Below are 211,097 nucleotides of genomic sequence, written 5' to 3' on the forward strand. Positions count from 1 at the left end.
ATCAGTATCAAAAATATTTAAAGCAAGTGGAGTGGCATTTGGATGATTTTTTGTTTTAGCTTCCGCTAAAGGCAAAGAAAGATCGGCTACAGTGATATGCAGGTTTTCTTCGCTAGATTTTGATAGCAAATATCGAATCAAAGACGATGCAGATCTTCCTGCTCCAATTATTAAAACGTTTCTCATGTTTCAAATATTTAACACAAATATATTTAAATGTTATAAATATAACAATTGAATTTGAATTTAATTGAATTTATTTTTTGAATTATAACAGAAAATAATCTGATTTTGTTCTAAATAATCGAATATGTTAGGCGGTTTTTCAGTTCGTTTGAAGTATTTTTGCTTCAAATTTCAAAAGAGATATATTATGAAAAGAAGAATCGTTCTGACTGGAGCTTTTATTGGTATGTTAGCTATTATTTTGGGTGCTTTTGGCGCTCATTTATTGAAAAAATACCTTTCGGTAGATCAGTTAAATACTTTTGAAGTTGGTGTTCGTTACCAAATGTATCATGCTCTATTTCTTCTTTTTTTATCGACCCAAAAAGAAATTGCAGAAAAGACCTTAAAAGCAATCTACAATTTCGTAGTTGCGGGTGTTGTTCTTTTTAGCGGATCTATCTATTTGGTCGCAACAAAAGACTACACATTATTCTATTCCAAAATTATAGTATTCGCAACTCCAGTGGGTGGTTTTCTATTAATTATTGCTTGGACGCTATTATTCTTTACGATTTTGAAGCGAAAATCATAAAATCCCGAAAAAAAAATTCTGTCTAAGAATTAATCTTTAATTTTGTCACATAAATAACATATAACTTTATTTGTGTGACTTTTTTGTATTTTCTGTTGTTAAACAAAAATAATATAACAAAATCACGCATTAGGTTGTAAATAAACAAATTAGGAGCGGTTATTTTTTTCTTTTTGTAATTTTTAAAGTGAAATTTCTCTTTTTTGACATTAATTAAAGTGAAATTTAAGTATTTTAAAAGGAATAAGAATTAATCTGTAATTTTGCTTTAAACAAAAAATCACACACAACTTAAAAATTTATGGACACTAATACAGTTTTCGCGCAATCGATTTCGTTAAAAGAGTTAGGAATTGAAAATGCAAAAGTTCGTTATCAACTATCTGCAGATGAATTACATGCGATTACTTTGCAGTCAGGACAAGGTGTTGAGAATTCTACTGGAGCTTTAGCAATTAATACAGGTGAATTTACAGGTCGTTCTCCACAAGATCGTTTTATCGTAAAAGATGATATTACTAAAGATCAAGTTTGGTGGGGAAATGTAAATATCCCGTTTGAACCAGAAGCTTTTGAAAAGCTTTATAATAAGGTAACAGCATTTTTATCAGACAAAGAAGTTTTTGTTCGTGATTCTTATGTGTGTTCAGATCCAAATTACAGATTGAATGTTCGTGTTGTAACAGAAACAGCTTGGTCAAATTTGTTCTGCTACAATATGTTCTTACGTCCAGAAGAGTCAGAATTGGCTAATTTTACTCCAGAATGGACCGTAGTTTGTGCTCCAAGTTTTATGGCAGATCCTGCTGTAGATGGAACAAGACAATCTAACTTCGCAATTTTAGATTTTACTAGAAAAATCGCTTTAATAGGAGGAACAGGTTACACAGGAGAAATGAAAAAAGGAATTTTTTCTGCCTTGAACTTTATTCTTCCAGTTTTCAAAAATACACTTCCAATGCACTGCAGCGCCAATGTTGGTGAGGCAGGTGATACAGCTATTTTCTTCGGATTATCTGGTACAGGAAAAACAACTTTATCTGCAGATCCAGAGCGTAAATTAATCGGAGACGATGAGCACGGATGGACAAACGAAAATACGGTTTTTAACTTTGAAGGCGGCTGTTATGCAAAAGTTATTAATTTAACTGAAGAAAATGAACCAGACATTTTTAGAGCAATCAAAAAAGGAGCGCTTTTAGAAAATGTGGTTTTTAAAGCAGGAACAAACGAAGTAGATTATGATGATGTTTCGATCACTCAAAATACTCGTGTAAGCTACCCAATAACGCATATTGATAATGTACAGCCAGGTTTGGTTGGACACAATCCTAAAAATATATTTTTCTTAACGGCAGATTCTTTCGGAATTTTGCCTCCAATCTCAAAACTAACTCCAGGTCAGGCGGCTTACCACTTTATTTCTGGATATACGGCAAAAGTTGCGGGTACAGAAGCTGGTGTGACAGAGCCTCAGCCTAATTTCTCTGCTTGTTTTGGAGCGCCATTCATGCCTTTGCACCCAACAAGATATGCTGAAATGTTAAGCAAAAAAATGAAAGATGCTGGCGTAAAAGTGTGGTTAATCAACACAGGATGGACTGGCGGAGCTTACGGAACAGGAAGCCGTATGAAATTGAAATTTACACGTGCTATGATTACTGCTGCATTAAAAGGAGAATTGGATAATGTAGAATTTGTAGATCACAAAGTATTTGGAATTGCACAGCCACAATCTTGTCCGAATGTTCCAGAAGAAATTCTAAATCCTAGAAATACTTGGGAAGACAAAGATTTATACGATAAAAAAGCGTTGGAATTAGCACATAAATTCAAAGCTAATTTCGCGAAATTTGAAGAGTTTGCCAATGCTGAAATTTTAGCTGGCGCACCGATTACAGAATAAAAGAGAATTATTGATTCAATAAAAAAGCTGTTCAGAGATGAACAGCTTTTTTTATTTTTTATTTTTCTTTTGAAACTCAGTAATTATTTTTTTTAGTTCATCCATTACTATACCAGAAGAAATTTCAATATTAAAATTTTCCACTTCTTTTTCTAATCTTTTTTCAGGGGTAAAGAAGTCTAATGATTTGTTGAAATATTTACAAATTTTAATCATCAGATAAATATCAATTTTTTTTGTCCTTCCATTTTCAATTTTTGACAATTCACTTTGTGATATTCCTAATTGATCGGCTAATAAGCTTTGAGATAAATTATTTTCTTCTCTCAATTTTTTGATTTTAAATCCTACTGGCATAATTAAAAGGTTTATTGGGAATAATTAGTTAAAAACAGAATAAATTATATTATATATTTATATAGTAAGAAAAAGAACATAAATACATCTTTGTAATATTAAAAAAAATAGTATTAATATTACAAATTTAAATTTATGAAAAAATTATTATTTACAGTTTTTGCTGTAGTAGGATTTGGAACTGTGGCTTCCGCTAATAATCTAGAAGTTAAAAAACTTCAAGTTAAAACTATCATTTTCTATAACTGTATGCAAGATCAAGAGGCAACATATGATTTGTACATTTCACATGGCGCTTCTCATTGGGAATCATATTTTGCTGGTGCTGGAGCTTGGGGAAATTGTATGAGAGGATAATGATTAATGATAATGGGTTTTCTACTAGAAAACCCATTATTAAAAAATTGAAATATGATAAATAAATTAATTAATGTAGTTTTTTTTAGTGTTTTTATTTCTTTCGGACAAATACAAAACGGAAAAGTTGAATATGGCGTAAGCATTGAAATGATTGATGGTTTTAAAGGAACTATAGCAGAAAAATCTTATAAAGAATCTATGGATAACGCTAGGTATTTAAGCTTTATTTTAAATTTTGATAAAGAAAGATCTGTTTTTTCTTTTAATGAAAGTCTGGCAGTTGACAATTCTGATCTTTTTATGGCAAAAGTTTCTGCCGGATATATGAATGAGGTATATCAATATAAAGATTTTTCACTTTGTGCTGTTTTCGGTTTTGGCAATTATGTTTTAAAAACAGATGCAATAAAAGACTGGGTGTTAGAAAATGAAACAAAAGAAATAGAAGGATTTCTATGTTATAAAGCAACTTCAACTAAAATAGTAAACAATGGTAAAGGAAGTTTTGTTTTTCCTGTTATTGCTTGGTACTGTCCAAAGATTCCTATTTCTTTTGGGCCTAATGGTTATGGTAATCTACCAGGCTTAATTCTAGAACTTCAGGTAAGAAATGTTGTTTATGGCGTTAAAAAAATTGATCTCAATTTGCCTAAGCCACCTGTTATAGGGCAGCCAAAAGATTATCCGATTATTAATCAAGAGCAATTAGATGAAAAGATAATGACAGTCTATAAAAACAGAAATTCTACTAATGGATTTATAAAACCCGGAGATAAGTTTTAAAGGCTTTCACCCAGTTAATCTTTAATACTCGTGTAAACGGTGTAAAATCTACAAATGATTAAAAATATAATTTTCTTCTTATTTTCTATAATTACTACTGCCCAAACCCACCATACAATAACAGGTGTGGTTTCTTCGAATACAAATGTTAATTTAGAATTGGCTAATATTATCGCTAAACCTTTACAAGAAAAAGCAAGTTTAAAATTTGCGATTACTGATCATAAAGGCCGTTATAGATTAGAATTAGAAAATGGTGTAGATTACGAGATTAACGCTTCATATATTGGTTTTATAGATGAGTTATTTGTTGTTAAATCTAACTTAGAGAATCTAACACATGATTTTATACTTAAACCAAGCGGAGAAAATCTGAGAGAAATTGTTATAAAACATGAATATAAGGCTATTGAAATAAAAAAAGACACCCTAACCTTTAATGTAAAAAGTTTTGCAAACGGTAACGAACGCAAAATGAAGGAAATTCTTGAAAAACTTCCCGGAGTTGAAGTTGATAAAGATGGAACTGTAACCGTTCAAGGTAAAAAAGTTACCCAAATGCTGGTTGAAGGAAAGCCTTTTTTTGGTGGAGGATCTAAATTGGCTGTGGAAAATATTCCAGCAGATGCCCTTGATAAAATTGAAGTCATAGATAATTTTAATGAAGTCGGTTTTATGAAAAAAGTTTCTGATAGCGAAGATTTGGCAATGAATGTTAAGCTAAAAGAAGATAAAAAGAAATTTGTTTTTGGAGATATTGAAGCAGGGCTTGGTATAGGAGTAGATAAATCGAATCTGCTGCATTCGGGGTTGTTCTATTATTCTAAAAAATTAAATATCAGTTTTATAGGTGATGTCAATAATATTGGAAAAAGCACTTTTACCTATAGTGATTTAAGAAGATTTACAAACAGCTGGAGCAATTATATTATAAAAAGGAAAACAGCCAATAATTTATATTCACTTACAAAAGACAATACAGATGTTGTGGAAAACAAATCGCAGTTTGAAGCAATAAACATTAGTTTTAATCCTTCCGAAAAATTATGTGTCTCAGCTTTTACTATTTTTTCAGAAGTTTTTAGAGAAACAAAAAAATACACGCAAAATGAATATTTAGAAAATATTAATCAGACTTTTGAGAATAAGATAGAAGCTAATCGTAGTTTGAGTAATCTAAATGTGAGTAATCTAAAATTGGATTATACTCCAGACAAAAATCAAAAGTTGTTTTATAATACACAATTTCAATCTGGAACTAATGATTTAAACAGCATATTAGAATCGATTTCAAATACAAATTCAAACCTATTTAAAACAATAAATAATGAAAATAATGTTTCTTACAAGCAATATTTAGAATGGCATAAAAATTATAACTTGGCTCATACTACGACATTTGTTTTTAATCAGATGTATGAAAATAATAAACCGAAAAAGCAATGGTTGACAAATAAACCTTTTTTCATAGGGTTAATTCCGCTGCAAGAAGATATAGATTATAAAATTGAACAATTAAAGGAATTAAAAACAAACACGATTGATGGGGTTTTTAAACATTATTGGATAATAAATAATCGTAATCATTTATATACAAATATCGGTGTGACGTTTGAGAACTCACATTTTGAAACATCAGAAAAACAAATTTTAAGTGATTACATAATTAATGATTTTGATAAATCAGGGTTTGGAAATAAAACAAAATATCGATTTACTGACATTTTTTATGGTTTAGAATATAAATTTAAAATCGGTAAATGGACTAATAAGGCGGGTTTATATTATCATTTTTATAAACTTAAAAACAACCAGATAGACAATGATTATGGATTCTCAAAATATCTTTTTCAACCTCAATGGAATAGCGATTACGAATTTAATCAATCAGAAAAATTAACATTTAGTTACAAATTGGAAACAAATTTTCCTGAAATTAATGCTTTGTCCAGCCGCTATACTCTTCAAACATATAATCTTATCTATAAAGGAAATGAGATGTTGGAAAATACTAGATACCACTCTTTTAGTTTACTATATACAAAGATGAATATGTATAAAGGTATTTTCTGGAATGGATTTTTTAGTTACACTAAAAAGACAGAAACGATTAGAAATGAAGTGGAAGTAGAAGATATTAATCAATACAATACACCAGTCTGGACAAATAATCCTGAAAACACTATTTTCTTTACAGGAGCATTTACAAAAAAAATATACAAATTTGATTTGAAATTAAATGCAAATGTTAATTGGCTTAGTTATTATCAAATGCTGAACAATGTTTTGACATTGAATACTAGAAACAATAAAAATGTAGGATTAACACTAAAAACGACCTATAAAAAATGGCCTAATTTTAGTTTTGGGTATGAAAAAGGATTTGATCATTTTAGCGGACTAACAAAATCTAATTATTGGTCAGATACGATAAATGGCATTTTTGATTATGATTTTTTAAGTTTTTGGAACTGTAAAATAGATTATCAATATCTAAAAAATTCCAATTCTAATAATGAAAATAATTTTCATGAGATAACGAATATGGCGTTGAGATACCAAAGAAAAAATAGCCCACTTGGTTTGGAATTGATTTGTAACAACGTATTTAATGTACAGAAAAAGAACAGCTACTTTTTTTCAGATTATATAATTAGTCAGCAAGCGACTTATATTTTGCCAAGAGTATTGATGTTTTCGCTGACATATAAATTATAAAACTAATCGTTTTAAACAGCTTTTTTTTTAGTGATCAGTGTTCAGTTTTTTAGATTTCAGTTTAGAATCCAGTTCTTTATGTCACCCTGAGCGAAGTCGAAGGGCGCTCCAATTGGAACGGGGCTTCGACTCCGCTCAGCCTGACATGCTTCTCTCAGTCAGACAATACTATTCGTCTGTCAGTATTAAAAATTTTACCGCAAAGAAACGCAAAGAAAAAAACGCAAAGGTTCGCAAAGTTTATTAAACAAAACTTTGCGAACCTTTGCGTAAATCTTAGCGCTCTTTGCGGTAAAATAGCATCATTGAAACGCAGTTTTCAGTCACAGTTTAAAGGAAAGGACTGAAAACCTGCAATTTCAAATCAACACTGAATCTTTATTTCTTTGCTTCGTCTATGCGTTTTTGAATTAAATCCCAAGCGTAATAGTGGAAAGTCATTCCGTTGCTCATTGCTACGAAAAGTCCGTTTTTGTAAGCTCCGCCAAGGTTAACACTTGTTACATCTGCACCGTCACACTCGATTGTAGAAGTTGGAACTTCAGCCAACAACGGGTGATTGTTTGGGTTGCCTTTTGCACCTTCTCTCGGGTAAACCATAAAAGTATTTGCCTGCTGATTCGATACTAAAATGTATCCTGTAGAATCTGTTTTTTTGTAAATCGCAATTCCTTCATGATCTGCTTTAAAATCTTTTTGACCGAAGAATGCTAATTCTTTATTATCGTTTAAAGCTGGATCTGCTTTGTATTTTCTAATTCCAACCTGCTCATCGCAATAGTACACAAAACCTAATTCGTTGTCCACTGCAATAGCTTCGATTTCTTTTTTACCGCTGTAAGTTCCAAATTTGCGAACTACTTTTGCTGAAGCGAATTTTCCGTTTCCAGAAAGTTCATACTGCCATAAATAACTTCCAGAAGGTCCTGTTTTTCTTCCTACAATGGCAAAAATCTTTCCGTCGCTTGGGCGAGTGTACAAAGAAACTCCCATTGGATCACGTTGTGTTTCTCCTTCAAAAACTGGAATTCCGCCGTTATCAATTGGTTCTAAATCAGGCAGACTAAAAATTCTGATTTTGTTTTCTTCTCTTTCAGTAGTAACTGCAACGTCTACTTTTTTTCCGTCAATAATTAATCCGTAAGCGATATCAACATTGTTTGGACGCTTTAACGGAATTGATTTTTTAAGGATTTTTCCATTCAAATCAAAAGCATACAAACCTCCGTCTGAGTCTTTATCTGTTCCAACTATAATGCTTTTTGAAGGATCTGTCGGGTGAATCCAGATCGAAGGATCGTCTGTATCGTGTGGCAAAGCTTCTGTAACTGCTGTAGGTTTCAAAGCGTTTGGCTGAACTGCAGCTAGTTTGTCGTCTTTACAAGCGATAAATAAAACGCTTAAAAGTAAAAATGACAGTATAGATTTATTTTTCATTTTAATAATATATTTTAATGCAATTAGACAGAGCCTTAAAAACTCTGTCTAATGTAAGAATTTTAAAAAATTGTATTTTATAAGTCTAATTTCAATCCAAGATTAAAACGAGCTTGGTAATATTCTGCTTGTTTTGTATGGTCAGCTACACCTTGGTAGTAACGTAACGGCTGGTTTGTTAGGTTGTTAGCTTCAGCAAAAACACGCAGTTGTTTTGTAATTTTATAAGAAGCATTTGCATCTAAGAAAAACTGCTTGTCATAATAACTGTCTTTGTAAGACTCAGAACCTAATTCATCTAAATAATCAGAGGTAAAGTTGGTTGAGATTCTTGCAGAGAAACGTTTGTTTTCCCAAGAAAGAGATCCGTTAAACATGTGTGGAGTTGTACCTGGAAGACTAATGTCATTTCTTTCATTTCCGTCTTCATCGGCAATTCCTTTTGCTTTAGATTGCGTGTATGTATAGTTCAAATAGATACCAAAACCTTTTAAGAATTTACCAGGCAAGAAATCTAACTGACGTTGGAACGCAACTTCGAATCCGTAAACATCAACATTTTCTCCATTTCTTGATTGTAAGAATGACCAGTTTTCTCCCGCTGGAATTGGGTTTACCTGATTTGGGAAATCTGCAGCAAATTTTGCAGCATCATATTGGTTGTCGCTATAGTTATAGATAAAATCATTTAATCTTTTGTAGAAAACACCTCCAGAAATTAAACCAACAGATTTGAAATAGTTCTCTGCCATGAAATCATAATTGTATGAATACGTAGCTTTAAGATCTGGATTTCCAGCTGTAATTTCTTTGTCTGCAGCAATATTGTTTACATAAGGAGCTAAAGCATAATAGTTAGGTCTTGCTAAAGCCGTTGTAGCAGCAGCTCTTAAAATTAAATCTTTTGTTGCGTTGTACTGTAATGAGATACTTGGCAATAAATTAGTGTACGAGTTCGTGTTGTTGATTTTGCTCTCTAATTCTTCTTCGTCAAGTACACGGTTTCCTGTATAATCGATATGCGTATTCTCAACGCGGAAACCTAAAACCATAGAAAGTTTATCATTAAAATCCTGATCCCATCTTACATAAGCTGCAGTGATTCTTTCTTTTGCATTGTAGTTTACGGCTAAATATTCTGCTGGATCTGTTTCTTTTTCGAATAAAGAAGCATTGTTTAAATCTAAACTTCCTAAGAAATTAGCAGATGCAAACGTTCCTGGCACATATTTACTTCCCGGATTAAAATCTCTTCCGTCATAATAACTTGTCGGAACTTGCGATAATAATTCCATATCGTCATTGATCGGAGTGTAAGAATAGAACATATTGTTTCTTTCTTTTTCTTTCAAACGAAGTCTAAGACCTGTTCTCAATCTTCCTTTTTCTCCAGCAATAACAGAGAAAGGGAAACGGATATTAACTTTTGCACCAAATTCGCTTTCGCTTGTTTCGTCTGTATTTTCAGTAACAGAGTCAAATTCAAATTCGTCAACAGATTCTCCTGCAGTTGTAATCAAAGGAAATCTGATATCAGATAAATCTTGAAACATTTCTAAACCTTTCTGACGGTATTCTATATAACGCTCCTGCGGACGATATTCTCTTGCTTTTGCGTAGTTTGCAGACCAGTCTAAATCTAAAGTTGAGTTGATTAAGTGCTCTCCACGAATAGAATAATTTTGCACTCTTTGGTCTTCTAATCTTCTGTTTTTGTTTCTATTATTATCAACACCACCTTTAGTCTGACGTTTTACACGGCCTTCAAAACCTGTAATTTCTTCGCCATTGTAAATTGGTTCAATATCATCATAAGTGGTTCTGAAACGGTTTTCTCTATCGTCTCTCCAGTTGTAGATTGCGTTTGCAAAAATCGTATTGTTTTCGTTGAATTTATAATCAAAAGCCAAAGAAGCACTTCTACGAATACGCTGTACATCATATTTTCTAATTTCAGAAGCTTGCAGATAATCATTTCCGAATTCATCTTTTACCCATTCGTTTTCGATGTTATCAGAACCGTAATCTACATTGTTGTAAGATCCGCTGAAAACAACTCCTAATTTATCATTAGCAAATCGGTTACCGTATACTAAACCTGCCGTGTAAGAAGCATGGTCGCGAATTGGTAAATAACCTCCCGCAAGAGTTGCAGAAATTCTTTCTCCGTTTGGAGTTGCTCTAGTAATTAAGTTTACAGAACCTCCAATTGCATCGGCATCCATATCAGAGGTAAGGGTTTTGTTTACTTCGATTGTCGAAATCATATCAGACGGAATCAAGTCCATTTGAACGTTTCTATTGTCTCCTTCTGCAGAAGGAATTCTATCTCCATTTAAAGTTACAGAGTTTAAAGATGGTGCCAAACCTCTAATAATAATATTACGAGCTTCACCTTGGTCATTCTGCATCGTGATACCAGGCACGCGTTTTAAAGCGTCTCCCACGTTAGCATCTGGAAAACGTCCCATTTGGTCAGATGAAATAACGTTTCCAATGTTTTTATTATTTTTTTGCTGGTTCAGTGCTTTTGCCTGACCTTTTACGATATCTCCAACAACAACTTCTTTCAGCTCATTTTCAGAAGCCTTAAGAGAAAAGTCAATTACGTTGTTTTTTCCTGCTTCTACTTTTATTTCTTGAGTTAAAGAAGTATAACCAATATATTTTACTTCAACTTTGTAAGTTCCTTCATTAATATTTAATAATTCAAAACGACCGTTGTAGTCAGAAACGGTATATTTTTTCTCACCTACAATTTGAACCATAGCTCCAGGAAGAGGCAGTTTGTCGTCGGCATCTAATATCTTTCCAGATATAATGGCCTTCTGAGCAAATCCTGTAAAGGCGAATAAAAAGAATAAGGTTAGTAAATAGAATTTTTTCATTGTGTGTGTTTAGTTTGATTTCGGTTGCGAAGCTAAACCTCATGTATTAATAAAGCCTTCAAAAAAAATTAACATAGTGTTATGATTAGCCACATAATTTTAGATTTTAGTAATCTTTAAATAACATACAAGCCATCAAATAATTGATTCACAAGTAAAAAGAAAATGATATTTTGATTGTAATTGAAAATTTGGCGTTAAATTTGCCGTATCATCATTAATCAAAAATCATCAATCATGTTAAAACAATTTTTTATCCTATGTTCAGGAGTCGACCGAGACATCCTGAAAGACTGCTCAGAAGGCGAGCAAACCAAATATGTTGGTATTGGCGCCACGGTTTTCTTTACAGCAGTTATGGCTTTTTTAGCCAGTGCTTATGCGCTTTTTACCGTTTTCGATTCTATTTATCCCGCTTTGATTTTTGGATTTGTATGGAGTTTATTGATTTTTAATCTAGATCGATTTATCGTTTCTACCATTAAAAAAAGAGATCGTTTTATGGATGAATTCCTGCAGGCGACTCCACGTATTGCTTTGGCTATTATTATTGCGATTGTAATTTCAAAACCTTTAGAAATTAAAATTTTCGAAAAAGAAATCAATACCGTTTTATTGAAGGAAAAAAATGAAATGGAATTGGCAAATAAGAAGCAAATCGGAACTTATTTCAAAACAGATTTAGATAAAAACAAAGCTGAAATTGCGGCGCTAAAAGCGGATATAGTTAAGAAAGAAAAAGAAGTAAATGCTTTATATTCTACTTATATTACAGAAGCCGAAGGAACCTCCGGAACTAAAAAACTAGGAAAAGGTCCTGTTTATAAAGAAAAACGCGAAAAACACGATGCAGCTTTGAAAGAGTACGAAACATTAAAAACGACTAACGAAGCCAAAATTGCCGAAAAAGAAAAAGCGGGGAAACAGCTTCAAGCCGATTTAGACAAAAAAGTTTCGCAGACACAGCCCATCATAGAAGGTTTCGACGGATTAATGGCGCGTATCAATGCGTTGAATAAACTGCCTTGGCTTCCGTCTTTCTTCATTATGCTTTTGTTTTTGGCAATTGAAACTTCGCCGATTATTGCCAAATTATTAGCGCCAAAAGGAGAATTCGATTTTAAACAAGAAGAAGCCGAAACCGCGATGAAAGCGACTTTAGCGCAAAACAAATATCAAAGAGATTTATTGGTTAAAACTAGTGCTGAAATGCACGATAGAGTTTATGCTGATATTGCAGAAGATAAAAGTCTGTACGATTTACAGCGAAAAAACGCAAAGGAATTGCTCGAATTACAATCGCATAAGTTTGTAGAGAAGCAGAAAGCAACACTTTAAGAATTTAACCGCAAGGTTCGCAAAGATTTACGCAAAGCACGCTACAATTTAAAAATTTTAGCCACAGATTAAATGCTTATTAGGATTATAAAATCCTTTAAATCTATTAATCTGTGGCTATTTATTTTTGCGAACCTTGCGTAAATATCCTTGCGACCTTTGCGGTTAGATTTTTACATGTAGCTCAAAATCTCTTTTTTATAAGCATCATATTCTCCTTGCATAATCAAACCGTTATCAAGAAGCTTTTTATAATTCTGCAATTTATCAAAAAGTTCTTCTTTAGATAATTCGCTTAATTTTCGATCTCCTGTTGGAGCGGGTGCCTGAGGTGTAATTTGTTCGTAAGTTTCATAAACTGGAGCAGCAGGCAAAATTTCAGCAAAACTAGTTACTTCTTCTGCTTCAACCTCTTCAACTTCCTCGATTTCTTGTTCTGCTTCTTCTACAATTTCCTGAACAGGAACTGCAGTTTGAACTGGATTTTTCAATAAATCCAATTGCTCTTTAGCATAAGTATAAATTTTTCTAGCCTGAATTTTCGGAATATAATCAATAGAAACCGCTAAATCAGTTTTAGTTCCAAAAGAAAACTCAGAACCTAAAATATTTTCCTTCACAAAAGTACTTGCAATATCATCCCAAGTATAATCTGTAAAATCCATAGAAAGACCTAAATTTTTAGGCTTGCAGATAATGATACGCTTGTTTGTTAATACAATACTATCTGGAAAAACAGTAATTGCAGGCTTTTTTTGCACTGCTATATATCCAACTTCTTCGCCTTTCATTAATAAATCGGTAAGTTTCGAAGTGATTTTTTCAATCGCTTTTGGATCTTGTTCTTCGTTTAAAAACTTTTTAAATTGTTCTTTCATTGCTTGTTAAGTGCTAAGTTTCTAAGCTGCTGAGCGGCTAAGTTTTTTTTACTGACGCTACAAATGTAATGCCTAATTTTTTAATTCGATAATTTCATTTTGAATTTTCTTCGTTAAGCTTTTGAAAACTAATTCGTAAGAATGGTCGATGAGTTCTTTTACAAATTTATCAGGCAGATTTCCGTTTAGAGCTACCGTATTCCAATGCACTTTACTCATGTGAAATCCTGGTTTTATGTCATCATATTCAGCTCTGAGCTCTTGCGCGCGCTCGGGATCACATTTTAAATTGACCGACTGCTCATTTTTTTCCCATTGAGAAAGTGAAGACAAAGCAAACATTTTTCCGCCCACTTTAAACACCAGCGTATCTTCATCAAAAGGAAAATGTTCGCTTACACCTTTTTTAGAAAGACAATATTCGTAAAACGTTTCTAAATTCATAATTGTTTTTATTTACCGATTTCGCCCAAATGCGTGTATTTAAATCCTTTTTCATATTTAAGTCCGTAACCAAAAATTCGATCCATTGCCGAATGTGAAAATAAAATAATTCCGGCTAACTGCATAATTTCAATATTCAAATAACATCCAATTGCATAAATTAAAAGAGCAATCCCTTTCTGATGAAAGGCATTGTAGAAAAAAGCTCCAATTTTATTTCCGAAAAGATAACCTAACATAGATAAATCAGGAGCTAAAATTAAAGCCAGAAACCACCACCATTCATAATTTAAGCGATTAAAAAGAAAGATGCCAAGAATAAATAAAGCGGCTTCTTCGAGTTTTAAAACTGTTTTCATTTGATTACTTTTTCCATCATTTTTTCTGGATGCGCTAATTTAGTAAATCCGAATTTCTCGTATAAAAAGTGCGCATCGGTTGTTGCCAAACGCCAGATTTTGACTTCTTGTAATTGCGGTTCTTTCATCATCGCATCGATTAGCATTGACGAATATCCTTTTCCGCGATGATTTTCGTCAATAAAAACATCCATTAAATAAGCAAAAACCACATAGTCGGTTATCACGCGAGCGAAACCAATTTGTTTGTTGTCAAGGTAAATGCCAAAACAAAATGAAGCATCGATCGTGCGTTGCACTTCGTCCATCGTTCGCCCCGCAGCCCAATAAATGTCCTTTAAAAAGTTCTGTATAAAAGGAACGTCAAGTTTTGTTTTATCTGTCGATACTTCTATCATTTCGTTGAGTTTTTTTGCCACGAATTTCACTAATTACTCTAATTTCTTTTTTTATTTAGCCACAGATTAAAAGATTTTCACAGATTTTTTAATTATTTTAATCCTTTAATCTGTGGCAGAAAATAATTAAAATAAAATTCGTGCAAATTTGTGCAATTGCTTCGCCTGTTCGCTATCGCTCGGGTTGTGGCTAACTCTTTTTAAATCTTGTATAAAATTGGTTTACTTGGGCTTGCGTCGTTTTCAAACGAAGCGATTTGTAAATTTAGAATATAATTTCCGTCTTCAATTTCATCTGGAACATAAATCATTTCTGTAATTGTTGCTTGAAAACGGGCATCGGCATTTAAATTGTGTGTGTCTTTTACATTCCAAAATGCTTTATGCGCCAATAATTTTCCTTCGTCATGTTCTTTGTCTACACTTGGCAAATCAATCAATAAATGTTGAATTTCGCTTTCGCGGATGAAAATTGCAGCTTCTTCAGACAAATAGGGCGGATTGGTATTCGAATATTTTCTAGATTTTTTGTCTTTTGAATTTGGAATTGTTCGAATAATAATCGCTTGTGGTTTTGTCACACTGAGCGGAGTCGAAGTGCTAAACGCTTTTTGAACTTGTTTCTTCGTAATCACAAAATCTTCACCTTGTTTTTCAGGTTCAACCGTAATCAATTTCGCAAAAAAGAAAAACTGTTTTAAAGACTGATTAATGCTGTAAAAATCATTGGTAATATGCCCCAAACATTCCGTATGCGTTCCATGCCCATGCGGATTGAAGAAAATATTATTAAAATTCGTTGATGATTTTCCTTCCGAAACTTTCCCAATCCAGTCGCCAAAAACAACAGGCTCAATTATTGGTTTTTCAAGATACCAAGCAATCGGATTTTCATCTGTAATCGTTAATGGAATTGAGATATCAATAGGTTTTGATAAGTCTATTTCGAAGTTGTTGATTGTTGCTTTCATATTTTTGGTTTAACCGCAGGGCACGCAAAGAATTACGCAAAGGTCGCTAATGTTTTTTAAAGATTGTTCGCGACTCTTTTAATTCCATTTTTTAATAAGGAAACATTAAAGTTTATTAATAATCCTAGTTTACAATTTGTTAGTTTTAAATATGTTAATAGTTGAGCAAAATGTACTTCATTTAAACAATCAACCGCTTTTATTTCCAAAATTAGTTTATTTTCAACTAAAATATCTAAGCGATAACCAACATCCAATTTTACTTCTTCATAAATTAGTGGTAATGCTTTTTGTTTTTCGACATAAATGCCTAATTTCTTTAGTTCATAGAATAGACATTCTTCATAAGCGCTTTCCAAAAGACCTGGTCCCAAAGTTTGGTGAACTTTCAAAGCGGAATTGAATACAATTCTTGATAAATCATTTTCTAACATAAGTAGTTTATAAAATTAAACTCAAATGTAGAATTTTCAAATAAAATACATAGGTTAATTCCTATAAAAAAATAGCGTTCTTTGCGTAATTCTTTGCGAACCTTGCGGTTAAACTTCAGCATCCAAATAAAACAAATCGCTAGCAATTCCATCTGTTAGAAATTTTCCTTTTAAAGTTGGTTTTAGAATATTGTTTTCGATTGAAAGTAAATCATCATTTAAGAATTTCTGACTTTGTTTTTTTAAATAATTCAAATATTCAATTCCAAATTCGTTTTCAATTCTTTCCAGAGAAACGCCCCAAATCGTTCGTAAACCCGTCATAATGTATTCATTATAACGATCTGAAACAGTCAAGGTTTCTGTTTCTAATGGAAGTTCATCGTTTTGAATTGCTTTTAGATAAAGCGAATTATTAGCAATATTCCATCCGCGTTTTTCGCCATCATAACTATGTGCAGACGGACCAATTCCGATATATTTTTTGCCTAGCCAATACGCCGAATTGTTTTTGGAGAAATAATTTTCTTTTCCAAAATTCGATAATTCGTAATGAATAAAACCGTTGTTCTGAAGCATGTCAACCAAAATATTAAAATGATTGGAAGCCACTTCATCTTGAGGTTCAGCAATTTTTCCAGTCTGGATTAATTTACTTAAAGCTGTTTTCGGTTCAACCGTCAAAGCGTAACTTGAAATATGCGGAATGCCAAAATCCAAAGCTGTTTGAATATTTTGTCTCCACATTTCGTCAGTTAAACCCGGAATTCCGTAAATCAAATCGATAGAAATATTGTCGAAATATTTTGTCGCTTCCGCTAAAGATTTTTTGGCTTCCGCCGAGTTATGAGCGCGATTCATCATCTGTAAATCGTCTTCGTAAAAAGATTGAATCCCAATGCTTAAACGATTTATCGGACTTTTTGATAATTCTAAAATTCGTTCAGCAGACAAATCATCAGGATTCGCTTCGAGCGTAATTTCTGGATTTTCGGCAATTTTATAATTTTTATAAACTTCAGAAATCAAGAAGTTAATTTCTTCATTAGTAAGAACAGAAGGTGTTCCGCCTCCAAAATAAATCGTTTCAATAATATTGTCATCCTGAGCGGGTTTACGCATCGCAATTTCTTTAGCCAATGCCAAAACCATCTCATCTTTCTTCTTCATCGAAGTCGAAAAATGAAAATCGCAGTAATGGCAAGCCTGCTTGCAAAATGGTATGTGAATGTAGATGCCTGACATTTTTAATTAGATAATTAGAGAATGTGTCAATTAGATAATTTATTTAGTTGTGTACAGAATTATCTAATTTTTAAATTATCTCAATTGACAAATTTAACTAGATAATTTATTTCGGTGTCTATAGAATTATCTAATTATCAAATTGGCACATTGACTCATTTCTTAACTCTATCCTCGTTTTGTTTAACAAATGCGTCCCAACCTGAATAACTTTTTCCGGCAACAATTTTTCCCGAATTAAAATGATGACAAACCGCAGCCGCCAAACCATCGGTTGAATCCAGATTTTTGGGTAATTCTTTTAATCCTAAGAGCTGTTGCAGCATTTTAGCAACCTGCTCTTTGCTGGCATTTCCGTTTCCAGTAATCGCCATTTTGATCTTTTTAGGTTCATATTCGGTAATCGGAATTCCGCGAGAAAGTCCCGCTGCCATTGCAACGCCTTGCGCACGACCTAATTTCAGCATCGATTGAACGTTTTTACCAAAGAAAGGAGCTTCGATCGCGATTTCGTCTGGACAATGCGTTTCGATTAATTCGATCGTTCTTTCGAAAATGATTCTTAATTTTTGGTAATGATTATCGTATTTGGAAAGCTGCAGTTCGTTCAATTGCAGAAATTCCATTTTTTTATTGGTTACTTTTATCAGTCCAAAACCCATAATTGTGGTTCCGGGGTCAATACCTAATATGATGGTTTCTTTTGTCACTTCTTTTAATTATAATAGAAAGAGAATTTTTTCTCTACTTCATCTTTTGAAATATCCGATTTAATAACTTGATTTTGGTCATTTACAATTGAATATTTGCCATTATTCAAAACGTAAAATTCAGTTTGCTTTTTCTTTGAAAAAAGACTTGGTTCAAGATAAATTTGTTGATATATAAAAGGAATTACCTGTTTATTTTGAATGGTAACGACTCCATATTTTCCATTTTTGGATAGAATGATTATTTTATCGCTATCATAAAAAAGACTATCATAAATAACAGGAATTACGGTTTTTCCTTCTTTAGTAATCAAACCATGTTTTTTATCTTTTATAACAAAATGATAATTTGAACCTGGACCATATTCTACCCAATTTGACATTTCATCATATTGAAAAGGAATAATAACAGCTCCAGTTCTAAATATTACACCATATTTTCCATTTTGTTTCGCTATAAAATAATTTTTATTATCGTAAAAACAAGGAGATAAATCCTGATAATTAAAATCGAGTATAGGTTTTAAATTTTTACTAATAATCCCGAATTTATTATTTTTCTTAATAATGTAGAGATGAAAATCTCTTGAATTTGTTTCAATTAATTCGTTGTCAATCGGATAAGTAATTTTGTTTTTAGAATCAATTAGTCCAAATTTACCTTTAGATTTTACAATCGCATTGGGATTACTCCTGAAATTTTGAAATTCATCATAAATTACAGGAATTATCAATTCTCCCTTTGTATTAATTGCACCATACTTTCCATTCAAATCCTGAATGTGATAAATTTTTTGAATCTTGTTATTCAACGAACAATAATCAAATGAAAAGTCTTTTATCTTATCGTAATTTTTTTCTCCGTGCTTATTTAATAAAACCAGTGAATTATTCCTTTTTGCTACAAAAATTTCAGAATCACGGTAATCTTCTTCAGGATGTTCAATTGTGTCGTACTCTAATTTTACGACTTCTTTTCCAAATTCATTAATAATTCCATATTTATGATTTTTAGAAACAATAGCAATTCTGTTCTGATTGAATCTTTCGCCTGTATCATATTTGCCAAAAGGAATTATTTCTTTTAAATTTTTATCTAAATAAGCAATTTGTTTGTTTTTTGAAACTAGAATTAAGCCGTTTTTCCAAAAAGTATTTCCACTTTTATCTTTAATATTAATAACAGTTAGAGCAATTTGGTCATAGATAAAGTCCGTTTTTTGTTTTCCAGAAGAATCAAAAAAAGCCCATTTCCCTTTTTTATTCAAAGTAACTAAACTATCAAATATACTTTCTTCTGCATTTTGATAAATTACAGGAATTATTTCTTTCCCTTTTTTATTTATAAAACCATAAAGGTTTTCTTTTTTTACACTCGCTAATCCTGTTTTTCTAAAAAACGTTTCATTTTCAAACTGAATCGGAATTATGATTTTTCCTTTTCTATTGATGAACCCGAATTTCTCATTTTTTTTAACACAAGCCAAGTCTTCAGAAAACACAGTTACATTATCATATTCAAAAGGAACAATTATATTTTCATGAATATCAATGTACCCCTGTTTATTTTTTAAATGAGCTAGTATCATCCCTTTTTCATCAATTGGATTTAGAAATTTATATTTTCCCAGCGGAATAATAACATTTCCCTTTTCATCATTATATCCCCATGAATTCTCGCCCATAACTCTAACAAAAAGTTTGGGATTATTCTTTTCGATTTTACTGCATCCATATCCATAAATCAACAGTAAAATAAAGTATAGAATGAATGATTTTTTCATAAAGAGATTTTGTATCAGGTTTTTTGAAAATCAAAACGATTCATTTTCTAATTTACTAATTGCCACATTATCTAATTAACTACTTTTGCGGCATGATTTCAATTCCTCACAAAGCTAAGCAATTCCTAGTTCTTCTGGCCAAACTTTTAATCGTTGGCGGTGCATTTTATTTTATATACAACCAGCTGGCGAATAACGACAAATTAGACTGGCAGAAGTTTATTGTATTGTTCCAGAAAAATCAGTCGGTTTTAGGGATTTCGTTTATTTTGCTTTTGAGTGTTTTGAACCGTTATTTCGAGATTTTGAAATGGCAGAATCTCGCGCAGGTAATTCAAAAAATATCACTTTACGAAGCTACAAAACAAGTTTTAGCCGCTTTAACAGCTGGGATTTTCACGCCAAATGGAGTAGGTGAGTACGCTGGGAAAGCTTTGTATTATCCAAAATCGGGGGCCAAAAGAGTAGTGTTTCTAAACTTAATCTGCAACGGAATTCAGATGATTTTAACGATCATTTTTGGAGTTTTCGGACTGCTATATTTCAATGCGCAGTTCAATGTTATTACAACCAAAACAGTACTGATCCTTTTCGGCGGATTTCTATTGCTTTTAGTTCTACTTTTTTCCATAAAAAAAATAAAAATCAAAGGCTATTCCATCGAAAAACTGATTCATAAAATCAATGAAATTCCGAAATCGGTTCATCAAAAAAATATCTTTTTAGGAATCTGCCGTTATGTGGTTTTTTCGCATCAATATTACTTTCTGTTTTTGGGTTTTGATGTCGATTTGCCGTATTTAACATTAATGGCAGCGATTACATCGGTTTATTTTTTAGCATCTTCTCTACCGACTTTTCAGTTTTTAGATTTTGCAGTAAAAGGAAGTGTTGCCATTTATTTCTTTGGAATTCTGGGCGTAAACGAATGGATTGTCATTTTTATCTCTACTTTAATGTGGTTTCTAAATGTGGTTCTTCCAGTGGTTTTAGGAAGTTATTTTGTGCTGAATTTTAAAACCAAAACGACAGAATGATTTTTGGATTTTTTTCCATATTAGCCATTTACATCATAAGCATTGCTTTACTTATTTATGGTTTTTTTAGAATAAAAACATACCAAAGAAAGAATCTAGAGCCGAAAACTAGTTTTACGATTATAGTTCCTTTTCGGAATGAAAAAGAAAATCTTCCAATACTTTTAGAAAGTTTTTCAAACTTAAATTATCCTGCAGATTTGTTTAAAGTCATTTTGGCAGATGACAGCTCTATCGAGAAATTCCAAATTTTAAATTCCAAATTCCAAGTTTTTATTGTTGATAATTTCAGGACTTCTAATTCTCCCAAAAAAGACGCTATTACAACCGCAATGCAACACGTGAAAACCCATTGGGTTATTACCACCGATGCCGATTGTATTGTTCCTGAAAACTGGCTTTTGACTTTTGATAATTACATTCAAGAAAATAAAGTTTCAATGCTAGCTGGAGCTGTGACTTATGAATGTGATAACTCTTTTTTAGATCATTTTCAGCAATTAGATTTAACAAGCCTGCAAGGCGCAACAATTGGAAGTTTTGGTTTGAAAAATGGCTTTATGTGCAACGGAGCGAATTTTGCGTACAAAAAATCATTATTTGAAGATTTGAATGGTTTTAGCGGCAACGATAAAATTGCTAGTGGCGATGATGTTTTTTTACTGCAAAAAGCAATTGAAAAATTCCCGAAAGAAGTCCATTATTTAAAGGCAGAAGAGGCAATTGTCACGACAAAACCAACCGAAAATTGGAAATCATTATTTTATCAAAGAGTACGCTGGGCGGCCAAAACAAGTTCATACAAAAGTACTTTTGGTAAATTTTTGGGGCTAATTGTTTTCTTTGCAAATCTAAGTTTTGTTATTGGGTTTTTTCTTCTGATTTTCGGAATATGGCCTTATCCTATTTTTGTAATCTTTGCTTTTGCTAAAGTTGCAATTGATTTCGTTTTGCTTTCAATCACAAATCAATTTTTAACTAGAACGAGAATTAAAAGCCTTTTATTAAGCAGTTTGCTTTATCCGTTTTTTAGTTCAACTGTCGCTTTGTATAGTCTATTTGGCTCTTACGAGTGGAAAGACAGAAAATTCAAAAAGTAACTTATAATAAGCTTATATGCCTTATATGGTTAAATTTATTTATCTTCTTTTGCTTTTATAATAACCGGCAAAATAAATTGCGTTTTTACTGGAATCCCACGTTTTATGGCTGGATTTACTTTTGGGAAATCGACTAGACGCGCATGCAGTATGCTGTCGATTTTTATGGTATCATAAACTACAGAATCTTTAGGAAACTGAGGTTCAAATTTCATCGTAGAGTTAGGAAAGACAGTTACTTTAACTTCAATTGTATCCAATTCAGGATATAAAATAGACAACGTATCGATGTTTAATTTTTCCTGAATAAGACTTGACATTACTTCGAAAAAGCATTGCTGGCGAAGTTTTTTATCGGCAATTTTATCGCAATCTGGTACAGAAGGATATTCATCAACTTCTTTCCAATTGATTGATTTTAATTCCTTTTGAAGTAACTCTTTTTCAGACGGAACCTGCTTCTCAAAGTATTGACAAGAATTAAAAAGGAGACAAATGAAAAATAGGAAAAACTGCTTCAAGATTTTAAAGTTGAATTGAATAGAAAAAAATTGTGGTATAAAAATACGATTATTTTTTTTGAGATGCTTTGTATTCTAAATAATCTTCATAGCTTTCCGACAGCCATTTTTCTTTGTTTTGAGCGGCAACTTCTTTTTGATCAGGATACAAACGGGCAAGGCGATCGGAAAAAGTGGCAATTTGAACCGTATAGTCGTAATATTCGGTCTTAGTCAGCAAAATATCTGGATTGTTTTTCTTGGTAAAAAACTCAAAGAAAAGCGCATCAAATTCCTTCATAGAAAAATTTAAAATCTTTTTCTTATTGATTTGATATAAGCTGTCTTGCAATATTTGATCTTGTAAAGGAAGTTTTTTTGTCTGCGCATTGCTATTCTGGCTAATCGCAAAAATTAGAAATGTATATAGTAATATTTGAATTATATAACGCATCTCACAAAATTTAATGTAATTTGTAGGTGCAAAATTACAAAAAGTTATGGATTTAATCTTAGTATTGTTAGGTTTTATATGTATGATTGTTGGAGTTTTCGGGAGTTTTATTCCTGTTCTTCCTGGCTTATCTTCTTCTTGGGTCGGACTGCTTTTGCTGTATCTCACAAAAGCAGTCGAAAATAATTACTGGGTATTAGGAATCACTTTTGTCCTAATGGTCATCATTACAATATTAGATTATGTAATTCCTTCAAAAGGAACCAAAAAGTTCGGTGGAAGCTCTTACGGAGTTTGGGGAACCAACATTGGACTGATAGTTGGAATTTTAGCGCCAATTCCGTTTGGAATTATAATCGGACCATTTGTGGGTGCTTTTATCGGCGAATTAATGTATGACTCTCAGAATCATCAAAGAGCCTTAAAAGCGGCTACTGGATCGCTATTAGGATTCCTCGCTTCGAGTTTTGTTAACTTTCTGTTTGCAGTAATTTATTTGGGTATATTTTTAAGCATTATGTGGGAATATCGAAACATTTTATTTTAATTCTATAACATTTTCAGCTCTTTAGCTTTGGAAATAAAAACAAACAAAAGGTTTTTCTTACATGTTTTTGTTTTGTAGTTGAAGCCGAAAAGCTTGTGTTTACTAGCGTTAAGGAGTTTTTATTGTTAAGAACTGGTTATTAAGAAGGTAAATTTTTAACTTAATTTTTGGAAATGTTAAAATATTTTATATTTTTATCACGATAAACGATAAAAAGCCTCATTTTATCGATTATTTTAAACGAATATAAATAATCATTTTTTAAGTTATGAGTATGACCCCAAACCTACAAATTGAACTTAGACGCTTTATTTCTTCTAATGTTGTCTCCAAGTTAAACAAGTTTTATTTTGAGAATGATGCACTGCTAATAAAGGGAATAGACGTCTCGATCGGCACGATTTTAATGGGACTCTACAACAAAGCCGAAGAATCTGATTTTTATTCTGAAATCGTTTCACTAATCCAAGAAGATTCCACTTTTTACCAAGAAGTAGATTTTAATGCAGGCAGAATATTATCAGTCGACGACTGTTACCGATTAGAAGGAAATATATTGCTGAAAGAATTATTTGCTAATAAAAAAGGCAGAATTTCAGAAATGGTTTCCAATGAAGTTGGTATAAAAAGCGAAACAGCTCGCGAAATACTTAACTTTTCAGCATTACTTGTAATGTCTTACTTAAGATACAATCTTCAATTAATAGAAAGTTTAAAACTCCTTTTAGACGACCAAAAAAGAGAAATTTTAAACAGCATTCCTCCCGGAATCAAAATCATCCTAGGCTTTTCATCTTACGAAACAGTAGAAGATAAAAACCAATCTATCGGAAGATCTATTTTTACCCTTTTCGGACATAATTTCTTTAGTTTCTAAAAATAAAAAATCCCATTTTCAAAGAAAACAGGATTCATTTATAATCTTAATTTGAAAACAATTACATGTTTTTCAAATTGATAATTTCTTGATCGGTCAAAAAGCGCCAGTTTCCTCGAGGAAGATTCTTTTTGGTTAATCCAGCAAAAGAAACACGGTCAATACGCAATACATTGTATTCGAAAGATTCAAAAATAGCACGCACCACTTTTACGTTAGATGTACGCAATTTAAGGCCAACTTCACTTTTTGGTTCGTTATCTATGTAGCTTACTTCTTCAACAGAAACGCGGTGTCCGTCAAGAACTAAACCTTTGCTGATTTTTTCTAAATCTTCAAACTTTAAGTTTTTGTCTAAAGAAACCTGATAAATTTTAGGCGATTTCTGATTCGGAAGTGTGAATTTACGAATCATATCAGTATCATTTGTAAACAAAAGCAAACCAGTTGTATTCTTGTCCATTCTTCCTACAGCTGCAATTTTTGCATTTGTAGCGCCACGAACAAGTTCTAAAACGTTACGGTATTCCTGGCCTTCATCAAAAGCAGTCGTAAAGTTTTTAGGTTTATTCAATAAAATATATTCTTTCTTTTCAGGAGTCAGAGTAACGCCGTCAAAGTTTACAACATCATTTAATTTTACCAAATATCCCATCTCGGTAACTACATTACCGTTAACTTTTACGTTTCCAGACTGGATATAAATGTCCGCATCACGACGCGAGCAAACACCAGAATTAGAGATGTATTTGTTCAGACGAATTTCATCTGAAGCTTTTTGTCTCTTTGCAGGCTGATTTTGTTTTCTCACTTTTTCGGCTGCTGCTTCCTGCGCTGCTTTAACTTCAGGTTTTACTTTTTTAGGTCCCTGCGCGCGTTTTGCCATAGGAGGTTTTGGCTTGTTAGAGCTTGGTCTAGAGCTGTTTGGTCTCGATCCGCTTCTTTTATTATTGCCTTCCTTGTTGTTCATACAATCATTAATTTGTGCAAAGATAGTTTTTTCCTGCTAATAAATCTTAAGTTCATTGTTCTTAGATTAATAGCGCTGATTTTTAAATGGTTTAGAAGCATCACAATAGGCTTTTTTTAAACATGGATTCCCGCTTTCCGTTCCAATCTTTTATTTTTTAAAGGAAAAAATAAAAGGATTTACACTTCAATCGGGGCTAAATAAAAACAATAGGCTTCTTTTAGGTATTGAGTGGTGTTGTGCCGCAGAGATACACAAAGAATTTCGCTGAGATGCGCAAAGAAATTAAAATTATTGTAAAAGGATAAAGACAGAAAGAATTCATTTTAAAGAAAACCTTTTAAAAAATCTTGGCGAATCTTTGTGCAAAAACTCTGTGAATCTTTGCGGAATAAAAAACTCTGCGAAATAACAAAACTTAATAATTAGAAATCAACTCTCTTCCGTGCCATAAAACGCTCGGATTAATCAGAACGATACAGCAAACTCCAGCTACAATTAAAAACTTGAGTACATTATGAAGTCGTAAATACTGTTCTTTAGAATCGGATTTCGACAAATAAATCAGGAAAAAAAGTAAAACGCCAAAACACACATAAAAATAAATGTCCATATAACCGACATCATAAATATTTACCAAAATATAAACGGGAAGAATAGTCAAAATAGTTAACGCCGTAATAACCTGTTTCGAAACTTTTTCGCCATAAAGCACAGGAATAGTGCGATAATCATTTACCAAATCGCCCTTTAGGTTTTCTAGATCTTTAATCATTTCACGAATTAGTAAAAGTAAAAACAAGAACATAGCATGCGCCGAAATCACTACAAAATGACTCATGTGATTCTCAATTTCTTCAAAAGAAACCTTATTATAAAAATAAAGTAGAATTGCAAAAAACGGTGTTACCGCCAGCAATGCCGACATTAAATTTCCGATAATTGGATATTTTTTGATTTTATGCGAATAAAACCAGATTAAGAAAATATAGGCCGAGAAGAATAAAAATGCTCTCCACGAAACAATAAACGCCATTAATACAGCAAGAAAATTTAGAGAAAAATAAACCGATAATTTAGTCTTCTGGCTTACCAATCTGTCCAACATCGATTTATTTGGACGATTGATTAAATCTTTCTGACTGTCATAAAAATTATTGATTATATAACCCGAAGCGATTGTAATAGCAGATGCAAAAACAATTAAGAATAAATGAAAATCAAGTAAAATATCGAGCGCTCTAATTTCTGGTGCAAGAATAAAAATAGCCGATAAATATTGCGCCAGAACAATAATCGGAATGTTGTAACCACGAACTACAGAGAACAGACTAACAATTTTCATTATTAAAAGTTTATTTTGTCTGCTCAGCATTTCTTATGGGTTATAGTTTTTAGAGTGGTAATTTAAGGCAAATATTTTTTTTAGAATGATTAAAGCTTATTTTTTAATAAATTTTTAGAACCAAATCCTAATTTTCTAATACAGGCCAGTGCTTCTTTTTGCGAAATATCAACTTCGGTAATGTCTTTTTTCTCCACAAAAACCACAGAACCACTCCACGGATTTGGTGCGTCTGGAATAAAAACGGCAAATTTATTTTCGTTAATTTCTTCAATCAAAAAGGCAAACTGTAATCCAGCGTCTGTCGGAACTAGAATAACTTTTAGATTTTCGTTAGATTCAATTCCCATAATGCTTTCATTCATGTTTTTCATAAACGAATAACCAGGAACAAAACTTAAAACGCTTTCTTCAAGTTTCTGAATAAGCTTTTTAGCAAAAATAGTTCTTGAAATAAGCCCAGCTACCAAACAGATAATTACGATAATCGCTATGGCTACAATTTCTTGCAAAGCCAATCCCAAAATTTTGACCCTAGGGAGATTATTTACAATCGGATTAGTAACTTTTTGTGTTATAGAGAAGCCTTTTTCTAAAAGTACAAGCAATAAAATTAAGGGAGCCAGAAATAAAATGCCTCCCAAAAATGTTGCTTTGATAATTTTTAAAATACTTTTCATAATTATATATCTTTTAAAGATTAATTTAAAGAAGAGTATTTACCAGCTATGTCTATAAACCTAAAGCTTAAAATTGATAAACGACTTCCAGTTTGTAGTCTTTCAGCGAAGCTTTAGCACGTTCCAAATCTTCGGTAAAACCTAGAATGTAACCGCCGCCGCCAGAGCCGCAAAGTTTTAGATAATAATCGTTGGTATCAATTCCGTGCTGCCAGATTCCATGAAACTGTTCTGGAATCATTGGTTTAAAATGATTTAAAACCACTTTAGAAAGTTTCTTGGTATTGGTAAACAAAGATTTCATGTCGCCTTGCAAGAAGTTTTCTACGCAAGCGTCGGTATATTTTACGAAATGGTTTTTAAGCATCGCACGGAAACCTTTGTCTTTTAGGTTTTCCATAAAAATGTTAACCATCGGAGCAGTTTCACCAACAATTCCAGAATCTAATAAAAACACAGCGCCTTTTCCGTCAAAACTCTGAGTCGGAATTCCAGTTGCTTCAATGTTATCTTTAGAATTAATTAAAATAGGAATGCTTAAATAACTGTTTAAAGGATCTAGACCAGAACTTTTTCCGTGGAAAAAACTCTCCATTTGTGAAAATATATTTTTTAATTGTAATAGTTTTTCACGAGTAAGATTCTCCAAAACCGTGATTTTGTTTGTAGCATATTTGTCGTAAATAGCCGCAACAAGAGCACCGCTGCTTCCCACACCATATCCTTGCGGAATACTAGAATCGAAATACATGCCGCTCTCGACATCATTTTTTAAAGTTTCTAAATCGAAAGTAACCAACTCTGGCTGCTGCGTATGTAAAACTTCCAGGTAAGAAGCAAAACTTCTCAAGCTTTTGTTTGATGCAATAGCTTCTGCCGAAGGTTCTTCGCTTTTTTTCAAAGCGCCGTTATAAAAATTATAAGGAATAGAAAGTCCTTTAGAGTCGCGGATAATTCCGTATTCTCCAAAGAGTAATATTTTTGAGTAAAATAATGGTCCTTTCATGATTTATTTAATGTCTTTTTTTATTTTATTTGGGTCTTGTCTGGTGTCGAAAAATGAAATTATTTCAACTCTTTTCGTATTGAATTTATAATAGATTATCGTTTGTTTTGATAAGACACATTTACGATAATTTTTATTTAATTCTGATTTGGGAAAAATTTCTGGTTCGATTTGAATGAGATAAATTACTTTGTCTAGATTTGAGATAAATTTATTTTTCACTTTGTTTGACCATTTTATTTCTAAATAGTCAACTAATTCAAATAATTTTTTTTCTGCGTTTTTTGAAAAGATTATCGATCTTTTCATTAACGAAGTTTTTTCATCATATCTTCATACAAAACAAATTCGCCACGTTCAATTTGTCTTTCACCTTCTCTAATTTCTTCTTTCTGCTCTTCAGTCAAATCATCCCACCAATCTTTCTTCTTTTTCGCAAGCATTTTTTTAATTTTCACTATCAATGAATGATCATCCGTTTCCTGTAGCATTTTCATTGCCTCTTCTCTGTCTAATTGAATAATGTCCATAACCTAAAAATTTACCTAAAGATACGCAAAATTACAATGCAATTGCACCGTTTCCAATTTCGTCGCAAATGTACTGACTATTCTGACAGAAAACAACTAAATCGGTTTGAATAAATTGCAATACTTTTGTTGCAACATTTTCAGGATAAAGCACATGCACATTGGCGCCAGCATCTAGTGTAAAGCAAACTGGAATCTGAGTTTCAGCTCTAAATTTCCAGATAGCATTGATGATTTGCAATGTATTTGGCTTCATCAAAATATAATACGGCATAGAAGTCATCATCATAGCATGCAAAGTCAAAGCTTCACTTTCTACCACTTTGATGAATTCTTCGATATTTCCGTTTTCGAAAATGGCAATTAATTTATCTAGATTTTCATGTGCTTGAGCAAAACGTCTTTCAGCATACGGATGATTATGCATTAAATCATGTCCGACAGTGCTTGAAACTTGTTTTTCGCCTTTATCAACCAATAAAATGGTATCTTGATAATTCTTGAAATTTTCGTGAATGATATAAGGAAATTCAACTCCAAATAAATCGGTGCTTCCTTCAATATTCGCCTGATTTCCCCAAACTACTACATTTCCTTTTACGCTTCGGCATGCACTTCCAGAACCTAAACGAGCTAGAAATGAGGCTTTTTGATAAAAATATTCATCTGTCATTTCTGGGTTTAGTTTTCTTTCTAAACTCATAAAATTCATTGCTAAAGCGGCCATTCCAGAAGCCGAAGAAGCAATTCCTGAACTATGCGGAAAAGTATTTTGAGTATCAATTGTAAAATGAAAATCCTTCAAAAACGGCAGATAAACTTCAACTCTTTCTAAAAACTTCTGAATTTTTGGCTTAAAGTCTTCTTTTGGTTTTCCTTCAAAAAGTAAATCAAAAGAAAAATGATTTGTCATATTGAGTGGAGTCGAAATGTCTTTCTTGGAAAAAGCCAATTTCGTAATCGTTTTACAATTATTCAAAGTAAAACTTACCGATGGATTTGCCGGAATCTGATTGTCTTTTTTCCCCCAATATTTAACTAAGGCAATGTTGCTTGGAGCACTCCATTCAAAGTTTCCGTTTTCTATTGTTGAAGTATATTGAGCTGGAATAAAATCGGCTGCTGTTAACATGAATTATAAAATTTTGGCAAAGATAACTTTTAAATTTTTTCACCATATAAGTTATATAAGAAAATATAAAGCCTTTACTAAATGAACTTATATTACTTATATGGTTTCATTTTTCTTTTGATTATTTTTGAACTCAAAATTTGATACAATGAATAAAACGGTAAAAATCATTATAGCTTTAATTGTTTGTTTAGCAGTTGGATATTCTGCAAGTTTGGTAACCAGACCGAGTGTAGAATCCTGGTATCCAACAATTGAAAAACCGATTTTTAATCCGCCGAACTGGATTTTTATGCCGGTTTGGACTATGCTTTACATTTTTATGGCCGTTGCAGCGGCATTGGTTTGGGACAAAATAAAAGAACAAACTGAAAAAGTGAAGACAGCATTACTTTTCTTCTTAATTCAATTGACATTAAATGCAATTTGGTCGTATTTATTCTTCGGATTAAAAAATCCGATGCTGGCACTTGTTGAAATTGTTCTCTTGTGGTTAATGATTTACGAAACGTATTTGAAATTCATTAAAATCAATAAAACTTCAGGTTATTTATTGATTCCTTATTTAGCCTGGGTAGGATTTGCAACGGTTTTGAATGCTGGTATTTGGTGGCTGAATAAATAAGAGTTTCAAGTTTCAGGGTAAAGTTACTTCTTCTTAAATTCTTCATTTTTAACATAAAGAAAATCCATAACAGCCAATACATTTGGATGTTCTAAAAGTGTTTTTGATTTTGGATCGGAATCACAGAATTTTATAAAAAGTTCCTTTTCTTCGGGTTCTAGTTTTAAATTTTTGATGAAAAAATCGGGAGGACAAGAAGCGATGACGAGTTTCTTAAAACGGTCGTCGCGAGACTCAATTTTTTTTTGGGGTTTATCAAATACAGGATAACTGAAATTTACGGCATTTTTAATTCTACCGTCATAAACATTCACTTTTGAGGTTACTTCGTCAAATTGTTTACGGTTTTTAATTCCATTTATAGCTTCTCGATTAGTCCCTATTTTATGAATATCACCTTTAGTAAAAATAGATCTGGAAATAATAACATTTTCGAGTTCTTCTGGTTTAGGAGTCATATTTACAACTAAAATATCTTTTTCCAGGTCTTTATTCGTTAGCTGTAATCGTGTAAATAAAAAATCTTTATGAAAGAAAAGCAAACTATCTTTTGCTCTTGCCAGAATTGAAAACTCTCCAAATTCATTTGTCCTAGTGCTTGTTTTAGCTGTTTTATTAATAACTTCTATTTTTTCCAAAAGGATATTTTGATTAATGACTTTTCCGCGAAGAAGTTTTTCAGTCTGGGAAATTGAAAATTGATAAGTAAGAAAAGAAATTGTAGTAAGTAATTTTACTTTCATTTAAAGGTTTTTAGTTTTTAATTCCTGAATTCAGTTTCTGAAACTCCTCATTTTTTTTATATAAAAAGTCCATAGTATAAAGTAAGTTTTTCTGTTCCGTCAAGACTTTAGCTTGCGGGTCGGCATCACAGAATTGAAGAAAAAGTTCTTTCTCTTCTGATTTTAATTTTAAATCTTTACTAAAAAAATCCTCAGAGCAAGTTGTAGCAATTAATTTTCTAAAATCGATTTTAGGAATTTCCTTTTTCGGCTCTTCTCTTTCTCTTTTGAATAAGCCGAAAAGCCCGCTGCCAATCACTCCAATATTCAATCCGTTAGAAAGTGTATTATTGAAGCCGGGAATAAAGCGTGTTAAATCGTTATTGGCTCTTTCCATTTTAATCTTGCTGATGGCCTCTGCATCATATTTTATTTTAGGAAATTTAATTTTGGTTAATACAACTTCGTCTAATTCCTCAGGTTTTAAAATCATTTTTACAACAAGATTGTTGTTCTGAATATTTTCTGGAGTAACTTTTAAACGGCTGAAAAAGTAATCTTTGTGAAAAAAAAGCAAACTGTCTTTTGGATTTACAAGTATCGAAAACTCACCAGATTCATTGGTTCGTGTACTTGTTTTGGATGTTTTATTAATCACTTCTACACCTTTGAGGGCAAAACTCTGATCGAAAACTTTTCCGTTGAGTAGTTTTTCTGTTTGCGAAATACTAAGTTGGTAAGTGAAAAAAGAAATTGTGGTAAGTAATTTTACTCTCATACACGATTAATTTGCTGAGAGTAAAATTATTAGAATACTCTTAACGAAAACTTACAGATTCTGTAAATTCTTGTTAATTAATGATTTTGAAAACTTTTCCAATTCTCCTTTATTAAATAAAACGGGGCCATGTCCAAAGCACAATATTTTAGGTTTTAAAGAAGCTAGTTTTAAAATAGATTTTCTATTCGTTTCCGCATCTTTAGTAAATAAATTGGGAGGTTCGTGCAGACCAACTTTTGTTGTTAAGAGATTCATATTGGTCATAACATCGCCCACAATGAGAACGCCGTCTTTTTCTCTAAAAAAAGATAAATGACCACGAGAATGTCCTGGAGTTTCAATCACCGTAAAACCGCCGATTTGGTCACCTTCTTTTAAAGTTTGAGAAACGGAATGCCCTTTTCCTGCCCAGAAATTTTTCTGAAATTTAGAAATAAAATGATTCGGATTTGGATATTCATTAATGACATTTCCATTTTCAGCAAATTCTTTTTCGGTTTCGCTGCACAAAAGCGGAATGTTGAGTTTTTCGCAGATTATTTTACTGCTTCCTTGATGATCGGCGTGGGCGTGCGTGAGGGCGTGTTTGGTAACAGATTGGTCTTTAATTGCTTTGAGAATGGTTTTGGCAGAACTTCTAATTCCAGCATCAATTAAAACATCTTCAATCAAGTAACAATTTATGGTGTTACGGGGTAATAAAGGAATTTGGAAAACGTCTTGGACAATATTCTTCATCTTTTTGAAATTTTATTTCGCAAAGATTTGAATTCGGGTTTTCAATCCACTTGATAAATGTTAAGAAATATCTTGACGAATTCTGCTCAGCGATTCTGGGGTAATTCCGAGAAATGAGGCAATGTAGATTAAAGGTGTTCGCTGGATTATTTTGGCTGGAGCCGATTCCAGAAAAGTCAAATATTTTTCTTTGGCAGGAATCATTTGAAGTTTTAAAACTCTGTCAGCCATGCAAAGGTAATTCTGTTCGGCTAAAATTCTTCCGACACGTTCCCAATTCGGAATTTCGCTGTACAAAAACTGCATTTTTTCGAAATTAATAGAAAGCATTTCACAATCTTCAATACACTGAATATTTTCAAATGATTTAGTCTGATTGATAAAGCTCGAATACGAAGCAATGAAACCGTCATCACAACTTAAATACGTAGTAATTTCTTTTCCGTCTTTTAAATAATAAACTCTTGCCAATCCGTTTAGAATGAAAAAAATCTTGTTGCTGATTTTTCCCATTTCAGAAAAATATTCTTTGGTGTTGTATTTTTCATATTCAAAACAAGATGCAATTTTCTCCAATTCATTTTCAGAAAAAGAAGCAATTGCTGTGATTTGTTTTTGTAGTGAAAGATATTTTTTTATCAATTATATTGGGTAACAATATTTTTATTCGACACTAATTTTTTCTATTGCCCATTCTTTAGCTAAACCAGATCCAGTTGCTTTTACTATTACAAATAAATTATTTCCAATAGAATTACTAAACACAAAAAATGGTTCTGCATCGTAAAATACTTTTTCTGATTCATTTTTAGAAACTAGAAATTGCTCTAACGGGATTTTGTTTTTAAAAGCAAGGTTTGAATCATTATATATATAAATGTAAGGAAGTTTCTTTTGAGTCCAGCTATCATCAGCTACTAGTAATAAATACAGATTGTTTTTTGCTACTGAATGATCTAGCCATTGTATAGGTGTGTATGGATTCGTGTCAGTATTGATTACACCGTTATATAACATATCCTGACTTCTAAGTTCGGAAGTTTTAAATACAGTTTTGCCTCCGGTAAATATTCTATTTCCATCTTCAGAAAACCACAAATTTCCATTCATAATATAATCTCCATGATACGGAGAATCGTAACTATATTCTGCATTTCCATTTTGAATATTGTATTTCTCTATATCCATTGGAGATAACCCATTTTCTGCTCCGTATATATATTTGCCTGATGGATGTAATCTTGCTTTATTTCCTTCGTAAATCTTTTCACCAAGATGTTGATATTCATTATCATTTGCCAAGTTTAAGTTAATGGATCTTATAAAAGTTGATTGGCCATTTTTAGGAAAAACATATGCCCACTTATTGCTCGCAAGTACAATATCATTTGCATAACAGGATACAGGGTATGTCTTTGTAATGGTTTTGCCAGTTAAATTGATATAAGAAATATATCCATCATGTCCAGCTACAGCAGTTTTTCCATCAGGAGATATTGAGATACATGTAGGAAGATACGATAACGGGATACTTTCAATTAAGCCTGTATTTGTACTTAGGATGTTTACAGCTGCAGGACTTGATGAAACATAAACAAGTTGATTGGTAACTTTAGAAAACTCTGCATCTACAACATCAGAATTTAAGATTACTTTTTGTTCAACAAAATTGGTAACGCTTACAACTATTGAATCTTTTTTATTGTTGATATTCAGATATAGTTTTGAATAAGATTTACCATTTGGTAAGTTTTGTTTATCAACTGTAACCGTAATCTCATCATGATTTAGAGAAGTTATATTTCCTTCTTTTTTAGAAAGAGAGACATAGCTTTTCGAATTTACTATACTATAGTTTAAAAGTACTTCTCCTTGATTTTCAATGTTGAGAACAAGTTTATTATTGAAGATTGTAAAATTTAAAGTATCTGGTACCGAGTAATTTGCTTCTTTAGTTTGTTCGTTTGAATCATTATTCGAACAGCCAATAATCGTTAACACCGTAATTAAGGCTAATACAATTTTTTTCATAATATTATTTTGTTTTGTATCTCATTATTTTTAACAGTGTTTGATCGCTATAATTAAAAAAGAGACACAAATATTAGGTAGTTTTAATTAAAAAGAACAATTATTAGTTAACATTTATTTTTTGAACCGCCCATTCATTCACTAAATCAGAATTAAGTGCTTTTGTTATTACAAATAAACGATTTCCAGTTGAGTTGCTAAAAACAAAGTAAGGAGCTGCATCATAAGTTTCTACACTATTTTGTTTCGTTTGACTGAAATATTTTTCTAAATCAAATTTATTTACATAGCTAAGATCAGAATCGTTAAAAACATAAATGTTATTTGATTTTATTGGATTCCATCTGTCACCATTTGAAAAGATCACATATAATTTTCCTTTTGATGAAGAATGATCCATCCAATCAATCTTAGAATTGTTTTCGGAAGGAATTCTACCATTATATAAAACATCTAAACTATTAAGTTCAGAGGTTTTTAAAACACTCCTCTCTCTAGTAAAAAGCCTGTTACCATCTTCTGAAAACCATATACTTGGAATAGTATAGTCTTCTTCCTCGAAATCAGATTCATATCTATCATCAATATTTCCGTTTTTTATTGTAAGTCTCTGAATTTTAGCGCTTGATGACGGGCTTTGCGCATAAATATATTTGCCTGACGGATGTAGTCTTCCTTTAGTTCCTGCATATATTTGATTGTACATACTGATAGGCATTTCGTAATTGTATTCCAAATTCATATTAACACTTTTAACATATGTCCATTGATCTTTTTCTGGAAAAACATAAGCCCATCTATTATTGCCAAGAACTATATCAAGAGCAGAGCAAGAAATATCGTACGTCTGGATTATAGAAGGATTTTTTAAATTAACATGTGTAATGTGGCCGTCATGACCTACTACAGCTGTGTTTCCATCTTGTGAAATAGAAATACATTTAGGCTCATAAGCCAGTGAAATCTTTTTTAATGACTCTGTATTGGAATCAAGAATGTTAACTTGAGAAGGATTTGAAGAGATATATACTAACTGATCATTTTTTTTTGAATATTCAGCATCAATAACATTGGTCTTTAATATTATTTTTTCTTCTTTAAAACTTTGGGAATCATCATTTTCACAACTTAAAATTATAATTGATAAAATTATAATCGATAAGAATTTTTTCATTATTACTTCGAAATTATTGTAAGATTTGACTTATTTATAAAAAGCAAATATAGAAGTTTTTTTTAGTAATAATGGAGAATATAAAAAAATTATAGGGTTATAATATTTCAATTAATTCAGATGCTTTATGAATCACTTTTTTGGCTCCGCTGTTTTTCAATTCTTCTTCGGTTCTGTAACCCCAAGTTACGCCAACTGGAAACATATTTGCATTTGTTGCGGTTAACATATCAATATCAGAGTCGCCCACAAAAAGAATTTCTTCAGGACTTAAATTCCATTTTTTACTGATTTCTAAAGCCTCAAACGGATTTGGTTTTTTAAGTTCTTCAGTACTCAAACCAACAGCAGAATCAAATTGTTCTGGAAATATTTCTGAAACTATTTTTTTCGTCAACTCATCTGCTTTATTCGAAAAAACAGCCATTTTGATATTTTCTAAAGCTGGATTGTTCAATAGATCTAAAATGCCATCGTAAGGTTTTGTTTTTAAAGTGCAGATTTTACGATATTCGTTTATCATACAATCAAAACAAATTTCGATTTGTTCGTCAGAATTATGAGTTGAAGGCAAAGCTTTGCTGACCAAATTTCGCAAACCGCTACCGATAAAATATTGATAGGTTTCGTAACTATGAGTGGGGTGATTTAAACCAGTTAAAACAATATTCATCGCGTCTGAAATATCGTGTAGTGAATTGACTAATGTTCCGTCTAAATCGAAAATAATGCCTTTAAATTTCATTCTAATTAAATATTTTGAGCCAGAATAAACCCGCTTGTCCAGGCATTCTGAAAATTAAAACCGCCTGTAATGGCATCGATATTGACAATTTCTCCAGCAAAATAAAGGTTTTCGTGAATTTTGCTTTCCATAGTTTTGAAGTTAATTTCCTTTAAATCGATTCCGCCCGCTGTTACAAATTCTTCTTTAAAAGTGCTTTTTCCGTTCACCTGAAATTTGGCTTTTGTCAATTGTAAAGCTAAATTCTGTAATTGATTTTTAGATAAATCTGCCCATTTAGTTTCCGTATCAATTCCCGAAGCCAAAACCAAACTTTCCCACAAACGATTCGGAAAATCAAATGGAGATTTTTTAGAAACGGCTTTTTTTGCGTGTTCTTGTTTTAAATCTTTCAGGATTTTCTCGGCATCTTCGGGATCTAAATCGTTTAGCCAATTTACAAAAATGGTGAACTGATAATTTTTATCGTGCAGAATACGTGCGCCCCAAGCCGAAAGTTTCAGGATTGCAGGTCCGCTCATTCCCCAATGTGTGATTAATAAAGGTCCGGTAGATTCAAGTTTGGTATCTTTTACATTTACGGTAACTTGTGCAGCGACTCCTGGCAATTCTTTAATTCGAGGATCTTTGATATTGAAAGTAAATAGAGAGGGAACAGGGCTAACAACGGCGTGACCGTGTTCTTGAAGCATTTCCCAGATTTTTGGATTGCTTCCGGTTGCCATAACTAATTTTTCGCAAGCAAAATTATCGCTTTGTGTATCAATTTTCCAATGATTTTCTTTTTTGAAAATGGATTGTACACTTTGACCAGTCAGTACTTTTATGCCTAATTTTTCGGTTGCTTTTAAGAAACAGTCGATTATGGTTTGCGAGGAATTAGAAACAGGAAACATTCTTCCGTCTTCTTCGATTTTTAATTCAACGCCATGTTTTTCGAACCATTCAATCGTATCTCCAGAACAGAATTGATGAAACGGCCCGCGAAGTTCTTTTTCGCCGCGCGGATAAAATTTTACCAGTTCGTTAGGTTCAAAACAAGCATGGGTAACGTTGCAGCGCCCGCCACCAGAAACGCGGACTTTTGAAAGAACTTCTTTTCCTCTTTCTAAAATAGCGATTTTGAGTTTTGGGTTTTTCTCTGCAATATTAATTGCGGTAAAAAATCCTGCTGCGCCTCCGCCAACGATTATTATGTCGAAATTTTTAATCATATCTTAGTTTTTTGCCACGAATGGTCTTTTTGCCACGAATTTCACGAATGGCACTAATTTTTTTCTGCCACAGATTAAAAAGGATTTTTTTTGCCACGAATTCACTAATTAATTTAGTTTTTAAAATTTGTGAAAATTTGTGCAATTCGTGGCAAAAAAAATCTGCGTTAATCATTTTAATCTGTGGCCAAAACTTAAACTTTATATTTTGTCTGGATTATCAGAGATAATTCCGTTTACGTTGTAACTTTTTACTTTTTGAATGTCTTCTTCGGAGTTTACTGTCCAAGGGAAAACTTTGAAGCCTTTATTCTGAATATTTTTTGTGTTTTCTTTATTCAATAACTGAAAATCAGGATGAATGGCGTATGCTTTTATACTTTCGGCGAAAGCCAAAGCGGTATCAATATTTTCTTCGGTTAAAACTCCAATTAAAATGTTTGGATTTAGATTGTGAACTTCTTCCAAAGCATTCCAATCAAAACTTGAAATGATAAAATGATTGTAATTCCAGCCTTTTTCTTTGATATATTCTTCAATTAAAGAAACAACTTGTTTTGAAGTATCGGCATTTTTTAGCTCAACATTGATGAAACATTTTTTATCGACTAAATCAAAAACTTCGTTTAGAGTTGGAATTTGAAATTTATCAGCGATTCGAAACGACTTTAATTCGGCTAAAGTGTAGGTGTTTATTTCACCTTTTCCGTTGGTCATTTTGTCGATCGTTTCGTCGTGCATTACAATGATATGTCCGTCAGCGCTAAGATGAACGTCAAGTTCGATTCCGTCTGCATGTAAGTCTAATGCTTTTTGAAAAGCTTGAAGAGTGTTTTCGGGTTCGTATGCTTTTGCACCTCTGTGAGCTATTTTTAGCATTTGCGAGTGTTTTTTTCTAACCGCAAAGGTCGCAAAGATTTACGCAAAGGTCGCAATGAATTTTAAAAAAATAAAAACCACAAATTTCGCAAATTTTCACAAATTAGATAAGATAAATTAATTTGTGAAAATTTGTGAAATTTGTGGCAAAAAAACTTTGCGCGGTTTGCGTAGATCTTTGTGTGCTTTACGGTTAAGTTTAAATTTTCTCTAGCAAAACAATACCGTATTCGCTATCAATAGTTACTTTTCCATCAATGACTTCAGCTTCTTTATCAGAAAAGGAGTCTTTTAATTTGGTTCCGTTTTCGAAAATGGAATTTACAGGAAGTTCTTTTTTACCTTCAGGTAAATCTAAACCAATGATTACTTTATCTGTAAAATTACCACTAGAATAAGTTCTTGAAAATACATAATATTGACTTTCAATTTTAGAATGAATTCCAGCGCCAACTGCAGGATGATTTTTTCTAAACTGCCCTAATTTCTGCCAGTGCCAAAGCATTCGTTTCGTATCAGGATTGTTTTGAATATCGTCCCAATTCATGTTCGAACGTAAAGTCGCATCGCCTTGAGTTCCTTCTATAACCAAAGAACGATTCGATTCGTCTCCGTAATAAACCTGTGACATTCCAGGCGAAAGTAAAAGCTTAGTTCCTGCTTCAAAACCTTTTACACGATTGGCATCAAAAGGTTGGCCATCGTCGTGAGAAGAAACGTAATTAAGAACTGAATAACCTTTTAATTCGTTGTTTAAAGCATTCGAATATTTCGAGAATAAAGTTTCATAATCGCTTTGAGCAGCATTCCATTTAAATTCAAAATTGATCATGCTGTTGAAACCGTTCTGGAAATAATTAACTTTTCTATCTCCAAAATCATAATCCTGTCCGCCACTGATTCCGTAGCCGTAAACTTCAGCAATCGTATAAAACGGGTTTTGATCTAAAACCTGAAGCGGATGGTTCTGCTTCCAATTCGCGAAAGCGTAATCACATTCTTTCTTGAAATCAGCCCAAACACCTTCTTCGGTATGTTTTACAGTATCAGCACGGTAACCGTCAATTCCGAATTCTGTAATATAATCAGTAAGCCATTTTATAATGTAATATTTCGGACTTCTAGGATAACCTGTTCTTTTGAAGAATTCATCAAGCGAAGCAATTTCTTTTTCGTAACGGCCTTCTTTTTTCCATTTTTCAATTAAAAGTGGTGGCAATTCTACATTTTGAGAACTTTCTGTTCTTACATCTGGAAGATTATCTACCAGCGTACACATGGTTGTATTTTCGAACGATTTATAATCGCAAACAATTCCCGTACGAACCCAGTCTGAAGGCCAAACAGGATCTTCTGAAGTTACGGGACCAGTATGATTGATAACGCCGTCTAAAACGATTCTGATTCCATGTTCGTGGGCTTTTTTAACCAAATTGGCTAAATCTTCTTTGGTTCCAAAGTTGGGATCTAATGCTGTCCAATCTTTTGCCCAATAGCCGTGAAAACCATAACTTAAACCTGTTCCTTCGTCGACTCCGTCGTGAATCTGCTCGACAATCGGCGTAAGCCAAATGGCATTGATTCCGAGTTTATCAAAATAACCCGATTCTATTTTTTTGGTAATTCCTATGATGTCACCGCCTTCAAATCCGCGGAGTTTTCCAGGAGTTTTGGTTCGGTTAAAATTGATGTCGTTGGATTTGTCGCCGTTGTAAAAACGATCTGTAAGTAAAAAATAAACATTTGCCCCTTCCCAAACGAAAGGAGTCTTTGAAGTATCTGTATTCATTGAAACTGATTTTGAGCCAGAACAACCCGTAATTATGAATACTAAAGATAAGGAAAGGAAAATGTATTTTTTCATATATCTAATTAAAAATGCTACTGAAAAGTAATAGCCACAGATTATAAAGATTAAAATGATTTTTAAAATCAGAATCCTTTAATCTGTGGCAAAATGTTTTTAAGCGCAACGAACTGTAGAGGCGCACCGCAGTGCGTCTTACGTCCGATTATCTACAAATTTTAAACACATAGAGACATAGATTTTTGTTTTCTCATTAAGAATTTAGAAAAATGACTCGTCATTTCACACATAGCTATGTGTATTGATGCTGAGTGAAACGACTTTATCACGCTTCTATGAACTATGTCTCTATGTGTTTAAATTTATTTAGATTGTAGACATACGTTGCGGAGACGCACTGCTGTGCGTCTCTACAGAATATCTTTGTGTTAAATTTCTATTCCAATTCTAAAACCAAAGCTGATTTTGGTTCTAGAGTAATTTCAGAGCTTAAATCGAATGCTTTTCCTGAGATAACATCTTTTCCTGATTTGTAGTTTTTGATGTTTTCTTTGAAACGGTTTGTTTTTACAGTCTGTGCTTTTGCATTGTTATTAAAAACTACCATTACTGTTTTAGTATCCGTATATCTAAAATATACATAGGTATTATTTTCAGGAATATAATGAGTCATTTTTCCGAAGTGAACCGCTTCATTTGTTTTTCTCCAATTGAATAATTTTGAAGTGAAATCAAAATAAGCTGCTTGTTGAGCTGTTCTGCCTGCTGCTGTGAAAGCATTGTTTTTGTCACCAGCCCAACCGCCAGGGAAATCCTGACGAATATCGGCATCACCTTTGCTTTTGTCTCCGCCCATTCCGATTTCTGAACCGTAGTAAATCTGTGGAATTCCGCGAATTGTTGCCAATAAAGTCATTGCCAGTTTGTATTTCGGAAGATCGTATTTGAATTTATCATTCATACGGTCTGTGTCGTGATTTTCAGCAAAAACTAGAATGTTATTCGTGTCTGGATATAAAAAATCCATTGCAAAATTGTTGTAGAATTTAATCAATCCGTTGTCCCAGCTTGGTTCATCTTCATTGAAAGTTGAAGTTACTTGACTTTGAAGCGTAAAATCCATTACAGATGGTAAGTTTGAATTATAATTCTCAATCGCACCAACTTTACTGTCTTTCTGCCAAAACGCTAAATTTGCCTGATTGTGCATCCAAATTTCACCCACGATATTAAAGTTCGGATATTCTGAAGTAATGGCTTTTGCCCAATTGCCCATTGCCGTTTTATCAGAGTAATTATAAGTGTCAACACGGAAACCGTCTAAGTTTGCAAATTCAATCCACCAAATGGCATTTTGAGTTAAGTATTTTGAAACTAGAGGATTTCTTAAATTTAAATCTGGCATAGAAGGTACAAACCAGCCGTCTACGCAAACTTCCTGATCTATTTTTGAAGCGTGAATATCTGTAATTACTTCACGTCTGTGGTGTGTTTGTGTGAAAGTTTCGAATTGGTTGAACCAAGTTTTGGTTGGCATATCTTTCATCATCCAATGAGTGATTCCCCAGTGATTGGTTACGTAATCCATAACCAATTTCATGTTTTTTTTGTGCATTTCTGCAGAAAGACGCGCGTAGTCATCATTCGTTCCATAACGTGGATCGATTTTGTAAACGTCCGATTGTCCGTAAGTGTGATACGAATGCTGTTTGTCGTTGTCTTCGCATAAAGGCGTGCTCCAGATTGTAGTGGCACCAAGAGACGAAATATAATCTAAGTTTTTGATGATTCCTTCGATATCTCCGCCGTGGCGTCCGCTTGGGTCTTGACGGTTTCCTTTTTCTGTTAAGACAGGATCACTGTCGTTTTTCGGATTTCCGTTGGCAAAACGATCTGGCATAATTAGGTACATTACGTCTGATGCGTCGTAACTTTTTCTGTCGGCAGAATTGGCTCTTCTTTCTTTAAGAGAATATTTTTGTGTAAAAGCGACTTTGTTTTTCAATTTAAATGAAAAAGTAAGTTCTGATGCTTTAAGATTTTGCGTGTCGATGGTGATGAAAACGTAGTTAGGGTTTTCTGTTTTTTCTACATTTTTAATCGCAACATTGTTAGAAACAGAAGCTTCATATTGTGCAATGTTTTTTCCGTAGAACATAATCTGCAATTCCGGATTTTTCATTCCGGCGTACCAGAAAGGCGGTTCTACTTTTTGGATTTGCGCTTTCGCGGAAGCGGAAAACAACAAAACTAAAAGGATTAGTTTGTAGAATGTGTGGTTTGTTTTTTTGATGTTCATAACGTGAAGTTTTTAGTTTCCTGCAAGGTTTTCAAAACCTTGTAGGTATTCTAGAGAAAGTCTTTGGTATTATATAAACCTACAAGGTTTTGTCCCGACGCTTCGGGATTGCAGGTTGTTTAAACTTTAGAACAAAGAGAATCAGTCTTGAATTAAATCATATAAAAAAATGTAAGAACAAATAAGTTAAAACTGGGGAATTTCAAATTAAATGAACTTACATTTCTTATATGGTTATTTTAATTATCTATTTTCAATAATGCTTATCGCATATCCTCCTCCAGGAGCAGAAAGCTGTGATAATTTTGATTTATTTGTCACCGCAATTTTCTTGATTGTATAAGCCTGCGGATTTGTTTTGTAATGCGCATCTTTTGCATCAGCATAAATCGTTGCTGTGTATTTTTTACCTTTTTCAAGGAAACTGAAATCGATGTTTGAAGTACGAGCCGTTTCTCCGTTTACGTTTCCAACAAACCAGTTGTTAGTTCCTTTTGCTTTACGGGCAACCGTGATAAAATCTCCAGGCTCAGCCTCGATATATTTACTTTCAGACCAGTCAACAGCTACATCTTTGATGAATTGAAAAGCATCTGGAAAACGGTTGTAGTTCTCTGGAGTATCAGCAGCCATTTGTAATGGGCTATACATTGTAACATATAAAGCCAATTGATTACAGATTGTACTGTTTACATGCGATTTGTTATCCGGATTCATTTTGCTGATATCCATTTCGAAGATTCCAGGCGTGTAATCCATTGGACCACCAATTAATCTTGTAAATGGGATAACTGTAACGTGATTTGGTTTAGAACCTCCAAAAGCTTGGTATTCTGTTCCTCTTGCCGCCTCGTTTCCAATTAAGTTCGGGTATGTTCTCGCGATTCCAGTCGGGCGAACGGCTTCATGAGCGTTCACCATAATTTTGTAGTCAGCTGCTTTTTCGATAGCGTATTGGTAGTGATTTACAATCCATTGGCTGTAGTGGTTTTCACCTCTTGGCAAAATATCACCTACGTAACCGCTTTTTACAGCATCATATCCGTTATCGTTCATGAATTTGTAAGCAGCATCCATGTGGCGCTCGTAGTTACGAACAGATCCTGAAGTTTCGTGGTGCATGATGATTTTTACACCTTTAGATTTCGCGTAAGCGTGTAAAGCCTTCACGTCAAAATCTGGGTAAGGCGTTACGAAATCAAAAACGTAATCTTTAGAATGTCCGAACCAGTCTTCCCAGCCTTCGTTCCATCCTTCAACTAAAACAGCATCAAAACCATTTGCAGCAGCAAAATCAATGTATTTTTTTACGTTAGCATTGTTAGCTCCGTGCGTTCCGTTTGGTTTTGCTTTCGCGAAATCTGTAACTCCCAATTGAACAGTTGGATAGTCATTTGTGTAAGACCAAGAGCTTTTTCCTGTAATCATTTCCCACCAAACTCCGATATATTTTACAGGTTTGATCCAAGAAGTGTTTTCAATTTTTGAAGGATCATTTAAGTTGTATGTCATTTTTGAAGCTAAGATTTCTCTAGCATCATCACTTACGATAATCGTTCTCCAAGGAGAGTGATTTGGCGCTTGCATGTGTCCTTTATCTCCTTTTGCATCTGGAGTTAACCAAGATTCGAAAACTAAGTTTTTGTCATCTAAATTTAAATGCATACAAGAATAGTCAATCAAAGCCGCTTCGTGCAGGTTGATGTAAATTCCGTCAGCAGATTTCATCATCAAAGAAGTCTGAACCCCTGTTGGTGAAAATGACTTTTGAGAAACGTTTGCTGTGTATGCTTTTTGAGATAAACCTCTAATTTCTGATAATTTTGATTTTGTATAATCATATTCCTGAGTATCATAGTCTCCAGGAATCCAGAAAGCAGTATGATCTCCAGCCATAGCAAATTGAGATCTTTCTTCTTTAATTATAAAGTAAGTAAGATTCTTTTGCGCTGGAAATTCATAACGGAAACCTAAACCGTCATCAAACAAACGAAAACGGATTACGATTTGTCTGTCTGTACTTTTTTGGTTTAAAGTAACTGCCAATTCATTATAATGATTTCTAATTTGATCTACTTCGCCCCAAACCGGTTTCCAAGTTTCATCAAAAGTTGAAGTTTTAGTATCAGCAATTGTAAAGTCATTCAATAAAGATTTTTTATCATCTTTCAGTTCAAGACCTAATTTACTGGTTTTTACAACTTCTTTGTTTTTGTATTTTAAATTGTAAGTTGGAGTTCCGTCGCTTTGAAGCGAAAATTCCATTACGAACTTTCCTTCGGGAGATTTTAATTGTTGCGCTTTAGCGATTGTGCTAGCCGCAAACAAGATTAAACTTGCGAAAAATAAGTTTTTCATGTTTTTTTGATTTTAGAAATATTAATTAATTGAAGCAGGTTTTTCTGCTGTTATCGGTTTCCCGTTTACGATAATCGTTAAATCCTGATCGCCGTCTACGGTAAAATTAGTTTCGTCATGATTTACAGAAACCTTTAAAATCTGGTTTCTGAAATTGATTTTAAATGAATAGCCTTTCCATTCTTTAGGGATTTTTGGAGAGAAATGAAGCTGGTCATTTTTAACACGCATTCCGCCAAAACCTTCTACAATGCTCATCCAAGTTCCAGCCATTGAGGTAATGTGACAGCCTTCTTCTACTTCTTTATTATAATCATCTAAGTCCAGACGAGAAGTTCTTAAATAGAAAGTATATGCCATGTCCATTTTATCTAAAACAGCAGCTTGAATTGAGTGCACACAAGGGGAAAGTGAGCTCTCGTGAACCGTAAAGGATTCGTAAAATTCAAAATTACGTTTTAATTCTTCTTTAGAAAAATGATCTTCGAAAAAATAAAAACCTTGCAACACATCGGCTTGTTTGATATATGGCGAACGTAAAACGCGATCCCAAGACCATTTTTGATTAATAGGACGTTGTGATTTGTCTAAATCTTTAACAGGAACTAAATCTTTGTCTAAGAAACCGTCTTGCTGTAAGTAGATTCCAAGTTCTTCAGAAATAGGGAAGTACATGTCGTCTGCCACTTTTTTCCATTCTTTAATTTCTTCAGACGAAAGATTTACTTTTTCTAAAATTCTTTTATGATCTGAAGGATATTCCTTGGCTACTTTTTCTATTTGTTCTGAAGCAAAATCGATACACCATTTTGCAATATAATTGGTGTAGAAATTATTGTTGATGTTGTTTTCGTATTCATTTGGACCTGTTACGCCCAGAATCACATACTGATTTTTATCTTTAGAAAAAGAAGCTCTCTGATGCCAGAAACGTGCAATTCCGATTAAAACTTCTAATCCTTTTTCTGGAATGTATGAGTAATCTCCTGTGTAACGGTTGTAGTTGTAAATAGCAAAAGCAATCGCTCCATTTCTGTGGATTTCTTCATGCGTGATTTCCCATTCGTTGTGGCATTCTTCACCATTCATGGTAACCATTGGATAAAGAGCAGCGCCGTTTTTGAAACCTAAATTATCTTTAGCATTTTCAATCGCTTTATCCAATTGGTTGTAACGATACGTCAATAAGTTTCTTGCAACTTGCTGATCTTTTGTCGCCATGTAAAACGGAATACAATACGCTTCAGTGTCCCAATAAGTAGATCCGCCGTATTTTTCTCCTGTAAATCCTTTTGGTCCAATATTCAAACGAGAATCTTTTCCTGAATACGTTTGGTTTAATTGGAAGATGTTGAAACGAATTCCCTGTTGTGCTTTAACATCACCTTCAATGGTAATATCTGACATTTCCCAGATTTTTGCCCAAGCATCAATTTGGTTTTGAAGCAAGGTTTCGTAACCTAAAGCAACTGCAGATTTAATTACTTTTTCGGCTCCAGCCAAAGTATTTTCGTGGTTTAAAGAGACAGTATAACCTCCAATTTTCTGAATCGTTGAGGTTTGTCCTTTTGCAATAATAGTTCCGTAAGTGTACTGAACTTTATCTGTTGTTGAATCGATTGTTGACGGAGAAACATTGATGTTTTCGCCATTTGCCAAAATCGTATTGTGCATGAAAGTCGTAACTTTAAAATGCGTTTTGAAAGTCTGCGCGGTTACAAAAGCTTCATTTGTTCCTTTTTTAACTTCAAGTGGTTCCCAGAATTTTTCTTCCCAGTTTGCATCTTCGTTTGTAACTCCAGCATCGATATACGGTTTGTAAACAATTTTTGCATCTTTGTTTAAAGGTGTAATATCGTATTTAATAACTCCAGCTTCGTCTAAATCCATTGAAAGAAAACGGCGAATGTTTACAGTGATTTCAGTTCCGTTTTTTAGAACAGCTTCAAAAGAACGATTGTACCATCCTTCTTTCATATTCAATTCTCTGCGGAAATTTCTAACCTCAGTACAATTGTGCAAATCAAGGTTTTCTTCGTTGATTTCTACATCAATCCCAATCCAATTAGGAGCATTCAAAACTTTGGCAAAATACTTCGGATAGCCGTTTTTCCACCAGCCCACTTTTGTTTTGTCTGGATAGTAAATTCCTGCAATATAGCTTCCTTGGAAAGTTTCTCCAGAATATGTCTCTTCAAAATTCGCACGCTGTCCCATAGCGCCGTTTCCGATACTGAAAAGACTTTCAGACGATTTTACTCTTTCAGCATCAAATCCTTCTTCTATTACGGACCAATTGTCTGGTTTTATATAATCTTGATTCATTTGTTTAATTAGATAATTGGGCAATGTGTCAATTAGATAATTTGTCAATTGGGATAATTGGATAATTATTTTTTTTGACTTTTATTCTATTGAATTGCTGTTGTTTTACATTTTTTTTAATTGAGACAATTCGTCAATTAGATAATTAGATAATTCGTTTGTGGAGAAATTATCTAATTATCAAATTTTCTCATTATCTAATTAGTTCCTCAATAAAGCTTGTTTCGATTTGGGTAAAATCTTTAAAAATATGATCAGCTTCATGTAAAATTGTTTCCTCACCAATTCCCACACTTACCATTTCTGCGATATTTGCTGCCTGAATTCCGGCAACAGAATCTTCAAATACAATTGAATTTTTTGGATCAATGTTTAATAATTGAGCCGCTTTTAAGAAAACTTCGGGATCTGGTTTTGCATTGCTGACATCATTTCCGTCAACAATAACATCGAAGTAAGACAGAACCCCTGTTTTTTCTAGAATTGGTCTTGCATTTTTACTGGCAGAACCCAATGCAATTTCTTGATTTTTATCTTTTAACAGTTTTAGAATTTTTAAAACTCCTGGAAGAACCTCACTTTCATCCATGTCAACTAAATAAGATAAATAATCTTCGTTTTTTTGAATCAGCCATTTGTCTTTGTCTTCTTGAGAAGCTTTAACATTGCCCAATTCAAGTATAATATCTAACGAGCGAACTCGGCTCACGCCTTTTAAAAGTTCGTTATGTTCGTGTGTAAAATTTATGTTTAAAGACTGAGCAATTTTCTGCCAAGCCAAAAAGTGGTATTTTGCGGTATCTACGATCACTCCGTCAAGATCGAATATGAATGCCTTTTTCATTTTAGGGGAAATTATTCTTAAATTATGATTTTTTAGAAAAGTCGTCTACGTCTTTTACTTTAGAAACTAAAGCGGCAGCAATTAGAAAGCTTACACCACTTGTAACCAAAGCATAAATGGCATCTCCGTTGTAAAGATATTTTACAATTGGACCTCCAATTAACGCATTTACAATTTGCGGAATAACAACAAAGAAGTTGAAGATTCCCATGTAAACACCCATTTTTTTAGGAGTAATAGATCCGGCTAGAATAGCGTACGGCATTGCCAGAATACTTGCCCAAGCAACTCCAATTAAAATCATTGGAAGCACAACCCAGTCTTCATTTGGCATGAAATAAATGGATATTAAACCAATTCCTCCAATAATCAATGAAAGGGAATGTGTTGCTTTTCGACCAATTTTTTTAGCGATGTAGGGTAAGAAAAACAAAGCGACGATAGCAGAAACTAAGTTGTAAACACCAAATAAAATTCCGACCCAGTCACCCGCATCTTGATATTGCTGGCTAGAAGTGTCATTTAATGGTAATCCGTAGATATGGTGCGCGATGGCTGGAGTTGTAAAAACCCACATTCCGAATAAACCAAACCAAGAAAAGAATTGCACCCAGCTAAGCTGACGCATAGTTAATGGCATTTTTGCAAAATCGGTAAAGATGTCTGTAATTTTTGATTTTTCTTCAGAATCAGAAATCACTTCATTTTGCGGATCTTCGAATCTTGCCAATTCTTCAGGCGAATATTCTTTGGTTGTGAATAAGGTTACTAAGATAGAACCAATTAAAACCGCCGCGCCAATGATAAAGGACAAAGTCAGATTTAACGGAACACTTCCTGGAACTGTGCTGTTTGGTACGCCAAAATATTTCGTTAAAACGTATGGCAATGCAGAACCAATTACGGCTCCAAAACCAATTAATGAAGTTTGGATACTAAATCCCGCAGTACGCTGATCTGTTCTTAAATTATCGCCAACAAGTGCACGGAAAGGCTCCATGGCAATGTTGAAAGAAGCATCCATGATCATCAACATTCCAGCTCCAACCCACAGAGCGGGAAGTACAGAAATGAAAATGTTGGCTTGTGGCATTAAAACTAATCCCACCGAAGCTAAAATGGCTCCCACTAAAAAGAAAGGTTTTCGTCTGCCGAATTTCCCCCAAGTTTTGTCGCTATAATGACCAATAATTGGCTGTACTATTAATCCCATAAGGGGAGCAATAATCCAGAACCACGAAAGTTCATGTACATCGGCACCAAAAATTTGAAGAATTCTGCTGGCATTTGCATTCTGAAGTGCAAACCCCATTTGTATTCCTAAGAAACCGAAACTCATGTTCCAAATTTCCCAGAAACTTAATTTACGCTTTTCCATTATCGTAATTTGTGAAAAATTATACGATAAGCGCTTTGCTTATCAAAACTTACTGTTTTTTCGAAGTAAAAGTAAAAGCCTTGACGGGCGTAAAAGTATAAATTATTTTTTTATTTATGCTAATAAAAAAGCCATAAATATTTTTTATGGCTTTGGAATAGATTGATTTTAAGAAAATTAGTCAGTAGATTCTCTTTTTATAAGATGCGTTTCTATAACTTCTGTAGTATAATTTTCGGTATGTTCTTCGTCGTCATCTTCTTCGGCTTCGAGTCTTTCAATAAGCATTTTAGCTGCTTTATTACCCATTTTTTCGCCACTTTGACTTACCGTTGTGATAGTTGGGGTAGAGTATTTTGAAATAATTCCGTCAGTAAATGCAATTACCGCCAAATCTTCAGGAACCTTCAAGCCCATTTTATTGGCTGTTTTGATGATTGTTACCGCAAAAAGCTCATTTACAGCAAAAACAGCATCAAAAGCCCTTTCATGTAAAAGCTGACTGATAGTAATTTCACAAGTTTCTACATCTTCAATTTTGATAATAAGATCTTCATTAAAAGGCAGTCCATTGTCTAATAATGCTTTTTCGTAGCCGTCTGTCCTCAGTTTTCCAACACTTACATAATCGACTGTAGTGACTAGAGCAATCTTCTTTCTACCATTGTCAATTAAACTTTGAACGGCTTCATAAGCAGCAGATTTATCATCAATAATTACTTTATCGCATAATATATCGTTGGTAACACGGTCAAACATTACTACAGGCATTCCCTGATTGATAACTTCGGTAATATGATGGAAGTCGCCTTTGTATTGTGTTTCTTTAGAGAGAGACATGATAAAACCATCTATACTTCCGTTGGCCAGCATTTCCATATTTAGAACTTCTTTGTCAAAAGAATCGTCTGATACACAGATTACTACGCTGTATCCGTATTCATTTGCGACTTGCTCGACTCCGTTGATAACAGTAGAGAAAAAGTAGTGTACAATTTCGGGAATAATGATTCCTATACTCTTCGTTTTTCGGTTTTTTAAACTGAGAGCAATATTGTTTGGTTTGTAGTTGTAAAACTTCGCAAAAGCCTGCACTTTTAGTCGTGTTTCTTCGCCAATTTCAAGACTGTTTCTAAGTGATTTTGAGACAGTTGAGATAGATACGTCAAGCTCCTTTGCAATCTGTTTTAAGGTTATTTTGCGTTTCATGGTTTTATTTGAAAAAAATCTAATTATTAATAAAGGTATCTAATATTTTTAGAATTGATAATTTTTGACTGAAAAGATTACAAAATATAGAAAGTTTTCAACACTACCACGTTTTCGTAACGCATAATAAATTGCCTCTGGTCGAGCATGTTAATAAATTCATAATTTTGAAATTCGAAGTAAAATTAAAAACTTAACTAACGTTCAAAAACTCAAAACTAATTTAAACAAAAAGTATGAAAACAATTTACAAAAAGTTGTTATTTTTATTCCTATTGTTGCCTTTTACAGTGTTGGCTCAGAACACTTTAAAAGGGACTGTTGTTGACAAAGCAACAGGTCAGCCAATACCAGGGGTAAATGTAAATGTACAAGGTGCTCCAAACGGTGCATCAACTGGATTTGATGGAAATTACCAGCTATCAAATGTTAAAAACGGTAACAAAATCGTTGTTTCTTTTATTGGATACAAAACGGAAACAATTGAATACACTGGTCAAAAAACATTAAACGTTTCTTTAGAAGAAGACACAAATCAGCTTAAAGAAGTTGTGGTGCAAGTGGGTTACGGTACTGTGAAGAAAAAAGATGCAACAGGATCTGTTTCTCAAATTGCAGCAAAAGATTTTAATAAAGGAATTAACGTAACTCCAGAAACATTAATTAGCGGACGTATTGCCGGTGTAAATGTTGTTGGCGGTGGAGCTCCAGGTGCAAAAGCAGATATTAGAATTCGTGGAGGTTCTTCTTTAAGTGCTTCTAATGAGCCATTAATTGTTATTGATGGACTTCCGATGAGTAATGCTGTTCCAGATGGTGCTACAAGTGTTTTGTCTACAATAGATCCTAATGATATTGAATCATTCACTGTTTTAAAAGATGCATCTGCTGCGGCAATTTACGGTTCTCGTGCAGCAAATGGTGTAATCGTAATTACAACTAAAAAAGGAACTAAAGGTGGAGTAAAAGTAAACTTTAGCTCTCAAGTTGGTATCAATACTGTTGCTAACACTGTTGATGTGATGGGGGCTGATGAATATCGTGCAATTGTAAATGCAAACGGTACTCCAGCTCAAAAAGCTTTGTTGGGTACAGCAAATACTAATTGGCAGAATGAAATTTTTAACACGGCTCTTACAACCAATAATAACATATCGGTAAGTGGTTCATTATTTAATAAACTTCCAGTACGTTTATCTGTAGGTAATGTTGATAATCCTGGAATATTAATGAATACTTCTTTTGAGAGAACTACGACATCGTTATCGTTAAATCCAGTTTTATTTGACAATCATTTAAAAATTGATATCACAGGAAACTTAGCTTTTGGTAAAAATCAGTTCCAAAATGAAGGAGCAGCAATTAGCAGTGCTATTATATTTGATCCTACACAGCCAGTATATCAAGAAGGTTCTAGATATGGAGGATACTTTGAATGGCTAGAAGCAAATGGAAATGTAGCATTGTTGCCAGCAAGAAACCCTGTAGCGAGATTAAATCAAGAAGACAGAAGAGCAACTTCTACAAGAAAATGGGGTAATATTAGATTAGATTATAAATTTCATTTCTTCGAAGATTTAAGAATTGTTGCAGAAGCAGGTATCGATAAATTTGATAGTGATGGTTATAATGCAATCAGTACTGAAAGTATTTTAGGATACCAGCCTAACACATTTGATAAAGGTAACTGGGTAAACTTAGGAGGATATACTCATTATACAGATAATCGCCAGAACAAAAACTTAAACGCGTACTTTAATTATACTAAAGATATTGGTAAGTTTAAAATTGATGCAACAGCTGGTTACAACTATCAGTTATTCCAAAGAGAAGGATTTAACTCTGGAGATGTTAAGCAACCAAATCCGCCTGCGGATGTTACGACTGATCCAGATATCAATTTACAATCTTACTTTGGACGTGTAAATTTAGGATATGACAGTAGATATTTATTAACTGTTAACTATAGAAGAGACGGAACTTCTCGTTTCTCTAAAGAAAATAGATGGGGTAACTTTGCCGGAGGTGCTTTTGCATGGAACTTGGCAGAAGAAGCATTCTTAAAAGACAATGCAACTTTATCTAGCTTAAAATTAAGAGTTGGATACGGAACTACTGGGCAGCAAGATATTCCGCGTGCATACGATTATTTGCAGCGAGTAACATTAGGAACGCTAAATACACAATATCTTTTTGATGGTGTTATTTATAGAGCTGCAAGACCTGAAGGATACAACAAAGATATTAAATGGGAAGATTTAGCAGAAATGAACCTTGGGGTTGATTTTGGATTCTTTCAAGAAAGATTGACAGGTTCTGTTAACTATTTTGATAAAAAATCTAAAGATCTTTTAGCTGAGATTCCAGTTCCAGATGGAGCAAATATTAGAAATCAAGGATATAATAATATTGGTAGTGTACGAACAAAAGGAGTAGAGTTTAGCCTTCAATCTGATATCATCAAAAATGATAAATTATCATGGAATCTAGCTGCTAACGTAACCTATATTGATCAAAAAATTTCTGATTTAGGAATACAGGTTCCTGGTTTTCAAGGTATTATTACGGGTGACGTAATAGCTGGTGGTACAGGAAATCAAGTGTTAATCCACTCAGAAGGATATGCTCCAAATTCATTCTTTGTATTTGAGCAATTATATGATGAGAACAAAAGACCTATTCAAGGTGCTTATGCAGACAGAAATGGTGACGGAGCGATTACAGATGCTGACCGTTATAAATATCATAAACCAACTGCAGATTATACTTTCGGATTATATTCTACTTTGAATTACAAAAAATTCGATTTTGTAATGAACTGGAGAGCTAGTTTAGGAAACTATATTTTTGATAACGTAAGTTCTGATAAAGGATATTTACAAGCAGGTTTAAGAAGAGATTCAGATCTAGCGAATATTACTAAAGATTATTACAATACAGGTTTTACAACTGAAAGTAACAATAATGCAACACAACGTAATTACTCTAATTATTACGTAAAAGATGCTTCTTTTATTAAGTTAGACAACATTGTATTAGGATATACATTCGATAAAACGTTATTAAAATCGGCTTCATTAAGATTTACGGCAGGGATTCAAAACGTGTTGGTGCTTACAAAGTACAATGGTTTAGATCCTGAAAAATTCAACGGAATAGATAATAATGTTTATCCGAGAGCGAGAACATTCTTGTTTGGAGTAAACGCGAATTTCTAATAGTACATTGAAAATTAAATTTAAAAAATAAATAAAATGAAAATATCATTTAAATATATATCTTATTTTCTCCTATTTATATTAGGATTAAGTATGACGCTTACTTCATGTACGAGTGACTTAGATGTGAAGCCAACAGATGATGATGAGTTTCTTTCTGATGACTTTTTTCAAGATCCGGCATCGTATAAGCAAGTAATGGCAAAATTATATGCAGGTTTGTATGTAGGAGGTAATGATGGTGACGGACAAGCTGATATTTCTGGACTTGGAGGAGATTTCAGTAGTTACCTTAGATTAATGTTTGTTACTCAGGAGTTTCCAACTGACGAAGCTATTGTGGCTTGGTCTGATGATGGTTTGCCTGCTATAAATGGGCAAAAATGGAGCCCAAGTAATCAGTTCTTGTATGGAATTTTTTCACGCGCTTTTTATGAAATCAGTGTTGCGAATGAGTTTTTAAGACAAACAACAGATGAGAAGTTAACTTCAAGAGGGGTTGATGCTAATTTAAAAGCAGAAGTTGCTACTTTAAGAGCAGAAGCACGTTTTTTAAGAGCATTCTCTTATGTTAACTTAATGGACTTATTTGGAAATGTGCCAATTACTACAGAAGCAGATCCAGTTGGATTTTTCTATCCAGAACAAAAAACAAGAGCAGAAGTTTTTGCTTTTGTAGAGTCAGAGTTAAAAGATATGGATGCTACTTTAGCACCTTCTGGATCTAATGAATATGGTAGAGTTGATAAAATAGCAGCTAAATTTTTATTGGCACAGATTTATTTAAACTCTAAAGTTTATACTGGAACAGAAAGATACAATGAAGTAGCTACACTATGTAACGAGATTACTAGTTCTACTTATACTTTTGCAGATGTACCTTACCGTTATTTGTTTTCTGCAGATAATAATAGAAACGGAGCACAAACCGAAGTTATTTTCCCAATCGTAGGAGATGGAAATGCAATTAGAGCAATCGGTGGAGGTATGAGTTTTATTTTGCACGCATCTATCGGAGGAAAAATGGTTAGCGCTGACCAAGGAATGGACGGAGGTTGGTCTGGTATTAGAACAAGACCAGAATTTGTACAATTATTTCCAGACGTAAATGCAGCTTCTGATAAAAGAGGAACATTTTTTACTGATGGACAGACTTTGGATATAGCTGATTACGGAGTATTTACTAATGGTTATGCGGTTACAAAATTTACAAATGTAAATTCTGATGGTTCTAAAGCACAAAGACCAGATATGCCAGACACAGATTTCCCTATGTACAGATTGTCAGATGTTTATTTGATGTACGCTGAAGCTACACTTAGAGGAGCATCGTCTGGAAACATAGCAACAGCTTTAGAATATGTAAATAAAATTAGAGCAAGAGCTGGTGCTGGTGTTATTACAAATTCTGAATTAACATTAGATTTTCTTTTAGATGAGAGAGGACGCGAATTATTTTGGGAATGTCATAGAAGAACAGATTTAATTCGTTTTGGTAAATTCACAGGATCGTCTAAAATCTGGCAATGGAAAGGTGGTGTTAAAAATGGTAGCGGTACAGACTCATTTAGAGATTTGATGCCTATCCCATCACGAACAATCCAAGCAAACCCAACTTTAAAACAAAATCCAGGATACTAACTAACCCTTATAAAAAATAAATAAAATGAAAAATATATATAAAATTTTAATCGCATTCATTGGTGTATTAGCGGTGTCATGTAATGCAGATGATGTAGAAGACAGACCAGTAATTACACCTACAGATGCCCCAGTTTTACTTAGCCCTCAAAACGACTTTAACATTGTTCTTTCTAAAGAAAATGAAAAAGAGATTGCAACTACAGTAATTTGGGATTATGCAAAATACGATGGTACAGCAACTGTTATTAATTATACTATCGAAATTGCAAAAGCAGGAACAAAATTTGCAGCGCCTGTTGCTGTTACTACAACAACAACACGCTATAGAGCTTTGACAGTAGCAGAATTAAATTCAGCTTTAGTTAATGGAGGTTTTGTTGAGAAAGAAGAGAACGATGTTGATATTCGTATTAAAGCTACTGTTGGTACAGGAGCAGAAGCGCAATATTCTAATTTCTATACTTTTAAAGCGACTCCTTACCACGTGCCATTGGCAACTTCTCACTGGTTGGTTGGTGCAGCTACTCCAGGAGGATGGTCTTGGGATGGTGATGCAGAAACAGAATTCCCATTAGTAGTTGGTAAAACAGATGTTTATCAAGTAACAGTTGTTCTTAAAAGCGGAGAATCATTTAGAGAATTCTTAGGAAACAACTTTACAAGCAATGGTAACTGGGATGCTAGCCGTAACTATACTTACTATTCATCGGCTGGTTATACTATCGATGACGAATTGGTAAATGCTGGTGATGGCGATAGTAACTTTAAATATACAGGAGTTACAGGACCAAGAGTTTTAACAATCGATAATAGTGCAAAAAAGATCACATTAGATTAATTTTTAGTGCGTAATAACCGAAAAAGGGCTATCTCCAGATAGCCCTTTTTTAATCAAACTAACTAACCAAACAAACCACGAGATTATGAAAAAAACAATACTTTTTATTTTCTTTTTACTATCAATAAATACTTATGCTCAGCAAATAACTGTTTCTCCAGCAGTATTTCAGGTAAATGAGCCCATTACAATTACAGCTTCATTTACGTCGAGCACCTGTAATACTATGGGAACAAACCCGACTAAGGTTTATATGCATGCAGGAATAGGTAGTGAAGCAAATCCTTGGCAAGTTGCCAAAGGAAATTGGGGAGTCGATGACGGCGTTGGATTAATGACTAAAAATCCAAATGGTACGTGGAGTATTACCATTACACCAAGCGTATATTTTGCGTTAACTTCGGCTCAGCAGACAGCAGCAACAAAAATGGGAATTGTATTTAGAAATGCTAACGGAAGCCAGACATTGAAACTGGCGCCGTCGTGTACCGACTTTTTTCTTAATGTTGGCTCTTTTCAAGTTTCGCTAACTTCTCCCGCAGAAAATAGCACTAGCATTATTGCTTCTGGTTCCAATTTTAATATTGCCGCGACAAATACAGGTGGAGCAGGAAGCTATACCTTAAAAGCCAATGGAACAACAATAAATACGAATGCTAGCACTTCAAATTATTCGTATACGCATTCTAATATTACAGCCAATCAAAATTATGAATTGATTGCGACTCAAGGAGCAACTACAATTTCAAAGAAATTTACTGTAGTTATAAATCCGAATACTGTTTCTGAAACCATGCCTGCAGGTTTGGTTGATGGAATTAATTACAACCCTGCCGATTTTACAAAAGCAACTTTGGTGCTAGATGCGCCATTAAAAGATTTTGTTTATGTGGCCGGAAGTTTTAATAATTGGCAGCCAACGACAGCTTATGCCATGAAAAAAGATCCGTCTTCGGGAAAATTTTGGTTAGAAATAACGGGATTGGTTGCGGGTGAAAATAATACCTATCAATATTGGGTAGTTGATACGACTCCTTTGGCAAATTCGCCTTCAATGGTGAAAGCAGCCGATCCTTATTCTACGTTAGTTTTATCTCCTTATGATGATCAATATATTCCTGCGGCTTCTTATCCGAATATGCCTGTATATCCAACTGGACAAAATTTTGAGGTTACAGTTTTAAAAACTGGACAGACTCCTTACAATTGGCAGGTGACAAATTTTGTAAAACCAGAAAAAGAAAAATTAGTGGTTTATGAAGTTTTAGTTCGTGATTTTGATGCCGCAAGAAGTTATCAGAGTTTAATTGATCGAATAGATTATTTTAAAAATCTAAAAATAAATGCGATTGAATTAATGCCTGTAATGGAATTTGAAGGCAATGAAAGCTGGGGTTATAATACCTCATTTCACATGGCTTTGGATAAGTTTTACGGAACTTCGGACAAATTAAAAGAATTCATTGATTTGTGCCATCAAAACGGAATTGCTGTAATTCTCGATGTGGCTTTAAATCACGCTTTTGGAAGAAACCCAATGGTAAGAATGTGGATGAATGATCCTGACGGGGACGGTTTTGGTTCGCCAACAGCAGAAAATCCATATTTCAATACAGTGGCAAAGCATAGTTATAGTGTAGGTGAAGACTTTAATCATCAATCACTAAAAACACAGTATTATGTAAATCGTGTGATTAAGCAGTGGATTGAAGAATATAAAATTGATGGTTTTCGTTGGGATTTAACCAAAGGATTTACGCAATTATGTACGGCAGGCGATAATTCTTGTACCGATTCATTCAAACAAGATCGTGTTGATATTTTGAAAAAATATGCTGATTTTTCTTGGGCAATAGATCCGACGCATTATACAATTTTCGAGCATTTAGGAAGCGATGCAGAAGAGAAAGAATGGGCAGATTATAAAGTAGCAGAAACGCCAAGTAAAGGTGTAATGATGTGGGGAAAAATGACAAATGAGTACAATCAATTGTCGATGGGATATGCCTCAGATAGTAATATTTTTAGAATGAATAGTGCAAATCGCGGATTTACTGCAAATCGATTAATGGGTTATGCCGAGAGCCATGATGAAGAACGTTTAATGTATAAAAATGTACAGTATGGAGCTTCGAACGGGAGTTATAATGTAAAAACATTCAATACAGCATTGTCTAGAATGTCTGCTATTGGTGCAGTCTCTCTATTAATCCCTGGACCTAAAATGATTTGGCATTTTGGTGAACTAGGATGGGAGAATTCTATTTTTACCTGTAATGATAATTCTGTAAATACAGATTTTGATGCTGTGGGGGGAGATTGTAAATTAGACACAAAACCACAGCCACAATGGACAGGAAATTGGTTAGGAAATTCAAATCGAAATCAAATTTACAATGATTGGGCTAAGATGATTACGCTTAAAAAAACAGAACCAGTTTTTTTAGGAACAGCAACAATGGCTAATGCAACAACTTTGTTGGTAAATATTAAAATTACAAATAGCAATTTGACTTCGGCTCAATTGAAAGATGTTGTGATTTTGGCCAATTTTGATACAGCCGCACAAAATATGATTCCAGGATTTCAATATACTGGAGCGTGGTACAACTTAATGGATAATTCGACAATTAATGTTACAGATGTAAATGCACCAATAAATTTAGCTCCAGGAGAATATAGAATTTATGGCAATAAACAAGCAAATCTGGCAATAGAAGATTTTGAAAAAGGAAATCAAGTTAGTCTGTATCCAAATCCTGTTACGGATTATTTTACTTTAGGTTTTAAAACTTCTAAAGTAGATATCTATTCGATTACAGGACAATTAGTAAAGACATTTAATACAAACGGAAATACAGATTATCAATTCTCAGTAAATGGTTTAACTACTGGATTATATCTCGTAAAAACGTTTGACGAAAATAATAAGGTTCGCGTCGTGAAGTTTATTAAAAATTAGGTTTGGTTAGTAATGAAAAAAGGCTGTCTAGAAATAGACAGCCTTTTTTTGTTTAAGTAGTTCTATACAAATATCTTATCTTTTATATTTTTAATGTCTTTTCGAGGTGGCTAATAATCAGACATTTTTAATTACAATTCTTATTTGCTTTTTCTTTTAGGGTCATTGTACTCTCCAATTAAAGAGTAATATCCAAATGTTCCTAATCCCATAACGATAAGCGGAGTTAGTATAAATAGGATAATTGCACCAAATACCAAATCGTCCTGTTGGTCTGAAAGAAGTTTAGGCAAACCAAATTCAAAAACGCAAAAGTAAGCAGCAGCTGCAGCCAAAGCAATCCATAACGCCCCTAAAACTTGTTTAATCGCATTCATTTTTTTGTAAATTTTAAAGGTGAGTAATTTTGTTTTTGTTGTCAATATAAATCATTCCAATAACAAAGCAGATTCCAGCGATAATTATCGGGTACCATAATCCGTCCAGATAAAAATCGGTTTTGCCTGCTGTTTTGGCGTGTGATACAAAGTAAGTAGAGATGGCAGGAAGCAATCCTCCAAAAATTCCATTCCCGACATGATAAGGCAATGACATAGAAGTATATCTAATTTTGGTCGGAAACATTTCAACTAAAAATGCTGCAATTGGGCCGTAAACCATTGTTACAAATAACACTTGAATAAAAACCAGAAAAATTAAAGCCCATTTATCGTTCGAATTAATTAGAATTGAGACATTTGTTTGCACCTCTTTTTTCTCCATGTACGTTTTTTTCTCCGTTACGGTTGTACCGTCAGTATATTTTTTTTGAAGGGTTGTTACAGTACTTCCGTCAGCCTTCTTTTCGGTTGTTTCTCTGGAATTTTCGACTATTTCTATTTTGAGGCTAATATCTGTAGTTGTGTACATTGATTTGTAGATAGGTCTATAGGATAAAATAGCTATAAGCATTCCGAACATCATAATATATTTGCGTCCAATTTTGTCGCTTAGCCATCCAAAAACAATAAAAAATGGAGTTCCAATTAAAAGAGCAATCCCTAACAGTTCGTCTACTTGAGAAGAGTCAATATTCATTACCGTTTTCATGAAACTCATGGCGTAGAATTGTCCTGTATACCAAACCACACCTTGACCCATTGTAGCTCCAAACAAGGCCAAGAGAACAAATTTTAAATTATATCTATTCCCAAAACTTTCCTTTAGCGGATTCGTGCTTGTTGTTCCTTCTTTTTTTGCTTTCGCGAAGACGGGAGATTCGTCCATGTTTTTTCTAATCAAATAGGAAACACCAACCATAGCGATCGAAACCCAAAACGGAACACGCCATCCCCATAAATCAAAAGCTTCTGCAGAAAGCACACTTTTGGTTGCCAGAATAACCATTAGCGAAATAAATAAACCAACAGTAGCGGTAGTCTGAATCCAAGAAGTCCAATATCCTTTTTCTCCTGCTGGTGCGTGTTCGGCGACATACGTTGCAGCACCACCATATTCGCCTCCAAGAGCAAGTCCTTGAAGCAGGCGTAAAATCAGAACTAATAAAGGAGCCAGAAAACCAATCGTTTCATAGCTCGGAATACAGCCAATTAAAAAAGTAGAACCACCCATTAATAATAAGGTAGCCATAAAAGTATATTTACGACCAATAATATCGCCAAGCCTTCCAAAAAATAAAGCGCCAAAAGGACGAACAACAAATCCAGCTGCAAAAGTGGCTAACGTAGACAAGAATGCTGCGGTAGGATTGTCACTAGGAAAAAATTTAGTTGAAATTACAACAGCCAGACTGCCGAAGATATAAAAATCGTACCATTCAATCATGGTGCCCATAGAAGAGGCAGAAATCACTTTCCAAATGCCCTTAGTAGAAGTTTTGCTCATAAAACAACTTTGAGATCTTGTTAATAATTGAAATCTAAAAATACAGTTTTACGAATATAGAAGATATTTTTTTATCCACTTAATACTTTTTTAACAAAAACTATTTATTTGTTGACATTAATATTTAACCGCAAAGAGCGCAAAGAAAAAACGCAAAGGTTCGCAAAGTTTTATTTCAAGCTTTGCGAACTTTTGCGGTTAAACTAAACGCAAAGCTTTGTCTTTATAGCTTTGCGAACTTTTATAAGTCTTACTTTAAAAAGAATCTTAGCGCCCTTTGCGTAAATTCTTAACGCCCTTTGCGGTTAAACTAAACGCAAGGTTCGTAAAGTTTTGGAATTTGGAATTTAAAAATTGGAATTTGTTTAAAAAGAGTATAAAAATAAAAAACCCACTCGTTTGAGTGGGTTTCGTGGTACCTCCAGGGATCGAACCAGGGACACATGGATTTTCAGTCCATTGCTCTACCATCTGAGCTAAGGTACCGTGCTTGTTGCGGGTGCAAATATATAATCATTTTTGGTTTGTGCAAAACATTTTTTAGAAAAAATCAATTCGTATCTTCGCAAAAGCAAAAATATAAATATGATTTTAACGGTCGATGTTGGCAATACCAGAATTAAAGCATCTGTATTTGAGGGTAATACTTCTCTAGAAAATTTTGTTTTTGATAAAAATGAAATCGAAAAAAAAATTAAAAATATTTTAGAAAAATATCCAAAATGCTCCGATTTGGCTGTTGCTTCAGTCGGAAGTATCGAAAAACAATCCTTTTTAGCTTTCGAAAACAGACTAAAAGTTCATTTTTTCACTCACGAAGACATTTTTCCTTTCCATAATAAATATGCAACGCCAAAAACTTTAGGGATAGATCGAATGATTTTGGCGGCAGGAGCAACACTGCAATTTCCAAAACAAAACCGTTTGGTTATAGATGCAGGAACATGCATTACCTACGATTTTATCGACGAAAATGACAATTATTTAGGAGGAGCCATCTCTCCAGGCCTTCGATTACGATATGAATCACTACATAATTTTACCGCTAGACTGCCGTTACTAACCTTAGAAGAACCCGATTCTTATGTAGGAAACTCTACGGCACAAGCCATACATTCTGGGGTTGTAAACGGTTTCGTCTATGAGATTGACGGTTTTATCGATGAATATCGCAAAGAGTTTTCAAATTTTATCATAATTTTAACGGGAGGGGATGCAGATTTTTTGGCTAAACGATTAAAAAATACCATATTTGCCAATTCAAATTTCCTTCTGGAGAGTTTGAGCCAAACATATCAATATAAAATCGACAATGATTAAAAAAGTAATACTAAGCGCTTGTTTGCTTATATCGTTCGTTTCATTCGCTCAACAAGGTACTGCTTCACCTTATTCTTTTTTCGGAATAGGAGATGTGAGATTCAAGGGAACACTTGAAAACAGATCTATGGCAGGAGTTGCAGTAGAACAAGATACGATTCACTTAAATATAGAAAATCCGGCGAGTTATGCCAGCTTAATTCAGACCACTTTTACAGTTGGAGGAACATTTGCCACTTCTAATTTAAAAACGAGTTCTCAGTCAGAAAAAGCACAGCGTTCTACTTTTGATTATTTAGCATTAGGAATCCCAATGGGAAAATTTGGTGCTTCATTTGGTTTAATACCCGTGAGTTCTGTAGGGTACAAAATTCGTAACGACAATTCTGCTATAGAAGGAGCAACAAGCTCTCAGCTTGACGGAAAAGGTGGTGTCAATAAAGTGTATTTTGGTTTAGCATACAAAATAATTCCTGGCTGGAATATTGGAGTTGACGCACAATATAATTTTGGAAAAATTACAACAACCAGCGTAGAAGCTATTACGGGAGTTGCAAACGGAACCGCAGAAGTAAATACCTCTGAAATTTCAGGGACAGCATTTAGTTTCGGGACTATGTATCAGAAAAAAATATACAAAAAAGTTAGTTTGTTTTCTAGTTTAAGCTATTCTTTTGCAAGTGATCTGAATTCAGATAATACGAGAGTTATTTCGGTTCAAGGAGATCCTAGCGCTTATGCAGTTCCAACAGAATCAACTAAACTAAAACTTCCGAACAAATTAAGTATTGGTTTAGGTATGGGTGAAGCTAGAAAATGGCTTGTAGGAGCAAATATGACTTTTCAAGGAGATGGTCAGTTAGCTAACTATTATAATACCATGCCTAATGTGAGATACGAGAGTTATTCTAAATATGCTGTTGGAGGATATTACCTTCCAAATTATGCTTCTTTTACTAGTTACATGAGCAGAATTACCTATAGAGCTGGTTTGAAATACGAAAAAATTGGTCTGATTGTAAATAACGAATCAATTAAAGATATCGGAATGTCATTAGGGGCAGGAATTCCGATTCCTGGATCATATTCAAATGTAAATTTCGGAATCGAATTTGGTAAACGCGGTACGACTTCAGCAGAGTTAGTGCAGGAAAATTATGTTAATTTTAGTGTGAGTTTCTCTTTCAACGACAAATGGTTTGTGAAGAGCAAATACCAATAAACAATATATTTTATCTTTTAGAAGCTCATTACAATTTACTACATTTGGCAAATGAATTTACCAAAAAGATATAGTCTGATAGTTGTCACAGTTATTGCTGTGACACTATTTTTTGGATGCGAAAGTAATTTTAAAGAAGTTCAGAAAATTAACTTCTCAGAATTCGTTCCTGCCAGTGATGCCGATACTGTAAATATAAAATACACAGATTCTGGACGCATTACAGGAGTTTTGATAAGTCCGAAAATGCTAGATTATTCCAATCTTGAATTTCCATTTACAGAATTTCCTAAAGGAATCGACGTTACTTTATACGATAAAAAGCAAAAACGTACCTTTATAAAAGGCAATTATGCCGTTTCGTATAAAAATACTGGAATTATCGATTTGATTGGAAAAGTGAAAATTACTTCTGAAGCCGGTCAGATTTTAGAAACAGAACAATTGTATTTCGATCAGAAAAACGAATGGTTTTACACAGAACGAAAATTTAAATTGACTGATAAAAAAGGAGTTTCCCATGGTCAGGGAATAGATTTTAGCAAAGATTTTAAAGTGATCAATTCGCAGCGAATAACTGGTGAAATTGAATCTAACGAAGAATTATAATATTATGGGTTATTTAAAATATACACAATACGTTTACATCCTTTTTGCAGTTTTCTTTACTTACGATGGTTTCGTAAAGCTAAATGAAGGAGATGAGAGCTATCCTTTCTATTTTGTAATTGCAGGAATGGCAATTTTCATGTTCTTCTTTAGGAGAAGATTTCTTAACAGGCATAACGACCGTAACAAAAACCAATAAAAAATGGAAATTAGTATTATAATAATCTGTTTAATACTAGCCGCCTTTTTTTCTGGGATGGAAATCGCTTTTACATCCGCCAACAAAATTTATCTCGAAATAGAAAAGAAACAAGACGATTTCTTGTCTCGAATCTTAACCAAATTAACCGAAAATCCGTCAAAGTTTATTGCGGCCATGCTTATTGGCAATAATGTAACTCTGGTAATTTACGGTTTTTTTATGGGCGATCTTATATTAGAGTGGATTGCCTATTTTGGTTTTGTTTTTTCTGATTGGTGGAATGTGCTAATTCAGACACTTCTCGCAACATTTGTGGTTTTGCTAACCTCAGAATTTTTTCCGAAAGTATTTTTTCAGATTTATGCCAATTCGTTAATTAAAATTCTAGCGCTTCCGGCATATTTGTTTTACCGATTATTTTATTACATCTCTACTTTTTTTATCTGGATTGCAGATTTTGTTTTGAGTAAGTTTTTTAAAACAGAAGGAAGCCAAATCCATTTGTTTAGCCGTATAGAACTTGGCAATTATATAACGGAACAAATGAGTACGGTTGAAGAAGAAGATGAAGTAGATTCTGAAATTCAGATTTTCCAGAATGCATTAGAATTCTCAGGCGTGAAAGCTCGCGATATTATGACGCCTCGAACAGAAATTGTAGACATAGATTTGTTTGATACAGTCGATGATCTTAAAGCGATGTTTATAGAAACAGGCTATTCTAAAATTATAATAAGCCAGAATTCATTAGATGATATTGTGGGTTATGTTCATTCATTCGATTTGTTTAAAAAGCCGTCAACTATAAAATCGGTTTTAATGACGGTTGAATTTGTTCCAGAAACAATCTTGATTAAAGATGTCTTGAATTTGCTAATCAAAAAACGAAAAAATGTAGCAGTCGTTTTAGATGAATATGGTGGAACTTCAGGAATTATTACAATTGAAGATATTGTAGAAGAACTTTTCGGCGAAATTGAAGACGAACACGATTTAGACGAAGAATTGGTTGAAGAAGAATTAGGAGAAGGCAAGTATTTGTTTTCGACTCGATTGGATGTCGAATATTTGAATGAGACTTACAAATTGATGATTCCAGAAGAAGATTCTTATGGCACATTAGGAGGTTTTATTGTAAATCATACCAAAGAAATTCCGCAAAAAGGCGATAAAATCGTCATAGACAGGTTTCATTTTTCTATTGAAGAGGCTTCAAATAAGAAAATCGAACTAGTCAAATTAAGGATTAAAGAGTGATTTTTTAAATTAATGAAAAAAAAAGTTGAAAATAAAACGCTAGTTGTATTGTTATTAACTAGATAATTGTATTTTCGCAAACTGAATATAAAATTAACGATAATAAAATGGCAGTTTTAGCAAAAATTAGACAGCGTTCCGCTTTATTGATAGGAGTTATTGCACTTGCATTATTTGCATTTATAATACAAGATCTATTTACAAGAGGAACATTTGGTCAAAGTTCAAAAGATGTAGGAAGCATCGATGGAAAAGATATTTCATTTGAAGACTTTAGAGTTAAAGTTAGTAATGTTGAAAAAAGTGGGCAAGGTATAACTTCCACTGAAGCTGCAAACAGAGTTTGGGATCAAGAAGTTTCAATCGCTTTATTGTCAACGCAATTTGATAAATTAGGATTGAGAGTTGGTGAAAAACACATTTTAGAGGTTTTGAAATCAGATCCAAATATTGGTAAAAATCCAATGTTCTTAAACGCAGCAGGAATTTTTGATGTTGTTAAGTTTAAAGATTATTTTAAATCAAACCCAGAAGCGGCGCAATACATCTCTCAAAAAGAGAAAGATGCTGAATTGAATGCAAAGTTTCAAATCTATAATACTTTAATTAAATCAGGACTTTACACAACTGCTAGTGAAGGAAAATTAAAGTATGAAATGGAAACTAATAAAGTAAGTTTTGCTTTTGCAGCTGCTCCATATTCTTCTATTAAAGATAGTGAAGTAAAAATCTCTGATGATGAGATTGTAGCTTACATGAAGAAAAACGAGAAAAAATTCAAAGCAGATGCAACTCGCGAAATTCAATACGTTTTAGTTGAAGATAAAGCTTCTAAAGAAGATGAGGCTGAAATTAAAGCTAAATTAACTGCATTATTATCTGGAAGTGTTGTTTACAACGCAAAAACGGGTAAAAACGATTCATTGCCAGGATTTAGAAACGCAACAAACATTGCTGAATTTGTAAATGCAAATTCTGATGTTCCTTACGATTCTACTTACGTTCCTAAAAATGCATTGCCAGCAGTTGATGCTGATAAATTATTCAGCTTGCCAGCTGGAGCAATTTACGGACCATACGTTTACGGAAGATACTACGCAATCTCTAAATCTCAAGGATTTAAAGCTGGTGTTAATGCAAAAGCAAGTCATATCTTAATTGGTTACGAAGGATCTCAAACTCCAAACGCAAAAGAAAAAAGAACTAAAGAAGAAGCTAAAGCTAAAGCTGAAGAAATTTTAGCACAAGTTCAAGCTAATCCAGATAGTTTTATGATGTTAGCTTTTACAAGTTCTGATGATTCATCTGCACAGCAAGGTGGTGATTTAGGATATTTTGGACCAAACCAAATGGTAAAACCTTTCAATGATTTTGTATTCAGCAACGGAATTGGTAAAGTTGGTTTAGTAGAAACTGTTTTTGGTTTCCACATTATCAAAATTACAGACAAACAAGACGGAATTCGTTTAGCTACAATTGCTCAAAAAATCGAGCCATCTGAAGCTACTTCTGATAAAGTATTTACATTAGCAACTAAATTTGAAATGGACGCTGCTGATAAAGATTTTAATGCTGCAGCTAAAGAATTAGGTTTAAAAGTTGCTCAGCCAGTTAATGCAAAAGCTATGGATGAAGCGTTTGGACCTCTAGGAAACCAACGTAACATTGTAAGATGGGCTTTTGATAAAGAAACAAGCAAAGGAGATGTAAAACGTTTTGAGATCGCAAACATCGGACACGTTATTGCACAATATAAAGGTGAAAACAAATCAGGTTTAGTTTCTGTTGATATGGCAAGACCTTACGTAGAGCCAATCTTGAAAAACAAGAAAAAAGCAGAATTGTTAAAAGCTAAAATGCAAGGTTCAAGTATTGAGGCTATTGCTAAAGCTGCAGGAGTTGCTGTTCAGCAAGCTGCAGACGTAACTCTTGATAATCCAGTTTTACCAGGTGGAGTTGGACAAGAGCCAAGAGTTGTAGGTAATGCATTTGCTTTGACTGCAAACAAAATTTCTGCTCCAATTGAAGGAAATACAGGTGTTTATGTAGTGAAAAACATTAAAACTGTAAAAGCTCCTGCAATTGCTAACCACGCCGCTTATGTAGAAAAAGTAAAAGCTCAAAGTGCTAATGATGCAAGCAGAGTATTGCCAGCTTTGAAAAACAATGCTAAAATTGAAGATAACAGATTACAATTTAATTACTAATTAAAAAGTAATTCCTCTTATAAAAACCCGAAACGCTTATGTGTTTCGGGTTTTTTTCTTTTCCTAAGATATCTATAATTAATGTTTATATTTTTTTTGAGGTAATTTTCTTAATGTATATAGGAATAATCGAAATTTAATTTAAAAAACTTGTGATTTTCAAATTATTACAGTTAATTTGCTCGAATTTTTAATTTAACATATTTTTGGCTTTTGCTAAAAAGAAAATAAGAATCCATAAACAAAAGCTTTAATAATCATTATTTAATGTTTTTTACTTTTAAGTTTTTTAGAAAGAAGCCAAGGGTATATACCAAAATAGAAAGTCATATTTATGGTATTATTATTGAGCTTTTAAAAGTGGCTAGCACCGACATCAATGTTGATGAATTGGGTGGAAAGTATTATTTGAGTAACGAGGAGCAGCATTTTAAAGTTACAATCTTAAGCAACGATAATGTGATTAGATTAACTAATACACATGATTCTGTTGCCGAAAAGTACGATAAAATTTTTGTAGAAGACGTTTTAAGAGCAGTAAAAGAAGAAAAACACCGCCGAATGGAAGTGGTTTATGATTCTATTACAAATAGTATCGAAAAAATGGCAGAACGCTTGCATAATAGGCTTATTGAGTCTAATGAGCAAGAAAGCAAAGCTGTTCGCCGTTTAGAGACAAAGCACATTAGAGGCAACAAAAGAGCTAATTAATTTGTTCCTGAAATTGATTTTATAAAATCATTTCTTCGTAAGTCAAAATTGTCTCATATCCTTTAGTAAAGAAATAATCCTTCGGATTTTCTTTAGAAACTACCAATATAAAATCACCGCCCCAAGCTCCAAGACTTTTGATCACACCATTAAAATTAGGGAAAACAGCCTCTTTTATAGTCTGCATTTCTAAGATATTACTCAAATGGATTTCGTGTTTCTGAATTGCCACAGCAAACTCTTTTAAAGTCTGGGCATGAAGAATTGCATCTGTAATTCGATTATTTTCTGCTACGCTTGCCGCTAAATGAATGCTTTTATGATTGTTGTAAGAGTGTATGGCTGATTTACTATTTTGCTTTTTATTCAAATAAACAAAATAAAGATGTTCCTTAAAGTCAGGATTAAATTCAACTTGCTTTACAAAATTATCTTTAATTCGATATAAAACTGGAGTATTGTTTTGCGCGCACGCAATATCATAACCGCTGCCGCCAAAGCTATTATTAAGCAAAGTAAAAGCATTAGTTTCTGTCCATTGCGCAATATTGTTGATCAAGGTTGAAGAAGTACCCAATCCCCAGTTTTTTGGAAAACTCAAATGTGTGCTTACTTTGTATCCACTAGCACTATCAATAAATTTTGGATTCAAAATATAAGCCTCGTGCAGAATATTTACTAAAGTAGATTTTACGGTATCAATTTGCGGATCTGAACCTTTTATAACTTCATCAAAAGATATAGTTTCTTCAAACCATAAATGCTGGTCGTGGTCGTAACTTTTCCATTCAATTTGTTTGTCTTCAGAACTTTCAATTACTAAATCCTGACCAAATTTTGTAGGTAACGCAAAAGCATCTGCTCCGTCTAAAACAAGATATTCTCCAGCTATAAAAAGTTTTCCGTTACTATAAAATGTTTTCTTCATTGTTGTATAAATTCCAATATTTTAAATTCCAAATTCCAAGACTCAAATTCAAATTCCAAATTCTGTTATTTTTGGAATTTATTTAAAAATTAAAATGTTTGGAATTTAACTTTCGTTATTTTCTAAGGTTTTCAATAAATTCTACAACAGCACTATGAGAAACGGCTGTTTTTTTGAAATGCGTTTTAATTAAATGCCGCTCTTCATCTGTAGCTTCAAATTGATTGATAATGTTGTTCAAGTGCATTTTCATGTGGCCTTCCTGAATTCCGGTGGTAGTTAAAGAGCGTAATGCTGCAAAATTTTGCGCTAAACCTGCAACAGCTACAATTCCCATTAATTCTGGGGCAGAAGGTTTTTCTAAAATATCCAGACATAATTTCACCAAAGGATGCAAAGAAGTTAAACCGCCAACGGTACCAACTGCAAGAGGAATTTCAAGCCAAAAAGTAAAAATTCCATCTTCGATTTTCGCGTGAGACAAACTTGCGTATTGACCATTTCTAGAGGCATACGCATGTACACCCGCTTCTACAGCTCTAAAATCATTTCCAGTAGCCAGAATTACAGCATCGACACCATTCATAATGCCTTTATTGTGTGTAACGGCTCTAAAAGGCTCTATTTCTGCAATTTGCACGGCTTGAACAAATCGCTCTGCAAATTCTTGCGGATTCGTAATATGTTTTTCTGCTAATTCTTCAATTGGGCAAGAAACTTCAGCTCTAACAAGGCAATGCGGCACATAGTTAGAAAGAATACTCATTATGACTTCCAGCTTTTCATTATTTTGGCATAAGTCAGAATTTTGAGCTTCTTCTTTTAAGGTCGAAGCAAATTGCTCTAAACAAGAATTTATAAAATTAGCTCCCATGCTGTCTTTTGTCTCAAAAGTAGCATGAAGCTGGTAGTAATTTTCTAGTAAACTTCTTTTGTCTTTTAGCTTAATATCTAAGATACCTCCGCCACGCTGCTGCATGTTCTTGGTAATGCTTTGCGTTTCAGAAAAGAATTTTGGTTTGATTTCATCAAAAAACTGAGCTAGTTTTTCAGCATTCCCACTATAGGTAAAATGCACTTGGCCAATTTTTTCAGTATCGATTATGGTAGCTTTGAAACCGCCTCTTGTTGACCAGTATTTTGCTGCTTTTGAAGCTGCTGCAACAACAGAACTTTCTTCAATAGCCATCGGAATGGTTTTGTATTTTCCGTTGATTAAAAAGTTAGGAGCAACTCCAAGAGGGATATAAAGGTTTGTAATCGTGTTTTCTATAAATTCATCATGAAGCTGCTGAAGCTTTTCGTCTGAATTCCAGTAATTTCTTATAATATTTTGCGCCTCCTCAGGATTCGAAAAATATTCATTTGCAATCCAGTTAATTTTTTCTTTTTTGGATAATTTAGAAAATCCAGCAACAGCGTTGTTCATTCTCAATATATTAAATAATAATGTTGCGGCAAAGATACTATTTTAAGAGTTTTGTTTGCAATCTATTTTGAAGATCGAAATACGCAATCGTTATTTTTTTTAACATTTAACACTTAAAATGTGTATTATGTTTAAATTTTTCACTAAAATTGGGCTCTTTTTATATTTAAAATAATTCTAATGAATACAAGTAAATTTACTGCAGTACTTTTATTTTTAACTGCAGTCGTTTTTGGACAGCAAAAGATAACTGTCGAAAATGTTTTTGGCGGTACTTTCCGGGCTAAAGGAATGGATGAGCTGCAATCGCTAAAAAATACAAATCAATATACTGTTTTAAATGTTGATATGGCGAGCAGAAGTATGCAGATTGATTTATATGATTTTGCAACGCTAAAAAAAGTATCGAATCTTATTGATACCAAAAACCATAAAGAACTTGCCGACGGAATTGACAGCTATACTTTTGATGCTTCTGAAAAAAAGATCTTAATTGCTTGTAATTCAAATAAAATCTTCCGTCACTCTTTTACTGCTGATTATTTCCTTTATGATATCGCAGCAAAATCTCTAACTAAATTGGTTGATTTCCAAATTCAAGAACCAACATTCTCACCTGACGGAACTAAAATTGCTTACGCGAAAGAAAACAACTTGTATATTTATGATGTTGCTTCAAAAAAATCAACGGCAGTTACAACTGATGGAAAGAAAAATGCCGTTATAAATGGAATTACGGACTGGGTTTACGAAGAAGAATTCGCTTTTGTACGTGCGTTTGACTGGAGTAAAGACAGTAAAAAACTAGCTTATATTCGTTTTGACGAAAGCCAAGTTCCAGAATTTTCGATGTCAATATTTCACAAAGATTTATATCCAAAAATTGAAACGTTCAAATATCCTAAAGCTGGAGAAAAAAATTCTGTAGTTTCATTGCATATTTATGATGCTGCCGGAAATACTTCTAAAAAAGTAGATTTAGGAAATTACAATGATTTCTACATTGCAAGAATGCAATGGACAAATGATGCAAATGTGCTTTCTGCGCAGGTTTTAAACCGTCATCAGGATAATTTAGATCTATTGTTTGTTGATGGCAATACAGCTGTAGCAAAAGTAGTTTTAAATGAAAAAGATAAAGCTTACGTAGATATTACAGACAATCTGACTTTCTTAAAAGACAACAGTTTTATCTGGACAAGCGAAAAAGACGGTTTTAATCATATTTATGTATATGATAAAAACGGAAAACTTAAAAATCAGGTTACAAAAGGAAACTGGGAAGTAACTAATTACTACGGTTTCGACGAAAAAAACAAAACTATTTTCTACCAATCTACAGAAAATGGTTCTATAAACAGAGCAGTTTACCGTATTTCATTAGACGGAAAAAATAAAACAGCTTTAACGGCTAAAGTTGGAACAAACGCGGCGACTTTTAGTCCAAATTTCCAATACTTTATCAATACGTATTCTAGTGCTTCTCAGCCAACAACTTATACTTTGAATGAAGCAAAATCTGGAAAAGAAATTCAGGTTATCGAAAACAACCAAGCACTTGCTGATAAATTAAAAGGATATGATCTTCCTTTAAAAGAATTTATTGTTTTAAAAACAGCAAAAGGAAACGAATTGAATGCTTGGATTTTAAAACCAAAAGATTTTGATCCTTCAAAAAAATACCCTGTTTTCATGTTCCAATATTCTGGTCCAGGATCACAGCAGGTAGCAAATCAATGGAATAATTCTAATGATTACTGGTTTATTTCATTGACACAGCAAGGTTATATTGTGGCTTGTGTTGACGGAAGAGGTACAGGCTACAAAGGAGCAGATTTCAAAAAAGTGACTCAAAAAGAATTAGGAAAATACGAAGTAGAAGATCAGATTGATGCGGCAAAAGTAATTGGTGCTTACTCTTATGTTGACGCTTCTAGAATTGGAATTTTCGGATGGAGCTATGGTGGATTTATGGCTTCTAACTGTATTTTTCAAGGAAACGATGTATTCAAAATGGCAATTGCCGTTGCTCCGGTTACAAACTGGCGTTTTTATGACAGTGTTTATACGGAAAGATACATGCAGACTCCGCAGGAAAATGCAAGCGGATACGATCAAAACTCTCCTATAAATCACGTTAGTAAATTAAAAGGAAAGTTTTTATTGATTCACGGTTCTGGAGATGACAACGTTCACGTTCAGAATTCAATGCAGATGATGGAAGCTTTAATCCAAGCAAATAAGCAATTTGATTCTCAAATTTATCCAGATAAAGATCATGGTATTTATGGCGGAAACACGAGAATTCAGCTTTACAATAAAATGACCAATTTTATCAAAGAAAATTTATAATCTAAAAATATACTAAACCTAATTAAACAGAATATAATATGGGAGAAACTCAAGTAAAAACTGCGCATCCAAAAGGACTTTGGGTATTGTTTGGAACGGAGATGTGGGAGCGATTCAATTTTTATGGAATGCGAGCTTTATTGACTTTATTTCTTGTAAATTCATTATTAATGAAAGAAGAGGAAGCTTCGCTAATTTATGGTGGTTTTCTTGGACTTTGTTATTTAACGCCAATGTTGGGTGGTTTTGTTGCCGATCGTTATTTAGGAAACAGAAACTGTATTCTTTTAGGAGGATTATTAATGGCAATTGGGCAAATGCTTTTGTTTACCAGCGGAAGTGTTTTTGAATCAAATTTAGGTCTGGCAAAAATCATCATGTATTCTGCATTAGGTGTAATTGTTTTTGGTAACGGATTCTTCAAACCAAATATTTCTAGTATGGTGGGAAGTTTGTACCCAAAACAAGAAAAAACAAAATTGGATAGTGCTTTTACTATTTTCTATATGGGAATTAACATCGGAGCATTTCTTGGGCAGTCAATCTGTCCATTATTAGGAGATGTTAAAGATGCAGGCGGAGTTAGAGATATCCACGCTTTTAGATGGGGATTCATGGCAGCTTCTGTTGCAATGTTATTAGGGACAATTCTTTTTTACTTCTTAAAAAATAAATATGTGGTTTCTCCAGAAGGAAAACCATTAGGCGGACTTCCGTCTAAAAACGATGCTTCAGATTTTGAAGAAGGAGAAGCGCAAAAAGCAAACTTTTCTACTAAAGCTTTGATCGGTGCTGGAGTTGCATTTATTGCTTTAGGATTCTTTTTCCATTATGTTGTGGGGCAGAACTTGATTTATACTTTAATTTATTCAAGTGGTTTAGCATTAGCTGGATTAATTATTTCTGATACTTCTTTGACTAAAATTGAAAGAGATAGAATCATTGTAATTTACATTGTTTCGTTCTTTATTATTTTTTTCTGGGCAGCGTTTGAGCAGGCAGGTTCGTCTTTGACTTTTATTGCTGATAACCAAACAGACAGACATTTCTTCGGATGGGCAATGCCGCCGTCGATGGTTCAAATTTTTAATGGATTATTCGTGGTGCTTTTGGCTGTTCCTTTTAGTGTTCTTTGGGATACTTTAAGAGCTAAAGGAAAAGAACCTATTTCGCCAGTAAAACTTGCTGCAGGATTAGTAATAATTTCGATCAGCTTCTTAATGATTGCTACTCAGGTTTCTTATATCGGAACTTCTGGACTTTTATTAGTTAAATGGCTTATCTTATTATATTTCTTAAACACATGTGCAGAATTATGTTTATCTCCAATTGGTTTATCATTGGTAGGTAAATTATCTCCAAAGCGTTTTGCATCGTTATTATACGGAGTATTCTTCTTGTCAAATGCGTCTGGATACGCATTAGGAGGAACTTTAGGTTCTATCTTGCCGGCAACTGGTGATAAATTTGCAAAAGCAAAAGAACTTGGAATCGATCTTCAAGCAGTTTTAGATAAAAAAATAACACCATCAGCTGAGCAATTAGCTTTATTGGATCAACATCAGATTAGTGCGCAAAATCCAATTTTTGCAGGATTCGAAATCCATAATTTATATGAGTTCTTTATGGTTTTTGTTGTCTTGACAGGTATTGCGGCAATTTTATTATTTGCTTTAACACCACTTTTGAAAAAATTAATGCACGGTGTTAGATAAATGGAAAGCAAGATTACTTTAGAAGAAATTCAAAATTTTGAAGGCAAGTACCCAAAACAATTGTGGTACTTGTTTTTGGTTGAAATGTGGGAGCGTTTCTGTTTCTACGGAATGAGAGGGGTTTTAGCAGTTTTCATGGTAGACCAATTAGGTCTGGTTGAAGGAAAAGCAAATCTTCAATATGGTGCAGTACAGGCTTTTGTTTATGCTTTTACGTTTATTGGAGGGATTTTTGCAGATAAAATTTTAGGATTTAAAAAATCGCTTCTTTTTGGAGGAATCGTTATGATTTTGGGTAATTTGCTAATTGCTGCAAATCCTCACGATTTCTTTTACTATGGAATAACACTTTCTATTATCGGGACAGGTTTTTTTAAACCAAACGTTTCTTCCATGGTAGGAGAATTATATCATGAAAACGACGGCCGTCGTGATGCTGGTTACGGATTATTTTATGCTGGGATTAATATTGGAGGAATGCTCGGTGGAGCAATACCGATTTATTTAGGGAAAAATTATTCATGGAGTCTTTGTTTTCTTTCGGCGGCGATTGTTATGATAATTGGTGTTGTAACTTTTCTTCTAACGAAAAAGCATTTAGCACCAATTGGAAATTCTCCATTAGAAAATCATGCGCCTAAAAAACGAAATCTTTATGAGATTGCTGTTTATGTAGGATCTTTTGCAGTGATTCCACTAGTTTACATGATGGTTATAAATTCTGATTTTACAGAGTATTTTATGTATACTATAGGGATTTTAGCTTTGGTATATTTTTTATACGAATTGATACTAATAAAAGAAAGAAAGCAGCAACTTAAGTTTTTGGCTGCCTTTATTTTTATTTTTGCATATTTTATGTTTATGGCAATTTCTGAGCAATCAGGAGGTTCGTTGTCGTTATTTGCCAAAGATAATTTAACGAATAAACTGTTGTTCTTTAATATCGATCCAAATGTTGTTAATAATAGTATTAACTCACTGTATGTTATTATTTTTAGTCCATTATTAGGCTTTTTGTGGATCTATATGTCTAAACGAAAAATAGAGCCTAATACAGTAATTAAATTTGGTTTGTCATTTATTTTATTAGCAGCAGGTTTTTTTATCTTTTATGCTGCTAGATATTTTGTAAACCAAGACGGATTAAGTTCGCTAGACGTATTTGCTTTAGGATACCTTTTGTATACATTGGGTGAATTGTGTATCGGTCCAATCGGAATGTCGGTAATTACAAAATTGTCTCCAAAAAGATTATTTGGAATGATGATGGGATTATGGTTTCTTTCTAGTGCATTCGGACAGTTTGCTGCTGGTAAATTAGGAGCTGAAATGTCTGATGCCAATACAGGAACTACATTAATGTCTAAACTTATTGCTTACACAAGCGGATATTATCAATTGGCTGTTTATGCTCTTATTGCAGGTATTGCATTTATTGTTCTAACGCCATTAATTAGAAGATTAATGCAAGAAGTTAAATAATTACATTGTAATCACTTTTTGTATAAATTTGTGGAAAATTTCTCATTATGAAAAAAATAGTACTTATTGCTTTGTTTTTACTTGGTGCTGCAAATCTTCAGGCACAAGAATTAAAATGGTATACAGATGTTAGGGAAGCGATTACTGTTAGCAATAAAGAACAAAAGCCTATGCTTATGTTTTTTACTGGTAGTGATTGGTGTGGCTGGTGTATTCGTTTGCAAAATGAAGTTTTAAAGACTGCTGAATTTAAAAAATGGGCAACAGATAATGTAGTTTTAGTGGAATTAGATTATCCTAGATCTGTTCCGCAGACTCCAGAGCTTAAAAGTCAAAATAACGAATTGCAACAAGCTTTTGGTATTCAGGGGTTTCCAACTGTTTTCTTTACAAGTGCAGAAACAAAAGAAGGAAAAGTCAACTTTAAAGGTCTTGGTAAAACAGGCTATGTGGCTGGCGGACCATCAGCATGGTTAACTGTTGCAGAAGGAATTGTACATCCAAAGAAATTATAAATTTCGATTTAAAATAATCAAAAAAAGCCTCTTACTTAGTAAGGGGCTTTTTTATGTTTAGTAGGAAAAATTCTTTACAAAACGCTTCTAGATTGTGTATTTTATATTTTATTATATATAAAAAAACACATAATGTATTTTTTGTGCCAATAAAATTTGGATAACTAAAATATAATGTTAATTTCGTCTTGCTAATCTAACCAAAACCAATTTATATGACTAAAAAATTACTTATCCTACTGTTTTTTTTAGGGTCATTTATGATGCAAGCACAAAATAATCTAGCATGGAGAACAAACATGACAGATGCTATCGCCATAAGTAATGACCAGAAAAAACCAATGTTGATTTTATTCACTGCCTCAGGTGTACCAGAAAATCTTCAAAATGAAATCTTTAAAACTCCCGATTTTGCTGTTTGGTCACGAGATAACGTGGTCTTAGTAAAACTGGATTTGTCTGATATGAACGCTTCAGATAGCGATCGCGAACAAAATGTGAAATTGAAAAATGCATTTGGAGTTCAAGATCTTCCAGAAGTATGCTTTGCAATGGCGTCAGTAAGAAAAAACAAAACTACTTTTAGCGCTTTAGGAAAAATAGCGTATAAACCTGGAGGAGCCAAGGCTTGGATTGCAGAATCAAATGCAATTTTACATCCAGCAGAATAGTAAACGATTTCATTCGACTTTTATTTTAATTTTTTTTTAGTCCCTTTCTTTTTTACAGAAGGGGATTTTTTTATAAAAAGGTTTACTAAGAATTTGATTATTTTAATTAGTGTTTATTTTACATTTATTAAAAAATAGACTATTTATTAGCAATTTGATTTTAATGTTTAGAAGTTGGTTTTTAATCGCTTAAAAGTTTTTATTGGATTATATTTTTATACTACTTTAGTTTTATTAACATAACCAAAACCAAAATTATATGCCGAAAAAACTACTTATCCTACTACTGTTTTTAAGTCCATTTTGTATGAATTCTCAAAATATAATATGGAAAACAGACATTAATGACGCTGTGGCTACAAGTGCAGAAAAGAGAAAACCCTTGCTGATTTTTTTTACAGGGCAGGGTGTAAACCAGCAGCTGCAAAATGAAATTTTTTCTACTCGAGATTTTGAAGATTGGGCTCGTAAAAATGTTATTTTGGTCAAACTAGATCTTTCAGATCCTACTATTACTGATGCCGCTAAAGAGCAAAACTTACGTTTAAAGAATGCTTTTGGTATTGAAGAGATTCCGCAAGTTTGTTTTTCTGAAGTGACTGTTAGAAAAGACAAAACAAATTTTAACAAACTCGGACTTATTGGATATACTTCTTCTAGTGCGAAAGCTTGGATTTCTGAATCCAATTCGATTTTAAATCCAGAATAAAAATTATAATCTATAATATCCCTTTTCTTTTGTTGAATGAAAAGGGATATTTTTTTTATGGCAGCTAGTTTTCCAATATTTCTGAATGGAATTGGAGTTGGAGCCGTCTGAAATTACAATTTTAGGCTTCATATTTTGCAGTAATCGATCTAGATTAATTCTAGAACTTTGAGTAAGAATTAAAATATCGGGATTTATTTTTTCTGAAAAAGTTCTACTGCTGTCCATAATCAGAATTTTGGTGTTTTTAAAGTAAAGCAGATTTTGAATCTTTTTAATTCCAGACAAATCAATTGAATTTCCGACGAGGTACGAATTAATATTTTTGTTGTTATGAATTGTAGTGTCTCTGCTATAAAGCACAATATTTTTTCCTAAACGCTCAGAAATAAGTGTATTGTTCTTTTCGTTGTAAACAATTAATTCTTTTTGTTTTTCAGTTTTTATTTTGGTAAAAATAAAAGCAAGCTGAATCAGTATAATAGAAGCAGATGCCAATAGCAATTTCTGAAAATTCGGTTTTTTGATCCAGATTATTGTGCTTATTATAAAGATTGAGAATGTCCATAAATGATATATATTGAAGCTAATGTCACGAATAACAAATGAATCCACAGAGGCGACCGCATGAATCATAAGGTTTAACAGATAAATGCTTTTCTCAAAAATCATTGTAATAAATAATGGTGGACTGCTAAAAATAGCAATAATCATAACGACGATTCCGGCAATCATGATAAATGATAAAAGTGGAAGTATGATGATATTTGTGATAAAAAACAATCCTGGAAATTGATGAAAATAATAAAGGCATAAAGGCAACGTGCCAATCTGCGCAGCAAACGAAACAGTTAGCGCTTCCCAAATGTAAACCGCTAACTTGTTTTTTGGTTTGTAGATATTTTTTAAAATGGGCTGTAGCCAAAGAATGAAAAATAACGCCAAATAACTTAATTGAAAACCAACATCAAATAGGAAATACGGTTCAAAAAGTAAGATCAATAAAATCGAAACCAATAAAGTATGGTAGATATTGCCGTTTCTGCGAAGATGATTGCCAATGGCAAGAAATGAAAACATCACTACAGATCTTAGAACGGAAGGAGATAAACCTGAAATTACCGCAAAGCCAGCTAAAGAAACGAGAATCGAAGCTAATTTAATAAATGAACCTTTTTTGGTGTTTGGAATCGGCTTTAGAATAAAAGTGATAAAAAGCATTATAAAACCCACGTGAAGCCCAGAAACCGACAAAACGTGCGTAGCTCCCGAATATTGATAATCTTGAATAATGTCGGGTGAAATCTCTTGCTGTTGGCCTAAAATTAATGCCAAAGCTACATTCATTTCCTCTTTATTGAACTTTGATTTTTCAAGATTGGAAATTATTCTCGAATGCAATCTAGCGCAATAGTACCAAATGTCTTTTTGAATAGTTTTACTAACTAGAATTTGATTTTTCTGGCAATAAATCTGTGCATAGATTTGTTTGTCTGCCAAATAACGGCTGTAGTCAAATTGATTCGGATTTTTGCTTGATTTGTTTTCCTGTAAAACCGTTTGAATTTTAATGCTGTTGCCAATAATCAAATGGTTTTTGCTACTGTCCTTCTGAACGTTTATAATTATTTTTCCCGAAAACGGTTTTCCTGAGATCGTTTTTATAAGGCCGATGTATCTATCGCTGTAATCATTGCTTTTTAATTTTTCTCTTAAAAGTAAAGTTATAGATTGAGAATTTTTGAAAGCAGATTTGCAATTGGTGTAATTGTTTTTCTGAAGATTTTCGGTATGGCTTAAAAGCGTAAAAAAGCCAATGAAGAAAGACAAAATATGACTTGAAAATCCGAATAAAAAAGATTTCTTATTTCGGTTTAAAGCCCAAAAGAAAGCTCCGCAAAAAGAGACAAAACTCAGCGCAAGCAAAATAATAACAAATGAAATCGAAAAATGCAGATAGTACGAGGCAATTACGCCAAGTGCAAAAGCAATTGTAATTTTTACTAACGGAAAATCTAATACTTTCATGGTGTAAAAGTATTAAATATTTGTAAGAAAATTAATAAATTTTGTTTAAGGAATAACTCTGTTTACTTGTTCAAAAGAGTTTTTATAATAAGGTTCTTTAGTAGAAGAAATAATTACACCTTTTGATGTAGAAGAATGCACAAATTTTACTTCATCAGAATTGACTTCTGTAATTAATCCGACGTGATTTATAGTTCTACTTTTATTGGTTTTAAAGAAAATCAAATCTCCCTTTTGGGCATCATTTAGTGGAATTACCTTTCCAACTTTTGCCTGTTCGTAAGAGGGTCTCGGAAGTTTGATATTCTCACTTTCAAAAGTGGTGTAAACAAGTCCTGAGCAATCAAATCCGCTTTTGGTGGTTCCGCCAGCTTTATATCGAACTCCAATATTATCAGTTGCTTTTTCGATTAAATTATTAACCAAATACCTGTTTTCTTTTTTTGATTCGCTTTTTGTATTGCTATTTTTTGATACCGCTGTTGAAGTCGATTTACAAGAAGTAAAAGCGATTGCTAAAAGCAGAAAAAGGATTAATCTTTTCAAAATCAGTTAATTATTTTGTTTTAAATCGGCTACGATAAGTTTTGCAGTGTTTTTGCTTGCACCAACTCCACCTAATTTTTGTTCTAATATATCGTAATTTTGCAGCACTTTATTGCGATGGCTAGGCTCTAATAATTTTTGAAGCTCTTCTTTAATTCGTTTTTTGTTGCAATCTCCTTGAATTAATTCGGTTACTACTTCCCTGTCCATAATTAAATTAACCAGAGAAATGTATTTTAAAGTAATGATTCGTTTTGCAATCTGATAAGAAACTTCGCTTCCTTTATAGCAAACCACTTCAGGCACTTTAAAAAGAGCCGTTTCTAGAGTTGCCGTTCCAGAAGTTACTAGCGCAGCTGTTGAAGAACGAAGCAAATCGTAAGTTTTATTTGAAACAAAGGCAATATTTTTGTTTTTTAGAAACTGCTGATAAAATTCATATTCCTGACTAGGAGCGCCTGCAATCACAAATTCATAATCCTGAAAATCATCAACAACACTTAGCATTACGCTCAGCATTTTGGTAATTTCCTGTTTACGGCTTCCTGGCAGAACAGCAATAATTGGTTTTTCGCCGAGATTATTTTCTTTTCTAAAAGACTCTTCGTCAAATGCTGGCTGATTCTGAATGGCATCAATAAGCGGATGCCCGACAAAATCTACAGGGAAATGATGTTTGTCTTCGTAAAAACTTTTTTCGAAAGGCAAAATAACATACATCTTATCGACGTCTTGTTTGATGGCTTTGATTCGGTTTTCTTTCCAAGCCCAAATCTGAGGAGAAATATAATAATGCGTTTTATAACCTAATTCTTTAGCCCATTTTGCAATTCGCATATTAAAACCAGGATAATCAATAAAAATAATAACATCTGGCTGAAACTCCGTGATGTCTTTTTTGCAGATTTTAATATTATTTAAAATAGTTTTTAAATTGAAAACCACTTCGATAAAACCCATAAAAGCGAGGTCGCGATAGTGTTTTACGAGAGTTCCGCCTGCTTTTTGCATTAAGTCGCCGCCCCAAAATCTAATTTCTGCTTCTGGATCTTCAACATATAATGCCTTCATTAAATTGGAACCGTGTAAATCTCCGGAGGCTTCTCCTGCAATGATGTAATACTTCATGTTGGTTTTTTTGTATAGTGCTAAGTGTCACTCCGCAATAACGGTGACTTAGCAAAGATAATATTTAAATAACTAATGTAGAAATTGCCAGTACAATCACCGCTAAAATTACACCTCGAGCCATAAATTCTTTATTTCTTTTTAAAAGAATAGCAAATACAGCAAGATTTAAAAGTGTTCCTAAAGTGATTATTTTTCCCAAATATCCTTGCTTTCTAATCATTTGAAATCCTGAAGAAATGTCAAATGTTGTAAAAAAAGTGATGAATAGATAGCTTCCTAAAAGAGCCGTAAAAATTCCGATTAAAAAACCGATTAGTATTTCTTTAGTCATTTAATTTCCAAGTGTTAAGTTGCTGAATAGAGTGGTGGGCAGTCAAGTCAAATTGTACAGGAACTACAGAAATATATCCGTTTGCCAGAGCCCATTCGTCGGTATCTTCTCCTTGATCTTCGTTTACAAATTTTCCGGCAAGCCAGTAATAATCTTTTCCAAAAGGAGTTTGTCTTTTTTCAAATTTCTGTGCGTAGTAGGCTTTCGCTTGACGGCAAACTTTAATTCCTTTAATTTCTGATTCTTTAAGTTTTGGAAAATTGACGTTTAAAACAACTCCAGGAGGGAGTTTATTGGCAAGGGTTTCTAAAGCAATTTTTTTGACAAATGATTTTATTGGTTCAAAATCGGCATTCCAATCAAAATCCAAAAGAGAAAAACCAATTGCCTGAATACCTTCAATTCCAGCTTCTACAGCTGCACTCATTGTTCCAGAATAAATGACATTGATAGAAGAATTCGATCCGTGGTTTATTCCCGAAACGCACAAATCTGGTTTTCGTTTTAAGATTTCGTTGACAGCAAGTTTTACACAATCAACAGGAGTTCCAGAACAGCTGTATTCTGCAATTGTGTCATTTTCTTTCGAAATTTTATCTATAAACAATGTATTGTTTACTGTTATGGCGTGACCCATTGCGCTTTGTGGTTTGTCTGGCGCAACGACAATTACATCGCCTATGGTTTCCATAACGCTAATAAGGGCTCTAATTCCGGGAGCCAGAATACCATCATCGTTAGTTACTAAAATTAGTGGTTTCTCAGCTTTCATTTAATAAAAATTATGTGTAGTTTTAACAATTGTAAGATTTTAAATCTAAATTTAATCGCAAATTATTCGAGGAAAGTCACAAATAATGCAAAATTTGTCAACTAAGGTAAAGAACTTTTTTGCGAATTAAACATTTTTATATCTTTAACAAAAAATTATCGTGACGTTAGCTCTCGTGGCATAGTTTTTAACGTAATTTAGATAAAAAATTTTGATGAATGCTATTATAAAGTTTATGAAAAGAAATTATAAGATACTCATAGCCGTATTGTGCTTATCGCTTACCTTATTTGCATTTAAAATGAATGCCGATAGGACAATCGACCCAGATCCTAATAGAGACAAGACACTTTTGGAATTGCTAGCATTTGTTATTGAAAAAGGGCATTATAGTCCGGCAGAAATAAATGATGAATTCTCAAAAGGTATTTTTAAAGATTATATTGAGGCTCTAGATCCTTCAAAAAGATTTTTCCTTCAGTCTGATATTGATGAGTTTAAGCAATATGAATTAATGTTGGATGATCAGTTTTTGAATAAAGACATTACATTCTTCAACCTGACTTATACAAGGTTAATGAAGCGTATGGAAGAAAGCAAAAAACGTTATAAAACGATTTTAGCGCAGCCATTTAACTATAATGTTGATGAAACTTTTGATGCGGATTATGAAAAAATCCCGTATGCAAAAAACTTAGCTGAGATTAATGAAAGATGGAGAAAACAAATAAAATTATCTACACTTTCTTCTTTAGTTACTAAACAAAAAATTGAAGAAGAAAAGAAGAAAAAAGATCCAGCTTACAAAGAAAAGTCTTTTGAAACTTTAGAGAAAGAAACTCGCGAAAGTTCTCTAAAATCTCTAGATGATAATTTTAGCGTAATTAAAGATTTGAATAGAGAATACTGGTTTTCTGTGTATTTGAATTCTATCATGGCTCGTTTTGACCCACATACAAGTTATTTTGCACCAGAAGAAAAAGACCGTTTTGATGTTAATATCAGTGGTAAATTGGAAGGAATCGGAGCTCGTTTGACTAAGAAAAATGATTTTACTCAAATTGACGAATTGATTTCTGGAGGTCCGGCTTGGAAAGGGAAACAGCTAGAAGCGGGAGATTTAATTTTGAAAGTTGCTCAAGGAAATGAGGAACCGGTAGATGTTGTCGGAATGCGTTTGGACGATGTGGTGAAAAAAATTAAAGGTCACAAAGGAACTGAAGTAAAACTGACAGTTAAAAAAGTAGACGGTTCTATTAAAGTGATTTCAATTATTAGAGATGTTGTTGAAATTGAAGAAACCTACGCTAAATCTAGTATTGTTGAGAAAAACGGATTGAAATATGGGGTGATTTATCTTCCTAAATTTTATATCGATTTTGAAAATAAAGATGGACGTGACGCAGGAAAAGATATTGCTCGCGAGGTTGAAAGATTGAAACAGCAAAATATTAACGGTATCGTGTTAGATGTTCGTGATGATGGTGGTGGATCTCTTTCTACAGTGGTTGATATTGCAGGTTTATTTATCGAAGAAGGACCAATTGTTCAGGTAAAATCTGCTGGTAAGAAGAAAGAAGTTTTATACGATAAAGATAAAAAAATCGAATGGGATGGTCCGCTTGTAATTATGGTGAACAGTTTTTCTGCTTCGGCATCTGAAATTTTAGCGGCAGCTATTCAAGATTACAAACGTGGAGTTATTATCGGAAGTAAACAAACTTATGGTAAAGGAACTGTACAAAACGTATTAGATTTAAATCAGTTTGTGCGTAATGCAAACTACGGAGATCTTGGCGCATTGAAAATTACAGGACAGAAATTTTACAGAATTAATGGAGGTTCGACTCAATTAGAAGGGGTTCATAGTGATGTGGTAATGCCAGATCGTTATGCTTACTTAAAAATGGGAGAAAGAGATATCGACAATGCAATGCCTTGGGACAAAATTGATCCAGCCGATTATAGCACTTGGACTTCTACTGAGAATTTCAATAAAGCAATTATGAATAGTAAAAACAGAATTGCTCAAAATGCTCAGTTCAAATTGATTGATGATAACGCGAAATGGATCGATGTTAAAAACAAAGAGAACGTATACAGCTTGAATATTAAGAGCTTTAAAGCAACTCAAGAACAAGTAGAAAACGAAGGAAAAAAATACAAACCAATTTCTGATTACAAAAACGATTTGATTTTTAAATCTCTTCCTTATGAAGAAGATGAAATGAAAGCAGACGCTTCTTTAAAAGAGAAAAGAGATGCTTGGCACCAAGCTTTATCTAAAGATGTTTATGTAGAAGAAGCTTTGAATGTTTTGGATGATTTACAGACAAAGGGTTTAGTAAAAAATACGGTTAATCCTAAAATGAAGAAGGATAAACTAGTGAAGTCTTAAGTTCGAAAAGAATTTAATTTGTTTAAAAACGCTCTATAAATTTTTGAATTTATGGAGCGTTTTTTTGTAAGTTTAACTTTTAAAAAATAGAAATATGAAAGTTTGTTTGAGTTTGGTTTTAATGGGCTTCGCTTTGTTTTCTTGTAAAAAGGAAAATGTCGAAATTACTGAAAAAGGAAGTAATGAAGAAGCTGTTTCTTTTAAAGGAAATTCTACAAGTACAGATTCTGTCTATACTATTGCTTATTTGCCAACTTCGACAACAAAACAGATTGTAAAACATCAATATTATACATTGTCATATAATGAAAAATTTGAGCAAGCTGAATGGGTGGCTTACGAATTGAAAAAAGAATATTTGAAAAATAATGATTTTAAAAGACCTTATTTTATAGAAGATCCAAAAGTAACAACAGGTTCTGCAGATTGGAGAAACTATAAAAAATCGGGATACGATAAAGGACATCTTTGCCCTGCTGGAGATATGGAATTTAGTAAAGAGGCTTACAATGATACTTTTTATACTTCGAATATTTCTCCGCAGAAAAAAGAATTTAATGCTGGAATTTGGAATAGAATAGAGCAGAAGACGCGTTACTGGGCTGGGAAATACAATGATATTTATGTAGTGACTGGCGGAATTCTAAAAGATTCGGATAAAAAAATAGGGACAGAAAATGTTGCTGTCCCTAAATATTTTTATAAAATTGTTTTAGCTAAAAATGGTAAAGAACATAAAGCAATTGCTTTTTGGGTTCCAAACGAAAAGAGCGACAAATCGATTTATGATTTTGTTGTTCCGATTGAAACTTTAGAAAAAATGACTGGAATTGATTTCTTTCCGAATATTAAAAATTTAAAAAGTAGTAAGGACTTTTAAATCTGCAATAGTTTCTGTTGGATTTTCAGCTTTAAAAACAAAGCTTCCAGCGACCAAAACATCGGCTCCAGCTTCTACTAATTGTTTGGCATTTTTGCTTGTTACGCCACCGTCGATTTCGATTAGTGTTGAAGCGTTTTTGCGTGTTATTAGCGCTTTTAGTTTTTTTACTTTGTCGTAAGTGTTTTCAATGAATGACTGGCCTCCAAATCCTGGATTTACGCTCATAATGCAAACTACGTCGATATCATTAATAATGTCTTCTAATAAGTCAACATTAGTATGTGGATTCATTGCTACTCCAGCTTTCATTCCTTCTGCTTTAATCGCTTGCAATGTTCTATGTAAATGTGTGCAAGCTTCGTAATGTACGGTTAGTCCATTTGCGCCTAAATCGGCAAAAGTTTTAATGTATCGATCTGGATCGATAATCATTAAATGTACATCAATATATTTTTTGGCATGTTTTGAAATTGCTTCTAAAACCGGCATTCCGAAAGAAATATTCGGTACAAAAACTCCATCCATAATATCGATATGAAACCAGTCGGCTTGACTGTTGTTAATCATTTCGACATCACGCTGTAAATTAGCAAAATCTGCAGCAAGAACTGAAGGAGCAATAAATGTATTTTTCATTGTGTAGTTGTGTGTTGTTTTTTACAAAGATACTTAGAATGTGAAATTTTACCACAAAGCTCGCAAAGGATTTTCGCAGAGTGCGCAAAGTTTTTTTTAATAAATAAGAAGGCAAAGTTCGCAAAGCTTTGCGGACTTTATCTTTAACAAGAACCTTTTTATAATCTTAGCGCGCTCTGCGAAAATCCTATGCGCCCTTTGCGTAACAAAAAGATTAACAAATAAAAAACTCCGGTAATCAGCCGGAGTTTCAATCATCAATCAAAAAACGAACAGTCAATCAAACTGTTGTTTGCGGTAAAATTCCAAATTATAAAACCCAAATTCCAATTTGTGTTGGAATTTGGAATTTTAGTATTGAAATTTAATATTGTTATCCTAAATAAGTTTTAAGGATTTTACTTCTAGAAGTGTGTTTCAATCTACGGATTGCTTTTTCTTTAATCTGACGAACACGCTCACGAGTTAGGTCGAAAGTTTCACCAATTTCCTCTAGAGTCATTGGGTGTTGGTCGCCAAGACCAAAATACAAACGCACAACATCTGCCTCTCTTGGAGTTAATGTTTCTAAAGAACGTTCGATTTCAGTACGAAGAGATTCGTGAATTAATTCTCTATCTGGATTTGGAGATTCACCAGAACGTAAAACGTCATAAAGGTTAGAATCTTCTCCTTCAACAAGAGGAGCATCCATAGATAGGTGACGTCCAGAGTTTTTCATAGACTCTTTTACGTCGTTTACAGTCATGTCAAGTTCTTTTGCAATTTCCTCAGCAGAAGGCGGACGCTCGTTAGATTGCTCTAATAACGCGTACATTTTGTTGATTTTATTGATAGAACCAATTTTATTTAATGGTAAACGTACAATACGTGATTGTTCAGCCAAAGCTTGAAGAATCGATTGACGAATCCACCATACAGCGTAAGAAATGAATTTAAAACCACGAGTTTCATCAAAACGTTGAGCCGCTTTAATTAAACCTAAGTTTCCTTCATTAATTAAGTCAGGAAGAGTTAATCCTTGATTTTGATATTGTTTAGCCACAGATACTACGAAACGTAGGTTGGCTTTTGTTAGTTTTTCTAAAGCTCTTTGATCACCAGCCTTTATTCTTTGTGCTAATTCTACCTCTTCATCAGCGGTAATTAGGTCAACTTTTCCAATTTCTTGTAGATATTTATCTAACGATGCAGTTTCACGATTAGTTACCTGCTTGGTGATTTTAAGTTGTCTCATGTTGTTGTCTCCCTATTTTTTAAAGTGTACAAATGGTTATACGTAAGGAGTATCGAAAAAGTTACAATTATTTTAAAAATATTTTTTAAAATTTGTATGTTACGCCAGATTGAATGGATAAACTATAAGGTTTTGGTGCAGTATAGTCTTTAAATGTGGTTAAATAGTATTTAAAAATTGGATTAAAATCTAATTGAAATTTATCATTTAACTTATAATAAAACCCCATTCCTAAATTGAATGATAAATTCATTTTATTCAAATTTTTAGTTGAGCCAATTCCTTCTTTTTTTAAATTATTTGAGGAAATATAAAGTTGGTTTGCATCTGAAATCAATACGCTGAATCCGCTAAAAGCATCAATTCCGTATGGGGTTTCATCTTTTTTGATAGCGTAATTAAATTCTAAAGGAATTTCATAATAGGATATTTTTTGGACTAACTTAATATTTTCATCATTACCTATAAGATTATAAATATTATTATTTGTCAAAACCATATTTTCATAATTGATAGGCGATTCACTATTTAGATGATTGGATATTTTTAAGTTTATTTTAGAAATACCAGCTTTGAAACCATATTTTCCATACATAGTTTTGAAGTAAACTCCATAATGGGAAGTTATCGGATGGCTTTTTGAAACATCATCAAAGGACTCATTTATTGTTGATTTTCCTGATAATGAACCATAGATTGCCGGTCCGTAAAAAATAGAAACTGAGAATTCAGGTTCGTTTTCTCTTTTTTGCTCAGAATATTCTCTTTTAATATATTCTCTTTTAGGAGTTGTTTTTTTCTCTTCTTTAGAAGCAATGCTGTCTTGTTTAATTGTTTTCGGATTGTCTGAATCTTCTAAACTTTGTTTGCTGGTTTTTGTATTGCTTTTTTCTGAATCTTCAGTTTTTATGGGCTGATTTTGTTTGAAAACAATAGAATCAACTTGTCTTTTTTGAATAGCCGATTTCTTATTTTTGCTTTTATTTTTTGAAATGCTATTTTTCGAAATACTATTTTTTGGATTCTTTAAAACGGTTTTAGAACTTGATTTTTTAGGAAAGAAAGATGTTTTTTTAGTAATACTATTTGATTCCTTTAAAGTTCGTTCTCGTTTTGCTGAATCAGAATTAGACTTTTTAGAAGTTGCTACAGTTTTATTTTTTCTAATAATTACTTTATATTTTTTTACCACTTCATATTCTTCATATTCATCTGTTGTAGCTACCAATTTTGAAGATTGTTTAATTAGTTTTTCTGTTCTGCTTTTCTTAATTTTTGTTTTTGCTTCACTTGAGTTTCCAACTGTTTTTTTTGTAATTGGTTTGGTTGTATAAACCGTTGTTTTGTTTGCAGAATCTTGTAAAATATTGTTGTTAATCACGAAAGGTTTTTTTGGGGCATTTGTTGTCTCTGGTTGATTGAAAATGGTTCTGCCATTTTCAAAATGTAATGGTTTGTCTTGATTTTGTTTTAATTCTAAAAAGAAAATCGAACTTGCAATTCCCATTAGTAATAGACTTTGAATAAGCCAAAATAAAAGGCGTCTTTTTCTTTTTTTATTTAAATCACTTTCAATTGAAGCCCATAAATTATTACTTGGATTTTTATCCAAAAGCTCTAATTTGTCTTTAAATATTTTACCTATTTCTTTCTTATTTTCCATCGTTTGCTTGATAATTATGGAATGACTTTTTTGAAGTGATTTTTTCTTTTAGAATTAATTTTGCTCTATGTAGATTAGATTTCGATGTGCCTTCACTTATAGAGAGCATTTCTGCAATTTCTTTATGAGTGTATTCATCAAGTTCATATAGGTTGAAAATTAACCGATATTGATGTGGCAATTCTTGTATTAATAATAACAAATAATCGATAGGATAATCCATATCAGCTTCATTGATTGTGATTTCAGGAATGTTGTCATCTTTAATTGGTATGAGGAAAAAGGAATTTCTATATCTGCTGATTGCTTTATTTATTAAGATTCTTTTCATCCATCCTTCAAAACTTCCTGATGCTTTAAAGTTTTTTATCTTGGTAAATATTTCAATAAAAGTATCGTGGAGAATATCTTCGGCTTCAGAATCATTTTGGCAATATTTTAGACTTATCACAAAAAGACTTTTATAATAAAGATTATAAAGTTCTTCTTGTGATTTCCGGTTCTGCTTGATGCAGCCTTTTATGATTTGGTCTAAATTCAAAAATGAAACGATTTGTATTGTTTAATATAAGAATCAAAAATCCTTTTTGCTAAACTAAAAGTATCTTACAACTCTAGCTTTAGTGCTGCTTTTTTCTGGAATTTTTGATGTAGAAGTTTTTTCTCCTGTTTTAAAATTAATTGTTGAAACTTCTTTTTGATTAATTTCTGTTGAACTCCAATAAATGGAATTTGTAAAATTACCTAAATTGCTTAAATATAGATTTTTGTAGATTAATTCTAATTCGTTAATTGATGGTAAAAACCAATCGCTGTAAATATCTTGATTAAATAATACAGCATCTTTAGCCAAAAGAGTTCCGTTGTTTAAATTGCTGCAAATTGTTGGATTTGTGTAGTAATTGGTTATGTTATCATGAAAAATAACGATTTGCGATGTATTGTAATAACCACTTCCAATATCATTATTTCTTGCTTTAGATATAGATGAAGCTATACATCCCCATTCTAAATCTTTTAAATCTTTTGTAGCAACTTCTATATAACGCCATCCAAAACTATATTGGCCTTTGTCATAAAAAACAATTCCATTTGCTGGCCCTGTATCGCCAATTTTGTATGGATATTTAGTTTCATATAAAAGTTCTAGTTTTATGTTTTTATCCAATATTTTTAGGACCATATTTGTGCCATTCATCTGTACTTCGCCATCAATGCTCCAATATTTACCTAATTCAGATTGGTTATCTATATTTATATTTAGATGTAATTTATCATCGATAAATAAGAAAAACCATGTTCCGTTGTATTCTTCATTATTGAAATAAAAGACTAAAGTCCCATCTGAGTTTATCAAAAATCTACCACTTAAATAAGTGTTTTCATTAGTTTGAGAATAAGTTACTCTCCAATAATAATCTAATGGTTTATCCAAAGGGGGAGAAATAATTCCGTTGCAATATTCTATGATATCTTCTCTTGTGCAGTTTTTAAGAGCAATATTCAGTTCTGAATTACTATTTACAGAATAAACAGTGTTATCGGCTAAAGTTGTTGAAATAGGGTAGCTAATACTTAAAGATTGATCAGTAGAAAGATTTTCTAAAATTGTACTAAATTGAGCATCACTCATTATATATCGTATTCCAATAGAATTCTGATTGCTATCGTAAGTCTTTAAAGCTAAAGGATAAATGAATTCTACGCATGGAGCTGATTCTCCTTCTTCAAGCGTTTTTTTAGAAGTTGTGTTTTCTAATGCATTATATAACTCAGAATCTTTTTTAATTAATTTTCCAAATTCTCCAGTTTTTAAATTAACAGCTTCATGTGGATTGTCTTGAAATTCGCATCCGTAAACAATAAATATGAATAGTAGAATGCCTGTTGCTATTTTCGGAAAATTTTTCATTGTAGATGACTTTTTAAATTCAGTTCTAAATAATAGTCTCAAGAAGTTAAAAAGGTTGCGTACAAATTGAAGAAAAAAATAGAGCCTTGAACAAAAGTGCTTTGATCAAGGCTCATAATAAGTTATAAAATGAAAAAAAAATTATTTTACAGTAATGTTTTTTGAAACGTAAACAGGCTGTCCGTTTTCTGTAAAGCCTTCTAAAACAACTTCAAAATTTCCTTTGATATCTGAAGTGTAAAAAGACAATTGGTCTTCTTTAGTTTCTAATTTCACATCAGGTTTCCATAATAATTGATATCTGTAGTCTGGAATCCTTTGCAGTTTATTTCCCGATGTATAATCTGGATTGTTGTATACTTTTTGAGGATTAGGACGCTGAATTTCCATTGTTTTCAGATATTTTTTTGCGTAATTTTCTGAAAATTCATTGTTTTTGGTTTCAAAACTAATTAGACCTCCGTATAGGTTTGGTCCATAAACATAAGGCTCTGTAATTAAACTTACTTTGTTTACATTGGCCATGTTGTAATCAAAAAGATCACTTGGATCCTGAATTAATAATCCGTCTACCAATACCAATGGCGGGCCATAAATTTCTAAGTCCTTTTGTTGATTTCTAACTCTAAGATCGTATTTACCATTTCTTTTTCTGTAATAAAGCTCAACAATAACTTCGACAACATTTTCTTTTAAAGTTGGAAATCTTGTATAGTCATCTAAAACATAAGCTTTTTCAATTGTGCTAAAAAAGGGATTCATAACGGCTTCTGTAACCAAACTGTCTTTTTTAATTTGATAATAAGCATTTTGAATTTGGCTAGCCGTTGATCTTTCTTCAATTTCTTGTTTTAAGTTGGGAGATAAATTCAGCTTTGATGTAAATTGTAATGAAGAACTGTCATACTTTGGAAAACCATCTAAGTGAATAGTGTAGTCATTTCTGTTTTCATCTGTTACTTGCAAAATAGCATTTGGAAAATTAGGAAATTGATCTAGTAAAAATGCAAATTTGCCTTGAGAATTTGTTTTTACAATTTTCAATACATATTCCTTTCCAGGAAGTGATAAAGCGATCGATTTGTTGCTTAAATCCTGATTATTGCTTGATGTAAGATAGCCAGTAATAAGTTCTGATCTTACCTCTGGAATATAGGTAAATGAACTTGTATTAAAAGCAGCATAATTTTCTGCAGATTTCTTGGTGAATTCTGCTGGGGTAAGCTGTTTTAAAGTTGGGATTTGATCTGTTTTTCTGATCGAAACAGAATAATTTCCTTTTTCGATAGTTTCAGTCAGCGATTTCAATTTTAAATTGACTTTTTCTCTAGTATAGTAACTTTCTTTGTCAAATTCAAAATCAATTCTTTTATTATTTTCTGTATTTGAATTTATAATTTGAGTTGTTGTCGCAGTATTTTGCGTGTCAGCAAGATTAAATGTTATGTTATCTGTTGACTCTTGAGTTTGAAACGGATTTATGATGAAAATATCTAGTTGGTGTTTTTGCGAATTCGGATCATTTAGCATCCATTTTGTGTAGGCAACAACTTTGTAATTTCCAGTTTTTAGAGTTGTCGGAATAAAGTAATCTCCCGTTCCAATTCCGTTATCAAGGTATATTTTGTTTTTCTGAACAGATTTTTTTTCGCTGTCAATTAATTCAACATAAGCAATTTTACTGATTTGGCTTGTTTTATTATTTAAAGGATTTAAACAGTACAGCTTGAAAAACAATGTTTCTCCAGTCAAAAAAGTTGTAGTATTTGAATGCAGAAAAATAGTTTCCTGAGTTGAAAGAGTAGGCGTATTTTTATTTTGAAGATGCTGTGCAAAAACAAATCTGTTCTGCATTAACAGAATTACCAAAAGAATGATATGCTTAATTCTTCTAATATTCGCTTGATTATAATATGTGTAAAGATTTCTCATGAATTATAAAAAATTAATCTATCCAAAAAGGAGGGACAATATTAGATGAAAATGACGTGCAGTCACCGCATGGTGGTTTTACCATTCCGTAGTCACCATTAAAATTAGTTGACACGAAGACTAATTCTCTTGATCTTATTAAATTACGAAGTTGTGGTCCGCTGCAAGGAGGAAGTCCTTCACAATCTATAAAATTTTTAATGTCGCAATCAGTTTCATAATAAGGTGGAAGATTTTCTTTTGGAAATAAATCAGCGTAATTAAAAAATATTCTTTCCGAAGAAACAGCAGAAACTTCAAAGAAACCGATCACTTTTTCTGATGGATTTTCTACAGACTTTATATTCCCATAAAAGAAACCAGGCTGTTTTGGAGAAAGAATTCCTCCAGAACTTGAAAGATCTTTTAAAGTTTTATAATAAGTATATGCCGCTAAGTTTTGAATATATTGTTTTACAAAAATGCTATAGCGGTGCGAGATTATATAATTTTGATTGCTGATAAAGCGTACAGGAAAATGTACGCGATCTTCACTTAAGCTATTTGTATTATTTAAAATTATATAATCGGATTTTTTAGTAGAATAGCAAGTTTTGGTTTCTCTATTTCTAGGTCTCACCACTATGTTTTCTCCGGCAGGAGATCCTGGAGTGCCCTCTATCGGATTTTCAGGAACAGCTGGATAGCTTTCCATTACAGCTTCTCTAGGATCCCAAACAGGTGCTATAATTTTATACGTTTCAGTATATTCATAGCGATAGTATTTTGAAGTATTAGTTGGGTCAAAGCTGTTTACGTTTATTTGAACGCCTCTTTCTCCATTTACATTTTCTACGGTCGCAGTTACATTATCTATTTTGGTTTCTGTGGTTAAAATCTGTTCGTCTGAACTGTAATTTTTACCCGCACTTGTTCTAATTTTTAATTGGTATTTTCTTCCAGGTTCGGCTTTGAAAGGTGTAATAGAAGCGTATATAGTATCTTTTTCTTCAAATTGATATTCGTTGCCTTGATCGTCTAAAACAAATACATTCGCACCTTTTTCGAGCCTTGGCCCAGTCTCTTCAAGCTGATAAACCTGTGAAAGTCTTATAGTTTGATTTTTAAGTTCGTTGGTAATCGTTCCCTCTACAACAAGGACGCTTTCAAAATCAGTATTCTGAAAAACATATTGCTCTGTACAGCTGCTAATTGCAAATGTCAGAATGAATAATAATGAGATTTTATATAGGTATTTTTTCATGTCTTTAAAACTTAAAATTATAAGTAATACTTGGAATCGGATAAGCGAAAATAGATGTTTTATAAGCTTTGATTTGTCCTTTGTCTGTAATAAAAAATACGGAGTAAGGGTTGTTTCTTCCTAAAACATTATAAACTGAGATGTTCCAAAAACTATGTGCTAATTTTTTAATTTTATGATTTCCTTCAATATTCAAACCTAGATCAATTCTGAAGTAGTCTGGGATTCTAAACTTGTTACGATCGCTGTATACAGTGTATTGCTCGTTACCATAATCATATCTTCCAATCGGATAAGTAATGGGTCTTCCGGTCTGATAGATAAAGTTACTCGAAAAACTGTAACGCTGTGTAATCTTATAATTTAAAACAGCGCTAAAGTCGTGTGGTTTGTCAAAATTGGAAGCGAAATACTTTCCGTCATTTACTTTTTCCTGCTGAAACTGGCTGTCAAGTTTTATTAAAGATCTAGAATAGCTATATCCAACCCAGCCATTAAGTTTTCCAACCTGCTTTTTAAGTAAAAATTCTATACCATACGCTTTTCCTTCTCCTTGTAAAAGTTCGGTTTCGATGTTTTCGTTTAATAATAACTCGGCACCAACTTTATAGTCTAAAATATTTTTCGATTTTTTGTAATATCCTTCTAAACTAAGCTCAATATCGCCGCCTTTTAAGTTTTTATAGAAACCTAAAGAAACTTGTTGTGCGCTTTCTGGCTTAACATTCAAATCTGAAAGTTTCCAAATGTCAGTAGGAGATTGTGTTGTGTTATTTGATAATAAATGAATATATTGGTAAGTCTTGTCATAGCTGGCTCTTACAGAAAAATCATCGGTAAGAAAGTATCTCGCTGCAATTCTTGGTTCCAATCCGCCATATCTTTTAATGACTTCATTATTGCCGTACGTTTTTGTATCAATTACAGTAGCATCATTAATAGGTACATTTTCTTCGTAAATTCTTTGAGTAGATTTTCCCAAAGCCGCAAAAGTAGAATAGCGTAAACCAAAATCTAGTAGAAATTTGTCACTTATTTTAAAATTATCGCCAATGTATGCCGCAGATTCTAGTCCTTTCTCGGTTTCTACATCAATTGGAACTAAAATAGATTCAGGATTTTTTGGGCTCAGATATCCAGGATCAACAGAGTATAGTTTTGTCGAAATACCATAACTGAATTTATGCTTATCGCTATACAGATAATTCATTTTTAACATTGCCTGAGTTTCGTTGATTTTATATCCAAAATCAAAATTATTCAAGCCTTCAGATTGGTAGTCAATGTTGAATTTGTATTCGCTGTTTGTAACAATAAGCGACCCTTTATTTTTTTCATTAAAAGTATGATTCCATTTTAAAGTCGCCAGTCTGTTGCTGTATTTATATAATGAATCTGAAGAAACACTGAATTTGTCATGGCTATAATACAATGTTGATTCAATATCATTATTGGCATTTATTTTATGATTGTATTTTAGAATAAAATCATAAAATGAGGCTTGGCTATTTTTTAAATTTTCTTCGTCTAAACTTTTTAAAATCCAGTCAGAATAAGTTGCTCTACCACCAAAAACCAAGCTTGATTTGCCTTTTAAGACAGGAGTAGAAAGCATTAAATTACTCGTAACAGGACCAATACCGCCTTCTCCTTGAAATTCGTTTACGTTTCCAACTTTAGAAGTAATGTCAAAAACAGAAGATAATCTTCCCCCAAATTCAGCAGGGATACTTCCTTTATAAATATCCACTTTTTTAGTTGTATATGGATTCAAAGCCGTGAAAAAACCAAAGAAATGCGAAGGATTGTATAGTGTAGCATGATCAAGTAAAAATAAATTCTGATCTTCTTTACCACCTCTTACATTGTATCCAGAAGATCCTTCTCCTGCAGTTTTTATTCCCGGCATTGTTAATGCGACTTTAAGAATGTCACGTTCGCCAAGTACCAAAGGAACGTTTTTAATTCCTTCAGCATCAATTGTCGTTACACCGGTAATTGCAGATTTTGCGCTTTTACTTTTAGTTGTGTTAATTAAAACTTCATCAAGCTGATTGATATTTTCCGTTAAAGCAATATTCAACGATCCGTCATTATAAACCATTATGTTTTTAGTGACTTTATTGTATGAAAATGTCTCAGTTTCTAAAACATTTAAACCGGCGGGAACCTGTAAACTATAATATCCTCTCTTGTCTGTTGAAGCGGTAAATTCTGAATTAGGAATTTTTACTAGAACATTTGCAAGGCCTGAATTATTTTTTCCGCCTCGTACAAAACCTGATAAAGTGTACGTTTTCTTTTTCTGTCCTTTAACTTCTTTTCCGATCAAAACAAGGTCTCTAATATTTTTATTAGGATTTCTTGAGTTTGTCTTTTTTACAGAATCATATTGCTGATAAAAGACAGGTGTAACTTGTCCGTTTTCATCTCTTTCCATAAAACCGCCAAAATAATCATCTGGAAGCTGGCTGTAAATAATACTATTATTTGTTACAATTACTTTGTTTTGAGAGACAAAGTAATTAAAACTTGTATTTTGAAACACGTCATCCAGAACTTCGCCGATTCGAACTTCTTTATATTGTTTGTTTAATAAAGTGCTGTCATTTTCAAACCATTTTTCATCAAAATAGAATTTAAAATAAGATACTTTCTCAATATCCTGGATGGCAGTTTTTATAGAAGCATTTTTAAATTCAACCGTTACTTTGTCGCTAATTACCTGAGAATTGATTATTTGTTGAAAGGCGATTAAAAAGAGTATAAGAGTAATTTTTTTCATTTAATTAGAACTTTTTCTTAAAAAACCATTGATTTGTTTTGCTAGATTTTCCATAAACTGAGTTTTGTCGGAACGTTCTAACTTTCTGTTAGTGCTGTAAAAGCTGTTGATTTCTTTTTTAAGATCTGGGAATATTTTTTTGATGTCTTTTTGAGAATCTACTTTATAAAAATAATTGTTGTATTTTAAGATGTAGTTTATTTTATAAATGAAATTGTAGTAAACACCGTCACTTTGAAAAACTTTTACTTTTTCCTTATAATGTTTAATGTAAAGAGAAACATTATCGATGTAATTTTCTTCGTAAATGCCATTAATAACACTTGGGAATTTCGTTGATTGGGCTTTTAAGTTGACAAATTTCTTGTTTTTTATAAAGAAGTAATCAACTTTTTCGCTAATTAAATTAATTGGAAGGTTTTCTGAAGATCCACCTTGTTTGTATATAACTTGGTCAACTAAAATGTCGTATTTAAGATTGACATTAGAATAAATCTGACCTTCAAAACTAATGTCTCCAACATTAAACTCTTCAAGGTAATATCTGTTTTTGCCTGCAATAGCTCGAAAAGGCTCACTATGTACAATTCCGTTATTGATATTCAAATTGTCTTTTCCGACCGCTTGATCGAAATAATCATAGAGTGATGATTTTTCAACAGATTGTGAGTGTATCTGTGATATGCTTAAGAAGACTCCAAATATCGAAAGATAAATGAATTTTTTTTGGTAATTTTTCAAAGGAAATGTGATTTTTGTTTTTGGATTGATTGGCTCCAAAAGTATTAAAAAAATGTTATAAAAATCACGCAATATTGTTAAAATGTAATAAAAATTTTATTTAATTAAGTTAATAGTATGGAGGTTTTTATTCGAAAATGAAAACTGGTTCCATTATTAAAAAAAAGATTTAAACTGAAAAACCCCAATTCGGTTAAGAATTGGGGTTTTCTATGAATAAACCTTTAGTAAACTAAGATCTGATTACTCTTTTTTATCCTCACGTGGAGGTCTTGGAACAAGTGCTTTTTTAGACACTTTTTCTTTTTTAGTTTTAGGGTCAACTCCTAGATATTTCACTTGGAAAACATCTCCCATTTTAACTACGTCAGCAACATTTTCTGTACGTTCCCAAGCCAATTCAGATACGTGAAGCAATACTTCGTTTCCTGGTGCAGCAGTATATTCTACAACAGCTCCAAAATCAAGCATTTTAATAACTTTCACTTCGTAAGCTTCTCCCATTTGTGGTTTGAAAGTAATAGAGGCAATTTTTGCTAATACCGCTTCAATTCCAGCAGGATCTGTACCTAAAATTTCGATAACACCTTGCTCGTCAACTTCGTTGATTACAATAGTAGTTCCAGTAGCTTTTTGTAATTCTTGAATTACTTTTCCTCCAGGTCCGATTAATGCTCCAATAAAGTTCCCAGGAATAGTTCTAGTAATGATTTTAGGCGCATGAGCTTTAACGTCTGCTCTAGGAGTTGCAATAGTTTCAGTTAATTTACCTAAAATATGCAAACGTCCGTCACGAGCTTGAGCTAAAGCTTGTTCCATAATGTCATAACGCAGTCCTTCGATTTTGATATCCATTTGGCAAGCCGTAATACCATCAGCAGTTCCAGTTACTTTAAAGTCCATATCTCCTAAGTGATCTTCGTCTCCTAAGATGTCTGACAATACAGCAAATTTCTCACCGTCAGTAATTAATCCCATAGCAATACCAGAAACTGGTTTTGTCATTTGAACTCCAGCATCCATAAGAGCCATTGTTCCAGCACAAACTGTTGCCATAGAAGAAGAACCGTTAGATTCTAATACCTCAGAAACAACACGGATTGTGTAAGGGCAATCTGCAGGAATCATATTTTTTAAAGCTCTTTGAGCCAGGTTACCGTGACCAACTTCCCTTCTTGAAGTTCCTCTTAATGGTTTTGCTTCACCAGTAGAGAAAGGAGGGAAGTTATAGTGTAAGTAGAATTTCTCTTCACCTTGCTCAGATGGAGAATCGATTTGGTTTGCTTCTTTAGAAGTTCCTAAAGTTACAGTAGCCAAAGCTTGAGTTTCTCCACGTGTAAATAAAGAAGATCCGTGTACTCTTGGTAAATAATCAGTTTCACACCAGATAGGTCTGATTTCTGTAGTTTTTCTACCATCAAGACGCACGCCTAATTCTAAAACTACATTACGAACAGCTTCTTTGTTTGTTTTGTAGAAATATTTAGAAACTAAATCACCATCAGCAGCCAATTCTTCTTCTGTAAATAAAGCTTTTACTTCTTCTTTTACTTCAGCAAATGCAGCGCCTCTTTCGTGTTTAGCAGATCCAACTTTTGCAATAGCATAAATTTTATCGTAAGCCGCTTCTTTTACTTTTTTGTAAATTTCTTCATTTTCTTTCTCACCTTCGTAAGTACGAATTTCTTTTTTACCAAAAGCAGCTTGTAAGCGGTATTGTGCTTCAATTTGAACTTTGATCGCTTCGTGAGCAAATTTAATTGCTTCAATCATTTCAGCTTCTGAAATTTCTTTCATCTCACCTTCAACCATTGCTACAGAATCCATAGAAGCTCCAATCATCATATCGATATCAGATTTTTCTAATTCTTCTCTACTTGGGTTGATTACTAATTTTCCGTCGATACGTGCAACACGTACTTCAGAAATTAAGTTGTAAAATGGAATATCTGAAACTGCTAATGCTGCAGATGCTGCTAAACCAGCTAATGCATCTGGCATAACTTCTTCGTCATGAGACATCAACTGAATCATAACTTGTGTTTCTGCATGGTAGTCATCTGGGAAAAGCGGACGTAAAACACGGTCTACTAATCTCATTGTTAATACCTCGCTGTCGCTAGGGCGAGCTTCTCTCTTAAAGAAACCTCCTGGGAAACGACCAGCTGCTGCAAATTTTTCGCGATAATCTACCGTTAATGGTAAAAAGTCAACGCCTGGGTTTGATGTGCGAGCTGAAACTGCTGTTGCAAGAATCATAGTGTCGCCCATTCTTACTACTACAGAACCATCTGCTTGTTTAGCTAAACGCCCTGTCTCGATTGTGATGCTTCTGCCATCACCTAAATCGATTTTTTCTACAAATAATTGTGGAATCATAAATTTTTTCCTTATTGATTATACAATGGGTTTTAGTTGTGTTGTAGTTGTTGTTGTGTGTAGTTGTTGTTATCTAAAACCCAATGAAAAACCAAACTTTTTTTCTTGTAATATGCTTGTAATAAACAGCTGTAATGTAAAAACAAAAAGAGGCACTCTCGCACCTCTTTTCTATATTGATTATTTTCTGATATTCAATACTTTGATAATCTCACGATATCTGTTGATATCTTTCTTTTTCAAGTAGTCCAACAAAGCTCTTCTTTTACCAACTAATAGTACAAGAGAACGCTCAGTGTTGTAATCGTGACGATTTTTTTTCAAGTGTTCAGTTAAGTGAGAAATTCTGTAAGTGAACAATGCAATTTGACCTTCTGCGCTTCCAGTGTTTGTTGCACCACCGTGTTGTGCGAAAATCTCTTCTTTCTTTTCTTTGCTTAAATACATTCCAATATTATTTAATGATTTTTATGTATGTCATACAACTTTTGTAAGACGAGTGCAAAATTAGATTAAAAAAACAGAAAAATCAAAAAAAAAATAAAAGAATCTAAAAATAAGGAGTTAAGAAATTCTTTTTTAATGATTTGAAGCCGATTTTTTAGCAACTTCTTTTCCTTTTGATGGATAAGAATAACTTATATTATTTTCATCTGTCTTTGTTCCGGAAATTAAAACACCCTTTTCGTATTTTTCAATAAAAGTAACTTTGTTCAAAGTATCCGTTCCTTGCCAGATGCCTTGTTTCAGCCCATCTTTGATAGTTCCTTTTTGTGTTGTAAATCCTTCGGTTCCTTCATATTCTCCATTTCCATCGGTAACAATCTGCTCTTTATTTTCATTCCAAAAATTTAAAAGCAATGTTTGAGATGTTTTGGTTTTCGGATTCCAAATATTCTGTTTTTCAGACTTTTTAATTTGGTTTTCATACCAATTGATTTCTTTTCCTTCTTTATGATCTTCTTTGAAATTGATAACAGCTTCTTTTGATCCGTTTTTAAAAAAGTAAATAAACTCGCCGTCTTTTTTCAAAATATCGCGGTCCAAAGTGCAACCTGTCATTTTCTTTCTTCCGTTCTTGTAAAAGTCAGTCACAACATAGCGTGGGCTTACTTGCGAATAGTTTGTAATTACTCTGGTGTAAATTTGATTTTCAGGTTTGCATTCACGATTTAAAGAGTCTAGAAAGATCTTTTTTGAAACCATGTTAATTTGCGCAGACAGACTAACTGAAATTAGCAGAAGCAAAAATATGAAGATGTTCCTTTTCATTCAGTTCTATTTTCTATTAAAAATAGTTTATCTAGAATAATTTAGCAACTTCTTGATTCACAAATTCTAAAAATCTTTCGTCAGCTTCTGTAAACGGATCAATAACGTGGCTGTCAATATCTATTTGTCCGATGTTTACTCCATTTACAAAAAGAGGCACGACAATTTCTGATTTCACAGTTAAACTACAGGCAATATAATTGTCTTGAGCTTTAACGTCTGGCACAACAAAATTGGCATTGCTTTCTGCGACCTGTCCACAGATTCCTTTTCCAAACGGAATAACAGTATGATCGGTTTCTGCGCCAACGTAAGGGCCTAAATGTAAAGTTTTAGCGTCGTGATTGGCAAAATAAAAACCAACCCAATTATAATACTCTACGTTTTCGTTTAAAAGCTGACATACTGCCAATAATTTTTCGTCTCTAGTTGCTTCATTGCCAGCGATAATTGCGCTTATTTTTGGTTGTAATTCTTGAAATGTCATAATGTAAAAATTTATACAAAAGTATTTAAAGCTGAACTTAAAAAATACATAAATTTGAAAAAAAAATCTCTTGAAAAAATATTTAATCCAGTTTAAGCCATTCTTGATTTTCGTAAGCATCTTTTTCCTCACCTATATTGTGCTTACACTGCTTTATAAGTTTTATTTAAACAGTTATCAGGTCGAAGATCTTGACGGAGTAACGATGCTTTCTGGCAGAAATTCAGAGCAATTGCTAAAACTGTTTAATTACGATGTCATAATTCAGAAAAACTCTCAGAATCCGTGGCAGGATATTATTTTAAATGGTAGATATATCGCCCGCATTACCGAAGGATGTAATGCTGTAAGCGTGATGATACTCTTTGTATCATTTGTAGCCGCTTTTTCGGGAAATTTAAAAAAGACTCTATTGTTTATATTTTTAGGTCTTATATCTATTTATATATTGAATGTCATAAGAATTTCTCTTCTGATTGTACTTGTGTATAACTTTCCGCAATATACCAGATTTCTGCATGGAACTTTCTTCCCATTGATGATTTACGGATATGTTTTTGTTTTATGGATTTTCTGGATTAATAGATTTTCAAAATATGCTAAATAAATTAAAAGAGAATCAGTTTAAAATTTTTACCGCAATTATTGTGGTAATAGGCCTTGCTTTGATTAGAACATTTGAAAATAAATTGTTTTACGATCCTTTTCTGGTATATTTTAAGGCCGATTTTCATTCAATTCCTTATCCTGAAGTACAGAATTTAAAGCTTTTTTGGGGGCTTTTTCTGCGTTATTTTTTAAACTCGGTATTGTCTCTTTTACTGATTTATGCTTTGTTTCAGAATCGCGATATTTTTAAATTCAGCTTGTTTGTATATGCTTTCTTTTTGGTTGTTCTTTTAACTTCATTTTTTATAATACTCCAATTTTTTCCAGATGCTGGCTGGCTTCTTTTTTATGTAAGAAGATTTATAATTCAGCCTATTTTGGTATTATTATTTATTCCTGGGTTTTATTATCAGCTTCAAAAAGCTAAAAAATAACATTTGTTTTAGTTTTTTATCGACAGTTTTTGAATAGCTTTGCAGTATGAATTTGAAAAAGTGTACAGGCCTATTTTTAGCGTTCCTTTTATTGGTTTCCAATATTGGGTTTGCTTTTGATGTGCACTATTGTGGAGGACACATTGCTTCGGTTTCTTTAAAAACTACAGCAGAACCCGTAGTTGAAAAGAAATGTTGCGGTTCTAAAGAGAAAAAGAATTCTTGCTGCAAAGACAAAGTTGTTCATTTCGAAAAAAAATCAGATGATGCAACAATCAAATTCTTCTTTTTTCAATTTGCTTTCCCAGCAGTTATACAAGATTACAAACCTCTTGTCTTTTTAGAACTTCCAAGTTTCAAAAAGAAAGAAGTTCTTTCGTATTATGCTGATGCGAATGCGCCCCCCTTATTTAAATTATACCATCAGTATATTTTCTATTCCTGATTTTAATGTTAAGATGCACTGCAAGTCTTGATTAAGGCTTTGCGTTTACATTTTATTGCTTTTTGCTGTTGAGCAGAATGCAAAAATGTAATTCTATTTCAACATTAAAATCATTTTTTTATGCAAAAAAATATAATGCTTTTTGTAGCATTTATGCTTTCTGTATCGGTATTTTCACAGGAAGATCTAGAAGAAGTAAAAATTACAAAAAAGCAAAAAGGAATCAAAAAATCCTATACGTTAACGGCCAATACTTCTGTAATTACGAGTAAAGAACTGCTTAAAGCGGCATGTTGTAATCTGGCAGAAAGTTTTGAAACCAATCCATCAATCGATGTCAATTTTTCTGATGCTTTAACAGGCACCAAACAAATCAAAATGCTCGGATTGACGAGTCCGTATTTAATGATTACAGAAGAAAATATTCCTTCTGTTCGAGGCGCTTCTCAAGCCTACGGATTGTCATTTACTCCTGGAACTTGGATCGAAAGTGTTCAGATTACTAAAGGAGCGGGGAGTGTTATAAATGGTTACGAAAGTATCTCAGGTCAAATTAATACAGAGCTTTTAAAGCCATTAAGCGATATTCCTTTCTTTTTAAATGCTTACGGTTCTACCGATTCTCGTTTTGAATTGAATACGCATTTTAATAAAAAACTTTCAGATAAATGGGCAACCAGTTTATTTGTTCACGGAAATACACGTGTAGCAAAAAATGACATGAACAATGATGGTTTTCTAGATAATCCGTTAGGAAAACAAATCAATGTTTTAAATCGTTACCAATATTATAACCCAGAAAGTGGTTTGGTTAGTTTTATCAATTTCAGATATATGAATGATAAAAAGCAAACCGGAGAAGTAGATTTTGATAAAGATCGTGATCGAGGAACAACCAATTATTGGGGATCTGAAATTAATACAGAACGTTTTGATGTTTCAACAAAAATCGGTTATGTGTTTAAAGATATGCCATATCAAAGTATTGGATTTCAAAATGCTTTTAATAGTCATAAGCAAGATTCCTATTTTGGTTTAAATCAATACGATATCAAGCAAAATAGTTTTTATTCTAATTTGATCTTCAATTCGATTATAAATAATACGATGAATAAGTTTACAACTGGCTTGAATTTTTCTTACGATCAATATCAGGAGTTTGTAAACTTGACAGATGTAAGTAGAATTGATAATTCGGTTGGTGCTTTCTTCGAATATACCTATGACAATACCGATAATTTCAGTTTGATTTTAGGAGGAAGAGTCGATAATCACAACCGATTAGGATTTTTTGTGACACCAAGATTGCACATGAGATATAACCCTTGGAAAAATGGAGTGCTTCGTTTTTCTGCAGGAAGAGGAAAACGTTCTGCTAACATTTTTGCAGAAAACCAACAGCTTTTCGCCAGTTCAAGAACTTTTTCAATTTTAGATTCTAATGGAAAAGTATACGGCTTAAACCCAGAAATTGCTTGGAATTATGGAGTAAGTTTTTCGCAGAAATTCAAAATATTTGGCAAAAATGCCGATGCAGGTTTTGACTTCTACAGAACCGATTTCCAAAATCAGGCAGTTGTAGACGTAATGCAAAGTCCACAGCAAGTTTTATTTTATGATTTGAAAGGAAGTTCTTTTGCTAACAGTCTTCAAGTGGAATTTAACTACGAATTAATTCATAACTTGAATTTGAGAACGGCTTATAAATACTATGACATTCAAACCGATTATTTAAGAGGAACATTCCAGCGTCCGCTTCAAGCCAAACATCGTTTCTTAGGGAATTTAGAATACGAAACGACTATGAATGATGATAAGCAATGGAAGTTTGATTTTACCTATAACTGGTCAGGAAAACAGCAATTACCTTATACTGCATCGAACCCAACAGAAGATCAATTTCCTGATTTCTCGCCATCTTATGCAGTAATGAATGCGCAAGTAACTCGTGTTTTTTCTGCTATTTTTGAAGTATATATAGGAGGAGAAAATATTGGAAATTACAAACAAGAAAAAGCAATTTTAGGAGCAAATGATCCTTTTGGACCTAATTTTGATGCATCAATCGCATACGCTCCAATTTTTGGGCAAATGTATTATGCAGGATTACGATTTAAAATCAAATAAAGAATAATTTCAATAACGATAAATAATAGACAAAATGAATAAAATAGTTTTAATCGCCATGATGATGTTTTTAGGTTTTTCAGCTCAGGCTCAAACCAAAAAAAATAAGAATTTAAAATATGCAACCGAAGTAAACGGAAACTGCGAACAGTGTAAGAAAAGAATTGAAAAAGCAGCTTATGGTGTGCCGGGAGTAAAAACGGCAAGCTGGGATGTGAGTTCGCATCAGCTTTCGGTTATTTTAAACGAAGAGAAATGTTCTCCGTCAGATTTAAACAAAGCAATTGCTAAGGCTGGTCATGATACTAAGGAAGTTAAAGCAACAACAGAAGATTATGACAACTTGCATAGCTGTTGCAAGTATGTAAGAGAATAGTGTAAAGTGAAGCCCAGACAAATAGTTTGGGCTTTTTTTAATAGTTAATTTATGTTTAAAATACCGCATTTTATTGTGGTTAAAGTAAATTATTGTTACTTTCACAAACTATAAAGATAACCAATCTCGTTTTATGAATAATTTTGAATGGACCCAGTTATTAAACCCTGAATTTTATATTACTTTAAGTGTCGGAGGTTTTCAGATTGGGTTGTTTATTGTTCTGTTTATCGTTTTTGCTGAAACAGGACTTTTTGCAGGTTTTTTTCTGCCTGGAGATAGTTTGCTTTTCTTAGCAGGTATCTACAGCCGTGATTTAATTGAGAATGTTGCCTATATCCCAAATGATTTTTTAAATGTATTTCTGCTTGCTACAGCAGTTGCTATTATGGGAGTTTTAGGAAATATGACAGGTTATTGGTTTGGTGCAAAAAGTGGTTATTATTTATTTAAAAAAGAAGATTCATTCTGGTTTAAGAAAAAATATCTGCTTCAATCAAAAGACTTTTTTGAAAAGTACGGTGGAAAAGCAATTATTTACGCGCGCTTCTTGCCAATTTTCAGAACGTTTGCTCCAATTGTTGCCGGAATCGTTTCGATGGACAAAAAGAAGTTTATGTTTTATAATGTCTTAAGTTCTTTCCTTTGGTCATTTATATTAATTTTTGCAGGACATTATTTATACGGCGTGTTCTTAAAACAAGGGATAGATTTAAAGAAACATATCGAATACATTATCATCATTATCATTATCATCTCTACTTTTCCAGTTTTAATGAAATTATTAAAAAAGAGACCAAGCGAGAATATCTAAAAAAGAAATTCAATTCATATAAAAAAAAAATCCGAAGTGAAAGCTTCGGATTTTTTATGTATAATATCGATTATTAAAATATAAATGAGGAGTTGTCTAAGTAAATATCTTTTGACTTTTACAGCTTCAAAGCTTTACGAAAGAAGCTCTAGGAATAACCTCAGAACCTTAATCTTAGTCCCTCAGCAGCTTAGTAGCTCAGAAACCTACCATTCATTCACTTTATTGGCATCCATTTTAAGGAAAATAAACAGCAAAATGGTGAATCCCCAGAGTCCAGAACCTCCGTATGAAAAGAAGGGTAGAGGAACCCCGATTGTTGGAAAAATTCCTATTACCATCGCAATGTTTACAAAGAAATGTATAAAGAGAATTGCGGCGACACAATAGCCATAAACCCGACTAAACTTTGTTTTTTGTCTTTCTGCTAAATAAATTACTCTAAGCAATAAGCTCACGAAAAGTAAAATAACAACAAAAGAGCCGGCAAATCCCCATTCTTCACCAACCGTTGTAAAGATATAATCGGTGTGCTGTTCAGGTACGAATCCTCCTTTGGTTTGTGTTCCTTCTAGGAAACCTTTTCCGATCCATCCACCAGATCCAATTGCAATTTCAGACTGGTTGGTATTGTATCCAATACCTTTCATGTCTACAGTTTTACCTAGTAAAATATTGAAACGGTCTCTGTGGTGCTGTTTAAAAACGTTATCAAATACATAATCTACAGAAAACACAAATCCTGAGATTAAAACTAATAAGATACCGCTCAAAATGATATTTCGATCGACTGCTCTGCCTTTAAAATGTATGATTGCTAAGACCACAAAAGCCATTATAATAACAGCGTATGGTTCTAAAACCAAAGTAAGTACAAAGAGAACAATAGTTATAAAGGCGGTCCAAACATACCAAGAAGGCAATCCTTCTCTATACAAAACAAGGATGAATGCACTATAAATTAAAGCACTTCCAGGGTCTGGTTGTGGTAAAATCAATAATACTGGCAAGAGCATAATGGCTAAAGCCTGAATCTGCCTGTTGGTTTCTTTTAGGTTAATTTGCGTATCGCTTAAATATTTAGCCAAAGCCAAAGACGTAGCCGCTTTTGCAAACTCAGAAGGCTGAAGGGTAAAGCTTCCTATGGCATACCAGCATCGCTGTCCAGCAATTGTTTTTCCGAAGAGAAATAATCCTGCTAGAGACAATAAAGAGACTCCGAATATAATGCTGGCATATTTTTCGTAAAATTTACCGTCAACAAATAGAACGACAAAGATCAAAGGAATTGTACAGCAAATAAAGATAAGCTGTTTTTGATAAGTGCCATCTGTTGACAATAAAGAAGACGAATAAATATTAAGCCAACCTAAAGTTACCAGCGCAATGTAGATAAAGACACTTATCCAATCAATATTATTTTTTACACTTTGATTTTTCATTTGAAGTAATCTTCTTTCTTAGTTTTTCTTTGTTGTGTCTACTGCTGTTTTTTTGGCTTCTGGTTTCGGAACAACTGGTTTCGGAACAATGATTTTGGCTCTCAAAACAGAATCTTTTGGAACAGATTCTATAATACTTGCTGGGTTTGGTGGCGCTACTTTTGCATATTCTGCTGCCAAACTTTTATTTAAAACTCTAATTTCTAAATCCGTTCTGGTGATTTTTTTTCTCAAATATTTTTCAATCATCAAACTTGCTATCGGTCCAGCTACAGTTGCACCAAAACCTCCATTTTCGATCATCACCGCAATCGCAATTTTCGGGTTATCTTTTGGAGCAAATGCCACAAATATAGAGTGGTCTTTAAGCTGTGTTCTTTTGCCGTTAATTTTGGCAAAGTTCTCTGCTGTTCCCGTTTTACCGCAAATATCAATCCCTTCTACTCTAAGCGAGTAAGCAGTACCTCGATTATAAACATCAAAAAGACCGCTTATGATAGGAGTAAAATATTTTTGGTCAATTGTGGTAACATGTTTTGTTGTAAACTTAGGATCAATCTTTTCGCCTTCAATTTTTTTAATAATATGAGGCGTGTAATAATAACCTTGATTAGCTATTGTTGCCATCATATTAGCAAGTTGAATTGGCGTCATCAAAACTTCTCCCTGTCCAATGGCATTAGATACAATTGCAGTACTTCTCCAGCCACCATTAGGGTAAATTCTTTTGTAAGTTTTAGAAGTTGGTATATTTCCTCGTTTACCTGTTGGTAAATCATAACCCATAAACTGACCTAACCCAAAACTTTTTACGTGATTGCTCCAAATGTCTACAGCAGCGCCTGGCTTAGTGTATTTGTTTATCGTTCTCATATAAGCGGTAGCAAAATAAGTATTACAAGATTGATAAATTCCTCTATGCAATTGCAATTGTCCACCGCTACAGTGACATCTCATAAAACGGCCACGCGCGTAGCTAAAACCATGATGGCAGGAAACACTAAATTTTTCTTCGTCTATCACGCCTTCTTGAAGCGCAACCAAACCTGTTAAGATTTTAAATGGAGAACCAGGAGGATACTCTGCTAAAAGTCCTCTGTCGTATAATGGTTTTGCAATAGAATCGTTGTATAAAAGCGTGTAATTTTTAGATCTCTGGCGTCCTACTAAAATTCCGGGATCATAAGAAGGAGCGGTAATTAATGAAAGGATTTCACCTGTTTTAGGTTCAATAGCAACGATTCCGCCTCGCTTGTTAATCATTAATTCTTCGCCATATTTTTGAAGTTCGGCATCGATGGTTAAGTTAATGTCTTCTCCAGCAACAGCGATCGTGTCATACTTTCCGCTTTTGTATGAGCCTATTTCTCGGTTGTATTTGTCTTTTTGAATGTATTTTACGCCTTTAATACCGCGTAGAATTTCTTCATAACTTTCTTCTACACCTTGTCTTCCAATTAAATCTCCACTATTATAGTATGGATTTTTTGCAATTTGGCTTTCGTTTACTTGTGTAATAGAACCAAAAATATTGGCGCCATAATCTACTTCGTAATCACGAAGAGATCTTTTTTGGAAATAGAATCCATCATATTTTCTGATTTTCTCTTGAAAAGCAGCAAATTCATTCTTGTTCAATTGAGACAAAAATACAGAAGGAAGTCTAGGACTATAAACTTTTGCTTTTTCGATACGTTTGTGGTAATCTTCTGGAGTAATATTCAAAAGCGAACAAAACTCAGCAATATTAAGGTCTTTTTTTACTTCTCTCGGAATAACCATGATGTCATAAGAAGCCTGATTCGCAACAAGAAGTTTTCCGTTACGATCATAGATGTAGCCTCTTTCTGGGTAGTCATAGACCTTTTTTATCGCATTATTTTCAGATTTTAATTTAAAAGAATCATCAATAATCTGCAGGTAAAAGATTCTGATCACTAGCAAAGATGCTGCAATAATAATTATAGTGGGCAGCAAGACTTTTCTCATCGTTTATTGGGCTTAATAAGATATATTATTATAATAGAGGTGATTATCGTAAAGATAGAGCTAAATAAGGTTCGGAGCAAAATGTCCCAAATAAATTTGAATTGAAATGCTTCTAAGACAAATAATACAATATGATGCATTAAGACCGAGACCAGTATAAATGAAAATCGTTCTGGTGTTAAAGATTCGTTTAGTTTAATAGTTTGGTATTCATAACTCAAACCAAAAGAAAATTTAAAAATATAAGGTCGGTAATAAGCTAAAATAACGCAGGCAGTAGCATGTATACCGCCAGAATTACAAAACATATCCATTATTAATCCTAAGAAGAAACTAGAAATTATTAATCCTGCTTTATTACTGTTTACAGGATATAAAATGATATACAAGATATACGGAAAAGGACTTATGTATCCTAAGAAATTCATGTTGTTGAAAATAACAACCTGAATTGCCAGTAACATAATAAATCGAAAAATATTTACCAACAAAGCGCTATTCATCTTTCTCTTTGCTTTTGTTTTCTAAATTAATAAGCTCTTCTCTTCCTTTGCTTTTAATAATATAAACGTGTCCCAAATTGGTCATGTCGTTAAACAATTTCACTTTTATAACATAAAAACTTGTACCTTCTTTTTTATACACAATATCAACCGTTCCGATATTAATGCCTTCAGGGAAAATTACAGATTGTCCACCAGTAACAATCGTATCTCCTTTTCTGATAGAAGCCAATCTAGGAACATCTTCCAGCTGTACATATCCAGTACTTTTTCCGTTCCATGTTAATGAACCGAAATGATTTGATTTTTTGATTTTCGCATTGATGTGCGATTTCATATTCAAAATACTGACAACAGTAGAATAGTTTGGCGAAGTATTGTCGATAACACCAACAATTCCTAAACTATTGATAACTCCCATGTCTTGTTTAACCCCGTCTTTGCTTCCAGAGTTCAGAGTGATATAGTTCTCGTGTGTGCTGTATGAATTATGAATAACTTTAGATACAATAATATCCGAAGGTTTTACACCTTTAATACTGTCAGGAGTAGGCGGTTTTGTAGTGTCTTCTTTGTTGAATAAAAGACTTTTTAATCTTGCGTTCTCAAGTACAAGTTCGTCGTTTTCTGCTCTTAAATTCAAATACTCATTTACACGATTGATTCTTTCGTAAACACCACCGCTTAAAAAATTGGCCGAACTGATTACTCTGCTTCTGTGAAAGGAATGTGATTGAATTGTGAGTCCTAACGATATACCTAAAAGCAGCAAAAACAGCAATCGATTACTGTTTCTTATAATGAAATTAAATATTTGCTGCATTTCTTGTCTGGTTATTTTGTTTCAGGATATGCTTAAAGGTTTCAGTTTTTACAAGGGTCAAATATTGAAAATTCGACCCTTATAAAAGTAAATTGATTGTTATTTTTAAATCTTATTTGATTAAGATGCTTTTAAATTTAGCAATGTTTTTAAGGGCCATCCCTGTTCCTCTAACAACTGCTCTTAACGGATCTTCAGCAATATAAACTGGTAAATCTGTTTTTTGAGAAATACGTTTGTCAAGACCTCTTAACATCGATCCACCACCAGCTAAATAAATACCAGTGTTGTAGATATCTGCTGCTAACTCTGGAGGAGTCTGAGATAATGTTTCCATTACTGCATCTTCAATACGCTGAATTGATTTATCTAAAGCTTTTGCGATTTCACGGTACGAAACATCTACTTGTTTTGGTTTACCCGTAAGCAAGTCTCTACCTTGAACTGACATATCTTCTGGCGGACCATCTAAATCTTCGATAGCCGCTCCAATTTGAATTTTAATTTTCTCAGCAGTACTTTCTCCAACAAAAAGGTTGTGCTGTGTACGCATGTAATAAACGATATCATTTGTGAAAACGTCACCTGCAATTTTTACAGATTTGTCACATACAATTCCGCCCAAAGCGATAACCGCGATTTCTGTTGTACCACCTCCGATATCTACAATCATGTTACCTTTTGGCTGCATAATGTCAATACCAATACCAATTGCCGCTGCCATTGGCTCATGAATCAAGTAAACTTCTTTTCCGTTTACTCTCTCACAAGATTCCTTCACCGCTCTCATCTCCACTTCAGTAATACCAGAAGGAATACAAACAACCATACGTAAAGCTGGAGTAAACATTCTTTTTTTCAATGCAGGAATACTTTTAATGAACATGTTGATCATTTTTTCCGAAGCATCAAAATCAGCGATTACACCATCTTTCAAAGGCCTTATAGTTTTGATGTTTTCATGTGTTTTACCTTGCATCATGTTGGCTTCTTTACCAACAGCAATGATTTTGCCTGATACTCTATCACGTGCAACGATAGACGGACTATCAATGACAACTTTATCATTATGAATGATTAAAGTGTTTGCGGTTCCAAGGTCTATCGCAATATCCTCGGTCATGAAATCAAAAAATCCCATAAGTTTTTTAGGGGTTTAAAATGTTATAAATTATTTATCGAACAAAGTTAAACAAATTAATGTTTAAAATGACGAGTTCCTGTAAATACCATTGCAAGATTATTTTCATTGCAATAATTTATACTTAATTCGTCTTTAATCGAACCTCCAGGCTGAATTACAGCAGTTATTCCTGCTTTTTTAGCCAATTCTACACAATCCGGAAATGGGAAAAATGCATCACTTGCCATCGAAGCTCCATTTAAATCAAATCCAAAAGCTTTTGCTTTGTCAACAGCTTGAATTAAAGCGTCAACTCTTGAAGTCTGACCTGTACCTGATGAAATCAATGTTCCGTTTTTAGCAAATACAATAGTGTTTGATTTTGTATTCTTGCAGATTTTAGAAGCAAAGATCAAATCTTCGATCTCTTGAGCAGTAGGTTCTGTAATTGTAACGGTTTTTAAATGCTCTTTATTATCCGTAATATTATTTCTGTCCTGAATTAACAAACCATTAAGACAAGTTCTTACTTGGCGAGCAGGTAATTCTACTTCATTCTGAACTAGAATAATACGATTTTTCTTCTCTTGTAAAACTGTAACTGCTTCATCATCATAAGCTGGAGCGATTACAACCTCGCAGAATAATTTGTTGATTTCTTGCGCTGTCTCTAAATCAATTTTAACATTTGAAATTAAAACACCTCCAAAAGCAGAAGTAGGATCGCAAGCTAAAGCTGCTAAATAAGCTTCGCTAATCGTTTTTCTAGAAGCCAATCCGCAAGCATTGTTGTGTTTCAAAATGGCGAACGTTGGTCCGTCAGTTTTAAATTCAGCAATTAAATTAACTGCAGCGTCAACATCTAGTAAATTGTTGTATGACAATTCTTTTCCGTGAAGTTTTTGGAACATTGCATCAAAATCTCCAAAGAAGAATCCTTTTTGGTGAGGGTTTTCACCATATCTTAAAACTTGACCGTTTGCAATGCTTTCTTTGTAAATAGTCTCATCTGTATTGAAATAATTAAAAATAGCTCCATCATAGTGAGATGAAACGTGGAAAGCTTTAGTAGCAAACAATCTTCTGTTTTCTAAAGTTGTTGCTCCGTCTTGCTCTGTAATCAAATCTAAAAGTAAGCTGTACTCGTTAACAGAAGCTACAATTACAGTGTCTTTGAAATTTTTTGCACCAGCACGAATTAATGAAATACCACCGATATCAATTTTTTCAATAATATCTTGTTCGCTTGCTCCAGAAGCAACTGTTTTTTCAAAAGGATATAAATCAACAATTACTAAATCGATTTGAGGAATATCAAATTCCTTCATTTGCTGAACATCGCTTTCGTTATCTTGGCGATTTAAGATACCGCCAAAGATTTTTGGATGTAAAGTTTTTACTCTTCCGCCTAAAATTTCAGGAAAAGAAGTGATATCTTCAACAGGAACTACCGGAATACCAAGGTTTTTGATGAAATCTTCAGTTCCTCCAGTTGAATAAAGTGTTACATTTTGTTCGTGTAATTTTCTAACAATTGGTTCTAATCCATCTTTAGAAAAAACAGAAATTAATGCCGATTGTATTTTTTTAGTTGTGCTCATTGTGTAGTTATGATTTTCAGACTGCAAAAGTAGTTTTTTTATATATTATTTTAAAGTAATTAGTGTAACAATATGCTAAAAAAATCTACTGATGAGTAAGTTAACTTTTATTAGGTTTTTGAATTTAAATTATTGAATTTTACTTTATTGAAAAATACAAAAATATGATCGTTTATCTAAGATTATTAAAAGAAAGCCTGAGCTTCGCCATCAATGCTTTACGAAATAATAAATTGCGCACCTTATTGTCGCTTTTAGGCGTAACTATCGGTATTTTTTCAATTATCGCTGTTTTGGCTGCGGTTGACTCTTTAGATAAAAAAATCACTAAAGATTTGAGCAGTTTAGATAAAAATACAATTTATTTAATGAAATTCAGCTTTGGGCCGTCTGAAATTCCACAATGGAAGAGAGAACAGTTTCCAAATGTAAAATATGATGAGTATGTCGGGCTTAAAAATTCGATGAACGACACCGATCAAGTGGGGTATCAGCTTTTTGTAAATAGAGAAAGTTTAAAGTATGATTCTAAAACAGTCAGCGATGTCAATATTATTCCTGCGTCAAGCGAAATGGTCGATATTGACGGTGTGAGTTTTGATAAAGGTAGATTTTACAACGAATCAGAATCGAACTCAGGAACGGCGGTTATTGTTTTGGGCTATGATATTGCCGATGGACTTTTCGGAACAAGTGACCCGATTGGTAAGAACATCCGTCTCTACGGACAGCGATTTACCGTTATTGGTGTAATGGCAAAACAAGGAGCAGGATTTTTTGGAGACAGTAACGATACTTCGGTTTATATTCCAGCTAATTTTTTAAGAAGAATGTACGGTGACAGCGATGCAATGACGCCTGTAATTGTTTTGAAACCCGAAAAAGGAGTTGATATGGATGCGTACAAAGCGCAAATTGCCCAGAAACTTCGAGCAATCCGCGGAATGAAAGCGGGAGAAATGGATAATTTCTTTATTAATGTGCTTTCTGGATTTACTGATTTTATTGATGGAATTTTAGGACAGATGAATTTTGTAGGTTGGGTGATCAGCGGATTTTCTCTTTTGGTTGGCGGTTTCGGAATTGCCAATATTATGTTTGTTTCGGTGAAAGAAAGAACCAATCTTATCGGAATTCAAAAATCATTAGGAGCAAAAAATAAATTTATCTTATTCCAATTTTTGTTTGAAGCTGTAATTCTTTCTGTAATTGGAGGAATAATAGGTCTTTTAATGGTTTGGGGAATTGCTTTTGCCTTAACTAAATTGCTTGAATTCGAATTTGTTCTTAGCTTAGGGAATATCATTTTAGGAACGGGTTTAGCAGCGCTTATTGGCTTAATTTCGGGAATTTTACCAGCAATTTCGGCGGCAAATTTAGATCCTGTTGAAGCAATTCGAACAGGAATGTAATATTGCTTTTGTGTTATTTTACTGTAAATTTTGTTGGGTCGGAATAATTAGATAATTTTGATAGGTTAAGAACTTAAACCATTAAACAAATGAGCTTTAACCTTAGATCTGTCGATACTGTTGAGTCTATTTCTAGAGAAGATTTCAAAAGAAATTATTTAGACAAAAAGAAGCCCTTAATTATAAAAGGACTTACCAATGACTGGCCTGCAAGGGAGAAATGGTCGACAGAATATTTTAAGGAAATTGCTGGAGAAATTGAGGTGAAATTGGTCGATAATTCTAAAGCAGATCCGTCAAAAGTAATTAATGCTTCAATTGCCAGTATGAAATTTGGCGAATACTTAGATCTTATAAAAAGAGAGCCAACACAACTGCGTATTTTTTTCTTCAATCTTTTTAAACACAGGCCAGAACTTATTAATGATGTAAAAGTTCCAAAAGAATTAATGGGAGGTTTTATAGAAAGCATGCCTGCAATGTTTTTTGGAGGTTCTAAGGCTATTACGTTTCTGCATTACGATATTGATCTGCCGCATTTGTTTCATACCCATTTTGGAGGAAGAAAGCATATTATCTTATTTGATAATAAATGGAAAAAAAGATTGTATTGTCTTCCAAATACAACCTACGCTTTAGAAGATTACGATGTAGCTAATCCTGATTTTGAAAAATTTCCTGCTTTAAAAGGAGTAGAGGGATATGAAGTTTTCTTAGAACACGGCGACACTTTATTCATGCCGACAGGAATGTGGCATTGGATGCGTTATATAGATGGTTCTTTTTCACTAACACTTCGTGCATGGGATCAATCTGTATCTCGAAAAATAGCCAGCGTATGGAGTTTATTTATGCACGGAGCAGTCGATAGCGGTATAAAAGTGGTTTTTAGAAAGCGATATGCTGTTTGGCGCGAAAAATTAGCTTATAAAATTGCAGAAAAAGAATTGAAAAGAGATTTGAAGAAAGCGAGTTAAAATTCCGTAGGAATGAAACATTTTGTAGCAACGGAATTTATTCCGTTGAAAAATGAATTTCCCGCATTTGATAAAGTTCCGTAGGAAAGTCTTATATTATTTACTTTGTAATTCGGGCTTAACAAACGGAAATGTTATTCTTTTTTTATCCCATTTAATTTTTCTTGAATTATAAGATAGGTTTTCTTTCTTGTATTTTAAAACAGTATCTTCTTCTTGTGTTGTTCTTCGCATGAAATAAAGATCTCTTTCTTTTGATGATAATTTAAGTGCGCTAACTAAATCAAAATAAACTTTCGTTTTTAAAGTGTCTAGTTTTGAAGAGATAAAAGTCATGTTTCGATAATGGTCTTTGTAGTTCGATTTTATAAAACTAGAAATAGAATTAGCTGGTATTTGAGTTAAGTCTTTAGGTTGTAAGTTTATAAAATATGGAATTGTATCATCTCTTTCCCAATTTCCACAAATGTGTCCAACGTCACCTCTTTTGAAATAATACATTGTTGAATCAAAATCGATAATAAAAGTATTTGTTCCATAAACTAAAAAGCCTGGAATTGGTGGTGGTGGAATGGTGTCTCCATTTATAATTTGTCTGTTGTTTTCCTGAGAAATAATATAAGGTTTGTTTTTAATAATAATCTTTTCTTCTTTTTTAGCACAATTCAAAAGAAGCAAACAAAACATAAAACCAATAAAAATTCTTGTCATAGGGTCAGATTTAAAATAAGGATATAAAAAAATCCTACGAAAAAATTTCTTGAAATTTACTTGTGTTATTTACTAGGGAACTTAATTTTTGTTCGATCCCATTTAATAGAATCAGAATAATAGTAATCACTATTAGTTTTGTATTTTAAAACAGTATCTTCTTCTTGTGTTGTTCTTCTTATATGGTAAGTTTGTATGATGTTGCTTTTTAAAAAATCCAAAAAGTAAGGATTTTTAATTGTATCGCTTTGTGAGCCTATTACTAAAATTTGTCTCCTTTTCTCTTTTGTCAAAATATTTTCCGAAAGAAAATCATTTAAGTTCTTTTGAGGGATTCTAACAATGTCTTTTGGTTCTAAATTTAAAAAATGGGGAAGAGTATCATTTTCACTTCCGTAACTGCAAAAATTCAAAAAGTATCTTTTCTGATAAAAATAAAGATTGCCTTTTTTGTCAATTAATAATTGGCTTTCTCCATAGAAAAATCCTTTTGTTGATGGAGGCGGTACTGCTGATGAATCGTAATATTTTTGAAGCATTTCATTTTCATAAGAGATTATGTAAGGTTTGTTTTTAGTAACAGCTTTTTCTTCTTTTTTAGCACAATTCAAAAGAAGCAAACAAATCATTATGCCAATAAAAATTCTAGCCATAGAGAATCAGATTTAAAATAAAGATATAAAAAAACAGGAAGTAAATTATGTGTGATTTCGTTTTCTAGATTTGGAAAATCCCACAGTAGAAAAAACTAAAATAACCTTACATTACTTATATGGTTAAAAACAAAAAATCCCAAGAAACAATTTTTCTTGGGATTTTCTATTTTGAATAGTTTTAAAACTATCGAATATCATTATTTTGAATCAAATCGATATATAAGTTGATCTTATCTTTCAATTCTTTTCTAGGCGTGATAAAGTCTAAGAAACCGTGCTCTAAAAGAAACTCAGCAGTTTGGAAACCTTCTGGTAAATCTTTTCCTGTAGTATCACGAACAACGCGCGGACCAGCAAAACCAATCAAAGCGCCCGGCTCAGAGATGTTGATGTCTCCTAACATAGCGTAAGATGCAGTTGTTCCTCCAGTTGTTGGATCTGTACAAAGAGAGATGTAAGGCAATTTAGCTTCAGCTAATTGAGCTAGTTTTACAGAGGTTTTTGCCAATTGCATTAAAGAATAAGCAGCTTCCATCATACGAGCTCCACCAGATTTAGAAATCATTACAAAAGGCAATTTGTTTTTGATCGCGTGATCAATACCTCTTGAGATTTTTTCTCCCACTACTGCTCCCATAGATCCACCGATAAAAGCAAAATCCATACAGCAGATTACAAGTTCTCTTCCTTTAGATTTTCCTACTCCCGTACGTACAGCGTCTTTAAGGTGAGTTTTTTCCATTACATCTTTCAAACGATCTGCATATTTTTTTGTGTCCACAAAATGCAGAGGGTCTTTAGAAGTCATGTTTTTGTCTAACTCAACAAATTCGTTGTTGTCGAATAAAATTTCAAAATAGGTTGCGCTTCCAATTCGAACGTGAAAATCATCTTCAGGGCTTACGAATAAATTTCTTGCTAATTCGTCAGCATCAATAATTTTTCCAGTAGGAGATTTGTACCACAATCCTTTCGGAACGTCCATCTTATCTTCTGTAGCGGTCGTAATCCCTTTTTCTTGTCTTTTAAACCAAGCCATTTCTTTAGTATTCAGTGTTCAGTAATAAAAATTTCAGTGTTCAGTGGTATTCAGTTTTAAGCATTCAAAACAGAACGCTTAAAACTGTAAACTGAATACTTTTATTATAACGTGTTAACGTTATTTAAGTCAGCAAAAGCTTGCTCCAATCTTGCGTTGAAAGTTACTTCGCTTTCACGTACCCATCTTCTTGGGTCGTAGTATTTTTTGTTAGGAACATCAGCACCTTCTGGGTTACCGATTTGTGATTTTAAATAGTCAAGATTTTTAACCATATAATCGCGAATTCCTTCAGTGTATGCAAATTGTAAATCTGTATCAATGTTCATTTTGATAACTCCGTAGCTAATTCCTTCTCTGATTTCTTCAAGAGTAGAACCTGAACCACCGTGGAAAACGAAATCAACTGGATTGTGTCCTGTGTTGAATTTGTTTTGTACGAAATCTTGAGAGTTTTTTAAGATTTTTGGAGTTAATTTTACGTTTCCTGGTTTGTAAACACCATGAACGTTTCCGAAAGCAGCAGCAATTGTAAATTTAGGGCTTACTTTAGAAAGTTCTTCGTAAGCGTAAGCTACTTCTTCTGGCTGAGTATATAATTTTGAGCTGTCAACATCAGAGTTGTCAACACCATCTTCTTCACCACCTGTAATACCAAGTTCGATTTCCAATGTCATGCCCATTTTGCTCATTCTAGCTAAATATTCTTTACAGATCTCGATGTTTTCTTCGATTGGCTCCTCAGACAAATCGATCATGTGAGAACTGAATAATGGTTTTCCTGTTTCTGCGAAGTGTTTTTCAGAAGCATCTAATAAACCATCAATCCAAGGTAAAAGTTTTTTTGCACAGTGGTCAGTGTGTAAGATTACAGTTGCACCGTAAGCTTCTGCCAAAGTATGAATATGTTTTGCTCCCGCGATTCCTCCTGCGATAGCTGCTTTTTCACCTGCATTTGATAACCCTTTTCCAGCGTTGAATTGTGCTCCACCGTTAGAAAATTGAATGATAACTGGCGCGTTTAGTTTTGCTGCAGTTTCAAGAACTCCGTTAATTGTGCTAGATCCAGTAACGTTTACTGCTGGAAGAGCAAAACCCTTCTCTTTCGCATAATTAAAGATCTCTTGAACTTGATCTCCTGTAGCTACTCCTGGTTTAATGTTGTGTGCCATTGTACTTTTTTTTATAGTTGTTTTTAGTTTTTAGGTTGCAAAAATAAGAATTAATTAGCATTAGAACGGATAATTTATACCAAAATTTAAAACCGAGTGTCCAAAATTGTATTCTTTAAACCATCGGTCTCCCTTCTCATGCGCCGGATTATAAGTCTTAAAGCCTAAATCTAAACGAATCACAAAAAAGCTCAAATCGTATCTTAAACCGAATCCGGTACCCACAGCAATTTCTTCTAAATCGTTTAAGTTGTCAAATCTTGCCTTCGGATCTATGACATTATCGAGCACATTCCAGATATTTCCAGCATCTGCAAAGAGCGCACCTTTAACATCGCCAAAAATTTTAAATCGATATTCGATACTAGCGGCAATTTTCATATTGGCCTCATTAAAGTCATTTACAGCATTCGTACTTCCCGGTCCCAAAGCATAAGGTTGCCAAGCACGGTTGTCATTGGAACCTCCTCCATAATAACTTCGAGAAAACGGAATATAGTTTGAATTTCCAAACGGAATCGCAATTCCGAAGAAGCTTCTAACCGCTAATACTTTTTCTTTTCCAAAATCCCAGTGTTTGATATAGTCAAATTCAGTTTTAATATATTCTGAATATTCTAAATTGAAGATCTCATAGTTTCCTCTTGCATTCTTTGGAAGATTTCCAATCTCAGAAACTGCAGACAGCAAGGTTCCTGCTGACTCTATTTTTGTTCTAAATTGATAGAAATTATTATCAGCCAAATCCTTTTTTGTTGTTTTCGTAAAAGAATAGCTTGTCGCCAGAATGAAATCATTTTCAGTCAGACGGACTCTTCTTTCTTCGATGCTTTCCACTTCTTGGTATTGGGAATCTGCAGGAGTTAACGCTGTTTGTCCAGTCAATACTTCTCTCGTAAATCCCGTTGTTCCTTTTGGTATTGTTAAGTCTTTATTATTTTGTTGTTCTACTGTATCTCCCCAGTTTAGAGGATCAACATTGTAATCTTTTCCAATTCCATTCAAATCATCATAAGAAGAAGTGTAAACTCTAAAATAATTATCTGGATTTAAGTTACGGACAAACTGTGCGTTTAACAATTCCAGTTTTGCCGTGTTATGACGTTTTGGAGTCCAGTTGTATGAAATACCTCCTGTGAAGTTTTCTTTGTCTAGACCAATATTTCGCTGTTTAGAAAAACCAGACGACACAGAAGTGTACGGGATCATACTCTTGGGAATGATTTTTTCTGTTCCAAACGGCAGTAAAATTCTCGGGAAATTCAGTTTTAAATCTAAACCATATTCAGAAACGTTAAAGAAATTATCGTTCGGATTGGCCATATCTCTGGATGAACCCACGTTTAAACGAGCCGAAATTTCTAAAGTTTCTGCACGGTTAAACACATTTCGAATAGTCTCAGAAACACTGGCTCCAATTCCGAAATCCTGAATATTAGAATGCGTTACGTCAAGAGTGGCCCCAAAGCTGTATTTTTTTCTTGGGGTTAGATAAACATTCGCAATAAGAGATTGTGCTGTAGAATCTCTTTTGTCAACTTCATATTGAATAGAAGGATAATTAAAAATCCTTAAATTATTTAAATATCGAGAAGATAGAGTAGTTCTAAAGTCCGCAAAAGTGCTTCCTTTTGTAATGAAAATAGCATCTGTAATAGCGCGTGGTCTATATTTTAAGGTCTTGTAGCTATATAAATTAAAGTTGTTGTACGTTACACTGTCTGTTGGTTTTTTCTTAGCATTCGCAGCAGAATAATCAGTGTAAATATTTACATCACTAATCTTATATAATTTGAATGGCTCTGTACGACTAGAATCTCTTTCTTGAATGCTATTATTATTAATAATTAAAGTAACATCTGCTTTGGCTTTTTTACCGATAGTGTCAATGTCAAAAGTTACATACGTAGGCTGAAAATAGTAAGCCCCATGATTTCTGAAATAGGTTGTAATACGGTTTTTTTCTTCTTCAAAATCTGAAGTTTTATATTGATTTCCAGATTTTAATAAAGAAGGATCGTTATTAGTTTGATATAATGAGTCTAATGCCGGAGTCATTATTTTGGTTCTGATGGTATCCAGTTTATAAGCTGGTCCTGTAGTAATATTATAATTAATTGCGGCTCTCTTTTTTCCTACCGTATCAATAGTATAATCTGTTTGAACATTAAAAAAGCCATTATTGAAATAATAGTATTTTAAGCGTAATAATGATTTTTTAGTCTTTGAAGTATCAATTATAACAGGCGGTTCACCAGTGTTTTTTAGAAATTCATGAATCCCTTTATAATAAAAAGACTGTCCCAAACGATCTACTTGCTTTGCAGAAAATATTTTAGACATACGCTCATACTTTCCAGGATTGTTTTTAAATTTTGCCTGATAAGTAGAATCTGGATTTAAATTGGCTAAATTGTATAAATTTAATCGAAGTTTGTAACCTAATAATTTACCATTTGGTTTTTGGTACATTTGGTTAGAAGCCGTTTCATCGTTTGTTGATTTTCCGTTAACCAAAATATTATTTTTTACAAGAAGGTTTTTTCCATCGGGAACTCTTTTTACGGCATTACAAGCGCAAATTAATATTGCAATTAGAAGAAATGCTATTATTTTTGTGGAATTATTTTTCAAGTGTTTTTTAATATTTAATTCAAAAGTACATTATTTTATGGTTAGTAAAAACCAAATAAAGCTTATCTCAGGTTTACATCAAAAAAAGCAGCGTTTTGCTAATCAATTATTTTTTGCTGAAGGAGTAAAAGTAATTCAAGAATTGCTGCAATCCAATTTTGAATTAGAACATTTATACACAACATTAAATGATTTTGAAGCAGTTGATGCTTCAAAACGAACGCTTATTAATGATCAAGAACTGAAAAAAATAAGTGCTTTGTCGACTCCAAATTCTTGTCTGGCAGTTTTTAAAATTCCAGCCGAAAAGAAAATAATCGATTCGGGTTTAATTTTAGCGTTAGACGATATTAGAGATCCCGGGAATTTAGGAACCATTTTGCGTCTTTGCGATTGGTTTGGTATTAAGCAGATTGTCTGTTCTAAAGAAACAGTAGATATTTATAATCCGAAAGTGGTACAAGCTACAATGGGTTCTATCACCAGAGTAAATGTAAGTTATGTTGATTTAAAAATCTATCTTGCTCAAACTAAACTGCCTGTTTTTGGAACTTTTATGGATGGGGAAAATATTTATCAATCGAAATTACCTCAAGAGGGAATCATTATTATGGGTAATGAAGCCAATGGTATTTCAGAAGAAATTGAAAAAATAGTAACCGATCGTCTAACAATTCCTAGATTTGGTGAGCTGCAAAAAACCGAAAGTTTAAATGTAGCTACTGCAACAGCAATTATTCTTAGTGAATTTAAACGAAATAGTTGATATTTTGTTTTAGTGGAAAGTGAAATTTATCAAAATCGCTCTAGATTTCATCGAATCGATATTATCTGTCCACGGACTTGGCCCGTTTATTGGCTTATCGCGAATTAATTCATCTGTAATTCCAAACATTCCTCTTACAGAAGGAGAGAAGATGAAATATTCTGTAAAGAAGTCAATTCCAAAACCTACTTCATAGGCAGCTGTCCATTGTTTTACTCTAAATTTTCCTTCAAAGTTGTCATCTGAAGATTTAGAATTACTAGATAGGTTTAAAGTGGTAGACATTCCTCCAACTAAATAAGGGCGGACATTTCCAGTTCTTAAAGCTGAAAATTTCACCAATAAAGGAAAATGAATATAAGTGCTGTTTACTTCTCTTAAATAGTCGCTTTCTGAAGTCCCTACGCCAGGAAAATATAAATCACGTTTCGTATAATACAAACCTGGCTCAAAACGAAGATTGATGTATTCTTGAAGTCTTAAATCGGCTACAACACCAACATTAAAACCAGTAGTTTTTTTAACCTGAATATCTTCCTGTACAGGATTTTTGTAATCAAATTTAAAGTCAAAACTATTAAATCCTAAATAATAACCAAAGTAAACGCGCTGTTTCTGCCAGTTTTCTAGGTTAATAATTGGGTCTTTGCTAAACATGTTTTTAGCAAATTGAGAATGTCCTTTTGTCGTTAAGACCAGTAAAAATAAGATTACAACTTTTTTCATACTATTTTTTAGATGCAGAATAAATTGTTGCGACACCAAAAGTTTGGGGCATTGCCACAACATCTATAAACCCAGTTTTTCTCAAAATATTGTTTAAGGCTTCACCATAAGGAAAAGCAGCAGCCGATTCAGATAAATAACCATAGGCATCATTATCTTTAGAAAATAATTTTCCGATTAACGGAAGGATGTTTTTGCTGTAAAAATTGTAACCTTGTTTATAAGGAAATTTATCAGGAACAGAAGTTTCTAGTATAACAAACACTCCATTTGGTTTTAGAACTCGTAAGATTTCTGCAAAACCTTTTTCTAGATTTTCAAAATTTCTTACCCCAAAACCTACTGTAATCGCATCAAAATGATTGTCTTCAAATGGCATGTTTTCAGAATCGCCTAAAACAAGCTCGATAACATTAGAAAGTTTTTTCTCTTCTACTTTCTTTTTTCCCACTTCCAGCATTCCAGCAGAAATGTCCAAACCAATAATTTTTTCAGCATTAGTCTGCGCCATCAAAATGGCTAAGTCGCCAGTTCCTGTTGCAATATCCAAAATAACTTTTGGTTTTTTGTCTGATACTATCTTTAATACTTTTTTACGCCATTTAACGTCAATACCAAAAGAAATTACGCGATTCAAATTATCGTAATTCCCAGAAATGGTGTCAAACATTTGGGTTACTTGCTCTTTTTTACCTAGTGAAGAGTCTTTATACGGAGTTACTTTTTCAGACATTTTTTTTATTTAGGCAAATATAAACAATCTAGATTAACTGTAATTGAGTTTTTTAATTTGTCAAATAAATGTTTTGCAGTGTTTGTTTTAAAACACGATATAAAGGTATTTCGGCCATCCCTAAATCTAGGTATTTTGTCAAAATCCCTAAATCTTGGTATTGTCTAATGATTGTATTATGAGCAACTTTGCTAAAGTAAAAATGATTAAAGTTTTAATGATTGACAATGTCGCTATGACTTAAACAAATGATTACTTTTTTTGCGCTGGTAAATCATTTGTTCTTGAAGAAATTTTGTAAAGTATTGTTCTTGGGGGGAAATACTATATTTAAGTGCAAAGTACGTTCTTAGGATTAAATTTGTTTTTGGAAATTTTAATTTTCTGCCTTTAATATCTTAGTGGTATTTGTTATTAAAGGCGTTTTTGAGATTTAGGTCTCAAATAACATTAAATGTTATTCAGTTTTTACAGGTGTTCTTAACATTTGTGATTTTTAACAAAAATTTTTTCTTGAGCGAGTTAGGCTTCAGTTCAGTTGTTTTAAAAACATCCTCCCTAAAAAGAGGATGTTTTTTATTTATTTTCTAATGTAAGTTTCGTAAGTGTAATCGTAAAGATGCTTTTCGTCTTTAAAATTTTCTTCAGATTCCACTAAAACCCATTCGCTTTTATTGATTTTAGGAAAAAAAGCATCAGCATCAAAAGAATGATGCACTTTTGTCAATTCGATAATATCGGTAAATGGAAGGCCAAGATTGTAAATTTCTCCGCCGCCTATAATGTAGCTGTCATCGTTTTCAGGACAAATTGCAATTGCTTTTTCAATACTGTCTACTACAATGCACCCTTCTGGTTTGTAATTTTCTTGTCGCGAAATGACAATGTGAACACGATCTGGTAATGGTTTAGGGAAACTTTCAAAAGTTTTTCTTCCCATAATAATATGATGGCCAGTAGTAAGCGATTTAAATCTTTTAAAATCATTTGGCAAATGCCATACTAATTCGTTGTTTTTTCCAAGCGCATTATTTTCGGCTGCTGCCGCTATCATTATAATCATGGTATGCTAACTAAATTTTATTTTCATTCTCTTCATTAATAGAAGATTCAAGCTGACTAATTCTTTTTTGCTGTAAAGCAACAAGTCTGTCAATTTGTTCTCTTTCCCATTTTTTATTCATAAAACGGTCGGTTATGTACACTTTTATAAAGTGCAGAATAAAAAGGAAAAGCCAGATTGTAATACCCCAGATGCACCAATTTTGAGTTGTGCCTTCTCCGAAACCAAAAAATCTATTGGCAACAAATAAAAATAAACTTCCTAACAGGAAAAGAACAAAGTGAAAATATAAGACCTTTTTTTGTCTTAAGCGGCGTCTAGCGTATTCGTACTGTTCGTGTGCTTCTTTTTCCATAAGATAAAAATCAGATCATAAAGTTAAAATTTATTTTCGAAAGTCACTATTTTGGATGTGGAATATTTCCTTTTAAATGTTATAAGAATTTGAAAAACAAAATTTTAACAGCTTTAAATTATAGATAAAGCGAAAATGACATGCTGTTTTTGGAATTATCATAAATCGGTTCAGGTAGTAACTGGTGTTTCGCTGAATTTAATTAATTTTAGATGTATAAATCTAAAAACGAAATAGTTATGTCTTTAAAGAAACAATTTGTGAAAACGAAGCCTGTATGTAAAGTTACGTTTTCAATAGATGCTAAAGATGCAGATTCGGCTGCTGTTGTTGGAGATTTCAATAATTGGAATGCCGAAGAAGGCGCTTTGAGTAAATTGAAAAATGGAACGTTTAAAGCAACTTATGACTTAGTTAAAGATGCTATATACGAATTTAAGTATCTGGTTGACGGGAATTATGTAAATGACCCAGAGGCCGATTCTTATAAATGGAATGATTTTGCTGGAAGTGAAAACAGTGTTTTAATTGTATAAGAAAATCCGCTTTAATTTAAAGCGGATTTTTTGTTTTTATACAGCGACACTTCCTTTTATAGCAGGATGCGGATCGTAGTCAACAAGTGTGAAATCACCATAATCAAAATCAAAAATGTTTTTAATCTCTGGATTCAAAATCATTTTTGGTAATGGTTTTGGTTCTCTCGTAAGTTGCAGCTCTAATTGCTCAAAATGATTGTTGTAGATATGCGCGTCGCCAAAAGTGTGAATAAATTCGCCTGGCTCTAAATCGCATACTTGGGCAATCATCATCGTTAGCAATGCATAAGAAGCAATGTTAAAAGGAACTCCCAAAAATATATCGGCGCTTCGCTGATACAATTGACAAGAAAGTTTTCCTTTTGTTTCGCCTTTTTCTAGGTCTGGACTTGCTACATAAAACTGAAAAAAGGCATGGCATGGAGGCAATGCAGCTTTGTTATTGGCAACATTTTCCTCAAAAGACTTTTTGGTATCTGGCAGAACGGAAGGATTCCAAGCCGAAACTAGCATTCTTCTGCTGTTTGGGTTTGTTTTCAATTCTGTAATTAATTCAGAAATCTGATCGATTTCTTCGCTGTTCCAGTTACGCCATTGATGTCCGTAAACAGGTCCTAAATCTCCATTAGAATCTGCCCATTCATCCCATATTTTTACTCCGTTTTCCTGAAGATATTTAATATTGGTATCTCCTTTTAAAAACCAAAGCAATTCGTAAATGATGGATTTTAAATGAAGTTTTTTTGTTGTAACCATTGGGAAACCTTCACTTAAATCAAAACGCATTTGGTAGCCAAAAACACTTTTTGTTCCAGTTCCTGTTCGGTCTCCTTTTTGATTGCCGTTTTCTAAAACGTGTTTTACTAAATCTAAGTATTGTTTCATTTGTTTGTTTATTCGATTATTCGTTTAATTGTTTAATTGTTTAATCGATTTAACGAATAAACGGTCAACGATTAAACATTTGAATTTATCGTCTAGAGATTTCGTCTCTAATTTTGGCTGCTTTTTCGTAGTCTTCCTGAGAAACAGCTTGATCCAAAAGTTCGTTTAATTCTTGCAAAGAATGTTTTGCGTATACATCTCCAGATTGATTGCTTTCTTCTTCGTGTCCGAAAGTTTCAGGATTCGAAAGAACATCATCAATTTCCTGAGCTCCAGAATCTGTTTCAGCAGTATTTGATTTTAGATAAATACCTGCTTTATCTAAGATGTTTTTATAAGTGAAAATAGGAGCGTTAAAACGTAATGCCAAAGCAATAGCGTCTGAAGTTCTAGCGTCGATAATTTCTTCGATTTTATCTCTTTCGCAGATTAAGCTTGAATAAAAAACGCCGTCGACTAATTTGTGAATGATAACTTGTTTCACCACGATATCAAATCTTTCAGCAAAATTTTTGAATAAATCGTGAGTTAAAGGACGTGGCGGTTTTATTTCTTTTTCTAAAGCAATAGCGATTGACTGGGCTTCAAAAGCGCCAATAACAATAGGTAGTTTTCTTTCGCCATCCACTTCATTCAAAATTAAGGCATAAGCGCCATTTTGAGTTTGACTGTATGAAATTCCTTTTATGGATAATTTTACTAGACTCATATATGTTTGTAAAAAAGGCACTTAGCGCCTTATTTTAATACTGTTTTTGATTAGAAAATAAAGCTGCAATTTTAATCAAAAAATATGGAACAAAAAAGCTGCCTATAAACAAAGATACAACATCTTGTTTTTAGGCAGCAATATTTTTAATGAGAATTCTTTGTATTAAGAATGCTGAGCTTTGAAAGCTTTTAATTTCTCTGTTAATTGAGGTACAATTTCGAAAGCATCTCCGACAACACCGTAATCCGCAACTTTAAAGAAAGGAGCTTCCGGGTCATTGTTGATTACCACTTTCACTTTAGAAGAGTTAATACCTGCAATATGCTGGATCGCTCCAGAGATACCTACAGCAATATATAAGTTAGTTGCAACAGGTTTTCCGGTTTGTCCAACGTGTTCACTGTGAGGTCTCCAGCCTAAATCTGAAACCGGTTTAGAACAAGCAGTTGCAGCACCAAGAACTGCAGCTAAATCTTCAATTAATCCCCAGTTTTCAGGTCCTTTTAATCCGCGTCCGCCAGAAACTACGATATCCGCATCAGCGATAGAAACTTTTCCAGATACTTTTTCTACAGATTCTACTTTTACTCCAAAATCGTTGTCTCCAATTGTTGGGTTAAAATCTTCTGCAGCAGCAGCTCCAGCGCTTTCAAAAAGTCCGTAAGAGTTTTTAGCTAAACCAAGAACTTTTACATCTGTACTGATTTCTGTAATGTTGAAAGCTTTGTTTGAGAAAGCATTTCTTTTTACTTGAAATGGAGAAGTGCTAACTGGCAATCCAACCACGTTTGAAGCGAAACCAGCTTGTAAAGCTACCGCAACAAGTGGCGAAAGATAAATACTGTCTGTTGTAGAAGAAAGTAAAACCACTTTTGTTCCTTCTTTTTCAGCAGCTTGTTTGATCACATCAGCGTAAGCTTTTGCATTAAAACCTGCTAATTTATCGTTGCTTACTTTTAAAACTTTATCAACTCCGTATTTGCCTAATTCGCTTACGTCGCTAATGTTTACAGTCAAAGCTGTAACGGTAGTTCCTAATGATTCTGCTACTTTTTTAGCATAAGAAGCTAATTCGAAAGCTACTTTTTTAAATTTTCCTTCTGCAGATTCTGCATATATTAATATTGACATAATAATTTTAGATTTTAGATTTTAGATTTCAGATTTTTTAAAATTGAAACCTAAAATGATTATTGATTTTAGATTTTGAAGTGAATCAAATGTGGATTTAGATTTTGCATTGCGATGAGCAATCTAAAATCTAAACTTTACAATCTTAAATCACTTTAGCCTCGTTGTGTAGTAAATTGATTAACTCATCTAAATTATCTGCAGAAACTAATTTCACTGCCGATTTTGGAGCTGGTTTTTCAAATTTCACCGCTTTTGTATTTACAGCAGCATCAACTGGCTCAAGAATAGTAAGCGCTTTAGTTCTCGCTGTCATAATTCCTCTCATGTTCGGGATACGTAAGTCTTTTTCTTCAACAAGACCTTTTTGGCCTCCAATGATTAATGGTAAAGTTGTGCTTACAGTTTCTTTTCCACCATCAATTTCACGAACTGCTTTTACATTGTTTCCGTCAACTGTTAAAGCTGTACAAGAGTTTAAGAAGTTAGAGCCTAAAATTCCAGCAATCATTCCAGGAACCATTCCTCCGTTATAATCTAAAGATTCTTTACCAGCAATTACTAAATCGTACCCGCCGTTTTTAATTACTTCTGCTAATTGTTTTGCAACAAAAAATCCGTCAGTAGGATTTGCATTAACACGAATTGCTTCGTTTGCACCAATTGCCAAAGCTTTACGCAATGTTGGTTCAGTATCAGGACCTCCAACGTTTACAACCGTTACATTTGCTCCTTGTTGTTCTTGGAACCAGATAGCACGTGTAAGACCAAATTCGTCGTTAGGGTTAATCACATATTGTACGCCATTAGTGTCAAATTCTGAGTCACCGTTGGTGAAGTTAATTTTTGAAGTAGTATCAGGCACATGGCTGATGCAAACTAGTATTTTCATAAGTATATATTTTGAATTTATAATATGCTTTTACAAATTTAGAATATTATTTGGAATAATTATACTATGCATGCATAATATTTTTTAAAACTATTACGATTTCGCTGATTATGCAGTTTGAAATGAATTTCATCGGAATTTAAAAATGAAAAAACAGCTATTTTGTCTGATTGTTAGGAATTTTGCAATGATTGACGGTTTAGCGGTAAATTAATTTTGTATGATAAATACTAATTTTCTAATTTTTCCGTTCTGATGAATGAATTCTGAGGGAACAAGAATTAAACAAATGAATACAAGTTTGTCTGAAAAATAGTTTTAAGAAAAGTTAAGTGTCAAATATACGTATTATATCGATTTCGTAAATATCACAATAAACTTTAAAAAGTTAAAACCAGAGAACAGATAGAAGTTCATGCGATTTTAAATTCAATTTATGCTTTTAAGTTATTTAAAATATTTATTTTTGCTCTTCAGAAAATTCAACATACAATATAAAATATGAGAACAATACAATTTAGAGAGGCCATTTGCGAAGCGATGAGCGAAGAAATGCGTCGCGATGAATCCATATATTTAATGGGCGAAGAGGTTGCAGAATATAATGGAGCTTACAAGGCTTCAAAAGGAATGCTTGCTGAGTTTGGTGAAAAAAGAGTAATTGATACTCCAATTGCTGAGCTTGGTTTTTCAGGAATTGCTGTAGGTTCAGCAATGAATGGAAACCGCCCGATTGTAGAATATATGACATTCAACTTCTGTTTAGTTGGTATTGATCAAATTATAAACAACGCTGCTAAAATGCGTCAGATGACAGGAGGACAGTTTAATGTGCCTATCGTTTTCCGCGGACCAACAGCTTCTGCTGGTCAATTAGGAGCTACTCACTCACAAGCTTTAGAAAACTGGTTTGCTAATACTCCAGGTCTTAAAGTTGTTGTTCCTTCAACTCCTTACGATGCAAAAGGACTTTTGAAATCGGCTATTCGCGATAATGACCCAGTTATTTTCATGGAGTCTGAGCAAATGTACGGTGACAAAGGTGAAGTGCCAGACGGAGAATACACAATTCCTCTAGGTGTTGCTGATATTAAACGTGAAGGAACAGATGTAACTATCGTTTCTTTCGGAAAAATCATCAAAGAAGCTTTTATCGCTGCTGATGAATTAGCTAAAGAAGGAATTTCTTGTGAGATTATCGATTTAAGAACAGTTCGTCCAATGGATAAAGATGCGATTTTAACTTCTGTTAAGAAAACAAATCGTTTAGTAATTCTTGAAGAAGCTTGGCCAGTTGCCAGTCTTTCTTCTGAAATCACTTACCTTGTTCAAGAACAGGCTTTCGATTTCTTAGATGCGCCAATTCAACGTATTACAACTGCAGATACTCCTGCACCTTATTCGCCAGTTTTGCTTAAAGAATGGTTGCCAAATGCAGGTGATGTAGTAAAAGCAGTTAAAAAAGTATTATACAAATAATACAAATACATAATACTCATAAAACTTCATCAGACAAACATGGATTGGTGAAGTTTTTTTTTACTTTATAATGAACAAATTAACTCTACTTCTCTTATATATTGTATTTGCATTTGCGAATGTTGTTACTGCACAAACTAAAGTGAGTGGAGTTGTTTTGGACAAATCAAATCAGCCGATACCTTTTGCAAATGTGGTATTTAAAGGTACAAACATTGGAATTGTATCTAATGAAGATGGCCGTTTTTATCTAGAGTCTCCCAATACTTATAAAACTTTGATTGTAAGTTCTGCAGGATTTTCAGATAAAGAAGTCACTTTAGAAAAAGCGGTTAACTACGATTTTAAAATAGTTTTAGGCGAAGCCGAAGCTTTAAATGAAGTCGTAATTTATACAGGTAAAACTTCAAAGAAGAACAATCCCGCATTGGATATCTTGAGGAAAATCTGGGCAAGAAAACGTAAAAACGGACTGTACCAGTTCAATCAATATCAAATGCAGAAGTACGAAAAAGTCGAGTTTGATATGAACACGATTGATAGTGCTTTTATGAAAAACAAACTTTTTAAAGGAATGGAGTTTGTCTTTAATCACGTTGATACTTCTGATGTTACGGGAAAAACCTATCTTCCAATTTTCATTAACGAATCCGTTTATGATGTTTATGGAGACAATAAATTAAAGAAAGTAAAAGAAAATTTAACAGGGAATAAAATGTCTGGTTTTAACGGAAATCAGCAGATTTTATCTTTCGTTAAAGATCTTTATTCTGACTACAACATTTACGATAACCACCTTAAATTTTTTGATAAAAGTTTTACAAGTCCGCTGTCTAAAACGGGAATTGATGTCTACAATTACGTATTGAAAGACAGTGCTTTTATTGACAAAAAATGGTGTTATAATATTGTTTTCTATCCAAGACGTAAAAATGAATTAACTTTTAAAGGAGATTTTTGGGTTAATGATACCACTTTTGCGATCAAAAAAATTAATATGGGCGTTACCAAAAGTGCCAATATTAACTGGGTGAAAGATATTTATATCGAACAGGAATTTGAAGTTGAAAACGATTCTGTTTTTCTTTTGACTCGTGATTACATGATGTCTGATTTTGCTTTAAATAAAAAAGAAAAATCAAAAGGAGTTTACGGAAAACGAACGACTTTGTATCGCGGACATAAATTCAACATTCAGAAACCAGAGAAGTTTTATAAGGAAGAAGTCAATTTTATTGATAACGCCGTTTATGAACGACCGCCGGAATTTTGGGAAGAAAATCGTTTTGAAAAATTAAATAAAGACGAAGCGGGTATTTATAAAATGCTCGATACTTTGCAGACTGTTAAGCGATTTAAGCAGCTGTACAATCTCGTCTCTATTTTGGGAAGCGGTTATATTGAATTTAAAAACTTCGATTACGGCCCAATCTTCTCTACTTTTGGGTACAATGAAGTAGAAGGCTTGCGTTTAAGAGTTGGAGGAAGAACCTATTTTGGACCAAATGATCCGTGGCGTATTCAGGCTTACACTGCATACGGTTTTGATGATAATAAGTTCAAATATGGAGTTTCTGGAAAATGGATGGTTGATAAGAAAAACCGACTTATTATTTCGGGAGGAAATAGGCGCGATATTGAGCAGATCGGTGCGAGTTTAACCACAACAAATGACGTTTTAGGACGAAGTTTTGCTTCATCAGCTTTATTTACCACAGGAAGCAACGGAAAACTGACTAATATTAATTTGAGCAATGTTTCTATCGAAATGGAAGCAAAAAAGAATTTTATTGTTCAGGCAGGATTCTCCTATCGAACTTTAGAATCGGCATCAAAAACGTTTAGTTTAGATTATTATACTACTTTACCAACCGCTGCAAATCCTGCAGGAACGGTACAAAGTATGGTGAGACAGGCAGAAGCCAATATTCAGTTTGAGTTTATGCCAAACCGCAAAACAATTGGTTATGGTGTCGAGAGAGATTTAGTTGACAGCCCATTTAGTCATTTCTTTGTCAATTTCAGTTATGGGTTGAAAGGAGTTTTTGATAGTGATTTTGCGTACGAAAAAATTCAGGTTTTCTACAGACAGCCAATTATTATTGGGCCTTTAGGAAGAAGTAATATTACAGTTGAAACAGGAAAAACATTTGGAACAATTCCGTTAGGTTTAATGAGTGTAATTCCGGGTAACCAGACTTATTTTACGATTGAGAATACGTTCAGTAACTTGAATTTCTACGAATTCGTTACAGATCAATATACAACTCTACAATGGAATCATGATTTTGGAGGAAGATTATTTGCGAGAATTCCATTTATGAGAAAACTAAACTGGAGAGAATTTATTGGAGTAAGAGCAGTACACGGAACTATTTCTGATGCCAATCGAGCTATCAATGCTTCTGGATTGCCATACAATGCGCCAGAAAAAGTATATTGGGAATATAATGCAGGAATTGGAAATATCTTCAAAGTATTTCGTCTTGATTTCTCATGGAGAGGAAACTATTTAGATATGCCAGATGCACATAAATTTGCTATAAAAGGATCTTTTGGTTTTTACTTTTAAGTTGCAAAGAGACAAAGTTACAAAGTCGCAAAGGTTTTTCTTTGCGGCTTTTTTTGTGATTTGTTTCACGCAGATTTATAAGGATTTAAGCTGATGCGTGCAGATCTTATTTTTAGAATATTAAAAAAATAAATCTGCTTCATCTGCTAGATCTGCGTGAAACAAAAAAACTTCGCGACTTTGCGTCTTTGCGAGATTCTTTTTTATCTAATTTTGGAATAAACTTAAAACACAATCATGCAGGAAGCCATAGATTTTCTATCCTCTAAAAATCCAATATTTCTAGAAATCATAGAAAAATATGGATTGCCTCCAATTCCAAAGCGTCCGCCTGGTTTTGAAACTTTGGTTTTGCTGATACTAGAACAGCAAGTCTCTATAGATTCGGCGAAAGCCACATTTTTAAAAATTAAGGCTTATAAAGATTGTACGCCAGAAAACATGGCAGCTTTATCTGATGAAGAATTCAGAAGTTTAGGAGTAAGCCGTCAGAAAACGAAATATATTAAAATTTTAGCGGAAGCGGTTTTAAACAAAGAATTAGATATTGAAAGTTTAGCTTCAAAATCGGCAAAGCAAGTTCGCGAAGAACTAATTAAATTAAAAGGCATAGGAAACTGGACGATTGATATTTATTTGATGTTCTGTCTGGAAGAGCCCGATTTGATTCCGCTAGGAGACATTGCCGTAATCAATACCATCAAAGAATTATTGAATATTCACGACAAACAGGAAATGGAAATTCATGCTGAACAATGGAGTCCTTACCGTTCTTATGCAACCTATTTGCTGTGGCATTATTACTTAAAGAAACGAAATAGAAAAATCACCTATTAAATGCTTGTTTTTTAAACGATAATGAAGATAATTTAACCTTGTTTTTTATTGTAAAACTAGATTCTTTAGTTATTTTTGCAACCGAAATTATAGAAACATTAAAAAACAAAAATGACCGCAGACAAATTAACGACTTTCGATGTATTGATCGAAATACCAAGAGGAAGCAGAAATAAATACGAGTACGATTTTGAAATTAAAAGAATGCGTTTCGACAGAATGTTATTCTCTTCAATGATGTACCCAGCAGATTACGGATTTATTCCAGAAACTTTAGCTTTAGACGGTGATCCTCTTGACGTATTAGTTTTAGTAAACGAGCCAACTTTCCCTGGATGTGTTATGGAAGTTAAGCCAATCGGTGTATTCCACATGGCAGATGATAAAGGGCCAGACGAAAAAATTATTTGTGTACCAGTTTCAGATCCAATCTGGAATTCATTAAACGATCTTTCTGACATGAACCCACACTTAGTAAAAGAAATCGAGCATTTCTTCCAAGTGTACAAAGATCTTGAAAACAAAAAAGTAGATGTTGAAGGATGGGGAGACGTAAAAGAAGCTTACGATATTATCGCTGAGTGTACAAAACGTTTTGATGACATTGAAAATAAACCGGAAGGATTATTTAGTATTAAATAATTTTAACCGCATTCTAATATAAAAAAAGCAATACTGCCGTCAGGAGTATTGCTTTTTTGTTTAAATTCGTTTTAGTTAGATTGTTGACTATTAACCAAAACCATTAATATATTATGAATGCATTTATGATTTACCTGCCAATTGTAATGGCAGTTTTGGGATTACTTTTCATGGGAATAAAAAGGAGTTGGGTTTTAAAACAAGATGCCGGAGACGGTAAGATGAAAGAGATTTCAGATTACATTTACGAAGGAGCCTTAGCCTTTCTAAAAGCCGAATATAAGTTATTAACCATCTTCGTAATTATAGCCAGTTTAGCTTTGGCAGGAATTACATTTATTCCAGGAGTAAAAACACATTTATTAATCGTAATTGCCTTTGTTTTTGGGGCGTTATTTTCGGCTTATGCTGGAAATATCGGAATGAAAATAGCAACCAAAACAAATGTTAGAACTACTCAAGCCGCACGTACAAGCCTTCCTCAGGCATTAAAAGTTTCTTTTGGCGGCGGAACCGTAATGGGACTTGGTGTTGCAGGTTTAGCTGTATTAGGTTTAACATCATTTTTCATCATTTTCTTCCATCTTTTTTCTGGCGGAGTTTGGAAAGATACCGATACAATGACGGTAGTTTTAGAAACTCTAGCAGGATTTTCTCTAGGAGCTGAATCAATTGCTTTGTTTGCACGTGTAGGAGGTGGAATTTACACTAAAGCTGCAGATGTTGGTGCCGATTTAGTAGGTAAAGTAGAAGCAGGAATTCCAGAAGATGATCCTCGTAATCCAGCAACTATTGCAGATAACGTAGGAGATAATGTAGGTGACGTTGCGGGTATGGGAGCCGATTTATTCGGGTCTTATGTAGCAACCGTTTTAGCCGCTATGGTTCTTGGAAACTACGTAATTAAAGATATGGGCGGAAGCATTAACGATGCTTTTGGTGGAATCGGACCAATTTTGCTTCCGATGGCAATTGCAGGTTTCGGAATTCTATTTTCTATTATTGGAACAACATTAGTAAAAATTACAGATGATAATGCTAAAGAAGCTCAAGTTCAGAAAGCATTAAATATAGGAAACTGGGTTTCTATTGTTTTAACAGCTGTGGCTTGTTTTTTCTTAGTTCAGTATATGCTGCCAGAAACTATGCAGATGACTTTCTTTGGAGAAGGATCTAAAGCCATTTCATCAATGCGCGTTTTCTATGCAACTTTAGTCGGATTAGTAGTTGGTGGAGCTATTTCATCAGTAACAGAATATTATACAGGATTGGGAACAAAACCAGTTTTGGCAATCGTTCAAAAATCATCTACAGGTGCGGGAACAAACGTAATTGCAGGTTTGGCGACAGGAATGATTTCTACGTTTCCAACCGTTTTACTATTTGCAGTGGCGATTTGGATTTCGTATGCTTTAGCAGGATTTTACGGAGTAGCATTAGCCGCTTCTGCAATGATGGCTACAACCGCTATGCAATTGGCAATCGACGCTTTTGGACCAATTTCTGATAATGCTGGAGGAATCGCAGAAATGAGCGAATTGCCAAAAGAAGTTCGTACAAGAACCGATATTTTAGACTCAGTAGGAAATACAACTGCTGCAACTGGAAAAGGATTTGCGATCGCTTCTGCAGCTTTAACTTCATTGGCGTTATTTGCGGCTTATGTAACCTTTACAGGAATCGACGGAATCAATATTTTTAAAGCACCAGTTTTAGCCATGTTATTTGTAGGTGGTATGATTCCAGTTGTTTTCTCAGCTTTGGCAATGAATTCTGTTGGAAAAGCCGCAATGGATATGGTATACGAAGTTCGCCGTCAGTTTAAAGAAATTGCTGGAATTATGGAGGGAACTGCAAAACCAGAATACGGAAAATGTGTGGAGATTTCTACAAAAGCCGCTTTACGCGAAATGATGCTTCCAGGAGTGCTGACAATTGGTTTTCCGATTCTAATTGTTCTTTTAGGAAAGTTAGTTTACACGCATAACAATCAGTTAATCGCTGAAATGTTAGGAGGCTATATGGCTGGAGTTACCGTTTCTGGGGTGCTTTGGGCAGTTTTCCAAAACAATGCTGGAGGTGCTTGGGACAATGCCAAAAAATCTTTTGAAGCGGGTGTTATGATTAACGGTGAAATGACTTATAAAGGTTCTGACGCGCATAAAGCAGCCGTAACTGGAGATACAGTTGGAGATCCGTTTAAAGATACTTCTGGACCTTCAATGAATATTTTAATTAAACTAACTTGTTTAATAGGATTGGTAATTGCTCCAATTTTGGGTGAAGGTCATGCACCTTCTGATATTGCTGCAAAAGCTTCTTGTTGTGCTAAAACAGAAATGCACAAAGATGGTTTCTCTAAATGCGGCGATATGTCTGGAATGACAAAAGAAGAATGTATAAAAATGTGCAAAGAAAAAGGTTGTTCTGAAGAAGAAACAGCAAAATGTCTAGCTCATTTTGATACAACTGGAAAATATCAAAAAACAGATTGTTTTGATACTTCAAAATACCAAAATAAGTCATCAGTAAAAGTTGAGGTTAAAAACATCAACGGAAAAACGACTGGAACGGTTACCAAAACTGAAAACGGTAAAACAACAACAGAAGTTTTTGAAGGAACTGAAGAAGAAGTTTTAGCAAAAGTCGAAGCTGCGAAATAATTACATCGAACAGAAACCTGACAGGTTTTTAAAACCTGACAGGTTTAGAATTCAATAGAAAAAGCCTCTAAAAATTTTAGAGGCTTTTGTTTATTGCACTAATGCATATTCTTTAATTAAAATGGAAGCAGGAATTTGAAGCTCTTTAGTCAAAACTCTAATCTGTTTTATAGTCAACGCTCTTTTTCTTTTGAATATTTCAGATACTCTTGAACGGCTATTTAATAAATTCCCCAAATCGGCATCAGTAAGACCTCTTTGCTCCATTACAAATTTAATTGCTTCAATAGGGTCAGGTTCAGGTATTGGATAATGAATCTTTTCATATTTTTCGATAAGAGTGACCAAAATATCCAATTCATCTCCTTCATCCGTATTAGGTTTAGCATCAAATAAAGCATTTACTCTTTCTAAAGCCCAGTCGTAATCTTTTTCAGTTTTTATAGGTTTTATTTCCATTTCTATAAATTTTTTATGCCTTTTAAATCGTCATATTCGCTATGTGTTCCAACAAATAAAATATATACAATCTGAGTCTCATAATTATTTTTACAATTAATCTGAAATGATTTCCACAGATATTAAAAACTACTTTATTGTTCCCAACAAAATCAGCTGAACCGAATATTAATCGAATTTCATTTGAATTCTGAAAGTTGTTTTTGTCAAAAATTTGATACCACGATAACAGTTGTTGCTTAGCAGAAGGAAAACGTTCCCAGAAATTTTGTAAAGTTCTTTTTGCGATAATTCTCATTACAAATATAATTAATTTTTCCCAATATGGGAAATATTACCTCAAAAACAAAAGTAAGAAAAATATTAAAAAAATATATAGTAAAAACAAAAAAGCCTCTAAAAAATAATTTTAGAGGCTTTTATATATTAGTGTAAATCTGTGAAATTCGTGTTCTAAAACAACCCGTTCAATTCAGCATCAATTCTATTAATGATGTCTCCTAAATCTTCGGGATTGTCAACAAAATTAATGTTATCAACATCAATAATTAAAAGTTTTCCTTTCGTATAAGTCTGAATCCAAGCTTCGTATCTTTCGTTCAAACGGCTTAAATAATCGATCGAAATAGAGTTTTCGTATTCGCGTCCGCGTTTATGAATCTGTCCCACTAAATTAGGGATAGAACTTCTTAAATAAATCAATAAATCTGGAGCTTTTACCAATGATTCCATCAATTCAAACAAAGACGTGTAGTTTTCAAAATCACGGCTTGTCATTAAGCCCATTGCATATAAGTTAGGAGCAAAAATATGCGCATCTTCATAAATCGTTCTGTCTTGTATGATTTTTTTTCCGCTTTCGCGAATTTGCTGCACCTGGCGAAAACGGCTGTTCAGGAAATAAATCTGAAGATTGAACGACCAGCGCTCCATCTGATGGTAAAAATCATCCAAATAAGGATTATCAACTACATCTTCATAATGAGGTTCCCATTTGAAATGTTTCGCTAATAATTTGGTCAGAGTGGTTTTTCCTGCGCCTATATTTCCTGCTATTGCTATGTGCATTACGGTGTTACGATTTTATAATTTAATATATCTATAGCTGTAAAAATAGATAAAATTTGGTCTTTGTAATCAAAATTGTCAAAGGTTTTTTCTAAAACTTTAATTTCAGAAACCTTCTCAATCCCCGATTTATCAATCTCTGTAAGAAACAAGTGATTAGCTTTACTAAAAATATATTTTGAACTGCCAATAATTTGAATTTTATCAAATTCTGCGATTTTACCAAGCGAAGTAATTTTACCAAAAATATCGCAAGAATACCAGTTGTTTTTTTTATCGATCCAATAGAAAGTATTGAAATCGGTTTGATAATATTTAATTGGTTCTGTTAATGGAATCGAAACGGTTTTGTATTCGTTTTTTAAATAATCAAAGAGACCAATCTGCTGATTTAAAGTGTTGTAAATCCATAATTGATTTTGAGTTGACATCCCGATTGCGCTAACGACTATTGGAGTTGTATTGTGAGAAAAATTAATTTCGGTCATTTTGTTTAATTGATTGTCCAATAAAACAACGCTATTGAAGTCTTCATAAAACAATACAATTTTTAACGGATTCTGAAGATCGACTTTTGTAATTTTTCCTAAAGAAACATTCTTGTATTCGAAAATTTCTTTGCCTTTAATTTTACTAAAAACATTGTTGGTAATCTGATACGAATATCCAAAAGCATCATATCCTAAAAATATATCAGAAGTATTTTTATACTGTGAAATTAAAGTAGAATTTACATTCAAATCCTGAGCTGAAAGTGCATTAAAAGTGCAGAAAACAAATAGAGAGAATAAAAATTTTTGCACAGTTCCAAGCATTAGAAAATTAATTTACAAGAGCACCAAATTACGAAAAACTCTTTTTAAAAAATCGATTTTAAGGCTTAAACCTTTTTTTAATCTAATAGTCTAAAAAATAAGCGGTTCTATCTATGCTTAGAAGCCATTAATATATTTAGTTTTTAAGATTTTAAAATAAATAATACATTTGAATGTAAGTTTTATCGGATTTACTCACTTTTAATGAAAATGAAATGAAGAAAATATTTTTTTATATGACCTTGCTGCTTGCTGCTACGCAAATTCAAGCACAAAAAGACTTTCAGGGAATGGCTGTTTACGAGTCAAAAACACAAGCGCCCAAGTTTGAAGGAATGCGCGGTAATAGAGACATTACGCCAGAAATGCAGAAAAATATGGAAGAGCGTATGAAAAAAATGCTCGAAAAAACTTTTATTTTAAACTTCGATAAATCGGCTTCTATTTATAAAGAAGAAGAAAAATTAGAAGCGCCAGGCCAACAGCAGGGAGGTTTTCGTGTTATGTTTGGATCTCTTACTGGAGGCGGAGGTACATTTTATAAAGATGTAAAAACAAAATCGTATACGGTAGATAAAGAATTTATGGGAAAAGAATTTCTTGTTGTGGACTCTCTTCCAAAATTAAACTGGAAACTGGAACAAGAAACCAAGCAAATCGGTGGTTACAATTGCTTTAAAGCTACAGCAGTAAAACAAGCCAGTAAAACCGATTTTAGAAATTTCAGACCTAAAAGAGAAGACGATAAAAAAGACGAAGCAAAAAAGACTTCTGGAGAGACAAAAACGAATTTTGCCGATAACTTCGAAATACCTAAAGAAATTGTCGTAACAGCTTGGTATACGCCAGAAATTCCGGTAAACCAAGGTCCAGAAAACTATTGGGGACTTCCAGGTTTGATTCTCGAAATCAACGATGGAACAACTACGATTTTGTGTTCTAAAATTGTTTTGAATGCGAAGGATAAAGTAGAGATCAAACCGTCTAAAAAAGGAAAAGTCGTTTCGCAGAAAGAATACGATGAAACGGTAATTAAGAAAATGGAAGAATTTAGAGAGACAAACCGTGGGCGTGGAGGTATGGCTCCGCCAATGGGAAGATAAATTTTTATAAAATTTCAAATCTCAAATCTCAAATTCCAAAGTTCGAATTTCAAAATTCCAATATTCTGATAATGAATAAAACATTTTTCATCTTTGCCTTACTTTTTACTTCTATATGTTTTTCTCAAAGTATTCGCTTTGATGGTTTTATACAGGACGAACAGAAAAATCCGTTGGAGATGGCCAATATTATGGCCATTAATAATGGTACAAAAGCAATGGATTCGTACGGGATTACCAACGACAAAGGAAAGTTTCAGCTGACTTTAAAACCAAATACGGCCTACACAATTAAAGTAAGTTATTTGGGAATGAAATCGAAAGAAATCGCGGTTTCAACAAAAGCTGAAAATATGACTCAGAATATTGTTTTGGATGGCACAGGAATCGAATTGGAAGGCGTTGAAATTGTGCGCGAAATGCCTGTTTCGATAAAAGGTGATACAATTGTCTACAATGCCGATTCTTTTAAAACGGGAACAGAAAAAAAGCTGGAAGATGTTTTGAAAAAGCTTCCTGGTGTTGAGGTAAATGCAGATGGTGAAATTGAAGTGGAAGGGAAAAAAGTCTCAAAATTAATGGTGGAAGGAAAAGATTTTTTTGACGGAGATACTAAATTGGGCGTTAAAAATATTCCAGCCGATGCGATTGATAAAGTGCAGGTTTTAAGAAATTACAATGAAATTAGCCAATTGAAAGGACTTGAAAACGATCAGGATAATGTGGCAATGAATATCAAACTGAAAGAAGGAAAAAAGAACTTTTGGTTTGGTGATGTAACCGCTGGAATTGGGGTTGCAGAATTGGACAGCCGATATATTATAAATCCAAAACTGTTTTATTACAGTCCGAAATACAGCATTAATTTAATTACCAATTTTAATAATATTGGCGAATTGCCGCTTACCGCGCAAGACTATTTTAAGTTCACGGGCGGATTTAAAAATATGATGAAAAAGGGCGGGAGCAGTTTTAATGTTTCTTCGAATGATTTGGGAATTTCGTTATTGAGAAATAATCGCGCTAAAGAAATTGAAACCAAATTCGGCGCAACAAACTTTGCTTATTCCGTCAATAAAGCTTGGAATTTAAGCGGTTTCGGAATTCTTTCGACTTCAAAAACAGATTTAGAAACCAAATCTCAAACTACAATTTTGGATTCTGGAGATCAGCAGAAACGTGATGAAATAACACATCAGAAAAATAATTTGGGACTTTTTAAACTGAGTTCGACTTATAAACCAAGCGACAAGTTTCAGTTTGATTACGATATTTTGACCAAACTGACGAAACAAAATGAAGATACCAATTTACTTCGTGAATCTATTGTAAGTGATGTTTCGGCTGTTGAAACCATTTTAACAGGAAAGAAACAAGACCCAACTTCTATAAATCAGAATTTGAGTTTGTATTATACGCAAAGTGCAAAAAACATTTTTGCTTTTGAAATGCAGCATTTGTATCAAGATGAAAACCCGTTTTACAATGCCAATTTAAGATCACAGCCTTTTGATTTGTCAGGATACATTTCGGGACAAAACAGAAACGATCTGAATCAGGATCGGTTTGTGAAAACTAATAAATTGGATGCCAAATTGGATTACTATTATATGGTAACGCCAAAAAGTAACATCAATATTACTTTAGGAAATACGTATTCGTATCAAAACTTCAATTCTCATATTTTCCAAATGTTGGATAATGGAGATCGAAATGATTTAAATAATTCTGAAAACAATAACGATGTTGATTATCGTTTTAATGATGCGTTTTTAGGTTTTCACTATAAAATTCTAACTGGAAAGTTCACTTTTACACCTGGAGTAAGCGTGCATACGTATCAAATGACAAACGGACAATTAGGAACTGATTATTCGCAAAATTTTGTAAAAGTGCTGCCAGATTTTTTTGCTTTGTATCAAATCAAAAAATCAGAAACGTTGACGTATAATTTTTCTTTAACGAATGATTTTACCGATATCAATCAGCTGGGAGCGGGTTATGTTTTGTCAGATTACAGCAGTTTATTTCGCGGAAATCGTTTCTTAGAAAATGCAACTTCTCAAGTGCATTCGCTTCGTTATTTTAAATATAATATGTTCAATTTTGAGAACATTTTTGCCAATGCAACTTATACAAGAAAAGTAGATGCGATAAAAACGCAGGCAAATTTTGATGGAATTAACCAATCTTCGGTTCCTTACAATTCGAATTTAGCAGATGAAACTTTATCGGGAATGGGAGCTTACGGACGTTCGTTTTTAAAAAACTATAAAGCTTCAGTTAATGCGAGTCTTAATTGGTCTAAATTCAATAACATACAAAATGATGAGTTAAGAACTACTGAAAGTTTTGTACAAAGTTATACGATAAGAGCTTCAACAAATTATAAAAAACTTCCGAATATTGAGTTTGGATACAATCTTTTGGTTAATAAATATAGCGGTTCTACTTTTTACACTGATAAACCATTTGCGAGATTAGATTACTACTTTTTAGATAGTTTTTCTTTTGTTTCAGAATATGAGTTTTACCACTATTATAATGGAGATAAAACAGTCGATAACGAATATGATTTCTTAAGTGCGAGTTTAATTTACCAGAAAAAGAACAGCAAATGGGAATATAAAGTTTCGGCAACCAATCTGTTAAATACAACTTATCTTAATGATGACAGTTTTTCGCAGTTCTCAACCCGAGTTTCTCAGTACACCGTTCAGCCCAGATATATTATATTTTCGATGAAATATAATTTGTAGTATTTTTATTGTAAATGTCGCATATTTTGTGATTTGTTTAATGAAGAATCAAATATCTTTGTGATTCATACATTATCAACCAAAATCTTAATTATGCGCAACTTTATTTGGAGTTTAGTACTCTTGTTTATTGGAACATTTGTTTCTTTTTCTCAAACAAATGGCATTGAAAAAGGAACTTATCTATCGATTAATAAAGGTCAGAAAATCAAATTAAATTTATTAGACGATAATAAATACGAACTGGTTTTTTATTCTGGCGGTTACGAGGTAAAAGGCGATTCTTTACTATTTGCAAAAAATCCATCGGCACAGACCAATTTTGATCTTTCTTTCAAAGTAGATAAAAATGCTAAAAACATAAAAATAAAGTTTACGGATCCTTCCTATTATTCTTTTTATATCGGAACTCAAAAAGGCAAAGAAGAAGTGCAATACCAGAGAATTTCGGATATTAAAACTAAAGTCGATCCAGAATATGCAAAAATCGATTTGGATTTTGAAATTGAAAAAACGGATTTCTTATATCTAGTTTATGAAGAGTATGGAGGTAAAAGCAGTGTTTACAAATACGCGCTGCCAAAAGATGTTTCAGAAATAACAATCAATTATGAATTGGCAGTTTTGGGCGATTTACAAATTGCAGGATACTTTGATAAACAAACCAACGAACTTAGAATTTCAGAGAAATCAGGAGTGAATCCGCTGGTATTTGTGAATGAAAAAGACCCGCAGCCAGTTAAGAAAACGTCAAAAGTTGCTCCTCTTGAAACTCAGACTGTTTCAAATTGGACTTATCCAGGAAAAGATAATACTTTATTAAGTGATGATTTTGGGGTTGCAGTCGACACCACAGCTATTGTTGAAGCGACAATTCCGCCGCCGGCATACAACAAATATGATTTCAAATTAAAAATCGAAAGCAATCTTAAAAAAGCAATAGAGTCTACAAAATCAGCAAGCAATAAATTTTTGGTTGTTGTAGTAGACAGCAAAAATAAATCGGCTAAAGAGAGTTTTGACAATTTTGTAAAAGAACAGGAAACGCAAACAGGATATAATATGTACGATTCGTACAATGCGCTTTATGATATTTACAATTATTATTTGGCTGGAGCCGATGATAAAAAATGGCTTAAAAACAATAAAATCACCAGCGATCCAAGCATCATTATTTTAAACGGAGAAGGAAATCAGCTGGCTATTGCAAAATCTGATTTGGCAACACAACAATATCAGTTTAGTTATTATGGCGATTTCTACAGAAGATTGCAGAGAGCAAATGCTTTTCTTTCTATAAATACTATTTTAAAGAATAAAAAAGCATCAGATGCCGATTTAATAAATGCTTTTAATAAAGCTGCTTTACTAGAATCATCGTATGATTATGAAGGAGAATATACCCTAAGCGATCCAAATTCGACTGAATTTGTAATCACAAAAACAGCTCTAGACCAAAAAGAAGTGGCGCAATCTTGGAAAAAACTGATTGAAGCGCATCAAAAAGATAAAGCGGTAAACATGTATTTGGTCGAAACGATTTTGAAAGAAATCAAAAACCAAGGATTTACAAAACAGCTATTTAGTACAGACAGAGTTTTGAATGATACCGATTTCTTAGCAATCGATTATGTCTTAAAACATTCAGATGAAATCGAAAATATTCGTTCTGGTTTTAATACTAAAATAGGAGAAATTCATAGTGTTGGAAATCCAATTTCTGAAATTTCAGATGCTTTACAGCAAAACCTTTATGCTTCTCAAGATGGCGTTTCTGGCGAAATAAACAGGGAAAAAGTCAATGCTATTTATAAAAAAATCATTGCTTCAGGAAAAGGAAATTTTGATGCTTACAGAAACTACTTCTATTATTTAAGCCAAATTACAGACAAAGACGGTTCTAATACCACTTATTTAAAAGAGTTTAATACGTATTTTGATTCCACTTTAGCAGGAACAAGTCCGATTGAAAAATTAGATGCTATTTTTTCAACATTAGATTCCAGTTCAAGCTATTCTTATGACGGATGGAATATGTTTAAAGAATATCATTCTAGTACAGCAAACACTGCGGCATGGGCTGTAGTTACAAACCCGCTGAATGCTAACTTTTTAAAAGATGCTATCAAATGGTCAGAATATAGTTTGGTTATAACAAAAAATAGTCCGTATTATTTAGACACTTTGGCTCAACTATATTATAAAGACGGACAAAAGCAAAAAGCAATTGAAACACAGACTTTAGCAGTAAAATATTTAAACGAGGGTGTTGACGGAGAAAGCGCCAACGAAATGAAAGAAGTGCTATCTAAAATGCAGAATGGAACTTATTAAATAAAAACTCTTATGAGTAAAAAGAAAAAGCCGATTTCTATTGAGAAATCGGCTTTTTTATATTGGAAGTCTAACTATCTAAGTTAGTCTAAAGATCTAGATTACAATCCAAATGCAGCTTTTACTTGGTCAACAAAATCAAGTTTTTCCCATGTAAACAACTCAACAGTAACTGTTTTTTCGTTTCCGCCTGGAGCAGAGAAAGTTTTAGTAACTGTTTCTGGTTTACGTCCCATGTGTCCGTAAGCAGCAGTTTCGCTATAGATTGGGTTTCTTAATTTTAAACGTTGCTCGATAAAGTAAGGACGCATATCAAAGATAGCTTCTACTTTTTTAGCGATTTCACCGTTAGTTAAGTTTACTTTAGAAGTTCCGTAAGTTTCAATGAAAATTCCCATTGGCTCAGCAACTCCAATTGCGTAAGAAACCTGAACTAAGATTTCGTCAGCAACACCAGCAGCAACTAAGTTTTTAGCGATATGACGTGTAGCATAAGCAGCACTTCTATCTACTTTACTTGGATCTTTTCCAGAGAATGCACCACCACCGTGAGCACCTTTTCCTCCGTAAGTATCTACAATAATTTTTCTTCCTGTTAAACCAGTATCTCCGTGAGGTCCTCCAATAACGAATTTTCCTGTTGGGTTAATATGATAGTTGATTTTATCGTTAAATAAATGAGCGTGCGTTGGATTTTTAGCGATAATTCTAGGAATCAAAATTTCGATAATATCTTTTTTGATTTTAGAAAGCATTGCAGCTTCTTCGTCAAAATCATCGTGTTGAGTTGAAATTACAATCGCATCAATACGAGTTGGTTTGTTATCGTCGCTGTATTCTAAAGTTACCTGAGATTTAGCATCTGGACGTAAATAAGTGATCTCTTTGTTTTCACGTCTTAAAATAGCTAACTCTTGTAATAATTTATGAGATAAATCTAATGCAAGAGGCATGTAGTTTTCAGTTTCGTTTGTAGCGTAACCAAACATCATTCCTTGGTCACCTGCACCTTGCTCTTCTGGCTTAGCTCTGTCAACACCTTGGTTAATGTCTGCAGACTGCTCGTGAATTGCAGAAAGAATTCCGCAAGAGTTTGCTTCAAACATATATTCACTTTTAGTATATCCAATTTTACGGATTACCTCACGTGCAATGTTTTGTACATCAAGATAAGTATTCGATTTTACTTCACCTGCTAAAATAACCTGACCAGTTGTAACCAATGTTTCACAAGCTACTTTTGAGTCAGCGTCAAATGCCAAAAAGTTGTCAATTAATGCGTCCGAAATTTGATCTGCAACTTTGTCTGGATGCCCTTCACTAACAGATTCTGACGTAAATAAATAAGCCATAATAATGTATTAAATTTGTATAAATTAAAATTTAGCGAGGAAAAAATAATTGCAAAAAAGGGCTAAAGGAGAGTTGCTGCTTTAGCATTTTTTAATGCCGAAATTTATCTCTCGGCAATCATAATGAACCATTTCATTATGAAGAGGTTGCAATCAGTTCAAATTTTTCCTCTGTATTCGCGTGCAAAGGTATGAAACCATTTTGATTTGCAAATTAAAGTTCAACTTTTTTTATTTTAATCCATTAAAATTTAACACAAGTATAGTAATTTGATAGGGTAATAGAAAATAATTCACTTTTTGTTTGGCTGTTTAAAAAAAAGTTCTCAACTTTGCCAAACAAAACAAGAAAGAAATGAATTTAGGTATTAAAAATATGTGCTGTATGATGTTGGAATTATCCGCAGAGCGCGCTATTGTTTAGTAACTAAGTCTACAAGATAACAATAAAACCTCTGCCCAACAGCAGAGGTTTTTTTATGAAAAAAATTAAACCATATGTGTAGAGACGCACCGCAGTGCGTCTAATAGGCAGAATTCAAATGAACTTATATCACTTATATGGTGAAATAAAAAAACAAAACAATATGAAAAATTCAGCAGCAAATAAAATGATGATGTGTTGTAAGATGCCAATGTGTATCCCGCCTTGCTGTTGCCGAAAGTGAAAGATCGAATCTTTGTTATAGTTTCAACTATAAAGCCCTTTTGGTAAGCCATCCGAAAGGGCTTTTTTTATTTCAATACTTAAAAATTAAAAATCATGAAAACACTAGATATCAATACAATCGCATACGAATACTTATTAAGAACAAATTCTGAGGAACAGAATAATTTTTTAGAAGATCAGACAATAGAATTTAATCAGGATCAATATTTACAAAATCAGAATTCTTTACTCCTTCAATTATACAATCTGGAAGAAGAAGATTTATATGTTCAGGCGCAATTCAACAATTAATTACAATATATAAAAGTATTAACAATACCTAAAAAACTAAGAAATCATGAGCACACAAAAATTTGCAACAAACGCACTTCACGCAGGACACGATGTTACTAAAAATTCAGGGACAAGAGCAGTGCCTATTTATCAGACATCATCATACGTATTTAATAATGCCGATCATGCGGCCAATTTATTTGGTCTTGCCGAAGCCGGATTTATTTATACGAGATTAAATAACCCAACCAATGATATCTTGGAACAAAGATTGGCAGCACTTGAAGGCGGAATCGGAGCGGTGGTCACGGCGTCTGGAGCATCGGCAATTTCTACAACTTTTTTAACGTTGCTAAAAGCGGGAGATCATATTGTAGCGTCAAACAGTTTGTATGGCGGAACTTATAATCTATTAAAAGTTACATTGCCAAGATTAGGAATTACGACAACATTTGTAGATCCGTCAAAACCAGAAAACTTTACTAAAGCAGCAAAAGAAAATACTAGAGCTTTTTTTGTAGAATCTCTAGGAAACCCAAAATTGGACGTTTTAGATTTGAAAGGAATTTCGGCAGAAGCCAAAGCATTTAAAGTGCCATTTATAGTAGACAATACAGTTGCGACACCTTATTTATTAAACCCAATTAAATATGGTGCCGATATTGTAATTCACTCCTTAACAAAATATATCGCTGGAAACGGAACTTCATTAGGAGGCGTTATCATTGATGCTGGAAACTTTGACTGGGCAAACGGAAAATTCCCTGAATTTACCGAACCATCTGCAGGATACCACGGATTAGTATATCACGAAGCTTTAGGAAATGCGGCTTTTATTGCAAAAGCCCGAATTGAAGGTCTGCGTGATTTTGGTTCTGCTTTGAGTCCTTTTAATGCTTTTCAGATTATTCAAGGATTAGAAACGCTGCCAATCCGAATTAAGAAACACAGCGAAAATGCTTTGGCTCTGGCTGAATGGCTAGAAAAACAAGATGAGGTGGTTTGGGTAAATTATCCAGGGCTGAAGTCTAGTAAGTATCACGATTTAGCAAATCAATATCTTCCAGAAGGGAAAAGCGGAATTATCACTTTCGGTTTAAAAGGAGGTTTTGATGCGGCGAAAAAAGTAGTAGACGAAACAAAATTGTTCTCTCTTTTGGCTAATATCGGAGATACTAAATCACTGATTATTCACCCAGCAAGCACAACGCATCAGCAATTGACAGAAGCGGAGCAAGAAGAAACAGGAGTTTCTAAAGACTTGATTCGTCTGTCTGTTGGAATTGAAGATATCGAAGATTTAATTGCAGATCTGCAAGCAGTTTTTGAAAGCGTGAAGCTTTCACAATACAGCATCAATAAAAATTAGGTTTTTTTGTTTTTTGTTTGAAAGATTGCCTTTAGCGAGTGGTTTTGCTAAAGGTAATTTTTTATGAAAAGTATCATTATAAAATTAAACCATATATGTAGAGACGCACCGCAGTGCGTCTAAATTATATACGTGGAATATATTAAATAAACCATATAAGTTATATAAGTTCATTTTTTGTAGAGACGCACCGCAGTGTGTCTAATTGTGGAAACACACAGTTATATGTCCAAAATTATACACAAAATATATTAAATGAACTTATATGACTTATATGGTTTTAAAAAAAATAAAAAATCATGTCAAAGCTTAAAATAAATATTGTCCTTTTTGGAATTGGTAATATCGGAAGCACTTTGATTAATCAGATTATCGAAAGTCAGGAGTTTTTTCTTGAAAGTAAAAATGTCGATTTTCATTTTCCAATTATAACCAATTCAACAGTCGCTTTCTTCGAAAAAGAAGGCGTAGGTTATTCGTGGGAAACCAATTTTAGACAATTGGCAGTTCCGTTTAAAGTAGAAGATATTGTCGAGTTTGCACAAGAAAATGAATTCGAAAACCTAATTGCTGTAGACGCGACGGCCAGCGACGAATTGGTAAAACACTACAATACACTAATCAAAAACGGATTTAATATTGTAGCGGTAAACAAAAAAGCCAATACACTTCCGTTAGATCTTTATAAAGAACTTCGATCGAATCTGAAAAAGTACGACAAAGAATTTCTTTACGAAACCTCTGTTGAGACTGGAATTCCAGTTTTGCGGACTTTAAGAGATTTGTATTATTCTGGAGAAAAAATCAAAAAGATTCGAGGTGTTTTTTCAGATAATCTGAGTTATGTTTTCAATCGATTTTCAATAGAAGATGTTTCATTTTCTTCCATTCTAAAAGATGCAAGTCTTTTGGGATTAATGAAATCCAACTTTAAAGAAGATTTATCTGGAAACGATACGGCAAGAAAACTTTTGATATTGGCCAGAGAAATCGGAAAAGACTTTGAACTTTCTGATATTAAGATCAAGCCATTTATAACTGAAGAACATTTGGAGAAAAACGGTGTGCTCAATAAAGAAGCTGTCGATAAATCTTTTAAGATTGCCAAAATTACTCAGGCAGAAGATCATGTGCTTCGATATGTGGGCGAATTTGATTTGGAAAAAGGAACTTTAGAAACCAAATTGATTTCCGAATCAGTCAATTCACCAATTGGACAATTAAAAGGTTCTGACACGATTTTTGAAATTTACACAAAATCTTACGGTGATATTCCAATTGTAATTCAGAGCGCGCCTCCGTGCAGGCAAGCAATTTCAAGAGGAATTATAACCGATATTCTAAAAATTGCAGAGCGAATTAGGAGTAAAGAGGCAGTCTGGCTGTAAATTTTTAATAAAAAAAAGAAAAAGGTTCTTTGATAATTTGATTTGTCAATTGGAGTCATGAAGAAAAAAAGGCTTGTTTTGTAAGTTTTTTACCTTTATTGTTTCGTTTTCGTTTTTGTAAGATGTTTTTCATCGTTAAAAAACTGATTTTTAACGATTTTTGTAATTAAATTCTTGAATTTAATTTGTGTAATAAAAAAAATATTTGCATATTTGTTATACCCAAAAACTACTAGAAATCAAATGAACTTAAAAGTCAACAAAATGTTTTGTGCCATTTCGGTTAAGACCGAGGTTGGGGTGTCTATTGCTTAAAAAAATTGTAAGAATACAATAATAATATAGTAAGAGCCTCCTAAGAAATTTTTAGGAGGCTTTTTAATTTAAAAGAAATGCAGAATTTTAAAATACAATATAAATCACAGATGAATAAATCCTTACAGATGAACAAGATGTTTACTGTCGCGCTTATTTGCGCATACGTCTGTTGATACTAAAAGCATACATGAGTGTAAAAACTTAAACCCTTTTGGTATCTAAAAATCCAAAAGGGTTTTTTTATTCCAAAAAGCGATTTAACAGAAACATAAAAGAGAAATAAAGATTATAAAACACAACTGAACTAAAACTTAATATCATGAGCAAATTGAACTACTTCGCAGAAAAAATTTCTAAATTGAAAAACAGAAGGACAAAAAATAGCAATCCGCCGCCAACAAACGAATTGGCTCACCCAAGATTCGGAATCACAGAAGAAGATAAAAGTACTGCTAAAAAAGTACCAAACTCTTTATTGTTTTTGATGTATTCAAAAGAAAATGAAACGCTTTTTATCTAAACGGAAAAGCATCATAAACTAGGTGAAAACCTGCTTAATTTTACTGGGCATTTTTGTTCGGTAAATTTTTGCGTATAATAGTTTTTGCTCATGTAAGTCGCAGAAATTTAACAAACACTTTTAGATTAAATTTGTTTGTTAAAGAAATTAGTAGTTAATTTGCACTCGTTAAGTTCATAAAAGTATTGAAATGTTATAAAGAAAGGACGAGGGATTAGACCCGATGAATCCTTAGCAACCCTTCGTTAATTCGAAGAAGGTGCTGCATTCTACCACGCCCAACGTGGAAAGATAACAATCAGAATTTTTCTAGTTTAGACTAGTTTTTTCTTTCTAATATTTCCATATACAAATCATAATACAACAGATTTGAAATTGGAAAATAGACCAAATCCCATTATAATTCAAGATTTCATCACAGAAAGTGGTGCAAATTATCATTCTATACCGTTAAGTTTTACACTGTCTGGCCAGCCGCTGCACAGTGCGCCTATTGTTTTGGTTAATCATGCCTTGACAGGAAACTCACAAGTTACTGGCGAAAATGGCTGGTGGAATGACTTAATTGGCGAAGGTAAAACTATTGACACTGCTGTTTATACCATTTTAGCCTTTGATATTCCTGGAAACGGAACAAATTCTTTTTTAATCGAAAATTATCTTGACTTTACAGCCAGAGACATTGCAAGAATCTTTATTGAGGGTGTAAAAGCCTTAAATATCGAAAAGCTTTTTGCTGTTATCGGAGGTTCTGTCGGGGGTGGAATTGCTTGGGAAATCTTAGCTCTGGCGCCAAACATTACAGAAAACCTTATTCCGATTGCGAGTGACTGGAAATCGACAGACTGGCTTATTGCAAATTGTTTTCTTCAGGAGCAGATTCTGAATAATTCTTCAAAACCAATAGAAGATGCGAGAATTCATGCCATGTTATGTTATCGTTCGCCAGAATCATTCAAAGAAAAATTCCAAAGAACCATCAATCAGGATCTTTTGATTTTTAATATCGAAAGCTGGTTGGCGCACCACGGAAAAAAACTGCAGAAAAGATTTCAGCTTTCTTCTTATAAATTAATGAATCAGTTGCTTAAAACAATTGATATTACGAGAAATAGTGAAAGTTTTGAAAACTTATTGTCAAAAACAACGGCTTCAATTCATATCATCGGAATCAATTCTGATCTGTTTTTTACAGCAAAAGAAAACGTAGAAACCTACGAAGAATTGAAGAAGTTTAAAGACAATGTTTTCTACAGCGAAATTGTCTCTGTTCACGGACATGACGCTTTTTTAATCGAGTACAAACAATTAGATCATTTACTTGCCGACATTTTTAAGGCAGAAACAATAAAAAAATAAAATGAAAGTATTAAAATTTGGAGGTAAATCATTAGCAAACGGAGAAGGACTTAACAAGGTTGTTTCTATCATTTCTGATAAAGTAAATCAAGGAGAAAAAATTGCCGTTGTAGTTTCTGCGCGTGGAAATGCGACAGACGAACTGGAATTTATCTTAAGCATTGCGGCTAAAAATGGCAGCTATAAAGAATTATTAGAGAATTTTAAAAAATATCAAATATCAGATTACCCACAAGTTGATTTATCTGAAGAGTTCAATATTTTAGATAAACTTTTTGAAGGAGTAAGCTTAATTGGCGATTACAGCAAAAAAATTAAAGATCAGATTTTGTCAAAAGGAGAATTGCTTTCGGCTAAATTATTGACAGCTATTTTATTGGAAAAAGGAATTCCAGCCAATTTCGTAGATACAAGAGATTTGCTGAAAACAGATTCTAAATTTGGTGATGCACAGCCTTTAGAGCAGCTTTCGAAGAAAAACGTAATCAATTATTTTAAAGAACATAACGGAGAAACGGTTAATATAGTTACAGGTTTCATTGGATCTAATAACAACAACGACACAACTACTTTAGGTAGAAATGGCAGTAACTATACCGCTTCGTTAATCGCCAATTATTTAAATGCAGAAGAATTACAAAACTTCACGCACGTAGACGGAATCTACACCGCAAATCCTGATTTGGTTGCCGATGCTAAGAAAATAGAATATTTATCATTCAATGAAGCAAATGAGCTGGCAAATTTCGGCGCAACGATTCTTCATGCTAAAACGATTATTCCTTTGTTAGAAAAGAATATTCCGTTACGAATTTTAAATACATTCAACCACGAAAATAGAGGAACTTTAATCACTTCAGATTCTTCTAAAGAAGGAATTAAAACACTTTCTGTTTTAGAAAATGTTTCTCTTGTAAATCTTGAAGGACGCGGATTACTTGGAAAAGCTGGGGTTGATGCCCGAATTTTTAAAGTAATGGGCGATCACAATATCAGTGTAAGTATCATTTCGCAAGGTTCTTCAGAAAGAGGAATCGGATTGGTGGTTGCAACTGATAAAGCAACAACTGCAGTTGTAGAGTTAGAAAAAGAATTTGAAAATGACTTTTATTCTAAAGATGTTAATCAGATTACGGTTACAGACAATGTATCGGTAATTTCGATTATTGGTCAGGATTTGAGTACTTTCCACAAGCCGTATACAGCTTTAATCAAAAACAAAATTGTTCCGATTTTATTCAACAACACAGTTACGGGTAAAAACGTGAGTTTGGTTGTTAAAAAAGAAGAATTAAACAAAGCATTAAACGTAATTCACGGAGAGATTTTTGGTGTTTCTAAAAAGATCAACATCGCGATTTTCGGTCACGGATTAGTTGGAGGAACTTTGATTAATCAGATTTTAGAATCGGCTTCTGCAATTGAAAAACGTAAAGATATTAAGCTGAATGTTTTCGCTATAGCGAATTCTAAAAAACTGCTTTTGAATAAATATGGCGTTACCAACAATTGGAAAAACGATATTGACACAAAAGGTGAAGCTTATACGATAAAAGATATTATCGCTTACGCGAATGAGCATCATTTAGAAAACTTAATTGCAATTGATAACACGGCAAGTGCAGCTTTTGTAGAAAATTATATTCCGCTTGTAGAAAGCAGTTTCGATTTGATTTCTTCTAATAAAGTGGCTAATACATTAAGCTATGGTTTTTATAAAGAACTGAGAAAAGCTTTGGCTGAAAACCAGAAGAATTATTTATACGAAACCAATGTTGGTGCAGGTTTGCCATTAATTGATACCATTAAATTATTACACCTTTCAGGAGAAAATATCACAAAAATTAAAGGAGTTTTCTCAGGAACATTAAGTTATTTATTTAATAATTTCTCTGCAAAAGATGCGCCTTTCAGCGAAATCTTGCAGGAAGCAATTGATAACGGGTATACAGAACCAGATCCGCGTGAGGATTTATGCGGAAATGATGTGGGAAGAAAATTATTGATTTTGGCTAGAGAATTGGATTTGCAAAATGAATTTGAAGAAATCTCAATTCAAAACCTAATTCCAGATCACTTGCGTGAAGGAAGTGCAGCCGATTTCTTGACGAAATTGAAAGAATTTGATCCAATTTATGCTAAAATAAAAGCAGAACAGCAGCCAAATCATGTTTTAAGATACATTGGTGAATTGTCTGGAGATTTGCAGAATGACAAAGGAAATCTAGAAGTAAAATTAGTTTCAGTTCCTTCAGACACTGCACTGGGCGGATTAAAAGGTTCTGATTCTTTCTTCGAAATTTACACAGAATCGTACGGAGATCGTCCGATCGTTATTCAAGGAGCCGGTGCGGGTTCTGCGGTAACCGCAAGAGGAGTTTTCGGAGATATTTTGAGATTGTCTGATAAAGGGTAATTTGATTTTAGATTTTAGAGGGTAGATTTTAGATTATTTTCTCTCTAGACTCGATCCAGTTTATCATTGCGAGGAACGAAGCAATCACATTTGCAAAATTAAGCTTTGTGTAATTGTTAGTGAGGTTGCTTCGTTCCTCGTAATGACAAAACATAAAAATAAACAACAAAACAAAAAAAATAACAACACAATGAAAGTAACCTTAAACAGAGTAAACGACGCATTTCATTTTAAAGTAAAAAATGAACGCGGACACGTAGTTGACGTTGACAGCAGAGCCGAATTTGGCGGAAGCGATTTAGGCGCAAGTCCAATGGAATTAGTATTAATGGGAGTTGCAGGCTGCAGCGCTATCGATATGATTTCAATCTTGAAAAAACAGCGTCAGGAAATTACTTCTTTTAACGCTGAGGTTGAAGGTACACGTGTGCAAATTGAAGAGGCAAAACCTTTTAAAGAAATCGATGTGGTTTTTTATTTAGAAGGAGAAATCAATCCAGAAAAAGCAAAAAAAGCGGCACAGCTTTCTTTCGAGAAATACTGTTCTGTTGCTAAAACAGTTGAGCCAACAGCAACAATTAAATATAAAGTGGTTTTAAACAACGAAGAATTAAGTTAATTAGAGAATTAGTCAATTTGATAATTAGATAATTCTTTTAGGACTTATTAAAAATTCACATTCAGCCTTTGTGAACCTTCGTGTTTCGCTTTGTGAATCTTTGTGAAATTTACAAGAAAACGAATTCGTGCAAATCTGTGCAATTCGTGTTAAAAATAAAATAACAACACAATGAATATAGAAGATCTTGGTTTTGAAACACAAGCCATCAGAACACATTTAGAAAAAACACAATTTCAGGAACATTCAACTCCTTTGTACTTATCATCAAGCTTTATATTTGAAGATGCAGAGGATATGAGAGCTTCTTTTACAGAAGAAAAAGTTCGTAATATTTATTCTCGTTTTAGCAATCCAAACACAACAGAATTTGTAGATAAAGTTTGTGCGATGGAAGGCGCCGAAGCGGGTTACGCTTTTGCAACCGGAATGGCTGCAATCTATTCGACTTTTGCAGCTTTATTAGAATCTGGAGATCATATTGTTTCTGCAGGAAGTGTTTTTGGTTCGACTCACGCTTTGTTTATGACCTATTTTCCAAAATGGAAAATCGAAACTTCGTATTTTGATATCAATAAACCAGAAACAATTGAGAGTTTTATTAAGCCAAATACTAAAATCTTATATGCTGAAACGCCTACAAATCCAGGTGTAGATGTAATTGATTTGGAACTTTTGGGGCAAATTGCAAAAAAGCACAATTTGATTTTAATAATTGACAACTGTTTTGCAACGCCTTACATTCAGCAGCCTATTAAATACGGTGCGCATATCGTAGTGCATTCTGCAACAAAATTAATGGACGGTCAAGGTCGTGTTTTAGGAGGAGTTGCAGTTGGAGACGCAGAGCTGATTCGTCAAATCTATTTGTTTTCAAGAAATACAGGGCCGGCAATGTCGCCATTTAATGCATGGGTGTTGTCAAAAAGTTTAGAAACTTTGGCTGTTCGTGTGGATAGACATTGCGAAAATGCTTTAAAAGTAGCCGAGTTTTTAGAGAGTCATCCAAATGTAAACAGTGTAAAATATCCTTTTTTAAAATCGCATCCAAAATATGAAATTGCCAAAAAGCAAATGCGTTCAGGTGGTAACATTATTGCGATTGAAATTAAAGGCGGCCTGGAAGCAGGAAGAAAATTTTTGAACAAGATTAAATTATGTTCGCTTTCTGCTAATATTGGCGATGTAAAAACGATTGTAACGCATCCTGCATCAACAACACACAGCAAATTATCTGAAGAAGATCAATTAGCAGTTGGAATCACGCAAGGTTTGGTTCGTGTTTCTGTTGGTTTAGAAACGGTAGAAGATGTAATTGCAGATTTGAAGCAAGCATTGGATTAACTATAATATTATATAAAATTTTGAAAGGGCTATTTAATAGCCCTTTTTTAGTATATTAACTTTTCAATAAAATGTAAATTATGTCAAAGCCAAGATTGCTTTTACTGTCAGATTTATTTGGAGGCAATCCGGAATGGATTCAATACTATATCAAAATTTTAGAATCTAAATATGACATCCGATATTACAATGTTTTAAAATTAGCTCAGATTGATTCATCAAATAATGAAGAGGAAATTCATAATCAATTTGTAAATGGAGGAATTGAAAAAGCAGTAAATAGTTTATTAAGTTTTGAAAAAGAAGAAGTAATTGTTTTAGGTTTTAGTATTGGAGGAACAATTGCGTGGAAAGCTTCTCTAAAAGGATTAAAAACTAAACAATTAGTTGCTGTTTCTTCGACAAGATTGCGTTTTGAAACTGAAGTTCCAAATTGTGAAATAAGATTATATTTTGGGGATAGAGATTTAAATGTTCCAAATCATAGTTGGTTTTGGGATTTGAAAATTTCAAATCAGATTATTGAAAATCAGGATCATCTTTTGTATCAAGAAAAAGAAAACGCTTTTCTAATTTGCAGTAATTTTTTATAATTAATTCTGCAAAAGATATACTTTTGTTTCAGACAGAAAATTTTTAATATAAACAAATTTATGAGTGGTCGAACTTACATTCTTGATAAAAAGTTGCTTGCTTCAGACAGAAAGCGTTTTGAAAGTGGTATTGTTGATTTTATCTTTGTTTTTATTTCAATTTTTGTTTCTAGTCTTATTATTGTAATAATCGGGAATATCTTTAATTGGGATATATACTCTGTTTGGGGAAGATTTGTTACCAATTCCCCTTACTTGGCATTATTTACTTTTTTAATGCTTAATTATTTGTTTATGGAATCTTTTTTTGGAGCGACCATGGGCAAATTTGCTACAGGTATTGTAGTTGTTACAGAAAGTGGTGTGAAACCAAATTTAGGTAAGATCATTATTAGAACGTTATGCCGTTTGATTCCTTTTGATATAGTGTCATTTTTAGGTAAATCTGGTAAATTTTGGCATGACTCTTTTTCTAAAACTTATGTTGTCAACAGAAAAGGTTTAGAATCAGATCTGGAAATTTTTTATTCTGTAGATTTGATTGGAGAAAAAGAATTAATCTGATAGGTTTAGTAGAATTTAACTTTCTTCTTATGTGAAAGTTCAAACAAAAAGCATACTTTTGTTTTCTAATAAAATTTAGAGTGATGATAACAGTGTAATCTAAAATCTACATTCTAAAATCTAAAATCTAGTACGTGCTTTCAAAGAAAACAAAATACGGAATTAAAGCTTTAACTTATTTAGCGAGACGTGAAAATAACGAACCGGTACAAATTGCAGAAATTGCAAAAAGCGAACATATTTCGATTAAATTTTTAGAAAGTATTTTGCTTCTTCTAAGAAATTCTGGATTTCTTGGAGCAAAAAAAGGAAAAGGCGGCGGTTACTACTTAATAAAAGATCCGAAAGATATCAGCATGGCAAAAGTCTACCGTATTTTGGAAGGTCCAATTGCACTTTTACCTTGTGCCAGCCATAATTTCTACGAAAGATGTGACGATTGCGACGACGAAACAACCTGTGCGGCACGTCGATTAATGACTGAAGTACGCGACAATACACTTAAAATATTAGAAAGCAATTCTCTTGCAGATATCGCTTTTTAATTTTTTTTAAACCATATAAGTTTATTTGATTTGTCCTGCAAGGTTTCCAAAACCTTGTAGGTATTCAATCATATTTTCCTAAAAATTACACCTACAAGGTTTTGGAAACCTTGCAGGAGCGCGCCGAAGCTAAATTGAACTTATATAACTTATATGTTTAAAAAACCTTAAAATATCAGTTTGTAGCCTGCAAGGAAAAGCATTACTGCAATAGCATTTCTAAGAAACTGATCAGGCACTTTTCCGCTAAGCATACTTCCCATATAGATTCCTGGAAGTGATCCCATTAATAACTGACCGAGTAATCCTAAATCTAAATTTCCCATAGAAGCATGACCGATTCCCGCAACTAGAGTTAACGGAACCGCGTGTGCGATTTCAGTTCCTACTAATTTAGGAGTTGGCAGCAAAGGATAAAGGAAAAATAATGTCACGGTTCCTAATGCTCCCGCGCCAATTGAAGTTAAAGTTACTGTTGCTCCAAGCAAAACTCCAATTCCAATAGTTAGCATATTTTGAGTTGTACTTTCACTATGAAATTTATCACCAGCGTGCTTCTGAGAAAACTTCATTAATTTTTGCTTGAAAATAATCGCAACAGAAGTAAATAATAATGCCCAGCCTAAACTTTGTTTGATAACACGATTGATGGTTTCAATATCTGTTTTGATGCTATGCAATATCCATAAGGTAAGCAAAGCAGCGGGAACGCTTCCTAAAGTAAGCCATCCTGTAATTTTCCAGTTGATATTGCCTTTTTTGTTGTGAACAAAAATTCCACCAGCTTTAGTAAAAGCAGCGTAAAGTAAATCGGTTCCTACTGCTGTTGTGGGAGGTATATTAAAGTATAATAAAATAGGAGTCATTAAAGAGCCACCTCCAACGCCTGTTAACCCTACAATAAAACCAACCACTAAACCTGCAATGACAAGACCAATCTGAAAATCCATGAAAAAATATTTGCCGCTAAAATAATAACATTTTTATAATTATCCTATAGATTTGGTAGAGATTAAATGTGTATTTTTGTAAATCACAAAAATAGGGTGTGCTGTTAAAATAAGACGAAGCAATACAATATTTGTTAAATTAATTACTAATTCCTTTTTAAATGTCTGTTATCTTGGTTTATAAGGTGATAGCTAATGCAAAAAAGTAAATATATTATTTTGATATTTCGAAATATGTAGTACATTTGCAAAGTAATCTACTAAGCCGATAGGGTAATGGATTTTTAAGAACAAAACAAATTCTTAAAATATGGAAAATGAACTTAAGTTAGACAACACGACGGTAAAGTCAGATGCTTTATCAAAAGAAAAATTATGGATTGCGATTCCTGTAATTTTGTTGTTAGGTTTGGTAGCTACATTAATTTATAATCATCACGCTGAATTTTCATGGGATGGTTTTGTTCAGGGATTTGATGAAAGTCTTTTAGCGTTCTTTTTAATTGGTGTTTTTGCTCAATTGGTAGACGGAGCTTTAGGAATGGGATATGGAGCAACTGCAACATCATTTCTTTTGGCTTATGGAGTTCCGCCAGTTGTAAGCAGTACGGCGGTTCACGTTTCAGAAATGTTTACCACTGGAGCGTCGGCACTTTCGCATCACCGTTTTGGAAACATCAACAAAAAACTGGTAAAACATTTATTGATTCCAGGAGTTTTAGGTTCGATTACCGGAGCTTATTTATTGTCAGATGTAATTGATGGCGATATTATTAAGCCTTTCATTGCAGTTTATATGATTGTTTTGGCTGTAATTATCATCAAAAAAGCGTTGAAGAAAAATGTTGAAAAAAAGAAAACCAAAAAACTAGGCGTTTTAGCTGTTTTTGGAGGTTTTATGGATTCAGTTGGCGGCGGAGGCTGGGGACCAATTGTGACTTCAACTTTATTAGGAAGAGGAAGAAATCCGAAATATACTATTGGTTCGGTTAATGCAGCTGAGTTTGCGATTTCGTTTGCAAGTGGAATCACTTTCATGCTTTTTGGAGGAATCCACGGATGGCAGGTAATTATCGGGCTGATTTTAGGAGGCGTAATTGCAGCACCGATTGCAGCATTTTTAGTAAATAAAATTAAAAGAAAACCAATGATGGTTGCGGTTGGGATTCTAATTATATTATTGAGTTTAAAAACATTATCTAAATTATTTTAAAGAATAATTTTAGAAAGGAGAGATTATGAGTGCGAGTATTGTACAAGAATTATTAGAAAAAACTGCAGCTCTTTCGCTTGACGAAACCTTAGTTTTTTTAGCAAATGAGTTTCCGGGAAAAGTAATTTTTTCGACTTCTTTTGGTCAGGAAGATCAGGTAATTACCGATTTCATTGCAAAAAGTAACACTGATATTACCGTGTTTACTTTAGATACCGGAAGATTATTTCAGGAAACGTATGATGTTTTTCATAAAACATTAAAAAAATACAAAAGACCAATCGAAGTCTTTTTCCCAGAAGCGGCATCAGTAGAAAATCTGCTTCAGACAAAAGGACCGAATAGTTTTTACGATTCGGTTGAAAATAGAAAAGAATGCTGTTTCATTCGAAAAGTGGTTCCGTTAAGAAAAGCTTTGGCAGGGAATTCAGTTTGGATTACAGGTTTAAGAGCCGAACAATCAGAAAACAGAAGCGATTTGCATTTATTTGAATACGACGGAGGTTTCGAAATCATCAAATTCAATCCATTGCTAAAATGGACTTTAGAAGAAGTTGAAACCTATCTTTCAGAAAATAATGTTCCGCAAAATGCTTTACACAAACAAGGTTTCGTAAGTATCGGATGTGCGCCTTGTACAAGGGCAATTTTTCCAGGAGAAGATATCAGAGCCGGAAGATGGTGGTGGGAGTCAAGCCATAAAGAGTGCGGTTTACATGGTGCAAAAAAAGAGTAACTGCAGAGAGAATAGAAAATAGAATAAAGAGAATAGAATTAAGTATTAAGAAAACCTACTCTATTTAAAGTTCCGGAGGAACGATCCATATTGTAGCGCCGGATTTTAATCCGGGGAGACGTCAAAGAAATCGCAAAAACGGATTTTATTCCGTTGAATAATTAATAAGAATAGAATAACGAGTTTAAGATTCCAGCAACTTGAAACCTTAAACTTGAAACAAAAAAATAACAACAATAATGAGTTCAGTATTAAAAACAAACGCTTTAGAGAGTGAAGCGATATACATTTTCAGAGAAGTAATTTCACAGTTTGACAAACCGGTTTTACTTTTCTCAGGAGGAAAAGATTCTATTACATTGGTGCGTTTAGCGCAAAAAGCATTTTTCCCTGCTAAAATTCCGTTTCCTCTATTACACGTTGATACGGGACACAATTTCCCTGAAACAATTGCTTTCAGAGATAAATTGGTAGAAGAATTAGGTTTAGAGTTGATCGTTCGTAATGTTCAGGATGCTATTGATGAAGGAAAAGTGGTGGAAGAAACTGGAAAATATTCAAGCCGTAACAGCTTACAGACTACAACACTTTTAGATGCCATTGAAGAATTCAAATTTGATGCTTGTATTGGTGGTGCGCGTCGTGATGAAGAAAAAGCAAGAGCTAAAGAACGTATTTTCTCTGTTCGTGATGATTTTGGACAGTGGGACGAAAAAAATCAGAGACCTGAGTTGTTTGATATTTTGAATGGAAAAATCGAAAACGGTCAAAACGTTCGTGTTTTCCCAATTTCAAACTGGACAGAATTAGATGTTTGGAGTTATATCGAAAAAGAAAAAATCGAGATTCCGTCAATCTATTTCTCACATAAAAGAAAAGTTTTTTTGAGAGACGGTTTAATCTGGTCGCATTCTCCTTTTGTGTACCAAGAAGAAGACGAACAAATCGAAGAAAGAATTGTTCGTTTTAGAACCGTTGGAGATATGAGTTGTACAGCAGCTGTTGAGTCTTACGCAGCAACAATCGAAGAAGTTGTGGGTGAAATAAGAAGTTCAACCATTTCTGAAAGAGGAGCCAGAATCGACGACAAACGTTCTGAAGCTGCAATGGAGAAAAGAAAACAACAAGGATACTTTTAATTCAATTAAAAATTTAGAATTAAAAATTAAAAATTTCAAAAAAAACTAAGATTTAAAATTTTGTGTAAGTGTTCCAATAACTTGAAACATTAAACTTGAAACAAAATTTTTAAACCTGAAACAAAATATTACAGAATGGACGTTTTAAAAATAGCAACAGCAGGAAGTGTAGATGACGGAAAAAGTACTTTGATCGGAAGATTATTGTACGATACAAAATCATTGACAACAGATAAAATTGAAGCAATCGAGAAAAGCAGTAAACAAAAAGGATACGATTATCTTGACTTTTCGCTTGCAACAGACGGATTGGTAGCAGAAAGAGAGCAAGGAATTACGATTGACGTTGCACACATTTATTTTTCTACAGCAAAGAAAAGTTACATCATTGCCGATACTCCAGGTCACGTAGAATATACAAGAAACATGGTTACAGGAGCTTCAACTTCTCAGGTTTCTATCATTTTGATTGATGCTAGAAAAGGAGTTATCGAGCAAACTTACCGTCACTTTTTTATCAATAATTTATTGAGAGTAAAAGAAGTAATCGTTGCCATCAACAAAATGGACTTAGTAGATTATTCTGAAGAAGTTTTCAATAAAATCAAAGCCGATTTCGAAGCATTAAATGCAAAAAGTACGTATAAAGAACAAAACGTAAGTTACATTCCATTAAGTGCAATCAACGGAGGAAACGTTGTGGACAAATCGGAAAATATGCTTTGGTATGACGGACAAACTGTTTTAGAACATTTAGAAGGATTGCATTCTCATGATGTTTACGAAGCAGGAAAAGCACGTTTCCCAGTTCAGACGGTTATTCGTCCAAAAACTGACGAATACCACGATTTTAGAGGATACGCAGGAAAATTATACGGAAACTCAATTAAAGTTGGAGATGCTGTAACAGTTCTTCCTTCATTAACAGAATCAAAAGTTTCTAAAATTCACTTTTTCGATAAATCATTTGATGAAGCTACAGCAGGTTCTTCAGTTACAATCGAATTAGAAAATGATATCAATGTAACGAGAGGTGATATGATTGTAAAATCATCTGAACTTCCAAAAATTGAAAAAGATATTACAACAACGATCTGTTGGATGGACAGTAAAAAACTGGTTGCAGGAACAAAATATTTAGTTCAGCATAACACAAACAGAGTTTTAGCAAAAGTAGAAAGCATTAAAAATACAATTGCAACAGATTATTCTGGAACGACTGAAGCTTCACAATTAGCAATAAACGAGATTGGAGAAGTAACAATCAAATTAAGCAAACCATTGTATTTTGATTCTTATAACGAAAATAAATCAAACGGCGCTTTTATCTTAATTGATACCGCTACCAATACCACAGCAGGAGTTGGATTTATTAAATAGTTGATGGTTTATGGTTTTTTAGAAACCAACAATAAACGACCAACAATAAACCAAAAACAAGAAAGAAATGGAAAGTTTTAGAACAGAAATAGAAAATCCGGTAGTTCAGAAGGAGATTATCGAATTAGAAAAAAAGATTCACTTATTCCGCGGAGGAAAAATTGATGATGAGCGTTTTCGTAGTCTTCGTTTAGCACGTGGAATTTACGGTCAGCGTCAGGAAGGCGTTCAGATGATTCGTATCAAATTGCCTTATGGTAAAGTGACCAGCGAGCAATTGAGAAGAATTACTGAAGTATCAGATAAATATTCTACAGGACGTCTGCATATTACAACTCGTCAGGATATTCAGATTCACTATGTGAGCTTAGACAGAACGCCTGAACTTTGGTCAGAGTTAGCAAAAGATGATATCACTTTGCGTGAAGCTTGTGGTAATACTGTTAGAAATATTACAGGAAGCGAATTAGCTGGTGTAGACGTAAACGAACCATTTGATGTTTCGCCTTATGCACACGGTTTGTTTCAATACCTTTTAAGAAACCCAATCTGTCAGGAAATGGGACGTAAATTTAAAATTTCGTTCTCTTCTTCAGACGAAGATACAGCGTTGAGTTATTTACACGATTTAGGATTTATTCCAAAAATTAAAGATGGACAAAAAGGATTTAAAGTAGTTTTTGGTGGAGGTTTAGGATCTCAACCTGCACATGCAGAATTACTTTCGGAATTTATTCCAGTAAACGAAATCATTCCAACAGCAGAAGGAATCATCAGAATTTTTGATCGTTATGGAGAACGTGCAAAAAGAATGAAAGCACGTATGAAATTCTTAATCAAAGAAATGGGGAAAGATGCTTTCCTTGATTTGGTTGAAAAAGAGAAAAAAGCAATCGCTTTTGAAACATACGAAATCGACACAACTGCTTTTGACGGACCAATTCCAGAACCTGTTTTAGAAGTGCCACAAGTTACAATCGAAGATACAGCAGCTTATGAAGCTTGGAAAAAATCAAATGTAATTGCACAAAAACAAGAAGGATATTATGCTATCGGAATCAAAGTTTTATTAGGAGATTTTTATACTGATAAAGCGAGATTATTAGCAGATTTAATTAAAAATTACGCAGCAAACGAATTACGTTTTTCATTGCGTCAAAATATTGTAATACGTCACGTAAAAGAAGAGAATTTACCATTCTTTTATCAAGAATTAGCCAAATTAGACTTTGTTCATTTAGGATATAATTCAGTTGGAGATATTACGGCATGTCCTGGTACAGATACTTGCAACTTGGGGATTGCGAGCAGTACGGGTATTGCCGAAGAATTAGAAAGAGTTTTAAGTGCAGAATATCCTCAATATTTAAACAACCGCGAAATCGAAATCAAAATTTCGGGCTGTATGAATGCTTGCGGACAACATAATATGTCTGCAATCGGATTTCAAGGAATGTCTATCAACTCAGGAAAATTAGTTGCACCAGCGCTACAAGTTTTATTGGGTGGAGGAAGATTAGGAAACGGAGAAGGACGTTTTGCTGATAAAGTAATTAAAATTCCAAGCCGTAGAGGACCAGAAGCTTTGCGTACGATCTTAAATGATTTTGACGCTAACGCAAATGGAGAAAAATTCCTGAACTATTACGATGCAAAAGGAGAGAAATACTTCTACGAAATCTTAAAACCATTATCTGATGTAACCAATTTAACAGAAGCTGATTTTGTAGATTGGGGTAATGCGGATAATTATGTAAAAGCAGTTGGAGTTGGAGAATGTGCAGGTGTTGTGATCGATTTAGTGGCGACTTTATTGTTAGAAGCCAAAGAAAAAATCACTTTTGCACAAGAAGCTTTCGACAGCCAAAAATGGTCAGATGCAATTTATCACGCTTATGCAGGATTTGTAAACGGTGCAAAAGCATTGTTATTGGCAGAAAACCAAAAAACAAATCACCATGCAGGAATCGTTGATTTGTTTGACACTGTTTTTATTAATACAAATAAAATCGAATTGAATTCAACTTTTAAAGACTTGGTTTACCAAATCAATAAAAACGAACCATCTGAAGCTTTCGCTAAAGATTACATTGCTCAGGCAATAGTTTTCTTTGATAAAATCGAAACTTTCAGAGCACAAGAATTAGCAAATGCATAATATAAAACCGAAAGTAACTTTAGTCGGTGCAGGTCCGGGCGATCCCGATTTACTGACGCTGAAAGCTGTAAAGGCACTGGCTGAAGCTAATGTGGTTTTATACGATGCCTTAGCCAACGAAGAAATTCTGAATTACGCGCCTAAAAATGCCATCAGAATTTTTGTTGGAAAAAGAATCGGAAATCATGCTTACACGCAAGATCAAATCAATCAATTGATTGTTGATAATGCATTGACGTATGGAAATGTAGTCCGACTAAAAGGCGGTGACCCATTTATTTTTGGAAGAGGAAGCGAAGAAGTGGAATTTGCAGAAAGTTTCGGAATTGAAACAATTGTTATTCCAGGAATTTCATCTGTAATCGCAGTTCCCGCAAGTCAGGGAATTTCAATTACAAAAAGAGGCGTTTCAGAAAGCTTTTGGGCCATTACAGGTACAACATCTGACAGAAAATTATCTTCAGATGTAGCTTTGGCCGCGCAATCTTCAGCAACCGTTGTAATCTTAATGGGAATGCATAAACTGCCTCAGATTATCGATTTGTTTCAAAAAGAAAATAAAGGAAATCTGCCCGTTGCCATTATCCAAAACGGAACTACAGATGAAGAAAAAGTCGGCGTAGGAAAAGTCGATTCGATTTTGGAGATCGTAAAAGAAAAAGAACTAGGTTCTCCAGCAATTATCGTTTTAGGCGAGGTTGTTCGCGAAAGCACTAAATTAAAAGGATTTTACGAAGAATTTTGTCAAAAAAAAGAGTTAGATAAAATGTTCCGTCAGAACCAATTCGTTGGTAAAAAATGATTGATTGAATAAAATCATCTAATTTTGATTAGATGAAAATAAATTAAAATGGAACAAAACGAATTATATCCAATATTTCTAAAGCTTCACAATTTAAATGCGCTAATTGTAGGCGGTGGAAATGTAGGTCTGGAAAAGCTTTCTTTCTTGCTGAAATCAAGTCCGAATGCAAATGTTGAGGTAGTAGCAAAAGAATTTCATTTAGAAATAAAAGTTCTCGCAGAGCAGCATCCTTCGATAAAATTGACAAAATCGAAGTTTAAAAAGAAAATGCTCAAAAAGCGCCACATGGTAATTGCTTGTACAGACAATCTTGAAGTAAATAAAAGAGTGTACGACTTGGCCAGAAAGCGTTATTTGATTTGCAATATTGCCGACACACCAGATTTATGCGATTATTATTTGGGCGGAATCGTAACAAAAGGAAATGTAAAAATTGCCATTTCGACCAACGGAAAATCACCTACAACAGCCAAAAGGCTTCGTGAGTTTTTCGAAGAAGTAATTCCGGAAGACATCAATCAAATGGTTGAGAACCTGAACGAATACCGAAAAACGCTCAAAGGTAATTTTGAAGAGAAGGTTAAACGAATGAATGAGATCACTTCTTCATTAAAAAATAAAGAATAAAAAAAGTTCCAGAGGAACGACCAATTTTGTAGCCTCGGGTTTTAACCCGAGGATGCGAAGGAACGGACAATTTTGTATCGTCGGGTTTTAACCCGATGTAAAAGGTCATTAAAATAGAGAGTAAAAAGGTTTCGGAAAGAAATAAATGATAAAAATCATTGAAAGTACAAGGATTTATTCGTTTCTTTGCGTTATTAAGAATGATTATAAACAACACCATAATGATTAAAACAGATATACTTATAATTGGAGCAGGACCAACAGGTTTATTTGCCGTTTTCGAGGCAGGATTATTAAAATTGAAATGTCACATCTTAGATGCTTTACCGCAAGCAGGAGGACAGCTTTCAGAATTATATCCTAAGAAGCCAATTTATGATATTCCTGGATTCCCAGAAGTTTTAGCTGGAGACCTAATCGACGGACTAATGGAGCAAATCAAACAATTTGAGCCAGGTTTTACTTTAGGAGAGCGTGCAGAAACAATCGAAAAACAAGAAGACGGAACTTTTATCGTAACGTCTAATAAAGGAACTAAATTCCACGCGCCAGTTATCGCTATCGCAGGAGGTTTAGGAAGTTTTGAGCCTCGTAAGCCGCTTATTGAAGATATCGAGTTTTATGAAGATAAAGGAGTAAAATACTTCATCAAAAATCCTGAGAAATTTAGAGATAAAAGAGTTGTTATTGCAGGAGGAGGAGATTCAGCATTAGACTGGTCAATTTTCTTAGCAAACGTAGCTTCAGAAGTAACTTTAATTCACAGAAGAAATGAATTTAGAGGAGCTTTAGATTCTGTAGAAAAAGTACAGGAATTAAAATCAGCTGGAAAAATAAAATTAATTACTCCGGCAGAAGTAATCGGAATCAACGGTGCAGAGCACGTAGAATCTCTAGATATTGAAGAAAACGGAGCACACCGTAAAATAGATTGTGACTATTTCATTCCACTTTTCGGATTAACACCAAAATTAGGTCCAATTGGAGACTGGGGATTAGAAATCGAGAAAAATGCGATTAAAGTAAACAATGCTTTAGATTACCAAACAAATATTCCAGGAATCTTCGCTATTGGAGATATCAATACGTATCCAGGAAAATTAAAATTAATCCTTTGCGGATTCCACGAAGCAACATTAATGTGTCAAGCAGCGTATGGAATCATCAATCCAGGTAAAAAATACGTATTGAAATATACAACAGTTTCTGGAGTAGACGGTTTCGATGGAACACGTAAAGAAGCGCCAAAAGCGGTTGTGAAAGCAATCGTATAAGCTTCTAAGGTGCTGAGATACTAAGCTACTAAGGTTTTTATATAGCAAGCCCAAACTTTTAAAGTTTGGGCTTTTTTTATTAAACGAAATTTTAACTCAGGAGCTTAGCAACTTAGAACCTTAGTAGCTAAAAAAAACTTATCTTTGTGTTTATATAAATTTTGATTATCATGAATTTAGAAGCTAGAAAGTATCAATTTATCCAAAAGTTGGTTAAGGTAGAAGATGAAAGTGTATTGGAAAAACTAGAATTGGTATTGAAGGCAAATCAAAACGATTGGTTTGACGATTTATCCAAATCAGAACAAGATGAAATCCAATTAGGAATAGAACAAGCTGATAAAGGAGAATTAACTAGCCACGAAGACGTGATGAAAAGATTCTCAAAATGGCATTAAAAATTTTATGGACAGCTCAAGCCATAAAAGGTTTTGACAAAGTTGTTGATTACTTAGAAGCAAAATGGACAGCTAGAGAAATTTTGAATCTTGAAAATAATATTCAACAAGTTGTTAATCAGATTAAAATTAATCCCGAACAATTTCCAAAATCTCTCAAGAAAAAATCATTACACAAAGCAATTATAGATAAAAATAATTATTTGGTTTACAGAGTGATTCAAGAAAGTGAAACCGTAGAGATTATTAATTTTAGAGGAACAAAGCAGAAACCTAAACACTAAAAGTAAGAAAATATAGTTAAGCCCAAACTTTTTAAAAGTTGGGGCTTTTTTTATTTATCATTTTGTAGAATCCCAGAGGGATGACATATTTATAGAACAGAAATGGATACCCATTAGATAGCTCCAGCGGAGCGATATTATCTAAATAATGTGTCGCTCCGCTGGAGCTTTTATCGGATGGTTAAAATATTTTCTATAAATATTATTCTCTTCAAGAGCATATATTAAACAATCAAATTCAAACATTGCCCACGGTTTCAACAGTGGGTACGCAATGCAAATCACGCTACGTAAATTAAACACGTTTCCCACGGTTGAAACCGTGGGCAATGTTCTAAAATCTTTGTGTTTGCAAAACTAAATAAATCAAAATATAGATTTTTCACCTTAGTCCCTTAGAACCTTAGCGCCTCAGAAGCTTAAAAAAACATCACATTAACTTAATCTTATTTCCTTTGACCCGACATAATGAGATGCTAGCTTTGCATTGTAAAATAATATTTTGAAGAATCAATATAAAGTGCTAACTTTAAGAATGTATTAAAAATTATCTACTATGAGCAAATGGGATGAAGAAACACTACTCGAAGAAAAGTCCAAAAATGACAACGAAATGAAAATGACAGATAATGAATTTACAGATCATCAAGAAGTCATGGACACATTTCTTAATTGGGACAGAAGTTTTTAAAAAGCTTTCTGATAAAAGAACAACACGCTCAAATTTATTGAGTCGACAGCAAAAAAATAGACAAAAGCTCAAACTTTATTTATAAGTTTGAGCTTTTCGTTTTTAACCTTTGAACCTTGGTAGCTTAGCAACTTACTCGCTTTGCAAAAAAACTTAGAACCTCAGAACCTTAGCAGCTCAGAATCTTAAAAAAAACTTGCAATTACCGCCTTTATGTCGTTACTTTGCAGCGTTCATAATTTTATTGAAAGTTATCACGAAAGGCGGAGGGATAGACCCAATGAAACCTTAGCAACCCTTTACCATAAAGAAGGTGCTAAATTCTACTTTATACTGTAAACACAGTAACTAAGATAGATAACACAAATACAAGCAGTATTTCTCAAAACTTTTCCTGACAACATTACAACATAATTTCACTGAAATAACATTTAGTGAAAGGAGCGAATCATGGGCGCATTTTTGCCGTCATGGGTTCCCGCTGTCCGCAATATCTTTTATTCTGAACCCCAGAATAAAAGGATATTTGCTCCCATCGGGGCTAAAAAGCCATCAATTGTGAACTTTTAGAAACAAAAAAATCAACATAACGAATAAACCCGACAGGTTTTAAAACCTGTCGGGTTTAAAATCGAAAGTAGAATTAAAAAAGCTTAGCAACTTAGCGCCTTAGTGTCTTAGCAGCTAACAACAAAAAAATATGTCAACAATACAACAAGCAATAAAAGAAAGAATCCTGATTCTAGACGGAGCAATGGGAACCATGTTACAACGCTACAACTTCTCAGAAGAAGATTTCCGTGGCGAACGTTTCAAAGACTTTCCACATCCGTTAAAAGGAAATAACGATTTATTATCACTTACACAACCACATGCAATACGTGCTGTACACGCTGCGTATTACGAAGCAGGAGCAGATATCGTAGAAACCAACACTTTCTCTGGAACTACAATCGGTATGGCCGATTATTTCATGGAAGATTTGGTTTACGAATTAAACTACGAATCAGCAAGAATCGCCCGTGAAGTAGCCGACGAATTCACAGCTAAAAATCCAGCAAAGCCACGTTTCGTAGCCGGTTCAATTGGGCCAACAAACCGTACGGCAAGTATGTCACCAGACGTAAACGATCCGGGTTACAGAGCCGTAACATTTGACGATTTAAGAATTGCTTACAAACAACAAGTTGAAGCCCTATTAGATGGCGGTTGCGACTTACTTTTAGTAGAAACCATTTTCGATACTTTAAACGCAAAAGCAGCACTTTTTGCAATCGAAGAAGTAAAAGACGAACGCAATATCGATGTGCCAATTATGGTTTCAGGAACGATTACCGACGCTTCAGGAAGAACACTTTCTGGACAAACCGTTGAGGCATTTCTGATTTCAGTTTCGCATATTCCGTTATTGAGCGTTGGTTTCAATTGCGCTTTAGGAGCCGATTTGTTGAAACCATATTTAAAAACATTAGCACAGCATACAAGTTTTAATGTTTCAGCGCATCCAAATGCAGGATTACCAAACGCATTCGGACAATACGATGAAACACCAGAACAAACTCAGGTTTTCATCAGAGAATATTTAGAAGATAATTTAATTAATATCATCGGTGGTTGTTGCGGAACAACGCCAGATCATATCCGATTAATGGCTGAGGTTGCGAAGGATTATAAGCCTAGAGTGGCACCGGTTTTAGAGTAACGTTTCGTTTCCTGCAAGGTTTTCAAAACCTTGTAGGTATGATTTGTTGATGTATAAAGAGTACAAACCTACAAGGTTTTGAAAACCTTGCAGGTTAGCCAAAAGCAAAAAAAGTTCCGTAGGAACGACCGATTTTGTAGCAACGGAATTTATTCCGTTGAAGAGACGATCGAAGAAATGAGTTTCATAGGAACGGTGCATATAATATTCATCCGCTGACGCGAGCTTCCAGCTCGTGCCTACAAAGTAAGATTTAAGATAAAAATAGCATTGAACGTGCACGAGCGTGACGCTCGCGCCAGCAAAAGAAAAATATTAAAGTTTCGGAGAAATATAATTTATTATGAAACCGAGTTTGCGTGAGGGATAGAAGTGGAAAGCCCACAGCCTGACGAAGGAAGAGCGAGGACTTGCAACGGATAGCCCGACCCGCTTTTTTCAAGCGGGACACGCCCAAAATAAAAATGAAAACATAAATACCTACAAGGTTTCAAAAACCTTGCAGGAAAGAAATAAAGAATAAGAATAAAAACTCAGAACCTAAGAAGATTAGGAACTTAGTACCTTAAAGAAAATGACTGAAAAAAGAAGAGACCTTGTATTATCAGGATTAGAACCGTTGATTATTACGCCCGAAAGTGTTTTTGTAAACGTTGGGGAGCGTACGAATGTAACGGGTTCGCGAAAATTCCTTCGATTAATCAAGGAAGAGAAGTATGATGAGGCACTTGATATCGCAAGACAGCAGGTAGAAGGAGGAGCGCAGATTATCGATATCAATATGGATGAAGGAATGTTGGATGGTGTAACGGCCATGACTAAATTCATGAATTTAATTGCAGCAGAACCAGATATTTCGAGAGTGCCGATTATGATCGACAGTTCGAAATGGGAAATTATCGAAGCGGGATTAAAAGTAGTTCAGGGAAAAAGTGTTGTAAACTCCATTTCGTTAAAAGAAGGAGAAGAAGCTTTTATTCATCATGCAAAATTAATCAAACGTTACGGTGCGGCAGCGATTGTGATGGCTTTTGACGAAGTTGGTCAGGCAGATAATTACGATCGAAGAGTCGAGATTTGTCAGCGTTCGTATGATATTTTGGTAAACAAAGTAAATTTTCCGCCTCAGGATATCATTTTCGATTTGAATATTTTTCCGGTAGCAACCGGAATGGAAGAGCACAGATTGAATGCATTGGACTTCTTTAGAGGGACAAAATGGGTTCGTGAAAACCTTCCACACGCGCATATCAGTGGTGGAGTGAGTAACGTTTCGTTTTCATTTAGAGGAAATGATGTCGTACGTGAAGCGATGCACTCGGTTTTCTTGTACCACGCGATCAAAAATGGAATGACGATGGGAATCGTAAACCCAGAAATGTTGACGATTTACGATGATATTCCGAAAGATTTATTAGAACACGTTGAAGACGTAATTTTAGATAGACGCGACGATGCGACAGAACGACTTTTAGATTTTGCAGAAAATGTAAAAGGCGAAGTAAAAAGTGACGAAAAAGCGGTTCAGGAATGGCGTTTAGGATCGGTTCAGGATCGTATTACACACTCTTTGGTAAAAGGGATTGATGCTTTTATTGAAGAAGATGTAGAAGAAGCACGTCTGGCAGCGACAAAACCAATTGAAGTTATCGAAATCAATTTGATGGCTGGAATGAATGTGGTAGGAGATTTATTCGGAAGCGGAAAGATGTTCTTACCTCAGGTTGTAAAATCGGCTCGTGTAATGAAAAAAGCGGTGGCTTATTTATTGCCTTTTATTGAAGAAAGCAAACAAGCTGGTGACAAACAAGGAAACGGAAAAATCCTGATGGCGACTGTAAAAGGCGACGTTCATGATATTGGAAAAAACATCGTTTCGGTAGTTTTGGCTTGTAATAATTACGAGATTGTTGACTTAGGTGTAATGGTTCCTCCGGAGAAAATCATTGCAGCGGCGATTGAACATGAAGTAGACATTATCGGTCTAAGCGGACTAATCACGCCTTCGCTTGACGAAATGGTTTATTTGGCCAAAGAATTAGATAAACAAGGAATTAAAATCCCGATTATGATTGGTGGGGCAACCACTTCACGCGCGCATACAGCCGTGAAAATTGCGCCTCAATACAGAGAAACGGTAATTCACGTAAACGATGCTTCTAGAGCCGTTACCGTTGCCGGAAACCTGTTAGATCATAACCGAAAAATATATGCAGCTGATATTCGTGCAGAATATGACAATTTCAGAGAAACATTTTTAAATCGTTCGAGAGATAAAAATTTCTTGACAATTGAAGATGCCCGTAAAAACAAATTGCAATTGGACTGGAGTGAATATACTCCGACGAAACCGAAGAAAATTGGTGCACAAGTCGTTGAAGTGGAACTAGATGTTTTGGTTCCGTATATCGACTGGACACCATTTTTCCAGACTTGGGAATTGTATGGAAAATATCCAGCGATTTTAACCGATGAGGTTGTGGGTGAACAAGCAACTTCTGTTTTCAACGATGCTCAAGCAATGCTGAAAGTGATTTTGGAAGAGAAAAAACTAAAAGCAAAAGGTATTTACGGAATTTTCCCTTGCAATCAAGTTGACGACGATGATATCGAATTGCGCGATGAAAACGGAAAAGTTTTGGAGAAGTTTTTGACTTTAAGAGTACAATCTCAAAAAACAAAAGGCGCACCAAATCCCGCTTTAGCCGATTTTATTCTGCCAAAAGAAAGCGGTATCGATGATTATATGGGAGCTTTCTGCGTAACAACAGGTTTTGGAGTTGACGAATGGGCTGCAGAATACGAAAAGAATCTTGACGATTATAATTCCATTATGGTTAAAGCGCTTGCCGATCGTTTTGCTGAGGCTTTCGCCGAATATCTTCACGAGAGAGTGCGTAAAGATTTCTGGGGTTACGACTCAGAAGAGTCTTTAACTAACGAAGAATTAATTAAAGAATCTTATAAAGGAATCCGTCCGGCTCCAGGCTATCCTGCTTGTCCAGATCACTTGGAGAAACCAACGATTTGGAAGCTTTTGGATGTTGAAAAACAAACGGGAGTGAAGTTGACAGAAAGTATGGCGATGTGGCCAGCTTCTTCGGTTTCGGGATATTATTTCGGAAATCCGAAAAGCCGATATTTTGGTCTCGGAAAAATAAAAGAAGATCAGGTGACAGATTACGCTAAACGCCGAAATGTGCCACTAGAATACGCTCAAAAATGGTTAAATCCTAATATAGCAGACTAACAAAGTTATTTTAGTTTCATGTTTAAAGTTTCAAGTTTACTGTAGAGAACTTGAAACCTGAAACCTGAAACTTTAAAACCAAAAATAAAGAATGAAAGTAACAGAACATATAGAAAACGCCAAAGGAAAAACATTATTCTCATTTGAAATTATTCCGCCTCAAAAGGGGAAAAGCATTCAGGAATTATACGATAATATCGATCCGTTGATGGAGTTTAATCCGCCGTTTATTGATGTAACGACTTCTCGCGAAGAATACATTTACATTGATAAAGGAAACGGACTTTTAGACAAAAAACTGACTCGTATGCGTCCTGGAACGCTTGGAATTTGCGCTTCTATAAAACATAAATACAATGTCGATACAGTTCCGCATTTGCTTTGCGGCGGTTTTACCAAAGAAGAAACCGAATATGTGCTGGTTGATTGTCATTATTTAGGAATCAATAACGTAATGGCGCTTCGCGGCGATGCTATGAAAGATGAACAGTCTTTTACGCCAAAAGCAGGCGGAAATCATTATGCAATTGATTTAGTAAAACAAATTAAAAATTTAAACTGCGGACAATACTTGCACGAAGTAATCGATACCGATAATAGAGCTGATTTCTGTATTGGAGTTGCAGGTTATCCAGAAAAACATTTAGAATCTCCTTCTTTACAATCGGATTTAAAAAGATTAAAAGAAAAGGTTGATGCAGGAGCTGATTATGTGGTAACGCAGATGTTTTTTGATAATGCTAAATATTTTGCTTTCGTAGAAAAAGCAAGAGAAATGGGGATCACAATTCCAATTATTCCTGGAATTAAGCCAATTGCAGTTCAAAGACATTTACAAGTTTTACCACAAATTTTTAGAATCGATTTGCCAGAAGATTTAATCGATGCGGTAGACAAATGCAAAAATAACGCTGAAATCAAACAAGTCGGAATCGAGTGGGCGGTTCAGCAGTCATTGGAGTTAAAAGCAGCTGGAGTTCCATTTTTACACTATTATTCAATGGGTAAATCGGAGAATATCAGACAGATTGCTAGTCAGGTTTTTTAACGTCATTGCGAGGAACGAAGCAAGCTCACGAGGTATTTTCTTTGCTGATTTTGTAAATGTGGTTGCTTCGTTCCTCGCAATGACAAACATAACGTGGAATTGTTTAATTTAGAAGTTTAAAATTTTCATATCATGAAAGACGAAGAATTACAAGCCATAGCTTCTCAATTGAAACATCCTTCTGGAGAAAAAGGAATTGAAATGGGCAATATGATGAACGAAACGAACATCACTATGACCAAACATTCCATCCAAAATTTAAATATTTTAAAAGAAAATAAAATTCTTGAATTAGGTCACGGAAACGCTGGCCATGTAGAATTTCTTTTCGAACAAGCCAAAGACTTAAAATATTACGGACTCGAAATGTCGGACTTGATGTTTCAGGAAGCACGTAAGATCAACCGAAATTTTGTTTCTCAAAAACAGGCTTTCTTTTCTCTTTATGACGGAAATAAAATTCCTTTTGAAGATGAAACTTTCGATAAAGTATTCACAGTAAATACGATTTATTTTTGGCAGAAACCAGAAGATTTACTTTCAGAAATTTACAGAGTTTTAAAACCAAATGGTAATTTCTGTCTGACTTTTGCTGAAGAAGATTTCATGAAAAAACTGCCGTTTACGCAATTTGAGTTCGAACTTTACAGCACAGAAAAAGCGCAGGATTTAATTGCAAAATCTGATTTTAAAATTGTTTACAAAGAAACTCAGACCGAAAAAATAAAAAACAAAACAGGCGAACTGGTTGACAGGGCTTTTACCACTATTGTCTTAGAAAAGTCTTTTAAATCATTTTAATCTGCGGCATTAAATTTAGTTGCTTTTAAGTACTTTCATTGTTCCATTTTGGTTTCTAAATTGTAATACTTTTAAATTATGGAAGTAAAAAAAATCAATTTTCTACAAAGTTACAGCAGTATTCTTTTACTTCTTGGCGGTATCATTATCGGCAGTATTTTCGGATTGGTGTTCGGAGAAAAAGTATTGGTAATAAAACCAATTGGAGATATTTTTCTGAACTTACTTTTTACAGCGATTATTCCATTGATTTTTTTTACGATCGGTTCTTCGATTGCCAATTTAGAACAGAAAGAAAAGCTCGGAAAATTATTCTTAATAATGATTTTGGTTTTCCTTTCGACACTTTTGATTTCGGCAATTGTAATGATTTTTGCCGTTTATCTTTTTCCAATTCATGAAGATATTGCTATAGCGAAAATTCCGTTTGAAAATGTTCAAACAGGTTCGGTAGGCGATCAGATTGCAAAGCTGGTTACTACAAACGATTTCTTCGAATTATTGTCCAGAAAAAGCATGCTGGCACTCATTATATTTTCATTTTTAATTGGTTTCGCGACTCTGCAGTCGGGAGAAAGAGGAAACGCATTTAAAAGTTTTCTGGATTCTGGAAACGAAGTCATGAAACAGCTTTTAAACATCATCATGAAATTTGCACCAATCGGACTTGGAGCTTATTTTGCGTATCAGGTTGGTATTTTCGGGCCGCAGTTGTTTGGGGTTTATGCAAAACCTATGGCAGTTTATTATGCGGCTTGTATTTTCTATTTCTTTACATTTTTCAGTTTATATGCGATTATTGCGGGCGGAAAAAGAGCTTTCAAAGTTTTTTGGAGCAATAATATTACGCCGTCTTTAACCGCTATAGGAACCTGTAGCAGTATTGCAACGATTCCAGCTAATTTGGATGCAGCACAAAAAATGGGAATTCCAGCGCATGTTCGAAATCTCGTAATTCCGCTTGGAGCGCCTTTGCACAAAGATGGATCGAGCATGTCATCTATTTTAAAAATTACTTTTCTGTTTGCCATGTTTGGAAAAGATTTCACAGAACCTTCAACAATTCTCTTGGCATTAGGAATTACCATAATTGTTTCTATTGTCGAAGGCGGAATTCCGAATGGCGGTTACATAGGAGAAGTTTTAGCTATTACGGTTTATGGATTTCCAATGGAACAAGCTTTGCCAGTAGCCATGATTTTAGGAACTTTGGTTGATCCAATTGCAACATTATTAAATGCAAACGGCGATGTAATTTCATCGATGCTGGTGTCCAGATTCTCAGAAAAAACGAAGTGGTAGCTTCACTTTAAAACACCTCAAATAATTAATTTAAAATATTTTCCTCTTATGTTAAGGCTTCGACTTTGTTCAGTCTGACAAAGAGATTTAATACTATATAATATGAATTCAATTTTACAGCAAGATCTCAATGATTTTGATACCATTTTAGAAAAAACAAAACAGCAGGGAATTGATTTTCTAAATGCTATCGAAAATATTCCAACGTCTAATACGTACACAATTGATCCAAAAAGCGTTTTAAACGAATTGGGTTTAGGTTCGATCGAAGCCTTAAAAGAGTTTAATGAAAGACTAGCGCCATTGATGGTTTCTTCTTCGGGACCAAGATATTGGGGTTTTGTTACAGGCGGTTCTACTCCGGCATCTATCGTAGGTGACTGGCTGGCGGCTGTTTACGATCAGAATACGCAGGCAGTAAAAGCACAAGGTGGGGCGTCGGCTTTTATTGAGTTTGAAACGATTCATTTATTATTACAGCTGTTAAATCTTCCAGATGACTTTTTAGGCGGATTTGTTACAGGTGCGACGATGTCAAACTTTACTTCTCTTGGCGTTGCCAGACAATGGTTTGGAGCTCAGTTTGGAAAAGATTTTGCTAAAAACGGAATTTCAGAACCCATCAATATTCTCACAGCAACTCCACATTCTTCTTCTGTAAAATGTTTGTCACTTTTAGGAATTGGAAGCCAAAATTATACGACAGTAAAAACCATTGAAGGCAATCGTGAAGCTCTTGATATTACTGATTTAGAAGAAAACATCAAGAAATTAAATGGGAAGCCTTTTATTCTAATTTCAAGCGCAGGAACAGTAAATACGGCCGATTTTGATGATTTTGAAGCGATTGCGGCTTTAAAAGAAAAATACAATTTCTGGTGGCATATCGATGGCGCTTTTGGCGGATTTGCAGCAGTTTCAGATAAATATAAGCATCTGGTAAAAGGCTGGGAAGGAGCCGACAGTATCACGATTGATTGTCATAAATGGCTGAATGTGCCTTATGAAAGTGCTTTCTTTTTAATTAAAAAAGAACATATAAACCTGCAGATTGAAACATTTCAAAATTCAAATGCGCCTTATTTAGGAAATGCTTTGGAGAATTTTAATTATCTAAATGTACTTCCTGAAAACTCTCGCCGTCTGCGTGCGCTGCCAGCGTGGTTTTCGCTTAAAGCGTATGGAAAAGAAGGTTTCAGAGATATTATTGAGAGCAGTACAGCATTAGCTTTGCACTTTGGAAATGCTTTAATAGAAAATGATTTTGAGCTTTTAGCACCAATTCGTTTAAATAATGTTTGCTTCACACTAAAAGGAGAACACAATCAGGAAAAAGTAAGCCAATTTTTGTCTGATTTGAACGATACCGGAAAAGTATTTATGACGCCGACAGTTTATCAAAACAAAAAAGGAATTAGAGCTTCATTTGTAAACTGGCGTACAACAGAAAATGATATTAAACTTGTAATTCAGGAAATGCGAGAAGTGCTTTCGAGAATATAAACTATTTAAATGTAGAAGAGCCTGTTTGAAGGAACAGGCTCTTGACTAACACAAAAAAAAACAAAAAACAAGGTATTTAAAGAACGAAACTTTATATGCGGTATGTAAATGCAATTGTCGCTATACGATTGTCCAGATCATATCTTTTATCAATAGTCGTTTGCGCAACTGCAGATTTAATGTAGAAATTATTGGTATTGAAAACATCGGTAAAATTGAGTTTGATACTTCCTTTTTTAGCTAAAACCTGTTTAGAAATTCCGATGCTGAAATCAAAGAAAGCGTCTCTCTCGTAAACGCCAAGATTCGATTTTGACTGATATTGAGCATTTCCTTCTGCTTTCAGGGTTTCTGTTATAGTAAAAGAATTCTGAACGCTTACATTTAAGGTCATTATGGGATCAATTGTGTTGCTGTTTAAAATGTCAGCCATAAATTTATTCTCAAAAACATTGAATAAAGTGTTTACAGACCACCATTTGTTCAACTCAGCTGTGTTTGTGATATTGATTCCGTAATTATATGATTTGTCAACGTTTATTTGAGTTGTAACGGTTGTATTATTGTCTGGATTATAGTTGTACACTTCTGTAAAAACATCTTTCGTGCTATTAAAATAAACAGAAGCCATAAAATTACTTTTCCAAGCATAGCCAATTTCCATAGCGTTCGTAATCTCAGGAATCAAATTTGGATTTCCCTGCGAATAATTGAAGGAATCATCGTAAAAACGAAACGGATTCAAATCAAACTGGCTTGGTCTATTGATTCTTTTACTGTAAGAAGCGTGTGCAGAATGGTTGCTGGTGAATTCATATTTTAAAGAAAGACTCGGAAACCATTTTAAATAATCATCTTTATGCTCTTCGTTTAAAGTTTTCTGATCGATATTGATTGCCGTATACTCACTTCTTAAACCAGCTTGAATGTTTAATTTTTCTAACTGAAATTTATAGTTGGCGTAAGCAGCGTAAATCTGTTCGTTGTATTCAAAATGATTGGTCGAATTAAAATCGATTAACCATTCGTTGTTTTCGTAATATTCGTAAACTGATGGATTGTCATTGTTTTTAACGCTGGCTTTAAAACCCCACTCAATAGATTGCTTTTCCTTAAACGGATTTACAAAATCAATTTTTCCGGTAAAAACTTTTAACTGAGAAGGAATATAGCCGCGACGATCGTTTACAGCAGTAGCATTCGCAGTATTATCTGCACTTTGAAATTGGTTAGATCTAAACTTAGACGTTTCATATTCAAAATCAAAATTCATATTTTTTCCTTCGTCATTAAATTTATGCGTACCAGAAAAAGCATACGTATAATCGTTCCATTTTTCTTTGCTGTCGTTATACGTTAAAGCATCAAAAATAGGCTGGTTTGAAGTATTAAGAACCGTATTGGTTCCGTCGGCCATATTTTCATAGCGTCCGATTTTAGCATCTACATAAAACTCTAAATTAGTTTTAGGAGAAACTTCATATTGCGTTCCAATTTTGAAATTATTAGAAGTAAGAGGCTCATCTGTAATAGAGGTCTGATGATTTGTAGACGCAATTTGCTGATGCGTAAGATCTGTATATTGAGTCTGATTGAATTTTTTACGCTCTTCTTCGCCACGGAAAGTATAACTGTAATTTCCGAAAACGCCCCATTTATCTTTATTATAATTTAAATTAAAACCAGAATTGGTTCTGTTTTTACGTCCTCTTCCGTAACTGGCAAATGCAGTTCCTTTTAAGCCTTCAGCATTTGGTTTCTTTAGAATGATATTAATAATACCAGCTTTTCCTGCCGCATCGTATTTAGAAGAAGGATTAGTAATTACTTCAATTTGTTTAATATTGGATGAAGTTGTAGCTTTTAAATAATTGGCTAATTCTTTTTGAGAAAGCTGTGTCAATTTACCATTGATCATTACCGCAACACCTTGCTGACCGCGAATAGATAAATCGCCATCTTGAGATACCACAACGCCAGGCGCACGCGATAAAACATCAAGAGCTGTTCCGCCTTCAGAAACGATGCTGTTTTCTACATTAAAAACAAGACGATCTGATTTTTGAGTGTAAAGTACTTTCTTCTTACTAATCACAATTTCATCTAAAGCATTTATAGTTGTTTCAACAATACTGTCAGTTTCTTTTTCTGTTTGAGAATATCCATATACCGAAAAAGCAAGCATTATGGAGGTTATAATATTTTTCATGCTGTTTTAAATTTGGCGATTCTAACCGAGGCTAGAACATAATCTTGTAATTTTTAAATCAGAATTTATTGCAGTACAATTTGTTCTAATTTGTCTGAAAACCTTTTTTGAAGATTTATCGATTGATTTGAAACAGTTGAAATAAGTTTTTTTAGGATAAGGAGTGTACGTAACATACCGTGGCATTTAAAATTTGATTTGCCAAATATAATACTATTTATAACAAGTCTAAATAAAAATAATAATTATTTTTTAAAGAAAAAAGATAATTGACTGATTTATAGAGAAAAGAATGAAAAGAAAAATAAAAAAGCGGTTTTGTTTTACGTTCAAAACAAACCGCTTTTTCATAAAAAACTTGAAATCTAAGTAGCTTAGAAGCTTAGCAACTTAGAACCTTATTTTGTAATTTCTCTAAATACAGCTTCCAGATTTTTATTTTTCTGATTCAATTGTAGTGTTTTTAATCCATTTGCGTTGGCAAAGTCAAAAATAGCTGGTCGCATATCTTTTTCGGTAATAAAAGTCAGTTCCCATGTCATGTCATGAGTATTTACGTACGAAGAAATGTTTTCTAGTTTAGCCAACAGTTGTTCTTCAACTTTGTAATCGAACTCAACTTCAATAACTTGCTCTTTATCGGCAGTAACCAAATGGTCTAATTTATTGTCGGCAACAATTTGTCCTTTGTCAATAATTATGACACGATCGCAAATCGCTTCAACTTCTTGCATAATGTGTGTCGATAAAAAAACTGTTTTATTTTTTCCAGCATTTTTAATCACATTACGAATTTCCATTAACTGGTTAGGATCCAGTCCGGTAGTTGGTTCGTCCAAAATTAAAACTTCTGGATCGTGAAGCAAAGCATTTGCTAATCCAACACGTTGGCGGTATCCTTTAGAGAGCTGGCCAATTTTTTTATGGCTTTCTGGTGTCAGTCCTGTCAGTTGAATTACCTCTTCAATTCTTGATTTTGACACGTTATAAACATCAGCATTAAATGCCAAATACTCACGAACATACAAATCTAAATATAACGGATTGTGTTCTGGCAAGTAACCGATAGAGCGTTGAACTTCCTTTTGATTTGTCATGACATCGTGACTATTTACAAGGGCTGAGCCTTCGTCTGCCAATAAATAAGTGGTCAAAATTTTCATTAAAGTAGATTTTCCTGCTCCATTTGGACCTAAAAATCCAACAATTTCTCCTTTCTTAATCGAAAATGAAATTGAATTTAATGCTTTTTGTGTTCCGTAACTTTTTGATATGTTGTTTACTTCTATTGACATGGACTTTTTATTTGCTACAAAAGTAACGAGAATTCCTTTCGATTGCTACATTTTGGCTTTTAAAGTATTTCTTAAAAAAAATATAAAGTTCCCAATTCACGGCACTGTTGTTGTTAAAGGAAACATAAATTTTAAATAAAAGCCCAAATGAAAAAAATGTTAGTGATAGCTGCTTTAGCTATCTGCAGTTTTGCAAACGCACAAAAAGGAACAGTATTAGTAGGTGGAAACATCGGATACACTTCTGAAACTACTGACTTCAATGTTGGTGAAAGAAAAACAAACGAATTTAGTTTTTCTCCAAAAGTAGGTTACCAATTCCACGAAAACTGGACTGTTGGAGGTGAATTTACAGTTGCGTCTTCAAAAGATGATCAAGGAGTAAACGAATACAAAACAAACACTTCTAAATTTGGTGCATTTGTACGTTATACAATGCCATTAAGCCAAACTTTCTCTGTTTTTGCAGATTTAGGAGCTGGTTTCCAAAACAGAACTGAAAAAGACTACGTTGGAAACAACTATTCTAAAGCTAAAGCTGACGGAATGTACATTGGCGTTGTTCCTGCTCTTTTCATCAACATGCAAAAAGGTTTTGGTCTTAACTTCAGTATCGGTGGATTGTCTTACGATACATTAAGCTACGATAACAATGGTCCAGATGTAAACAGATTTAACTTCAACTTCGGACAAACATTTAACATTGGAATTTCTAAAAACTTCTAATCTTAAGTTTTATATTCAATTTCAGAAAGCGCTCCAAACGGAGCGCTTTTTTTGTGCTTTATGTAAATTTAATGTTTCGGAATCTGTAATAAATCTCCTATATGTTAAAAAAAGATTTTTCTTACTTTTTAAAGCTCTGATAATTAGGTATTTACAATTTTGTGTTTAGAATGATTAAGCATAGTGGCATTGTTGTTGTGAAATATGTATGAACTTTAAATAAATTTTTATGAAAAAAATGTTACTTATTCTTGCGTTAGCTATATGTAGTTATGCAAATGCTCAAAAGGGCTCTATTTTAGTTATGGGAAATGTTACATTCAATTCTCAAAAGAATTCAAATTCAAATTCAGAAACCAAACAAAACTATTTTGGTTTTCAGCCAAAGGTTGGTTATCAATTTCATGAAAACTGGACTGCTGGTATTGAAGCTAATATTTTGAATACTAAACAAGATTATTATGATGACAGTCAATATAAAGATCAAGTTTATGGGTTTGGAGGTTTTTTGCGATACACTAAGCCGTTAGGTAGTATTTTTTCTGCTTATGCAGATTTAGGTGTAGGTTATAAAAATAGAAAAGAAACAAATAAAAATGCTTTAGGTCAGACTTACAATGATAGTGATGGATTTTATGCAGGGATAACGCCAGCGATTTTTATCGATATTTCAAAAGGCTTTGGATTGAACTTTAATATCGGAGGATTAAATTATTCCTCTTTAAATAATGATACCGCTTCTGGAACTAGTTTTAAAACGAAAACATTTGGATTTAATTTCGGACAGTCATTCTCTATCGGAGTTTCTAAAAACTTCTAATTTCAGATTTTTATATATCAGAAAGCGTTCCAATTGGAGCGCTTTTTTTATGTATAAGGAAAATTATTTTATTGAGTTATTTTATTACTTTTTAAAGTCTATTTTCTTTTTCTGTTCGCTATAATTTTGCGTATCAAAAATATTAAATCAAAAAGCCATGAAAGTTAGAAATATTGAAAAAGAAGAAATAAACAGAGAGGCTCTAATTACCAGAGTAATATGGTTTGTTTTAGGATTTATAGTTTCTTTTATTCTTTGCAAACTTTAAAAATAATGCCAACTAAAGTGAAACCGAAACGAATCATAACTAAATTCAGTCTCATTTGTTGGCATAAAAAACAAAAATTATCTCAGATACCACAATCTTATAATGATTTTTCCATAACTCACGTTTAGATTTTTTGCCACGAATTCACGAATAATTTTATACGCAATGATTTATAAAAATTCGTGAATTCGTGGCGAATAAAACGTATTTTTGACCTTTAGATCCTCAATCTAAAATCTAAAATCAGAAATCTAAAATTTTAAAATGAACTGGGAACAACTTTTATCTCTAAAGAAGCAAGGCGATACAGGCAAAAGATTACGTATGGAACAAGATGATACTCGTTTAGGATTTGAAGTCGATTATGACCGAATTATTTTCTCTGCTGCTTTTAGAAGTTTACAAGATAAAACACAAGTTATTCCGCTTTCTAAAACAGACTTCGTGCACACGCGTTTAACGCATAGTTTGGAAGTTTCTGTTGTCGGACGTTCGCTTGGACGTTTGGTAGGAAAAAAGATTATCGAGAAATATCCGTACTTGAAAGAAGTTCACGGTTATCACATGAATGATTTCGGAGCTATTGTGGCGGCAGCTTCATTGGCGCACGACATCGGAAATCCGCCTTTTGGACATTCTGGTGAAAAAGCGATTGGAGAATATTTTTCTATCGGAAATGGTCAGAAATATAGAAATCAGCTGACAGATAAGCAATGGCAGGATTTAATTGATTTTGAAGGAAATGCTAACGGATTTTCAGTTCTAACGGCAAGCCGTCCAGGAATTGAAGGTGGACTTCGTATTTCGTACGCAACTTTAGGCGCTTTTATGAAATATCCAAAAGAAAGTCTTCCGAAAAAGCCAACCAATAATATCGCAGATAAAAAATACGGTTTCTTTCAAACAGATAAATTATTCTTTGAAGAAGTCGCTAAAGATATGGGAATGATTGCCAATAAATCTGGAGATGATATTGGTTTTGAAAGACATCCTTTGGCATATTTGGTTGAAGCTGCAGATGATATTTGCTACACGATTATTGATTTTGAAGACGGAATAAATCTAGGTTTAGTTTCTGAAGACTTTGCTTTAGAATATTTTATTAATCTAGTAAAAGACAATATCGGAGTTTCAAAATACAAATCATTGACTACAAAAGAAGATCGTATTTCTTATTTAAGAGCTTTGGCAATCGGAACTTTAATTAATGATGCTGTAAATGTTTTTGTTGAAAATGAAGAAGCAATTTTGGCTGGAAACTTTCCGTATGCTTTAACAGATAAAAGCAAATACAAAGCGCAGATGAATGATATTATCAAACTAAGTGTTGAAAAAATCTATCAGAGCCGAGAAGTAATCGAAAAAGAAATTGTGGGTTACCAGATTATCCAAACGCTGCTGGATAAATTTATAACAGCATACAATAATAAATACGACGGAACTGCTTCAAACTATGATAAATTGATTTTGAAAATGCTGCCAGAAAAGCATCATTTAGACAAAACCAATTTGTATGAGCGTCTATTGCATATTTGTCATTACGTTTCGCTCTTAACAGACGGAAATGCGCTTGAACTGTATGAAATGATTCAGGGACAAAAAAAGCGTTAAAAAGAAAAAGCTTCTTTCAGAAATATTCTAAAAGAAGCTTTTTTTATAGCTGTATTTTTCTCTTTTATTTGAAAGCATAAACCAGACCAACACCCAAAACTTGTCTTAATTGCATTTTTGGTCCTTCGGTAACCTGGCTTTTTGTTCCTGTAGTTGGATCAATAACGTCCTTTTTATTTTTAATGTCATCATCATAAATAATATGAACGCCGATATTAGCTTTAACATAAGCATTTACAACCAAGTCCAACCGTGTATCATAATCAACATCCACATTTCCAAAGCGGTTTAAATAGTCGGTATATAAAGTGAGCCTGTTTTCATAAAAAACATTTTTATAAATTTCGCTTTTCATGTATCCAGTTAAAAGTATACCAAATTCGGCTTTTACCTTTTGACCCTCTTCAATTAAAATTTGCTGTGTCGGGTCTAAAGGATCTGGTGCATAAACTGCTTTTTTAACACCAAAAGAACCTTGATTCGCCAAATTTTGATCTAATACTAAAGTAGTTTTTAACGTAATAGGTGAGAAATAAAAAGTTCTATTTTTCTCTTTATTTGAATTCTCCGCTCCGGCTCCTAGAAAGACATACGCTGGCGCAAAAGGTCTAGAGATTGGCACATCTCGGTTAGGATAATTATAACCGTTTGTAAATTGCGTGTTGAAATTAAACTTAGCTGAATAATACCAATTGGAAGCGGTATCTTTTCTAAAACCATAAGTAGAGTTGAATTGAACCGCATCATCTGTTTTTCTCATTTCAATATCATCCTGCTTATTTAGACCATATTTCATAATAAGTTCGTTAAACCATTTATGATTTCCTTTCAAATATGTTCTAGAAAATTCACCTTTAAATAAACCTGAGATAGAACTCGTTCCCCCGGCACTCCAGTTGACAAAAGCAATTTGTGAAAGGTCAAAACCAAGTTGGTTTTTAGGTGTCCAGTTAGAAGGCGGTTTAGGTGCTTGATTTGGGCTTAAAGTGGTTTGTATAATCTGGGCAAAGTTATTAGAAGTACACAAAAGCAATAACAGCAAAAGGGTAGAACGCAATAAATTCATTTTGGTAATTTTTTTTTTGGTGTCGCAAAATAATTATTTTGAACCGTTAGAAAAAAGATTTATTAAACTTTTAACGTCAATTTTACACAATTGTTGCAGTTGATTTACTGTTCCGTGCTCTATAAACTCGTCTGGAACACCCAAAATTTCAATAGAATTTTTAAAATTATTTGATGCTGCAAACTCTAAAATAGCACTTCCAAAACCACCATTTTTAACCCCGTCTTCGATTGTAATTATGCTTTGGAAAGTTTTAAAAATGGTATTTAATGTGTTGATGTCTAGTGGTTTAATAAAGCTAAAATTATAGTGTGCAATCTCCTCCGAATTGGTTGATTCTTTTAGAGCCTCTATAACATTATTTCCAATTGTTCCGGTCGATAGCACAGCAACTTTCGTACCATCTTTAAGGCATTTTGCTTGGTTCCAATTTATTTTTTCGTAATGTCCGAAATTTTCTACTTCCCAATTTGGGATGACTCCGCGGCCTCTTGGATATCGAATGGCAATAGGATGGTCTATTCCCAACTGAACTGTATACAAAATGTTTTGCAATTCAATTTCGTTTAACGGAGCATAGATAACCATATTCGGAATTGAACGCAGATACGCAATGTCAAAAACACCATGATGCGTTGCGCCATCTTCGCCTACCAAGCCCGCACGATCGAGGCAAAAAATAACTGGCAGGTTTTGCAAAGCCACATCATGAATAACCTGATCGTAGGCACGCTGCAAAAAAGTCGAATAAATATTGCAATACACAACCATTCCTTGAGTAGCCATTCCTGCTGCCAAAGTAACGGCATGCTGTTCGGCAATTCCCACATCAAAAGCGCGGTCGGGCAATTCGTCCATCATAAATTTTAAAGAACTTCCTGATGGCATGGCGGGAGTGATTCCTATAATTTTTTCATTCTTTTTGGCTAAATCTAAAATGGTCAAGCCAAAAACATCTTGATATTTTGGAGGAAGATTTTCTTCTGATTTTAAATGAATTTCTCCCGTTGAAGCATCAAATTTTCCAGGTGCATGATATTTGACCTGATTTTCTTCTGCCTGCTGCAATCCTTTTCCTTTTGTAGTTACAATGTGAAGAAATTTTGGACCTTTTATCTTTTTTAAACGATTTAATTCTTTAATCAATTTCGGAAGATCATGACCGTCGATAGGGCCAGAATAATCAAAATTCAGCGATTTTATAATGTTATTCTGTCTCGGATTTTTTCCGTTTTTAACCGAAGTAAGGTATTTTTTTAAAGCGCCCACACTTGGATCAATTCCGATGGCGTTATCGTTAAGAATTACCAGAATATTAGCATCTGTAACTCCAGCGTGATTAAGACCTTCAAACGCCATTCCGCTTGCGATAGACGCATCGCCAATAATCGCAATATGCTCTTTTTCAAAATCGCCTTTTAGTTTAGAAGCAATCGCCATTCCGAGCGCTGCAGAAATTGAAGTAGAAGAGTGGCCAACGCCAAAAGTGTCATAAACGCTTTCACTTCTTTTTGGGAAACCAGAAACTCCATCAATTTGCCTGTTGGTGTGGAAAATTTCTTTTCTTTCCGTCAGGATTTTATGTCCGTACGCCTGATGTCCCACATCCCAAACCAATAAATCATCTGGAGTGTTAAAAACATAATGCAGTGCAATTGTAAGTTCGACAACGCCGAGACTCGCTCCTAAATGACCTTCTTTTACAGAAACAATGTCAATAATAAACTGACGAAGTTCCTGAGCAACCTGAGTAAGCTGTTCTTCTTTTAAAAGACGTAAATCAGCAGGATTATATATGTTGGGAAGTAAATCGCTTTTCATTGTAAGGTAAAAAGCAAATTTACGGTTTTAAATTTAATTTCTTTTACAACGTCTTATTTCAATAAAATAGGCACAGAATATTGCATTCTGGTTTTTTTTCCGTTCGATTCGCCAGGCTGCCATTTCGGACATAAACTTAAAACCCTGATAATTTCTTTTTGCAAGGGTTCTTCAACCGCTGGAGAACATTCAAGAAAGGAAACAGAACCATTTTTTTCTACCGCAAAGGCTAGAGTGAAATTGAGTTTCCAGTAATTAACATCTTGTGGCTTTTTATATTCTTTCATAAAAAAAGTATGAAACTGGTCAATGCCGCCAGGAAATTCTGCATTTATATTTGAAAGAGGTTTTAGAGTTGGTGAAAAATCTTCTTTTTTTGCTTTATCAGTTTTTGAAGTTTTGTTTGCCTCAATTTCTTTAGATGCGATTGATGTTGTTTGTTTTAATTCAGTTTGTTCGGCTTTCGTTAAATCTCGTGGAGTTTGCTCTGTCTTTTTCTTGTTTATTGCAGTTGTATCTAAAGCAACTGATTTTGATGTTGAAGTATCTTTGGAAACTTCAACATTTGTAATTTCTGAGTTTTTAACTTCTTTGTTTTGGCAACTGAAAAAAGCCACACTAATAACTGCATACAGTGTTGGCGAAAACAATTTGCAATTTATTTTAGCAGTTATTTTATGTTTTGTTTTCATACTCGAATTTCAAGGTTTAAATGTAATAAAAATTAAAGTGTAAAGTTTTACTTTTGCAATTATGGAAAATCCTTTTACAGACGAATATTTTATGAAGAAAGCTTTGCAGGAAGCAGAAGAAGCCTACTTAAAAGGCGAAATTCCTGTAGGAGCTGTTATTGTGGTAGCCGATAAAGTTATCGCAAGAAGCCATAATCTGACTGAATTGCTAAACGATGTAACGGCTCATGCTGAAATGCAGTCTATTACAGCCGCAGCTAATTTTCTTGGCGGAAAATATTTAAAAGACTGTACGCTTTATGTTACTTTAGAGCCTTGCCAGATGTGTGCAGGTGCTTTGTATTGGAGCCAGATTTCTAAAATAGTTTTTGGCGCTCGCGACGAACAGCGCGGATTCTTGAATATGGGAACAAAATTGCATCCTAAAACAACTGTGGTTTCGGGTGTAATGGCAAATGAAGCAGCCGATTTAATGAAACGTTTTTTTCTGGAAAGACGTAAATAAATTTCAATAGATACCTTTCTGATGCACTATAAGGAGTTTTAAGTATTTGAGAAACTTCAACAAAAGTTAAATAATCATTATTAGAGAATTTTCTTCTTAAGAAATTCAGAAAATAATTTACTTTTATCATAATTTAATTTTGGGTTTTGCTGTTAATTTTAATGGCATGATACATTTAAATTACTAGTTTATTAACCGATTAACTGTAGATAGAAGTGAAAGCAAAAGGACTATTTCTCGCATTTTTTGTGTTTTTTATTTTTCAATCCTGCGGGCGTAAATCAGCTGCAGATTTCAATTCCGATTTTTCATTATTTAAAGATTACATTGCCAGTTTTACGGGCGGTATCGTTTCGGCAGATTCTGATATACGCGTGGTTTTGGCATTCGATAAAAATGATTGGAAACCAAATCAGGAATTAGATGACGATTTGTTTGATATTTCGCCAAGTGTTCACGGAAAAGTCATAGCGCTTTCTACGAATACTATAGCTTTTATTCCAGAGAAAAAACTGAAAATGGGTACAGAATATCAAGTTACTTTAAACTTAGATAAGCTGACTGCGATTCCGAAAGAGAAGGAAAAAGAATTGTCTAAATTCAATTTTACAGTTAAAACCGTTAAACAGGATTTTACCATAAATGCGGGAGATATTCAGTCGTATAGTAAAGAATATCAGTATTTAAACTGTACTTTAAAAGTAGCAGATAATATTGATTTGGAAACGGCAATTAAGCTGATTAAAGCCAAACATAACGGGAATGATCTCAATATTAAGTTTGATAAAAATGTGTCTTCTGGAAAAGAATTTCATTTTATAATTGACAGTATTCAACGTCAATCTGAAGCTTCAAATTTAGAAATTATTTATGATGGAAATGATTTTGATATCGATCAAAAAGGTCAAATTGATTTCCCTATTACGAGCATCAACGAATTTAAAGTCATAAAAGTTGAAGTGCCAGACGGAAACAATCAGCAGGTTTTAATTAATTTTTCTGAGCCTTTAGAAAAAGGGCAGGATTTTGCGGGATTGGTTTCGATTCAAAATACTAATAATCTAAAATTTTCAACACAAGGAAATTTACTGAAAGTATATTTTACAAACCAAAATACGCCTAAAAAAGAAGAGCCAGTAGCTGTTGCTGTAGAAGAACCAGCTGCAGTCGCAGTAGATTCAGCTGCAGTAGTAGTTGACTCAGCCGCGGTTGCAGTAGATTCGGCTGCTGCAGTTGTAGAAGAAGCGGTTGAATATGTGCCTGATGAAGAACCAGAGCAAGTAGTGACAGGCGAATTATTACTGGAAGTTTTTCAGGGAATTGAAAGCCAGTACGGTAAAAAACTGGAAAATAATTACAGCGAAAAAATCTCTTTTGATCAGATTAAACCAAACATTCGTTTTGTTAAAAACGGAACGATTCTGCCAAGTTCGAATAATTTGAAATTGAATTTTGAAGCTGTAAATCTGAGCGCTGTAGATGTAAAAGTGTATAAGATTTACAAAAATAATATTCTTCAGTTTTTGCAGTATAATGAATTAAATGGCGGGCAAAACCTCAAAAAAGTCGCGCAGCCAATTGCCAAAACCACTTTAAATTTAAGAGAAAGCACGCTCGTAAATCTCACAAAATGGAATACCTATGCTTTAGATTTATCTAAAATTATTAAACCAGAACCAGGAGCAATTTACAGAGTTGAATTTGTTTATAAAAAGAAATATTCGCTGTACAAATGTGAAACTTCCGAAGGAAATGATGACGAAACCGAGGAAGAAGAAGTGGATGAAAATGACGTAAACTACAGCGGAAACTCTTACGACGATTACTATTATTATGACGATTACGATTGGAGAGAAAGTCAGGATCCTTGTACGGGTTCTTATTTTTACAATGCTCGAATTGCAACCAATATTTTAGCTTCAGATTTAGGAGTTATTGCCAAAAGAGGAGAAAATAAATCGTATTTGTTTGCTGTAAACAATATTGTTACAACGGAGCCAGTTTCAAATGCGAGAGTAGATTTATATAATTTCCAACAGCAGAAAATAGCAACGGAAGCTACAAGCAGCGAAGGTATTGCGTCTTTCCAATTGGATAAATTCGCTTATTTCGCGATCGTAACTTTAGGCGATCAGTCGACTTATGTGAAGTTGGATGACGGACTTTCTTTATCGGTAAGTAATTTTGATGTTGCGGGAGAGACTTTACAGAAAGGCTTAAAAGGATTTATTTATGGAGAAAGAGGCGTTTGGCGTCCGGGAGATAATTTGTATTTATCATTTATCTTGAATGATGCAGCGAATAAATTGCCGAAATCGCATCCAATTAAGTTCAGATTAAATGATCCGAACGGAAAAACGGTTTATCAGACCGTTCAGAAAACGAATGATTTAAATCACTATGCTTTTACAGTTCCGACAAACCAAGATGCGCCAACAGGAAACTGGGAAGCAATGGTAAGCGTTGGAGGTGCCAAATTTTATAAGAGCATCAAGATTGAAACGATTAAACCAAATCGTTTAAAAATCAAAAATATCTTTAGCAGAAAAACACTTTCGGCATCGTATCCAAATACAGATAATCTGGAAGTAACTTGGCTTCATGGAGCAATTGCTAAGAATCTGAATGTAGAAATGCAGGCTAAATTCTCTCAGCAAACCACAACTTTTAAAGGTTTTGAAAAATATACTTTTGATGATATTGTACGCCAGTTTAGTACAGAAGAAATCAATGTATTCTCAGGCAAATTAAACGAAAGCGGAAAAGCTTCTGTAAACATTCAGCCAAGATTGCAAGGTCAGGCACCAGGAATGTTACGCGCTTCGTTTATTACAAAAGTGTATGAAGAAGGCGGTGATTTTAGTACCGATGTGATGTCAACAACTTATTCTCCGTACAAAACTTATGTAGGTTTGAAAACACCGGAACTAAACAAGTACAGCATGTTGGAAACCAGAACAAATAATCGTTTTGAGGTGGTAACAGTTGATGAAAACGGCAGGCCAAAATCAGTCCGCAATCTTGAAGTACGAGTTTACAAAGTAGACTGGAGATGGTGGTGGGATTCTTCGAGCGATAATTTGTCGAATTATAACTCATCAAACTCAACAACTTCGTATAAAACTTTTGTCATTAATACCGATTCTAGCGGAAAAGGAAGTTTCCAATTTGCCTTGACAGATGAAGAATGGGGACGTTATTTAATTCGTGTTGAAGATCAGCAGGATGGTCACGCGACTTCCTTAACCGTAAATATCGACTGGCCAATCTGGTCTGGAAAAACACGCAACAGAGATGCTTCTACAGCTAATATGTTGGTGTTTTCTACCGATAAGAAAAATTATGCTGTTGGAGAAAAAGCGCAAATTTCTTTCCCATCAAGTGAAGGCGGACGTGCGTTGATTTCAATAGAAAACGGATCGAAAGTAGTGCAGACGATTTGGGCAGAAACCAAAAAAGGAGAAACAAAAGTTGAAGTTCCAATTACGGGAGCAATGGCACCAAACGTATATTTTAATATCACATTATTACAACCTCACGCATCAACTAAAAACGATTCCCCGATTCGTATGTACGGAATTGTGCCAATCGAAGTGGTAGATAAGAATACCATTTTGGCACCAACTCTTAATATGCCAGATGTCTTAAGACCAGAACAGCCGTTTACAGTAAAAGTGGGTGAAAAATCAGGTAAAGAAATGACTTATACTATTGCAGTTGTAGACGAAGGACTTTTGGATTTAACTCGTTTTAAAACGCCAAATGCTTGGGACAGTTTCTATGTTCGTGAAGCTTTAGGAGTAAAAACCTGGGACGTTTACGATGATGTAATAGGAGCTTACGGCGGAAAAATAAATCAGATTTTCAGTATTGGTGGAGATCAGGATTTAGGTGGCGGAAAAGCTAAAAAAGCAAACCGTTTTAAGCCAGTGGTATTGTACTATGGACCATTTAAATTAGGAAAAGGAGAAACAAAATCACATCAGTTAAAATTGCCAAAATACATTGGTTCTGTTCGAACAATGGTTGTGGCAGGAGATGCGAATACAAGCGCGTACGGAAGTGTAGAAAAAGCAACTCAGGTTAAGAGTCCGCTGATGGTTTTGGCTTCGTTGCCAAGAAAGATTTCACCATCAGAAAAAGTAACGCTTCCAGTAACTGTTTTTGCTACAGAAAATAAAATCAAAAATGTTTTGATTCAAGTAAAAACCAGCAACGGATTGAAAGTAATGGGAAGTGCTGTTCAACGATTGAATTTTGCTCAGCCAGATGAAAAAATGGCTTATTTTAATTTGGTTGTCGGTTCGGCTACAGGAATTGCAAAAGTTCAGGTAATCGCAACTTCAGGAAGCGAGAAATCAGTTTACGATGTGGAAATCGATATGACAAATCCGAATCCAGTAACGAGTACTTTTACAGACGTTGTTTTAACGCCAAATAGCACCAAAATCATTTCATGGAAAACATTTGGAATCGCAGGTAGCAACAAAGCGCGATTAGAAGTTTCATCAATGCCTTCTATGAATTTGAATGGAAGATTACAATTCTTGATTCAATATCCACACGGCTGTGTAGAACAGACGACTTCATCTGTTTTTCCACAATTGTATTTAGGAGATGTTGCTGATATTGATGCAAAACGAAAAGATCTGATTCAGAAAAATATTGCTGCCGGAATTGCAAGATTAGGTAATTTCCAATTGTCTAATGGTGGAATGCCATACTGGCAAGGAAATGCAATTGCAGACGATTGGGGAACTTCTTATGCTGGACATTTCTTAATTGAAGCAGAGAAAAAAGGATATGTATTGCCAATTAATTTTAAATCAAAATGGTTGTCATACCAGCAAAAAGAAGCTAAACAATGGCGTTTTGAACCGAAATACGGAAATGATTTAGCGCAAGCATATCGTTTGTACACTTTAGCTTTAGCTGGAAATGCCGATTTATCAGCAATGAACAGATTAAGAGAAACAAAAGGCATTTCGAACGAAAGTATGCTTCGTTTGGCGGCGGCTTATGTTTTAGCAGGTCAGAAATCGGCTGGACAAAGTCTGTTCTTGAAAACGAGTATCGATGGAAGTTCAGACGGCTACAGCTATTACTATTATGGTTCAAGCGAAAGAAATAGGGCAATGGCTTTGGAAACGATGCTGCTTTTAGATCAAAAACAAAAAGCTTTTGTTACAGCAACAAAATTAGCAAAAGAAATGTCGGCTAATCAATGGATGAGTACGCAGACAACGGCTTACTGCTTGTACGCGATGTCAAAATTTGCGGTGAGCAACGGTCCAAAAGGAATCAATATCCAGTTTAGTAAAAACGGAAAAGGAGAAACTATAAATACAGGTAAATCGGTTGCAGATCGCAGTCTTTCTGTCGCTTCTGGTTCAAATAGTATCACGCTGAAAAACAATAAAGCCAATACGGTTTATGTTCGCGTCTTGAATACTGGAATATTGCCAATCGGACAAGAAAATGCGGTTCAAAGTGATGTTACAGCTTCTATTGTTTTCAAAAACAGAAAAGGAAGTGTAATCAATGTTTCGAAAATTAGTCAAGGAACTGAATTTGTAGCAGAAGTAACGATTAAAAACCAAAGAGGAGAAAGTGTTCAAAACGTAGCGCTATCGCAAATTCTTCCTTCAGGATTCGAAATTGTAAATACCCGTTTCACAGATTATGGAGATGCTGTAAACAATATTGCGGATTATATCGATATACGCGACGACAGAACGAATTTCTATTTCGGAATGAAGGCCAGAGAAACCAAAGTTTTCAGAATTCTGCTGAATGCATCGTATTTAGGAAATTATTATCTGCCTGGATTGCAATGTGAAGCGATGTATGATAATACATTCTTAGCCAGAACAAAAGGATTCTGGGTCGAGGTTGTGAAGTAATTTATATAGCCACAGATTTCACACATTAACACAGATTTAAATCCTTTTAATCTTTGTAATCTGTGGCTAAAAAAAAATGTAACAAAAAAGGTTTCCCGCAGATTTTGCAGATCAAGCAGATAAAATTAAATCTGCGCAATCTGCAAAATCTGCGAGAGAAAAACTTTGCGAACTTTGCGTAAATCTTTGCGTCTTTGCGGTAAAAAAATAAGTATTGAAAAATAAAATAAAAGCGTTCTTTCAGCGCATTATCAATTGGATAAAAAAGAATAAGATAAAATCAGCAATTGCATTTCTGCTCTTGCTGATTTACTATTTTTCGATACCACGTACTTTATTCAAAGAACCTTATTCGACCGTTATCGAAAGCAAAGAAGGAGAATTGTTAGGCGCTAAAATTGCCCGTGACGGACAATGGCGTTTTCCTGCACAGGACAGTGTTTCCGATAAATTTAAAAAATGCATTGTTTATTTCGAAGACGAATATTTTTATAAACATCCAGGTTTTAATCCCGGAGCGATGATTAATGCTTTTAAACAAAATAGAAAAGCGGGAAAAGTAGTTAGAGGCGGAAGTACATTAACACAGCAAGTTATTAGGCTTTCGCGAAAGGGAAAAAACAGAACTTATTTCGAAAAACTAATCGAAATTATTCTGGCGACAAGATTGGAATTAGGTTATTCTAAAAATGAAATTCTTGAAATGTACGCCGCACATGCACCATTTGGAGGAAATGTTGTCGGACTCGAAATGGCTTCTTGGCGTTATTTTGGCGTTCAATCGAATCAGTTGTCATGGGCAGAAAATGCGGTTTTGGCGGTTTTACCGAATGCACCAAGTTTAATTTATCCGGGAAAAAATCAAATAAAGCTATTAAACAAACGAAACCGACTTCTGTTAAAACTGCATCAGGAAGGAATTATCGATAAACAGACGTACGAACTTTCGATAGAAGAGCCATTACCTCAAAAACCGTATGATTTGCCTCAAATCGCACCGCATTTGCTTCAAAGAGTAGCAAAAAGCGAAGAAGGAACAAGAGTAAAAACCACAATTGATTATGCTTTACAAAATAGAGTCAATCAAATTGCACGATATTACTACAATCAGTACAAGCAGAACGAAGTTCATAATCTGGCGATTTTGGTCATTGATGTTCAAAGCCGAAATGTAATGAGTTATGTTGGAAATGCTCCAGCAGACACCGATCATCAAAAAGACGTGGATATTATTGATGCGCCAAGAAGTACGGGAAGTATCTTAAAACCGCTTCTGTACGGCGCTATGCTTGATGATGGAGAGTTATTGCCGAATACTTTAATTGCCGATATTCCAACACAAATTTCGGGTTATACACCTCAGAATTTCAATCTGACTTTTGACGGAGCTGTTCCAGCGCATCGCGCCTTGTCACGTTCGTTAAATATTCCCGCAGTTTTAATGCTTCAGGATTTTGGAGTGAATAAATTTTATGAAGAATTGCAGAAATTTAAATTAAAGAATATTAATAAAACACCCGATCATTACGGTTTATCGCTGATTTTAGGAGGTGCTGAAAGTAATTTATGGGATTTATGCCGTACGTATGCGAATCTTTCTTCTACGGTCAATTATTTCAATAAAAATAAAGGACAATATCGAACTAACGAATTTACCGAACTCAATTATAAAAATGATTTTAAGCCCGATTTTGGTTCAGAAACCAATCAAAAGAATATTTTGGGAGCAGGTTCAATTTGGCTGACTTACAACGCAATGGAAGAAGTCAACAGGCCAGAAGGAGACGAAGCTTGGAAGTTTTATGACAGTTCGCTTAAAATTGCTTGGAAAACGGGAACCAGTTTTGGAAATCGAGATGCTTGGGCAATTGGAACAAATTCAAGATATGTAGTCGGAGTTTGGGTTGGAAATGCAACTGGAGAAGGAAGACCGACATTAACAGGAGTTACCAGTGCAGCGCCTATTTTGTTTGATGTTTTTAATTTATTGCCAAGACAAAGATGGTTTGATACGCCGTACAAAGATTTGGCAGAAGTTGAGGTTTGCCGATTAAGCGGTTATCTAGCGAAAGATAATTGTCCGAAAATCAAACAATGGGTTACTAAAAAAGGAAAATCTACCAAGGTTTGTCCGTATCATAAAACGATTCATTTAGATAAAACAGAACAATTTCAGGTAAACAGTAGTTGCGAAAACATTGATAATATAGTGACTAAAAACTGGTTTGTACTTCCTCCGGTTATGGCGTGGTATTACAAGAGTCAGCATATTGAATATTTGCCTTTACCACCATTTAAAGAAGGCTGTGAAGGAACGCAAACCACCACAATGGATTTTATTTATCCTAAAGCAAACAGTAAAATCTATTTAACGAAAGACTTCAGCAGTAACGTGCAGCCTGTAATTTTGAAAGTCGCTTATTCTGAAAGAGATAAAGAACTATTCTGGTATGTTGATAATGTGTATAAAGCAACAACTAAAACGTTTCATGAATTGCCCATTACGCCAACAACAGGGACGCATTATATTACGGTTGTAGATGCTTCTGGAAATGAAATTAGAAGGAAGATTGAAATTGTGAGGGAATAAAATTGAAAGAAATTCCAATGCTTTAAAATTCCAAATTTTAAAAAAAACTTTTTTGTAGTTGACTTCTTGTCTGGCTGAGCGGAGTCGAAGCTCACGTGCCAATTGGAGCGCCCTTCGACTTCGCTCAGGGTGACAAATGCATCCTTTTAATCGATAAATTTTTTCTGGAAAAACGGAACCCTAGCCCAGATAGAAGTGGAAATCCTTTTGCTTTTTTCTTTAAAAAGCAAAAGATTGGAACGGATAGCTGGAAATTGCTCCTAAAAATTTCTAAAATCAAATTGAAAATCCAAATGAGATAGCTTCATTCTTCGCAATGACACATAAAAAAACCGCTAATCTTTCGAAAAGCGGTTTTGATTTTATTCTGAAATAACATTTCCTTTATTATCGTAGAAATGATATTCTAAGTACGTGTAAGCGTCACGAGGTATGATTTTCACCCATTTCTTATGTTCAAAAAACCATTTTGAACGTAATGATGGAAAACCTTTGCTGAGGTATGCAGCCACAAACGGATGTGTGTTAAGCACAACTTTATTGTGGGTTTTTAAAAGTCTTTCTAAATCAGAGGTGATCTTGTCAATTATTAGTATTGGTGCTTCAATTTCACCATTTACTTTATTTGGATCTTCTTCTCTAGTTTTAATGTTAACTTCTGGTCTTACTCGCTGTCTGGTAATCTGGACAAGTCCAAATTTACTTGGCGGTAATATTTTATGTTTTGCTTTATCGTCGCTCATTTCTTCTCGCAAGAAGTCGAACAAAACTTTCCTATTTTCAGGATTAGACATATCGATAAAATCAACTACGATTATTCCGCCCATATCACGCAGACGTAGTTGTCTTGCGATTTCAGCAGCGGCAATCATATTTACTTCCATGGCAGTATCTTCTTGGTTGGTCGCTTTGTTAGAACGGTTTCCGCTGTTTACGTCTATAACGTGAAGAGCTTCGGTGTGTTCTATAATAAGATAAGCACCTTTACTCATGGAAACAGTTCGGCCAAAAGAAGTTTTGATTTGTCTCTCTATATTGTATTTCTCAAAAATCGGAGTGTCATTTGATTGATAAAACTTAACAATCGATTGTTTTGAAGGGGCAATTTCTTGCAGATATTCCTTCGTTTGATGGTACAACTCTTCATCATCTATTTGGATACCGCTAAAGGTATCATTGAATACATCTCTTAATATTGAAGAAGCTCTGTTAAGCTCTCCTAATACTTTTGACGGATGATGAGCAGTTGGTAATTTTTTACACATTGCAGACCATCTGCTAAGCAGGTTCTGCAAATCTTTTTCTAATTCGGCTACGTTTTTGCCTTCTGCTACTGTACGAACAATAACACCAAATCCTTTAGGTTTGATCGATAGAACAAGTTTTTTTAGACGATCCTTTTCTTTTTTGTCTTCTATTTTTTGAGAAATAGAAACGCGATCAGAAAAAGGAACTAGAACAATAAATCTTCCGGCAAGAGAAAGCTCAGCACTTATTCTTGGTCCTTTGGTTGATATAGGTTCTTTAACTACTTGAACTAAAACAGATTGATTGGCACTTAAAATATCAGTAATGATGCCATCTTTGTCAATCTCTTTTTCAAACTGAAAGGTTTTTAGGGAGAAATCTTTTAATTTACCTGCGCTTACAAGTTTTATGAATTTCAGCTGGGAAGCTAAGTTTGGACCTAAATCGTGATAATGTAAAAAGGCATCTTTTTCGAAGCCTACATTTACAAAAGCAGCATTAAGTCCGGCAACTGGTTTTCTGATTTTGGCAATAAAAATATCACCAACCTGAAAATTGCTTTTCTCTTCTTCTTTGTGTAATTCAATTAGTTTTCCATCTTTTAATAAGGCAAAATCTACGGCTTCAGAACTAGATCTAATGATTAATTCTTTATTCACACTGTAAATTTTTATCTGTTTTTTCAGAAAATAGAACTAAAGAGAAAAGAATATAGACTTAGAAAAAAATCTAAAATCTGAAATCTAAAATCTAAAATCTTATCTACAGATGGATTAAACAATATTTTAAACAGGTATTATACCCGGAGGGAAAATTAAATTTCAATTTTTAAATTCCAAATTCCAATTGAAAACGGTATTGTTTTCTTAGTTTTTGGATTTTGGATTTTATTTTTTGGAATTTTTGAAATTTCCCAAATTTCAATGAACTTTTAAAAAGAAAAAAGTAGTTTAAAACTACTTTTTCTTTTTGTGGCGGTTAGCTCTCGCTCTTTTTTTACGTTTGTGAGTCGCTACCTTATGTCTCTTTCTTTTTTTACCACTTGGCATATCGTGTCAGATTTTATGTTAATTAATATTATTTTGCTTCGTTGTTAGTTTTAACTCCTTCTACAAAAACTTTTGCAGGTTTAAACGCAGGAATGTTGTGTGCTGGAATTTTAATAGTAGTGTTTTTAGAAATGTTTCTTCCAGTTTTTTCAGCTCTAGTTTTAACGATAAAACTACCGAAACCTCTTAGGTATACATTGTCTCCAGTCTCTAAAGAAGTTTTAACTTCTTCCATAAAAGTTTCTACTGTTGCTTGAACGTCTCCTTTTTCAAGACCTAGCTTCTCTGAAATCTTCGCTACGATATCTGCTTTCGTCATTTTCTTTCCTATTTTATTTTATAAATGGTGTACTATTTTTTTGAGTTTGCAAATATAGGAATTAAAAAAATAATTAATCAAGCTAAATCGTTAAATTTTAATTACATAAACATTTACTTTTGCAATCTAAGTATTTTCGAATGGATTTTTCTAACATATTGATAAAATGGTATTTACAAAACAAGCGTGATTTACCGTGGCGAAAAACGGTCGATCCGTACCAAATTTGGCTCTCAGAAATTATGCTTCAGCAAACGCGAGTTGCTCAAGGAATGCCATATTTTTTTTCATTTACGAAGGAATTTCCTACTGTGAAAGATTTGGCAGATGCCTCAGAAGAGAAAGTTTTGAAACTTTGGCAAGGTTTAGGGTATTATTCTCGAGCTAGAAATCTTCATAAAACGGCTCAATATATAAGTAATGACTTAAATGGCATTTTTCCTGATTCTTATAAAGAACTTTTAAAACTAAAAGGAGTAGGAGAATATACAGCCGCCGCAATTGCTTCTTTTTCTTATAATGAATCAGTTCCTGTTGTAGACGGAAACGTGTTTCGGGTTCTAGCTCGTTTTTTTGATATTGAATCGGATATTGCACTTCCAGCAACCAAGAAAGAATTTGCGGCTTTGGCAAACGAGTTAATGCCTATAGATAGTCCGGCTATTTTTAATCAGGCCATAATGGAGTTTGGTGCGCTGCAGTGTGTGCCTAAAAGTCCAAACTGTTCGGTTTGTGTTTTTAACGAAAGCTGTGCTGCATTGCAAAAAGGAAAAGTTAATGTGCTTCCTGTTAAGTCGAAAAAAGTAAAAGTCACCAATCGATTCTTTAATTATCTTATTTTGGAAGATGTTTTAGGAAATACATTAATTCAGAAAAGAACACAAAAAGGAATCTGGCATAATCTATATGAGTTTCCGCTTTTGGAAACTCCGTCAATAATAGATTTTGATGTGGTTTCTAAAACGATCAAGAATGAAATTTTTCCAGAGTATACTATTATAAGTATAGAAGATTGCAGCGAATCGACTCTTATACATAAGCTTTCGCATCAGCATTTGCATATACAATTTTGGAAAATTAAGATAAAAGAAGAAATTAAAAACGGAGTGGATTCTCAAAAATTAAAAACTTTTCCTTTTCCAATTGTCATATATAATTTTATAGAAAAGCAAGAAATAAATTGCTAAAAAAATGTATCTTTGGGAGAAATACCACCAAAACTATGAACGGAACATTAAATAAAGTGATGCTTATTGGCCATTTAGGCGATGATGTAAAGATGCATTATTTTGATGGAGGAAACTGCATCGGACGTTTTCAGCTGGCTACAAATGAAGTGTATATCAATAAAACGACCAATGAAAAGATTACTTCTACAGAATGGCATAATTTGGTTGTGCGTAATAAAGCGGCAGAGATTTGCGAAAAATATCTTTCTAAAGGAGATAAAATTTATGTGGAAGGTAGAATAAAATCTCGTCAGTGGCAGACAGAAGACGGAACGACAAAATATACAACAGAAATTCAGGTTACGGAGTTTACTTTCCTGACAACAAAAAAAGAAACTGCTTATACGAAACAAAACCAGGATACAGAGTCGGCAAAAAATGCTAACTTTGATGCTCCTGAAGGACTGCCAATAAATGATCTGCCCTTCTAAGTGACGTTTAACTAATTTTATACAGTTTGGACCCAGAGCCCAGTTTACTTTTTTCTACAAATTTTGACGCTAATTTAATTATTGGTTTCGTCGGAATTTTTATTTTGCTATTTCTTTCAGCCATTGTTTCTGGTGCTGAAGTAGCCCTTTTTTCTTTATCACAGCAAGATATTGATGATTCTTTAAACGATAATCCTGCAAGAGGAAAAATTATTTCAAATTTACTGGACAAGCCTAAAAAGCTTTTGGCAACGCTACTGGTTGCCAACAATTTTTTTAATATTGGCGTAGTAATCCTATTTGCTTATATGGGACAAAATATTTTTGTCAATGTAAGTTCGCCAGCATTTAAATTCACACTAGAAGTAATCGTAGTTACTTTTCTAATTTTATTATTTAGCGAAGTTCTTCCAAAAGTTTATGCAAGCAGAAATAGTATTCGTTTTGCTAAGCGAGTTGCTTATCCGCTGGCTTTTCTAGATAAAGTCCTTTCTCCTATAAGTTTGCCAATGCGCGCTGTTACTTTATATTTGCAGCATAAATTGGGCAAACAAAAAAATAATTTTTCCATCAATCAGCTTTCTCAGGCTTTAGAATTAACCGATTCTGAGGGAACTTCGACAGAAGAACAGAAGATTCTGGAAGGAATTGTTTCTTTTGGAAATACCGATACAAAGCAGGTAATGAGTCCGAGAATTGATATTTTTGCATTGGAAATATCCGAAACATTTGCAGAGATTTATCCTAAAATAATAGAAACAGGTTTTTCAAGAATTCCCGTTTATCGCGATAATATCGATCAAATTGAAGGTGTGCTTTTCGTAAAAGATTTGCTGCCTCATATTGATAAAGAAGAATTTGATTGGACTTCTTTAATTAGGGAAGCTTTTTTTGTCCCTGAGAATAAAAAATTGGACAATCTTTTGAAGGATTTTCAGAGTTTGAAAAGCCATTTGGCGATTGTGGTTGATGAATATGGCGGAACATCAGGATTAGTTTCGTTAGAAGATGTTATCGAAGAAATAGTGGGAGATATTAGCGATGAGTTTGACGATGAAAATCTGAACTTCTCGCAGATTGATGAAAATAATTTTCTTTTTGAAGGAAAAATAAACCTGAAAGATTTCTACAGAATTGTCGATGTTGACGAAGATGTTTTTGAGTCTCACAAAGGAGAAGCAGAAACTTTGGCGGGATTTATTCTCGAGATTTTAGGTAATTTTCCGAAAAAAGATCAAAAAGTGCCTTTTGAAAACTGTATTTTCACCGTAGAAACAGTAGATAAAAAGCGTGTAAAACAAATAAAAGTTACAATAAATTAAAATGTTAAATAAAATACTTTCAATAACGACAATTTTGCTTGCGCTAACGGTTATAAGCTGTAAAAATGATGTTTTGCCAAAACCAGCGAGTTACCTGCGATTGGATTATCCAGAAGCAAAATATGTGAACTTTGAAAACAATTGTCCGTTTGCTTTTCAGATGAATGAAGATGCGATTATAAAAGGCGAGAAGGAATGCGGTTTTGCAATCACGTACCCAAAGATGAAAGCGACCATTTATTTGACGTATAAGCCCGTAAATGGCAATATTGATAAATTGTTACGCGACGCCCAAAAACTAACTTACGAGCACGTAATTAAAGCCGATGATATTTTAGAACAGCCGTATTTAAATCCACAGAAAAAGGTTTACGGAATGTTTTATCAAGTAGACGGAAACGCAGCGACAAATTCTCAGTTTTACGTTACCGACAGTACAAAACATTTCTTAATAGGTTCGATGTATTTTTATGCCAAACCAAACTTTGACTCGATTATGCCTGCCGCGAGTTATGTTAAAAATGATATGCAGAGGTTGATGGAGACTTTGAAGTGGAAGTAAAAATAAAAAGGATTCGATTTGAATCCTTTTTTGTTATTGTTATTGCAAGAGTTATGTAGATAATATTTATATAGCTTAATGTAGTTTGTAAATTATACGAGAAAAAATTAAGTAAAGTTGGAAAATAGTTACAAAAAAAGTAGAAATTTCAAGAAATGTAATATTTCCAAAGTATTGTTCTAAATTAATTTTTTCTGCGACATTTACTCTCATATTATTGATTTTTTTAAAAAAATATAGCACTGAAATCATCCAGCTAAAACTCAAAAAAATAAACACACTACCTCCTTCTGGCATACTTTCGCTCCTAATAAAATTATAGAATTTAGCGATTAAAACTGTAGTGAAAAAAAATACTATACAAAAGATAAGTAATCTCACTAAATTGGATTGTTTTTTTAGAATTTTATAAAAAGAATAATTTGTTACACAAACTAACGTAGTTAAAATGAAATAATACATTTTTTAATTTTTAATTGAAAAATAGTTTGCCTATACTGGCGCGAGCGTCCCGCTCGTTCATCCAAGCAGTTTCTCAACAAATATATACTAAAAAAGGTGTTCAAATTTGAACACCTTTTTTACTAATTCATTTTTTGAATTTAAGAGTTAAAATTAAAAAATTTAATATATTTTTCAACATATCGAATATTTTTCTCGCTTTTGTAAAAATATAAGATATTCTTCAAATTGGATAGCTTAAAAAAACGATATACTCGTGTCTGAGATAAGATAGTTTAAAGTTTTTGTTTAAGGTTTGAATTTTAGAATACTAAATTTATGTTTACAAAGTAATTAAGATAATCAGAAATCACTATTTAAAGTCAGCTAAGGGATTCTTAGAATAAAGTTACAATGTAATGAAAAAGTAAATTTCTCCGGAGCTTTTGTTTATTTAATAGAATCTTTAGTACTAACTTTGCTAAATAAAAAATCACAACTTTCTTTTAAAAAACTTACGTTACTTGGTTCGCCTACTATTTTGACTTCTTTTAAAATAGCTTTACTGTTTTCTAAAAAATAAATTTTTCGAATGCGGCCTTCACTTATTGAATCCCAATAGAGTTCTTTTAATTTGTTATTTTTTGTTGAGAAGAAATTATCAATGATTACTCGCTCTTTTTTTTGTAAGAGAAGACTGTCTTTCATGGAGTTGCGAGATAAATTTTTAGTAAAACGCGAATATCGTATATAGGGATTGTTTTTTTCTAAGTTTATAGTAAAGCCAATCATAGATGTACTGTTTCGATCATTGTGTTCATAAATTTCAATAGATACATTATTCGCTTTTGTTAGCAAATTATTAAAAGTAGTATTTTTCTTATTTTCTAAATGAAGTGTTTTATTGTTTTTTTTTGGATTTTGATCATACTTGCAACTGATAAAAAATAATAATAAAATAATATATAATAATTTAATTTTCATACAATTTAATTTTTTCCTCCAATTATTACTTCTTGCAATTCATTAGCTGTCTCACTAAGCATATAGGTTCTTGCTCCATTTAAATTATGTAATTTAAATTTATCTGTAGTATTTTTAAATAAATTACTATTAATAACAGCGAGATATGCAATTCTATGTAATGAATTAGTATCTCCAAAACGCCATTTCCCATGTACTAAGCCTTCATGAATTATTACTGTCGCTCGTATATTTTCTACTGTGGGCTCAAAGTTTAAATAACCATAACTAGTAATGGTATAACTAGAATCGCTAAATAATTGATTAGTAAAATTAGCATTTTTAGAATTACTAGGATTATTAAATTTTTCTTTAGCACCTAAATTTACGGAAATAGAACCTCCTCTTAATTCTGACAAATCAAATTTGGCGGGAGTTAAAAAAGATCCATATGAATATGTTTTATCTGATATATTGTCATAAAAAGGTGTTACATAGTAGTTGGTTCCTTGAATTATATTATTCTCCACGCTGGCGCGAGCGTCCCGCTCGTGCACACAAAGATGTCTTGTCCTAAAATAGGTTTACACAAAAGTGTAAAAATATGGAAAGATATTCAAAAACATCATCATCAAAATGGCAGTCTAAGTACAGTGAAGAATTCAAACGATTTGTTTGTAATGAT

At 33.5% G+C, this 211,097-nt stretch carries 181 protein-coding genes, 1 tRNA gene, 1 pseudogene and 2 riboswitches (1 of these 185 cut by a window edge); of the genes and pseudogenes, 86 read left to right on the top strand and 97 right to left on the bottom strand.

Translation table 11 applies throughout. The features are described from left to right. Window positions 1–186: the 5' portion of a saccharopine dehydrogenase family protein gene (locus AC3E9W_RS04240; protein ID WP_488767077.1), read on the bottom strand. Its footprint begins 1,179 nt before the window's first position; the window shows 186 of its 1,365 coding nt (coding positions 1–186); the start codon lies at window positions 184–186; its stop codon lies off the left edge, out of view. A 187-nt stretch (window positions 187–373) separates the two neighbouring features. Here AC3E9W_RS04240 and AC3E9W_RS04245 point away from each other — a divergent pair, with 187 nt between their 5' ends. Then, a complete protein-coding gene (locus tag AC3E9W_RS04245; protein WP_306155620.1) occupies window positions 374–760 on the top strand; it encodes a DUF423 domain-containing protein in 387 nt (128 codons plus the stop codon). Window positions 761–1,061: 301 nt separating this feature from the next. Beyond that, the gene (gene pckA / locus AC3E9W_RS04250; RefSeq protein ID WP_488767079.1) at window positions 1,062–2,666 is read left to right on the top strand and encodes a phosphoenolpyruvate carboxykinase (ATP); all 1,605 of its coding nucleotides are present in this window, start codon (window positions 1,062–1,064) and stop codon (window positions 2,664–2,666) included. A 51-nt stretch (window positions 2,667–2,717) separates the two neighbouring features. Here pckA and AC3E9W_RS04255 read toward each other — a convergent pair whose 3' ends face one another. Next, on the bottom strand, window positions 2,718–3,023 hold the full coding sequence (locus AC3E9W_RS04255) for a helix-turn-helix domain-containing protein (RefSeq protein WP_488767081.1): 306 nt from the start codon (window positions 3,021–3,023) through the stop codon (window positions 2,718–2,720). Between the two features lie 135 nt (window positions 3,024–3,158). On the opposite strand from AC3E9W_RS04255, the gene AC3E9W_RS04260 reads away from it, so the two are divergent. The 3 genes from AC3E9W_RS04260 to AC3E9W_RS04270 are packed head-to-tail and all read left to right on the top strand — an operon-like array spanning window position 3,159 to window position 6,884. Further along, a complete protein-coding gene (locus tag AC3E9W_RS04260) occupies window positions 3,159–3,380 on the top strand; it encodes a hypothetical protein (protein ID WP_488767083.1) in 222 nt (73 codons plus the stop codon). A 54-nt stretch (window positions 3,381–3,434) separates the two neighbouring features. Further along, window positions 3,435–4,166: a GLPGLI family protein gene (locus tag AC3E9W_RS04265; protein ID WP_488767085.1), complete on the top strand. Its 732-nt coding sequence runs from the start codon at window positions 3,435–3,437 to the stop codon at window positions 4,164–4,166. A gap of 54 nt (window positions 4,167–4,220) precedes the next feature. Then, complete coding sequence (locus tag AC3E9W_RS04270; protein WP_488767086.1) at window positions 4,221–6,884, top strand: TonB-dependent receptor; 2,664 nt, start codon at window positions 4,221–4,223, stop codon at window positions 6,882–6,884. 378 nt (window positions 6,885–7,262) lie between these two features. Here the strand turns inward: AC3E9W_RS04270 and AC3E9W_RS04275 are convergent, their stop codons facing one another. Continuing rightward, window positions 7,263–8,321 (bottom strand): phytase, encoded by a 1,059-nt coding sequence (locus AC3E9W_RS04275; RefSeq protein ID WP_488767087.1) that lies wholly within the window; start codon window positions 8,319–8,321, stop codon window positions 7,263–7,265. A 77-nt stretch (window positions 8,322–8,398) separates the two neighbouring features. Beyond that, window positions 8,399–11,209, bottom strand: coding sequence for a TonB-dependent receptor (locus AC3E9W_RS04280; RefSeq protein ID WP_488767089.1), 2,811 nt, complete (start codon window positions 11,207–11,209; stop codon window positions 8,399–8,401). A gap of 237 nt (window positions 11,210–11,446) precedes the next feature. Here AC3E9W_RS04280 and AC3E9W_RS04285 point away from each other — a divergent pair, with 237 nt between their 5' ends. Then, entirely contained in the window at window positions 11,447–12,547 is a 1,101-nt protein-coding gene (locus AC3E9W_RS04285) for a DUF4407 domain-containing protein (protein WP_488767091.1), read from the top strand. Window positions 12,548–12,720: 173 nt separating this feature from the next. On the opposite strand, the gene AC3E9W_RS04290 is transcribed toward AC3E9W_RS04285, so the two are convergent. The 9 genes from AC3E9W_RS04290 to AC3E9W_RS04330 all read right to left on the bottom strand — a co-directional run bounded on the left by AC3E9W_RS04290 (window position 12,721) and on the right by AC3E9W_RS04330 (window position 19,770). After that, window positions 12,721–13,425: a PH domain-containing protein gene (locus AC3E9W_RS04290; RefSeq protein ID WP_488767092.1), complete on the bottom strand. Its 705-nt coding sequence runs from the start codon at window positions 13,423–13,425 to the stop codon at window positions 12,721–12,723. Window positions 13,426–13,497: 72 nt separating this feature from the next. Next, the gene (locus AC3E9W_RS04295; protein ID WP_488767094.1) at window positions 13,498–13,869 is read right to left on the bottom strand and encodes an MmcQ/YjbR family DNA-binding protein; all 372 of its coding nucleotides are present in this window, start codon (window positions 13,867–13,869) and stop codon (window positions 13,498–13,500) included. A gap of 8 nt (window positions 13,870–13,877) precedes the next feature. Beyond that, window positions 13,878–14,228 (bottom strand): DUF4260 domain-containing protein, encoded by a 351-nt coding sequence (locus AC3E9W_RS04300; RefSeq protein ID WP_488767096.1) that lies wholly within the window; start codon window positions 14,226–14,228, stop codon window positions 13,878–13,880. After that, on the bottom strand, window positions 14,225–14,626 hold the full coding sequence (locus AC3E9W_RS04305; protein ID WP_488767097.1) for a GNAT family N-acetyltransferase: 402 nt from the start codon (window positions 14,624–14,626) through the stop codon (window positions 14,225–14,227). Before AC3E9W_RS04305 ends, AC3E9W_RS04300 begins: the two co-directional genes overlap by 4 nt. A 200-nt stretch (window positions 14,627–14,826) precedes the next feature. Continuing rightward, window positions 14,827–15,597: a cyclase family protein gene (locus tag AC3E9W_RS04310; protein ID WP_488767098.1), complete on the bottom strand. Its 771-nt coding sequence runs from the start codon at window positions 15,595–15,597 to the stop codon at window positions 14,827–14,829. A 56-nt stretch (window positions 15,598–15,653) separates the two neighbouring features. Further along, window positions 15,654–16,031, bottom strand: a complete 378-nt coding sequence (locus tag AC3E9W_RS04315; protein ID WP_306155643.1) for a GxxExxY protein — start codon at window positions 16,029–16,031, stop codon at window positions 15,654–15,656. 108 nt (window positions 16,032–16,139) lie between these two features. Then, window positions 16,140–17,276 (bottom strand): radical SAM family heme chaperone HemW, encoded by a 1,137-nt coding sequence (gene hemW, locus AC3E9W_RS04320; RefSeq protein ID WP_488767100.1) that lies wholly within the window; start codon window positions 17,274–17,276, stop codon window positions 16,140–16,142. 155 nt (window positions 17,277–17,431) lie between these two features. Further along, window positions 17,432–17,986, bottom strand: a complete 555-nt coding sequence (ruvC, locus tag AC3E9W_RS04325; RefSeq protein WP_488767102.1) for a crossover junction endodeoxyribonuclease RuvC — start codon at window positions 17,984–17,986, stop codon at window positions 17,432–17,434. 5 nt (window positions 17,987–17,991) lie between these two features. Next, entirely contained in the window at window positions 17,992–19,770 is a 1,779-nt protein-coding gene (locus AC3E9W_RS04330) for a WG repeat-containing protein (protein WP_488767103.1), read from the bottom strand. A gap of 92 nt (window positions 19,771–19,862) precedes the next feature. On the opposite strand from AC3E9W_RS04330, the gene AC3E9W_RS04335 reads away from it, so the two are divergent. Both AC3E9W_RS04335 and AC3E9W_RS04340 read left to right on the top strand, forming a co-directional pair. After that, entirely contained in the window at window positions 19,863–20,807 is a 945-nt protein-coding gene (locus AC3E9W_RS04335) for a hypothetical protein (RefSeq protein ID WP_488767105.1), read from the top strand. Continuing rightward, on the top strand, window positions 20,804–21,907 hold the full coding sequence (locus AC3E9W_RS04340) for a glycosyltransferase family 2 protein (protein WP_488767106.1): 1,104 nt from the start codon (window positions 20,804–20,806) through the stop codon (window positions 21,905–21,907). Before AC3E9W_RS04335 ends, AC3E9W_RS04340 begins: the two co-directional genes overlap by 4 nt. Window positions 21,908–21,942: 35 nt before the next feature. Here the strand turns inward: AC3E9W_RS04340 and AC3E9W_RS04345 are convergent, their stop codons facing one another. Both AC3E9W_RS04345 and AC3E9W_RS04350 read right to left on the bottom strand, forming a co-directional pair. Then, window positions 21,943–22,428, bottom strand: a complete 486-nt coding sequence (locus AC3E9W_RS04345; protein WP_488767107.1) for a hypothetical protein — start codon at window positions 22,426–22,428, stop codon at window positions 21,943–21,945. 49 nt (window positions 22,429–22,477) lie between these two features. Beyond that, on the bottom strand, window positions 22,478–22,708 hold the full coding sequence (locus AC3E9W_RS04350) for a hypothetical protein (protein WP_306155656.1): 231 nt from the start codon (window positions 22,706–22,708) through the stop codon (window positions 22,478–22,480). 199 nt (window positions 22,709–22,907) lie between these two features. On the opposite strand from AC3E9W_RS04350, the gene AC3E9W_RS04355 reads away from it, so the two are divergent. Further along, on the top strand, window positions 22,908–23,408 hold the full coding sequence (locus AC3E9W_RS04355) for a DUF456 domain-containing protein (RefSeq protein ID WP_488767110.1): 501 nt from the start codon (window positions 22,908–22,910) through the stop codon (window positions 23,406–23,408). A 274-nt stretch (window positions 23,409–23,682) separates the two neighbouring features. Beyond that, window positions 23,683–24,285: a DUF937 domain-containing protein gene (locus AC3E9W_RS04360; RefSeq protein WP_306155659.1), complete on the top strand. Its 603-nt coding sequence runs from the start codon at window positions 23,683–23,685 to the stop codon at window positions 24,283–24,285. Window positions 24,286–24,346: 61 nt separating this feature from the next. Here AC3E9W_RS04360 and AC3E9W_RS04365 read toward each other — a convergent pair whose 3' ends face one another. From AC3E9W_RS04365 to AC3E9W_RS04395, 7 genes are all read right to left on the bottom strand, one after another. Beyond that, window positions 24,347–25,255 (bottom strand): pseudouridine synthase, encoded by a 909-nt coding sequence (locus AC3E9W_RS04365; protein WP_488767112.1) that lies wholly within the window; start codon window positions 25,253–25,255, stop codon window positions 24,347–24,349. A 418-nt stretch (window positions 25,256–25,673) separates the two neighbouring features. After that, entirely contained in the window at window positions 25,674–26,630 is a 957-nt protein-coding gene (locus AC3E9W_RS04370) for a geranylgeranylglycerol-phosphate geranylgeranyltransferase (protein ID WP_488767114.1), read from the bottom strand. 59 nt (window positions 26,631–26,689) lie between these two features. After that, window positions 26,690–27,280 (bottom strand): DUF502 domain-containing protein, encoded by a 591-nt coding sequence (locus tag AC3E9W_RS04375; RefSeq protein ID WP_488767116.1) that lies wholly within the window; start codon window positions 27,278–27,280, stop codon window positions 26,690–26,692. Between the two features lie 67 nt (window positions 27,281–27,347). Further along, entirely contained in the window at window positions 27,348–28,286 is a 939-nt protein-coding gene (locus AC3E9W_RS04380) for a mevalonate kinase family protein (RefSeq protein WP_125723184.1), read from the bottom strand. 3 nt (window positions 28,287–28,289) lie between these two features. Next, window positions 28,290–28,595, bottom strand: a complete 306-nt coding sequence (locus tag AC3E9W_RS04385; protein WP_488767118.1) for a type II toxin-antitoxin system RelE/ParE family toxin — start codon at window positions 28,593–28,595, stop codon at window positions 28,290–28,292. Further along, window positions 28,595–28,816 carry a hypothetical protein gene (locus AC3E9W_RS04390; RefSeq protein WP_488767120.1) on the bottom strand — a complete coding sequence of 74 codons (222 nt, stop codon included), beginning with the start codon at window positions 28,814–28,816 and terminating at the stop codon, window positions 28,595–28,597. The genes AC3E9W_RS04385 and AC3E9W_RS04390 overlap by 1 nt, the downstream gene beginning before the upstream one ends. A 31-nt stretch (window positions 28,817–28,847) precedes the next feature. Beyond that, window positions 28,848–29,948, bottom strand: a complete 1,101-nt coding sequence (locus tag AC3E9W_RS04395; RefSeq protein WP_488767121.1) for a diphosphomevalonate decarboxylase — start codon at window positions 29,946–29,948, stop codon at window positions 28,848–28,850. A 148-nt stretch (window positions 29,949–30,096) separates the two neighbouring features. Here AC3E9W_RS04395 and AC3E9W_RS04400 point away from each other — a divergent pair, with 148 nt between their 5' ends. After that, on the top strand, window positions 30,097–30,573 hold the full coding sequence (locus AC3E9W_RS04400) for a TspO/MBR family protein (protein ID WP_488767122.1): 477 nt from the start codon (window positions 30,097–30,099) through the stop codon (window positions 30,571–30,573). Between the two features lie 23 nt (window positions 30,574–30,596). Here the strand turns inward: AC3E9W_RS04400 and AC3E9W_RS04405 are convergent, their stop codons facing one another. The 16 genes from AC3E9W_RS04405 to AC3E9W_RS04480 form a co-directional block, all read right to left on the bottom strand. Beyond that, a complete protein-coding gene (locus tag AC3E9W_RS04405) occupies window positions 30,597–31,316 on the bottom strand; it encodes a hypothetical protein (RefSeq protein ID WP_488767124.1) in 720 nt (239 codons plus the stop codon). A 10-nt stretch (window positions 31,317–31,326) separates the two neighbouring features. Continuing rightward, the gene (locus tag AC3E9W_RS04410) at window positions 31,327–32,073 is read right to left on the bottom strand and encodes a peptidase associated/transthyretin-like domain-containing protein (protein WP_488767125.1); all 747 of its coding nucleotides are present in this window, start codon (window positions 32,071–32,073) and stop codon (window positions 31,327–31,329) included. 51 nt (window positions 32,074–32,124) lie between these two features. Beyond that, on the bottom strand, window positions 32,125–32,814 hold the full coding sequence (locus AC3E9W_RS04415) for an MBL fold metallo-hydrolase (protein WP_488767126.1): 690 nt from the start codon (window positions 32,812–32,814) through the stop codon (window positions 32,125–32,127). 60 nt (window positions 32,815–32,874) lie between these two features. Beyond that, window positions 32,875–33,456, bottom strand: coding sequence for a Crp/Fnr family transcriptional regulator (locus AC3E9W_RS04420; RefSeq protein ID WP_488767127.1), 582 nt, complete (start codon window positions 33,454–33,456; stop codon window positions 32,875–32,877). A gap of 21 nt (window positions 33,457–33,477) precedes the next feature. Then, on the bottom strand, window positions 33,478–34,845 hold the full coding sequence (locus AC3E9W_RS04425) for a YncE family protein (RefSeq protein WP_488767128.1): 1,368 nt from the start codon (window positions 34,843–34,845) through the stop codon (window positions 33,478–33,480). Between the two features lie 103 nt (window positions 34,846–34,948). Next, window positions 34,949–36,019 carry a hypothetical protein gene (locus AC3E9W_RS04430; RefSeq protein ID WP_488767129.1) on the bottom strand — a complete coding sequence of 357 codons (1,071 nt, stop codon included), beginning with the start codon at window positions 36,017–36,019 and terminating at the stop codon, window positions 34,949–34,951. A gap of 97 nt (window positions 36,020–36,116) precedes the next feature. Next, a complete protein-coding gene (locus AC3E9W_RS04435; protein ID WP_488767130.1) occupies window positions 36,117–36,764 on the bottom strand; it encodes an HAD family hydrolase in 648 nt (215 codons plus the stop codon). 5 nt (window positions 36,765–36,769) lie between these two features. Then, a complete protein-coding gene (locus tag AC3E9W_RS04440; protein ID WP_488767131.1) occupies window positions 36,770–37,978 on the bottom strand; it encodes a BaiN/RdsA family NAD(P)/FAD-dependent oxidoreductase in 1,209 nt (402 codons plus the stop codon). 201 nt (window positions 37,979–38,179) lie between these two features. Continuing rightward, window positions 38,180–38,857, bottom strand: a complete 678-nt coding sequence (locus AC3E9W_RS04445) for a glycerophosphodiester phosphodiesterase (protein ID WP_488767132.1) — start codon at window positions 38,855–38,857, stop codon at window positions 38,180–38,182. Window positions 38,858–39,056: 199 nt separating this feature from the next. Beyond that, window positions 39,057–40,721 carry an alpha-amylase family glycosyl hydrolase gene (locus AC3E9W_RS04450; RefSeq protein ID WP_488767134.1) on the bottom strand — a complete coding sequence of 555 codons (1,665 nt, stop codon included), beginning with the start codon at window positions 40,719–40,721 and terminating at the stop codon, window positions 39,057–39,059. 379 nt (window positions 40,722–41,100) lie between these two features. After that, window positions 41,101–42,963 carry a glycoside hydrolase family 13 protein gene (locus tag AC3E9W_RS04455; protein WP_488767136.1) on the bottom strand — a complete coding sequence of 621 codons (1,863 nt, stop codon included), beginning with the start codon at window positions 42,961–42,963 and terminating at the stop codon, window positions 41,101–41,103. Window positions 42,964–43,206: 243 nt separating this feature from the next. Continuing rightward, window positions 43,207–45,321 (bottom strand): glycoside hydrolase family 97 protein, encoded by a 2,115-nt coding sequence (locus AC3E9W_RS04460; RefSeq protein ID WP_488767138.1) that lies wholly within the window; start codon window positions 45,319–45,321, stop codon window positions 43,207–43,209. Between the two features lie 21 nt (window positions 45,322–45,342). Next, complete coding sequence (locus AC3E9W_RS04465; RefSeq protein WP_488767140.1) at window positions 45,343–47,646, bottom strand: glycoside hydrolase family 65 protein; 2,304 nt, start codon at window positions 47,644–47,646, stop codon at window positions 45,343–45,345. Between the two features lie 193 nt (window positions 47,647–47,839). After that, on the bottom strand, window positions 47,840–48,490 hold the full coding sequence (pgmB, locus tag AC3E9W_RS04470) for a beta-phosphoglucomutase (protein ID WP_488767141.1): 651 nt from the start codon (window positions 48,488–48,490) through the stop codon (window positions 47,840–47,842). A 22-nt stretch (window positions 48,491–48,512) separates the two neighbouring features. Continuing rightward, entirely contained in the window at window positions 48,513–49,868 is a 1,356-nt protein-coding gene (locus tag AC3E9W_RS04475; RefSeq protein WP_488767143.1) for an MFS transporter, read from the bottom strand. Window positions 49,869–50,045: 177 nt separating this feature from the next. Beyond that, window positions 50,046–51,077 (bottom strand): LacI family DNA-binding transcriptional regulator, encoded by a 1,032-nt coding sequence (locus AC3E9W_RS04480; RefSeq protein WP_125723200.1) that lies wholly within the window; start codon window positions 51,075–51,077, stop codon window positions 50,046–50,048. Between the two features lie 236 nt (window positions 51,078–51,313). Here AC3E9W_RS04480 and AC3E9W_RS04485 point away from each other — a divergent pair, with 236 nt between their 5' ends. From AC3E9W_RS04485 to AC3E9W_RS04500, 4 genes are all read left to right on the top strand, one after another. Beyond that, window positions 51,314–54,295: a SusC/RagA family TonB-linked outer membrane protein gene (locus AC3E9W_RS04485; protein WP_488767145.1), complete on the top strand. Its 2,982-nt coding sequence runs from the start codon at window positions 51,314–51,316 to the stop codon at window positions 54,293–54,295. A gap of 36 nt (window positions 54,296–54,331) precedes the next feature. Continuing rightward, the gene (locus tag AC3E9W_RS04490; protein WP_488767147.1) at window positions 54,332–55,936 is read left to right on the top strand and encodes a RagB/SusD family nutrient uptake outer membrane protein; all 1,605 of its coding nucleotides are present in this window, start codon (window positions 54,332–54,334) and stop codon (window positions 55,934–55,936) included. A gap of 25 nt (window positions 55,937–55,961) precedes the next feature. Next, a complete protein-coding gene (locus tag AC3E9W_RS04495) occupies window positions 55,962–56,777 on the top strand; it encodes a SusE domain-containing protein (protein WP_488767149.1) in 816 nt (271 codons plus the stop codon). 85 nt (window positions 56,778–56,862) lie between these two features. Beyond that, window positions 56,863–59,739, top strand: coding sequence for an alpha-amylase family glycosyl hydrolase (locus AC3E9W_RS04500; protein WP_488767151.1), 2,877 nt, complete (start codon window positions 56,863–56,865; stop codon window positions 59,737–59,739). A 140-nt stretch (window positions 59,740–59,879) separates the two neighbouring features. Here AC3E9W_RS04500 and AC3E9W_RS04505 read toward each other — a convergent pair whose 3' ends face one another. The 3 genes from AC3E9W_RS04505 to AC3E9W_RS04515 all read right to left on the bottom strand — a co-directional run bounded on the left by AC3E9W_RS04505 (window position 59,880) and on the right by AC3E9W_RS04515 (window position 62,109). After that, window positions 59,880–60,116, bottom strand: coding sequence for a DUF6814 family protein (locus AC3E9W_RS04505; RefSeq protein WP_488767152.1), 237 nt, complete (start codon window positions 60,114–60,116; stop codon window positions 59,880–59,882). Window positions 60,117–60,129: 13 nt separating this feature from the next. Beyond that, window positions 60,130–61,623, bottom strand: a complete 1,494-nt coding sequence (locus tag AC3E9W_RS04510) for an MFS transporter (RefSeq protein ID WP_488767153.1) — start codon at window positions 61,621–61,623, stop codon at window positions 60,130–60,132. Window positions 61,624–62,036: 413 nt separating this feature from the next. After that, window positions 62,037–62,109 (bottom strand) — tRNA-Phe (locus AC3E9W_RS04515). Between the two features lie 99 nt (window positions 62,110–62,208). On the opposite strand from AC3E9W_RS04515, the gene AC3E9W_RS04520 reads away from it, so the two are divergent. The 7 genes from AC3E9W_RS04520 to AC3E9W_RS04550 all read left to right on the top strand — a co-directional run bounded on the left by AC3E9W_RS04520 (window position 62,209) and on the right by AC3E9W_RS04550 (window position 69,151). Then, a complete protein-coding gene (locus AC3E9W_RS04520; RefSeq protein WP_456890954.1) occupies window positions 62,209–62,943 on the top strand; it encodes a type III pantothenate kinase in 735 nt (244 codons plus the stop codon). After that, window positions 62,936–64,165, top strand: coding sequence for a BamG family beta-barrel-assembly machinery protein (gene bamG / locus AC3E9W_RS04525; RefSeq protein ID WP_488767154.1), 1,230 nt, complete (start codon window positions 62,936–62,938; stop codon window positions 64,163–64,165). The genes AC3E9W_RS04520 and bamG overlap by 8 nt, the downstream gene beginning before the upstream one ends. Before the next feature lie 51 nt (window positions 64,166–64,216). Next, complete coding sequence (lptC, locus tag AC3E9W_RS04530) at window positions 64,217–64,774, top strand: LPS export ABC transporter periplasmic protein LptC (protein WP_456890952.1); 558 nt, start codon at window positions 64,217–64,219, stop codon at window positions 64,772–64,774. A gap of 4 nt (window positions 64,775–64,778) precedes the next feature. Continuing rightward, window positions 64,779–64,973, top strand: a complete 195-nt coding sequence (locus tag AC3E9W_RS04535; protein ID WP_306155716.1) for a hypothetical protein — start codon at window positions 64,779–64,781, stop codon at window positions 64,971–64,973. 3 nt (window positions 64,974–64,976) lie between these two features. Beyond that, window positions 64,977–66,233 carry a hemolysin family protein gene (locus AC3E9W_RS04540; protein WP_488767156.1) on the top strand — a complete coding sequence of 419 codons (1,257 nt, stop codon included), beginning with the start codon at window positions 64,977–64,979 and terminating at the stop codon, window positions 66,231–66,233. 107 nt (window positions 66,234–66,340) lie between these two features. Then, entirely contained in the window at window positions 66,341–68,440 is a 2,100-nt protein-coding gene (locus AC3E9W_RS04545) for a peptidylprolyl isomerase (protein ID WP_488767158.1), read from the top strand. Window positions 68,441–68,707: 267 nt separating this feature from the next. Next, window positions 68,708–69,151, top strand: coding sequence for a hypothetical protein (locus AC3E9W_RS04550; protein WP_456890946.1), 444 nt, complete (start codon window positions 68,708–68,710; stop codon window positions 69,149–69,151). A gap of 19 nt (window positions 69,152–69,170) precedes the next feature. Here AC3E9W_RS04550 and AC3E9W_RS04555 read toward each other — a convergent pair whose 3' ends face one another. Beyond that, entirely contained in the window at window positions 69,171–70,079 is a 909-nt protein-coding gene (locus tag AC3E9W_RS04555) for a GYDIA family GHMP kinase (protein ID WP_488767160.1), read from the bottom strand. A gap of 115 nt (window positions 70,080–70,194) precedes the next feature. Further along, window positions 70,195–71,508, bottom strand: a complete 1,314-nt coding sequence (locus AC3E9W_RS04560; RefSeq protein WP_488767162.1) for a hydroxymethylglutaryl-CoA reductase, degradative — start codon at window positions 71,506–71,508, stop codon at window positions 70,195–70,197. Window positions 71,509–71,688: 180 nt separating this feature from the next. Here AC3E9W_RS04560 and AC3E9W_RS04565 point away from each other — a divergent pair, with 180 nt between their 5' ends. The 6 genes from AC3E9W_RS04565 (at window position 71,689) to AC3E9W_RS04590 (ending at window position 78,955) form a co-directional block, all read left to right on the top strand. Next, window positions 71,689–73,860: a S9 family peptidase gene (locus AC3E9W_RS04565; protein ID WP_488767164.1), complete on the top strand. Its 2,172-nt coding sequence runs from the start codon at window positions 71,689–71,691 to the stop codon at window positions 73,858–73,860. A 38-nt stretch (window positions 73,861–73,898) separates the two neighbouring features. Then, entirely contained in the window at window positions 73,899–75,575 is a 1,677-nt protein-coding gene (locus tag AC3E9W_RS04570; protein ID WP_456890940.1) for a peptide MFS transporter, read from the top strand. Further along, entirely contained in the window at window positions 75,576–77,060 is a 1,485-nt protein-coding gene (locus tag AC3E9W_RS04575) for a peptide MFS transporter (protein WP_488767166.1), read from the top strand. Window positions 77,061–77,107: 47 nt separating this feature from the next. Beyond that, entirely contained in the window at window positions 77,108–77,575 is a 468-nt protein-coding gene (locus AC3E9W_RS04580) for a thioredoxin family protein (RefSeq protein WP_456890936.1), read from the top strand. Between the two features lie 215 nt (window positions 77,576–77,790). Continuing rightward, window positions 77,791–78,246, top strand: coding sequence for a thioredoxin domain-containing protein (locus AC3E9W_RS04585; protein WP_306155734.1), 456 nt, complete (start codon window positions 77,791–77,793; stop codon window positions 78,244–78,246). Window positions 78,247–78,505: 259 nt separating this feature from the next. After that, the gene (locus tag AC3E9W_RS04590) at window positions 78,506–78,955 is read left to right on the top strand and encodes a thioredoxin family protein (RefSeq protein WP_488767168.1); all 450 of its coding nucleotides are present in this window, start codon (window positions 78,506–78,508) and stop codon (window positions 78,953–78,955) included. Window positions 78,956–78,958: 3 nt separating this feature from the next. Here AC3E9W_RS04590 and AC3E9W_RS04595 read toward each other — a convergent pair whose 3' ends face one another. From AC3E9W_RS04595 to surE, 5 genes are all read right to left on the bottom strand, one after another. After that, window positions 78,959–80,983, bottom strand: a complete 2,025-nt coding sequence (locus AC3E9W_RS04595; RefSeq protein WP_488767170.1) for a ComEC/Rec2 family competence protein — start codon at window positions 80,981–80,983, stop codon at window positions 78,959–78,961. A 45-nt stretch (window positions 80,984–81,028) separates the two neighbouring features. Continuing rightward, window positions 81,029–81,529 (bottom strand): C40 family peptidase, encoded by a 501-nt coding sequence (locus AC3E9W_RS04600; protein WP_488767171.1) that lies wholly within the window; start codon window positions 81,527–81,529, stop codon window positions 81,029–81,031. 6 nt (window positions 81,530–81,535) lie between these two features. Further along, the gene (lpxB, locus tag AC3E9W_RS04605) at window positions 81,536–82,657 is read right to left on the bottom strand and encodes a lipid-A-disaccharide synthase (protein WP_488767172.1); all 1,122 of its coding nucleotides are present in this window, start codon (window positions 82,655–82,657) and stop codon (window positions 81,536–81,538) included. A gap of 64 nt (window positions 82,658–82,721) precedes the next feature. After that, window positions 82,722–82,991 carry a hypothetical protein gene (locus AC3E9W_RS04610; RefSeq protein ID WP_456890927.1) on the bottom strand — a complete coding sequence of 90 codons (270 nt, stop codon included), beginning with the start codon at window positions 82,989–82,991 and terminating at the stop codon, window positions 82,722–82,724. After that, window positions 82,984–83,763: a 5'/3'-nucleotidase SurE gene (gene surE / locus AC3E9W_RS04615; protein WP_306155742.1), complete on the bottom strand. Its 780-nt coding sequence runs from the start codon at window positions 83,761–83,763 to the stop codon at window positions 82,984–82,986. The genes AC3E9W_RS04610 and surE overlap by 8 nt, the downstream gene beginning before the upstream one ends. Window positions 83,764–83,977: 214 nt before the next feature. Between surE and AC3E9W_RS04620 the strand changes: the two genes are divergently transcribed. Both AC3E9W_RS04620 and AC3E9W_RS04625 read left to right on the top strand, forming a co-directional pair. Further along, the gene (locus AC3E9W_RS04620; protein ID WP_488767174.1) at window positions 83,978–86,161 is read left to right on the top strand and encodes a carboxy terminal-processing peptidase; all 2,184 of its coding nucleotides are present in this window, start codon (window positions 83,978–83,980) and stop codon (window positions 86,159–86,161) included. 94 nt (window positions 86,162–86,255) lie between these two features. Further along, entirely contained in the window at window positions 86,256–87,041 is a 786-nt protein-coding gene (locus AC3E9W_RS04625; protein WP_488767176.1) for a DNA/RNA non-specific endonuclease, read from the top strand. Here the strand turns inward: AC3E9W_RS04625 and rpe are convergent. From rpe to AC3E9W_RS04690, 13 genes are all read right to left on the bottom strand, one after another. Next, complete coding sequence (gene rpe, locus AC3E9W_RS04630; RefSeq protein ID WP_488767178.1) at window positions 87,018–87,680, bottom strand: ribulose-phosphate 3-epimerase; 663 nt, start codon at window positions 87,678–87,680, stop codon at window positions 87,018–87,020. The genes AC3E9W_RS04625 and rpe overlap by 24 nt on opposite strands. 373 nt (window positions 87,681–88,053) lie before the next feature. Further along, entirely contained in the window at window positions 88,054–88,917 is an 864-nt protein-coding gene (locus AC3E9W_RS04635; protein ID WP_007804760.1) for a sigma-70 family RNA polymerase sigma factor, read from the bottom strand. An 85-nt stretch (window positions 88,918–89,002) separates the two neighbouring features. Continuing rightward, the gene (locus tag AC3E9W_RS04640) at window positions 89,003–90,580 is read right to left on the bottom strand and encodes a hypothetical protein (RefSeq protein WP_488767180.1); all 1,578 of its coding nucleotides are present in this window, start codon (window positions 90,578–90,580) and stop codon (window positions 89,003–89,005) included. Continuing rightward, on the bottom strand, window positions 90,570–91,121 hold the full coding sequence (locus AC3E9W_RS04645) for an RNA polymerase sigma factor (protein ID WP_488767182.1): 552 nt from the start codon (window positions 91,119–91,121) through the stop codon (window positions 90,570–90,572). The genes AC3E9W_RS04640 and AC3E9W_RS04645 overlap by 11 nt, the downstream gene beginning before the upstream one ends. Window positions 91,122–91,175: 54 nt before the next feature. Further along, window positions 91,176–92,492, bottom strand: a complete 1,317-nt coding sequence (locus AC3E9W_RS04650) for an Lcl C-terminal domain-containing protein (RefSeq protein WP_488767183.1) — start codon at window positions 92,490–92,492, stop codon at window positions 91,176–91,178. A gap of 141 nt (window positions 92,493–92,633) precedes the next feature. Further along, window positions 92,634–94,424, bottom strand: coding sequence for a hypothetical protein (locus tag AC3E9W_RS04655; protein WP_488767185.1), 1,791 nt, complete (start codon window positions 94,422–94,424; stop codon window positions 92,634–92,636). Window positions 94,425–94,437: 13 nt separating this feature from the next. Continuing rightward, entirely contained in the window at window positions 94,438–95,667 is a 1,230-nt protein-coding gene (locus AC3E9W_RS04660; RefSeq protein WP_488767187.1) for a DUF4249 domain-containing protein, read from the bottom strand. A 4-nt stretch (window positions 95,668–95,671) separates the two neighbouring features. Continuing rightward, window positions 95,672–98,452, bottom strand: coding sequence for a TonB-dependent receptor (locus AC3E9W_RS04665; RefSeq protein WP_488767188.1), 2,781 nt, complete (start codon window positions 98,450–98,452; stop codon window positions 95,672–95,674). After that, complete coding sequence (locus AC3E9W_RS04670; protein WP_488767190.1) at window positions 98,453–99,193, bottom strand: hypothetical protein; 741 nt, start codon at window positions 99,191–99,193, stop codon at window positions 98,453–98,455. 243 nt (window positions 99,194–99,436) lie between these two features. Then, complete coding sequence (locus AC3E9W_RS04675; RefSeq protein ID WP_306155770.1) at window positions 99,437–101,572, bottom strand: polyribonucleotide nucleotidyltransferase; 2,136 nt, start codon at window positions 101,570–101,572, stop codon at window positions 99,437–99,439. Window positions 101,573–101,752: 180 nt separating this feature from the next. Next, window positions 101,753–102,019 carry a 30S ribosomal protein S15 gene (rpsO, locus tag AC3E9W_RS04680; RefSeq protein WP_111288334.1) on the bottom strand — a complete coding sequence of 89 codons (267 nt, stop codon included), beginning with the start codon at window positions 102,017–102,019 and terminating at the stop codon, window positions 101,753–101,755. A gap of 132 nt (window positions 102,020–102,151) precedes the next feature. After that, window positions 102,152–102,778 carry a toxin-antitoxin system YwqK family antitoxin gene (locus tag AC3E9W_RS04685; RefSeq protein WP_488767192.1) on the bottom strand — a complete coding sequence of 209 codons (627 nt, stop codon included), beginning with the start codon at window positions 102,776–102,778 and terminating at the stop codon, window positions 102,152–102,154. Window positions 102,779–102,875: 97 nt separating this feature from the next. After that, window positions 102,876–103,331 carry a GAF domain-containing protein gene (locus AC3E9W_RS04690; RefSeq protein ID WP_488767194.1) on the bottom strand — a complete coding sequence of 152 codons (456 nt, stop codon included), beginning with the start codon at window positions 103,329–103,331 and terminating at the stop codon, window positions 102,876–102,878. Window positions 103,332–103,401: 70 nt separating this feature from the next. Between AC3E9W_RS04690 and xrtF the strand changes: the two genes are divergently transcribed. The 6 genes from xrtF (at window position 103,402) to AC3E9W_RS04720 (ending at window position 108,136) form a co-directional block, all read left to right on the top strand. Further along, entirely contained in the window at window positions 103,402–103,938 is a 537-nt protein-coding gene (gene xrtF, locus AC3E9W_RS04695; protein ID WP_488767195.1) for an exosortase family protein XrtF, read from the top strand. Continuing rightward, entirely contained in the window at window positions 103,928–104,374 is a 447-nt protein-coding gene (locus tag AC3E9W_RS04700) for an exosortase F system-associated membrane protein (protein ID WP_488767196.1), read from the top strand. Before xrtF ends, AC3E9W_RS04700 begins: the two co-directional genes overlap by 11 nt. 46 nt (window positions 104,375–104,420) lie before the next feature. Next, window positions 104,421–104,819 (top strand): HYC_CC_PP family protein, encoded by a 399-nt coding sequence (locus AC3E9W_RS04705; protein ID WP_488767197.1) that lies wholly within the window; start codon window positions 104,421–104,423, stop codon window positions 104,817–104,819. A 120-nt stretch (window positions 104,820–104,939) separates the two neighbouring features. Then, a complete protein-coding gene (locus AC3E9W_RS04710; protein WP_488767198.1) occupies window positions 104,940–106,946 on the top strand; it encodes a TonB-dependent receptor plug domain-containing protein in 2,007 nt (668 codons plus the stop codon). A gap of 34 nt (window positions 106,947–106,980) precedes the next feature. Continuing rightward, complete coding sequence (locus AC3E9W_RS04715) at window positions 106,981–107,322, top strand: heavy-metal-associated domain-containing protein (protein WP_306155777.1); 342 nt, start codon at window positions 106,981–106,983, stop codon at window positions 107,320–107,322. A gap of 133 nt (window positions 107,323–107,455) precedes the next feature. Further along, complete coding sequence (locus tag AC3E9W_RS04720; protein ID WP_306155778.1) at window positions 107,456–108,136, top strand: DedA family protein; 681 nt, start codon at window positions 107,456–107,458, stop codon at window positions 108,134–108,136. Window positions 108,137–108,342: 206 nt separating this feature from the next. Here the strand turns inward: AC3E9W_RS04720 and rodA are convergent, their stop codons facing one another. The 6 genes from rodA to purH form a co-directional block, all read right to left on the bottom strand. Beyond that, on the bottom strand, window positions 108,343–109,578 hold the full coding sequence (gene rodA, locus AC3E9W_RS04725; RefSeq protein ID WP_306155779.1) for a rod shape-determining protein RodA: 1,236 nt from the start codon (window positions 109,576–109,578) through the stop codon (window positions 108,343–108,345). Between the two features lie 18 nt (window positions 109,579–109,596). Beyond that, window positions 109,597–111,567 (bottom strand): penicillin-binding protein 2, encoded by a 1,971-nt coding sequence (gene mrdA, locus AC3E9W_RS04730; RefSeq protein WP_488767199.1) that lies wholly within the window; start codon window positions 111,565–111,567, stop codon window positions 109,597–109,599. Continuing rightward, window positions 111,564–112,070 (bottom strand): rod shape-determining protein MreD, encoded by a 507-nt coding sequence (locus tag AC3E9W_RS04735; protein WP_125723313.1) that lies wholly within the window; start codon window positions 112,068–112,070, stop codon window positions 111,564–111,566. The genes mrdA and AC3E9W_RS04735 overlap by 4 nt, the downstream gene beginning before the upstream one ends. Continuing rightward, the gene (gene mreC, locus AC3E9W_RS04740) at window positions 112,063–112,893 is read right to left on the bottom strand and encodes a rod shape-determining protein MreC (protein WP_125723314.1); all 831 of its coding nucleotides are present in this window, start codon (window positions 112,891–112,893) and stop codon (window positions 112,063–112,065) included. The genes AC3E9W_RS04735 and mreC overlap by 8 nt, the downstream gene beginning before the upstream one ends. Before the next feature lie 112 nt (window positions 112,894–113,005). Continuing rightward, window positions 113,006–114,034 carry a rod shape-determining protein gene (locus AC3E9W_RS04745; RefSeq protein WP_008466528.1) on the bottom strand — a complete coding sequence of 343 codons (1,029 nt, stop codon included), beginning with the start codon at window positions 114,032–114,034 and terminating at the stop codon, window positions 113,006–113,008. A gap of 56 nt (window positions 114,035–114,090) precedes the next feature. Then, window positions 114,091–115,617: a bifunctional phosphoribosylaminoimidazolecarboxamide formyltransferase/IMP cyclohydrolase gene (purH, locus tag AC3E9W_RS04750; RefSeq protein WP_306155781.1), complete on the bottom strand. Its 1,527-nt coding sequence runs from the start codon at window positions 115,615–115,617 to the stop codon at window positions 114,091–114,093. A 164-nt stretch (window positions 115,618–115,781) separates the two neighbouring features. Here purH and AC3E9W_RS04755 point away from each other — a divergent pair, with 164 nt between their 5' ends. Both AC3E9W_RS04755 and AC3E9W_RS04760 read left to right on the top strand, forming a co-directional pair. Then, a complete protein-coding gene (locus tag AC3E9W_RS04755) occupies window positions 115,782–117,029 on the top strand; it encodes an ABC transporter permease (protein ID WP_488767200.1) in 1,248 nt (415 codons plus the stop codon). An 89-nt stretch (window positions 117,030–117,118) separates the two neighbouring features. Then, window positions 117,119–118,006: a cupin-like domain-containing protein gene (locus AC3E9W_RS04760; protein WP_488767201.1), complete on the top strand. Its 888-nt coding sequence runs from the start codon at window positions 117,119–117,121 to the stop codon at window positions 118,004–118,006. A gap of 96 nt (window positions 118,007–118,102) precedes the next feature. Here AC3E9W_RS04760 and AC3E9W_RS04765 read toward each other — a convergent pair whose 3' ends face one another. The 5 genes from AC3E9W_RS04765 to tamL form a co-directional block, all read right to left on the bottom strand. Then, a complete protein-coding gene (locus tag AC3E9W_RS04765; protein ID WP_488767202.1) occupies window positions 118,103–118,717 on the bottom strand; it encodes a hypothetical protein in 615 nt (204 codons plus the stop codon). Window positions 118,718–118,782: 65 nt separating this feature from the next. Then, the gene (locus AC3E9W_RS04770) at window positions 118,783–119,370 is read right to left on the bottom strand and encodes a hypothetical protein (RefSeq protein ID WP_488767203.1); all 588 of its coding nucleotides are present in this window, start codon (window positions 119,368–119,370) and stop codon (window positions 118,783–118,785) included. Between the two features lie 187 nt (window positions 119,371–119,557). Beyond that, the gene (accD, locus tag AC3E9W_RS04775; protein ID WP_488767204.1) at window positions 119,558–120,412 is read right to left on the bottom strand and encodes an acetyl-CoA carboxylase, carboxyltransferase subunit beta; all 855 of its coding nucleotides are present in this window, start codon (window positions 120,410–120,412) and stop codon (window positions 119,558–119,560) included. A gap of 104 nt (window positions 120,413–120,516) precedes the next feature. Beyond that, window positions 120,517–121,584 carry a class II fructose-bisphosphate aldolase gene (fbaA, locus tag AC3E9W_RS04780; protein WP_229354528.1) on the bottom strand — a complete coding sequence of 356 codons (1,068 nt, stop codon included), beginning with the start codon at window positions 121,582–121,584 and terminating at the stop codon, window positions 120,517–120,519. Window positions 121,585–121,644: 60 nt separating this feature from the next. Beyond that, complete coding sequence (tamL, locus tag AC3E9W_RS04785; RefSeq protein WP_488767205.1) at window positions 121,645–124,218, bottom strand: translocation and assembly module lipoprotein TamL; 2,574 nt, start codon at window positions 124,216–124,218, stop codon at window positions 121,645–121,647. A 37-nt stretch (window positions 124,219–124,255) separates the two neighbouring features. Between tamL and AC3E9W_RS04790 the strand changes: the two genes are divergently transcribed. Then, on the top strand, window positions 124,256–124,984 hold the full coding sequence (locus AC3E9W_RS04790; RefSeq protein WP_488767206.1) for an RNA methyltransferase: 729 nt from the start codon (window positions 124,256–124,258) through the stop codon (window positions 124,982–124,984). Window positions 124,985–124,993: 9 nt separating this feature from the next. On the opposite strand, the gene porT is transcribed toward AC3E9W_RS04790, so the two are convergent. The 4 genes from porT to AC3E9W_RS04810 all read right to left on the bottom strand — a co-directional run bounded on the left by porT (window position 124,994) and on the right by AC3E9W_RS04810 (window position 127,861). Beyond that, window positions 124,994–125,710: a type IX secretion/gliding motility protein PorT/SprT gene (gene porT / locus AC3E9W_RS04795; RefSeq protein WP_306155786.1), complete on the bottom strand. Its 717-nt coding sequence runs from the start codon at window positions 125,708–125,710 to the stop codon at window positions 124,994–124,996. A 1-nt stretch (window position 125,711) separates the two neighbouring features. Further along, entirely contained in the window at window positions 125,712–126,443 is a 732-nt protein-coding gene (ubiE, locus tag AC3E9W_RS04800; protein ID WP_456890881.1) for a bifunctional demethylmenaquinone methyltransferase/2-methoxy-6-polyprenyl-1,4-benzoquinol methylase UbiE, read from the bottom strand. A 580-nt stretch (window positions 126,444–127,023) separates the two neighbouring features. After that, complete coding sequence (locus AC3E9W_RS04805; protein WP_456890879.1) at window positions 127,024–127,506, bottom strand: dihydrofolate reductase; 483 nt, start codon at window positions 127,504–127,506, stop codon at window positions 127,024–127,026. A 10-nt stretch (window positions 127,507–127,516) separates the two neighbouring features. Then, window positions 127,517–127,861: a 2TM domain-containing protein gene (locus AC3E9W_RS04810; RefSeq protein ID WP_306155789.1), complete on the bottom strand. Its 345-nt coding sequence runs from the start codon at window positions 127,859–127,861 to the stop codon at window positions 127,517–127,519. 239 nt (window positions 127,862–128,100) lie between these two features. Between AC3E9W_RS04810 and AC3E9W_RS04815 the strand changes: the two genes are divergently transcribed. Beyond that, window positions 128,101–128,397: an isoamylase early set domain-containing protein gene (locus AC3E9W_RS04815; RefSeq protein ID WP_456890877.1), complete on the top strand. Its 297-nt coding sequence runs from the start codon at window positions 128,101–128,103 to the stop codon at window positions 128,395–128,397. A gap of 36 nt (window positions 128,398–128,433) precedes the next feature. On the opposite strand, the gene AC3E9W_RS04820 is transcribed toward AC3E9W_RS04815, so the two are convergent. The 4 genes from AC3E9W_RS04820 to AC3E9W_RS04835 form a co-directional block, all read right to left on the bottom strand. Then, entirely contained in the window at window positions 128,434–129,285 is an 852-nt protein-coding gene (locus tag AC3E9W_RS04820; protein ID WP_488767207.1) for a thymidylate synthase, read from the bottom strand. 85 nt (window positions 129,286–129,370) lie between these two features. Next, window positions 129,371–129,994 carry a bifunctional nuclease family protein gene (locus tag AC3E9W_RS04825; RefSeq protein WP_008466556.1) on the bottom strand — a complete coding sequence of 208 codons (624 nt, stop codon included), beginning with the start codon at window positions 129,992–129,994 and terminating at the stop codon, window positions 129,371–129,373. A gap of 165 nt (window positions 129,995–130,159) precedes the next feature. Then, window positions 130,160–131,128, bottom strand: a complete 969-nt coding sequence (locus tag AC3E9W_RS04830) for an electron transfer flavoprotein subunit alpha/FixB family protein (RefSeq protein WP_306155792.1) — start codon at window positions 131,126–131,128, stop codon at window positions 130,160–130,162. A 145-nt stretch (window positions 131,129–131,273) separates the two neighbouring features. Further along, window positions 131,274–132,020 (bottom strand): electron transfer flavoprotein subunit beta/FixA family protein, encoded by a 747-nt coding sequence (locus tag AC3E9W_RS04835; RefSeq protein ID WP_281634704.1) that lies wholly within the window; start codon window positions 132,018–132,020, stop codon window positions 131,274–131,276. A gap of 501 nt (window positions 132,021–132,521) precedes the next feature. On the opposite strand from AC3E9W_RS04835, the gene AC3E9W_RS04840 reads away from it, so the two are divergent. The 5 genes from AC3E9W_RS04840 to AC3E9W_RS04860 all read left to right on the top strand — a co-directional run bounded on the left by AC3E9W_RS04840 (window position 132,522) and on the right by AC3E9W_RS04860 (window position 140,213). Further along, window positions 132,522–133,499, top strand: coding sequence for a pyruvate dehydrogenase complex E1 component subunit beta (locus AC3E9W_RS04840; RefSeq protein ID WP_306155794.1), 978 nt, complete (start codon window positions 132,522–132,524; stop codon window positions 133,497–133,499). A 70-nt stretch (window positions 133,500–133,569) separates the two neighbouring features. Beyond that, window positions 133,570–136,071 (top strand): DUF5686 and carboxypeptidase-like regulatory domain-containing protein, encoded by a 2,502-nt coding sequence (locus AC3E9W_RS04845; protein WP_488767208.1) that lies wholly within the window; start codon window positions 133,570–133,572, stop codon window positions 136,069–136,071. Between the two features lie 237 nt (window positions 136,072–136,308). Beyond that, window positions 136,309–136,908 (top strand): DNA-3-methyladenine glycosylase family protein, encoded by a 600-nt coding sequence (locus tag AC3E9W_RS04850; protein ID WP_488767210.1) that lies wholly within the window; start codon window positions 136,309–136,311, stop codon window positions 136,906–136,908. Between the two features lie 111 nt (window positions 136,909–137,019). Beyond that, window positions 137,020–137,550 (top strand): inorganic diphosphatase, encoded by a 531-nt coding sequence (locus tag AC3E9W_RS04855; RefSeq protein WP_306155797.1) that lies wholly within the window; start codon window positions 137,020–137,022, stop codon window positions 137,548–137,550. A 113-nt stretch (window positions 137,551–137,663) separates the two neighbouring features. Next, window positions 137,664–140,213, top strand: a complete 2,550-nt coding sequence (locus AC3E9W_RS04860) for a sodium-translocating pyrophosphatase (RefSeq protein ID WP_488767211.1) — start codon at window positions 137,664–137,666, stop codon at window positions 140,211–140,213. A gap of 90 nt (window positions 140,214–140,303) precedes the next feature. On the opposite strand, the gene AC3E9W_RS04865 is transcribed toward AC3E9W_RS04860, so the two are convergent. The 5 genes and pseudogenes from AC3E9W_RS04865 to AC3E9W_RS04885 all read right to left on the bottom strand — a co-directional run bounded on the left by AC3E9W_RS04865 (window position 140,304) and on the right by AC3E9W_RS04885 (window position 142,543). After that, window positions 140,304–140,672: a helix-turn-helix domain-containing protein gene (locus AC3E9W_RS04865; protein ID WP_306155799.1), complete on the bottom strand. Its 369-nt coding sequence runs from the start codon at window positions 140,670–140,672 to the stop codon at window positions 140,304–140,306. 2 nt (window positions 140,673–140,674) lie between these two features. After that, window positions 140,675–140,791: a type II toxin-antitoxin system HigB family toxin gene (locus AC3E9W_RS04870; RefSeq protein ID WP_488767297.1), complete on the bottom strand. Its 117-nt coding sequence runs from the start codon at window positions 140,789–140,791 to the stop codon at window positions 140,675–140,677. Between the two features lie 2 nt (window positions 140,792–140,793). Beyond that, a pseudogene (locus AC3E9W_RS04875) lies at window positions 140,794–140,970 on the bottom strand (type II toxin-antitoxin system HigB family toxin); the annotation flags it as partial. A gap of 155 nt (window positions 140,971–141,125) precedes the next feature. After that, entirely contained in the window at window positions 141,126–141,740 is a 615-nt protein-coding gene (locus AC3E9W_RS04880; RefSeq protein WP_129746158.1) for a deoxynucleoside kinase, read from the bottom strand. Beyond that, entirely contained in the window at window positions 141,740–142,543 is an 804-nt protein-coding gene (locus AC3E9W_RS04885; RefSeq protein WP_488767213.1) for a hypothetical protein, read from the bottom strand. The genes AC3E9W_RS04880 and AC3E9W_RS04885 overlap by 1 nt, the downstream gene beginning before the upstream one ends. A gap of 227 nt (window positions 142,544–142,770) precedes the next feature. Here AC3E9W_RS04885 and AC3E9W_RS04890 point away from each other — a divergent pair, with 227 nt between their 5' ends. The 3 genes from AC3E9W_RS04890 to AC3E9W_RS04900 all read left to right on the top strand — a co-directional run bounded on the left by AC3E9W_RS04890 (window position 142,771) and on the right by AC3E9W_RS04900 (window position 148,751). After that, window positions 142,771–143,658: a GLPGLI family protein gene (locus AC3E9W_RS04890; protein ID WP_488767215.1), complete on the top strand. Its 888-nt coding sequence runs from the start codon at window positions 142,771–142,773 to the stop codon at window positions 143,656–143,658. A gap of 71 nt (window positions 143,659–143,729) precedes the next feature. After that, complete coding sequence (locus AC3E9W_RS04895; RefSeq protein ID WP_488767217.1) at window positions 143,730–146,417, top strand: carboxypeptidase-like regulatory domain-containing protein; 2,688 nt, start codon at window positions 143,730–143,732, stop codon at window positions 146,415–146,417. Between the two features lie 93 nt (window positions 146,418–146,510). Further along, a complete protein-coding gene (locus tag AC3E9W_RS04900) occupies window positions 146,511–148,751 on the top strand; it encodes a hypothetical protein (protein ID WP_488767219.1) in 2,241 nt (746 codons plus the stop codon). Between the two features lie 101 nt (window positions 148,752–148,852). Here AC3E9W_RS04900 and metK read toward each other — a convergent pair whose 3' ends face one another. Then, on the bottom strand, window positions 148,853–150,103 hold the full coding sequence (gene metK / locus AC3E9W_RS04905) for a methionine adenosyltransferase (protein ID WP_488767221.1): 1,251 nt from the start codon (window positions 150,101–150,103) through the stop codon (window positions 148,853–148,855). A gap of 763 nt (window positions 150,104–150,866) precedes the next feature. On the opposite strand from metK, the gene AC3E9W_RS04910 reads away from it, so the two are divergent. The 11 genes from AC3E9W_RS04910 (at window position 150,867) to AC3E9W_RS04960 (ending at window position 162,081) form a co-directional block, all read left to right on the top strand. Beyond that, window positions 150,867–151,064 (top strand): hypothetical protein, encoded by a 198-nt coding sequence (locus AC3E9W_RS04910; protein WP_488767223.1) that lies wholly within the window; start codon window positions 150,867–150,869, stop codon window positions 151,062–151,064. A 46-nt stretch (window positions 151,065–151,110) separates the two neighbouring features. After that, the gene (locus AC3E9W_RS04915; protein ID WP_488767225.1) at window positions 151,111–152,415 is read left to right on the top strand and encodes an O-acetylhomoserine aminocarboxypropyltransferase/cysteine synthase family protein; all 1,305 of its coding nucleotides are present in this window, start codon (window positions 151,111–151,113) and stop codon (window positions 152,413–152,415) included. Between the two features lie 299 nt (window positions 152,416–152,714). Next, window positions 152,715–153,803, top strand: coding sequence for a homoserine dehydrogenase family protein (locus tag AC3E9W_RS04920; RefSeq protein WP_488767227.1), 1,089 nt, complete (start codon window positions 152,715–152,717; stop codon window positions 153,801–153,803). Between the two features lie 637 nt (window positions 153,804–154,440). Further along, on the top strand, window positions 154,441–154,641 hold the full coding sequence (locus tag AC3E9W_RS04925) for a hypothetical protein (protein ID WP_306155808.1): 201 nt from the start codon (window positions 154,441–154,443) through the stop codon (window positions 154,639–154,641). A gap of 190 nt (window positions 154,642–154,831) precedes the next feature. Continuing rightward, a riboswitch (SAM riboswitch) is annotated at window positions 154,832–154,939 on the top strand. 71 nt (window positions 154,940–155,010) lie between these two features. Next, window positions 155,011–156,000 carry an alpha/beta fold hydrolase gene (locus AC3E9W_RS04930; RefSeq protein ID WP_488767228.1) on the top strand — a complete coding sequence of 330 codons (990 nt, stop codon included), beginning with the start codon at window positions 155,011–155,013 and terminating at the stop codon, window positions 155,998–156,000. Between the two features lies 1 nt (window position 156,001). Then, window positions 156,002–158,416, top strand: coding sequence for a bifunctional aspartate kinase/homoserine dehydrogenase I (gene thrA / locus AC3E9W_RS04935; RefSeq protein ID WP_488767230.1), 2,415 nt, complete (start codon window positions 156,002–156,004; stop codon window positions 158,414–158,416). A 190-nt stretch (window positions 158,417–158,606) separates the two neighbouring features. Continuing rightward, a complete protein-coding gene (locus tag AC3E9W_RS04940) occupies window positions 158,607–159,035 on the top strand; it encodes an OsmC family protein (protein WP_488767231.1) in 429 nt (142 codons plus the stop codon). Between the two features lie 171 nt (window positions 159,036–159,206). Continuing rightward, the gene (locus AC3E9W_RS04945; RefSeq protein WP_488767232.1) at window positions 159,207–160,379 is read left to right on the top strand and encodes a trans-sulfuration enzyme family protein; all 1,173 of its coding nucleotides are present in this window, start codon (window positions 159,207–159,209) and stop codon (window positions 160,377–160,379) included. A gap of 80 nt (window positions 160,380–160,459) precedes the next feature. Continuing rightward, window positions 160,460–160,972 carry an alpha/beta hydrolase gene (locus AC3E9W_RS04950; protein WP_488767233.1) on the top strand — a complete coding sequence of 171 codons (513 nt, stop codon included), beginning with the start codon at window positions 160,460–160,462 and terminating at the stop codon, window positions 160,970–160,972. 93 nt (window positions 160,973–161,065) lie between these two features. Continuing rightward, entirely contained in the window at window positions 161,066–161,536 is a 471-nt protein-coding gene (locus AC3E9W_RS04955) for an RDD family protein (protein ID WP_488767234.1), read from the top strand. Window positions 161,537–161,670: 134 nt separating this feature from the next. Further along, on the top strand, window positions 161,671–162,081 hold the full coding sequence (locus tag AC3E9W_RS04960) for an RrF2 family transcriptional regulator (protein ID WP_125722103.1): 411 nt from the start codon (window positions 161,671–161,673) through the stop codon (window positions 162,079–162,081). 167 nt (window positions 162,082–162,248) lie between these two features. Here the strand turns inward: AC3E9W_RS04960 and AC3E9W_RS04965 are convergent, their stop codons facing one another. Continuing rightward, window positions 162,249–163,031, bottom strand: coding sequence for a sulfite exporter TauE/SafE family protein (locus AC3E9W_RS04965; protein ID WP_488767236.1), 783 nt, complete (start codon window positions 163,029–163,031; stop codon window positions 162,249–162,251). 310 nt (window positions 163,032–163,341) lie between these two features. Here AC3E9W_RS04965 and AC3E9W_RS04970 point away from each other — a divergent pair, with 310 nt between their 5' ends. From AC3E9W_RS04970 to AC3E9W_RS05025, 12 genes are all read left to right on the top strand, one after another. After that, window positions 163,342–164,244 (top strand): sulfite exporter TauE/SafE family protein, encoded by a 903-nt coding sequence (locus AC3E9W_RS04970; protein WP_488767238.1) that lies wholly within the window; start codon window positions 163,342–163,344, stop codon window positions 164,242–164,244. A gap of 25 nt (window positions 164,245–164,269) precedes the next feature. Further along, window positions 164,270–164,980: a phosphoadenylyl-sulfate reductase gene (locus AC3E9W_RS04975; protein ID WP_488767240.1), complete on the top strand. Its 711-nt coding sequence runs from the start codon at window positions 164,270–164,272 to the stop codon at window positions 164,978–164,980. A 239-nt stretch (window positions 164,981–165,219) separates the two neighbouring features. Further along, window positions 165,220–166,119: a sulfate adenylyltransferase subunit CysD gene (gene cysD / locus AC3E9W_RS04980; RefSeq protein ID WP_008466601.1), complete on the top strand. Its 900-nt coding sequence runs from the start codon at window positions 165,220–165,222 to the stop codon at window positions 166,117–166,119. Window positions 166,120–166,254: 135 nt separating this feature from the next. Then, the gene (locus tag AC3E9W_RS04985; protein WP_488767242.1) at window positions 166,255–167,499 is read left to right on the top strand and encodes a sulfate adenylyltransferase subunit 1; all 1,245 of its coding nucleotides are present in this window, start codon (window positions 166,255–166,257) and stop codon (window positions 167,497–167,499) included. A gap of 67 nt (window positions 167,500–167,566) precedes the next feature. Beyond that, window positions 167,567–169,657, top strand: coding sequence for a nitrite reductase (locus tag AC3E9W_RS04990; protein WP_488767244.1), 2,091 nt, complete (start codon window positions 167,567–167,569; stop codon window positions 169,655–169,657). After that, window positions 169,650–170,459: a uroporphyrinogen-III C-methyltransferase gene (gene cobA, locus AC3E9W_RS04995; protein ID WP_488767246.1), complete on the top strand. Its 810-nt coding sequence runs from the start codon at window positions 169,650–169,652 to the stop codon at window positions 170,457–170,459. Before AC3E9W_RS04990 ends, cobA begins: the two co-directional genes overlap by 8 nt. A gap of 48 nt (window positions 170,460–170,507) precedes the next feature. After that, window positions 170,508–171,089 carry a precorrin-2 dehydrogenase/sirohydrochlorin ferrochelatase family protein gene (locus AC3E9W_RS05000; protein WP_488767248.1) on the top strand — a complete coding sequence of 194 codons (582 nt, stop codon included), beginning with the start codon at window positions 170,508–170,510 and terminating at the stop codon, window positions 171,087–171,089. Between the two features lie 221 nt (window positions 171,090–171,310). Then, on the top strand, window positions 171,311–172,363 hold the full coding sequence (locus AC3E9W_RS05005) for an NAD(P)/FAD-dependent oxidoreductase (protein WP_345142612.1): 1,053 nt from the start codon (window positions 171,311–171,313) through the stop codon (window positions 172,361–172,363). A gap of 170 nt (window positions 172,364–172,533) precedes the next feature. Then, entirely contained in the window at window positions 172,534–172,761 is a 228-nt protein-coding gene (locus AC3E9W_RS05010) for a hypothetical protein (protein WP_488767250.1), read from the top strand. Beyond that, the gene (locus AC3E9W_RS05015; RefSeq protein ID WP_306155821.1) at window positions 172,752–173,045 is read left to right on the top strand and encodes a type II toxin-antitoxin system RelE/ParE family toxin; all 294 of its coding nucleotides are present in this window, start codon (window positions 172,752–172,754) and stop codon (window positions 173,043–173,045) included. The genes AC3E9W_RS05010 and AC3E9W_RS05015 overlap by 10 nt, the downstream gene beginning before the upstream one ends. Before the next feature lie 556 nt (window positions 173,046–173,601). Next, a complete protein-coding gene (locus AC3E9W_RS05020) occupies window positions 173,602–173,736 on the top strand; it encodes a hypothetical protein (RefSeq protein WP_262700154.1) in 135 nt (44 codons plus the stop codon). A gap of 248 nt (window positions 173,737–173,984) precedes the next feature. After that, window positions 173,985–174,100: riboswitch (SAM riboswitch) on the top strand. 336 nt (window positions 174,101–174,436) lie between these two features. Continuing rightward, window positions 174,437–175,438 (top strand): homocysteine S-methyltransferase family protein, encoded by a 1,002-nt coding sequence (locus AC3E9W_RS05025; RefSeq protein ID WP_488767253.1) that lies wholly within the window; start codon window positions 174,437–174,439, stop codon window positions 175,436–175,438. Here the strand turns inward: AC3E9W_RS05025 and AC3E9W_RS05030 are convergent. Beyond that, window positions 175,430–175,639, bottom strand: coding sequence for a hypothetical protein (locus AC3E9W_RS05030; protein WP_488767254.1), 210 nt, complete (start codon window positions 175,637–175,639; stop codon window positions 175,430–175,432). The two genes, AC3E9W_RS05025 and AC3E9W_RS05030, sit on opposite strands and share 9 nt — an antisense overlap. Before the next feature lie 373 nt (window positions 175,640–176,012). Here AC3E9W_RS05030 and metH point away from each other — a divergent pair, with 373 nt between their 5' ends. The 5 genes from metH to AC3E9W_RS05055 all read left to right on the top strand — a co-directional run bounded on the left by metH (window position 176,013) and on the right by AC3E9W_RS05055 (window position 183,342). Then, entirely contained in the window at window positions 176,013–178,688 is a 2,676-nt protein-coding gene (metH, locus tag AC3E9W_RS05035) for a methionine synthase (RefSeq protein ID WP_488767256.1), read from the top strand. A 91-nt stretch (window positions 178,689–178,779) separates the two neighbouring features. Next, window positions 178,780–179,736, top strand: coding sequence for a methylenetetrahydrofolate reductase [NAD(P)H] (gene metF / locus AC3E9W_RS05040; RefSeq protein ID WP_488767258.1), 957 nt, complete (start codon window positions 178,780–178,782; stop codon window positions 179,734–179,736). A gap of 132 nt (window positions 179,737–179,868) precedes the next feature. Continuing rightward, window positions 179,869–180,537 (top strand): class I SAM-dependent methyltransferase, encoded by a 669-nt coding sequence (locus AC3E9W_RS05045; RefSeq protein WP_488767259.1) that lies wholly within the window; start codon window positions 179,869–179,871, stop codon window positions 180,535–180,537. Between the two features lie 78 nt (window positions 180,538–180,615). Next, entirely contained in the window at window positions 180,616–181,839 is a 1,224-nt protein-coding gene (locus AC3E9W_RS05050) for a dicarboxylate/amino acid:cation symporter (RefSeq protein ID WP_488767261.1), read from the top strand. 102 nt (window positions 181,840–181,941) lie between these two features. Further along, on the top strand, window positions 181,942–183,342 hold the full coding sequence (locus tag AC3E9W_RS05055) for a pyridoxal phosphate-dependent decarboxylase family protein (RefSeq protein WP_488767262.1): 1,401 nt from the start codon (window positions 181,942–181,944) through the stop codon (window positions 183,340–183,342). 91 nt (window positions 183,343–183,433) lie between these two features. Here AC3E9W_RS05055 and AC3E9W_RS05060 read toward each other — a convergent pair whose 3' ends face one another. Continuing rightward, window positions 183,434–185,551, bottom strand: coding sequence for a TonB-dependent receptor domain-containing protein (locus tag AC3E9W_RS05060; RefSeq protein ID WP_488767264.1), 2,118 nt, complete (start codon window positions 185,549–185,551; stop codon window positions 183,434–183,436). 398 nt (window positions 185,552–185,949) lie between these two features. Next, window positions 185,950–186,846 carry a gliding motility-associated ABC transporter ATP-binding subunit GldA gene (gene gldA / locus AC3E9W_RS05065; RefSeq protein WP_488767266.1) on the bottom strand — a complete coding sequence of 299 codons (897 nt, stop codon included), beginning with the start codon at window positions 186,844–186,846 and terminating at the stop codon, window positions 185,950–185,952. Window positions 186,847–186,993: 147 nt separating this feature from the next. Here gldA and AC3E9W_RS05070 point away from each other — a divergent pair, with 147 nt between their 5' ends. The 3 genes from AC3E9W_RS05070 (at window position 186,994) to AC3E9W_RS05080 (ending at window position 190,271) form a co-directional block, all read left to right on the top strand. Then, on the top strand, window positions 186,994–187,572 hold the full coding sequence (locus tag AC3E9W_RS05070) for an outer membrane beta-barrel protein (protein WP_306155830.1): 579 nt from the start codon (window positions 186,994–186,996) through the stop codon (window positions 187,570–187,572). 229 nt (window positions 187,573–187,801) lie between these two features. Then, window positions 187,802–188,392 (top strand): outer membrane beta-barrel protein, encoded by a 591-nt coding sequence (locus AC3E9W_RS05075; protein WP_488767268.1) that lies wholly within the window; start codon window positions 187,802–187,804, stop codon window positions 188,390–188,392. Window positions 188,393–188,924: 532 nt separating this feature from the next. Next, the gene (locus AC3E9W_RS05080) at window positions 188,925–190,271 is read left to right on the top strand and encodes a deoxyguanosinetriphosphate triphosphohydrolase (RefSeq protein WP_488767270.1); all 1,347 of its coding nucleotides are present in this window, start codon (window positions 188,925–188,927) and stop codon (window positions 190,269–190,271) included. Between the two features lie 64 nt (window positions 190,272–190,335). Here the strand turns inward: AC3E9W_RS05080 and AC3E9W_RS05085 are convergent, their stop codons facing one another. From AC3E9W_RS05085 to AC3E9W_RS05095, 3 genes are read right to left on the bottom strand one after another with little or no spacing between them, the layout of a single operon-like run. Beyond that, the gene (locus AC3E9W_RS05085; protein WP_306155833.1) at window positions 190,336–191,337 is read right to left on the bottom strand and encodes a DUF3078 domain-containing protein; all 1,002 of its coding nucleotides are present in this window, start codon (window positions 191,335–191,337) and stop codon (window positions 190,336–190,338) included. Between the two features lie 33 nt (window positions 191,338–191,370). Further along, window positions 191,371–193,158: a 1-deoxy-D-xylulose-5-phosphate synthase gene (locus AC3E9W_RS05090; protein ID WP_488767271.1), complete on the bottom strand. Its 1,788-nt coding sequence runs from the start codon at window positions 193,156–193,158 to the stop codon at window positions 191,371–191,373. A 53-nt stretch (window positions 193,159–193,211) separates the two neighbouring features. Next, window positions 193,212–193,850 (bottom strand): hypothetical protein, encoded by a 639-nt coding sequence (locus AC3E9W_RS05095; RefSeq protein WP_488767272.1) that lies wholly within the window; start codon window positions 193,848–193,850, stop codon window positions 193,212–193,214. 61 nt (window positions 193,851–193,911) lie between these two features. On the opposite strand from AC3E9W_RS05095, the gene AC3E9W_RS05100 reads away from it, so the two are divergent. From AC3E9W_RS05100 to pbpC, 3 genes are all read left to right on the top strand, one after another. Further along, window positions 193,912–194,355, top strand: a complete 444-nt coding sequence (locus AC3E9W_RS05100) for a nucleoside deaminase (RefSeq protein ID WP_125722166.1) — start codon at window positions 193,912–193,914, stop codon at window positions 194,353–194,355. A 215-nt stretch (window positions 194,356–194,570) separates the two neighbouring features. After that, the gene (locus AC3E9W_RS05105; protein WP_488767273.1) at window positions 194,571–200,258 is read left to right on the top strand and encodes an alpha-2-macroglobulin family protein; all 5,688 of its coding nucleotides are present in this window, start codon (window positions 194,571–194,573) and stop codon (window positions 200,256–200,258) included. A 214-nt stretch (window positions 200,259–200,472) separates the two neighbouring features. After that, complete coding sequence (pbpC, locus tag AC3E9W_RS05110; protein ID WP_488767274.1) at window positions 200,473–202,848, top strand: penicillin-binding protein 1C; 2,376 nt, start codon at window positions 200,473–200,475, stop codon at window positions 202,846–202,848. Window positions 202,849–203,210: 362 nt separating this feature from the next. Here the strand turns inward: pbpC and AC3E9W_RS05115 are convergent, their stop codons facing one another. Continuing rightward, window positions 203,211–204,755 carry an Rne/Rng family ribonuclease gene (locus AC3E9W_RS05115; RefSeq protein ID WP_306155840.1) on the bottom strand — a complete coding sequence of 515 codons (1,545 nt, stop codon included), beginning with the start codon at window positions 204,753–204,755 and terminating at the stop codon, window positions 203,211–203,213. Window positions 204,756–205,173: 418 nt separating this feature from the next. Further along, complete coding sequence (locus tag AC3E9W_RS05120) at window positions 205,174–205,464, bottom strand: HU family DNA-binding protein (RefSeq protein ID WP_007805026.1); 291 nt, start codon at window positions 205,462–205,464, stop codon at window positions 205,174–205,176. Between the two features lie 140 nt (window positions 205,465–205,604). On the opposite strand from AC3E9W_RS05120, the gene mutY reads away from it, so the two are divergent. Genes mutY through gldD form a run of 4 tightly spaced genes read left to right on the top strand, consistent with a single transcriptional unit; the run spans window position 205,605 to window position 209,008 of the window. Continuing rightward, window positions 205,605–206,651 carry an A/G-specific adenine glycosylase gene (mutY, locus tag AC3E9W_RS05125; protein WP_488767275.1) on the top strand — a complete coding sequence of 349 codons (1,047 nt, stop codon included), beginning with the start codon at window positions 205,605–205,607 and terminating at the stop codon, window positions 206,649–206,651. 35 nt (window positions 206,652–206,686) lie between these two features. Continuing rightward, a complete protein-coding gene (locus AC3E9W_RS05130) occupies window positions 206,687–207,124 on the top strand; it encodes a single-stranded DNA-binding protein (protein WP_306155842.1) in 438 nt (145 codons plus the stop codon). 26 nt (window positions 207,125–207,150) lie between these two features. Beyond that, window positions 207,151–208,446: a gliding motility-associated protein GldE gene (locus AC3E9W_RS05135; protein ID WP_488767277.1), complete on the top strand. Its 1,296-nt coding sequence runs from the start codon at window positions 207,151–207,153 to the stop codon at window positions 208,444–208,446. 1 nt (window position 208,447) lies between these two features. Then, a complete protein-coding gene (gene gldD / locus AC3E9W_RS05140; protein ID WP_488767278.1) occupies window positions 208,448–209,008 on the top strand; it encodes a gliding motility lipoprotein GldD in 561 nt (186 codons plus the stop codon). Window positions 209,009–209,899: 891 nt separating this feature from the next. On the opposite strand, the gene AC3E9W_RS05145 is transcribed toward gldD, so the two are convergent. Both AC3E9W_RS05145 and AC3E9W_RS05150 read right to left on the bottom strand, forming a co-directional pair. After that, window positions 209,900–210,433 carry a hypothetical protein gene (locus tag AC3E9W_RS05145; RefSeq protein ID WP_488767279.1) on the bottom strand — a complete coding sequence of 178 codons (534 nt, stop codon included), beginning with the start codon at window positions 210,431–210,433 and terminating at the stop codon, window positions 209,900–209,902. A gap of 5 nt (window positions 210,434–210,438) precedes the next feature. Next, window positions 210,439–210,969, bottom strand: coding sequence for a hypothetical protein (locus AC3E9W_RS05150; protein WP_488767281.1), 531 nt, complete (start codon window positions 210,967–210,969; stop codon window positions 210,439–210,441). Window positions 210,970–211,097 lie beyond the last annotated feature (128 nt).

This window comes from Flavobacterium sp. 38 (assembly GCF_057799715.1).

Coding starts and splice junctions, on each gene's coding strand:
- AC3E9W_RS04330 (WP_488767103.1), bottom strand. CDS start 19,770: ATGAAAAAATCATTCATTCTATACTTTATTTTACTGTTGATTTATGGA.
- AC3E9W_RS04890 (WP_488767215.1), top strand. CDS start 142,771: ATGAAGAAAATATTTTTTTATATGACCTTGCTGCTTGCTGCTACGCAA.
- AC3E9W_RS04920 (WP_488767227.1), top strand. CDS start 152,715: ATGTCAAAGCTTAAAATAAATATTGTCCTTTTTGGAATTGGTAATATC.
- AC3E9W_RS04700 (WP_488767196.1), top strand. CDS start 103,928: ATGCTAAATAAATTAAAAGAGAATCAGTTTAAAATTTTTACCGCAATT.
- AC3E9W_RS04440 (WP_488767131.1), bottom strand. CDS start 37,978: ATGATTAAAAATTTCGACATAATAATCGTTGGCGGAGGCGCAGCAGGA.
- AC3E9W_RS04895 (WP_488767217.1), top strand. CDS start 143,730: ATGAATAAAACATTTTTCATCTTTGCCTTACTTTTTACTTCTATATGT.
- AC3E9W_RS04360 (WP_306155659.1), top strand. CDS start 23,683: ATGACCCCAAACCTACAAATTGAACTTAGACGCTTTATTTCTTCTAAT.
- metH (WP_488767256.1), top strand. CDS start 176,013: ATGACTGAAAAAAGAAGAGACCTTGTATTATCAGGATTAGAACCGTTG.
- AC3E9W_RS04535 (WP_306155716.1), top strand. CDS start 64,779: ATGGGTTATTTAAAATATACACAATACGTTTACATCCTTTTTGCAGTT.
- AC3E9W_RS04850 (WP_488767210.1), top strand. CDS start 136,309: ATGCAGGAAGCCATAGATTTTCTATCCTCTAAAAATCCAATATTTCTA.
- AC3E9W_RS05090 (WP_488767271.1), bottom strand. CDS start 193,158: ATGAAAAGCGATTTACTTCCCAACATATATAATCCTGCTGATTTACGT.
- surE (WP_306155742.1), bottom strand. CDS start 83,763: ATGAAAGCTGAGAAACCACTAATTTTAGTAACTAACGATGATGGTATT.
- thrA (WP_488767230.1), top strand. CDS start 156,002: ATGAAAGTATTAAAATTTGGAGGTAAATCATTAGCAAACGGAGAAGGA.
- AC3E9W_RS05025 (WP_488767253.1), top strand. CDS start 174,437: ATGTCAACAATACAACAAGCAATAAAAGAAAGAATCCTGATTCTAGAC.
- AC3E9W_RS04335 (WP_488767105.1), top strand. CDS start 19,863: ATGATTTCAATTCCTCACAAAGCTAAGCAATTCCTAGTTCTTCTGGCC.
- AC3E9W_RS04970 (WP_488767238.1), top strand. CDS start 163,342: ATGGAAAATGAACTTAAGTTAGACAACACGACGGTAAAGTCAGATGCT.
- AC3E9W_RS04590 (WP_488767168.1), top strand. CDS start 78,506: ATGCCGAAAAAACTACTTATCCTACTACTGTTTTTAAGTCCATTTTGT.
- AC3E9W_RS04925 (WP_306155808.1), top strand. CDS start 154,441: ATGAGCAAATTGAACTACTTCGCAGAAAAAATTTCTAAATTGAAAAAC.
- AC3E9W_RS04860 (WP_488767211.1), top strand. CDS start 137,664: ATGAATGCATTTATGATTTACCTGCCAATTGTAATGGCAGTTTTGGGA.
- bamG (WP_488767154.1), top strand. CDS start 62,936: ATGATTAAAAAAGTAATACTAAGCGCTTGTTTGCTTATATCGTTCGTT.
- AC3E9W_RS04365 (WP_488767112.1), bottom strand. CDS start 25,255: ATGAACAACAAGGAAGGCAATAATAAAAGAAGCGGATCGAGACCAAAC.
- ubiE (WP_456890881.1), bottom strand. CDS start 126,443: ATGTCTGAAAAAGTAACTCCGTATAAAGACTCTTCACTAGGTAAAAAA.
- AC3E9W_RS04485 (WP_488767145.1), top strand. CDS start 51,314: ATGAAAACAATTTACAAAAAGTTGTTATTTTTATTCCTATTGTTGCCT.
- AC3E9W_RS05005 (WP_345142612.1), top strand. CDS start 171,311: ATGATTAAAACAGATATACTTATAATTGGAGCAGGACCAACAGGTTTA.
- AC3E9W_RS04805 (WP_456890879.1), bottom strand. CDS start 127,506: ATGATTATAATGATAGCGGCAGCAGCCGAAAATAATGCGCTTGGAAAA.
- accD (WP_488767204.1), bottom strand. CDS start 120,412: ATGGCTTGGTTTAAAAGACAAGAAAAAGGGATTACGACCGCTACAGAA.
- metF (WP_488767258.1), top strand. CDS start 178,780: ATGAAAGTAACAGAACATATAGAAAACGCCAAAGGAAAAACATTATTC.
- AC3E9W_RS04355 (WP_488767110.1), top strand. CDS start 22,908: ATGGATTTAATCTTAGTATTGTTAGGTTTTATATGTATGATTGTTGGA.
- AC3E9W_RS04540 (WP_488767156.1), top strand. CDS start 64,977: ATGGAAATTAGTATTATAATAATCTGTTTAATACTAGCCGCCTTTTTT.
- AC3E9W_RS04350 (WP_306155656.1), bottom strand. CDS start 22,708: ATGAAGGAATTTGATGCGCTTTTCTTTGAGTTTTTTACCAAGAAAAAC.
- AC3E9W_RS04445 (WP_488767132.1), bottom strand. CDS start 38,857: ATGCTAAAAATAGCTCACAGAGGTGCAAAAGCATACGAACCCGAAAAC.
- AC3E9W_RS04585 (WP_306155734.1), top strand. CDS start 77,791: ATGACTAAAAAATTACTTATCCTACTGTTTTTTTTAGGGTCATTTATG.
- AC3E9W_RS04455 (WP_488767136.1), bottom strand. CDS start 42,963: ATGAACATCAAAAAAACAAACCACACATTCTACAAACTAATCCTTTTA.
- AC3E9W_RS05030 (WP_488767254.1), bottom strand. CDS start 175,639: ATGCACCGTTCCTATGAAACTCATTTCTTCGATCGTCTCTTCAACGGA.
- AC3E9W_RS04910 (WP_488767223.1), top strand. CDS start 150,867: ATGAAAACACTAGATATCAATACAATCGCATACGAATACTTATTAAGA.
- AC3E9W_RS04865 (WP_306155799.1), bottom strand. CDS start 140,672: ATGGAAATAAAACCTATAAAAACTGAAAAAGATTACGACTGGGCTTTA.
- AC3E9W_RS04915 (WP_488767225.1), top strand. CDS start 151,111: ATGAGCACACAAAAATTTGCAACAAACGCACTTCACGCAGGACACGAT.
- AC3E9W_RS04290 (WP_488767092.1), bottom strand. CDS start 13,425: ATGAAAGAACAATTTAAAAAGTTTTTAAACGAAGAACAAGATCCAAAA.
- gldA (WP_488767266.1), bottom strand. CDS start 186,846: ATGTCAATAGAAGTAAACAACATATCAAAAAGTTACGGAACACAAAAA.
- AC3E9W_RS04765 (WP_488767202.1), bottom strand. CDS start 118,717: ATGACAAGAATTTTTATTGGTTTTATGTTTTGTTTGCTTCTTTTGAAT.
- AC3E9W_RS04270 (WP_488767086.1), top strand. CDS start 4,221: ATGATTAAAAATATAATTTTCTTCTTATTTTCTATAATTACTACTGCC.
- cysD (WP_008466601.1), top strand. CDS start 165,220: ATGAGTTCAGTATTAAAAACAAACGCTTTAGAGAGTGAAGCGATATAC.
- AC3E9W_RS04985 (WP_488767242.1), top strand. CDS start 166,255: ATGGACGTTTTAAAAATAGCAACAGCAGGAAGTGTAGATGACGGAAAA.
- AC3E9W_RS05020 (WP_262700154.1), top strand. CDS start 173,602: ATGAGCAAATGGGATGAAGAAACACTACTCGAAGAAAAGTCCAAAAAT.
- AC3E9W_RS05050 (WP_488767261.1), top strand. CDS start 180,616: ATGGAAGTAAAAAAAATCAATTTTCTACAAAGTTACAGCAGTATTCTT.
- AC3E9W_RS04840 (WP_306155794.1), top strand. CDS start 132,522: ATGAGAACAATACAATTTAGAGAGGCCATTTGCGAAGCGATGAGCGAA.
- AC3E9W_RS04880 (WP_129746158.1), bottom strand. CDS start 141,740: ATGCACATAGCAATAGCAGGAAATATAGGCGCAGGAAAAACCACTCTG.
- AC3E9W_RS04900 (WP_488767219.1), top strand. CDS start 146,511: ATGCGCAACTTTATTTGGAGTTTAGTACTCTTGTTTATTGGAACATTT.
- AC3E9W_RS04255 (WP_488767081.1), bottom strand. CDS start 3,023: ATGCCAGTAGGATTTAAAATCAAAAAATTGAGAGAAGAAAATAATTTA.
- AC3E9W_RS04265 (WP_488767085.1), top strand. CDS start 3,435: ATGATAAATAAATTAATTAATGTAGTTTTTTTTAGTGTTTTTATTTCT.
- AC3E9W_RS04560 (WP_488767162.1), bottom strand. CDS start 71,508: ATGAACAACGCTGTTGCTGGATTTTCTAAATTATCCAAAAAAGAAAAA.
- rpsO (WP_111288334.1), bottom strand. CDS start 102,019: ATGTATTTAAGCAAAGAAAAGAAAGAAGAGATTTTCGCACAACACGGT.
- AC3E9W_RS04720 (WP_306155778.1), top strand. CDS start 107,456: ATGAATAATTTTGAATGGACCCAGTTATTAAACCCTGAATTTTATATT.
- AC3E9W_RS04835 (WP_281634704.1), bottom strand. CDS start 132,020: ATGAAAATACTAGTTTGCATCAGCCATGTGCCTGATACTACTTCAAAA.
- AC3E9W_RS05130 (WP_306155842.1), top strand. CDS start 206,687: ATGAACGGAACATTAAATAAAGTGATGCTTATTGGCCATTTAGGCGAT.
- AC3E9W_RS04275 (WP_488767087.1), bottom strand. CDS start 8,321: ATGAAAAATAAATCTATACTGTCATTTTTACTTTTAAGCGTTTTATTT.
- AC3E9W_RS04760 (WP_488767201.1), top strand. CDS start 117,119: ATGAGCTTTAACCTTAGATCTGTCGATACTGTTGAGTCTATTTCTAGA.
- AC3E9W_RS04595 (WP_488767170.1), bottom strand. CDS start 80,983: ATGAAAGTATTAGATTTTCCGTTAGTAAAAATTACAATTGCTTTTGCA.
- cobA (WP_488767246.1), top strand. CDS start 169,650: ATGCATAATATAAAACCGAAAGTAACTTTAGTCGGTGCAGGTCCGGGC.
- AC3E9W_RS04660 (WP_488767187.1), bottom strand. CDS start 95,667: ATGAAAAAATACCTATATAAAATCTCATTATTATTCATTCTGACATTT.
- AC3E9W_RS05085 (WP_306155833.1), bottom strand. CDS start 191,337: ATGAATTTATTGCGTTCTACCCTTTTGCTGTTATTGCTTTTGTGTACT.
- AC3E9W_RS04280 (WP_488767089.1), bottom strand. CDS start 11,209: ATGAAAAAATTCTATTTACTAACCTTATTCTTTTTATTCGCCTTTACA.
- AC3E9W_RS05095 (WP_488767272.1), bottom strand. CDS start 193,850: ATGAAAACAAAACATAAAATAACTGCTAAAATAAATTGCAAATTGTTT.
- AC3E9W_RS04385 (WP_488767118.1), bottom strand. CDS start 28,595: ATGAAAAGATCGATAATCTTTTCAAAAAACGCAGAAAAAAAATTATTT.
- AC3E9W_RS04830 (WP_306155792.1), bottom strand. CDS start 131,128: ATGTCAATATTAATATATGCAGAATCTGCAGAAGGAAAATTTAAAAAA.
- hemW (WP_488767100.1), bottom strand. CDS start 17,276: ATGTCAGGCATCTACATTCACATACCATTTTGCAAGCAGGCTTGCCAT.
- AC3E9W_RS04565 (WP_488767164.1), top strand. CDS start 71,689: ATGAATACAAGTAAATTTACTGCAGTACTTTTATTTTTAACTGCAGTC.
- AC3E9W_RS04245 (WP_306155620.1), top strand. CDS start 374: ATGAAAAGAAGAATCGTTCTGACTGGAGCTTTTATTGGTATGTTAGCT.
- AC3E9W_RS04430 (WP_488767129.1), bottom strand. CDS start 36,019: ATGAAAAAATTCTTATCGATTATAATTTTATCAATTATAATTTTAAGT.
- AC3E9W_RS04710 (WP_488767198.1), top strand. CDS start 104,940: ATGCAAAAAAATATAATGCTTTTTGTAGCATTTATGCTTTCTGTATCG.
- AC3E9W_RS04380 (WP_125723184.1), bottom strand. CDS start 28,286: ATGAAAGGACCATTATTTTACTCAAAAATATTACTCTTTGGAGAATAC.
- AC3E9W_RS04735 (WP_125723313.1), bottom strand. CDS start 112,070: ATGAATAGCGCTTTGTTGGTAAATATTTTTCGATTTATTATGTTACTG.
- AC3E9W_RS04825 (WP_008466556.1), bottom strand. CDS start 129,994: ATGAGTCTAGTAAAATTATCCATAAAAGGAATTTCATACAGTCAAACT.
- AC3E9W_RS04300 (WP_488767096.1), bottom strand. CDS start 14,228: ATGAAAACAGTTTTAAAACTCGAAGAAGCCGCTTTATTTATTCTTGGC.
- AC3E9W_RS04460 (WP_488767138.1), bottom strand. CDS start 45,321: ATGAAAAACTTATTTTTCGCAAGTTTAATCTTGTTTGCGGCTAGCACA.
- AC3E9W_RS04640 (WP_488767180.1), bottom strand. CDS start 90,580: ATGGAAAATAAGAAAGAAATAGGTAAAATATTTAAAGACAAATTAGAG.
- AC3E9W_RS05080 (WP_488767270.1), top strand. CDS start 188,925: ATGAACTGGGAACAACTTTTATCTCTAAAGAAGCAAGGCGATACAGGC.
- AC3E9W_RS04510 (WP_488767153.1), bottom strand. CDS start 61,623: ATGAGCAAAACTTCTACTAAGGGCATTTGGAAAGTGATTTCTGCCTCT.
- AC3E9W_RS04625 (WP_488767176.1), top strand. CDS start 86,256: ATGAAAGTTTGTTTGAGTTTGGTTTTAATGGGCTTCGCTTTGTTTTCT.
- AC3E9W_RS04755 (WP_488767200.1), top strand. CDS start 115,782: ATGATCGTTTATCTAAGATTATTAAAAGAAAGCCTGAGCTTCGCCATC.
- AC3E9W_RS04390 (WP_488767120.1), bottom strand. CDS start 28,816: ATGGACATTATTCAATTAGACAGAGAAGAGGCAATGAAAATGCTACAG.
- AC3E9W_RS05100 (WP_125722166.1), top strand. CDS start 193,912: ATGGAAAATCCTTTTACAGACGAATATTTTATGAAGAAAGCTTTGCAG.
- AC3E9W_RS04505 (WP_488767152.1), bottom strand. CDS start 60,116: ATGAATGCGATTAAACAAGTTTTAGGGGCGTTATGGATTGCTTTGGCT.
- AC3E9W_RS04480 (WP_125723200.1), bottom strand. CDS start 51,077: ATGAAACGCAAAATAACCTTAAAACAGATTGCAAAGGAGCTTGACGTA.
- AC3E9W_RS05060 (WP_488767264.1), bottom strand. CDS start 185,551: ATGAAAAATATTATAACCTCCATAATGCTTGCTTTTTCGGTATATGGA.
- AC3E9W_RS04415 (WP_488767126.1), bottom strand. CDS start 32,814: ATGAAGAATATTGTCCAAGACGTTTTCCAAATTCCTTTATTACCCCGT.
- porT (WP_306155786.1), bottom strand. CDS start 125,710: ATGAAAAAAGTTGTAATCTTATTTTTACTGGTCTTAACGACAAAAGGA.
- AC3E9W_RS04790 (WP_488767206.1), top strand. CDS start 124,256: ATGGTTAGTAAAAACCAAATAAAGCTTATCTCAGGTTTACATCAAAAA.
- AC3E9W_RS04820 (WP_488767207.1), bottom strand. CDS start 129,285: ATGAAACAATACTTAGATTTAGTAAAACACGTTTTAGAAAACGGCAAT.
- AC3E9W_RS04395 (WP_488767121.1), bottom strand. CDS start 29,948: ATGTTAACAGCAGCCGATTTTATTCCAGCTCAATATACTTCAACAATA.
- metK (WP_488767221.1), bottom strand. CDS start 150,103: ATGGCTTATTTATTTACGTCAGAATCTGTTAGTGAAGGGCATCCAGAC.
- AC3E9W_RS05120 (WP_007805026.1), bottom strand. CDS start 205,464: ATGACGAAAGCAGATATCGTAGCGAAGATTTCAGAGAAGCTAGGTCTT.
- AC3E9W_RS04475 (WP_488767143.1), bottom strand. CDS start 49,868: ATGGAAAAGCGTAAATTAAGTTTCTGGGAAATTTGGAACATGAGTTTC.
- mreC (WP_125723314.1), bottom strand. CDS start 112,893: ATGCAGCAAATATTTAATTTCATTATAAGAAACAGTAATCGATTGCTG.
- lpxB (WP_488767172.1), bottom strand. CDS start 82,657: ATGAAGTATTACATCATTGCAGGAGAAGCCTCCGGAGATTTACACGGT.
- gldD (WP_488767278.1), top strand. CDS start 208,448: ATGTTAAATAAAATACTTTCAATAACGACAATTTTGCTTGCGCTAACG.
- AC3E9W_RS04555 (WP_488767160.1), bottom strand. CDS start 70,079: ATGAAGAAAACATTTTATAGTAACGGAAAACTTTTTATAGCTGGAGAA.
- AC3E9W_RS04295 (WP_488767094.1), bottom strand. CDS start 13,869: ATGAATTTAGAAACGTTTTACGAATATTGTCTTTCTAAAAAAGGTGTA.
- pckA (WP_488767079.1), top strand. CDS start 1,062: ATGGACACTAATACAGTTTTCGCGCAATCGATTTCGTTAAAAGAGTTA.
- AC3E9W_RS04580 (WP_456890936.1), top strand. CDS start 77,108: ATGAAAAAAATAGTACTTATTGCTTTGTTTTTACTTGGTGCTGCAAAT.
- AC3E9W_RS04500 (WP_488767151.1), top strand. CDS start 56,863: ATGAAAAAAACAATACTTTTTATTTTCTTTTTACTATCAATAAATACT.
- AC3E9W_RS05045 (WP_488767259.1), top strand. CDS start 179,869: ATGAAAGACGAAGAATTACAAGCCATAGCTTCTCAATTGAAACATCCT.
- AC3E9W_RS04690 (WP_488767194.1), bottom strand. CDS start 103,331: ATGACATTTCAAGAATTACAACCAAAAATAAGCGCAATTATCGCTGGC.
- AC3E9W_RS04855 (WP_306155797.1), top strand. CDS start 137,020: ATGACCGCAGACAAATTAACGACTTTCGATGTATTGATCGAAATACCA.
- AC3E9W_RS04410 (WP_488767125.1), bottom strand. CDS start 32,073: ATGAGAGTAAAATTACTTACCACAATTTCTTTTTTCACTTACCAACTT.
- rpe (WP_488767178.1), bottom strand. CDS start 87,680: ATGAAAAATACATTTATTGCTCCTTCAGTTCTTGCTGCAGATTTTGCT.
- AC3E9W_RS04685 (WP_488767192.1), bottom strand. CDS start 102,778: ATGGTTTCAAAAAAGATCTTTCTAGACTCTTTAAATCGTGAATGCAAA.
- AC3E9W_RS05010 (WP_488767250.1), top strand. CDS start 172,534: ATGAATTTAGAAGCTAGAAAGTATCAATTTATCCAAAAGTTGGTTAAG.
- AC3E9W_RS04575 (WP_488767166.1), top strand. CDS start 75,576: ATGGAAAGCAAGATTACTTTAGAAGAAATTCAAAATTTTGAAGGCAAG.
- AC3E9W_RS04545 (WP_488767158.1), top strand. CDS start 66,341: ATGGCAGTTTTAGCAAAAATTAGACAGCGTTCCGCTTTATTGATAGGA.
- AC3E9W_RS04425 (WP_488767128.1), bottom strand. CDS start 34,845: ATGAAAAAAATTGTATTAGCCTTAATTACGGTGTTAACGATTATTGGC.
- AC3E9W_RS04400 (WP_488767122.1), top strand. CDS start 30,097: ATGAATAAAACGGTAAAAATCATTATAGCTTTAATTGTTTGTTTAGCA.
- AC3E9W_RS04620 (WP_488767174.1), top strand. CDS start 83,978: ATGAATGCTATTATAAAGTTTATGAAAAGAAATTATAAGATACTCATA.
- AC3E9W_RS04815 (WP_456890877.1), top strand. CDS start 128,101: ATGTCTTTAAAGAAACAATTTGTGAAAACGAAGCCTGTATGTAAAGTT.
- AC3E9W_RS04675 (WP_306155770.1), bottom strand. CDS start 101,572: ATGATTCCACAATTATTTGTAGAAAAAATCGATTTAGGTGATGGCAGA.
- AC3E9W_RS04810 (WP_306155789.1), bottom strand. CDS start 127,861: ATGGAAAAAGAAGCACACGAACAGTACGAATACGCTAGACGCCGCTTA.
- AC3E9W_RS04770 (WP_488767203.1), bottom strand. CDS start 119,370: ATGGCTAGAATTTTTATTGGCATAATGATTTGTTTGCTTCTTTTGAAT.
- AC3E9W_RS04950 (WP_488767233.1), top strand. CDS start 160,460: ATGTCAAAGCCAAGATTGCTTTTACTGTCAGATTTATTTGGAGGCAAT.
- AC3E9W_RS04570 (WP_456890940.1), top strand. CDS start 73,899: ATGGGAGAAACTCAAGTAAAAACTGCGCATCCAAAAGGACTTTGGGTA.
- lptC (WP_456890952.1), top strand. CDS start 64,217: ATGAATTTACCAAAAAGATATAGTCTGATAGTTGTCACAGTTATTGCT.
- AC3E9W_RS04375 (WP_488767116.1), bottom strand. CDS start 27,280: ATGAAAAGTATTTTAAAAATTATCAAAGCAACATTTTTGGGAGGCATT.
- mutY (WP_488767275.1), top strand. CDS start 205,605: ATGGATTTTTCTAACATATTGATAAAATGGTATTTACAAAACAAGCGT.
- AC3E9W_RS05070 (WP_306155830.1), top strand. CDS start 186,994: ATGAAAAAAATGTTAGTGATAGCTGCTTTAGCTATCTGCAGTTTTGCA.
- mrdA (WP_488767199.1), bottom strand. CDS start 111,567: ATGAGAAAAGTCTTGCTGCCCACTATAATTATTATTGCAGCATCTTTG.
- AC3E9W_RS04315 (WP_306155643.1), bottom strand. CDS start 16,031: ATGTTAGAAAATGATTTATCAAGAATTGTATTCAATTCCGCTTTGAAA.
- AC3E9W_RS04650 (WP_488767183.1), bottom strand. CDS start 92,492: ATGAAAAATTTTCCGAAAATAGCAACAGGCATTCTACTATTCATATTT.
- AC3E9W_RS04465 (WP_488767140.1), bottom strand. CDS start 47,646: ATGAATCAAGATTATATAAAACCAGACAATTGGTCCGTAATAGAAGAA.
- AC3E9W_RS04260 (WP_488767083.1), top strand. CDS start 3,159: ATGAAAAAATTATTATTTACAGTTTTTGCTGTAGTAGGATTTGGAACT.
- AC3E9W_RS04745 (WP_008466528.1), bottom strand. CDS start 114,034: ATGGGATTTTTTGATTTCATGACCGAGGATATTGCGATAGACCTTGGA.
- AC3E9W_RS04340 (WP_488767106.1), top strand. CDS start 20,804: ATGATTTTTGGATTTTTTTCCATATTAGCCATTTACATCATAAGCATT.
- pgmB (WP_488767141.1), bottom strand. CDS start 48,490: ATGAAAAAGGCATTCATATTCGATCTTGACGGAGTGATCGTAGATACC.
- AC3E9W_RS04610 (WP_456890927.1), bottom strand. CDS start 82,991: ATGACTAAAGAAATACTAATCGGTTTTTTAATCGGAATTTTTACGGCT.
- AC3E9W_RS04305 (WP_488767097.1), bottom strand. CDS start 14,626: ATGATAGAAGTATCGACAGATAAAACAAAACTTGACGTTCCTTTTATA.
- AC3E9W_RS05055 (WP_488767262.1), top strand. CDS start 181,942: ATGAATTCAATTTTACAGCAAGATCTCAATGATTTTGATACCATTTTA.
- AC3E9W_RS04965 (WP_488767236.1), bottom strand. CDS start 163,031: ATGGATTTTCAGATTGGTCTTGTCATTGCAGGTTTAGTGGTTGGTTTT.
- AC3E9W_RS04450 (WP_488767134.1), bottom strand. CDS start 40,721: ATGAAAAAATACATTTTCCTTTCCTTATCTTTAGTATTCATAATTACG.
- AC3E9W_RS04665 (WP_488767188.1), bottom strand. CDS start 98,452: ATGAAAAAAATTACTCTTATACTCTTTTTAATCGCCTTTCAACAAATA.
- AC3E9W_RS04715 (WP_306155777.1), top strand. CDS start 106,981: ATGAATAAAATAGTTTTAATCGCCATGATGATGTTTTTAGGTTTTTCA.
- AC3E9W_RS04495 (WP_488767149.1), top strand. CDS start 55,962: ATGAAAAATATATATAAAATTTTAATCGCATTCATTGGTGTATTAGCG.
- AC3E9W_RS04285 (WP_488767091.1), top strand. CDS start 11,447: ATGTTAAAACAATTTTTTATCCTATGTTCAGGAGTCGACCGAGACATC.
- AC3E9W_RS04520 (WP_456890954.1), top strand. CDS start 62,209: ATGATTTTAACGGTCGATGTTGGCAATACCAGAATTAAAGCATCTGTA.
- AC3E9W_RS04945 (WP_488767232.1), top strand. CDS start 159,207: ATGAATATAGAAGATCTTGGTTTTGAAACACAAGCCATCAGAACACAT.
- AC3E9W_RS05000 (WP_488767248.1), top strand. CDS start 170,508: ATGGAACAAAACGAATTATATCCAATATTTCTAAAGCTTCACAATTTA.
- AC3E9W_RS04975 (WP_488767240.1), top strand. CDS start 164,270: ATGAGTGCGAGTATTGTACAAGAATTATTAGAAAAAACTGCAGCTCTT.
- AC3E9W_RS04310 (WP_488767098.1), bottom strand. CDS start 15,597: ATGAAAGCAACAATCAACAACTTCGAAATAGACTTATCAAAACCTATT.
- AC3E9W_RS04370 (WP_488767114.1), bottom strand. CDS start 26,630: ATGCTGAGCAGACAAAATAAACTTTTAATAATGAAAATTGTTAGTCTG.
- purH (WP_306155781.1), bottom strand. CDS start 115,617: ATGAGCACAACTAAAAAAATACAATCGGCATTAATTTCTGTTTTTTCT.
- AC3E9W_RS04845 (WP_488767208.1), top strand. CDS start 133,570: ATGAACAAATTAACTCTACTTCTCTTATATATTGTATTTGCATTTGCG.
- AC3E9W_RS05015 (WP_306155821.1), top strand. CDS start 172,752: ATGGCATTAAAAATTTTATGGACAGCTCAAGCCATAAAAGGTTTTGAC.
- AC3E9W_RS04940 (WP_488767231.1), top strand. CDS start 158,607: ATGAAAGTAACCTTAAACAGAGTAAACGACGCATTTCATTTTAAAGTA.
- AC3E9W_RS04405 (WP_488767124.1), bottom strand. CDS start 31,316: ATGAAAGTAAAATTACTTACTACAATTTCTTTTCTTACTTATCAATTT.
- AC3E9W_RS04705 (WP_488767197.1), top strand. CDS start 104,421: ATGAATTTGAAAAAGTGTACAGGCCTATTTTTAGCGTTCCTTTTATTG.
- AC3E9W_RS04490 (WP_488767147.1), top strand. CDS start 54,332: ATGAAAATATCATTTAAATATATATCTTATTTTCTCCTATTTATATTA.
- AC3E9W_RS04435 (WP_488767130.1), bottom strand. CDS start 36,764: ATGAAATTTAAAGGCATTATTTTCGATTTAGACGGAACATTAGTCAAT.
- AC3E9W_RS05145 (WP_488767279.1), bottom strand. CDS start 210,433: ATGAAAATTAAATTATTATATATTATTTTATTATTATTTTTTATCAGT.
- AC3E9W_RS04990 (WP_488767244.1), top strand. CDS start 167,567: ATGGAAAGTTTTAGAACAGAAATAGAAAATCCGGTAGTTCAGAAGGAG.
- AC3E9W_RS04655 (WP_488767185.1), bottom strand. CDS start 94,424: ATGAGAAATCTTTACACATATTATAATCAAGCGAATATTAGAAGAATT.
- fbaA (WP_229354528.1), bottom strand. CDS start 121,584: ATGGCACACAACATTAAACCAGGAGTAGCTACAGGAGATCAAGTTCAA.
- rodA (WP_306155779.1), bottom strand. CDS start 109,578: ATGAAAAATCAAAGTGTAAAAAATAATATTGATTGGATAAGTGTCTTT.
- AC3E9W_RS04550 (WP_456890946.1), top strand. CDS start 68,708: ATGTTTTTTACTTTTAAGTTTTTTAGAAAGAAGCCAAGGGTATATACC.
- AC3E9W_RS05075 (WP_488767268.1), top strand. CDS start 187,802: ATGAAAAAAATGTTACTTATTCTTGCGTTAGCTATATGTAGTTATGCA.
- AC3E9W_RS04635 (WP_007804760.1), bottom strand. CDS start 88,917: ATGAGACAACTTAAAATCACCAAGCAGGTAACTAATCGTGAAACTGCA.